The sequence below is a fragment of the Polaribacter porphyrae genome (genome assembly GCF_002954685.1).
GTDB lineage: Bacteria > Bacteroidota > Bacteroidia > Flavobacteriales > Flavobacteriaceae > Polaribacter > Polaribacter porphyrae.
The window spans coordinates 1,985,114-2,215,799 of sequence record NZ_MSCN01000001.1 but is presented as its reverse complement, the minus strand read 5'-3'; the positions used below and the strand labels follow the sequence as shown (position 1 = coordinate 2,215,799).

203 protein-coding genes, 2 tRNA genes, 2 pseudogenes and 2 riboswitches (2 of these 209 cut by a window edge) are annotated in these 230,686 nt (G+C 29.2%); of the genes and pseudogenes, 136 read left to right on the top strand and 71 right to left on the bottom strand.

What is annotated here, in order from left to right:
• The 4 genes in view from BTO18_RS09950 to BTO18_RS09935 are tightly spaced (at most 58 nt apart) and all read right to left on the bottom strand, a layout consistent with a single transcriptional unit that may run on beyond the window.
• Nucleotides 1-568, bottom strand: partial view of a carboxypeptidase-like regulatory domain-containing protein gene (locus BTO18_RS09950; RefSeq protein WP_105016073.1) — the beginning only. The gene continues 2,108 nt to the left of window position 1, outside the view; the window shows 568 of its 2,676 coding nt (coding positions 1-568); the start codon lies at nt 566-568; its stop codon lies off the left edge, out of view.
• Nucleotides 546-1,355 (bottom strand): GLPGLI family protein, encoded by an 810-nt coding sequence (locus tag BTO18_RS09945; protein WP_105016072.1) that lies wholly within the window; start codon nt 1,353-1,355, stop codon nt 546-548. The genes BTO18_RS09950 and BTO18_RS09945 overlap by 23 nt, the downstream gene beginning before the upstream one ends.
• 58 nt (nt 1,356-1,413) lie before the next feature.
• On the bottom strand, nt 1,414-1,683 hold the full coding sequence (locus tag BTO18_RS09940) for a hypothetical protein (protein ID WP_105016071.1): 270 nt from the start codon (nt 1,681-1,683) through the stop codon (nt 1,414-1,416).
• Between the two features lies 1 nt (nt 1,684).
• Nucleotides 1,685-1,996, bottom strand: coding sequence for a hypothetical protein (locus BTO18_RS09935; RefSeq protein WP_105016070.1), 312 nt, complete (start codon nt 1,994-1,996; stop codon nt 1,685-1,687).
• Between the two features lie 423 nt (nt 1,997-2,419).
• On the opposite strand from BTO18_RS09935, the gene BTO18_RS09930 reads away from it, so the two are divergent.
• From BTO18_RS09930 to BTO18_RS09920, 3 genes are all read left to right on the top strand, one after another.
• Entirely contained in the window at nt 2,420-2,677 is a 258-nt protein-coding gene (locus BTO18_RS09930; RefSeq protein ID WP_105016069.1) for a helix-turn-helix domain-containing protein, read from the top strand.
• 158 nt (nt 2,678-2,835) lie between these two features.
• Nucleotides 2,836-5,307, top strand: coding sequence for a DUF5686 and carboxypeptidase regulatory-like domain-containing protein (locus tag BTO18_RS09925; RefSeq protein WP_105016068.1), 2,472 nt, complete (start codon nt 2,836-2,838; stop codon nt 5,305-5,307).
• A 14-nt stretch (nt 5,308-5,321) separates the two neighbouring features.
• Complete coding sequence (locus BTO18_RS09920; RefSeq protein WP_105016067.1) at nt 5,322-5,564, top strand: MoaD/ThiS family protein; 243 nt, start codon at nt 5,322-5,324, stop codon at nt 5,562-5,564.
• A 70-nt stretch (nt 5,565-5,634) separates the two neighbouring features.
• On the opposite strand, the gene BTO18_RS09915 is transcribed toward BTO18_RS09920, so the two are convergent.
• Nucleotides 5,635-6,216, bottom strand: a complete 582-nt coding sequence (locus tag BTO18_RS09915) for a hypothetical protein (RefSeq protein WP_105016066.1) — start codon at nt 6,214-6,216, stop codon at nt 5,635-5,637.
• Between the two features lie 126 nt (nt 6,217-6,342).
• Between BTO18_RS09915 and BTO18_RS09910 the strand changes: the two genes are divergently transcribed.
• Nucleotides 6,343-6,687 (top strand): winged helix-turn-helix transcriptional regulator, encoded by a 345-nt coding sequence (locus tag BTO18_RS09910; RefSeq protein ID WP_105016065.1) that lies wholly within the window; start codon nt 6,343-6,345, stop codon nt 6,685-6,687.
• A 3-nt stretch (nt 6,688-6,690) separates the two neighbouring features.
• Here the strand turns inward: BTO18_RS09910 and BTO18_RS09905 are convergent, their stop codons facing one another.
• Entirely contained in the window at nt 6,691-6,963 is a 273-nt protein-coding gene (locus BTO18_RS09905; RefSeq protein ID WP_105016064.1) for a DUF3817 domain-containing protein, read from the bottom strand.
• Between the two features lie 62 nt (nt 6,964-7,025).
• On the opposite strand from BTO18_RS09905, the gene BTO18_RS09900 reads away from it, so the two are divergent.
• Nucleotides 7,026-7,448 carry a molybdenum cofactor biosynthesis protein MoaE gene (locus BTO18_RS09900; protein ID WP_105016063.1) on the top strand — a complete coding sequence of 141 codons (423 nt, stop codon included), beginning with the start codon at nt 7,026-7,028 and terminating at the stop codon, nt 7,446-7,448.
• Between the two features lie 54 nt (nt 7,449-7,502).
• On the opposite strand, the gene BTO18_RS09895 is transcribed toward BTO18_RS09900, so the two are convergent.
• Nucleotides 7,503-8,540: a COX15/CtaA family protein gene (locus tag BTO18_RS09895; RefSeq protein ID WP_105016062.1), complete on the bottom strand. Its 1,038-nt coding sequence runs from the start codon at nt 8,538-8,540 to the stop codon at nt 7,503-7,505.
• A gap of 401 nt (nt 8,541-8,941) precedes the next feature.
• Between BTO18_RS09895 and BTO18_RS09890 the strand changes: the two genes are divergently transcribed.
• The 3 genes from BTO18_RS09890 to BTO18_RS09880 all read left to right on the top strand — a co-directional run bounded on the left by BTO18_RS09890 (nt 8,942) and on the right by BTO18_RS09880 (nt 13,599).
• Nucleotides 8,942-10,216 (top strand): ribonucleotide-diphosphate reductase subunit beta, encoded by a 1,275-nt coding sequence (locus BTO18_RS09890; protein ID WP_105016061.1) that lies wholly within the window; start codon nt 8,942-8,944, stop codon nt 10,214-10,216.
• A gap of 3 nt (nt 10,217-10,219) precedes the next feature.
• Nucleotides 10,220-12,004 (top strand): ribonucleoside-diphosphate reductase subunit alpha, encoded by a 1,785-nt coding sequence (locus BTO18_RS09885; RefSeq protein WP_105016060.1) that lies wholly within the window; start codon nt 10,220-10,222, stop codon nt 12,002-12,004.
• Between the two features lie 257 nt (nt 12,005-12,261).
• Nucleotides 12,262-13,599, top strand: coding sequence for a deoxyguanosinetriphosphate triphosphohydrolase (locus BTO18_RS09880; RefSeq protein ID WP_105017546.1), 1,338 nt, complete (start codon nt 12,262-12,264; stop codon nt 13,597-13,599).
• Nucleotides 13,600-13,660: 61 nt separating this feature from the next.
• Here BTO18_RS09880 and dxs read toward each other — a convergent pair whose 3' ends face one another.
• Nucleotides 13,661-15,430, bottom strand: coding sequence for a 1-deoxy-D-xylulose-5-phosphate synthase (dxs, locus tag BTO18_RS09875; RefSeq protein ID WP_105016059.1), 1,770 nt, complete (start codon nt 15,428-15,430; stop codon nt 13,661-13,663).
• A 56-nt stretch (nt 15,431-15,486) separates the two neighbouring features.
• Between dxs and BTO18_RS09870 the strand changes: the two genes are divergently transcribed.
• From BTO18_RS09870 to BTO18_RS09860, 3 genes are all read left to right on the top strand, one after another.
• Nucleotides 15,487-15,936 (top strand): nucleoside deaminase, encoded by a 450-nt coding sequence (locus tag BTO18_RS09870; protein WP_105016058.1) that lies wholly within the window; start codon nt 15,487-15,489, stop codon nt 15,934-15,936.
• Between the two features lie 78 nt (nt 15,937-16,014).
• A complete protein-coding gene (locus BTO18_RS09865) occupies nt 16,015-18,522 on the top strand; it encodes a S9 family peptidase (RefSeq protein WP_105016057.1) in 2,508 nt (835 codons plus the stop codon).
• Between the two features lie 164 nt (nt 18,523-18,686).
• A complete protein-coding gene (locus BTO18_RS09860; protein WP_105016056.1) occupies nt 18,687-19,511 on the top strand; it encodes a thymidylate synthase in 825 nt (274 codons plus the stop codon).
• 53 nt (nt 19,512-19,564) lie between these two features.
• Here BTO18_RS09860 and BTO18_RS09855 read toward each other — a convergent pair whose 3' ends face one another.
• Nucleotides 19,565-19,861 (bottom strand): isoamylase early set domain-containing protein, encoded by a 297-nt coding sequence (locus BTO18_RS09855; RefSeq protein ID WP_105016055.1) that lies wholly within the window; start codon nt 19,859-19,861, stop codon nt 19,565-19,567.
• A 301-nt stretch (nt 19,862-20,162) separates the two neighbouring features.
• Between BTO18_RS09855 and BTO18_RS09850 the strand changes: the two genes are divergently transcribed.
• Nucleotides 20,163-20,654 (top strand): dihydrofolate reductase, encoded by a 492-nt coding sequence (locus tag BTO18_RS09850; protein ID WP_105016054.1) that lies wholly within the window; start codon nt 20,163-20,165, stop codon nt 20,652-20,654.
• On the opposite strand, the gene BTO18_RS09845 is transcribed toward BTO18_RS09850, so the two are convergent.
• Complete coding sequence (locus BTO18_RS09845; protein ID WP_105016053.1) at nt 20,647-21,081, bottom strand: DUF6146 family protein; 435 nt, start codon at nt 21,079-21,081, stop codon at nt 20,647-20,649. The genes BTO18_RS09850 and BTO18_RS09845 overlap by 8 nt on opposite strands.
• A 230-nt stretch (nt 21,082-21,311) precedes the next feature.
• On the opposite strand from BTO18_RS09845, the gene BTO18_RS09840 reads away from it, so the two are divergent.
• Genes BTO18_RS09840 through BTO18_RS09825 form a run of 4 tightly spaced genes read left to right on the top strand, consistent with a single transcriptional unit; the run spans nt 21,312 to nt 24,681 of the window.
• Complete coding sequence (locus BTO18_RS09840; protein ID WP_105016052.1) at nt 21,312-22,658, top strand: M24 family metallopeptidase; 1,347 nt, start codon at nt 21,312-21,314, stop codon at nt 22,656-22,658.
• Nucleotides 22,659-23,216, top strand: a complete 558-nt coding sequence (locus BTO18_RS09835) for a DNA-3-methyladenine glycosylase I (protein ID WP_105016051.1) — start codon at nt 22,659-22,661, stop codon at nt 23,214-23,216.
• A complete protein-coding gene (locus tag BTO18_RS09830; RefSeq protein ID WP_105016050.1) occupies nt 23,216-23,974 on the top strand; it encodes a hypothetical protein in 759 nt (252 codons plus the stop codon). The genes BTO18_RS09835 and BTO18_RS09830 overlap by 1 nt, the downstream gene beginning before the upstream one ends.
• 8 nt (nt 23,975-23,982) lie before the next feature.
• Nucleotides 23,983-24,681, top strand: a complete 699-nt coding sequence (locus tag BTO18_RS09825) for a DNA alkylation repair protein (RefSeq protein ID WP_105016049.1) — start codon at nt 23,983-23,985, stop codon at nt 24,679-24,681.
• Nucleotides 24,682-24,687: 6 nt separating this feature from the next.
• Here BTO18_RS09825 and BTO18_RS09820 read toward each other — a convergent pair whose 3' ends face one another.
• Complete coding sequence (locus tag BTO18_RS09820) at nt 24,688-24,852, bottom strand: hypothetical protein (RefSeq protein WP_226789094.1); 165 nt, start codon at nt 24,850-24,852, stop codon at nt 24,688-24,690.
• 206 nt (nt 24,853-25,058) lie between these two features.
• Between BTO18_RS09820 and BTO18_RS09815 the strand changes: the two genes are divergently transcribed.
• Together BTO18_RS09815 and BTO18_RS18030 are read left to right on the top strand one after the other, a co-directional pair.
• Nucleotides 25,059-25,445: a pyrophosphohydrolase domain-containing protein gene (locus tag BTO18_RS09815; RefSeq protein ID WP_105016047.1), complete on the top strand. Its 387-nt coding sequence runs from the start codon at nt 25,059-25,061 to the stop codon at nt 25,443-25,445.
• Between the two features lie 20 nt (nt 25,446-25,465).
• Nucleotides 25,466-25,653, top strand: a pseudogene (locus tag BTO18_RS18030) (IS110 family transposase); the annotation flags it as partial.
• A gap of 158 nt (nt 25,654-25,811) precedes the next feature.
• Here BTO18_RS18030 and BTO18_RS09805 read toward each other — a convergent pair.
• The 7 genes from BTO18_RS09805 to BTO18_RS09775 form a co-directional block, all read right to left on the bottom strand.
• Complete coding sequence (locus tag BTO18_RS09805; protein ID WP_105016046.1) at nt 25,812-26,138, bottom strand: hypothetical protein; 327 nt, start codon at nt 26,136-26,138, stop codon at nt 25,812-25,814.
• A complete protein-coding gene (locus BTO18_RS09800) occupies nt 26,135-26,425 on the bottom strand; it encodes a hypothetical protein (protein WP_105016045.1) in 291 nt (96 codons plus the stop codon). The genes BTO18_RS09805 and BTO18_RS09800 overlap by 4 nt, the downstream gene beginning before the upstream one ends.
• Nucleotides 26,426-26,528: 103 nt before the next feature.
• The gene (locus BTO18_RS09795) at nt 26,529-27,389 is read right to left on the bottom strand and encodes a bile acid:sodium symporter family protein (RefSeq protein WP_105016044.1); all 861 of its coding nucleotides are present in this window, start codon (nt 27,387-27,389) and stop codon (nt 26,529-26,531) included.
• A gap of 153 nt (nt 27,390-27,542) precedes the next feature.
• The gene (locus BTO18_RS09790) at nt 27,543-28,082 is read right to left on the bottom strand and encodes an SRPBCC family protein (RefSeq protein WP_226789095.1); all 540 of its coding nucleotides are present in this window, start codon (nt 28,080-28,082) and stop codon (nt 27,543-27,545) included.
• 16 nt (nt 28,083-28,098) lie between these two features.
• Nucleotides 28,099-28,452, bottom strand: coding sequence for a YciI family protein (locus tag BTO18_RS09785; protein WP_105016043.1), 354 nt, complete (start codon nt 28,450-28,452; stop codon nt 28,099-28,101).
• Between the two features lie 88 nt (nt 28,453-28,540).
• Nucleotides 28,541-29,164, bottom strand: a complete 624-nt coding sequence (locus BTO18_RS09780; RefSeq protein ID WP_105016042.1) for a DUF8737 domain-containing protein — start codon at nt 29,162-29,164, stop codon at nt 28,541-28,543.
• 79 nt (nt 29,165-29,243) lie between these two features.
• Nucleotides 29,244-29,819, bottom strand: a complete 576-nt coding sequence (locus BTO18_RS09775) for a Crp/Fnr family transcriptional regulator (protein ID WP_105016041.1) — start codon at nt 29,817-29,819, stop codon at nt 29,244-29,246.
• 131 nt (nt 29,820-29,950) lie between these two features.
• On the opposite strand from BTO18_RS09775, the gene BTO18_RS09770 reads away from it, so the two are divergent.
• Both BTO18_RS09770 and BTO18_RS09765 read left to right on the top strand, forming a co-directional pair.
• The gene (locus BTO18_RS09770; protein ID WP_262904424.1) at nt 29,951-30,898 is read left to right on the top strand and encodes a 1-aminocyclopropane-1-carboxylate deaminase/D-cysteine desulfhydrase; all 948 of its coding nucleotides are present in this window, start codon (nt 29,951-29,953) and stop codon (nt 30,896-30,898) included.
• Nucleotides 30,895-31,743: a glucosaminidase domain-containing protein gene (locus BTO18_RS09765; RefSeq protein ID WP_105016040.1), complete on the top strand. Its 849-nt coding sequence runs from the start codon at nt 30,895-30,897 to the stop codon at nt 31,741-31,743. The genes BTO18_RS09770 and BTO18_RS09765 overlap by 4 nt, the downstream gene beginning before the upstream one ends.
• Before the next feature lie 114 nt (nt 31,744-31,857).
• Here BTO18_RS09765 and BTO18_RS09760 read toward each other — a convergent pair whose 3' ends face one another.
• Nucleotides 31,858-32,988 (bottom strand): vWA domain-containing protein, encoded by a 1,131-nt coding sequence (locus BTO18_RS09760; RefSeq protein WP_105016039.1) that lies wholly within the window; start codon nt 32,986-32,988, stop codon nt 31,858-31,860.
• Between the two features lie 56 nt (nt 32,989-33,044).
• Nucleotides 33,045-33,740, bottom strand: coding sequence for an SIMPL domain-containing protein (locus BTO18_RS09755; protein WP_105016038.1), 696 nt, complete (start codon nt 33,738-33,740; stop codon nt 33,045-33,047).
• A 214-nt stretch (nt 33,741-33,954) separates the two neighbouring features.
• Between BTO18_RS09755 and BTO18_RS09750 the strand changes: the two genes are divergently transcribed.
• From BTO18_RS09750 to BTO18_RS09740, 3 genes are all read left to right on the top strand, one after another.
• Nucleotides 33,955-36,156: a tetratricopeptide repeat-containing sensor histidine kinase gene (locus BTO18_RS09750; protein ID WP_105017543.1), complete on the top strand. Its 2,202-nt coding sequence runs from the start codon at nt 33,955-33,957 to the stop codon at nt 36,154-36,156.
• A gap of 82 nt (nt 36,157-36,238) precedes the next feature.
• Nucleotides 36,239-36,970, top strand: a complete 732-nt coding sequence (locus BTO18_RS09745) for a LytR/AlgR family response regulator transcription factor (protein WP_105016037.1) — start codon at nt 36,239-36,241, stop codon at nt 36,968-36,970.
• Between the two features lie 6 nt (nt 36,971-36,976).
• On the top strand, nt 36,977-37,492 hold the full coding sequence (locus BTO18_RS09740) for a gamma carbonic anhydrase family protein (RefSeq protein WP_105016036.1): 516 nt from the start codon (nt 36,977-36,979) through the stop codon (nt 37,490-37,492).
• 1 nt (nt 37,493) lies between these two features.
• On the opposite strand, the gene BTO18_RS09735 is transcribed toward BTO18_RS09740, so the two are convergent.
• Complete coding sequence (locus BTO18_RS09735; protein WP_146106908.1) at nt 37,494-40,781, bottom strand: ABC transporter permease/M1 family aminopeptidase; 3,288 nt, start codon at nt 40,779-40,781, stop codon at nt 37,494-37,496.
• A gap of 3 nt (nt 40,782-40,784) precedes the next feature.
• A complete protein-coding gene (locus BTO18_RS09730; RefSeq protein ID WP_105016035.1) occupies nt 40,785-41,654 on the bottom strand; it encodes an ABC transporter ATP-binding protein in 870 nt (289 codons plus the stop codon).
• Between the two features lie 206 nt (nt 41,655-41,860).
• On the opposite strand from BTO18_RS09730, the gene BTO18_RS09725 reads away from it, so the two are divergent.
• Nucleotides 41,861-42,640, top strand: a complete 780-nt coding sequence (locus tag BTO18_RS09725; RefSeq protein ID WP_226789097.1) for a sensor histidine kinase — start codon at nt 41,861-41,863, stop codon at nt 42,638-42,640.
• Entirely contained in the window at nt 42,637-43,332 is a 696-nt protein-coding gene (locus BTO18_RS09720) for a LytR/AlgR family response regulator transcription factor (protein WP_105016033.1), read from the top strand. Before BTO18_RS09725 ends, BTO18_RS09720 begins: the two co-directional genes overlap by 4 nt.
• Before the next feature lie 56 nt (nt 43,333-43,388).
• Here BTO18_RS09720 and BTO18_RS09715 read toward each other — a convergent pair whose 3' ends face one another.
• Nucleotides 43,389-43,838 (bottom strand): Spy/CpxP family protein refolding chaperone, encoded by a 450-nt coding sequence (locus BTO18_RS09715; protein WP_105016032.1) that lies wholly within the window; start codon nt 43,836-43,838, stop codon nt 43,389-43,391.
• Nucleotides 43,839-43,942: 104 nt separating this feature from the next.
• On the opposite strand from BTO18_RS09715, the gene BTO18_RS09710 reads away from it, so the two are divergent.
• Complete coding sequence (locus BTO18_RS09710) at nt 43,943-45,577, top strand: mechanosensitive ion channel family protein (protein ID WP_105016031.1); 1,635 nt, start codon at nt 43,943-43,945, stop codon at nt 45,575-45,577.
• A complete protein-coding gene (locus BTO18_RS09705; RefSeq protein WP_105016030.1) occupies nt 45,574-46,551 on the top strand; it encodes an endonuclease/exonuclease/phosphatase family protein in 978 nt (325 codons plus the stop codon). Before BTO18_RS09710 ends, BTO18_RS09705 begins: the two co-directional genes overlap by 4 nt.
• A 71-nt stretch (nt 46,552-46,622) precedes the next feature.
• Here BTO18_RS09705 and BTO18_RS09700 read toward each other — a convergent pair whose 3' ends face one another.
• The 5 genes from BTO18_RS09700 to metK form a co-directional block, all read right to left on the bottom strand.
• Nucleotides 46,623-47,387, bottom strand: a complete 765-nt coding sequence (locus BTO18_RS09700; RefSeq protein WP_105016029.1) for a protein NO VEIN domain-containing protein — start codon at nt 47,385-47,387, stop codon at nt 46,623-46,625.
• Between the two features lie 26 nt (nt 47,388-47,413).
• Nucleotides 47,414-49,069, bottom strand: a complete 1,656-nt coding sequence (locus BTO18_RS09695) for a SulP family inorganic anion transporter (RefSeq protein ID WP_105016028.1) — start codon at nt 49,067-49,069, stop codon at nt 47,414-47,416.
• A gap of 92 nt (nt 49,070-49,161) precedes the next feature.
• A complete protein-coding gene (locus tag BTO18_RS09690; RefSeq protein WP_105016027.1) occupies nt 49,162-50,757 on the bottom strand; it encodes a carboxypeptidase-like regulatory domain-containing protein in 1,596 nt (531 codons plus the stop codon).
• Between the two features lie 75 nt (nt 50,758-50,832).
• Nucleotides 50,833-53,346 carry a zinc-dependent metalloprotease gene (locus tag BTO18_RS09685; RefSeq protein ID WP_105016026.1) on the bottom strand — a complete coding sequence of 838 codons (2,514 nt, stop codon included), beginning with the start codon at nt 53,344-53,346 and terminating at the stop codon, nt 50,833-50,835.
• 137 nt (nt 53,347-53,483) lie between these two features.
• Complete coding sequence (gene metK, locus BTO18_RS09680) at nt 53,484-54,740, bottom strand: methionine adenosyltransferase (RefSeq protein ID WP_105016025.1); 1,257 nt, start codon at nt 54,738-54,740, stop codon at nt 53,484-53,486.
• A gap of 332 nt (nt 54,741-55,072) precedes the next feature.
• Nucleotides 55,073-55,214, top strand: a riboswitch (SAM riboswitch).
• Between the two features lie 138 nt (nt 55,215-55,352).
• Between metK and BTO18_RS09675 the strand changes: the two genes are divergently transcribed.
• The 54 genes and pseudogenes from BTO18_RS09675 (at nt 55,353) to BTO18_RS09415 (ending at nt 116,148) form a co-directional block, all read left to right on the top strand.
• A complete protein-coding gene (locus tag BTO18_RS09675; protein ID WP_105017541.1) occupies nt 55,353-56,627 on the top strand; it encodes an O-acetylhomoserine aminocarboxypropyltransferase/cysteine synthase family protein in 1,275 nt (424 codons plus the stop codon).
• Between the two features lie 153 nt (nt 56,628-56,780).
• Entirely contained in the window at nt 56,781-60,182 is a 3,402-nt protein-coding gene (gene thrA, locus BTO18_RS09670; protein ID WP_105016024.1) for a bifunctional aspartate kinase/homoserine dehydrogenase I, read from the top strand.
• 97 nt (nt 60,183-60,279) lie between these two features.
• Nucleotides 60,280-61,446, top strand: a complete 1,167-nt coding sequence (locus tag BTO18_RS09665; protein WP_105016023.1) for a trans-sulfuration enzyme family protein — start codon at nt 60,280-60,282, stop codon at nt 61,444-61,446.
• A 139-nt stretch (nt 61,447-61,585) separates the two neighbouring features.
• Nucleotides 61,586-62,794 (top strand): polysaccharide lyase family 7 protein, encoded by a 1,209-nt coding sequence (locus tag BTO18_RS09660; RefSeq protein ID WP_226789098.1) that lies wholly within the window; start codon nt 61,586-61,588, stop codon nt 62,792-62,794.
• A gap of 29 nt (nt 62,795-62,823) precedes the next feature.
• Nucleotides 62,824-63,237 (top strand): RrF2 family transcriptional regulator, encoded by a 414-nt coding sequence (locus tag BTO18_RS09655; RefSeq protein ID WP_105016021.1) that lies wholly within the window; start codon nt 62,824-62,826, stop codon nt 63,235-63,237.
• 31 nt (nt 63,238-63,268) lie between these two features.
• A complete protein-coding gene (locus BTO18_RS17495) occupies nt 63,269-64,483 on the top strand; it encodes an acyloxyacyl hydrolase (RefSeq protein ID WP_146106907.1) in 1,215 nt (404 codons plus the stop codon).
• A gap of 196 nt (nt 64,484-64,679) precedes the next feature.
• A complete protein-coding gene (locus BTO18_RS09645) occupies nt 64,680-64,943 on the top strand; it encodes a DUF2061 domain-containing protein (protein WP_105016020.1) in 264 nt (87 codons plus the stop codon).
• Entirely contained in the window at nt 64,943-65,557 is a 615-nt protein-coding gene (locus tag BTO18_RS09640; RefSeq protein ID WP_105017540.1) for a phosphoadenosine phosphosulfate reductase domain-containing protein, read from the top strand. Before BTO18_RS09645 ends, BTO18_RS09640 begins: the two co-directional genes overlap by 1 nt.
• Nucleotides 65,558-65,568: 11 nt before the next feature.
• Entirely contained in the window at nt 65,569-66,474 is a 906-nt protein-coding gene (cysD, locus tag BTO18_RS09635; RefSeq protein ID WP_105017539.1) for a sulfate adenylyltransferase subunit CysD, read from the top strand.
• A gap of 109 nt (nt 66,475-66,583) precedes the next feature.
• On the top strand, nt 66,584-67,831 hold the full coding sequence (locus tag BTO18_RS09630; protein WP_105016019.1) for a sulfate adenylyltransferase subunit 1: 1,248 nt from the start codon (nt 66,584-66,586) through the stop codon (nt 67,829-67,831).
• A gap of 12 nt (nt 67,832-67,843) precedes the next feature.
• On the top strand, nt 67,844-69,949 hold the full coding sequence (locus BTO18_RS09625) for a ferredoxin-like domain-containing protein (RefSeq protein ID WP_105016018.1): 2,106 nt from the start codon (nt 67,844-67,846) through the stop codon (nt 69,947-69,949).
• Nucleotides 69,942-70,712 (top strand): uroporphyrinogen-III C-methyltransferase, encoded by a 771-nt coding sequence (cobA, locus tag BTO18_RS09620; protein ID WP_211295592.1) that lies wholly within the window; start codon nt 69,942-69,944, stop codon nt 70,710-70,712. The genes BTO18_RS09625 and cobA overlap by 8 nt, the downstream gene beginning before the upstream one ends.
• Before the next feature lie 9 nt (nt 70,713-70,721).
• Nucleotides 70,722-71,297, top strand: coding sequence for a precorrin-2 dehydrogenase/sirohydrochlorin ferrochelatase family protein (locus BTO18_RS09615; RefSeq protein WP_105016016.1), 576 nt, complete (start codon nt 70,722-70,724; stop codon nt 71,295-71,297).
• A 73-nt stretch (nt 71,298-71,370) separates the two neighbouring features.
• Complete coding sequence (locus BTO18_RS09610) at nt 71,371-72,426, top strand: NAD(P)/FAD-dependent oxidoreductase (protein WP_105016015.1); 1,056 nt, start codon at nt 71,371-71,373, stop codon at nt 72,424-72,426.
• Between the two features lie 283 nt (nt 72,427-72,709).
• Nucleotides 72,710-73,039 carry a 2Fe-2S iron-sulfur cluster-binding protein gene (locus BTO18_RS09605; RefSeq protein WP_105016014.1) on the top strand — a complete coding sequence of 110 codons (330 nt, stop codon included), beginning with the start codon at nt 72,710-72,712 and terminating at the stop codon, nt 73,037-73,039.
• An 11-nt stretch (nt 73,040-73,050) separates the two neighbouring features.
• Nucleotides 73,051-73,809, top strand: coding sequence for a serine O-acetyltransferase EpsC (epsC, locus tag BTO18_RS09600; protein WP_105016013.1), 759 nt, complete (start codon nt 73,051-73,053; stop codon nt 73,807-73,809).
• A 1-nt stretch (nt 73,810) separates the two neighbouring features.
• Nucleotides 73,811-74,698, top strand: coding sequence for a cysteine synthase CysM (gene cysM, locus BTO18_RS09595; RefSeq protein WP_105016012.1), 888 nt, complete (start codon nt 73,811-73,813; stop codon nt 74,696-74,698).
• Between the two features lie 183 nt (nt 74,699-74,881).
• Nucleotides 74,882-74,987: riboswitch (SAM riboswitch) on the top strand.
• Between the two features lie 47 nt (nt 74,988-75,034).
• On the top strand, nt 75,035-76,048 hold the full coding sequence (locus BTO18_RS09590) for a homocysteine S-methyltransferase family protein (RefSeq protein WP_105016011.1): 1,014 nt from the start codon (nt 75,035-75,037) through the stop codon (nt 76,046-76,048).
• 3 nt (nt 76,049-76,051) lie between these two features.
• Nucleotides 76,052-76,333: an antibiotic biosynthesis monooxygenase family protein gene (locus tag BTO18_RS09585; protein WP_105016010.1), complete on the top strand. Its 282-nt coding sequence runs from the start codon at nt 76,052-76,054 to the stop codon at nt 76,331-76,333.
• A 45-nt stretch (nt 76,334-76,378) separates the two neighbouring features.
• Nucleotides 76,379-79,051 carry a methionine synthase gene (gene metH, locus BTO18_RS09580; RefSeq protein WP_105016009.1) on the top strand — a complete coding sequence of 891 codons (2,673 nt, stop codon included), beginning with the start codon at nt 76,379-76,381 and terminating at the stop codon, nt 79,049-79,051.
• Nucleotides 79,052-79,276: 225 nt separating this feature from the next.
• A complete protein-coding gene (gene metF, locus BTO18_RS09575) occupies nt 79,277-80,230 on the top strand; it encodes a methylenetetrahydrofolate reductase [NAD(P)H] (RefSeq protein WP_105016008.1) in 954 nt (317 codons plus the stop codon).
• 131 nt (nt 80,231-80,361) lie between these two features.
• Nucleotides 80,362-80,679 (top strand): thioredoxin, encoded by a 318-nt coding sequence (trxA, locus tag BTO18_RS09570; protein ID WP_105016007.1) that lies wholly within the window; start codon nt 80,362-80,364, stop codon nt 80,677-80,679.
• Between the two features lie 130 nt (nt 80,680-80,809).
• Nucleotides 80,810-83,368 carry a M1 family metallopeptidase gene (locus BTO18_RS09565; RefSeq protein WP_105016006.1) on the top strand — a complete coding sequence of 853 codons (2,559 nt, stop codon included), beginning with the start codon at nt 80,810-80,812 and terminating at the stop codon, nt 83,366-83,368.
• A 1-nt stretch (nt 83,369) separates the two neighbouring features.
• Nucleotides 83,370-84,290 (top strand): DUF58 domain-containing protein, encoded by a 921-nt coding sequence (locus tag BTO18_RS09560; RefSeq protein WP_105016005.1) that lies wholly within the window; start codon nt 83,370-83,372, stop codon nt 84,288-84,290.
• Nucleotides 84,291-84,351: 61 nt separating this feature from the next.
• A tRNA-Asp gene (locus BTO18_RS09555) sits at nt 84,352-84,425 on the top strand.
• Between the two features lie 173 nt (nt 84,426-84,598).
• The gene (locus tag BTO18_RS09550) at nt 84,599-85,870 is read left to right on the top strand and encodes a tyrosine-type recombinase/integrase (protein ID WP_105016004.1); all 1,272 of its coding nucleotides are present in this window, start codon (nt 84,599-84,601) and stop codon (nt 85,868-85,870) included.
• Complete coding sequence (locus tag BTO18_RS09545) at nt 85,863-86,480, top strand: hypothetical protein (RefSeq protein ID WP_105016003.1); 618 nt, start codon at nt 85,863-85,865, stop codon at nt 86,478-86,480. The genes BTO18_RS09550 and BTO18_RS09545 overlap by 8 nt, the downstream gene beginning before the upstream one ends.
• 79 nt (nt 86,481-86,559) lie before the next feature.
• Nucleotides 86,560-86,844 carry a helix-turn-helix domain-containing protein gene (locus BTO18_RS09540; RefSeq protein ID WP_105016002.1) on the top strand — a complete coding sequence of 95 codons (285 nt, stop codon included), beginning with the start codon at nt 86,560-86,562 and terminating at the stop codon, nt 86,842-86,844.
• A complete protein-coding gene (locus BTO18_RS09535; RefSeq protein WP_146106906.1) occupies nt 86,810-87,838 on the top strand; it encodes a phage/plasmid replication protein in 1,029 nt (342 codons plus the stop codon). Before BTO18_RS09540 ends, BTO18_RS09535 begins: the two co-directional genes overlap by 35 nt.
• Before the next feature lie 6 nt (nt 87,839-87,844).
• The gene (locus BTO18_RS09530) at nt 87,845-88,168 is read left to right on the top strand and encodes a hypothetical protein (protein ID WP_146106905.1); all 324 of its coding nucleotides are present in this window, start codon (nt 87,845-87,847) and stop codon (nt 88,166-88,168) included.
• A gap of 36 nt (nt 88,169-88,204) precedes the next feature.
• On the top strand, nt 88,205-88,945 hold the full coding sequence (locus BTO18_RS09525) for a hypothetical protein (RefSeq protein WP_105015999.1): 741 nt from the start codon (nt 88,205-88,207) through the stop codon (nt 88,943-88,945).
• A 244-nt stretch (nt 88,946-89,189) separates the two neighbouring features.
• Complete coding sequence (locus tag BTO18_RS09520) at nt 89,190-89,867, top strand: recombinase family protein (RefSeq protein ID WP_105015998.1); 678 nt, start codon at nt 89,190-89,192, stop codon at nt 89,865-89,867.
• Nucleotides 89,868-90,159: 292 nt separating this feature from the next.
• Nucleotides 90,160-91,398, top strand: coding sequence for an OB-fold protein (locus tag BTO18_RS09515; protein WP_105015997.1), 1,239 nt, complete (start codon nt 90,160-90,162; stop codon nt 91,396-91,398).
• A 95-nt stretch (nt 91,399-91,493) separates the two neighbouring features.
• Nucleotides 91,494-92,495 carry an AAA family ATPase gene (locus tag BTO18_RS09510; RefSeq protein WP_105015996.1) on the top strand — a complete coding sequence of 334 codons (1,002 nt, stop codon included), beginning with the start codon at nt 91,494-91,496 and terminating at the stop codon, nt 92,493-92,495.
• A gap of 3 nt (nt 92,496-92,498) precedes the next feature.
• Nucleotides 92,499-94,961, top strand: a complete 2,463-nt coding sequence (locus BTO18_RS09505; protein ID WP_105015995.1) for a S8 family peptidase — start codon at nt 92,499-92,501, stop codon at nt 94,959-94,961.
• Between the two features lie 29 nt (nt 94,962-94,990).
• Complete coding sequence (locus tag BTO18_RS09500) at nt 94,991-95,830, top strand: hypothetical protein (RefSeq protein ID WP_105015994.1); 840 nt, start codon at nt 94,991-94,993, stop codon at nt 95,828-95,830.
• Complete coding sequence (locus BTO18_RS09495; protein WP_105015993.1) at nt 95,811-96,872, top strand: hypothetical protein; 1,062 nt, start codon at nt 95,811-95,813, stop codon at nt 96,870-96,872. Before BTO18_RS09500 ends, BTO18_RS09495 begins: the two co-directional genes overlap by 20 nt.
• Nucleotides 96,869-97,579, top strand: a complete 711-nt coding sequence (locus BTO18_RS17850; protein ID WP_211295591.1) for a hypothetical protein — start codon at nt 96,869-96,871, stop codon at nt 97,577-97,579. The genes BTO18_RS09495 and BTO18_RS17850 overlap by 4 nt, the downstream gene beginning before the upstream one ends.
• Nucleotides 97,580-97,655: 76 nt before the next feature.
• Nucleotides 97,656-98,594: a hypothetical protein gene (locus BTO18_RS17845; protein ID WP_211295590.1), complete on the top strand. Its 939-nt coding sequence runs from the start codon at nt 97,656-97,658 to the stop codon at nt 98,592-98,594.
• A gap of 15 nt (nt 98,595-98,609) precedes the next feature.
• A complete protein-coding gene (locus BTO18_RS09485) occupies nt 98,610-99,506 on the top strand; it encodes a hypothetical protein (protein WP_105015992.1) in 897 nt (298 codons plus the stop codon).
• A 237-nt stretch (nt 99,507-99,743) separates the two neighbouring features.
• The gene (locus BTO18_RS09480) at nt 99,744-101,240 is read left to right on the top strand and encodes an aminotransferase class V-fold PLP-dependent enzyme (protein WP_105015991.1); all 1,497 of its coding nucleotides are present in this window, start codon (nt 99,744-99,746) and stop codon (nt 101,238-101,240) included.
• 114 nt (nt 101,241-101,354) lie between these two features.
• Nucleotides 101,355-102,353 (top strand): GntR family transcriptional regulator, encoded by a 999-nt coding sequence (locus BTO18_RS09475; RefSeq protein ID WP_226789099.1) that lies wholly within the window; start codon nt 101,355-101,357, stop codon nt 102,351-102,353.
• Nucleotide 102,354: 1 nt separating this feature from the next.
• Nucleotides 102,355-103,251, top strand: coding sequence for an aldose 1-epimerase (locus BTO18_RS09470; RefSeq protein WP_105015990.1), 897 nt, complete (start codon nt 102,355-102,357; stop codon nt 103,249-103,251).
• A gap of 6 nt (nt 103,252-103,257) precedes the next feature.
• Nucleotides 103,258-104,406, top strand: a complete 1,149-nt coding sequence (gene galK, locus BTO18_RS09465; protein WP_105015989.1) for a galactokinase — start codon at nt 103,258-103,260, stop codon at nt 104,404-104,406.
• Between the two features lie 25 nt (nt 104,407-104,431).
• Nucleotides 104,432-105,454 carry a UDP-glucose--hexose-1-phosphate uridylyltransferase gene (locus BTO18_RS09460; RefSeq protein WP_105015988.1) on the top strand — a complete coding sequence of 341 codons (1,023 nt, stop codon included), beginning with the start codon at nt 104,432-104,434 and terminating at the stop codon, nt 105,452-105,454.
• Between the two features lie 291 nt (nt 105,455-105,745).
• Nucleotides 105,746-106,567 (top strand): prephenate dehydratase, encoded by an 822-nt coding sequence (locus BTO18_RS09455; RefSeq protein WP_105015987.1) that lies wholly within the window; start codon nt 105,746-105,748, stop codon nt 106,565-106,567.
• Nucleotides 106,568-106,569: 2 nt separating this feature from the next.
• Nucleotides 106,570-107,712, top strand: a complete 1,143-nt coding sequence (locus BTO18_RS09450; protein WP_105015986.1) for a pyridoxal phosphate-dependent aminotransferase — start codon at nt 106,570-106,572, stop codon at nt 107,710-107,712.
• A 136-nt stretch (nt 107,713-107,848) separates the two neighbouring features.
• Nucleotides 107,849-108,700 carry a prephenate dehydrogenase gene (locus BTO18_RS09445; RefSeq protein WP_105015985.1) on the top strand — a complete coding sequence of 284 codons (852 nt, stop codon included), beginning with the start codon at nt 107,849-107,851 and terminating at the stop codon, nt 108,698-108,700.
• 87 nt (nt 108,701-108,787) lie between these two features.
• Nucleotides 108,788-109,870: a bifunctional 3-deoxy-7-phosphoheptulonate synthase/chorismate mutase type II gene (locus BTO18_RS09440; RefSeq protein WP_105015984.1), complete on the top strand. Its 1,083-nt coding sequence runs from the start codon at nt 108,788-108,790 to the stop codon at nt 109,868-109,870.
• Between the two features lie 90 nt (nt 109,871-109,960).
• Nucleotides 109,961-110,927 (top strand): annotated as a pseudogene (rsgA, locus tag BTO18_RS09435) (ribosome small subunit-dependent GTPase A).
• 3 nt (nt 110,928-110,930) lie between these two features.
• Nucleotides 110,931-111,383, top strand: coding sequence for a D-aminoacyl-tRNA deacylase (gene dtd / locus BTO18_RS09430; protein WP_105015983.1), 453 nt, complete (start codon nt 110,931-110,933; stop codon nt 111,381-111,383).
• Nucleotides 111,384-111,495: 112 nt separating this feature from the next.
• On the top strand, nt 111,496-112,143 hold the full coding sequence (locus BTO18_RS09425) for a YceI family protein (RefSeq protein ID WP_105015982.1): 648 nt from the start codon (nt 111,496-111,498) through the stop codon (nt 112,141-112,143).
• Between the two features lie 133 nt (nt 112,144-112,276).
• Entirely contained in the window at nt 112,277-114,190 is a 1,914-nt protein-coding gene (locus tag BTO18_RS09420) for a DUF3857 domain-containing protein (protein WP_105015981.1), read from the top strand.
• Nucleotides 114,187-116,148 (top strand): DUF3858 domain-containing protein, encoded by a 1,962-nt coding sequence (locus BTO18_RS09415; RefSeq protein ID WP_105015980.1) that lies wholly within the window; start codon nt 114,187-114,189, stop codon nt 116,146-116,148. The genes BTO18_RS09420 and BTO18_RS09415 overlap by 4 nt, the downstream gene beginning before the upstream one ends.
• Before the next feature lie 38 nt (nt 116,149-116,186).
• Here the strand turns inward: BTO18_RS09415 and BTO18_RS09410 are convergent, their stop codons facing one another.
• Entirely contained in the window at nt 116,187-116,642 is a 456-nt protein-coding gene (locus BTO18_RS09410; protein WP_105015979.1) for an Lrp/AsnC family transcriptional regulator, read from the bottom strand.
• A 153-nt stretch (nt 116,643-116,795) separates the two neighbouring features.
• Here BTO18_RS09410 and BTO18_RS09405 point away from each other — a divergent pair, with 153 nt between their 5' ends.
• Complete coding sequence (locus BTO18_RS09405; protein ID WP_105015978.1) at nt 116,796-117,995, top strand: aminotransferase class I/II-fold pyridoxal phosphate-dependent enzyme; 1,200 nt, start codon at nt 116,796-116,798, stop codon at nt 117,993-117,995.
• Between the two features lie 81 nt (nt 117,996-118,076).
• On the opposite strand, the gene BTO18_RS09400 is transcribed toward BTO18_RS09405, so the two are convergent.
• Nucleotides 118,077-119,099, bottom strand: a complete 1,023-nt coding sequence (locus BTO18_RS09400; RefSeq protein WP_105015977.1) for a metal-dependent hydrolase — start codon at nt 119,097-119,099, stop codon at nt 118,077-118,079.
• Nucleotides 119,100-119,177: 78 nt separating this feature from the next.
• Between BTO18_RS09400 and nhaC the strand changes: the two genes are divergently transcribed.
• Together nhaC and BTO18_RS09390 are read left to right on the top strand one after the other, a co-directional pair.
• The gene (gene nhaC / locus BTO18_RS09395; protein WP_105015976.1) at nt 119,178-120,662 is read left to right on the top strand and encodes a Na+/H+ antiporter NhaC; all 1,485 of its coding nucleotides are present in this window, start codon (nt 119,178-119,180) and stop codon (nt 120,660-120,662) included.
• A 1-nt stretch (nt 120,663) separates the two neighbouring features.
• Nucleotides 120,664-121,110 (top strand): GNAT family N-acetyltransferase, encoded by a 447-nt coding sequence (locus tag BTO18_RS09390; RefSeq protein WP_105015975.1) that lies wholly within the window; start codon nt 120,664-120,666, stop codon nt 121,108-121,110.
• A 65-nt stretch (nt 121,111-121,175) separates the two neighbouring features.
• Here BTO18_RS09390 and BTO18_RS09385 read toward each other — a convergent pair whose 3' ends face one another.
• On the bottom strand, nt 121,176-123,131 hold the full coding sequence (locus tag BTO18_RS09385; protein WP_105015974.1) for a putative porin: 1,956 nt from the start codon (nt 123,129-123,131) through the stop codon (nt 121,176-121,178).
• Between the two features lie 83 nt (nt 123,132-123,214).
• Here BTO18_RS09385 and rnhB point away from each other — a divergent pair, with 83 nt between their 5' ends.
• Complete coding sequence (gene rnhB / locus BTO18_RS09380) at nt 123,215-123,814, top strand: ribonuclease HII (protein WP_105015973.1); 600 nt, start codon at nt 123,215-123,217, stop codon at nt 123,812-123,814.
• A 173-nt stretch (nt 123,815-123,987) separates the two neighbouring features.
• Entirely contained in the window at nt 123,988-125,040 is a 1,053-nt protein-coding gene (locus tag BTO18_RS09375) for a nucleoid-associated protein (protein ID WP_105015972.1), read from the top strand.
• A gap of 145 nt (nt 125,041-125,185) precedes the next feature.
• Here BTO18_RS09375 and lipB read toward each other — a convergent pair whose 3' ends face one another.
• Nucleotides 125,186-125,893, bottom strand: a complete 708-nt coding sequence (lipB, locus tag BTO18_RS09370; protein ID WP_105015971.1) for a lipoyl(octanoyl) transferase LipB — start codon at nt 125,891-125,893, stop codon at nt 125,186-125,188.
• A gap of 64 nt (nt 125,894-125,957) precedes the next feature.
• Here lipB and BTO18_RS09365 point away from each other — a divergent pair, with 64 nt between their 5' ends.
• Nucleotides 125,958-129,701, top strand: a complete 3,744-nt coding sequence (locus BTO18_RS09365) for a reprolysin-like metallopeptidase (protein WP_105015970.1) — start codon at nt 125,958-125,960, stop codon at nt 129,699-129,701.
• On the top strand, nt 129,698-130,372 hold the full coding sequence (locus BTO18_RS09360) for a glycoside hydrolase family 78 protein (RefSeq protein WP_105015969.1): 675 nt from the start codon (nt 129,698-129,700) through the stop codon (nt 130,370-130,372). The genes BTO18_RS09365 and BTO18_RS09360 overlap by 4 nt, the downstream gene beginning before the upstream one ends.
• 65 nt (nt 130,373-130,437) lie before the next feature.
• Here BTO18_RS09360 and pruA read toward each other — a convergent pair whose 3' ends face one another.
• The gene (gene pruA / locus BTO18_RS09355) at nt 130,438-132,063 is read right to left on the bottom strand and encodes an L-glutamate gamma-semialdehyde dehydrogenase (RefSeq protein WP_105015968.1); all 1,626 of its coding nucleotides are present in this window, start codon (nt 132,061-132,063) and stop codon (nt 130,438-130,440) included.
• Nucleotides 132,064-132,169: 106 nt separating this feature from the next.
• Here pruA and BTO18_RS09350 point away from each other — a divergent pair, with 106 nt between their 5' ends.
• Nucleotides 132,170-132,871, top strand: a complete 702-nt coding sequence (locus BTO18_RS09350; protein WP_105015967.1) for an NRDE family protein — start codon at nt 132,170-132,172, stop codon at nt 132,869-132,871.
• On the opposite strand, the gene BTO18_RS09345 is transcribed toward BTO18_RS09350, so the two are convergent.
• Both BTO18_RS09345 and BTO18_RS18025 read right to left on the bottom strand, forming a co-directional pair.
• Nucleotides 132,862-133,689, bottom strand: coding sequence for a VOC family protein (locus BTO18_RS09345; protein WP_146106904.1), 828 nt, complete (start codon nt 133,687-133,689; stop codon nt 132,862-132,864). The two genes, BTO18_RS09350 and BTO18_RS09345, sit on opposite strands and share 10 nt — an antisense overlap.
• A 37-nt stretch (nt 133,690-133,726) precedes the next feature.
• A complete protein-coding gene (locus BTO18_RS18025; RefSeq protein ID WP_226789100.1) occupies nt 133,727-134,239 on the bottom strand; it encodes a hypothetical protein in 513 nt (170 codons plus the stop codon).
• Nucleotides 134,240-134,285: 46 nt separating this feature from the next.
• On the opposite strand from BTO18_RS18025, the gene BTO18_RS18020 reads away from it, so the two are divergent.
• Complete coding sequence (locus BTO18_RS18020; RefSeq protein ID WP_226789101.1) at nt 134,286-134,588, top strand: hypothetical protein; 303 nt, start codon at nt 134,286-134,288, stop codon at nt 134,586-134,588.
• Between the two features lie 277 nt (nt 134,589-134,865).
• Here BTO18_RS18020 and apaG read toward each other — a convergent pair whose 3' ends face one another.
• Together apaG and BTO18_RS09330 are read right to left on the bottom strand one after the other, a co-directional pair.
• On the bottom strand, nt 134,866-135,252 hold the full coding sequence (gene apaG, locus BTO18_RS09335) for a Co2+/Mg2+ efflux facilitator ApaG/CorD (protein WP_105015965.1): 387 nt from the start codon (nt 135,250-135,252) through the stop codon (nt 134,866-134,868).
• A 51-nt stretch (nt 135,253-135,303) separates the two neighbouring features.
• Nucleotides 135,304-136,527 carry a type IX secretion system plug protein gene (locus BTO18_RS09330; RefSeq protein ID WP_105017536.1) on the bottom strand — a complete coding sequence of 408 codons (1,224 nt, stop codon included), beginning with the start codon at nt 136,525-136,527 and terminating at the stop codon, nt 135,304-135,306.
• Between the two features lie 207 nt (nt 136,528-136,734).
• On the opposite strand from BTO18_RS09330, the gene BTO18_RS09325 reads away from it, so the two are divergent.
• From BTO18_RS09325 to nqrF, 6 genes are read left to right on the top strand one after another with little or no spacing between them, the layout of a single operon-like run.
• Nucleotides 136,735-138,081 (top strand): Na(+)-translocating NADH-quinone reductase subunit A, encoded by a 1,347-nt coding sequence (locus BTO18_RS09325; RefSeq protein ID WP_105015964.1) that lies wholly within the window; start codon nt 136,735-136,737, stop codon nt 138,079-138,081.
• Between the two features lie 4 nt (nt 138,082-138,085).
• Nucleotides 138,086-139,297, top strand: a complete 1,212-nt coding sequence (locus BTO18_RS09320; RefSeq protein WP_105015963.1) for an NADH:ubiquinone reductase (Na(+)-transporting) subunit B — start codon at nt 138,086-138,088, stop codon at nt 139,295-139,297.
• 2 nt (nt 139,298-139,299) lie between these two features.
• Nucleotides 139,300-140,046, top strand: coding sequence for a Na(+)-translocating NADH-quinone reductase subunit C (locus tag BTO18_RS09315; RefSeq protein WP_105015962.1), 747 nt, complete (start codon nt 139,300-139,302; stop codon nt 140,044-140,046).
• A 2-nt stretch (nt 140,047-140,048) separates the two neighbouring features.
• Nucleotides 140,049-140,696, top strand: coding sequence for an NADH:ubiquinone reductase (Na(+)-transporting) subunit D (locus BTO18_RS09310; RefSeq protein WP_105015961.1), 648 nt, complete (start codon nt 140,049-140,051; stop codon nt 140,694-140,696).
• Nucleotides 140,697-140,701: 5 nt separating this feature from the next.
• Nucleotides 140,702-141,433, top strand: coding sequence for an NADH:ubiquinone reductase (Na(+)-transporting) subunit E (nqrE, locus tag BTO18_RS09305; protein WP_105015960.1), 732 nt, complete (start codon nt 140,702-140,704; stop codon nt 141,431-141,433).
• Between the two features lie 4 nt (nt 141,434-141,437).
• The gene (gene nqrF / locus BTO18_RS09300) at nt 141,438-142,745 is read left to right on the top strand and encodes an NADH:ubiquinone reductase (Na(+)-transporting) subunit F (RefSeq protein WP_105015959.1); all 1,308 of its coding nucleotides are present in this window, start codon (nt 141,438-141,440) and stop codon (nt 142,743-142,745) included.
• 93 nt (nt 142,746-142,838) lie between these two features.
• Here the strand turns inward: nqrF and BTO18_RS09295 are convergent, their stop codons facing one another.
• A complete protein-coding gene (locus tag BTO18_RS09295) occupies nt 142,839-143,300 on the bottom strand; it encodes a Na(+)-translocating NADH-quinone reductase subunit F (protein WP_105015958.1) in 462 nt (153 codons plus the stop codon).
• Between the two features lie 156 nt (nt 143,301-143,456).
• Between BTO18_RS09295 and BTO18_RS09290 the strand changes: the two genes are divergently transcribed.
• The 3 genes from BTO18_RS09290 (at nt 143,457) to BTO18_RS09280 (ending at nt 144,511) form a co-directional block, all read left to right on the top strand.
• On the top strand, nt 143,457-143,906 hold the full coding sequence (locus tag BTO18_RS09290) for a retropepsin-like aspartic protease (protein ID WP_105015957.1): 450 nt from the start codon (nt 143,457-143,459) through the stop codon (nt 143,904-143,906).
• A gap of 20 nt (nt 143,907-143,926) precedes the next feature.
• Nucleotides 143,927-144,376 (top strand): GatB/YqeY domain-containing protein, encoded by a 450-nt coding sequence (locus tag BTO18_RS09285; RefSeq protein WP_105015956.1) that lies wholly within the window; start codon nt 143,927-143,929, stop codon nt 144,374-144,376.
• Between the two features lie 61 nt (nt 144,377-144,437).
• Nucleotides 144,438-144,511: transfer RNA gene (locus tag BTO18_RS09280), tRNA-Arg, on the top strand.
• Nucleotides 144,512-144,517: 6 nt separating this feature from the next.
• Here the strand turns inward: BTO18_RS09280 and BTO18_RS09275 are convergent.
• From BTO18_RS09275 to rpe, 17 genes are all read right to left on the bottom strand, one after another.
• Nucleotides 144,518-145,177 (bottom strand): methyltransferase, encoded by a 660-nt coding sequence (locus BTO18_RS09275; RefSeq protein ID WP_105015955.1) that lies wholly within the window; start codon nt 145,175-145,177, stop codon nt 144,518-144,520.
• A complete protein-coding gene (locus tag BTO18_RS09270; RefSeq protein WP_105015954.1) occupies nt 145,177-146,718 on the bottom strand; it encodes a B12-binding domain-containing radical SAM protein in 1,542 nt (513 codons plus the stop codon). The genes BTO18_RS09275 and BTO18_RS09270 overlap by 1 nt, the downstream gene beginning before the upstream one ends.
• Complete coding sequence (locus BTO18_RS09265) at nt 146,718-148,130, bottom strand: B12-binding domain-containing radical SAM protein (protein WP_105015953.1); 1,413 nt, start codon at nt 148,128-148,130, stop codon at nt 146,718-146,720. The genes BTO18_RS09270 and BTO18_RS09265 overlap by 1 nt, the downstream gene beginning before the upstream one ends.
• Before the next feature lie 39 nt (nt 148,131-148,169).
• Entirely contained in the window at nt 148,170-148,733 is a 564-nt protein-coding gene (locus BTO18_RS09260) for a hypothetical protein (RefSeq protein WP_105015952.1), read from the bottom strand.
• A 12-nt stretch (nt 148,734-148,745) separates the two neighbouring features.
• Nucleotides 148,746-149,423, bottom strand: a complete 678-nt coding sequence (locus BTO18_RS09255) for an FkbM family methyltransferase (RefSeq protein ID WP_105015951.1) — start codon at nt 149,421-149,423, stop codon at nt 148,746-148,748.
• A 3-nt stretch (nt 149,424-149,426) separates the two neighbouring features.
• Nucleotides 149,427-150,257 carry a class I SAM-dependent methyltransferase gene (locus tag BTO18_RS09250; protein ID WP_105015950.1) on the bottom strand — a complete coding sequence of 277 codons (831 nt, stop codon included), beginning with the start codon at nt 150,255-150,257 and terminating at the stop codon, nt 149,427-149,429.
• A complete protein-coding gene (locus BTO18_RS09245; protein WP_105015949.1) occupies nt 150,254-151,393 on the bottom strand; it encodes a polysaccharide biosynthesis protein in 1,140 nt (379 codons plus the stop codon). The genes BTO18_RS09250 and BTO18_RS09245 overlap by 4 nt, the downstream gene beginning before the upstream one ends.
• Complete coding sequence (locus BTO18_RS09240; protein ID WP_105015948.1) at nt 151,383-152,432, bottom strand: glycosyltransferase family 4 protein; 1,050 nt, start codon at nt 152,430-152,432, stop codon at nt 151,383-151,385. Before BTO18_RS09240 ends, BTO18_RS09245 begins: the two co-directional genes overlap by 11 nt.
• A gap of 18 nt (nt 152,433-152,450) precedes the next feature.
• Entirely contained in the window at nt 152,451-153,896 is a 1,446-nt protein-coding gene (locus tag BTO18_RS09235; protein ID WP_105015947.1) for an ArnT family glycosyltransferase, read from the bottom strand.
• Nucleotides 153,897-155,018: a hypothetical protein gene (locus BTO18_RS09230; RefSeq protein ID WP_105015946.1), complete on the bottom strand. Its 1,122-nt coding sequence runs from the start codon at nt 155,016-155,018 to the stop codon at nt 153,897-153,899. It lies immediately after the preceding gene.
• Nucleotides 155,015-156,397: a B12-binding domain-containing radical SAM protein gene (locus BTO18_RS09225; RefSeq protein ID WP_105015945.1), complete on the bottom strand. Its 1,383-nt coding sequence runs from the start codon at nt 156,395-156,397 to the stop codon at nt 155,015-155,017. The genes BTO18_RS09230 and BTO18_RS09225 overlap by 4 nt, the downstream gene beginning before the upstream one ends.
• A complete protein-coding gene (locus BTO18_RS09220) occupies nt 156,394-157,182 on the bottom strand; it encodes a class I SAM-dependent DNA methyltransferase (protein ID WP_105015944.1) in 789 nt (262 codons plus the stop codon). Before BTO18_RS09220 ends, BTO18_RS09225 begins: the two co-directional genes overlap by 4 nt.
• A complete protein-coding gene (locus BTO18_RS09215) occupies nt 157,172-158,665 on the bottom strand; it encodes a B12-binding domain-containing radical SAM protein (protein ID WP_105015943.1) in 1,494 nt (497 codons plus the stop codon). The genes BTO18_RS09220 and BTO18_RS09215 overlap by 11 nt, the downstream gene beginning before the upstream one ends.
• The gene (locus BTO18_RS09210; RefSeq protein ID WP_146106903.1) at nt 158,634-159,530 is read right to left on the bottom strand and encodes a nucleotidyltransferase domain-containing protein; all 897 of its coding nucleotides are present in this window, start codon (nt 159,528-159,530) and stop codon (nt 158,634-158,636) included. Before BTO18_RS09210 ends, BTO18_RS09215 begins: the two co-directional genes overlap by 32 nt.
• Before the next feature lie 127 nt (nt 159,531-159,657).
• Nucleotides 159,658-160,938, bottom strand: a complete 1,281-nt coding sequence (locus tag BTO18_RS09205) for an FAD-dependent oxidoreductase (RefSeq protein ID WP_105015941.1) — start codon at nt 160,936-160,938, stop codon at nt 159,658-159,660.
• Nucleotides 160,925-162,304 (bottom strand): exonuclease domain-containing protein, encoded by a 1,380-nt coding sequence (locus tag BTO18_RS09200; RefSeq protein ID WP_105015940.1) that lies wholly within the window; start codon nt 162,302-162,304, stop codon nt 160,925-160,927. Before BTO18_RS09200 ends, BTO18_RS09205 begins: the two co-directional genes overlap by 14 nt.
• Nucleotides 162,305-162,961: a ribulose-phosphate 3-epimerase gene (gene rpe / locus BTO18_RS09195; RefSeq protein ID WP_105015939.1), complete on the bottom strand. Its 657-nt coding sequence runs from the start codon at nt 162,959-162,961 to the stop codon at nt 162,305-162,307.
• 107 nt (nt 162,962-163,068) lie between these two features.
• Here rpe and BTO18_RS09190 point away from each other — a divergent pair, with 107 nt between their 5' ends.
• A complete protein-coding gene (locus tag BTO18_RS09190) occupies nt 163,069-163,665 on the top strand; it encodes a PhnA domain-containing protein (protein WP_105015938.1) in 597 nt (198 codons plus the stop codon).
• A gap of 1 nt (nt 163,666) precedes the next feature.
• On the opposite strand, the gene BTO18_RS09185 is transcribed toward BTO18_RS09190, so the two are convergent.
• Nucleotides 163,667-164,167: a DUF456 domain-containing protein gene (locus BTO18_RS09185; protein ID WP_105015937.1), complete on the bottom strand. Its 501-nt coding sequence runs from the start codon at nt 164,165-164,167 to the stop codon at nt 163,667-163,669.
• A gap of 116 nt (nt 164,168-164,283) precedes the next feature.
• Between BTO18_RS09185 and BTO18_RS09180 the strand changes: the two genes are divergently transcribed.
• From BTO18_RS09180 to BTO18_RS09160, 5 genes are read left to right on the top strand one after another with little or no spacing between them, the layout of a single operon-like run.
• Nucleotides 164,284-164,652 carry a BlaI/MecI/CopY family transcriptional regulator gene (locus BTO18_RS09180; RefSeq protein WP_105015936.1) on the top strand — a complete coding sequence of 123 codons (369 nt, stop codon included), beginning with the start codon at nt 164,284-164,286 and terminating at the stop codon, nt 164,650-164,652.
• Nucleotides 164,649-166,187 carry a M56 family metallopeptidase gene (locus BTO18_RS09175; RefSeq protein ID WP_105015935.1) on the top strand — a complete coding sequence of 513 codons (1,539 nt, stop codon included), beginning with the start codon at nt 164,649-164,651 and terminating at the stop codon, nt 166,185-166,187. The genes BTO18_RS09180 and BTO18_RS09175 overlap by 4 nt, the downstream gene beginning before the upstream one ends.
• A gap of 2 nt (nt 166,188-166,189) precedes the next feature.
• Nucleotides 166,190-167,755, top strand: coding sequence for a M56 family metallopeptidase (locus BTO18_RS09170; RefSeq protein WP_105015934.1), 1,566 nt, complete (start codon nt 166,190-166,192; stop codon nt 167,753-167,755).
• An 11-nt stretch (nt 167,756-167,766) separates the two neighbouring features.
• Nucleotides 167,767-169,020 carry a tetratricopeptide repeat protein gene (locus BTO18_RS09165; protein WP_105015933.1) on the top strand — a complete coding sequence of 418 codons (1,254 nt, stop codon included), beginning with the start codon at nt 167,767-167,769 and terminating at the stop codon, nt 169,018-169,020.
• A gap of 41 nt (nt 169,021-169,061) precedes the next feature.
• The gene (locus BTO18_RS09160; protein ID WP_105015932.1) at nt 169,062-169,538 is read left to right on the top strand and encodes a hypothetical protein; all 477 of its coding nucleotides are present in this window, start codon (nt 169,062-169,064) and stop codon (nt 169,536-169,538) included.
• Between the two features lies 1 nt (nt 169,539).
• On the opposite strand, the gene obgE is transcribed toward BTO18_RS09160, so the two are convergent.
• The 4 genes from obgE to BTO18_RS09140 form a co-directional block, all read right to left on the bottom strand.
• Nucleotides 169,540-170,529 (bottom strand): GTPase ObgE, encoded by a 990-nt coding sequence (obgE, locus tag BTO18_RS09155; RefSeq protein ID WP_105015931.1) that lies wholly within the window; start codon nt 170,527-170,529, stop codon nt 169,540-169,542.
• Nucleotides 170,530-170,679: 150 nt separating this feature from the next.
• Nucleotides 170,680-171,798, bottom strand: coding sequence for an adenylate kinase (locus BTO18_RS09150; RefSeq protein WP_105015930.1), 1,119 nt, complete (start codon nt 171,796-171,798; stop codon nt 170,680-170,682).
• A gap of 94 nt (nt 171,799-171,892) precedes the next feature.
• Nucleotides 171,893-174,898 carry a protein translocase subunit SecDF gene (gene secDF / locus BTO18_RS09145; protein WP_105015929.1) on the bottom strand — a complete coding sequence of 1,002 codons (3,006 nt, stop codon included), beginning with the start codon at nt 174,896-174,898 and terminating at the stop codon, nt 171,893-171,895.
• A gap of 148 nt (nt 174,899-175,046) precedes the next feature.
• Entirely contained in the window at nt 175,047-175,637 is a 591-nt protein-coding gene (locus BTO18_RS09140; RefSeq protein WP_105015928.1) for a hypothetical protein, read from the bottom strand.
• A 184-nt stretch (nt 175,638-175,821) separates the two neighbouring features.
• Between BTO18_RS09140 and BTO18_RS09135 the strand changes: the two genes are divergently transcribed.
• Complete coding sequence (locus BTO18_RS09135) at nt 175,822-177,498, top strand: formate--tetrahydrofolate ligase (RefSeq protein WP_105015927.1); 1,677 nt, start codon at nt 175,822-175,824, stop codon at nt 177,496-177,498.
• 83 nt (nt 177,499-177,581) lie between these two features.
• On the opposite strand, the gene mdh is transcribed toward BTO18_RS09135, so the two are convergent.
• The gene (mdh, locus tag BTO18_RS09130) at nt 177,582-178,508 is read right to left on the bottom strand and encodes a malate dehydrogenase (protein WP_105015926.1); all 927 of its coding nucleotides are present in this window, start codon (nt 178,506-178,508) and stop codon (nt 177,582-177,584) included.
• Nucleotides 178,509-178,759: 251 nt separating this feature from the next.
• Here mdh and BTO18_RS09125 point away from each other — a divergent pair, with 251 nt between their 5' ends.
• Both BTO18_RS09125 and BTO18_RS09120 read left to right on the top strand, forming a co-directional pair.
• On the top strand, nt 178,760-179,263 hold the full coding sequence (locus BTO18_RS09125; RefSeq protein ID WP_105015925.1) for a hypothetical protein: 504 nt from the start codon (nt 178,760-178,762) through the stop codon (nt 179,261-179,263).
• A 48-nt stretch (nt 179,264-179,311) separates the two neighbouring features.
• Entirely contained in the window at nt 179,312-180,289 is a 978-nt protein-coding gene (locus BTO18_RS09120; protein ID WP_105015924.1) for a DUF6588 family protein, read from the top strand.
• A gap of 61 nt (nt 180,290-180,350) precedes the next feature.
• On the opposite strand, the gene gyrB is transcribed toward BTO18_RS09120, so the two are convergent.
• The 4 genes from gyrB to BTO18_RS09100 form a co-directional block, all read right to left on the bottom strand.
• A complete protein-coding gene (gene gyrB / locus BTO18_RS09115; RefSeq protein WP_105015923.1) occupies nt 180,351-182,288 on the bottom strand; it encodes a DNA topoisomerase (ATP-hydrolyzing) subunit B in 1,938 nt (645 codons plus the stop codon).
• Between the two features lie 291 nt (nt 182,289-182,579).
• Nucleotides 182,580-185,912 carry a bifunctional amidotransferase subunit GatB/aspartate--tRNA ligase AspS gene (gene gatB/aspS / locus BTO18_RS09110; RefSeq protein ID WP_105015922.1) on the bottom strand — a complete coding sequence of 1,111 codons (3,333 nt, stop codon included), beginning with the start codon at nt 185,910-185,912 and terminating at the stop codon, nt 182,580-182,582.
• Complete coding sequence (locus BTO18_RS09105) at nt 185,912-187,312, bottom strand: amidase family protein (protein WP_105015921.1); 1,401 nt, start codon at nt 187,310-187,312, stop codon at nt 185,912-185,914. The genes gatB/aspS and BTO18_RS09105 overlap by 1 nt, the downstream gene beginning before the upstream one ends.
• A 2-nt stretch (nt 187,313-187,314) precedes the next feature.
• Nucleotides 187,315-187,578: an Asp-tRNA(Asn)/Glu-tRNA(Gln) amidotransferase subunit GatC gene (locus tag BTO18_RS09100; RefSeq protein ID WP_211295589.1), complete on the bottom strand. Its 264-nt coding sequence runs from the start codon at nt 187,576-187,578 to the stop codon at nt 187,315-187,317.
• Between the two features lie 713 nt (nt 187,579-188,291).
• Here BTO18_RS09100 and BTO18_RS09095 point away from each other — a divergent pair.
• The 12 genes from BTO18_RS09095 to BTO18_RS09040 all read left to right on the top strand — a co-directional run bounded on the left by BTO18_RS09095 (nt 188,292) and on the right by BTO18_RS09040 (nt 200,479).
• Complete coding sequence (locus tag BTO18_RS09095) at nt 188,292-189,683, top strand: anthranilate synthase component I family protein (protein WP_105015919.1); 1,392 nt, start codon at nt 188,292-188,294, stop codon at nt 189,681-189,683.
• A gap of 261 nt (nt 189,684-189,944) precedes the next feature.
• A complete protein-coding gene (locus BTO18_RS09090; protein WP_105015918.1) occupies nt 189,945-190,535 on the top strand; it encodes an anthranilate synthase component II in 591 nt (196 codons plus the stop codon).
• A 73-nt stretch (nt 190,536-190,608) separates the two neighbouring features.
• Nucleotides 190,609-191,604: an anthranilate phosphoribosyltransferase gene (trpD, locus tag BTO18_RS09085; RefSeq protein ID WP_105015917.1), complete on the top strand. Its 996-nt coding sequence runs from the start codon at nt 190,609-190,611 to the stop codon at nt 191,602-191,604.
• The gene (locus BTO18_RS09080) at nt 191,598-192,287 is read left to right on the top strand and encodes a hypothetical protein (protein WP_105015916.1); all 690 of its coding nucleotides are present in this window, start codon (nt 191,598-191,600) and stop codon (nt 192,285-192,287) included. The genes trpD and BTO18_RS09080 overlap by 7 nt, the downstream gene beginning before the upstream one ends.
• Complete coding sequence (locus BTO18_RS09075; RefSeq protein ID WP_105015915.1) at nt 192,269-192,880, top strand: PM0109 family protein; 612 nt, start codon at nt 192,269-192,271, stop codon at nt 192,878-192,880. The genes BTO18_RS09080 and BTO18_RS09075 overlap by 19 nt, the downstream gene beginning before the upstream one ends.
• 4 nt (nt 192,881-192,884) lie before the next feature.
• Entirely contained in the window at nt 192,885-193,055 is a 171-nt protein-coding gene (locus BTO18_RS17650; RefSeq protein ID WP_170063255.1) for a hypothetical protein, read from the top strand.
• A 94-nt stretch (nt 193,056-193,149) separates the two neighbouring features.
• Nucleotides 193,150-193,938, top strand: coding sequence for an indole-3-glycerol phosphate synthase TrpC (gene trpC, locus BTO18_RS09065; RefSeq protein WP_105015913.1), 789 nt, complete (start codon nt 193,150-193,152; stop codon nt 193,936-193,938).
• Nucleotides 193,938-194,417, top strand: coding sequence for a DNA-deoxyinosine glycosylase (locus BTO18_RS09060; RefSeq protein WP_105015912.1), 480 nt, complete (start codon nt 193,938-193,940; stop codon nt 194,415-194,417). Before trpC ends, BTO18_RS09060 begins: the two co-directional genes overlap by 1 nt.
• Nucleotides 194,418-194,434: 17 nt before the next feature.
• A complete protein-coding gene (locus BTO18_RS09055; protein ID WP_105015911.1) occupies nt 194,435-195,112 on the top strand; it encodes a phosphoribosylanthranilate isomerase in 678 nt (225 codons plus the stop codon).
• A gap of 86 nt (nt 195,113-195,198) precedes the next feature.
• Complete coding sequence (gene trpB / locus BTO18_RS09050) at nt 195,199-196,383, top strand: tryptophan synthase subunit beta (RefSeq protein ID WP_105015910.1); 1,185 nt, start codon at nt 195,199-195,201, stop codon at nt 196,381-196,383.
• 90 nt (nt 196,384-196,473) lie between these two features.
• Nucleotides 196,474-197,241 carry a tryptophan synthase subunit alpha gene (gene trpA / locus BTO18_RS09045; protein WP_105015909.1) on the top strand — a complete coding sequence of 256 codons (768 nt, stop codon included), beginning with the start codon at nt 196,474-196,476 and terminating at the stop codon, nt 197,239-197,241.
• Nucleotides 197,242-197,320: 79 nt separating this feature from the next.
• Complete coding sequence (locus BTO18_RS09040; protein WP_105015908.1) at nt 197,321-200,479, top strand: S41 family peptidase; 3,159 nt, start codon at nt 197,321-197,323, stop codon at nt 200,477-200,479.
• A gap of 36 nt (nt 200,480-200,515) precedes the next feature.
• Here the strand turns inward: BTO18_RS09040 and BTO18_RS09035 are convergent, their stop codons facing one another.
• From BTO18_RS09035 to BTO18_RS09020, 4 genes are read right to left on the bottom strand one after another with little or no spacing between them, the layout of a single operon-like run.
• Entirely contained in the window at nt 200,516-201,331 is an 816-nt protein-coding gene (locus tag BTO18_RS09035) for a 2OG-Fe(II) oxygenase (protein ID WP_105015907.1), read from the bottom strand.
• Nucleotides 201,321-202,046 carry a glycosyltransferase gene (locus tag BTO18_RS09030; protein ID WP_105015906.1) on the bottom strand — a complete coding sequence of 242 codons (726 nt, stop codon included), beginning with the start codon at nt 202,044-202,046 and terminating at the stop codon, nt 201,321-201,323. Before BTO18_RS09030 ends, BTO18_RS09035 begins: the two co-directional genes overlap by 11 nt.
• A 35-nt stretch (nt 202,047-202,081) precedes the next feature.
• Nucleotides 202,082-203,179, bottom strand: coding sequence for a glycosyltransferase (locus BTO18_RS09025; RefSeq protein WP_105015905.1), 1,098 nt, complete (start codon nt 203,177-203,179; stop codon nt 202,082-202,084).
• 23 nt (nt 203,180-203,202) lie between these two features.
• Nucleotides 203,203-203,889: a cell division ATP-binding protein FtsE gene (locus BTO18_RS09020; RefSeq protein ID WP_105015904.1), complete on the bottom strand. Its 687-nt coding sequence runs from the start codon at nt 203,887-203,889 to the stop codon at nt 203,203-203,205.
• A 160-nt stretch (nt 203,890-204,049) separates the two neighbouring features.
• Between BTO18_RS09020 and BTO18_RS09015 the strand changes: the two genes are divergently transcribed.
• The 9 genes from BTO18_RS09015 to BTO18_RS08975 all read left to right on the top strand — a co-directional run bounded on the left by BTO18_RS09015 (nt 204,050) and on the right by BTO18_RS08975 (nt 215,207).
• Complete coding sequence (locus BTO18_RS09015) at nt 204,050-207,079, top strand: tetratricopeptide repeat protein (protein ID WP_226789102.1); 3,030 nt, start codon at nt 204,050-204,052, stop codon at nt 207,077-207,079.
• A complete protein-coding gene (locus tag BTO18_RS09010; protein ID WP_105015902.1) occupies nt 207,079-208,836 on the top strand; it encodes a TonB-dependent receptor in 1,758 nt (585 codons plus the stop codon). The genes BTO18_RS09015 and BTO18_RS09010 overlap by 1 nt, the downstream gene beginning before the upstream one ends.
• Nucleotides 208,837-208,919: 83 nt before the next feature.
• Entirely contained in the window at nt 208,920-209,636 is a 717-nt protein-coding gene (locus BTO18_RS09005; RefSeq protein ID WP_105015901.1) for a hypothetical protein, read from the top strand.
• 76 nt (nt 209,637-209,712) lie between these two features.
• Nucleotides 209,713-210,429, top strand: coding sequence for a hypothetical protein (locus BTO18_RS09000; RefSeq protein WP_105015900.1), 717 nt, complete (start codon nt 209,713-209,715; stop codon nt 210,427-210,429).
• A gap of 289 nt (nt 210,430-210,718) precedes the next feature.
• The gene (locus BTO18_RS18015) at nt 210,719-211,228 is read left to right on the top strand and encodes a penicillin-insensitive murein endopeptidase (RefSeq protein WP_226789103.1); all 510 of its coding nucleotides are present in this window, start codon (nt 210,719-210,721) and stop codon (nt 211,226-211,228) included.
• Between the two features lie 49 nt (nt 211,229-211,277).
• Complete coding sequence (locus BTO18_RS08990; protein WP_105015898.1) at nt 211,278-212,714, top strand: M20/M25/M40 family metallo-hydrolase; 1,437 nt, start codon at nt 211,278-211,280, stop codon at nt 212,712-212,714.
• Nucleotides 212,715-212,718: 4 nt separating this feature from the next.
• Entirely contained in the window at nt 212,719-213,081 is a 363-nt protein-coding gene (locus BTO18_RS08985) for a DoxX family protein (protein WP_105015897.1), read from the top strand.
• Nucleotides 213,082-213,092: 11 nt separating this feature from the next.
• Nucleotides 213,093-214,706, top strand: coding sequence for an amidohydrolase (locus BTO18_RS08980; RefSeq protein ID WP_105015896.1), 1,614 nt, complete (start codon nt 213,093-213,095; stop codon nt 214,704-214,706).
• A 30-nt stretch (nt 214,707-214,736) separates the two neighbouring features.
• Complete coding sequence (locus tag BTO18_RS08975; RefSeq protein ID WP_105015895.1) at nt 214,737-215,207, top strand: FKBP-type peptidyl-prolyl cis-trans isomerase; 471 nt, start codon at nt 214,737-214,739, stop codon at nt 215,205-215,207.
• A 141-nt stretch (nt 215,208-215,348) separates the two neighbouring features.
• Here BTO18_RS08975 and BTO18_RS08970 read toward each other — a convergent pair whose 3' ends face one another.
• Nucleotides 215,349-216,692: a sensor histidine kinase gene (locus BTO18_RS08970; RefSeq protein WP_105015894.1), complete on the bottom strand. Its 1,344-nt coding sequence runs from the start codon at nt 216,690-216,692 to the stop codon at nt 215,349-215,351.
• A complete protein-coding gene (locus tag BTO18_RS08965; RefSeq protein WP_105015893.1) occupies nt 216,682-218,028 on the bottom strand; it encodes a sigma-54-dependent transcriptional regulator in 1,347 nt (448 codons plus the stop codon). Before BTO18_RS08965 ends, BTO18_RS08970 begins: the two co-directional genes overlap by 11 nt.
• Nucleotides 218,029-218,325: 297 nt before the next feature.
• On the opposite strand from BTO18_RS08965, the gene BTO18_RS08960 reads away from it, so the two are divergent.
• The 7 genes from BTO18_RS08960 to BTO18_RS08930 all read left to right on the top strand — a co-directional run.
• Entirely contained in the window at nt 218,326-219,576 is a 1,251-nt protein-coding gene (locus BTO18_RS08960; protein WP_105017535.1) for an efflux RND transporter periplasmic adaptor subunit, read from the top strand.
• Between the two features lie 10 nt (nt 219,577-219,586).
• Nucleotides 219,587-220,264, top strand: a complete 678-nt coding sequence (locus BTO18_RS08955) for an ABC transporter ATP-binding protein (RefSeq protein ID WP_105015892.1) — start codon at nt 219,587-219,589, stop codon at nt 220,262-220,264.
• 194 nt (nt 220,265-220,458) lie between these two features.
• Nucleotides 220,459-222,855, top strand: a complete 2,397-nt coding sequence (locus BTO18_RS08950; RefSeq protein WP_105015891.1) for an ABC transporter permease — start codon at nt 220,459-220,461, stop codon at nt 222,853-222,855.
• A 14-nt stretch (nt 222,856-222,869) separates the two neighbouring features.
• The gene (locus tag BTO18_RS08945; RefSeq protein ID WP_105015890.1) at nt 222,870-225,254 is read left to right on the top strand and encodes an ABC transporter permease; all 2,385 of its coding nucleotides are present in this window, start codon (nt 222,870-222,872) and stop codon (nt 225,252-225,254) included.
• Between the two features lie 185 nt (nt 225,255-225,439).
• Nucleotides 225,440-227,884 (top strand): ABC transporter permease, encoded by a 2,445-nt coding sequence (locus BTO18_RS08940; RefSeq protein WP_105015889.1) that lies wholly within the window; start codon nt 225,440-225,442, stop codon nt 227,882-227,884.
• 27 nt (nt 227,885-227,911) lie between these two features.
• Entirely contained in the window at nt 227,912-230,323 is a 2,412-nt protein-coding gene (locus BTO18_RS08935) for an ABC transporter permease (RefSeq protein ID WP_105015888.1), read from the top strand.
• A gap of 27 nt (nt 230,324-230,350) precedes the next feature.
• Nucleotides 230,351-230,686, top strand: partial view of an ABC transporter permease gene (locus BTO18_RS08930; protein WP_105015887.1) — the beginning only. The gene runs 2,064 nt beyond the window's last position; only the first 336 of its 2,400 coding nucleotides appear in the window; the start codon lies at nt 230,351-230,353; the stop codon falls past the right edge of the window.

Below are 230,686 nucleotides of genomic sequence, written 5' to 3'. Positions count from 1 at the left end.
AAAGAATTTTATAACCTCGTTCAAAAAAATCGTCACCATCTACCATTAGTTTTTCTATTTCTTGGTTGCCAACTTTTATAGTACCTTCAATATCTACAGTAACTCCTGGTATTTTTTTTAGTAAATCTTCTACAGTAGCATCATTGGGTTTTAAAAACTTATTTACTTTGACTTCTATAGTGTCTTTTTTAATTTTTATGGTTTTTTCTGCTTCTATAATTACCTCAGTAAGTTCAAAAGTCTCTTCTTCTAAAGTTACATTTTTGGTAATTATTTTAATTTCTTTTGTTATGGTTATTGGTGTTTCTACTTTTTTGTAACCTAAAGCAGAAAAAGATAAAATAAAGTTTCCTGTTTTATTTGTTTCTAAAATGTAGTTTCCTTTATCATCTGAAAAATTGTAAGCAACAACTCTTGTTTTTGTCAAATTAGACAATAGTATATTTACATTATTTAGTTTTTGATTTTTAGTACTTTTTACAGTACCATTAATTACGCTTTGCCCTAAAATTTTTAAATTAAATAATATTAATAATAAGAAAAAGCTAATTTTCAACTGTATTTTCATACTCAAGTTCAATTGCCTTTGATTTTACAGTTGATATTTTCATATTTGATCCACGTGGAAGTTTAGCTCCAAATAATTTCATTACTTCTTCAACCTGCCCTTTTTTTAGTTTAATATATTCTTTGAGAGATATTTTCTTAAAAGTTTTATTGAACTCAAAATAATTATTTGATTTCGTATTTTTAATGTTTGGTATTTCTATTTTTGTTACATTAAATGCAACTTCATTTTTATCATCTGAAACATTTAGTATTAATCCAGGTAGACCATTCAACTTCCAAGGACCATATTTAATCGGTATTTTTTTTGTGAACCATGCAGAATAGTTTCTCCCTCTAAATAAACAAGTAGCCTTTTGTGCTTTAAAGCCGCTTATCATTTTAAATTCTTGTGTAATTTCCCATTTTATTTTTTTTGCTTTTTCACAAACAATATAAGTTGTTTGTTTTCCATTCTTAAATAAAGATACCTGACTATAAATACTATCTCTCTTAAAATCTGTTAAAACAACATATTTGCTCCCATTAAATTTCACATCAAAAGACAAATCAAATTCATCATCTGTACTTGGCTTCAATGTAGAAGATTTTTTTTGTTGAGCAGTCTTTTCTGAAAAAACAGAAAAATTAGGACTAAAAAATAAATCAAATTCTGTTGTCTCTAAATTGCCATCAAAATTGAGAACACGTTCAAAGGATATTTTACCGTAGTTTATGTTTTCACTAAATTTAGCCTTACCTGAAAAATATAGTAAGGTAAAAATCGTTGTGAATAAAATATTTTTCATATTCATTAAATTTAACTAAGTACAACAAATTTGTTGTACTTAGTATAGTTATACATATTTAAAAATTTCTTTCCCACCAAGCAGCTAACTGCATTTTTGTACATTGCCACCAAGTAACATCTAAAAAAGTTATTTCTCCCTCAATTTTAGTACCATCTTCTAATGTGAAATTGAGTCTCACAGTACAATCTTTTTTTTCATCAACCTTATTGTATTTATTAACAATGTTTATTTTCTCTATTTTTGAGTTATAATCATTAATGTGATTGGTTGAAGCAAAACCAAGTGAAAACACACTTAATATGGTTATTAAAATTATTTTTTTCATTTTATTTTTTCATCATTTTTTTTAAAAAATCAACACAAGATTGACCCACAATAGTTAGAGTGCCTTCCCAAGAAAACTTTTCTCCATCAGGAAAGGTTATCGTAAATTTACCTTTTAATGTACAGTCCTCTAAATTAATTAACTCTTCTTTGGTTAGTTTTTTTTCATTAATACTGAAAGTATAATCTTTTGAATTTTTATAACTTATTATTTCAGTTTTCATTTTAGGATTGAAAACATTTTCTTTACCATGGTTTGCAAAAGCAATTGCCCCAACCAAAACAAAAACTAAACTTAAAATATATTTCTTCATTTTTTCTAAATTTTAAAATGATTATTAAATAATTATTTGGTGTTTTTACATGAATAAACAAGTTTAAATAACACCTAAAAACTTGTAGAAAAAATGTTACTTTTGTAATACTTCCTCTGCTTGGGTTTGTGTATTTACATAAGCACTGGTTTTAAATGATACATTGTATTTCGCGATATTTTATTTTTAATTCCACAAGTGGAGGTTTTTATATTCTTATAAAGTTTAGCTACTACAATAGGTACATTCTTTTATATAGCAGCTGTTATTTACCAAAGTTGAGAAAGTTATCTTACAACACCAAAGAAACCGTATTCGATTTTCAATACCCTATTTATGGGGTATTTTTTGCCTTTTTTCACCCCATTTATGGGGTATTGAAAATCGAATATTTTAATTGACAAATATTTTTAACTTTGTCCCATGAAAAGAAAAAATATTTATCACTTTTTAGTTGAAGATGACTTAATAACTATTTTAAAAAAGATTAAAACTATTAGACTAGAACAAAACTTAACGCAAGCTGATATGTGCTATAGATTAAATATTAGCCAGTCTGTGTATTCAAAATTAGAAAAAGGGGAGTCAAAATTAGATATGGAACGTTTGCTGCTAATCTTAAAAACTCTTAATACATCTCTAGCTGATTTTTTTAAAGACTTTAACTCTAAAGTAGAATAATTCTAAACCATTTTTTTCTAAACTTTCTCGAATTTTTTATCAGTTAATTACAGAATCTTATCCTCAATTTTAAGAAACTCTTAAAGCTTGTTTAACAAAAATTAACCATTTTTGGTAACAAATAACGATATGTTTGCGTCTATCAATAAAACCAACCCATGAAAAAAATTACTTTCCTATTTTTATTTTTCTGTATATCTTATTCTTTTGCCCAAGTAAAGGGTAAAATTACAAACAGTAAAAATGCCCCACTTTCCTTTGTAAGTGTGTATTTAGACAAAACTGTAACAGGTACAACTTCTAACGATAATGGAGATTATGTTTTAGAATTAAAAAAGACAGGAAAATACACCATTATTTATCAAATTTTAGGCTATAAAACCGTAAAAAAGAGTGTTGATATTTCTTCTTTTCCTTATACTTTAGATGTGGTTCTAGAAGAAGAAAAAGTAGAGTTAGATGAAATTTCGATATCTACTAAAGATAACCCTGCAAACAGAATTATTAGAAATGTAATTGCCAATAAAGACAAGAATACAGATAAATATGCTAATTATACCGCAAAATTTTATTCAAGAGGTCTAACAAGAATTAAAGATGCGCCAGAAAAGTTTTTAGGACAAAACATGGGCGATTTTGGTGGAGGTTTAGACTCTACAAGAAGTGGAATTGTGTATCTATCAGAAACTTTTTCGAACATTTCTTTTCAAAAGAAACCTAAACGATTTAAAGAAAAAATTGTAGCATCTAAAGTATCTGGGCAAGATAATGGTGTTAGTTTTAACAGAGCAGAAGACTCTAACATCAATTTATATGAAAATAGTATTGAAATTTTTAACGATTTGGTTTCGCCAATTTCATCTAATGCATTTAGTTATTACAAGTATAAATTAGAAGGTACTTTTTATGATAAAAATGGTAAACTTATCAATAAAATAAAACTAATTCCTAAACGAAAAAATGATCGTATTTTTAATGGTTCTATTTATATTGTAGAAGATGATTGGGCTTTGTATGGAGCAGATTTATCTACAACAGGTACTCAAATTAATATTCCCTTTGTAAACTCTTTAGGGCTAAAACAAGGGTATAATTATTCAGAAAAAATAGATGCTTGGGTATTAATAAGTCAAAGTATAGAGTTTGATATCGCTTTTTTAGGTTTTAAACCTAGAGGAAAATTTTCTTATGTATATTCAGATTATGATTTTGCACCTAAATTTACTGAAAATACATTTACAAATGAGGTGTTGTCTTTTGAAGAAAATGCGACCAAAAAAGACACTGTGTATTGGAATACTTTAAGACCTGTACCTTTAACTAGAGAAGAAGTTAAAGATTATAGTATAAAAGATAGTATTAAAGTAGTACGTAAATCTAAAAAATATTTAGATTCGGTAAATAAAGTTCAGAATAAGTTTGGTTTTTTATCGCCAATAACAGGCTATACGTATAGAAATTCTTACGAAAAATGGTCACTTTCTTACAATGGGTTACTAGATGAATTGAGTTTTAATACTGTGCAGGGTTTTAATGCATCTGCAGGTTTAAGTTATTTTAAAAGATTAAATGATAAAGGAAAATGGTGGAGTGCAGGTGTAAATGTTAATTATGGTTTTTCTGATAAAAGAGCTAGACCAACTTTTTATTTTAGTAAAAAATGGAATAATTTTTCAAGACCAAGATTTTCAATATCTGGAGGGATTACAACCTTACAATTTAACCCCAGAAATCCTATTTCTAAAATGGATAACTTAATTAGATCGTTGTTAAGACGAGACAATTACATGAAAATTTATGAAAAAGAGTATGCAAGAATTAGTTATTCTGAAGAAATAAAAAATGGAGTTTATTTTTATTCTAGTTTAGAATATGCAAATAGAAAACCTTTATTTAATACAACCAACTACTCGTTTGCTAGGCAATCTAGAAATGATCCATATACATCTAATAATCCTTTAGAACCCAATAATTATAGTACTGCACCTTTTACAGCACACAAAATAGCGACGTTAAATGTAGGAGCAAGAATTGTTTTTGCTCAAAAATATCTATCTTATCCAGATAGTAAGTTTAATGCAGATAATTCTAAATACCCAACGTTAAGTCTAAATTACCGTAAAAGATTTGCGGCTTCAAATTCGAGTTTTAATTCCGATCTATTTACAGGAAATTTAAGGCAATTTATAAATACTGGAAATTATGGTGATTTAACATATAATATTAGAGGAGGTTTATTTTTAAAACAAAAGGATGTACCTATAATGGATTTATTGCAAGCGAATGGAAATCAACTGGCATTTGTAACAGATAATCAATTAAATAGCTTTGGCTTGCTAGAATACTATCGTTTTTTTACAAATGATAAATATGCAGAAGCACATATAGAACATAATTTTAGAGGTTCTATTTTAGGGAAAGTACCTTTGTTAAATAAGTTAAACTTCCATTTAGTTGGTGGTGCTAAAACTTTATTTATGGCAGATACAAAGCCATATACAGAGTACTCTGTTGGTTTAGATAATATTGGTTTTGGTAAATGGCGTTTTTTACGAATAGATTACATTCGTTCTAATTATGCAGGTATAAAAAATGATGGATTTGTATTTCGTTTAAACTTACTGAACTAGTTATCTTTGTTTTTATGAAGATAAAAACACTTTTTTTTGGAATTACAACAGATTTAATTGGCACATCAACCCTAGAAATCAATGTAGATGAAAAAACTACAGTTGCAGGTTTTAAAACTATTTTAAAGGATGAATTTCATCAACTAGAAAATATAAATTCATACGCAATAGCAGTAAATGAAGAATATGCAAATGATGATGTTATTTTGAAGTTAGGAGATATCGTGGCTGTAATTCCACCTGTTAGTGGTGGATAATCTGCTAAAATAAAAAGCAATAATATATTTTGAAGTATTATTGCTTTTTTAGGTTATAAAAATTAAGTTTTTAGTTAACTCTTTCTAAAGGTATTTGTAATTGATGAGGTCTGTTTTCTGGTTTATCAAAAGGAGTACCATCTACATGTTTTGCACCCATAAATAACAAACCATGCTTAAAATAGATTAAATCAAAATCTCCAATAATTTGCCTATCTTCTATATGAAACATAGGGAAAGCCTTGCCTAAAATATCTTTTTTAACATTGTTTTCAAAAGGTGTCATCCTTTTTGGTAGTGCACTATTTAACAGCTCTGTAGCATTAGGGTTTAGAGGGGTTACTCCAAAACCTTCATCTAGCATATAGTCAATTTTCCAAGCTCCTTTTGCTATTGGGTGTTCATCGTGCCAAGTTAAGTTTCCTTTAAACTCAAATTCCATTAAGGGGAATTCACCATAATTATCAGCAAATAATGTAATTGTACCAACAAATTTATCGTTCGTTAAATATTTAAAATTTCTTTTTAAATAAGTAGGTTCAATTTTACCACTACCAGTTCTATCTTCGGTTGGTCTTAATTCTACACTTAAACTTTGCCATTCTCCTAAAGCGTACTTTTTTATTTCTTCTAATGTATTTGGATTCTTCATTTTATTATTTTGGATTAATTTTGTTATTATTTATGCAAATATTTATAATAAGTTTTATATTTGAAAGTAGTTACATAAAAATGATTTAGTATTAAAAATCATACTTATATTGATAATCAATTTATTATGAATAAAAATATTTTAGAAAAAATTGAAAGTAACAATTCTACTTGCCCAGTATCTTACTGCTTAAGTATGATAGGAGGCAAATGGAAACCAATCATATTATATCTAATTTCGAAAGGCATTAATCGTTTTGGTGTATTAAATAGAACTATAGAAGGAATAAGTAAACAAATGCTTACAAAACAACTTCGAGAAATGGAAAATGACGGTATTTTGTCAAGAAAAATTTTTGCAGAAATTCCACCAAGAGTTGAGTATTATGTAACCAAAAAAGGAAAATCTATATATCCAATTATAGAAGCTATGCGTATTTGGGGAGAAACTAATATTATCAATAGAGATTAATCTTTAACGTAAATATTTTTTATCTACATAAAAAGTACCAAAAGGGATGACTGCACAAGCTAAAATAATTCCAAAAGTTTTGTTATCCCACTTCATCTCTTTTTTAAGAACTATGGCAAAAACAATGTATAACATAAAAAGGATTCCATGAGGCATTCCTAAAAGTTTTACATATTCAGGATTATCTTGAAGATATTTAATAGGAGTAGCTATAAAGAGTAATAATAAATAAGAAACACCTTCTAAAAAACTAACAATTCTAAAAATAGTTTTCATTACTTTATATATGTGATTAGTATTGCAAAAATACGTTTTTGTTTTACTATTTTTGAACTTCAATGCAAAGAACTTATATAAAAATTACTTCAGAAAAATTGACTCTACAAGAATGTTATTGTTTTGTAGAAGATGATGTTTGTGGAGGCATAACTACTTTTATAGGCACTGTAAGAAATGATACTCAAGGTAAGAAAGTAAAACAATTAGATTTTTCTACTTATAAACCAATGGCAATTAAAGAAATGCAGAAGATTGCAGATTTAGCTCTAGAAAAATTTGAGATACATAAAATTGCCATCCATCATGCAGAAGGTATGCTACAAATTGGTGATGTACCAGTAATTATAGCTGTATCTTCCAAACATAGAAAAGCTGCTTTTTTAGCCTGTGAATTTGCTATTGATACTCTAAAAGAAACTGTACCTATTTGGAAAAAAGAATACTTTTCTGATGGTGAGGTTTGGGTAAATGCACATCCTTAATTTAGTATTCAGTTGGCAGTAGCAGTTTTAAGCAGCTGTTTTTCTAAAGAATAACTACTGAAAACTGCTACTGTGACTGTCAACTGTCTTTCTACTCTGCATCCATAAATAAAATTGTAAGCCAAATAAGATAGCACCAGCCATTAAATGTATCGCTTGTGTGCCAAAAGGTATTTCAGCATAATACATTAAAATACCAGTTATAGTTTCTAAAAAGATTAGAAAGAGAATCCAATTAATAAGTTTGTATCCTAAATTTTTGACTTGATTTATATAAAATAAACCAGCATTTACCAAAACAATTGCAATTGTAAAAGATCTATGAAAGTAAAATTTAAAACTTGGGTTCATCAAACTATAGTTTTTATTCTCAAAGCCAAACAATTTTACTTGTTCATCAATAAATTGCCTTACTTGAGTTCCCATCGCAATTTGGATTAAAGAAAAAACTACAGAAACAATCAATAGTTTATTGAAAAGAGAATTGTAATTGTATATTTTTTGGGGCGAAACAATATATTGTAAACGCAATAAAAGGGCTATTATAATTAAACCAACAACCATGTGTATGGTAATTGTTGATGGGTTTAAATTGCTGTCAACCACCTTCATTCCTAACCAAGCTTCAAATAACATTAAAATAAAAGCTCCAAAAGCCAAGAGAGTAATTGTTTTATTTTCTTTCCAAAATTTAGTAGAAGCATAAATCAAAAACAAAAAAACAAAACCAGCTAAAACAGACACTAACCTATTGATATATTCTGTCCAAGTATGGTATTTATTGAATTTTGCATAATCGTGTTTGGTGTATTTACTCCAATTATTAGTATTAAATTCAGTTGATGTTATTACATCTTTATTTGCCACAAAAAGTATTTCATCTTTAACTATTATGTATCCTTCTTTATAATCAGTATTTGGTTTCCATGTAATTTGTTCTTCTTCAGTTGGCGGAATTAAATACCCAAAACATTTAGGCCAATCTGGGCATCCCATCCCAGAACCTGTCATTCTTACTACAGAACCTGCTAAAAAGATGAGGTAAACAGAAATAATAGTAATTTTCACAATTTTTGGAAACCTGTTTTTCATGTGTAGATAAAAATTTTTGCAAAAATACGGCAAAAAATAGCCATCATAAAATGATTTATGAATTTGTACTTATGTAAAAAAGGTCTAAATAATTCTTGTATTTTTATTTATGAATTCGACTTCACTTTCTATAAAAAAATAGAATATTTAGTATTCTGTTAATACATCAAAAAACAAATTTTAAGAATGTCAATAAAACTAGGCTGTTAGCAAATTTTAACATTTTAAAAATCTGAAAATGAAATACTTATGAAAATGAGTGAAAACTACGTTTTTTCTTAAGAAATCGATTTTGTTAAAAACTTCAAGGGATTTGTGAATAAGTATGACTTTCTTTTAAAAACAAAAATTACAATCTTTGTTAGGCTGTAAAATTAACATTAACTTAATACATCTTCATTGTGGAAATTACACACATTATAAAAAGAGATTATCAAACAACTCCTTTCGAGTTAGAAAAGATTACAAATGCCATTGAAAAAGCAATGCTTACTGTAAATAATGGTACTAGAAAAGATGCAATTGCAATTTCTAATATTGTTAACGGTGCTTTATTAGAAAGAAAGCTTAATGAACCTTTGTATATACCAACTGTAGAACAAGTACAGGATATTGTAGAGGTAAAGTTGATGGATAGTCCTTTTAGAGATGTAGCAAAAGCGTACATATTATATAGAGATGAGCAAGCTAGAAGCAGAAAAACGAACATCTTTGAAAAACGTGTGAATTTGAAGCCTTACGAATATCCTAGTTTATACGAATATGTAGATGCTATTAGACATTCATATTGGATTCATACAGAATTTAATTTTACAAGCGACATACAAGATTTTAAAACACATCTTTCAGAAACAGAAAGGCATGCCATTAAAAATACGATGTTGGCAATTTCTCAAATAGAAGTTGCTGTAAAATCTTTTTGGGGTGATATTTATAAGAAAATGCCAAAACCAGAGATAGGATCTGTGGGTTCTACCTTTGCAGAAAGTGAAGTTCGTCATCATGATGCATATTCACATTTACTAGAGATTTTAGGATTGAATAACGAGTTTAAAAATCTAAAGAAAAACCCTGTGATTATGCGTCGTGTTAACTATTTAGAGTTGGCATTACAAAATTCTAAAAGTGAAGATAATCAGCAATTTTCAGAATCTGTATTATTATTTTCTTTGTTTATAGAACATGTTTCTTTGTTCTCTCAATTTTTAATAATAATGGCTTTTAATAAGCATAAAAATGCCTTAAAAGGAATTTCTAATGTTGTTGAAGCTACCTCCAAAGAAGAGCAAATTCATGGAGATTTTGGTATTGATATTATCAAAATTATAAAAGATGAAAACCCAGAATGGTTTGATGAAGACTATACATTAATGATTCAAGAAATGTGTAATGAAGCTTTCTATGCAGAGAGTAAAATTATCGACTGGATTTTTGAAAAAGGTGAGTTAGATTTCTTACCTAAAAAAGTAATCAATGAATTCATTAAAAATAGATTCAACAAATCGTTAGAAAGTATTGGAGTACCAAAAATATTTGATATCGATGAAGAATTGCTTTCTAAAACAGAATGGTTTGATGATGAAATTATTGGAACAAAACATGGAGATTTCTTTGTAAAAAGATCTATAAACTACAGTAAAAGAACAAAAAGTATAACAAGCGACGATTTATTTTAAACTATGAACCTAAATACCACAAAAACCACATCTCAACCCAAAACAGACCACGAAAAATTAATTGAAGCAAGAAACTCTTCTCGAAAAGAGATTCTTGATAAAATGAAAACACCAGAATACAATTGGTTAACAGAAAATAGTCGTAAATTTTTAGAATCTGGATATTTAACAGAAGGTGCAACACCAGAAAGTAGAATTCGAGAAATCGCTGAAAATGCAGAAAAAATTCTAAAGAAACCTGGTTTTGCTAATAAGTTTGAAAACTATATGGCAGAAGGTTTTTATTCATTAGCGTCACCTGTTTGGTCTAATTTTGGTAAAAGAAGAGGCTTACCAATTAGTTGTTTTGGTTCTCATGTAGCAGATGATATGGGCGATATTTTATTCTCTCAATCAGAAGTAGGGATGATGTCTAAATTAGGTGGTGGTACATCTGGTTATTTTGGTAAATTGCGTCCAAGAGGTGCTGAAGTAAAAAATAATGGTTCTTCTTCTGGTTCTGTACATATTATGCAATTGTTTGAAAAAATGGTAGATGTAGTGAGTCAAGGTTCTGTAAGAAGAGGTCGGTTTTCTCCATATTTACCAATCGATCATCCAGATATTATGGAGTTTTTAGAGATTGGTACAGAAGGTAACCCAATACAAGAGTTGACACATGGTGTTACTGTTGGTAGCCAATGGATGCAAGAAATGATTGACGGTGATGTAGATAAGAGAAGTGTTTGGGCAAAAGTATTACAGTGTAGAGGTGAGATTGGTTATCCTTATATATTGTTTAGAGATAATGCAAATAATGCAACAGTAGATGTTTATAAAGATAAAAATCTTGAAATCTATGCAAGTAATTTATGTACAGAAATCATGTTACCTTCTAATGATGAGTGGTCTTTTGTTTGTTGTTTATCTTCCATAAACTTATTGCATTATGATAAATGGAAAGATACAGATGCAGTCGAAACACTAACGTATTTCTTGGATGCTGTAATGGAAGAGTTTATCACAAAGTTAGAAATATATAAAGATTCAGAAAACAGAGATGACCAGTTTACGTTCCGTTTTATGGAGAAAGCTTATAAGTTTGCAAAAGACAACAGAGCTTTAGGTTTAGGTGCTTTAGGATGGCATTCTTTATTACAATCTAAAATGTTGCCTTTTGATAGTGCTGAAGCATATTCTTTAAACAGTGAAATCTTTAAGCTGATTAAAGAGAAATCATACAAAGCATCAGAAGAAATGGCTAAAGAATATGGAGAGCCAGCTATTTTAAAAGGGTATGGAAGACGCAATACAACTTTAAATGCAATTGCACCAACTACGTCATCAGCATTTATTTTAGGACAAGTTTCTCAAGGAATTGAGCCAATTTGGTCTAACGTTTATGTAAAAGATATTGCAAAAATTAAGACTACTATTAAAAATCCAATTTTAGAAAGTGTTTTAGAAGAAAAAGGAAGAAGTACACCAGATGTTTGGAGAAGTATTCGTGATAATGATGGTTCTGTACAGCATTTAGATTTCTTATCAGAAAATGAAAAAGATGTTTTTAAGACATATTCAGAGATTGATCAGAATGTAATTGTATATCAAGCAGCTAATCGTCAAAATCATATCGATCAAGGGCAGTCTATTAATATTATGGTGCATCCAGATATGCCAATTAAAGACGTAAACAAAGTATATGTAAACGCTTGGAAATTAGGTGTAAAATCGATGTATTATCAACATAGTATGAATGCAGCACAGAAATTTAAACAAAAGAAAGAATGTGCTAGTTGCGAAGGGTAAACAGTAAGTAAATTAAAGTTTAGAAAAGAGAAGTCGAAAGATTTCTCTTTTTTTATTCGAAGCTATTTCCAGCTTTCTCTACTCGCTTTTTTCGTACCTCAAAAGAGCTCAAACATGTCGTTCAATCTGGGCTAAACTTGTTTAATAATTTTTTGCAATTCGTAAAATTATTAGAATTTTAATTCAACATCTTTTTCGTATTTTCGTGCAACTTGTCATTCCTGCGTATGCAGGAATCTCTTTTTAAAAATAAAATAATGAACTGGCAACAACTCCTTTCTTTAAAACGTTTTGGTGATACAGAAAAACGAACAAGAATAGCACAAGATGAAACACGTTTGGGTTTCGAAGTAGATTTTGATAGAATCATCTTCTCATCAGCATTTAGAAGTTTACAAGATAAAACACAGGTAATTCCATTATCTGAAACAGATTTTGTACATACTCGTTTAACGCATAGTTTAGAGGTCTCTGTGGTAGGTAGAACTTTAGGTAGAAGAGTAGGTAAGGTGTTGTTAGAGCGTCACCCAAATTTAGCAGAATTAGGATATACATTCAACGATTTTGGAGCTATTGTAGCTGCAGCAGCTGTAATGCATGATATTGGGAATCCGCCTTTTGGACATTCAGGAGAAAAAGCAATTGGCGAGTATTTTAAAACAGGAAAAGGAGTAAAATACAAAGACCATTTATCAGAAAAAGAATACCAAGACTTAATAGATTTTGAAGGCAATGCAAACGGATTCAAAATTTTAACGGAATCTAGAGAAGGTATTTCTGGGGGTTTACGGTTAAGTTATGCAACTTTAGGTGCTTTTTTAAAATATCCAAAAGAGAGCTTGCCTAAAAAACCAACGCGTCATATTGCAGATAAAAAGTATGGTTTTTTTCAATCAGAAAAAGAAGCTTTTTTAGATGTAGTAAACGAATTAGGGATGCAAGAAAAATCTACATCAGCAATTTCTTATTACAGGCATCCACTAGCTTATTTAGTAGAAGCAGCAGATGATATTTGTTATACCATTATCGATTTTGAAGATGGTATTAATTTAGGTTTAATTGATGAAGATTATTCACTAGAATTTTTAATAAATTTAGTTAGAGATAATATCAATACTAAAAAATATAACTCTTTAAAACATACAAAAGATAGAGTAAGTTATTTGAGAGCATTAGCGATAAGTACCTTAATAAATGAATCTGTGGCTATATTTTTAGATAATGAAGAAGCTATCCTTACTGGAACTTTTAACAAATCTTTATTAGACAAATGTAAGTTTGAAGCACAAATAAACGACATTATCAAGATAAGTATTGATAAAATATACATGAGTAAAGAAGTTATAGAAAAAGAAATAGCGGGTTATCGAATAATAGCTGACTTACTTGACGTTTTTATAACTGCTTTAAACAATAAAAATATAGACAATGAATCAAATTTAGACAAACTAGTGTTACACACTTTACCTAAAGAATTTCAAACTAATAACGATAAACTGTATAGCAGATTATTAAATGTTTCTAGTTTTATTGCAGGTATGTCAGATAGTTATGCTATAAGAATGCATAAAAAATTAACAGGAAATATTATTTAATAGTAAATATAATCATTTAATTTAAAACAATCAAAATGATACATCTGAAATTTAAACTTATTTAAATATATGAGTTAAACACCTTTTTTAGTTTTATTGCATTCAGCCCTGACTTTTGTTTAAGTTGTTGAATGTTACCATGCTCAATAAATTCATCAGGAACCCCTAAAATTTTTATTCTATTTTGATAATGGTGTTTTGCAGCGAATTCTAAAACTGCAGACCCAAACCCACCAGTTATAACACCCTCTTCAAGAGTAATAATAATTTTGTGTTTTTTGAATATTTTATGTAATAATTTTTCATCTAAAGGTTTAACAAAACGTAAGTCATAATGAGCTATTTCGCTACTATTTTTAGATAATTTAATTGCTTCTTTAACATTTTTTGAAATTGTGCCTAAAGATAAAACAGCAATTTTATTACCTTCTTTTAAACAAACTCCAGTGCCAATCTCTATTCTTTGGAAAGGTTTTTGCCAATCAAGATTATTTCCATAACTTCTTGGGTATCGAATTGCTATCGGATTTTTTAATCCTAATTGAGCTGTATATAAAATATTACGTAATTCAATTTCGTTTCTTGGAGCAAAAATTATGAGACTAGGAATACATCTTAAATAAGCAATATCAAAAACTCCATGATGTGTGGCACCATCTTCACCAACCAAACCAGCTCTGTCCAAACAAAAAATAACAGGTAAATTTTGTAAAGCAACATCGTGAATTACTTGATCATAAGCACGTTGTAAAAAAGTAGAGTAAATATTGCAAAAAGGGATCAAACCTTGAGTAGCTATTCCAGCTGCCAAAGTTACTGCATGTTGTTCTGCAATACCAACATCAAAAGTTCTTTTTGGAAATTTCTCTAACATTAATTTCAAAGAGCTTCCAGTTAACATAGCTGGTGTTATGGCCACAATTTTATCATTCTCTTTTGCTAGTTCAAGAATAGTTTTTCCAAAAACATCTTGATATTTAGTGTAAAGGGTTTCTTTATTTTTAGTTCTTTCACCTGAAATTTTATCAAATTTTCCTGGAGCATGATAAGTAACTTGATCTTCTTCTGCTTTTTGTAACCCTTTACCTTTTGTAGTAATAACATGCAAGAATTTTGGGCCTTCTACAGACTTTAATCGTTCTAATTCTGATAAAATTCTTGGTAAATCATGACCATCAATTGGACCTGAATATTTAAAATTCAAAGCTTTGATGATATTATTTTGAGCCGCTAATTTTTTATCAGTTTTAACTTTTGTTAAATATTCCTTTAAAGCACCAACAGCTGGATCAATTCCAATAGCATTATCATTTAAAATAATCAACAAATTTGCTTTAGAAACTCCTGAGTGATTTAAGGCTTCAAAAGCCATTCCACTAGCAATTGATGCATCTCCAATTACAGCAATATGATGTTTTTTGGTATCTCTTTTTAGGTTAGATGCAATTGCCATACCTAAAGTAGCTGAAATTGATGTTGATGAATGCCCAACTCCAAAAGCATCATAAATACTTTCTTTTCTTGATGGAAAACCAGCAATTCCTCCAAATTGCCTATTGGTATGAAAAACATCTTTTCTTCCTGTTAAAATTTTATGTCCATAAGCTTGATGTCCCACATCCCAAACCAATAAATCATTAGGAGTATCAAATAAATAGTGCAAGGCAATTGTTAATTCTACAACACCCAAGCTAGCACCTAAATGACCTTCTTTTGTAGATACGATATCAATGATAAATTCTCTTAATTCTTTAGCTAATTGTGGTAATTGTTCTGGATTTAATTTTCGTAAATCTTCTGGGTATGATATGTGATTCAACAAATTTTTCATTCACTTGCAAAAATACAATTTAACTTTTTGTAATATTGATTTTTATATTCTTAAAAATGATACAACCTTTTGACGATTTCTATTTTATGAAAAAAGCCTTACAAGAAGCCGAATTTGCTTTTGATAAAGGCGAAATTCCTGTTGGAGCTGTTATTGTTTTAAATGATAAAATTATTGCCAGAGCTCATAATTTAACTGAAACCTTAAATGATGTAACTGCACATGCAGAAATGCAAGCTTTTACTGCAGCTGCTGATTTTTTAGGAGGTAAATATTTAAAAAACTGCACACTTTATGTAACTCTAGAACCTTGCCAAATGTGTGCAGGAGCAAGTTATTGGACACAAATAGGTAGAATTGTATATGGAGCTTCAGAGCCAGAAAGAGGTTTTGTAAATTTAAAAATAACATTACACCCCAAAACTAAAGTAATTTCAGGTGTTTTGGAAAATAAATGTTCTCAAATCTTAAAACGATTTTTTATTCAAAAACGTAATTTGAATTAAGGATTTGTTAAAGTTTGTTTAAAAGTTTGATATGTCAATCCTTTTAAAGAACTTTAAACACTAATTCAAACTTTTACAATGAAAAACATACTACCTACACTTTTGTTTTTATTGTCATTTCTTTCAATAAAAGCTCAAGAAACACCTGAACCTAATTATAGACAAGCAGCACGATTTTCACCTACAAAAATGGCAAAAATGGTGCATTCTACTTCTGTAAGACCAAATTGGTTACAAAAAGGAAATCGTTTTTGGTATCAATACAAAACATCAACAGAAGGTTCTAAATACTATATTGTAGATGCTTACAAAAAAACTAAAAAACCATTATTTGATAATGTAAAAATGGCAAAATGGTTATCAGAAATAACTAAAGATCCTTATGAAGCAAAACATCTACCTCGTTTTAATTTTACGTTTACTAAAGATGAAAAAGCGATTCGTTTTTATGTAACTTCAAAAGAAGAAGTAGAAGTTAAAGAAGATAAAGAGGATGCAAAAAAGGACTCTATAAAAGCAAAAAAGAAGAAAAAGGGAAAACAAAAAATGGAGAAAAAAGTCTATCATTTAGAATATAGACTTGGAGGAAATAGATTAACCATTTTAGGAACAAAAAAGAAGAAAAAAGAGCCTTGGAAAAAGTGGGCTAATATTGCCCCTGATAGTTCAATTGTCTTGTATTCAAAGAATTACAATCTCTATTGGATGAACAAAGAAAATTTTTTAAAAGCTGTAAAAGATGAAAAAGATACAACTATAGTTGAAAATCAATGGACAAAAGATGGTGAGCTTAATTATAGTTACGGAGGAAGAACTTATGGAAAAACGGACAAGGAAAAAAAGAAACAAGAAAAAGATAAACAAGGCATTTACGGTTACTGGTCTCATGATTCTAAAAAGTTTATTTATACAAGGTCAGATGCAAGACATATTGAAGATTTATGGGTAATACATGCTACTAAAAAAGGAAGACCTCAATTGGAAACCTATAAGTACCATATGGCTGGGGAACAAGATTTTTATAAATCAGAAATGTTAGTTTTCGATATTCCATCAAAATCTAAAAAAGAAATTGTTTTAGATTCTACAGTTCAACAATCAATTAATATTTATAGTCATCCTTGGAAAAAATCTTATAGAAGAGATGAGCATAATCCTACAAAATTATTATCTAAAAAAGGAAAAATTTACTTTAGCACTACAAGTAGAGATCGTAAACATTTAGATATTCATGTTGCTGATATTTCTTCAGGAGAAGTAAAAACAATCATAAAAGAGCATTCTAATACATATATTGAACAAAGAGGAAAATCAATTAGATTGTTTAATAACGAACAAGAAATTCTATTTTGGTCAGAAAGAGATGGTTGGGGACATTACTATTTATATGATACAAATGGTAACTTAAAAAAGCAAGTTACTAATGGGCCTTTTCATATAGATCGTTTTGAAGGAATTAATGAAAAAACTCGTGAAGTATTCTTTACTGCAAACGGAATTGCAAAAAATCAAGACCCTTACTATGCTCATTTGTATAAAATTAATTTAAATGGAACAGGTTTAAAATCGTTAAATCCTGGAGATTATAATACAGGTATCAGTTTATCAGACTCTAATCAATATTTTGTAAGCAACTACTCAAGAGTTAATACCATTCCAAAATCAGAATTAAGAGATAGCAATGGAAAATTAGTGATGAAATTGGAAGAAGCAGATTTATCACAACTTTTTGCTGCTGGATACAAATTTCCAGAACCTTTTAAAGCAAAAGCAGCTGATGGTATTACAGATATTTATGGAGTAATTTACAAGCCTTACGATTTTGATTCTATTAAAAAATATCCGTTAATTGAGTATGTATATCCAGGCCCACAAACTGAAGCTGTAAATAAATCGTTCTCCCAAAGAATGGATAGAACTGATAGACTAGCTCAAGTTGGTTTTATTGTGATTACCCTAGGAAATAGAGGAGGGCATCCTGCACGTTCTAAATGGTATCATACCTATGGTTATGGAAATTTACGAGATTATGGTTTGGCTGATAAAAAATATGTTGCAGAACAATTGGCAGACAGATATGATTTTATCGATATAAGCAAAGTTGGAATTTTCGGTCATTCAGGTGGAGGGTTTATGTCTACAGCTGCAATGTTAGTCTATCCAGACTTCTTTAAAGTTGCTGTTTCTTCTGCTGGAAACCATGATAATACTGTTTACAATTCTTGGTGGAGTGAAACGCATCATGGAATTAAGGAAGAAAAAGATGCTAAAGGAAAAATCAAATACAAATATATGATTGATAAAAATCAATCTTTAGCAAAAAACCTAAAAGGTAATTTATTATTAGCTACTGGTGATGTAGATAACAATGTACACCCATCAGGAACTATAAGAATGGTAAATGCATTTATGAACGCTAATAAACGTTTTGATTTTATGTTGTTTCCGGGAAGTAGACATGGTTTTAAAAATCGTGAATATTGGTTTTGGAGAAAAGCAGATTATTTTAGCAAACACTTATTAGGTAAAGAAACTAATTTTGTGGATATTGTTGAAATGAATAGAGATAAGGCTTTAAAAAGATAATAATAAATTATCAATTTAAAAGAAATTAATTGTAAGAATCGAGTTTAAATAGCTCGGTTTTTTTATGAAAAATTAGTTAATAACTTTTCATTATTATTTAAAACTACTCGCATAATTAAACTAACCTTTTTTCTATTTTTAAAAACTAGAAATTAGAAAAGATTATGAAGCAATATCACGATTTAGTAAAACACGTTTTAGAAAACGGAAATGAGAAGGGAGATAGAACAGGAACAGGAACTAAAAGTGTTTTTGGTTATCAAATGCGGTTTGATTTGAGTGAAGGTTTTCCAATGGTAACTACAAAAAAGTTACATTTAAAATCGATAGTTTATGAGCTACTTTGGTTTATAAAAGGAGATACAAACATTAAATATTTACAGGAAAATGGTGTGCGTATTTGGAATGAATGGGCAGATGAAAATGGAGATTTAGGGCCTGTTTACGGGCATCAATGGCGTAATTGGAACAGTGATGAAGTAGATCAATTAAAAGAAGTAATTGAGACACTAAAGCAAAACCCTAACTCTAGAAGAATGTTGGTTTCTGCATGGAATCCTTCTGTTTTACCAGATACAAGTATTTCTTTTTCAGAAAATGTAGCCAATGGAAAAGCAGCATTACCTCCTTGCCATGCCTTTTTTCAGTTTTATGTTTCAGATGGAAAATTATCTTGTCAATTGTATCAAAGAAGTGCAGATATTTTTTTAGGAGTACCTTTTAATATTGCATCATATGCCTTGTTTACAATGATGATTGCACAAGTTTGTGGTTATAAAGCTGGTGAGTTTATCCATACTTTTGGAGATGCTCATATTTATAACAACCATAAAGAACAGTTAGAGTTACAGTTGTCTAGAGATATTAGACCATTACCAAAGATGAAATTGAATCCTGATATTAAAAATATAGAAGATTTCACTTTTGATGATTTTGAGTTGATAGATTACAATCCACATCCTCATATAAAAGGAGTGGTTGCTGTATAAAAAAAGAGCTTTCTATAATTTAGAAAGCTCTTTTTTCTTTTTTACAACTATTATTATAAACTTAATACGCAGTTATCAGCACTTGCAAAATCACTCCATGCAAAGCTGTCAGCTTCTTCTTCATTTACATATTCACCATCAACTAAATATCTAAACTCATAAGAATTTCCAGCATCTAAATCAACAGTACCTTTAAAAGAACCGTTTTTTAATTTCTTAAGCGGAGTTGCTTTTTCATTCCATTCATTAAAGCTTCCTACTACTGCAACACTTTTAGCCTCTTCAGCAGGTACAGTAAAAGTTACTTTACATACTGGTTTACTTTTTAAAAATTGTTTCTTGATTGCCATAATATTATATTCAAAATTTTAGGTAAAAATATATAAGAACATACTCTAAACAAACAATATTTGAGAAGAATTTTAAAGAATTATCAGTTTTACAATATGATTATATAAAATATTGATAATTCAAAATAAATAGCTAACTAAATTATAGTATTTTTAAAAAAATAGGATATTCTTTTAGCTTGATTTTCAGGTGTTTTGCGTTCGAAAACGTATTCGTTTGTGTCTAATTTTTTCTAAAATGCTCCAAAAACGTCAAATCTGAATGCAAATCCATTATTTTTGCATAAACTCTTATTAAAATATGATTACAATAATTGCTGCAATTGCAAAAAATAATGCGTTAGGAAAAAACAATGACTTAATCTGGCATTTACCTGCAGATTTAAAACGATTCAAAAAAGTAACTACAGGTCATCATATTTTAATGGGTAGAAAAACCTTTGAATCTATTGGAAAACCCTTACCTAATAGAACTACAATTATTATCACTAGAAATAAAGACTATTTTAAAGACGGTTGTTTAATTGCCTACAGTTTAGAAGAGGCTCTAGATTTTGCTAAAGAAGATGAAAAGATTTTTGTGATTGGGGGAGAGCAGATTTATAAATATGCTCTAGAAAATGATTTAGCTGATAGATTAGAGATTACCCATGTTCATCACGAATTTGAAGCTGATGCTTTCTTTCCAAATATAGATACAAACATTTGGCAAGAGGTTGCAAGAGAAGATTTTAAAGCTGATGAAAAAAATAAATTTAATTACAGTTTTGTTTCATATAAGAAAACTAATTAATTCGACCAGTTCTAAACCCACCACCTAAATTCATATTGTATTTACGTTGAGCAAATAAAAAGTAATTAAAAAGCTTATAGTTTACTTCGTAGCCATAATCAATAGTTTGTTGGTAATCTATAATATTTTCATAAATATTAGGGTTAAATTGGCTCGGGTTCTGCACTCTTTGATTCCAATTTATCACCCAAATTCGGTTTCTAGTTTCTAAATATTGTTGAGAGTAAAAACCTTCTGGTTGAGCAATTGCATTTAAATAATAATTAAAACCAGGGTCAATAATAATTATTTCGTATTCTAAACTATCATTAGCAATCACAACAGGTTCTTCTTTTTCTGTTGCTTCTTTTTTTATGGGGCTAGAACCACATGCCCAAAAAAATATCCCTAAAGTTAATATAATTAATATGTTTTTAAATAACTTCATAATATTGAGTATTGAATAGTTAATATAAGTTTTTTTAATCAATTTGAGAAAATATTAGTTTTCTATTTACGACACTCCAAAAGTACAAGGCCTATAAAGTCTAAAAAAATGAAAATGAGTTAACGTTACTTTTTAATGAGTAAACAAGTATTTTTAATCAAAAATTATTCCAAAAAGAATTGTTATTCTTACATTAAATAGTAATTTTAGGTTTCTTTAAATCAGTTTTTATGTTTAAAAAAATAATCACAATCTTTATTATAATATTTTGCTTATCATGTAAAAAAGAAGTCGTAAAAGAGCAACAATACAATATTTTAGATGAAAAAGATAGAGCAGCTTTAAAAGATGAACTTTTAGAAGATAGATTCCAAAATCTATTACCACAGCTTATGGATAAAGCAGATTTAGATATGTGGATGTTGGTTTCTAGAGAGTATAATGAAGATCCAGTTTTAAAAACGATGTTGCCAGCAACTTGGTTAAATGCCAGAAGAAGAACCATTATTGTTTTTTATAGAGATAGAGAAAAAGATACATTAGAAAGAATAGCTGTAGCAAGATATGATATTGGTAAAAGCATACAATCTACTTGGGATAAAGAGCAAGAACCCAATCAATGGAAGGCTTTAGAAAACATTATAAAAGAAAAAGATCCAAAGAAAATAGGATTGAATTACTCTAAACACTTTCCTTTAGCTGATGGTTTGGTAAAAACAGATTTTGATGAGTTAAATGCTAATTTACCAAAAGAAATCACATCGAAATTTATATCAGCAGAAAAGTTAGGCATTGCTTGGATAGAAACTAGAACAGAAAAAGAGCTAGTTTTATTCAGAAAATTAGTAAAAATAACACACCATATTATTGATGAAACTTTTTCTGAAAAAACAATTGTATCTGGTATAACCTCAACTGAAGATTTGGTCTGGTTTATGCGTCAAAAAGTAACAGAATTAGGTTTAGAAACTTGGTTTCACCCAACAATAGATGTGCAAAGAAATAAAGAGGCATTAAAATCTCATATTGAATCTTTTTCTAAAAGTAAAGATGAAAAAATTATCCAGAAAGGAGATTTATTGCATTGCGATTTTGGGATTACCTACATTGGTTTAAATACAGATTGTCAGCAACATGCTTATGTTTTAAAAGATGATGAAAACGATGTTCCAGAATTTTTAAAAGAAGCATTTAAAAAAGGAAACAGAGTACAAGATATTTTAACGATTACTATGAAAGCTGGTAAAACAGGAAACGAAATATTGTTAGCTTCTTTAGAACAAGGCAAGAAAGAAGGCTTAAAACCATCAATTTATACACATCCTTTAGGTAAATATGGGCATTCTGCAGGTACAACAATTGGTATGTGGGATTCTCAAGATGGTGTGCCTTTTAAAGGTGATTATCCTTTGCAAAAAAACACAGCTTACGCAATTGAATTAAATACCACAGTTTTTATAAAAGAATGGGACAAAAACATTAGAATTATGCTAGAAGAGGCAGGTTTTTTTGGCGATAATACTTTTGAATATGTAAATGAAAGGCAAACTGAAATTAAACCAATAAAGCTAAATTAAATGAGGCATAGATGTTTTTGGGTTACCGATAGTAAATTGTATCAAGAATATCATGATAATGAATGGGGAGAGCCTGTTTATGATGATGCAACTTTATACGAATTTCTGTTACTTGAGACTTTTCAAGCGGGTTTAAGTTGGATAACCATATTAAACAAAAGAGAAAATTTTAGGAAAGCTTTTGATAGTTTTGATTATCATAAAATAGCAAAATATCCAGAATCTAAATACCAGTCTTTATTGCAAGATGCAGGTATTATTAGAAATAAATTAAAAGTAAGAAGTGCCATTACTAATGCACAATTATTTATAGAAGTTCAGAAAGAATTTGGTTCATTTTCTAATTTTATTTGGAGTTATACAGATGGCAAACCCATCATTAATCAATTTCATAAACGAGAAGATGTGCCAGCCACAACAGCTTTATCAGATAAAATTTCTAAAGACTTAAAAAAACGAGGTTTTAAGTTTGTAGGCTCTACAGTTATATATGCATTTATGCAAGCAGTAGGTATGGTTAATGATCACACCACAGATTGTTTTAAATACCCAAGTTAATGCAGATTTTACAAGTTCCTAAAGAAGATTTAAAACAAATAATATCTATTTTTAATAGAGAAATTGGGCGTTTTGTATTTTTTGTTTTTGTGTTGTTTTTTGATAGTCTTTTTTTTGCAGAACATATTTCTAACTCTCAACTTTGGATTAACATTTTAATGTTTCTCGGTTTTTTTAAAATGTATTTTAGATCAACTCCAAGAGTTAAAGAATTAATGATTTATGCTGTTATTCTTGGTTTTGCAGGCGAGTATTTTTTCTCAAGATTATGTGGAATGTATACCTATAGATTAGAAAATGTGCCTTTTTATGTTCCAATAGGTCATGCAGCTTTATATGGTAGAATTTTTATGTTTAGCAAAGCATCAGTTGTAAGAAAACATCACAAAGCTATTGAGCAGTTATTTGCAATTGCAATCGCAGTTTTTGCAACTACTTATTTGATATTCTTTACAGATATTTTTGGTTTTGTAATGACCATCTGTGTTTTTCTATTACTTTTAAAAAGACCAAAAGATAGGTTGTTTTTTTACGCAATGTATATTTTAGTTGCCATTTTAGAAATAGGAGGTACAGCCTTTGGATGTTGGAAATGGCCAAACACAGCCTTTGGTGTTTTTGAATTTTTACCAAGTAATAATCCACCCAGTGGTATTAGTTTATTCTATTTTTTGTTAGATATAAGTTGTTTTTTCATTTACACTCAAATGAATAGAAAAGCATGGAAAAGAGTAACGTTAATTAGAAACTTAAAATAAGTATTCTTTTGAGGTTTGAAGAAATCATATCTAAACTAAAACAGCTAGAGAATTTAGAAAATGTTTTGTACAGAAAACAAAAATTCGGGATAGAAAGTACCAATGCATTAGGAATTACTCATAAAGATTTAAATGCAATTGCAAAAGAAATTGGTAAAAACAATGAGTTAGCGATTCAACTTTTTGATAGCGGAATTTACGAAGGCAGGTTGCTGTGCAGTAAGGTATTTAATCCAAAAGATGTAACAGAAGATTTGATAGAGAAATGGGTAGTTACTTTCGAGAATTGGGAAATATGTGACAGCTTTGCTATGAAATTGTTTTCTAGAAGTAAGTTTGCTTTAGCCAAAATTTTAGATTGGTGTAACAGAGAGAATGAATTTGAAAAAAGAGCCGCTTTTGCAATAATGGCATCATATTGTATGTTTGATAAAAAATCTGAAAATGAATTATTTATCCAATTTCTTCCTATAATTAAAGAAGCATCAACAGATGATAGGCTTTATGTAAAAAAAGCTGTAAACTGGGCATTAAGAAACATAGGTAAAAGAAATATAGACCTTAATAAAGAAGCGATTAAACAAGCAAACGAAATTGTAAAATTACCATCTAATTCTGCAAAATGGATTGCAAATGATGCTTTAAGAGAACTACAAAAAGATGGTGTGAGAATATCTGATTATCCTAGAAATATTTATAGGAAATAAATTATTTTAATTACCAAAAATAATTCTGATTGCTACAAAAATGGCAATAATTAAACTACCATAAATAAGTACTTTTTTGCCTGCATTTTTGTAATAACGTTCATGATTTTTAATGTCCTTTCTATAACTCCAAACGATTAAAGCCCCAAAAACAAGTACAAAAAATATCATAAAAATAATTCTACCTGTAGAAAAAAAAGCATTTAGAAACATGGTTGTAATTCTTTATAAGTTCTGTATTAAAACCATTTATAATTATTTTGAAAATCATAAAGTTTCAATATATTGCTAAAAACAAAATTACAAATAAAAGCATATTTATTTGTGATATTTAACTTAAAAATAAAAAAATAGTCAAGCAAAATCACTAAACAAAAATGAAAGATAAAATAGCTGCAGTACATGCATTTCATACCGCATTTAAATTAAATATTCAAGATGTACCAACAGTTCATATTTCTAATGACAGAAAACAATTGCGTTTTGAATTGATGAAAGAAGAAAATGAAGAATATTTAGAAGCTGCACAAAATAATGATTTAGTTGAAGTTGCTGATGCTTTAGGAGATATGCTCTACATTTTGTGTGGGACTATTATAGAGCATGGAATGCAAGATAAAATTGAGGAAGTTTTTAATGAAATTCAACGTTCTAATATGAGTAAATTAGGTGAAGATGGTAAACCTATTTATAGAGAAGATGGTAAGGTCTTAAAAGGTCCTAATTATTTTAAACCTAATATTACAGCCATTTTGGAAAGGTAGGTTGGAGTTTTTCGCTAGCGTGTTTCTTTAGCGCTTATAAACATAATAAGAGTTATACAGCTTCTTTGAATGAATAACCAATAAAGGAAAGAGTAAAAAATTAGCATTGATAGCGGTTTCCAATAAACTATTAAAACAATGTTTCGCGATTGCAAAATCAGGTATTCCTTATGATGCAGGTCACGTTTCAGTTTTAAAAGTGAAATAAAAACTAAAAAGAAATATGAATAATTATAGCTTGTTGAAGTAGAATAAATCGACCAAAGGAGATTTGTTCTACTTCAACAATGCAAGAAAAAATAGTGCCTAAATTTAAGGAAGAATTTATTTGGTTTTTAACTCAATTCTTTGTTGCCATTAGTTTTTTTATTCGGTTAATATTTCAGTTATTTCCGCTTCTCCGATTTTATTAGATCCTTCGTGAATCCACCAAATTCTTCCCTTTTCAATTAAATCAGCAATATTTTGGTGTTTTAGAAATCGGACTTTTACATTCTCTGTTTCACTTGGTAAAATCAATTCCTTTTCAAACTCAATTTGTCCAATATAAGTCGTAACAAAATCAGACGAGTTTTCTTTGTATTCAAAAACGTGATTTGGTCGGTAATCAGTTTTGATTCCAGTTTTCCGTCCACCTTTTTCAGTTGGATACAACGTTAGTTTAGCTTTTATGTCGATTGTGTCCGAAATCATTGAATTTTTTCAGCAAGTTTTAAGTTCCACCATTCGATTATTTCAGAAGCCATTTCATCAGCCCCAAACTCATTGTGGTAAAGTCCGTAGGTTACAGATAATTCACTTTCTAAAACACGAGTTATCTTTTCCAAGTTAGCACCTTTATATAAATTGCTCAAAATTTGATGATTTAATCCATCAAATTCGTCTTTTGGTGCGCCAGGAATCAATTCCCAAGAGTTAAGTTTTTTTCTTAATTCTCTGAAATTTTCTTGAAATTCTTTTTTGATTTGTTCTCTGTTCATTCAAATTAATGGCAACTAGTTATATAGTTAATTTTACTAACGTTATCTCGCTAATTTAAGTAGATATACATACTTTTTGTTCGTTTTATCTTGTAAAGATAATTTATTTCCTTCCAAAATGCCACATTAAAATGCCACCAGTAATAAACATCCAAATGGCATAAGCACCAATAGGAATCCCCATTTCTGGGTTATTTAAAACTGAAGCAGCAATTACCAAAGCTAAAGTTCCATTTTGTATTCCACTTTCAATAGTAATAGATATTGAACTTTTTAAATCTAGTTTAAAAAGTTTAGCAGTATAAAAGCCTAAAGCCATTGTAGTAATGTTTAACAATAGGGTTGCCAAACCAGCAGCTTTCATTCCAATTACTATTTTATCTGAACTAGATGCCAAAACAGCTATAAAAACTAGAATAAAAATTATTGTTGATGCAATTCGCATTGGTTTTTCCATACGTTTTGCAAAGTTTTTTTTGTAGTTGCGAATTATCATTCCTAATAAGATAGGAATTACAGTAATTACCATAATTTGCAAAATAGTATCTCTAATAGGAAGCTTTATGGTTGCTCCAGTATCAGAGCCAAAATAATTCAAAGCAAATGAAATGATAAACGGAATCAATAAAATACTAATAAAACTTGCTAAAGCTGTTAACGTAACAGAAAGTGCAATATTTCCTTTACAAACTTGTGTAATTAAATTACTTGTAGGCCCTCCAGGACAAGAAGCTAAAATCATAATTCCAACAGCTAATATAGAATCTACATTGAAAAGAATCGCTAATAAAAAACCAATAATTGGCAATAGAATTAATTGATTAGTAAGACCAATTAAAATGGCTTTGGGATATTTGAATATCCTTTTAAAATCATCAGGTACTAAAGTCATGCCCATTCCAAGCATAATAATTGCCAAAGAAAGAGGTAGAAATACTTTACTAATGATTTGGGTAAGATCCATTGTATACGTTCAATTTCACTAAAATAAAGCATCAGAATGAAATTTATTACTTTTTATTATTATTTTTTTGAGATAAATTTTTAGTTTCTTACACAAATAAAATGACTTTGGTATCAATACCAAAGTCGTTTTATTTTATTTTAAAAATACGAATTACTCTTTTTCGCAGGCAATTTTTAAAAGTTCCATCCCTCTTGCATTCATTTTACTCATGTCTTTTTTTGCACCAAAAAGCCACATAAAAAAGGAATCTACGAATCCAGATTTTAAGTTAAAATCTTGAGTCACTTTAACCGAGTTTCCATTTTTTGAAAAAGCATACTCAAAAGTTGGATTTGCTTTAAATGGCTTTTGAATATCACATTCCATTTTTATATATGCTAAATTTTTTATCTCTTTTATTTCTTGATATCCCAAATCTTTTCCATTATTTCCTTCCCAATGAAACTGTGCACCAACTTGTCCATCTTCTCCTTTAATTGATGTTTTTTGATTAGGATCTACTTCATAAAAAGGAGACCATTTTTTGAAGTTTTTAAGATAGACAACATTGTTATAAACTGTTTCTAAATCAGCTTGAATATTTACTGTTTTCTGAATATGAATGTGTTGTAATTTACTTGCGTTGTAAAATCCTAATGCTAAAAAAAGGATAACGATTACTATAATTGTTGTTAAAATCATTTTTTTCATTTTTAAAGTTTTTAAATTAGTTTTCCATAGGAATAATACTTCTTACTTCAACAGTTCCACCCATTTTTAAAATGGGGCAATCTTTTGCCATTTCAACAGCTTCTTCTATTGAATTAGAAGTCACTACCATTGTTCCTCCAATTGTCTGGTTATTTGAGATAGTTATTCCATCAGAAGTAGATAAATTTGTTGCAATTTGTTTGCCTTCGAAACCCAATTGATAGGTATTTACTAATTTTTCTTTTAGAGCTAGGTTTCCAATAAAACCTCCCCATTCTTGGTGCATTTGAGCTTGTTCTTCTGCTGTTGGTTGATATTCAAAATTTGGAGTAAATCTGAAAATCATCATAAAAATTTGTTCTTTTTTCATCTTGTATAGTTTTAAGAATTAATAACACTCCAAAACTAGAAAGAGAAAAAGACAAAAAACTTTGCCTATGACAAGAAATGAAAATAGTCTATTTTTTTATTGAAGATAGTTTTCGATATACTAATAGGTGTAAGAAAATAATAGTTGGTGGTGCAAAAGCAGGAATAAAACAAAATGGAAATTCTGTTAAAAACTCTACACCCATTACTCCATTATCTATGCTGATTTTTGTGAAAATAATTGCTAAAGCTGATGTAATTAAAATATCTACAAGCCCAAAAGTATTCCAAATGTACGTGAGTTTTCTAGCGTAACTTTTATTAGATTTAATAGCTTTTACAACAAAAATACTTGAAATAGCAGTTACTAAATCTCCAATACCAGCAAAAAGTGCAAAAGGTTTAGGCAATAAATTAAACAGTAAAAGAATAATAAATGTGCTACCAATTAAACGAAAAATGTGAATTTTTACTAAATCTACTAGCGATAATATTTCAGTTGCTTTTTTACAAATTTTGGTATTGTAAATTATAGTCACAAAAATAGCCAAAGGTAAAGTTGTGGTTACTACAATTTTTGGAGGCAACATAACAGTATCAAAAAAACCATTTAAACTTGCTATTACTACTATTGTTAAATATATAGTATAAAAACCAATGACTGACCAAAAACCATTTTTTACATTCCCTTTTTTTGCAAGATTTGCTACCATTATTATTGGAAACAGAAATGCAATTAAAAATAATATGGAGAAAATTAGTGGTACTTGATTTGAAAACATAGGTTGATTATTATAGTGTTATCTCTTTTCGAATTCTACTTAATGAAGTATCTGTAATCCCCAAATACGTGGCAATATGTTTTAAAGGAACATTCTGAATTATCGATGGCTTTTCTTTAATTAAATTCAAATACCTGTCTTTTGCTTGGTCTGCAATTACTGATATAGAATGATTTTTAAGTTCAAAATAATTATTGATGAGCCTTGTTCTACCAACTTCTCTAAAGGCTTCAATATGAAATAGTTTCATAAAATCTCCAAAACTTATTTTCCAGCATTTGCCTTTAGTTAGAGCTTGAATCGATTCTTTACAAGGTTTCTTTAAAAAATAAGAATGCCAATCAATAACAATTTCATTGGTAGAAAAGAATTTAGTAGTAATGTCATTACCTTCTGTATCAATTGTGTAAGAGCGTAAAAAACCTGATTCTAAAAAATAATAATAATTAGCTGTTTTTCCTTTTTCAATTAAATACTCGTTTTTTTGAAATTCAATTTCTTCAAATTGATTTAAGATTAATACTAATTCTTCTGAATTAAAATTTTCTAGTTTAAAAATTTGATGTAAAAAGTGTTTTTTACTCATTTAGTATCTTATTGAATAAGAAATTTGTAATCTTATAGAGATTTTAAAATTAGACTTAAATATAAACTATATTTCTAAATTTAGAAAAATGCTAAACTAGTTTCTGTATTTTTGATTCAAAATTTTATCAATTGTTATCTAATTTAGATTTTAATAAGAGTTTTATTGCTGAAAATCAGCAAATAATACTTCCAATTTTAGAAAAAAAAGAAGTACAACTTTTTATTAAAAGAGAAGATAAAATTCATCCTTATGTTTCTGGTAATAAGTTTCGAAAATTAAAATACAATCTAGCAGAGGCGAAACATCAACAAAAAAATACATTACTCACTTTTGGAGGGGCTTTTTCTAACCATATTGTAGCAACAGCTGTAGCTGGAAATTTAAATGGATTTAAAACAATCGGAATTATTAGAGGAGAAGAACTAGGTACTAATTTACAGAAGACTCTTTCTAAAAATACAACTTTACAAAAAGCCTATGAAAATGGAATGACTTTTGAATTCATTTCTAGAGTAGAATATCGTAGTAAATCCAAACTAGAGTTTATGAATCGTCTAAAAGAAAGGTTTGGTAATTTTTATCTAATTCCAGAAGGAGGAACAAATGAATTTGCTATAAGAGGTTGTGAAGAAATTTTAACAAAAGAAGACTCAAAATTCGACTATATTTGCTCTGCTATTGGTACAGGAGGAACCATTGCAGGTTTAATAAATGCATCAAAAAACAATCAAAAAGTACTGGGTTTCCCAGCTTTAAAAGGTAATTTTTTACAGAATGATATCAAACAATATGTAAAAAATAACAATTGGAGTTTACAAAGGGATTATCATTTTGGTGGATACGCAAAATATAATCAAGATTTGATTCGTTTTATCAACAGTTTTAAAACTGAAACAGGGATTTTACTAGATCCAATTTACACAGGAAAAATGATTTTTGGGATTATAGATTTGGTTGAAAAAAATCATTTTAAAAAGGGAAGTAAAATTTTGGCTATTCACACAGGAGGAATTCAAGGAATAAATGGATTTAATCAAAAGTTAAAACAAAAAAATCAAGAAATAATAATACTATGAAATTTAGGATACTCATCATTTTATGTTCGTTCTTCTTTTTAGCCAGTTGTGGTTCTAAAAAAAAAGTGGTCAACAAAAAAAATCCTGGAGTTGTTATTATTGAACCCAAACCTGTAGATTTACCCTCTGTTAATGAAAAAGAACTCACAAAAAAACTCAAAAAGAAAAACCCTAGATTAAATAAATATACATTAGCCTATATCCGAAAATATGCACCAATTGCAGTAAAAGAAATGCATGAATATAAGATACCTGCAAGTATAACTTTAGCTCAAGGTATTTTAGAATCTGGAAGAGGTAGAAGTGAGTTGGCTCTTAAATCTAATAATCATTTTGGTATAAAATGTCATACAGGTTGGAAAGGAGAACGTGTTTATCATGATGATGATGCAAAAGGAGAGTGTTTTAGAAAATACCAATATCCTGAAACTTCATACAATGACCATTCTTTGTTTTTAAGTAAAAGAAGACGTTATGCTTTTTTGTTTAATTACAGAATAACCGATTATAAAAAATGGGCTTATGGTCTACGAAAGGCGGGTTATGCTACTGATAAAAAATATCCTGCAAAATTGCTAAAACTGATTAGAGATTACAGACTCTATGAGTTTGACAAGGTAAAAAAAGGAAAATATGCTAAAGAAATAAAAAAGCTAAATAATGGGAAGTCATTTAAAAAACCTATTGTCATTAAAAAGAGTACATCTAATTATTACAAAGTAAAAAAAGGAGATACATTGTACTCTATTAGTAGAAAATATGGTATTTCTGTAAATTTATTAAAAGAATTAAATGGTTTAAAAGACAATACGATTTCTATTGGTCAGAAATTGTTAGTAAAATAAAATACTATAAGCAGAATTTTGTTTTCTTGCAAGGTCTCAATGGCCTTGTAGGTATTTATCCATTCAATTTATACCTACAAGGTTTTTTTAAAACCTTGCAGAATATATTACTAACTACCAACTATAGTTTTTCAACTTTGCTTGTCTTTTAATAGCTTTAATCATCACATTATTTAAGACATCTTTATTGGAGTCAGCTTTCTGTTTTTTAGCAATAAAACTTCTTCTTTTTACATCTAGTTCTTTTATTTTTTGCTGAATTATTTTACGTTCTTTAGCTTTTAATTTTACATAAGCTTTAATCTCTGCTTCAGATTTGTTTTGTAAATTTTTAGGTAAACTTTTCTTTTTTAGGTTCTTATAATCCATCTTGCCTTTTTTGTCAGCATCTACCAAATCCCAATTTGAGTTGCTATACAAACGTGAACTTTTACTAACAGCGCGTTTTACTTCTACTTCTTTATTCAAAGACATCGCATTTGCATCTTGTACATTTTGATTTGAGAATTTAGAATATCCATCATTACCATAATAAATATAGGTAGCATTCAATTTTTTATTTAAAATGATAATTTCGTCATCATAAGGTGTAATAATATGCACTACTTTTTTATCTTGATTAATAGTCATATAATCTCCACCACCCAAATCTGCACCATCTTTCCACATTCCAGAAATTCCATTAGAATAGTTGCCGCAAAAAATAGTATTAATTACAACCTCTTTTTCTTTTGCATCAGTAATAGCATCTTTGTAATTGATTTTACCTTGTGTAAAAGGTTCATTACCAGCAATAAAAAGTAATTTTAAATCTTCTTTATTAGTACCCCAAGATAATTCTTTTAAAGAAGTTTCAATAACCTGACCACAAAATTCATTTCCACCATTTGTAGTTAATGAAAACAGTTTTTCAGAAATTTCATCCAAGTCATTGCTAAATTGTAACACTTGTCTAATATAGCCTTCTCTTGCTGATAAATTGGAGTTTCCATATTCATACAAAGCTATCTCTAAATTTGGTTTTTGAATACCATATTTGGCATAAGAAAGCTCGTTTACAATCTCCCAAAGTTGTGCTTTAGCTTGGTTTATTAAGCCATCCATACTATTGCTAGTGTCTAACAACAATGCTACTTTTATGGTTTGTATTTTTTTAATTTCTTTTTCAGGTTGATGATTTGCAAAGCCAAAAGTGGTTGCGAATACAAATACGATTAAGGTTACTTTTAATACGATTGATTTCATAATTTATATTTTTTTAGATTTATTTTTTTGATTAAAAGTTTGGGTTTAAGTAGCTATTATTTGATTAAAAATTTCACATACATTGAAGATGTAATTTTTATTTTTTCGAATTGAACAATTTCATTTTTATAACTTTTCAGCTTATTTAATGATGAAAAACTACGTTGTTGATTTATAAAATTTGCATTTACAAAACTTGGTTGATTACCAGTACTAACTTCGTTTATAATTATAGGTTTTCCAGTTTGTTCGCCAATTGCAGACAATAAATAGTCTGCTTTTTCTTTGGCAATTTTAATCGCTTTAATTCTATTTTTCTTTCTAATTTCAATAATGTTAGAGTGTGTGGCTTTTGTAATATTTACATCAGAAATATTCATTTTCTTAAAGTGTTCAAAAAGCTTTTTTAATTTTGATGCTCCATTTACCTTTAAACTATAGTTAGCTATAGATAAAATTTCCTCCTTCCACCAACCAGTTTTTGCTAGAACCGCATTTACATCAGAAATAGAAAGATTTTTTTCTGGAATCCCAATTTTACGTAATGTAGATTTTAATTGATTTTCTAAATAATCTATGGTCAACTTTTTACCTTTTTCATTTCGTTCTTTAAGCTGAATATCTAAATAAATTTCATCAGGTACAATTTCTGTTTTAGCAGTACCAGTGACTTCTACATATGGTTTTTGAGGAGTTTGTGCTAAAATTATTGTTGTAAAAAGAAAGCAAATTAGCAATTGGATGTTTTTCATTTCCCTATTTTTTTTTGATGTTAAAAGATGTTCAATATTAAGAACAACTTAATTTTAAAAAAAACCAGAATGAGTGAACGTGCTTTTTGGATGAGTTAAATTATAAATTGGTTTAGGTAAACTTTCTATTTGACCTATTTATAAAACCATATCTAAAGTTATCCATTTTTTTGGATGCATTTTTGTATGTATGTTTACAAATCAAAACAAATTAGTGAGCAAAAAAATATACATATTTCTCTTTATTTTATTATGTAATGTAAAAGTTGCAGTTGCACAAGCAAATATTGTTTATCAAAAAGGAGTTGAGTTTTCTGTACGAATAACTGTTGTTGATAATAACCAAAGAAAAATAACCAAAAATATTGATATTTCTATAAATGGCAGAACTTATACTTTGCCAGATGCTACAGGTAGATTTATTGTAAAAGGAAAAGTAGATGACGAAATAAGTGTATCTCATCCAGATTTTGAGACCGTTTATTATAGACTAACTTCTAGTGAAGACATAAAGATTATTATTAAAGATAATGATAAAACTTCAAGCAAATTCAAAGTAAAAAGTTTTTCTAAAAGAACAGATAATTATCTACAATATTTAGATTCTGCAAATTTTTACAAGAAAAAAGATATAGAAAAGAGTTTATCTTTTATAGAAAAGGCTTTAGAAAACAAACAGAGTAAGAAAAGAAGTGCTGCTACTTATAAAACATTGGCAGATGTGTATTTTCATTGGAAACAATACGATTTAGCTTCATACAATTACAAATTATCATATCAAATTAAAGAGATAAATGCTACTAAAATAAAATTAGCAGAAGCACAGTTTTTACAAAAAAAGTATGAAGAAAGTATAAAATCATTTCAAGAAGTTTCCCAAAAAGGATTAAGAAATTATGAGAGAATTCAGGTTTTTGAAGGTTTAGGAGATGCTTTTTTTGCTATTAAAAGATTTAATGAAGCCAATAAAAACTATCAAAACGCACTGCAAATTGCTCAAAAGAATTTGGTTATACCAAAAATTACAGATTTAAATTCTAAAATAGCAGATGTTTTTGCAGCAAAAGGAAATATAAATGAAGCAGATAGTTTATTTCAAAACTCTTTAAATTTAGCTGATAAAGAAAATCTAGGAAGATCATTGTTACAACAAGAAAAAGTAGCTGATTTCTATAACTCGAACAATAGATTTGATGATGAAATTAAATTAAGAAAAAAAAGTTTAGAAAAAGCTGAAGAAGATAAAAAAGCAAATAGTAAAAGAAAAATAAATAATAAAGACATAAAAGATTCTATTACCACTCAAAAGATTAACTATAAAATTGGTAATGCTTATATTCTAAAAGAAGATTATAAAAGTGCAATCCCTTTTTTAGAAAAGAGTAAAAAAGATGCTAATAAAAATAAAGATATTGTTGTAGAAAAAGACGCAACTCGTAAGTTATCAGAAGTTTTTGCGAATATTGGTAATGAAGAAAAAGCTCTTGAAAGCTATAAAGAATATGTTGCTTTGGTTGATACATTATACATTAGAAAAGAGCAGGAAATTCAGCGAGTGAAACGATTTTCTAAAACCATTGCAGACAATCAAAACAGAATTACAAGTCTAGAAAAAGACAAAGAATTAACACAAAGTAAAATCAGTTTAGCCTATGTAGATCAGCAACTATCAGAAGAGAGCAATCGAAAACAGCGTATTTTAATTTACTCGCTTTTTGGTGGAATTATACTCTTAATTTTGCTAGCCTATTTTATGTACAGAAACAACAAACAGCAAAAATTAGCAAATAATTTATTGGCATTAAAATCGATGCGATCGCAGATGAATCCGCATTTTATTTTCAACGCTTTAAATTCTGTAAATAGTTTTATTGCTGTAAATGATGAGCGAAATGCAAACAGATATTTATCTGAATTTTCAGTATTAATGCGTTCAGTTTTAGAAAATTCTGATGAAGATTTTATTCCATTAACCAAAGAAATTGAGTTGTTAGAATTGTATGTAAAGTTAGAACATAACAGATTCAAAGATAAGTTTGATTATCAAATTAAGGTTGATGAAAGTATCCATTTAGAGCAATTTTCAATTCCGCCAATGTTGTTGCAACCTTATATCGAAAATGCAATTTGGCATGGTTTACGTTACAAAAAAGAGAAAGGAAATTTAGAAATTTCTATCAATAAAAAAGATGATGAAACAGTTGCTATTTCAATCATTGATGATGGAATTGGACGCAAAAAATCGCAAGAAATCAAAACAAAAAATCAATTGAAACAGAAATCAAAAGGAATGAGTACTATAAAAAATAGAATTGCCATTCTGAATGATATGTATAAAGAACGTGTTACTGTAAAAGTAACAGACGTAAAAGAAAATGGAGAAGGAACTAAAGTTGAGTTGCAGTTAAAGAAGTAAGCAGTATTCAGTTTCAGTTTTCAGTTACAGTTTACAGTATTTATCTGTGTAAATCCGTAAAATCCGTATCCAAATAAAAACTATGAAATTAAAAGCCATAATAGTAGAAGACGAACAAATAAGCAGAGATATTCTCCGAAATTATTTAGGGAAATACTGCCCAAATGTAAATTTATTAGGAGAAGCTAGCAATATTGACGATGCCTATAAGTTAATACAAAAACATGAATTAGATTTGGTATTTTTAGATGTAGAAATGCCTTTTGGCAATGCTTTTGATTTGTTAGAAAAAATAGAAAACAGAACTTTTGAAACCGTTTTTGTAACTGCTTACGACCATTATGCAATTGAAGCTTTAAACAATCATGCAAGTTATTATTTGCTAAAACCCATTTCTATTGATGAGTTGATAAAAGCCGTAAATATTGTTACAGAAATTAAAGAAAAAGAAAATGAATTACAGCATCAAATATTAGCTCCAAAAACCAATTCAGCAACAGGTAAAATTACTATTCCACAACAAGATGGTTTTGAAGTTTTAGATATTAATGATATTGTTTTCTGCAAGGCAGATGATAATTATACAGAAATCCATTTGGCAAACTCTAAAAAGTTAGTAAGTAAAACGTTGAAGTATTTTGAGGAAGCTTTAAAAGAACACACATTTGCAAGAATCCATAAATCGTATTTAGTAAATGTAAATGCCATTACCAAATATAAAAAAGGAAAAGGAGGAAGCGTAATTGTCTCTAGTGGAAAAGAAATCTTGGTTTCTGCTTCACAAAAGGCTAATTTATTGTCTTATTTTAAATAAAATATTATGCCCATTATAAAACCAGTAAAAGGTAAATATCCACAAATACCAGTAGATTGTTATGTTGCAGAAAACGCCACAATTGTTGGTGAGGTTTCTTTAGGAAAAGAATGTAGTATTTGGTACAATGCTGTTATAAGAGGAGATGTTCATTTTATCAAAATTGGCAATAAAGTCAACATACAAGATGGTGCTGTAATACATGCTACCTATCAAAAATCACCAACAACTATTGGCAATAATGTTTCTATTGGGCACAATGCAATTGTGCATGGTTGCACTATTCATGATAATGTTTTAGTTGGTATGGGTTCTATAATTATGGATGATTGTGTTGTAGAAAGTAACTCAATTATTGCAGCAGGTGCAGTAGTTACCAAAAATACAATTGTGGAAAGTGGAAGTATTTATGCAGGAGTCCCTGCAAAAAAAGTAAAAGATATATCACAAGAACTCATTTCTGGAGAAATTGATAGAATTGCCAATAATTATGTAGAATATTCGAGTTGGTTTAAGGAATAAACTAAAATTCTGGTAATTCTTCATTAGATTCAAAAAAAGTTTTTATAAGAGGCTGTGCTTCTTTTGGAGTTACTGCTCTAAAATATTCCAATAAATCTGAAGAAGTTGCATATCTTTTGGTTTGTTGTTTTTTAATACCATCAATAGAATTCCAATCTTTTAAAAAGTTTTGTAAAGCAAGATTTACTTTTTTTTCTCCAACTTTTTGTTGAAAAATATACATTGCTAAAACACCTTTATTGTAATATACATTATCCTGATTTTCAACCAAAGCAAGAGTTGGTTCTACAGTTTTAGATTTCTTTACATTTTTCAAGTACAACTCCTTTTGAAAATCTAAAAATTGCTTCACTTTCTTTTCAGAATACGTGTTTTTAAAAACCATTAAAGCTGCATATTGAGCTAATGTTTCCAAAATAAAATTTTTCCCTTGCACGTTTGCAGCTTCTACTTGCATACCAAACCATTGATGTGCAATTTCGTGAGCAGTAATATAAAAAACCATATCAACATCCTTTTCATCATCAATATCTAACACAAAACCCATAGATTCAGAAAATGGAATTGCATTTGGAAAAGACTGTGCAAAATCAGCATATCTTGGAAATTCCATAATTTCTAACTGCTGATATTGATATTCGCTAAAATTTTTACTGAAATAATCTAAAGAAGTTTTCATGGATTTGAGCATTCTATCTGTGTTGTAATTGTGTTTTGGATGATGATAAATTGCTAAAGAAACTGGTTTTGATAAGTCTTTTTTTGATTGCCAAATGTCTTTTTTAAATTGATATTTTCCAGACACAATAGCATAGAAATTGATAATGGGTTTCAAAGTTTTGTAATGGAAATAATTTCGATTATTTGCTGACCATTTTCGCAATAAATTTCCAGAAGTTATTGCAGTTTGGTTAGAAGAAGTACCAATTATCATTTCCAAATTTATTCCATTTGCATCACCTCCTGAACGTGCGTTTAATAACTCATTTTTGTCTGTTATATTTGCTTTATTTAATCTTGGTTGTAGATTGTATTTAATACGTTCATCTTTATCTTTCAACTCATACTTTTTGTTATAACCCAAAGTTGGAAATTCTTGATTATTAAAAAAAGTACCATTATTTACAATTACAGTGTTGAAGTTTTCATCTTCAAAACCTTTAGGAAAGTAAGATTGTATAAAACTCATTTTTATAGAATCTCCTGGTTGTAAGTTTTTATTTAGTTGATAAATTGTATAATGAAATTTCTTATAATTATCGTTTTTTATTGCCCCATTTTCAAAAGTTACCTTTTCTAGCTTTATATGGGATGCAATTTTTTGTTGCAGATGAATTTCGTTGATTATTGAATCTGATGTGTTTTTTAAAATATAAAATCCATCAACTTTATAAGCTCTTTTTGATGGAAATAAATCCAAATTCAAATTCACATCTATAATTTTTGGTTGATTGATGTATTCAAAAATTTTTAGTGTTTTTTCATAAGAAACTCTGTATGCAATTTGCTCGTTTTTTGTCCAATATTCATTAATAATATTTGTATTGTAAAAAATAAAAATCCCTAAACTCAAAAATAAAAACACCAATGAAATCAAACTAATTTTTACAGGTTTAGATATGCTTTTTTTTATCGATTTTATACGTTTTAGTAAACTGTTTTCAGTACCTCTTAAAGATAAAAGACTGCTAATAATTAAAAGAATTAACCCAAATAAAAACCAATATATTTTTATGAACAAGTAAGGTTTTAAGAAATGACCATATCCATTCATTTCTGAATAAGTATCTAAACTTTTACCACCAAAATTGTAAAAACTATGCTTAAAACCAACAACTTCTAGTCCTACATCAACAATAAAAAATAGTATAAAAAATAGCACACCAATAAATTTGTGATTTGAAATTGATTGAAAGAAAAAAGCAACAAATGTGTACAAAATTAAAAATGGAAATATCTCTAAAAAGAAGCCAGAAAAATAGACAGATATTTCAAAATGATAATAACCACAGGTAATCTGGAATAAAATACCTGATAATATCAAGCTAAATAGCAACACTATATAAATAAGGTTAAGTGCAATAAATTTACTCACAATTCTATTAAAATCAGAAATAGAAGTAGCATCGTAAATTAAATTGAACTTTAGATTTTGTTCTTTCCAAATCAATTCTCCTGAATAGAATATCAAAATAATAATGAAAAAATAAAAAGAAGTTTCTTGCAATTCGCCAACAATAAAATACGTTTCTGGGTAACTATCAACACCATAAACAGTTCCAAGATTTACGAAATTGATGATAATAATTATTATACCACAAATTACAATTCCCCAAAAAGAATTTTCTTTTAACAATTGTTTGGTGTAGAATTTAGAAAGTTCAAAAAATTGTATAATTTGAGTTTTAAAATTATAATCAATACTAAATCTTGGTATCGTAATTTTATCAACTATTGAAACTGTATTTAGATTAGAACCATCATTTTTTGTAGATTTTGACTTTTTAAAATATGTATTAAAAGAGAATTTTTTGTAGCCAATAAACAGCACTATTAAGCCTAATAAAATCCAGAACAATTTATTATAAAGCACTTCATTTGCCATTGATATTTGAAATGTGTTTTTTTCAAAAACTGACCAATTTTCAGTAAATTTTGTTAACGTAGTTAAAGAAAAAGGATCTAAAATGGCTTGAATATATTCGTTTTTAATCGCTTTTGTAGTCATAAAAACTACAAATAATACAATTCCTTGTGTATAAACAACCAGTAATTTTTTGCTTAACATACCTGTTACAAAAAATAAGCAAGCACCAAAAAATAATGAGGGTAAAACGATTATAGCAAAAGGCTTTGTATAGCTTACGATTTTAAAAACCTGCATTTCATTAGCTTTGTGCCAAGGCATTTGAGAACCTAGAATCATGCCAAATAAAACACCACTAAAAACGAATAGCAGTATCATAAAGGACCCTAAAAACCGACCAAAAATATAATCTCTTTTTGTAAGAGTAGTACTAAAAAGTAAAGGCTCTGTTTGGTGTTGAAAATCACGAAGAATAGGAACACCCATAATCATAGAAGCCATAATCATAAAAATACCAGTAATTGCACCCATTGTTTTTGCAATGACCAAAGGCGCATTTTTTTGAACCATACCAATTTCTACACCTTGAAAAACGAAATCTACACCAACAATAGAAAATAGAAATAGTACTCCAAAAAACAAATATGTTTCAGGGCGTTTTAATCTATAAAAAACCTCAAATTTGATTATCTCTAGAAGCATTTGTTAGTTTTTGATTTTTGAGAAATACACACTTTCAAGGCCACTTTTCATTGAGATAAAACCATTTTCAGGTTTTTTTTTGCTTAATATATGTATCATAGGTTTTCCTAAAAATAATTTTTGATTTATGATAGTATATTCTTTTTGATACTGCTCTAATTCTTCTTTTTGAATTGTTTTTTTGTAAATTTTTCCTTCGAGATTATTGATTAGTTCAAGAGGATTTCCTTTTAAAACAACTATGCCTTTGTCAATAATTGCCATATTTGTACACAATTCTTTTACATCATCAACAATATGAGTAGAAAGTATAACTATGGTATTTTCGCCAATTTCACTCAATAAATTGTAAAAACGATTACGTTCTTTTGGATCTAAACCAGCAGTAGGCTCATCAACAATTAATAGTTTAGGATTGTTTAATAGAGCTTGCGCAATTCCAAAACGTTGTTTCATACCTCCAGAAAAACCACCCAAATTTTGTTTACGAGCATTATATAAATTGACTTTGTGCAGTAAACTTTCGATAAGATTTTTACGTTCTTTTTTATTTACAATTCCTTTTAAAACAGCTAAATGATTCAGCAACATTTCTGCAGATATTTTTGGATACACTCCAAATTGTTGAGGCAAATAACCCAATACTTTTCTGATTTCATTTTTCTGATTAGTTACATCAACATTACCCAGTTTTATAGAACCTTCATCAGCATCTTGTAAAGTGGCAAGAGTTCTCATTAAAGTAGATTTTCCAGCACCATTTGGACCTAAAAGTCCAAACATTCCTGTAGATATTTCTAGTGATACATTTTGTAATGCTTTAATGCCATTATCGTAAGTTTTACTTAAATTGGAAATAATGAGCTTGTCCATTTGGCTGTAATATTTTGAATTTTAGCCAAACTTAACATCAGTATTTTTTTCTTTAAAGTTTATGTGACAAACACATCAATTTTAGGGATACAAAGTAAAGGATGCATTTTTCTCTAGAATTTGGTGTTCATTACGTTTTTGAAGTCGTTTGTCAACTTATTTGTCAAATGCAGTATAATTGTTTAATATTGATTATGATTTCAAAAATGAGAGGACAATTAGTGTCAATTCCAAATTGGATTTATTGGTTTTTTTTGATAGGATTTGGTCTTTGTATTGTGATTTTTAATGATCTTTTTGGAGAAAGTGAAGTGTTTGGTTTTGTTGCTTTTTTCTATTTTTTAACTGTTTTTTTTCTTTTCTTTCGATGGTTTTTTAGGCAAATAAAAATCATTATTAGTTTAAAACAGGAAAAAGCCAAAACAGAATTATTGCATTTACAGAGTCAGGTAAATCCGCATTTTTTCTTTAATATGCTCAATAATTTATATGGTTTGGTTGATAAAGATGCTGAAAAAGCGAAGAATTTGATTTTAAAACTATCAGATTTAATGCGATACAGTATTTACGAAGGAGAAAAAGAAACAGTTACATTAAAAGAAGAAATCACCTATTTAGAGAATTATATAGCATTACATAAATTAAGATATCATAAAAAAATTGATATTCATTTTCACGTGGATGTAGATGAGAAAACGTATAAAATATTACCACTTTTATTTATTATTTTATTGGAAAATGCTTTTAAACATGGAGTTGAAAATTTAACTAAAGATGCTTTTGTATCCATAAATTTAATAGCAAAAAACAATACCATTACTTTTGAGATTAAAAATAATTTTGACGTTGAAATTCAATCAGAAAAACAAGGAATTGGATTAAAGAATTTAAAAAGGCGTTTGGCTTTAAAATATCCCCAAAAGCATTCTTTTAAAACAACAATTAAAGAAAATATGTATACTTCTAAATTAGAACTAAAACTATGATTAACTACTTAATCATTGATGATGAGCATATTGCACACGATATTATTAAAGGATATTGTGATATTTTACCAAATTTAGAATTTGCTAAAAGTTGCTATGATGCTATTGAAGCACTTCAGTTTTTAAATAAAAATACTGTAGGTTTAATTTTTTTAGACATCAATATGCCTAAATTAAAGGGTTTCGATTTTTTAAAATCCTTGCAACATCCACCCAAAATCATTGTAACAACTGCTTACAAAGAACATGCTATTGAAGGGTTTGAATTAAATGTTATAGATTATTTATTAAAACCTTTTAGTTTTGAAAGGTTTGTAAAAGCAATAAACAAGGTAAAAGAAAATAGTACAGAAATTTCTACACAAAAACCAAAATCAATAAATAAGAAAGATACTGTATTTATAAAATCGGATAAGAAACAAATTCAAGCAAAGTTATCAGAAATTTTATACGTTGAAGCAAATGGAAATTATTGCAAAGTGTATATGTTTTCTGAAACTATAGTTACTAGGAGTAAAATTTCAGATTTTTTTGAAAAATTGCAAAAAAATGATTTTTTTCAAGTTCACAAATCTTTTATTGTAGCAAAAAAACATATTAATTTTATAGAAGGTAATTGCATAAAAATTGGCTTACATATTATTCCAATAGGAAAATTATACAAAAAAAGTATAGATGTATTGCTAAAATAAACTCCATATTCAATTAAGAATATGGAGTTTTAAAAAAACTAATCAACCAAATCAATTTAATTATCTTCTCTATCTCTTTTCATCTTTCTTTTTCTCTTCATCATTTTCTTTCCTTTAACCATTCTTTTTTTAGCCATTTTTTCAAACTTTTCAAACTGCTCATCATCTAAAATTTCTTTCATGCTTTTTTTAAATGCAATTTGATTATCTAAACGTTTTGATTGCATTTCATACATTTCATCTGCAGTTGGTTTTTTTTCTGCTTTTCTCATCTCCTTTCTTTTCTCCATAGCTTCTTTTTTTGCAGTAGCTTGAGCATTTAACAAAGGTTTAATTTGATTTTGTTGCTTTTCTGATAAATCTAAAGCCAGTGTCATTTTCTTAACAGCTAAATTAGTGTGTTGTTCAACAGATAATTGAGGTCTTTTATCTTTCCTCTTTTTTTGGGCTTGTGTAGTTAAAGTAAATGCGAATACTAAAACTAAAATACTTGCTAATTTTCTCATAATATATAAATTTTGTTATTTTTAAATCCACTTCTTTGACCAAAGAATTTTTAAAAGGTTTAAATTTGTTTTCTAATTAACAAGTATTTAACACTATAGAACACATGAAAAAAATACTTCTTTTTTTTGTTTTACTAGCAACAATAACCAATGCTCAACAATCTGCAAATGTAGATTTAAGCAACCCCAATGCTACTATTTATACGCATATCTATTATTTGCAAAACGATACTTATCAACCCCAAAAAGCAGCCCAAACTATCTATGGTTTAGAAGGAGATGAAGCTATCAAAAAAGCGATTAAATTAAAACGAATTTTAGATGGTAAAGGATTATATATAGATTTTAGTAAAATACCTAATAATCCTAATTTTAATGATTCTATAGGGTATTCTAAATTATTTAAATATGTTCCTTTTCCACAAAGAATGCCAAAAATTTACGTAGAAAAAATTGATAAAAATTGGTATTATTCGTCGGAAACTGTTGCTGCTATTGATATTTTATATAGCGACGTTTACCCATGGTATGTAGAAAAGCTACAAAGTGTTGTTCCAGATTATGGGCATAAAAAAATATTTGGTTGTGAAGTCTGGCAAATTACTGCATTATTACTTCTAGTTATATTAACTATTCTAGTCTATTGGTTAGTTAAAAAAATAACCTACAAAGTTTTAGAAAGAATTCAATACTATATTACCAAAACTACCATTACTAATATTGAAGTAAAAACTGTTTTAAGAAAATTGGCACACCCAATTAGTTTATTAATTAGTTTAAAATTTATTGGTGCTATTTTTCCATCATTACAATTCTCACTAGAAGTAAATAAATGGGTCTTTTTAGGGATAAATATTGCTGAAACAGTTTTTTGGATTTTTATACTGTTAAAGCTGGTTAAGGTTATTATGCAGATTTACAAAGAAGTAACTGAAAAAACAGATAATAAGCTTGATGACCAATTAGTACCAATTTTAAATAATTTACTTACAGGTATAGTGGTTATTTTTGGTTTTTTTAAAATGCTTCAATTATTTGGTGTAGATACCACAACCATTCTTGCTGGAGCCACAATTGGAGGTTTGGCTTTTGCATTGGCATCACAAGATACCGTTAAGAATTTTATTGGTACTGTAGCTATTTTTCTTGATAAACCTTTTCATATAGGTGATTGGATTAGTGCAGGTGAAGTTACAGGTACTGTTGAAGAAGTAGGCTTTAGATCAACAAGAATTAGAGCTGCAGATACTACTGTTTTTCAAATACCTAACAGTAAATTATCAGAAATGGTAATTAATAATTCTGGTGTGCGTTCTTTTAGAAGGTACAATACCACTTTAGGAATTCGTTACGATACTCCACCAGAATTGATTGAAGCTTTTGTAAAAGGCGTTCGTGAAATTATTAAGGTTCATCCAGAAATTAGAGAGGATGCTTTTGTAGTAGAATTTACAGGTTTTGGTGATTCTGCTCTGCAAATTATGATGAATGTGTTTTTTAAAAGCTTGGCTTGGAATGATGAGCAAGCTTCTAAACACAAATTGCACCTAACAATTGTTAGATTGGCAGCTGCTTTAGGGGTAGATTTTGCTTTTCCATCATCAACTGTTATGATTGAACAATTCCCAGACAAAAGTAGTTTGGCACCAAAATACAATACCAATCAAGATAATTTTGAAAAAGCCATCCAACAAATCGTTGATAATTTTTCTAAAGAAAATCCACCCAAAAACTCATGAAACGTTTTTTAAAATATTTTTCCTTCATTTTTTTACTATTGGTAATTGTTTGTATTGTCTTCTTTTTTTGGGCATCCTCTTCAACATTAGCAGAAAAAGAATATTCAAAATTAATTGAGATTGATACATTTGATGAACCTAAAAATGATTCTATTTTTAGTATTGTTACCTATAATATTGGTTATTTAAGTGGCATGACAAATAATAGAGCTGTCGAAAAACCTAAAAGTTTGTTTAATGATAATTTGCAGAAAGTACTACTAGAAACCAAAGAAGTAAACCCTGATATTATTGCATTTCAAGAGATAGATTACAATGCTTCACGTTCTTACAATGTAAATCAAGAAGAAGAAATAGCCAATTTAGGATACAATTATAGAGCAAGAGCCATAAATTGGGATGAGCGTTATTTACCTTTTCCTTATTGGCCAATAAGTATGCATTTTGGTAAAGTGGTTTCTGGGCAATCTATTATTAGTAAATATCAATTAAAAAATCATAAAAGGATAGTTTTACAAAGAGTTGCTGATGCTCCCTTCCATAGAGATGCTTTTTATTTAGAACGATTAGCACAAGTTGTAAAAGTGGTTTTGAATGATAAAGAGGTTGTAGTTATAAACATTCATTTAGAAGCTTTTGAGAAAGAAACGAGAGTAAAACAATTTGAAGAAGTTTTATCTATTTTTAATACTTACAAGAAAGAATATCCAACTATTTTATTAGGGGATTTTAATTCTAGAGCAAGAGATAAAGACGCTATTGTTCAAAAAATGTTTGTCATGTCTGATGTTGGTAATGCCGCTTTTAATCCAGAAAATCTTGCCAATACTTTTGATACCAAAAAACCTTTTGAACGAATAGATTATATTTTTTATACAAAGAATACTATTGAATATGTATCTGGAAAAGTACTAAATGCTTTTGGACTAGCTTCAGATCATTTACCTATTTTTATGAAGTTTAAGTTGAGGTAATTACTCTTCTTCTATTGGAATTGGCTCATTATTCATAAAAGCTTCAAAAGCGCAAACACTTATTTTATAATTTAAAAGATTTCTGAAGCTAAATGATATTCTTTTACTTTTTTTGACTTATAAACCTTTTTCCTAAAATTAAGATTTTGAATAGGATTATCAATAGTCAAAAAAGTTGGAGAGTCATTCAAATTTAGAACTAGAGTTATAATATAGTCTTTTTGATATTCTTTAGCCCTTTTGTATTCTTTTTCTGTAAGTCTAAATTTCCCTTTTTTTTCTCTAATTCCTTTTACCTCTGTTAAAAAAGAATGTTCATTGACATTTACTTGAAAATCATAACCATCTCCATATAATCTAGCATCTTCAATGGTGCCGTTTTTAAAAATATCGATTGTATTGTAATTATTTAAAAAATATAATTCAGCTTCTAAACCAGTTTCTTGCATTTTTTTATATCGAGTTTTTATAATTGGTTTTACTGATATAAAAAAATCATCAATATTGTACTTATCATTTAAAAAGAGTTTTACAACATTTGCGTATTCGTGAGCATTTTCACTACCAAAAAGATTATCTATAGTTTGTTTTCTATGCAAATAAGTATCTCCTTTATGCCACCAACCTTTTCTTTTATTTGGGAAAAATGGATCAAGTAAATCCATCCTATTTTTTACAACACTTCCAGTTTCTACTATATTGATATCAACAAAATATTGATAAAAAGAATTTTTAGTACTGAATCCAAATTCTTTGATAAAATCATTATCAAATTTAGAAAGTCCATATCCTAATAGGTTTAAAATTTCATAATTCTCATGTTTATTTTCTTTCATTCCAACTTATTTAATCAATTTGTATTTTAATCTTTAAGTCTTTCTTTCAAATACCCAAAACTATCTTTAACAGTTTTAAAAATATGTTCTTCAGCAACTAAATCTGGTACAATATCAATAGATTTTAGTTTGTCATAAGGTTGTTCATCAACATCTACCAAAACTACCATAATACCTTTTTGTTCTAAATCTAAAACAGCATTTTCTAGGGCATACAAACCAGATTGATCTATATATGGTACTCTATCCATTCTAATAATTAAGGCTTGTATTTCATCAGGAATATTTTTAATTTCATTCTGAAAGTGCGAAGTAAATCCAAAGAATAATGGTCCGTACAAATGTTTGATATACACTTTGTTTTTATATTTTTCGTAAAAAGGCAATTCGTCTTGCCAAGGTTTTTCACCATCAAAACCAGCTAAAGTTCCAACTTCTAAACCTTCTTCAGCAATATCACTAGCTTGTTTCATAAATAGTAGAGAAGCCAATAACAAACCAACACCAACTGCTTGAATTAAACTTCCAAAAGTAGTCATCAATAAAACTATAATTAGTACAATTGCATCTGCTCTTGGTACTGCCAATAGGTGTTTTAATCCTTTAGTATCCACAATTTTAAATGCAATAGGAATTAGTAAACCTGCTAATACTGAAAGTGGAATATATGCAGCCAGTTTACCCAAACCTAAAAGCACTGCAAGTAAAAATAATCCATGAATGGTTCCAGAAACTCTTGTTCTTCCTCCACTATTAATATTAATTACTGTTCCTTTTGTAGCACCAGCTCCAGGAATTCCTCCAAAAATGGCAGCAATAGCGTTTCCTATTCCTTGCCCAATTAATTCTCTGTTACTATTGTGTTTGGTTTTGGTCATATTATCAGCAATTACAGAGGTTAATAGTGAATCTATAGAACCTAAAACAGCTAATACAATTGCATACTCTAAAACTAGTGAATAAGCACTTGAGTCTATACTAAACAAACCTTCAATTTGTAATGATGGTAAACCAGATGGTATTTCACCAATAATTGGCACGTTCCATTGTAAAAAATAACTGGCTAATGAAGCTACCAATAATGCAGCTAAAGCACTAGGTATTTTTTTTGTGATGAAAGGAAAAGTATAGTACACAATAACAGTTAAAACACCCAATAACAATGCTTCTAGGTTAAAATCTGAAAACAATCTTGGTAAATCTTGTACCACTAACCAAGTAGATTTTGCTGACGATAAACCTGCAAAAGGGAAGAGTTGTAAGATTACGATAATGAGTCCAACACCACTCATAAACCCAGAAACAACAGGATAGGGAAAATATTTAACATAACTAGCAATATTTAAAAAACCAAATACAATTTGAAAAACACCACCCATTAAGAAGGTTAACACAATAATTGGCATAGCAGCACCTAAACTACCTGTGCTTTCAATTGCTGCAGCTACAAGTGCTGCAGAAACGACTGTCATAGGCCCTGTTGGGCCACTTGCTTGTGTGGCTGTTCCACCAAAAATGGCTGCAAAAATACCGACTGCAATAGCTCCATACAAACCTGCAATAGCACCTAAACCAGATTGTACTCCAAATGCTAACGCTAAAGGAAGTGCAACAACACCAGCAACTAAACCACCAGTAATATCTCCTTTTAAGTTTTTTAAATCGTAATATTTAGCAATCATAGTTATTATATTATCAGTTTAAATAGAAAAATTGGTATGTAAATTTAAGGAATAAACCTTAATTTATTTTAGAGAATATTATTATTAAAGATTTAATCTTTCGATTTTTTTAAAGGAGAATTAATCCAATAAGAATCTTTAAAGATTTTGTTTGTTATAATTGTTTTTGAAAGTGGTAGACTTTTATCAATAAAATTTACTTGAAGAGGTAGCTTTTTATCAGTAAATATCTCTTGTACAAATAATTCTCTGTACTGATTTAATTTTATACTAGGCCTTTTATCAATTTCAAAATCTCTTGTATCTTTTATATTTTTGATATCAAAAGTGAAGTAAGAAGGATAACTTGGATTGTCTTTTTCTTTATCAAAATTTATTTTTTTAGTCGAATTTTTATCAATGTAAGCCTTAATTGTTCTACTATCGGTATCAGAAATACTAACATTAATAATTTTTAATTTCTGTTGTTTATAGTAAATTTTAAAATTCCTCTTAAAAGGTTCTATTGTGCTAATATCAATTTCTCTATTAAAAGATATTTTAAATGCATTTTGTTTAGCACTAAAGATTGTTTTGGCAATTTTAAAATAATTACCATTTGTAGTTTCAAAATAATTGTTGAACGAAATGTAATTCAAATACATTTTATCTTGTTTAGGAGTATATTGAATGGTTACAGCATATTGTGGTTTTTTCTTTTTTCTGTAGTACAAGTTGTAATTAAATTTATGAATTGCAAAATCATTTTTAGAAATATAAATATGACCATATGCAGAATATTCATAACTAGTTTTATCTTTTAAAGAGTAAAGGTAAATTTTATACAATGCTATATCATCTAAATAGACGATTTCTTTAAGGTTGAAAAAGTGATTTTTAATAAAGTCTTTATCAAATACATTGGTAAAAGAAAAAGACATTTTATCGTGATTTCTAATAGCATTTGTAAGATCTAATATATTAAGTTCATTGCCTCCTAAAGGAGTAATATAAACATTTTCTGAATACTTTTTTTTCTTATTGTCGTAAGGTATTGTTAATGTAGAGTCTTGAATAAAGTCTTTATTTGCAGTAAATTTATAAAGCAAAGCTTGATTTTTCTTATTTTTTAATTTATCGGTTTTAAATCCATTATCAAAAGATTCTATTATAGCTTCATGTACATTTAAATACTCAATAGGTTTGTCTGATTTTATCATTTTCTGATAAGAATCATCAGTTGGTTGTTGGTAATCTCTATAGTAACCTATGTAAGAATGTGGTGTAGTAGGATAATTTTCTAGTATGTTTTCTACTGCTTTTCTAACAATTTGTCTCGCGTATAATTTCTTTTTTCTTTTTGATGATTTTATAACTATTTCATCTAGTTTGTTATTAGATTTTTTAAGGTAAATAATGTTTGTTGCCTCCTTTTTTAAATTAGATAGTTTTATTTCTTTGTTTTTATATCCAATTGAAGATATTTTTATAATTCCATTTTTATGATGTTTTAAAGGGATTTCAAAATTTCCATTAAAGTCTGCATGTGTACCTCTATTTATTTTCTTTAGCATAACTGTTGCATATACAACAGGTTTTTTTGTAGAAAAATCTAAAACTTTACAAGTTAGTTTACTGTTTTTTTCTTGGCTATAGGAAATAAAAATTTTTAAAAATATTAGAAAAGTAACTAAAAATATTTTTCTCAAAGTAGAATTATTAGGTTAAATTAAAGCAAAAACCACACCAAGATAGATGTGGTTTTAATAATATAACTGTTACATTTATTTTGGATCTAAAGCCATATCTATTCTAGCTACAGCATCCTGTAAATGATAGCGACTAACTGTATTTGGTGCTTTAGAAATATTAGCTTTTAAATCTCTCTTTAATCGATTTAATTCACCTCTTACCATTGCTTTTATATCAGATTGATTAATAACTACTGTACTTTGTTTCCAGTATCCTTCGTTTCTTCCTCTCTGATTTTTAGCTTCATTTAGTAAATAACTTAAACGATTAATATGTGCTCTTTGTAAACTTCTTCTGTAGGTATCTATACTACCACCTCTGTACAATTCTGACCAAACACCTTGGCGTAAATCATAAAATAGAGTAGTTAATTTATAGGCATTGTTTCCATTTAAAGTCTCGTTTTCAATCATTCTAGCCATTCTACCAGCATCTAAAACTCTATTTAAACCTCTAGATTGTAAACCACTTATTCTTTCAATATTTCCAGAAAAACCAGCTTTGCCAAAAACATCTTTGTTAATCATCCATTTAGGTGTAGCAAATAGTTGTTTATTTAAAAACTTAACCGCGTTTCTTTGATGATCTTTATTAACGTGTGTATAAATATCTCCTTTTTGACCAACAGCTTTGTAGTGTTCATAAACTCCACCAATGTTCGATGCTACATGACCAACATATCTGTTAAATTGACTTAATATTTGACCATACATAGTAGCCATATCTTCGTAAGTTTCACCTTCTTTTGTAGTCCATTTTTCTAGGTTATTCATAATCCTTTTAAGGTTCTTAATACCATAATCACTAGCTTTCATGGCATTGTCACCTAAATCTTCTGTTTGAGAACTAGGGTCAACAGGACCTCCAGAACCAACTTGTTGATGTCCAAATCTATACATTGGGTCTCCTGCATGTTTTAAAATCAAAGAATTTAAAATTGGTTTTTCCTCTTTAGCAGTTTTGTTTAAAATAGGTCTGTATCCCCAAGAAATAGCATATTTGTCATAAATACCAATATTTGGCATTAAAGCAACACCTTTATCTTCTGGTTGAGCTACATAATTAAAACGAGCATAATCCATAATTGATGGTGCTGTACCGTATTTTTTTGTGAATGATGCAGAACGCAAAGAATCTACAGGATAAGCTACAGAACTTCCCATATTATGAGGTAACCCTAATGTATGACCAACTTCGTGAGAAGATACAAAACGAATTAAACGACCCATAACTTCATCTTTAAATTCTGTTGTTTGTGCATCTGGATTAATAGCTGCAGTCTGAACAAAGAACCAGTTTTTTAATAGAGACATTACATTGTGATACCAATTGATATCAGATTCTAATATTTCTCCTGAACGTGGATCACTAACATGTGGTCCATTTGCATTAGGAATTGGAGAAGCTAAATAACGAACTACTGAATAGCGAACATCTTCTGGACTCCAATCTGGGTCTTCCTCTTTTGTTGGAGGGTCTTTGGCAATAATTGCTTCTTTAAATCCTGCAGCTTCAAAAGCAACTTGCCAATCTTCAATACCTTGTTTTATATACTTTCTCCAAACTTTTGGTGTTGCTCTATCTATATAGTAAACAATTTGCTTTTTTGGTACAACTAGTTCTCCTCTTTTAAATTTTTCTAAATCTTCATCTTTAACTTCTAATCGCCATCTATCTAAAAAAGTAACAGTTTTACTTTTTTGAGCATCTAAACCATAATCTGTTTGTCCTCTAGCAAACCACCCAACTCGCTCATCAAAATAACGACGTTTCATGGGTTTTTCTGGAAGTAAAATCATAGAGTTACTCATTTCTACAGAAATAGAACCCACACTTCCATTACTTGGTGGTTTTAAAGCAAAATACGTTTTTACGTGACGCATTTCAATATTTTTTGGATAGCTACTAACTCTTTCAATATAAGAACGAGCTTTATCTAAACGTGTTGCTCTGTATCTTGTTCTATAAAATTGTGGAAAACCCATAGGTTTTACATCATCAGAAAGTAGTTTTGTTGCATCTACAACAACAGCTGTAGTATCTTTGTTAAAAGCTTTAATTGGGAAGGAATACAATACTGGCTCGAAATTCGAATTTACAACAGCTTCATGAACAGGTAAAATTGTATCTGCCACTACTTGATGAGAAACAACTCTCAATAAGACTTTCTTATTCTTTCTTTCCCAACGCAAAACTTGCGTATTGGTTTTTCCACCACCAAACCCAATGCCACTAGCAGTTTTTGCAATACGTGTAACCATTAGCATTTCACGATTCATTAACTTATTAGGAATTTCAAAAAGATAATTGCCGTCTTTAGAGTGAACTTTAAAAAGACCATCATCAGTTTTCATGTCTTTAGTTACAACTTTACTGTAAGGTTTTATAGCTCCTTTTTTAGGTTTGGCTTTTGGTTTCGATTTTACAGCAGTGGCTGTCTTGTCGTCTTTTTTGTTTTTTTTCTTCTTTTTTTGAGCTTCTGCATCTAAAGAAAAAGCAAAAATAAATGCAACCAAAAGTAGTTGCGAAAGTACTTTTTTTGTCATAATGTAGTGTGATTTGAATTGTTTTCGAAATTACATAAACATTAAAACAAGGTCTCTTAAATAAATGTTAAAGACATAAAATGAAAAGCTATCAATATTCATTGATAGCTTATTAAATTCCAAAAAAATAGAATGCATTAAATGTTAAAAGCTTCCTTAACTTTATTTACATAGTCTAATTTTTCCCAAGTAAACGTTTCTACTTCTTCTGAAACAGTTTCTCCCATAGGATTTTTAAATGTTACTGTTTTAATTTCTGGAGTTCTTCCCATATGCCCATAAGCAGCAGTTTCAGAATATATTGGTGTTCTTAATTTTAGTCTTTGTTCTATAAAATATGGACGCATATCAAATATAGATTCAACGATTTTACTAATTTCCCCATCAGTTAAATTTACTTTAGAAGTTCCATAAGTTTCTACGTTGATACTTGTTGGTTTTGCAACTCCAATAGCATAAGAAACTTGAACCAAAACTTCTTTACAAAGACCTGCAGCAACTAAATTTTTTGCAATGTGTCTTGTTGCATAGGCACCAGATCTGTCTACTTTACTTGGGTCTTTTCCAGAAAAAGCTCCTCCACCATGAGCTCCTTTTCCACCATAAGTATCCACAATAATTTTACGACCTGTTAAACCAGTATCTCCATGAGGACCACCAATTACAAAAACTCCTGTTGGGTTGATGTGATACGTAATGTCGTCAGTAAATAATTTCTGAATATGAGTAGGTAATTTTGCAACAACTCTAGGTATTAAAATTTCAACAATATCTTTTTTTATTTTTGATAACATTACTTCTTCAGAAGCATCAAAATCATCATGCTGTGTAGAAATTACAATTGCATCAATTCTTTGCGGAACATTATCATCAGAATATTCAATAGTTACTTGACTTTTTGCATCAGGTCTTAAGTAAGAAATTGCTAAATTTTCTCTTCTTAATTCAGCCAACTCTTTTAATAATCTGTGCGATAATTCAAGAGCTAAAGGCATATAATTTTCAGTTTCATCTGTTGCATAACCAAACATCATTCCTTGATCTCCTGCACCTTGTTCTTCTGGACTAGATCTATCAACACCTTGATTGATATCTGGAGATTGTTCGTGAATTGCAGATAAAACTCCACAAGAATTACCATCAAACATATATTCTCCTTTGGTATAACCAATTTTATTAATTACGTCTCTTGCTATTTTTTGAACGTCTAAATAAGTTTTAGATTTTACCTCACCAGCCAAAACTACTTGACCAGTTGTTACCAAAGTTTCGCATGCAACTTTACTATTTTTATCAAAGGCTAAAAAATTATCAATTAAAGCATCGGAAATTTGATCTGCTACCTTATCTGGATGACCTTCAGAAACACTTTCGGATGTAAATAAATACGACATAATTCAATTTATTTTATAAATTTATTTTTATTAAAATTGATTGCTTTGTCGCTAAAAGAAGTAGATAATTACTGCTTTAGCATTTTTGTTACAACTGAATTTATTTCAGATGTAGAGGTTGCAATCAGTTCAAATTTTTCCTCTTATTAAATGCAAATTTACGCGAATAATCTAAAATTTTAGTAAAATTTTACTAAAAATTATTGAATGTTTAAAATAAGTTATCAATTGAGTTTAAATTTACAATTCATAAAAAATTAACAATGTTTTATTTGGATATTAAATTTTTCTGTTGCAATATTTGTATTCACAAAGTTCAATAACTTATTGAAATGTTATCAAGAAAGGTGGAGGGATTAGACCCAATGAAACCTTAGCAACCCTTTATAAATACTAAATAAAATGGTTTTTATAAAGAAGGTGCTAAATTCTACCCAAGTACTGAACTTGTTTCAGTGTCTCAAAGAATGAGATTGGATAGATAACTAAAACAGAATATCTTAAACCTAAAATATTCTTAATTTTCTTAATAACATTTTTCTAATAAATACATCTTAAAAGATGTTTTTGACTTTTGTTTTAATCAAATTATTAACTCAAAAAAATAGAAAAATGAGTACACAAAAATTAGCAACAAACGCGTTGCACGCAGGACATGATGTAAAAGCAAATGGAGGAGCAAGAGCAGTTCCTATTTATCAAACAACATCTTATGTTTTTAATGATGCTGATCATGCAGCAAATTTATTTTCGTTGGCTGAATTAGGTTTTATTTATACACGTTTAAATAATCCTACTAATCAAATTTTGCAAGAACGTTTGGCAGCAATCGAAGGCGGAATTGGAGCAGTGGTTTTTGCTTCTGGTACAGCAGCAATTTCTACAGGTTTATTAACACTTTTAAAAGCTGGAGATCATATTGTAGCCTCAAGTAGTTTGTATGGAGGAACTTACAATTTATTGAGTGTTACCTTACCAAGATTAGGTATTACTACTACATTTGTAGATGCTTCAAATCCTGATAATTTTGCAGATGCAGTTCAAGAGAATACAAGAGCGTTTTTTGTAGAATCTTTGGGAAATCCAAAATTAGACGTGTTAGATTTAGAAGCAATTGCAGTACATTCTAAAGCTGCAGAAGTTCCTTTTATTGTTGATAATACTGTTGCAACTCCAGCATTATTAAATCCTTTAAAACATGGAGCAAATATTGTAATTCATTCGTTGACAAAATATATTGGTGGTCAAGGAAACTCTTTAGGAGGTGCTATTATAGATGGTGGAACTTTCAATTGGGCAAATGGAAAATTCCCTGAATTTACAGAACCTTCTGCAGGGTATCATGGTTTAAAATATTATGAAACTTTAGGTGCTGCATCTTATACGTTTAAATTAATTTTAGAAGGATTACGTGATTTTGGTGGTGCAATTAGTCCAACAAATGCATTTAACATTATTCAAGGTTTAGAAACATTATCAGTAAGAATAAAACAACATTCAGAAAATGCATTAGAACTAGCAAAGTGGTTAGAACAACAAGAAGAAGTTGCTTGGGTAAATTATCCTGGTTTAGAGAGTAGTAAATATAATGCTTTATCTAAAAAATACTTACCAAAAGGACAAAGTGGAATCGTTACTTTTGGAGCAAAAGGTGGTTTTGAAGCGGCTAAAACCATTTCAAACGAAACACAAGTTTTTTCTTTATTAGCTAATATTGGTGATACAAAATCGTTAATTATTCATCCTTCAAGTACAACACATCAACAATTAGATGAGGCACAGCAAGAAAGTGCTGGTGTAACATCAGACTTAATAAGACTTTCTGTAGGTATTGAAGATATTGAAGATTTAAAAGCAGATTTAAAATCGGCTTTTGCAAAAATATAATAATTTAGATGATGTCTCTTCGAGTGAAATTATTTATAATGAAATGAAAAATAATTTTGTGTCGAGAAGTTATAAAAAGAAGTTCTCGATACAATTTTTATTTCTTTAGTACTACATAAAAATCACTCGAACTGATATTTCAAAAAACAACTATTGAAACATCCACTACAACATATCAAAATACAAGATTTTACTACAGAAAGTGAAATCGCAATTGCAGAACTCAATTTAAGCTATCAAGTTTTTGGTAAAAAATTAGGTACAGCTCCTGTTGTGTTAATCAACCACGCATTAACAGGAAATAGCGAAGTTGGTGGTAAAAATGGCTGGTGGCAAGATATTGTAGGCAAACAAAAAGTGATAAATACTGATATTTATACAGTATTGTCTTTCAATATTCCTGGAAATGGTTTTGATGGATTTTTGATTGATAATTACAAAGATTTTATAGCTAGAGATATTGCAAAGATTTTTTTAGAAGGATTAAGAAAATTAACTATCAATAAACTTTTTGCACTGATAGGAGGCTCTTTAGGAGGTGGAATTGCTTGGGAAATGGTGGTATTAAATAACAAAATAACCCAACATTTTATCCCTGTAGCTACAGATTGGAAATCCACAGATTGGTTAATTGCAAATTGTCAAATTCAAGAACAGTTTTTAGTCAATTCTAGTAATCCTGTGCATGATGCACGAATGCATGCAATGTTATGTTACAGAACTCCAGAATCTTTTAAAGAGCGTTTTCATCGTTCTAAAAATGATGAGCTCGCTATTTTTAATATAGAAAGCTGGTTGTTACATCATGGAAAAAAGTTGCAAGAACGTTTTCAATTGTCTTCTTATAAATTGATGAATCAATTGCTAAAAACAATAGATGTAACAAACAATGGTAATAAAAGTGATGAGATTTTAGATGGAATTGAAGCAGATATTCACATTATTGGTGTGGATTCTGATTTGTTCTTTACAGCCGAAGAAAATAGAGAAACGCATAAAAAGTTAGCATTAACAAAAGAAAATGTTACTTATAATGAAATAAACTCTGTACATGGTCATGATGCTTTTTTGATTGAGTATGAGCAACTCGAAAAAATAATTGAACCAATTTTCAATACAAATTTTCAAAAGCAAAAAATGAAAATTGTAAAGTTTGGAGGAAAATCTTTAGCTAATGGAAAAGGTTTAGAGAATGTGCTAAAAATTATTTCTGATAAATATAAAAATAATGAAAAATTTATAGTTGTAGCTTCAGCAAGAGGCAATACAACAAATGATTTAGAACTTATTTTAGACAGAGCTGTATCTAAAGAAGAGTATCAAGTTTTGTTTGATGAGTTTAAGGCATATCAACAAGCACCAAATCAAAATATCGATTTTTCAAAAGAGTTTATAACTCTAAAAACCATTTTTGAAGGAGTTTCTCTATTAGGAGATTACAGCCAAAAAATAAAAGATGAAGTTTTAGCACAAGGCGAATTACTGTCTGTAAAATTACTAGCAAGTTTATTAGAACAAGAAAATATTCCTTCAAACTACACAGACTCAAGAGACTTAATTATAACTGATGAGAATTTTGGAAATGCACAACCTATTACATCAATCTCAAAGGAAAATGTGGTTGCTTATTTTAAGAAATACAAAAATAAAATCAATATTGTAACTGGTTTTATAGCATCAAACAAAAATGGAGAAACCACAACTTTAGGGAGAAATGGGAGTAATTATACTGCCTCTTTATTAGCCAATTATTTAGATGCTGAAGAGTTACAAAATTACACACATGTTAGCGGAATTTACACAGCCAATCCAGACTTGGTAGCAGATGCAAAAAAGATAGAGCAGCTTTCGTTTTCTGAAGCGAATGAGTTAGCCAATTTTGGAGCATCAATTTTACATGCAAAATCGATAATTCCACTTTTAGAGAAAAACATCAACTTACGAATTTTAAATACATTTAATGCAACAGATAAAGGAACATTAATAACATCAGAAGTAGCAACAAAAGGCATCAAATCTATTTCTACTATTGACAATGTGGCTTTATTAAATTTTGAAGGACGAGGTTTATTAGGAAAAATAGGTGTAGATGCTAGAATTTTTAGTGCTTTAAGTGCAAAAAATATTAATGTTAGTATTATTTCTCAAGGTTCTTCAGAAAGAGGAATAGGGTTAATCATCGATAAAAATAAAGCTAAAGAAGCTGTTGAAACTTTAGAAAATGAATTTGAAAATGATGTAAATGCAAATGATGTAAATCGTATTTCTGTTGTAGATAATGTTGCTGTAATTTCGATTATAGGTCAAGATTTGAGCGAGTTTCATCATCCATATAATGCCTTAATAAAAAATCAAATTGTACCACTTTTATTCAACAATACAGTTACTGGAAAAAATGTGAGTTTGGTGGTTAAAAAAAAGGAACTATACAAAGCTGTGAATGTAATTCACGGACAAGTTTTTGGTGTGACTAAAAAAGTAAATATTGCTATTTTTGGTAAAGGTTTGGTTGGTGGTACATTAATTAATCAAATTATAGAAAATACACAATCCATATTAGAAAGACGTAAAATTCAACTAAATGTATTTGCGGTTGCAAACTCTAAAAAAGTGTTGTTAAGTAGAATTGGAGTTGACCAAAACTGGGAACAAAACTTAACAGAAAAAGGAGACAAAAATGTGTCTGTAAATAATATTATTGCTTTTGCAAAAGAACATCATTTAGAAAATTTAATTGCGGTTGATAACACAGCAAGTGTTGACTTTGTTGGGAATTATATTCCATTAATTGAAGCAGGGTTCGATTTAGTTTCTTGTAATAAAATTGCAAATACATTATCTTTCGATTTCTACGAAGAAGTAAGAGCCAAGTTAAAGAAATACAAAAAACAATATTTATACGAAACCAATGTTGGTGCTGGTTTACCTTTGATTGATACCATTCGTTTATTACACGAATCAGGAGAAAATATTACCAGAATTAGAGGTGTTTTTTCAGGAACTCTAAGCTATTTATTTAATAATTTTTCTGCTAATGATGTTTTGTTTTCTAAAGTATTGCAAGAAGCAATTGATAAAGGTTTTACAGAACCAGACCCAAGAGAAGATTTAGGTGGAAATGATGTTGCCAGAAAACTATTGATTTTAGCAAGAGAGTTAGATTTAAAAAATGAGTTGGATGAAGTAGCTATTAAAAACCTAATTCCAGAGCATTTACAAGAAAACTCTTTAGATGATTTTTTAAGCAATTTAGAATTATTAGATGAAGATTATCAAGTATTGAAAGATAGCCAAAAAGAGAATCATGTGTTACGTTATATTGGAGAATTAAGTGGTGATTTATCTAAAGAAAAAGGAAATTTAGAGGTAAAATTAGTGTCAACACCAACAAATACACCTTTAGGTTCTTTACAAGGTTCTGATGCCATTTTTGAAATTTATACAGAATCTTATGGAGAGCAACCTATTGTAATTCAAGGAGCAGGAGCAGGAGCAAAAGTAACAGCAAGAGGCGTTTTTGGAGATATTTTACGATTAGCAAAACATAATAATTAGCTTTTTCCTGCAAGGTTTCGAAAACCTTGCAGGTATTTAAGTATAAACAAAGATACCTACAAGGTTCTAAAAAAGACCTTGAAGGAAAAATAAAACAATGAGCAAACATTTCGAAACAGAAGCCATAAGAAATCAAACTGAAAGAAGTCAATTTTCAGAACATTCTTCGCCTTTATATTTAACATCAAGTTTTGTATTTGATGACGCTGAAGAGATGAGAGCCTCCTTCGCAGAAGAAAAACAACGTAATTTATATAGCCGATTTACAAACCCGAATACTTCAGAATTTGTAAATAAAATAGTAATTATGGAAGGTGCAGAAGCTGGGCATGCTTTTGCAACTGGTATGTCTGCTATTTTCTCAACATTTGCAGCTTTGTTAAATGCAGGTGACCATATAGTTTCTTGCAAATCTGTTTTTGGTTCAACTCATGGTATGTTTACCAAATATTTACCAAAATGGAATATAGAAACTTCGTATTTTAAGGTTGATGAAGTTGATTTGGTAGAAAGTTTAATCAAAGAAAATACCAAAATTCTTTATATAGAAACACCAACAAATCCAGCAGTAGATATTTTAGATTTAGAATTGATAGGCAACATTGCCAAAAGGCACAACTTAATTTTTATTGTTGATAATTGTTTTGCAACTCCATATATTCAACAACCTATTAAATTTGGTGCAGATTTGGTAATTCATTCCGCAACAAAATTAATGGATGGTCAAGGTAGAGTTTTAGGTGGAGTTACAGTAGGTTCATCAGATTTAATAAGAGAAATTTATTTGTTTGCCAGAAATACAGGGCCAGCAATGTCTCCTTTTAATGCGTGGGTTTTATCAAAAAGTTTAGAAACTTTAGCAGTTAGAGTGAATAAACATTGTAAAAATGCCAAAAAAGTAGCAAGATTTTTAGAAAAAAATGAGCAAGTTAAAATAGTAAAATATCCATTTTTAAAATCACATCCACAGTATAAAATTGCAAAAAAACAAATGAAATTAGGAGGCAATATTGTTGCTTTTGAAATAAAAGGTGGTTTAGAAGCTGGTAGAACTTTTTTAAACAATATTAAAATGTGTTCATTGTCTGCAAATTTAGGAGATACACGAACTATAGTTACACATCCATCTTCAACAACTCACGGACGTCTATCAGAACAAGATCGATTAGAAGTAGGAATTACTAATGGTTTGGTTCGAATATCAGTTGGTTTAGAGCATGTTTCTGATATTATTTCTGACATAAAGCAAGCTTTAAAAAAATAAAAACTTTATGGTGTAAGATTTTAGGTCAGAAAACTTTAATAAACTTTTTAAATAGTTTAATAATAAGTTTATATAAAATATAACTTAATTGGTTAACCAATTTTGTATTTTTACTCTCTAAATTATAAACACTTTTATTTTGTCAATAAAAAACACTTTCAAAATAGGTTTTTTTTGTTTTTTACTATTAACTTTTTTTTCTTGTAGTTCTAAAGATTCGAACGAAGAACAAATTGAGGAGCTAAACTTATCATCTATTTCGCAATTTTCCTCAAACCAAGAAACACAAACACTTACTGTAACATCAAATGTAAATTGGACAGTGAATAAAAATGTGAGTTGGTTTTCTTTTACACCATCAAGAGGCTCTAATAACAATGTTATAAATATTTCTGTAGAGGCAAATCCTAGTATTAACAATCGTTCAGGAATAATTACTGTTGAGAGTAATACTATTTCAAAATCAATTACTATTGTGCAAGCTGGAAAAGTAAATTCTGGGGATTTAGACCCAAATAAAGCACCGTCAGAAAATTTTGATCTATCAACTTGGAAATTAAATACACCAGAAAACAATGGGAATGGTTTTTCTAAAACAATTACTGTAAGCGAAATTAATAATCGTTATGAAGATAAAAACTATTTTTGTACGGCAGATGATGGAGGAATGGTCTTTAAATGTCCAATTGCAGGTTTTAAAACATCAGCCAATACAAGTTATACTAGAGTTGAGCTACGTGAAATGTTAAGAGGTACGAACACAAATATACCCACTCAAGGTGTAAATAAAAATAACTGGGTTTTTGGTTCATCTCCACAAGCAGATAAAAATGCAGCAGCTGGTTTTGATGGAGAAATGAATGCTACTTTAGCCATAAATTATGTAACAACTACAGGTAGTTCTAGCCATGTTGGCAGAGTAATTATTGGTCAAATTCATGCAAATGATGATGAGCCTATACGTCTATATTATAGAAAATTACCAAATAATAATTTAGGATCTATATATTTTGCCCATGAGCCAAGAGATGGTTTTGGGAGCGAAAAATGGTACGAAATGATTGGCTCTAGAAGTAATTCTGCCTCTAATCCTTCAGATGGAATTGCATTGAATGAAAAGTTTTCTTATCAAATTAAAACTATAAATAATACGCTTACAGTTACAATTTCTAGAGATGGTAAAGCAGATATTGTTGAAACTGTAGACATGTCTAATAGTGGCTTTGATAAAAGTGGACAGTATCAATATTTTAAAGCTGGTTTATATCAAGGAAATAACTCTGGTAATTCAGATGATTATGTACAAGCTACATTTTATAAACTAGAAAAAACCCATACAACAAACTAGGTTTACTATAATTTGTTTACTTTAGTTACATGCTATCTAAAAAAACAAAATACGGAATTAAAGCACTTACTTTTTTAGCGAGGCAAGAAGACAAAAAGCCTGTACAGATTGCAACAATATCTAAAAGTGAAAATATATCACTAAAATTTTTAGAAAGCATATTACTTACACTTCGTAAAAATGGATTATTAGGCTCTAAAAAAGGTAAAGGAGGAGGGTATTATTTGCTCAAAAATCCTGAAGAAATACCCATGACTTCTGTGATGCGAATTTTGGAAGGACCAATTTCTATGGTGCCTTGTGTGAGCTTGAATTTTTACGAAAAATGTGACGATTGCCCAGATGAAAATACATGTGCAGTTCATAACTTAATGTTACAGTTAAGAGATAGTTCTCTTCAAATTTTTAGAAATACTACTTTGGCAGATTTGAGTAAACAATAGTTTATTATATTTGATGAAAATCTTTTTTTTGATGAAAAAATCGCTAACCTTAATTGTTTTATTTTTTTGCATAACAACAAGTTTATCACAAGAAAAAGAACAGAAAACCAAGTTTACAGATTTTTTATCAAAATCATATTACAGTATCAATTTTGGTGGAATTTTCCATTCTTTTTCAAATGATAATTTAGCTTCTGGCTATGCATCTCCAACTGTAAGTAGAAATTGGTTTTCTGGTAGAATGCTTTTGGGTTATAAATTTAAAGAAGATTGGGCTTTGCAATTTGGTACAATTAGACCAGCAGCTTGGTTTAAATATGATAATGTAAATAATATTGGTTACGAGAGTAGTGTTTGGATTAATGCCTGGTTATTATCTCTAAAAAAGGATTTTAGATTGAATGATAAATTCAATTTGTACGCAGAAGCAGGAGTTGCAAACTTAACTAGAGTTGGTTTTTCTATTGGTAATGATGTTGTATATGAAGACGCACACTATGCAAGTTTATTGTATGGCTTTGGTTTGCAATATAAATTATCAGAAAAATGGCGATTATCAGCAAACGGAACTTTCATGCCAAAATCTACAAAGCATAATCAACCAGCAATATCTCAAGCATCTTTTGGTTTTGAATATCATTTACAACAAGTTGATGATAAAACTGCAGAAGAATATGCAAACAATAGCTATTTTTTTCCAAAAAATATTTTTCAGATTAGTTATGGAACTGGTGCAATAGGTTATGGAATGAATGAATTCTTTTCTATGAATGTAAATGTTGGTAATTTCCAAAGTCTTGGAATACCTGTTTTTTGGTTGGGAGATGTAAGAGCAGATCAATCTTTCTCGTTAACATACCAAAGATTAATATATAGGTCAGAAAAGATTTTTTCTTTAGATTGGGGAGTAAGCAGTACTTATTTTAAATCTAGAGGAGGTAAGGATGTTTTTGCTTTTTCAATTTTTCCTGTACTTCGTTTTTATTTATTAAGAAGAGATAGTTTTGATTTTTACACAAACTATTCAATTATTGGGCCAACTTATATAACAGAAAGTACTGTAGATGGCTTTGATATGGGAACAAATATTACATATCAAGACACAATGGGTTTTGGTGTTTTCTTTGGAAAAGAAAGAAAATATAACTTTGAACTACGAATTATGCATTACTCAAATGGTAATATTTTTACTGGCAATGCAGGAGTTGCTGTACCGATTCAATTTACTTTTGGTAAAACTTTTTAAAAATCTGTTATTAATTTCATTAGCTATCAGCTTTTAGTAGTAAATTATTCTTAAAATTAGAACTCATTTATTATTAATCTACTAAATCTATGGGGTAGAAATAATTTTACAATATTATTTCTACTTTATTAAAAATTTATGATGTATGTTTGCATACCCTACTTAATTAGTAGGAATTAAATTTTTAAGTTTTTCTATGATTCTAGATCAAGTTTTTATTGGAAAAAAAAATAAAGAAAAAAGTTTTGAAGAGGCTAAAAATTCTGAAAAACCATTAAGAAGTATTGTAAAAGCATTGAGTTGGCGAATTGTAGGTACGTTAGATACTTTAATTGTATCATACATACTAACAGGAGAAATAATATTAGCTACATCAATTGCTTCAATAGATTTTATCACAAAATTGATTTTGTACTTCTTTCATGAAAGATTATGGAATAAAATAAATTGGGGAAAATAATGAGTGTTAATATAGTGGAAATAAATAAAGAATTACGTTTTAAGAGTCCTACAGAAATTATTAGTTGGGGAATTTCTTTGGCAAAGAATCCAGTAATTACTACAAACTTTAGACCATATGAGGTAGCAATTTTAAATGCAGTTACAGAAGTAAAAAAAGATATAAAAGTAATTTGGTGCGATACAGGTTATAACACCCTTCAAACTTATAAACACGCAGAGGAAATTATAGAAAAGTTAGATTTAAATATCAAATTATATGTTCCAAAGCAAACAGTTGCGCATAGAAATGTGGTTTTGGGAGTTCCTTCAATAGAAGATAAAAAACACCAACTTTTTACAGAGCAAGTAAAATTAGAACCATTTACAAGAGCAATGCAAGAACACAAACCAGATGTTTGGTTTACAAATTTAAGAAAAGGGCAAACTGCCTTTAGAGATAGCATCGATATAGTATCAGAAAGTAAAGACGGAATCCTAAAAGTGAGTCCTTTTTATCATTGGTCAGATAAAGATTTAGACACGTATTTAAATCAATTTAATTTACCAAATGAATTTACATATTTCGATCCAACAAAAGTAGAAAGCAATAGAGAATGTGGTTTGCATATCTAAAAGAAATGATTATGAATCAAAAAACATTACAAGTAGATGCTTTAGAAAGTGAAGCGATTTATATATTTAGAGAAGTAGTGGCACAGTTCGAAAAACCTGTGTTGTTATTTTCTGGCGGAAAAGACAGCATTACGTTAGTTCGTTTAGCACAAAAAGCATTTTTTCCTGCAAAAATTCCTTTCCCTTTAATGCATATAGATACTGGACACAATTTCCCAGAAACCATCGAATTCAGAGATTGGTTAACACAAGAATTAGGTGTAGAATTAATCGTGAGAAATGTGCAAGATAATATCGATAATGGAACTGTAAAAGAAGAAACAGGAAGATATGCAAGTAGAAATATGTTGCAAACTGAAACATTGTTAGATGCTATTGAAGAATTTGGTTTTGATGCGTGTATTGGAGGTGCAAGAAGAGATGAGGAAAAAGCAAGAGCCAAAGAAAGAATCTTTTCAGTAAGAGATGATTTTGGGCAGTGGGATGAAAAAAATCAACGTCCAGAAGTGTTTGATATACTAAATGGAAAAATAGATTTAGGGCAAAATGTACGAGTTTTCCCAATTTCAAATTGGACAGAATTAGACGTTTGGTCGTATATCAAAAAAGAAAATATCGAAATTCCTTCTATTTATTTCGCTCACAAAAGAAAAACATTTTTAAGAGATGGTCTTATTTGGTCTGCAGATGACGAAGTTGTTTTTAGAGATGAAGAAGAAGAAGTTTTAGAAAGAATGGTTCGTTTTAGAACGGTTGGCGATATGAGTTGTACAGCCGCAGTTTTGTCAGATGCAGTAGATATTACAAAAGTAGTCGAAGAAATTAGAGATTCCTCCATTTCAGAAAGAGGCGCAAGAATAGACGATAAACGCTCTGAAGCTGCCATGGAAAAGAGAAAACAACAAGGATATTTCTAAAATTTGCTAAACAAATTTTATGCTATAGGCAATAAGCTTTAAGCAAGAAACAAATTAGATAACACAAGTTTGCTTAAAGCATATAGCTTGAAGCATAAAGCATTAAAAAATGAACGTATTAAAAATAGCAACAGCAGGAAGTGTAGATGATGGTAAAAGTACCTTAATAGGTCGTTTATTATACGACACAAAATCGTTAACTGACGACAAGTTAGAAGCAATTGAAGAAAAAAGCAAGCAAAGAGGTTTCGATTATTTAGATTTTTCTTTGGCAACAGATGGTTTAGTGGCAGAAAGAGAACAAGGAATTACCATTGATGTTGCGCACATTTACTTTTCAACAAGAAAAAAGAGTTTCATTATTGCAGATACTCCAGGTCATATCGAATATACAAGAAATATGGTTACTGGCGCTTCAACAGCACAAGCTTCCATCGTTTTAATTGATGCAAGAAATGGTGTTGTAGAACAAACGTATCGTCATTTTTTTATCAATAATTTATTACGAATTAAAGATGTTGTCATTGCCATTAATAAAATGGATTTGGTCAATTTTTCCGAAGAAAAATACAACATCATTAAAGGAGAAATCGAGTATTTAGCAAGTAAAAGCGAATATAAAAATCAGAATTTGACGTTTATTCCAATGTCTGCTCTAGATGGAGATAATGTGGTTATACCATCAGAAAATATGTCTTGGTATAAAGGAGAAACGTTATTACATCATTTAGAAAGATTAGACGCAGAAGATATTAGTGAAGTTTCGCAAACACGTTTTCCAGTGCAAACGGTTATCAGACCAAAAACACAAGATTATCACGATTTTAGAGGTTATGCTGGGAAAATTTACGGAGGGGATTTTGAAGTTGGAGACGAAGTTTCTGTATTACCATCGCAAACAAAATCAACCATAAAAAGTATTCATTTTTTTAATGAAGAATTCGCAAAAGCAAAAAGCGGAAGTTCTGTAACCATCACTTTAGATGATAATGTGAATGTGAGTAGAGGAGATATGTTAGTGAAAGTTGCGGAACAACCAACAATTGCAAAGCAACTAAACGCCACTATTTGTTGGATGGATTCAGCTCCTTTGCAAGCGTCTCAAAAATATTATATCAAACATGGTGTAAATGACGCTCAAGCAAAAATCACGAAATTGAATACAATTATTAAGACGGATTTCTCTGGGAAAATCGAAAATCCATCAGCATTAGAATTGAACCAAATAGGAGATATTCAATTAAAATTAAGCAAACCTTTATTGGTGGATGCTTACAATCAAAACAAATCAAATGGATCTTTTATTTTAATCAATCCAAAAACAAACAATACAGTTGGAGTCGGTTTTATCCGATAAAAAAAGAAGATTATGCAGAGTTTTAGAACCGAAATAGAAAACCCAGTTGTAGAAAAAGACATTCTGGAATTAGAGAGAAAAATTCAACTTTTTAAAGAAGGTAAAATAGACGAAGAACGTTTTAGAAGTTTACGTTTGGCAAGAGGCGTTTATGGTCAGCGTCAATTTGGCGTTCAAATGATTCGTATAAAATTACCTTACGGAAAAGTAACCAGCGAACAATTACACAGAATTTCTGATGTTTCAGACGAATATTCTCGTGGAAGATTACACATCACTACAAGACAAGATATTCAAATTCATCATGTAAGTTTAGATAGAACTCCAGAATTGTGGGCACAGTTAGAAAAAGACGATATTACATTAAGAGAAGCTTGTGGAAATGCTGTTAGAAATGTGACTGCATCAGAAACTGCAGGAATAGATATTAATGAACCTTTTGATGTTTCACCTTATGCAGATGCAACGTTTAAATTCTTTTTAAGAAACCCAATTTGCCAAGAAATGGGACGTAAATTTAAGATGTCTTTTTCAGGAACTGATGATGATACAGCTATAAGTTTTATACATGATTTAGGTTTTATTGCAAAAATTAAAACTGAAAATGGAGTTGCAAAAAAAGGATTTAAAGTATTATTAGGTGGTGGTTTAGGGTCGCAACCAAGACACGCAGATGTTATTTACGATTTTCTTGAGGAAGATGTTTTAATACCAACAATTGAAGGTGTTTTAAGAGTTTTCGACAGATTTGGTGAGCGTGCTAAAAGAGCTAAAGCAAGGTTGAAATTCTTGGTAAAAGATATTGGTGTAGATGCATTTATAAAATTAGTTGCTGATGAAGTAAATGCTTTAGAAAACAAAAGGTTTAAAATTGATACTACTGCTTTTGAACAACCTATTCCTTTTCAAAATATTGAAATTCCTTCAGTCAAAATTGAAGATGAATTTGCTTTTAATAAGTGGAAAGAAACCAATGTTATCAAACAAAAACAAGAAGGTTTATTCGCTATCGGAATAAAAGTACATTTAGGAGATTTTTATACACCAAAAGCACGTTTGTTAGCAGATTTGGTAAAGAGATATGCAGCAAATGAAATCCGTTTAACATTAAGACAAAATATTTTAATTCGTCATATAAAAGAGGAGTTATTACCTTTCTTTTATGTGGAATTACAAAAATTAGGTTTTACAAATATTGGGTATAATTCTACAGCAGATATTACAGCTTGTCCAGGAACAGATACGTGTAATTTAGGAATTTCGAGCAGTACAGGAATTGCAGTTGCCTTGGAAAAAGTATTGGAAGAAGAATATCCGAAGTATTTAAATAACAAAGAAATTGCCATTAAAATTAGTGGTTGTATGAATGCTTGTGGTCAGCATAATATGGCACATATTGGTTTTCAAGGAATGTCTATAAAAGTTGGAAACTTACAAGCGCCAGCTTTACAAATTTTAATTGGTGGTGGAATTTTAGGAGATGGAAAAGGTCGTTTTTCAGATAAATTAGTAAAAGTACCAAGTAAAAGAGGCCCAGAATCTTTACGTATTTTATTAAATGATGTTGAAGAAAATCAGCAAGAAAATGAGACTTTTTTAGAATATTACGACAGACAAGGAAAAACATATTTCTACGATTTGTTAAAGGGATTGCAAGACACCACCAATTTAGAACCCAACGATTTTATCGATTGGGGACATGATGAAAACTACGTAAAAGCAATTGGAGTAGGAGAATGTGCAGGAGTTGTCATCGATTTAATTGCGACACTTTTATTTGAAAGTGAAGAAAAAATCACCAATTCAGAAGAAGCTTTGAATGAAAATCAGTTTTCTGATAGTATTTACCATGCGTACACATCTCTGGTAAATACAGCAAAAGCATTATTGATTGCAGAAAATGTAAAAACAAATACCCAAGCAGGAATTATTAGTGATTTTCAGAAGTATTTTGTAGACACTAATAAATTCGAATTGAATGGTTCTTTTGAAGATTTAGTATATCAAATTAAAAAAGAAGCACCAACCAAAACATTTGCAGAAAGTTATTTGAATGATGCAAAATCATTTTATAAAAAAGCAGATTCGTTTAGAAAACAAGAAGTTAGTCATGTATAGTAAAATACCAAAATTAACAGTAGTTGGCGCTGGTCCTGGAGATGTAGATTTAATTACATTAAAAGCAGTAAAAGTTTTAAAAAAGGCAGATGTTGTTTTGTATGATGCTTTGGTAAATGAAGAATTATTAGACTTTATAAATCCTAATGCAGAAATCATTTTTGTAGGAAAACGAAGAGGTTGTTACAGATATCAGCAAGAACAAATTAATGATTTAATTGTTGCAAGAGCAAAAACACACGGACACGTAGTTCGTTTAAAAGGTGGAGATCCATTCATCTTTGGAAGAGGAGCAGAAGAAATGGAATTCGCAGCAAGTTTCGGAATAGAAACAGCAATGATTCCAGGAATTTCGTCTTCATTGGCAGTTCCTGCGTATCAAAATATTCCAGTTACTAAACGTGGAAGTGCAGAAAGTTTTTGGGTAATTACTGGAACTACAAAAGAACACAAATTATCGAATGATATTGCTCTGGCTGCAAAATCGAATGCAACAGTTGTGGTGTTAATGGGAATGGGAAAATTACCAGAAATCATCAAATTATTTCAGCAAGAAAATAAAAACGATTTGCCAGTTGCCATCATTCAAAATGGAACAAGAAGTAACGAAAAAGTAGGAATAGGAACTGTAGATACCATTTTAGAAGTGGTAAAAGAGCAAGAATTAAGTAACCCTGCAATTATTGTTTTGGGTGAAGTTGTGAATCATAGAGCAGTTTTAGCGAATATTCAAAATGAGTATTCAAAAGAATTAATAGCCTAATTTATTTTGATGGAAAGAAATAATCTGTATCCTATTTTCTTAAAAACTAAAAACTTAAATGTTTTAATCATTGGTGGTGGTTTTGTGGCAGAAGAAAAACTAACTTTTCTTTTAAAGTCGAGTCCAGATGCGCACGTAACAATGGTTTCACCAATGTTTAGAGAAGGTACAGTAGAGCTTTCAAAAAAAGGTTGTGTAACTTTAATAGCAGATGTTTACAGAAACAGTTATTTAGAAGGAAAACACATGGTTATTGCTACAACTGATATTCCTGAAATAAACATACAAGTTTGGAAAGATTGTAGAGCGCAAGCAAAATTGGTAAATGTTGCTGATAATCCTCCATATTGCGATTTTTATATGGGCGGAATTGTAACCAAAGGAAATGTAAAAATTGCAATTTCTACCAATGGAAAATCACCAACAACAGCCAAAAGATTACGTCAGTTTTTTGAAAATGTAATTCCAGAAAATATTGATGATTTAGTGAAGAATTTAAACGAATATAGAAAAACCATCAAAGGAAACTTTGAAGAAAAAGTAGAAAAGCTAAACGAGTTTACAAAGAGTTTGGTAGAGAAATAAAGTGGCTATTAGCTTTTTGCAATTAGCAATTAGCGAATGGCTAAAAGCAAATAGCTAAAAGCAAAATAAAATTATGATTACAACAGACATACTAATAATTGGAGCAGGACCAACAGGATTATTCACCGTTTTTGAAGCGGGTTTATTAAAATTAAAATGTCATTTAATAGATGCTTTGCCACAAGCTGGCGGACAATGTTCAGAAATTTATCCGAAGAAACCAATTTACGATATTCCTGCATATCCAGAAATTTTAGCAGGAGATTTAACCAAGAATTTATTGGAGCAAATAAAACAATTTGAGCCAGGTTTTACTTTTGGAGAACGTGCAGAAACGATCGATAAACAAGAAGATGGTACATTTATTGTTACCACGAATAAAGGGACAAAACACCATGCAAAAATTGTTGCAATTGCAGGTGGTTTAGGTTCTTTTGAGCCAAGAAAACCATTAATCCCTAATATTGCAGATTTCGAAGATAAAGGAGTAGAATATATGATTAAAGAACCAGAATTTTACAGAGATAAAAAAGTAGTGATTTCTGGTGGTGGAGATTCAGCTTTAGATTGGGCTATTTTCTTGTCTGATATAGCATCAGAAGTAACTTTAATTCACAGAAGAAATGAATTCAGAGGTGCTTTAGATTCCGTTGAAAAAGTACAAGAATTAAAGAATCTAGGAAAGATAAACTTGATAACTCCTGCAGAAGTAAAAGGAATTTTAGGAACCGATAAAGTTACAGGAGTTGCTGTTGAGAAAAAAGGAGAAGATGCTTTTATTGTTGATACAGATCATTTTATTCCACTTTTTGGATTATCTCCAAAATTAGGTCCGATAGGTAATTGGGGATTAGAAATAGAGAAAAATGCCATTAAAGTAAACAACGCTTTAGATTATCAAACAAATATTCCAGGAGTGTATGCGATTGGAGATGTAAATACCTATCCAGGAAAATTAAAATTAATTTTGTGTGGATTTCACGAAGCAACATTAATGTGTCAAAGTGCATATAAAAGAATTTTTCCAGATAAAAAATATGTAATGAAATATACAACAGTTGGTGGAGTAGATGGTTTTGATGGAACACGAAAAGAAGCGCCAAAAGCGGTAGTTAAAGCAATTCAGTAAAAAATAAATAAAGTTTATTAGAAGCTATTTCCAGCTTTCCACTATATCTTTTTTTATGCTTTTAGAAATATCATTGCGAGTTTAAGAAGCAATCTCAAAAAAGGAAAGAGATTACTTCATTCGTTCCTCATTCGTAATGACAGCTAACTAAAAAACAAAAAAAGGATGTCGTTTCAATCTGGGCTAAACTTGTTTGAAACTGATAGTTTTCTTTCAATAAATAGCTAATTTACATTGTTAGGTTTATGTAACTTTGCAGACAATATCAATAATAGAAAAGTAAATGCAAGACATCAATATTAAAATAACAGACAGAAATGGAGTAACTCACGATGTTGTTGCACCAACAGATATGGCAATGAACTTAATGGAAGTTGTACGTTCTTACGAATTGGCAGAAGAAGGTACAATAGGCATTTGTGGAGGAATGGCAATGTGTGCATCTTGCCAATGTTATGTGAATTCTGATCATAATTTACCAGAAATGACAGACGACGAAGACGCAATGTTAGCAGAAGCTTTCAATGTAGAAGATAATAGTAGATTGGGTTGTCAAATACAAATGACGCCAGAATTAGAAGGTTTAGAAGTTGAATTAGCTCCTGAAGATTAATAATTGTTTTGATGAAAGAAGTTGAGCAAATACTTGCATTTAAAAACTACAGTATGTGTTTAAGAGATGCTGTAGGTGTTTTTACCAAACAATTAATTAACAATTTGTTTGATGCTACTCATTTGTTTGAAAGTGGAGCTCAAGTAAGGTTTCAATTTTTAAAAATTTTAGAAAGATTATCCGTAGAAAATAGAGAAGATTTATGGAATAATTTTGAAAGTCATTTTGTAGAAATTAGACAAAAACTAGATTTAGATGCAAAAGCAGCTTATAAAAACGATCCTGCATCAAAGAGTTTAGAAGAGGTATACTTGGCATATCCTGGTTTTTATGCAATTGCTGTGTATAGATTAAGTCATCAATTATTAAAATTAGATATTGCTGTTTTACCAAGAATAATGAGCGAGTTTGCACACAGTATAACAGGCACAGATATTCATCCTGGAGCAGAAATAGGGGAATCATTTTTTATAGATCACGCAACAGGTATTGTTATAGGAGAAACTACTATCATAAAAGATAATGTACAGATTTTTCAAGGGGTAACTTTAGGCGGAATTCAAGTAAAAAAGAGTTTAGCATCTACAAAAAGACACCCAACTATAGAAAGCGGAGTGATTATTTATGCAAATGCAACAATTTTAGGAGGAGATGTTGTTATTGGTGCAAATTCAGTAATTGGCGCAAATGTTTGCATTACAGAACCAATTCCTGCAAATTCAGTAGTTTCTGTACAATCAGAAAACAATATTTTTCAAAAGAGAAGTTAGAATGAAAACAAAAAGTATCATAGATTTTGTAGGGAATACACCTTTGGTAGAAGCACAACAGATTTTTAAAAAAGAAGGTGTAAAATTATTACTAAAATTAGAAGGTAATAATCCTGGTGGAAGTGTAAAAGACAGAGCTGCGTATTATATGATTTCTGAAGCCATCAAAAGAAAAAATATAAAAAAAGGAGATACTTTAGTAGAAGCTACAAGCGGAAATACAGGTATAGCTTTAGCATTAATGGCTAAAGTTTTAGGTGTGAATATGGTAATTACAATGCCAGAAAATTCTACAATTGAAAGAGTAAAAACAATGCGTGCTTATGGGGCAAAAGTAATCTTAACAGATGCTGATAAAGGAATGGAAGGTGCAATTGATTACGCCTTAAAACTGAAATATAAAAAAGGATATTTTCGTTTAAATCAGTTTGATAATTTAGACAATCCAAAAGCACATTACAATACAACTGGGCCAGAAATCTGGAGAGATACAGAAGGACAAGTAACTCATTTTGTTTCTGCTATGGGAACCACAGGAACTATTACAGGAGTTTCAGATTTCCTGAAAGGGAAAAGCGAAGCAATTCAAATTATTGGAGCACAACCCAAAGATTGTGCAAGAATTCCTGGAATTAGAAAATGGAGAAAAGAATATTTACCAGCTATTTTTAAAGCAAATAAAATTGATAAAATTCTTGAAGTTGGTGAAAATGAAGCTAGAGAAATGACCATCCGTTTAGCGAAAGAAGAAGGAATATTTGCAGGAATGAGTAGTGGTGGTTCTGTGGCTACAGCAATAAAAATTGCAAATTCTATTGATAAAGGAGTTGTTGTGGCAATTATTTGTGATAGAGGAGATCGATATCTTTCATCAGATATCTTTGAATAACTATTAATTTTATAATAATTAGTTAATGATTGTCAGTTCGAGTGTTTTTTTAGAAGAATGAAGAAAAATTGCATCGAGAACTAATTTTCTAAAGGATAATTTCAAAGAAAAAGGATATTCATTATAAAAACACAAAAAAAGTTCGTTACTTTGCATCGAATTACAGTTCATAAATTTATTGATACGTTATCACGAAAGGTAGAGGGATTAGACCCAATGAAACCTTGGCAACCTCTCACTATTGAGAAAGGTGCTACATTCTACAGAATTTTATTCTGACAGATAACAGCGAAAAAGATTTCACTTTTCCTGATGACATATTAAAGAAAAATAAATATGTCAAACATTTACAAAGCTTTACAAGAAAGAATTTTAGTTTTAGATGGTGCAATGGGTACTATGCTACAAGCTTATAAATTCACAGAAGAAGATTTTAGAGGAGAACGCTTTAAAGACTATCCTACTCCTTTGCAAGGTAACAACGATTTGTTGTCTATAACTCAACCAGAAGCTATAAAAACCATTCACGGAAAGTATTTTGAAGCTGGTGCAGATATTATAGAAACTAATACGTTTTCTGGAACTACAATTGCTATGGCAGATTATCAAATGGAAGATTTGGTCTATGAATTAAACTATCAATCTGCAAAAATTGCCAAAGAAGTAGCAGATGAATTTACCGCAAAAGATCCTCATAAACCACGATTTGTTGCAGGTTCAATTGGGCCAACAAACAGAACAGCAAGTATGTCTCCAGACGTAAATGATCCTGGATACAGAGCAGTTACTTTTGATGAATTACGTATTGCCTACAAACAACAAGCAGAAGCTTTATTAGATGGTGGAGCTGATATTTTATTGGTAGAAACGGTTTTTGATACTTTAAATGCAAAAGCGGCTTTATTTGCTATTGAGCAAGTAAAAGAAGAACGTAATATTGAAGTCCCTGTGATGTTAAGTGGAACAATTACAGATGCTTCAGGCAGAACATTGTCAGGGCAAACAGCAGAAGCTTTTTTAATTTCTGTTTCTCATATTCCATTGTTGTCTGTAGGATTTAATTGTGCATTAGGGGCTAATTTATTACAACCGCATTTAGAAGCGATAGCCAGTAAAACAGATTTTGCAATTTCTGCACATCCAAATGCAGGTTTGCCAAATGCTTTTGGTGAATATGATGAAACTCCAGAAGAAATGGGAGAACAAATTGAAGAATATCTAAAGAAAAATTTGATCAATATTATTGGAGGATGTTGTGGTACAAGTCCAGAGCATATAAAAGTGATAGCAAATATCGCATCAAAATATAAACCAAGACGTCATTCTGAACTTGTTTCAGAATCACATTAAGTTATGATTTTAGAAGTAGCTATTTTACATATTAAAAAAGGTCTTTCTGAAGATTTTGAGATTGATTTTCAAAAAGCAGAGAGTATTATTTCTTCTAGAAAGGGATATATTTCTCATCAACTAAAAAAGTGTCTTGAGCAAGAAGATAAGTTTATTCTATTAGTGAACTGGGAAACTTTAGAAGATCATGAGATTGGATTCAGAAAATCTGATAAATATCAAGAATGGAAAGAATTATTACATCATTTTTATAAACCATTTCCAACTGTAGAACATTATAAATAACATTTCCTGCAAGGTTTCTAAAACCTTGTAGGTATTTTAATAAACATGAAAGCTAAACAATCACGTTATATGCGTTTATCAGGATTAGAACCACTAATCTTGAATGAAAACAGCAACTTTATCAATGTTGGAGAACGTACAAATGTTGCAGGTTCTCGAAAATTTTTGCGATTAATCAAAGATGAAAAATTTGATGAAGCATTAGATATTGCAAGACATCAAGTAGATGGAGGAGCACAAATTGTTGACATTAATATGGATGATGGGCTTCTTGATGGAAAAGAAGCAATGGTTCGTTTTCTAAATTTAATTGCTGCTGAACCTGATATTTGTAGAGTACCAATGATGATTGATAGTTCTAAATGGGAAATTATAGAAGCTGGTTTGCAAGTTGTACAAGGTAAATGTGTGGTGAATTCTATTTCATTAAAAGAAGGAGAAGAAAAATTTATTTGGGAAGCTAAACAAATAAAAAAGTATGGAGCTGCAGTAATTGTTATGGCTTTTGATGAAGTAGGTCAAGCAGATAATTACGAACGCAGAATAGAAATTGCCAAACGGTCTTATGATATTTTGGTTAATAAAGTTGGTTTTCCGAGTGAAGATATTATTTTCGATTTAAACATTTTTCCAGTTGCAACAGGAATGGATGTACACAGAAGAAATGCTATCGATTTTATTGAAGCAACCAAATGGGTTCGTGAAAATTTACCTAATGTTTCTGTTAGTGGAGGAGTGAGTAACGTGTCTTTCTCTTTCAGAGGGAATAATACAGTTCGCGAAGCAATGCACTCTGTCTTTTTATATCACGCAATTCAAGCAGGTATGAATATTGGGATTGTAAACCCTGCAATGTTAGAAGTTTATGATGATATTCCTAAAGATTTATTAGAACATGTAGAAGATGTAATTCTTGATAGAAGAGCAGATGCTACAGAACGCTTATTAGACTTTGCAGAAACTGTAAAAGGTTCTAAAAAAGAAAAAACAGTCGATTTAAGTTGGAGAGAAAATCCGCTTCAAGACAGAATTACACACGCTTTAGTAAAAGGAATTGACGCTTTTATTATAGAAGACGTAGAACAAGCAAGACAAGAAGCTGCAAAACCAATTGAAGTTATTGAAGGCAATCTAATGATTGGTATGAATGTGGTTGGCGATTTATTTGGAGCAGGAAAAATGTTCTTACCACAAGTAGTAAAATCAGCTAGGGTAATGAAAAAAGCGGTTGCTTATTTAAATCCGTTTATTGAAGCCGAAAAAGGAGAAGAACAAAGGGCTCTTGGAAAAATTCTAATGGCTACAGTTAAGGGTGATGTTCACGATATTGGTAAAAATATTGTGAGTGTTGTTTTGGGTTGTAATAACTACGAAATTGTAGATTTAGGGGTGATGGTTCCACCAGAAAAAATCATAGAAACTGCGAAAAGAGAAAATGTAGATGCGATTGGTTTAAGTGGATTGATAACGCCTTCTTTAGATGAAATGGTCTATTTGGCAAAAGAAATGGAGCGTCAAAATTTTGAGTTGCCTTTGTTAATTGGTGGTGCAACAACCTCTAAAGCCCACACAGCAGTTAAAATTGATACACAATATAAAAACGCAGTTGTTCATGTAAATGATGCAAGTAGAGCAGTAACTGTTGTTGGCGATTTATTAAACAAAAAGTCAAGCCATTTGTATACTGCCAAATTAAAAAAAGATTACGATGAGTTTAGAACCAAGTTTTTAAAACGCGGTAAAGAAAAATCATACATTTCTATTGATGAAGCTCGCAAACGCAAATACAAAATAGATTGGGAAACTTCAGAAATTGTAAAACCAAAAGAACTCGGAATTCAGACTTTAGAACAATTAAGTTTAAAAGAACTGGTTCCATTTATCGATTGGAGTCCATTTTTTAGAAGTTGGGATTTACATGGAAAATTTCCAGCCATTTTAACAGACAAAGTTGTTGGCGAGCAAGCAACAATTATGTTTGAAGAAGCACAAGCAATGATTGATGAAATTATAGCAAAACAACTTTTAAAGCCAAAAGCAATTTTTGGTTTGTTTGAAGCAAATTCAATTAATGAAGATGATATTTCTGTTCAGAAAAAAGGAAAAGAAATTGCTGTTTTTAGAACTTTACGTCAGCAATTAAAAAAGCGTGAAGGTATTGCTAATATTGCACTAGCCGATTTTATTGCACCAAAAGAAACTGAAAAAACTGATTATATTGGTGCTTTTTGTGTAGGTATTTTTGGAGCTCAAGAATTAGCAGATTCTTATAAAGCCAAAGAAGATGATTATAACGCAATTATGGCACAAGCCATTGCAGATAGGTTTGCTGAAGCTTTTGCAGAATATTTGCACAAACAAATCAGAACAAAACATTGGGGTTATTCATCAGATGAAGAATTGACAAATGATGATTTAATTAAAGAAAATTACAAAGGAATTCGTCCTGCTCCAGGTTATCCTGCTTGTCCTGATCATTTAGAAAAAGAAACGATTTGGGAGTTGTTAGATGTAGAAAATCAGATTGGAGTTAGTTTAACAGAAAGTTTGGCAATGTGGCCAGCAGCTGCAGTTTCTGGATATTATTTTGCCAATAAAGAAGCTAAATATTTTGGTTTGGGTAAAATTACAGATGACCAAGTTACAGATTTTGCAGAAAGAAAAGGAATTACAAAAGAGAAAGCTAGAAAGTGGTTGCATCCATCATTGGCGAACTAAATCCTGTAAGGTTTTAAAAACCTTGTAGGTATATGAAAAACAAAAAGTTAATAAATAAGGTTGCTTTTTTAAATTCGTAGCCACGTTGGCAAACGAGTTGCGTTAGCGATTGAAATGGCATCCCCTGAACTTGTTTCAGGGATATAATGGAAAGCGCGACCTGAAAGGTAACGCCCAAATAAATATTAATAATAATTAAAAAGTCCCCTTTGGGGATTTAGGGGAATGAAAATAACAGATCACATAAAAAATGCAAACGGAAAAACATTGTTTTCGTTTGAAATTATTCCGCCAAAAAAAGGAAATAGCATTCAGCAATTGTATGATAATATTGATCCTTTAATGGAATTTAAGCCTCCATTTATAGATGTTACAACTTCTAGAGAAGAGTACGTTTATATAGAAAAGGAAGGCTTATTAGATAAAAAGAAAACCAGAATGCGACCTGGAACTTTAGGTATTTGTGCAGCTATAAAACATAAGTATGATGTTGATACTGTGCCTCACGTATTATGTGGAGGTTTTACCAAAGAAGAGACCGAATATTTGCTGGTTGATTGCCATTATTTAGGTATAGATAATGTAATGGCTTTAAGAGGTGATGCAATGAGTCATCAAAAGTATTTTGAGGCTTCAGCTGGTGGACATCAATATGCAAAAGGTTTGGTTTCTCAAATTCAAAATCTAAATTGTGGTAAATATTTACACGATGTTGTAGAAACAAATAATTGTGCCGATTTTTGTATTGGAGTTGCTGGTTATCCAGAAAAACATTTAGAAGCTCCTTCTTTACAAACCGATTTGAAGCGTTTGAAAGAAAAAGTAGATGCTGGTGCAGATTATGTGGTTACACAAATGTTTTTTGATAATCAAAAGTATTTTGCATTTGTAGATGCTGCTAAAAAAGCGGGAATAAATGTACCAATTATTCCAGGAATTAAACCCATTGCTGTAAAACGTCATTTGCAATTATTGCCTCAAGTTTTTAGAATTGATATTCCAGAAACACTAATTTCTGAAGTAGAAAAATGTAAAACGAATAAAGCTGTTCGTCAAGTTGGTATTGAGTTTGCTATTCGACAATCTAAAGAATTATTAGCAGCAGGTGTGCCAGTTTTACACTATTATTCTATGGGGAAAAGTGATAACATTCACGCAATTGCATCAGAATTATTTTAAAGATTTTATCAAACTACATAAAGACAATTGATAGATAAATAGTAAAAAGCAATTTTTTTAAAAGGTTTTCACTTCTTAAAATATATACTTTTGTGTATTCTTTTTAAATTAATCAATAAATAATATATAAGATGGCATTAGAAATAACAGACGCAACTTTTGATGAAGTAGTATTAAAATCAGACAAACCAGTATTAGTAGATTTTTGGGCAGCTTGGTGTGGACCTTGTAGAATGGTTGGACCAATTGTTGATGAAATTCACGCTGAATATGAAGGTAAAGCTGTTGTAGGAAAAGTTGATGTTGATGCCAATCAAGAATTTGCAGCAAAATATGGAGTTAGAAATATACCAACTGTTTTAATTTTTAAAGATGGTGAAGTTATAGATAAGCAAGTGGGTGTAGCTCCAAAAAATGTGTATACAGGTAAAATTGACGCTGCTATTTAGTAGATTAACAATTTATATAATAGAAAAGGTTTGGCTAATGCTAAACCTTTTTTTATTTTAGGAGTCCTTTTAAACATCTGTTAATTTTAAATAATATTTTACAATTCCTATTTGATTAATACAAAACAATATGAAAAATTTCATCTTTACAGCCTGTTTTTTTATCATTTTTTCTTGTGATAAAAAACAAGAAATACAAAAGTTAGAAGGTGGAGTTTCTTACGAATTAGCTCAATATAGAAAAAAACAAATAACAGATGTTGTTTATAATATTCATTTTAAAATCCCCAAAGAAAAAGAAAAACCAATTAATACTAGATTAAAGATTTTTTTTACTGTAAATGATTTAAGTAAAGATGTCATTGTTGATTTTAATGAAGATAAATCAAGGTTAAATTCAATGAATGTAAATGATGTGTTGTCTAATATAAATCATGAAAATGAACATATTATTATTGATAAAAAATTATTAAGTTTAGGGAGTAATAACATTGAAATATTTTTTGATGCTGGCGAAACATCTCTCAACAGAAATGAGGAGTTTTTATACACTCTATTAGTGCCAGATAGAGCAAGTACGTTGTTTCCTTGTTTTGATCAACCAGACATGAAAGCAAAGTATAACTTAAGAATTACAGCACCAAAAGATTGGAACGTTCTAGCAAGTTCTCATAAAGAAAGTAGTTTAGAAGTTAATAATTTTATAGAGCATACTTTTGAAGAGTCTGATTTAATGAGTACCTATTTATTTTCTTTTGTAGCTGGCAAATTTACAACCAAAACTAAAAACCCAGGAGCGTTTGATATGCAGTTTCTGTATCGAGAAAACAATAAAGAAAAAATTAAAGAAAGTGTTGATAAAGTGTTTCAAATTCATCAAAATTCACTTGACTTTTTAGAAGAATATACTCAAGTAAAGTTTCCATTTCAAAAAATGGATTTTGCAGCAATCCCACCTTTTCAATATGGAGGAATGGAGCATGTAGGAGCGATTCAATACAGACAATCATCTTTGTTTTTAGATAAAAATGCGACTCAAAATCAAAAATTAAGGAGAGCTAAACTTATTGCACATGAAACATCGCATATGTGGTTTGGAGATTTGGTAACAATGAAATGGTTTAATGATGTATGGATGAAAGAAGTATTTGCTAATTTTATGGCAGATAAAATTGTAAATCCTGTATACCCAGAAGTAAATCATAATTTAAGTTTTATGATGAGTCATTACCCAAGTGCATATTCTGAAGATAGAACAAAAGGTACAAATGCAATTCGTCAAAATCTGGATAATCTAAAAAATGCAGGTTCTTTGTATGGTAGAATTATTTACAACAAAGCACCAATTATGATGCGTCAATTAGAGTACTTGTTAGGAGAAGATCTTTTTCAAGAAGGTATCAAAGAGTATATCAATACATATGAAAACTCTAATGCAGATTGGAGTGAGTTAGTATCAATTTTTGATAAAAAAACTACAGGTAATATTAAAAATTGGAGTGATGTTTGGGTAAATTCAGCAGGGAGACCTATTTTTTATGAAGAGATAGAAACGAATGAAAAAGGGAATGTAACCAAGTTCATAATTCATCAAAAAGCAGAAGATAATTCTAATAAAATTTGGACACAATCTTTTAAAATCCAGTTAAAAGATAAACGAGGTTATATAAAAAATATTAACATTAAAAATATTGGTAAATCTTTTGATATTACTTCTGCTACAAAAGATTTTAAGCCTGGTCAAGTTTTATATAATACCAATGGTTTTGGTTATGGAGTTTTTCCTATCTATAAGAACAATATTTACTCTTATAAAGATATTAAGGATGAAGTATCAAGAGGGTATCAATTTATCAATTTATATGAAAACATGTTAATTGGTAAAGTAGATGCTTTTGAAATTTACAAAGTATTTTTAGAGGCGATTTTGTATGAAAAAAATGAATTAATTTTAAATTACTTAACCTCTAGATTAAATACTATTTTTTGGACTTTTTTAAGTGAACAGCAACGCGAAAATTGGTTGCCAACTACAGAACAAACCTTAAAAGAAATTCTTGAAAAAAATAACCCTAAAAATGTAAAAAAGATAGCCTTTAAATTATTAACTCAAATTGGTTATGATACCAAGGCATTGAGAACATTATACGCTGTTTGGAAAAAGCAAAAAGTATATAAAAATCTCTTTTTAAATGAGAGTGATTATACTGATTTAGCTATGAAATTAGTTATTTTTAAACATCCATATTCATCAATAATATTAGATAAACAACAAGATAGTATTTCTAATAAAGATAGGTTAGTACGCTTTAGATGGCTTTTACCTTCTTTAAGTGAATCTTCGCCAGAAAGAGATGATTTCATGGAATCATTATTTTTGAAAGAAAATAGAGAAAAAGAATCTTGGGTACAAACCGCCTTAAATAACATTCATCATCCATTACGTCAAAAATCAGCATCTAAACACTTAAGACCAATTTTAGATAAATTGCAAGAGGTACAAGTTACAGGAGATATATTTTTTCCAAAAAGATGGTTAACTAGTTCTTTTGGTAATTATTCATCAAGAGAGGCTTATAATATTGTACAAGAATTTTTAAAAGATAATCCGAACTATAATAAGAATTTACTACAGAAATTACATCAAACAACAGATAATTTAGTAAGAGCTCAAAAGATTAAGAACTAATATGGATTTATCTGAAGTAAAATCGTCTGAAATAAAAAATCTAGATATACTAGCCAAACAAGTAGTTGAAGGTTTTATTACTGGGATGCATAAAAGTCCTTTTCATGGTTTTTCAGTTGAATTTTCAGAACACAAACTGTATAACAAAGGAGAAAGTACCAGACATATTGATTGGAAGTTATTTGCAAAAACTGAAAAATTATATACCAAAAAATATGAAGAAGAAACAAACTTAAGATGCCATATTATAATTGATAATTCAGCTTCTATGCATTATCCTACTGTGAAAAAACAAACAGTAGATTGTTTAAATAAAGTGGGTTTTGCAGCAGTAGCATCAGCTGCTTTATTAGAGATTCTAAAAAAGCAAAGAGATGCAGTTGGGTTGAGTATTTATGCTGATACATATCAATATTATGCACCCGAAAAAGGGAGTGATCGACATAGAAAAATGTTGTTGCATCAGTTAGAATTATTATTAACTTCAGACTCTAAAGCAACAACAGAAACCTATAAATATTTGCATGAAATTGCAGAGAAAATGCATAGACGTTCTTTGATTTTTTTGTTTACGGATATGTTTCAAACTTCAAAAAAAGAAGAAGAACTTTTTGAAGCTTTACGTCATTTAAAATACAATAAACATGAAGTGGTTTTATTTCATACTTATGATTTAGAAACCGAGTTTAATTTTAATTTTGATAATACACCAAAAAAGATGGTCGATGTAGAATCTGGACAGGAGGTAAATATCTATGCTGAAAATGTTCAAGAAAAGTATAAAAAACTAGTCGATAATTATTTTAAAGATCTTAAAAACAAATGTTTACAGTATCAAATAGATTATGTACCAGTTGATGTTAATGAAGGCTATAATAAAATTTTGACAGCATATTTGTTACAAAGAAAAAATTTTAAATAAAAGTAATTTTGTATTTGCTAATATAAAAATCTGTATTATATTTGCATCCGCTATTAGCAACGGTTTGGTAGTTCAGCTGGTTAGAATATCTGCCTGTCACGCAGGGGGTCGCGGGTTCGAATCCCGTCCAGACCGCAGAAAGGTTCATCGAAAGATGAGCCTTTTTTATTTTCCTTAATGTTTTCGTAGGTTTATCAAGAGCTGTAGGATTAATGTAAATTAAGCTAAATTAAACTGAATTAAAAAAATCCGTCCACTTTCCGTCCACTCTCCTTGTTTTTTCATATTTTTAAGAATATGATAAAAAAATGAATGGACTACGCTTTTTTTTAAAAGACCCTAAAGTCAAAGTAGAAACGCCAGTAATGTTTTCCTACATATATGCTGGTGAAAGGGTTAAATCTACTACTAAACAAAAGATAAAGCCTAGAGCTTGGAATCAAACTGCCCAGTGTGTAAGAAAAAATTTTACTGAATATTCTGATGTACAGAAAGAACTGACTAGAATTAAAATTGTAATTAGCGAAACGATTCAGAATTTAACAAATAAATATTCTAGTCTTCCACCTAAAGAGGAGTTAAAAAGAATACTTGTTAGGAAAATGTTTATGGAAGATGTAATACTTGATACTACATCTCTTTGGGATTACTTCGATTACTTTATAAGTAAACTTTCAAAAAGAAAAAATCCAATTACAAATCGACCGATTGCAAAATCTACAATTTCCGCTTACAATCAAACATTACAAATTATAAAGAGTTTTGAAGAAGAAACAGGAAATGTAATGTCTTTCTTAACACTATCTAATCATACATATGACAATTTGATCGAGTTCCTAGAGGAAGAAGAATATAGTGCTAATACAATAGGAAAGCATATTAAAAATTTAAAGTGCGTTCTTAACCGTGCTCAAACAGAAGATAATATACCTATTTCAGAATCTTATAATAGTAATTATTGGAAGGTATTTAATATAGACAAAAGTCCAGATGAAATAGTTTTTTTAAATGAAGTTGAACTAAAACAGTTGGAAGAAATGAATCTTCAAAAATTCTCTATTGCCGATAAAGCTAGAGACATATTTTTAATAGGAGCATGGACTGGTTTAAGGATAAGCGATATAATAGAGATAAAAAAAACAAATATTGATTTAGAGAAAGGAGTTTTGAAAATTAGGACAGCTAAATCTGACTCTTTTGTAGTAGTGCCGATGATTAAAATTATTGAAGATATTCTAATAAAACATGATTTTAAAGCACCAAAAATTTCAAGACCAGTAATCAATAAGGAAATTAAAGTTCTATGTAGTAGTATTGAATCTTTGAATGAAGAAATATTTATAGTTGAACAAAAAGGAGGAAAACTATTGAAGAATAAGTTCAAAAAGTTTGAGAGAGTTGGTACTCATACAGGTAGACGGTCATTTGCTTCTAACTTTTATAGACAAGTTTACCCAGCTCAGCAAATTATGGCAGCTACAGGGCATAAAAAAGAGAAAGATTTTTACAAGTACATAGGTGTAACGAAAGGAGAGTTGGCGATGGATTTTGCTAAAGAAATAAAGAAAATATATGGATAGCTTTAGTAAACATTTAATAGTACAATTCATTTCTGCTGCTGCTATGAATAAAGCTGAAAGAGCTGTCAAAAATATAGATATCGACAAAGTATATGGACTTTTGAAACAGCAGTTTGATAGAAAGTTGTACGGTGTGGAATTATTTAATGAAGGTAAAGAGCAACTAGAAAGAAATGCTAAATTCGAGCTAACTTTTGTTAATGGAGCTCTTGAAGGATTAAAGCCATACAAATCGGAAGAAAGAAAGCTCTTATTGGAATATAGAGATTACATAGTAGAGAAAGCAGAGTTAGATATTGTTAAGCAGGAGTTTCCTCAGATATTTAGGTCTGAAAGAGCATATAATTTTTTTATAAGAGCCCTTAAAAGTTTTAACGCCATTGACGAAAAACACACTGTTTTAAGAGGAGGTCAAAAAATAATGAATGCAATCCGTAAAAGTTCCTTGTATAAGAAGCATATACTGTTTCAGCCTCTAACCTTAAAATCTTATGTAGAAGAATTGAATAAATTATTTGGGTCAAATATGTGTGTTACGAACTTGACTGATGAAGATTATAATCAGAAGATTGAAGTCGAGGATTACTTAAAAGAGAACTATGAATTTTAGTTAAATTAACCTTCCGAGTTAATCCGAATTTTATCCGAGATTAAATTTTGAAAACCTTGCAGCCATTAAAACAAATGGTATGCAGAGGAATATTACACAATTACATGGCGTTACTCCAGAACAATTAAAAAGTGAAATTGTTTCTGAAATCAAAGAATATTTAGATAAGAAGTTCGCAAATAATGAAGACAAAGACGAGTTGCTTACTCGTAAGCAAGTTGCAAAACTTCTTTCAATTAGTCTTCCGACTTTAAGAAATTATACGAAAAGAGGTTTAATAAAAGAATACAGAATCGGTTCACGGGTTTTGTATAAATCAACAGAAGTTATTGAAGCTCTCCCAGAAGCTAATAAGAGAAATTAGAATGAAGATTGCAGCTGTAAATAAATCTTCTTTAAAAGACGTAGATATAATAACTCATACTTGTCTACCATTTTCGTCACATTTCGAAATAGATTCAATACGATTATTTATTCATTGGTCACAACTAATAAAGTACGACTATGAATTCTTAATAGCTCTAATAAAGGCAGAGGAATGTAGTATTGGATATAGAGCAAAATATAAGGGGTTTAATATTCTAATTTCAAAAAAAGGAATAACGATTACAGGGAGTATCTCAAACTACTTTGTCGGTCATACTAATACACTACCATATTCAGAATTAAGAAATGCAATAGAAAAGTTGGGAGCAGAACTGAGTATAGACTTACATGAAGCTAGACTTTTCAGATTGGATATTAATAATAATATTATCACAGACCAATATATAAATGCTTATACACATCATCTCTTTACCCATTTATCTCGTTTTAAAAGATTAGAGCAGGTAGATGGCGTAAAGTTTAAAACAAACTCAAAAGAGCTAGTTTTTTATAATAAGTCTAAAGAAATTTATGAAAAAAGAGGTGTTGTGGCAGATAATTGGTTCAGAATTGAATTTAGGATTATTAAAGATGTAAAAAAATATACGGGTCTAGAGAAAATGAAAGACTTATATAAAATTGAAAATTACCATAGACTCTTAAACCTATTCTACAGTCATTATATCAAGGTAAAAAAGCAGACGGTATCAAATACAGATTTCAAGCAGTATAAAAGTAAAAAAGAATATGCAAATCATTTAATGCTAAAAGGTGTTGAAGCTAAAGGAGGAGATAAAGATGTGCGAAGAGAAATTGAACAAATGGATAGTCAAGGGATGTTTACCAATAGAAACCATAAATATCGCTTAAACCGTATGCTAGATGATTTGCTGAATACTAATAGCTTGACGATAATACATCCTTTAGCGGTCGAGCTGAATAGAAAATTCGAAAAATTTTACACCAGTGAATTAAAGAATAATTTAAATTAAATATTTATGGAAACAAATAAGTTAATGTTAGAAAAAGAAAGATTTTTATGTCAATTAGATAAGTATTTTTATGCGAAAGGTTCTCGTCATGACTTTAATATAATATTTACTGAAAAATTTAAAGCACAAATTGCAAGTTGGTTTTTAGAAGACAATTTATTTGCTAATAATTATTTAAAAATATTCTCATTTGAAGATGAGACTATAGATTTTTTGATTGCAATTCGAGAAGATTTAGAAAACTACTCTAAAGAGCATCTTACTTATAGTTTGGACCTCGAGGATGATGTTCAAATTGTTGCTTTAAATATCATTTTTACAATAAAGTAAATTTTTGTATTACTTAAAAATTTCGTATCTTTAGTAGTGATACGACTTACAAACATCCAATTAATTACTTCCAACTTTCAAAACCTAGATGTTCTAATTTTAGATGGATATATTCCTATAAGTGTAGTAGGAAAAGTATATGGTAATTATAAGAGTAAGGACAATGTAGAAAGAATAAGAGGTTTAAATACTTTTAGAAATTACCATAATGAGAAAGCAGGAGATCTTATCTCTTGCTTTTTATTGTACCAGAATAATCTGGAGAGAATAGGGCTAGATAGAATTACATCAACTATTCTAAAGTTATCCACTTCTCACAACAAAACAAAAATTGCACTATGTGGTCATGGTATTAAGCAGGATTTCTGCTACAGGCATGTTTTACGAGAGTTTTTAATTGCTAACAACATTCCCGTAGCAGACAATGAGAAGATTGATATGCAGCTTCAAAAAAAACTCTGGCAATATGATGAGTACAAATCAAGAGGACACTTTAATCTAACAGATGAGTTTGTAGGAGAAACTCTAGAGCAATGCAAGTGGATTTTTGCTAAAACGATGCCTAATAATCCGCATACATATACTTTAAGAAAAGAGATGGAAGATGATCAGTTGTTTTTAAAATTAGTCTCCCATATTCGCTATTTTGGAGAGATTGAAATATTTGAAGGTGTAGCTTACCGAGTATTTTATTTTAACAGATTTAGGTATTGGGAACATCCATGTGATATCAAAAACGAGGATGTTGATTTAATCAATCGAGCCATTTTGGTTTAAACCAAAATTCTACACAATTCTACACTTTGGTACTAAAAAGAGGAATTTATGTTATAACCAAAATCTTACAGAATCTTACACATTATAATAAAAATGGAATGTAAATTTTCAGTCAAACCAAAATCCGACACAATACGACACTTTTTCGCAAAAAAGAGAAATCTGACATAATCTGACACTAATAAAAAAAGTAATATGATTAAACACTTACACTTTCCAAACGAACCTTTAAAAACAGTTAGTAATGAACAAATATGTAGCATATTACAGAGTTTCAACTCAAAAACAAGGAAAATCAGGTTTAGGGTTAGATAGCCAACAATCCGCAGTAATACGGTTTATTAACTCAGAAGATAGTCTTATCCAAAGCTATACAGACGTGGAAAGCGGTAAAAATAATAACCGTCCCAATCTACTTAAAGCAATTGAACATTGCAAAAATGAAAACGCAACGCTATTAATTGCTAGGTTAGATAGGCTTTCGAGAAATGCTGCCTTTATTTTTACACTTAGAGATACAGGTGTCAAGTTTACAGCAGTTGATATGCCAGAAGCTAACTCTGTTACAGTAGGAATTATGGCGGTTTTAAGTCAAGATGAACGAGAACGTATTTCGCAACGTACAAAGGCAGCTTTAAGCGAATTAAAGCTAAAGGGCGTCAAGTTGGGTTCTCCTCAAAATCTTACGTTAGAAGCTCGTAAAAAAGGTTTAGAAGCTAGAATGCGTTATGCTAATGAAAATGAAAACAATAAAAAGGCTGGAGAATTTATAATTTCCTTATGCAAAAATGGGCTGTCTTTCTATGCAATTACAAAAAAGTTAAATCAGTTAGGATTTAAAACTAGGCATGGAAAAGAGTTTCAGCAGGTGCAAGTTCATCGATTGTATGATAGATATATGGAAGAAAAACAAGAATTGTAATTTTGTTTACGAACAATATTTATATTTTTGTTGTAAACAAAAAAAATATAAGAAAAAATAAAATCTTAAAATATTATAGAATAGCGTAAGTTATTTATTCTTGTCATTGAAAACTGGTAATTTTTAAACACTACAAGATAAATGAATTTTACGTTCACGCTATGGCGTGGGCTGGATTTATTTGTAGTGTGGGTATACCAGTACCTCAATGACGGTAAACTTCAGTACCCACGCTTATTTGTTTCAATTAATTTAATCGCTTTAGGGACTGAGGCAACTAAATATCAGTTCTATGAAAACAATCAAGTATATTGTAAGTATCATCATTTTTTTAGCAGGGTTAGGTCAGTTGCTTAATAATTCCATTACAGCAGCAATACTGTTTGTATTACTAGGGTCATTAATATTTCCAAGTATAAACGAATTAGTAAAAAAGAAAGTCAAAATTTTTAATAAAAAGTCAATTAGATTTGGTGTTTATGCAATCTTGTTAATAATTGGTGCAGCTTCAATAGATATCACAGAAGCAAAAGAAAAATATCAATCAAATAAAAAAGTATTATCATCAGAATCTGAATTTGATGACTATGTTAAGTTTGCTCAAATAAGAATTAAAAACTTGTCTGAAAAGAACAAAGAATCTAGAACAAAATTACTTTCTGAATTGAGAAAAACTAAAACTTATATTGCTTTAATTGATAGTAGTGTAGTTTCTGCGAAATATCTTCCTGTACTTACGGCATTAAATGACGGAGTAAGAAATTTTAGGCAAGACAATGGAAAGGAAACTTTTGGTTTAAAGCAAAATTTGGTGGACAATATCAATAAATTAAAGGAAGGAAAAGACAAGCTCAACTTTGTAATCAAAACTGTAATGTTACTTACAGAGAGTAGAGGTAATGCTTTACCAAAGGAAATTATCTCTATTATTAAAAGATATAGGAAGAAATATAAAATATATGGAGTTCCTAGTAATTTTTATAATACAGATGGAGAAGTTGAAGGTATAGATTTACCTTATGATATGACATCATTATTAGTGATACTTGAGCCTAGCAATAAAAACTACTTAAATAAACTTTATGAAGCACATAATGAAGGTGTAAGTAAGTGGAATAAAGAAAATGAATTTGCAAAGTACAAGTATTCTTTTGTGGCAACAAAAAAAGGGTATAATTCTCACGTAAAAGAAGTCTACCCAGATAGCCCGTATGTGTTAAATGTTGACTATGAAATTTCTGCAATTAATCTTTATAGAGAGTATGAAGCGAATGAAATAGCAGCTGATAATAAGTATAAGAATAAAAAACTTGCTGTCACAGGTGTAGTAGTTGAGATAAGTGAAGTTTATGGGGAGGTTACTGTAGATTTAAGTACGGGAGATGAACTTAATTTAACCACAATAAAATGTTCAGTAAAAAACAAGAAAAAGGTTGCGGAACTAAGAAAAGGGCAAAATGTAACAATCATTGGAATTTGTGATGGCTTGACTTTAAATCTTTATGTTGGAATGGAAAAATGTGAAATTTAACACCTAATAGTGTGATTAATTCATAATATTTTCTTGTTTTTTGTACATGTTAAATTTTAAAAGTAAATTGCGATATCTAGCTATTATCCTCTTTTATGAACCAGTCTTTGTTAACACGTTTGTTTAAGTCAATTGAAGGTGATGAAAATACACCTTTGATGAGAATTGCGTATAGCATAATAAAAGCTGAAAAAGATAAAGGTCACACTAAATTAGCTGAAAAATTAAATGCTATTTTAGAAAATAATTTAGCAAAATTTAAAGAGTCTGCTAGTAACAATTTTAAGTTAATAAAGCAGGCTGATTTTAAAATCCCTGCTGATAGGAGGTATAAATTGCCTCTGGCAAACCATATTGAGCACGAATATTTAAGGCATCAAATGGTTCTCTCTACTGAGGTAGAAGATAAGATTTTGCGTATTGAAAAAGAATATTTAGCTAGAGAAAGGTTAGCACACCACGGATTAAGACCAAGAAAGAAGATATTATTGTATGGAACTTCTGGTTGTGGTAAAAGTATGACTGCTGAAAAAATTGCTTGGGATTTAGGACTACCTTTTTATAAAGTCCGTTTTGATTCTATCATTTCATCATATTTGGGTGAGTCTGCCTCAAATCTTCAAAAATTATTTGAGAGTATTAAAGATTACCCTTGCGTATTATTACTTGATGAGTTTGATATTATTGGTAAACAAAGAAGTAGTAATTCTAATGATATTGGAGAAATTCATCGAATTGTTAATATTTTATTAGGACTCCTTGAAGAGTATAATGGGGAAGGACTTTTGATAGCTACAACAAATTTAGAAGGTAGTTTAGATAATGCTTTATTTAGAAGATTTGATGATTTTATTGAATTGCCAAAACCAAATGAAAAAGAGATAGTTAGATTGTTGCAAATTACATTTTCTGCTTTGAAATTAAGTAAGGAGATTGATTTAAAAAAGTTTGCAAAAAAGATGAATGGATTGTCTTATGCTATTATAGTTAAAATAGCCAATGATGCTGCAAAAAAATCCGTTATTAATTCTAATACAGAAATCTCCATTACAGATTTGTTAAAGGCACTAGAAGAGAATATTGCTTTTAACAAATAATATATGGCTACATTTCCGCATTTAAATTTCGTACAAAAAGTTATTGGTAAACCTCGATTACATGGTGGAGGAGAAACACATCCTAGGTCAGCGTATAATAAATCGAACAGAAAAAAGCATAGTAATTTTTTATCAGAAAAGACCTCATTAATTCAACAAAGGTGGGGAGATATGCTCTCTACGAGGAAAGAGCAAAAGTTAGCACCAATTGATCATAATGTAGTGCCTGTATTTTTAAAAATAAATCCAGATATTATAACAAGTGATTTTAATTTAGAAAAATTTGGTATTGAGGTTATTTCTGAAGAAAATGATGGGTTTATTATAGGAGCATCATCTGATAGATTAAACTCATTAGAGGAAAAAATAAAAGGATTTGTTCAGTCAAACCATAATACTGCTAAAATTGCTGAGTTTTGGGAAATTATAGATGGAGATTTTAGTTCATGGAAACCTAAGCATATTCTCTCTGAAGAAATGTTTTCTTTTTGGCCAGCGATAACTGATGATGATGTTTTTCAATTGGAAGTTGGTATTGCATTTAATAAGCCTGTGCCTAAAGAGCCTGATCCAACCAAGCAAGGAGGAGAAAAACGCCTTCAAGATTATAGGAAGTATTTGGTAGAAAGAGATGAACTTTTAATGGAACGAGAAACCTCGTTTGATAATTTCATAAGTCATTATGGTTTTCGTAAAAGCACTTTTGCTCACCTAGAAGATAGTTTCAGTTGCGAGGTTGAAATAAATGGGAAAGGGTTAAAAGATTTAGTTCTTAACTATCCATTTGTTTTCGATGTGTCAGAAATAGAGGAAATAGGAAGCATTGTGGATAATTCAGAAGGAATTGGTCTTGATGATTTTATCATATTGCCTCCCGATGGGGATTCTCCAGAAATTGGACTAATAGATAGTGGTGTAATGGAGAACCACAAGTATTTAGCTTCTGCAATAAAGCCAGAAAATTCAATATCCTATCTTAAAAATAATTCATCTACTGTAGATGAAGTTAAAGGAGGAGGTCATGGTACAAAAGTAGCAGGTGCAATTTTGTATCCTTATGGGATTTCGAATATAAGTGATGAGTATCAGTTGCCTTGTTTTATAAGAAATTTAAGAGTATTAAATAAAGAGAATAAACTAGAGCATCAATTTCCTGCAGAATTGATGAATCAAATTGTTGAAGATAATTATGATTGTTCAGTCTTTAATTTGTCGATTAATTCGAAAGTTCCATTTAGAAAAAAGCATATGTCTTCTTGGGCTGCAACAATTGATTCTCTTACTCATAATCATCGTGTCTTATTTTTAATTTCAACAGGAAATATTCATCCGCATTTTATAAGACATTACATTAATGAAGGTGAAAGTTATCCTCATTATTTAAACAAAGCTCAATGCGGTATTGCTAATCCAGCACAAAGTAGTTTTGGGTTAGTTGTTGGTTCTATAAATCATTCTTCATTCGAAGATAGTAATTGGAAATCATTAGGTGAAAAAAATGAAATTTCAGCTTTTTCTAGAGTTGGAAGTGGAATTTGGGAACACATTAAACCAGATGTTGTTGAGTATGGAGGAGGTTATGTTTGCTCAAAAAATGGGATAAATTCGGTGAAAGAGAATGAAAATACATCTACTGAATTATTACGATCAACCTTAAATGGAGGTAATGCTTATAGTAAAGATAGTGTTGGGACCTCATTTGCTATACCTAGAGTTACTCATATTGTTGCAAGATTGTTGAAATTATATCCTAATGAAGATATTAATTTGATAAAGGCTTTAGTTGTTCAAGGTGCTAGATTACCTAATAACTTATTCTTTAATCCGTCAGATATTGGAATTAAACAATTAGGTTATGGTGTGCCTTCAATTGAACGTGTAACTAAAAATTCATCTCGTAGAGTGACTTACTATAATACTAGTAATATTGTGGCTGAAGAAGGAAGAATATATTCATTGAAAATACCAGAGTCTTTAAGAAATCAAGCTGATGAGTTTGAAATTTTGATTGAGGTTACATTATCGTATACAGCAGAAGTTAGACGAACTCGTCAAAAGACAAAATCTTATTTAAGCACTTGGTTGGATTGGACGAGTTCTTATTTAGACGAATCAATGAATGATTTCACAGCTAGAGTCATCAAAGAAATTGAAGAGGAAAAAATTGAAACTGTAAAAGGTTCTGGTAATATTATTCCCTGGAAGATAAGAGAAAATAAAGATTGGGGTGAAGTAAAAGGTTTAAATAGAAATAATAGTAGTACTCAAAAAGATTGGGCAATAATCCAATCTTATGACTTGCCAGAGGAACTGAATTTTTCTGTTAGAGGTCATAAAAGTTGGGATAAGAATGCTGAGCCAGTTCCTTTTGCTTTAGTCGTATCAATAGAAGCACTAAGTGAAAACATTGATGTATATGAATCAATTAGAATTGAAAATGAAATTGAGTTGCCTATCAATGTGTAACCATTTATAAATAGTAAACAATGAGATAAATGAATAACAATAAAGTTGTACTTCAAAAACTTATAAGCGTTTATCTTAATACAAGAAAAATTCAGATTGACGAGAGTTTAGTTACGAAGTCAGAACTACAACAGCTTCTAGAATTTAATGCATTAATAATTAATACTAAGGGTGATTATGAACTAAACACTAATTCCTTAGATTTTAATAAGTGTTTTTTGAAACTTTCTGAAAAAAAACTTAAAAGTGAATACCCTAAAGATATTTCAGGGTCATTTCTTTTTATAGATAATTTCGAAAAACATTTACAGAAAGAATATAATTGTGAAAGAGTAATTAACTCTTTTAGTTCCTCAATTAAAGGACTTAAAGGCTATGTCTTATATGTTCTCCATACAGAGTATAATGTGGATGTAATAAGTTTTTTATACTCAATATCTGATGAGGATGGTAGAGAAAATCATTTGTTTTTATTTGAAGATAGTTTTTTTAGATTTATACAATTAGTAAAGTTTTCTGTAGAGGTAATTTTTGAAATCTGCAATAGATTATGGGAAATGGATAGGAGCAGATATAAAGTAGTGCAATTTTTAAGGAATTTGTCAAGTAATGAACTCTATATTGTAAATGATTTTCTTGAATATGTAAAAAAAAATGATGTATCGAAAAAATTTGCCTCAGATTTATTAATAGGGATTTACAATCATGGGAATTATGATATTTTAGAGAAAATAGGAGATGTTCACAATGAAGATAGATATACTGGCTTGGCTACCTTGTCAAGATTGAATTATTATAATTTTAATGATTTAAACAATGTTTTTGGTTTTATAAAGCCTCTAGAGTTTAATGGATATAAAGATAGCTAATGAACAAGTCTACTTAATTAAAAATATTATAGAATCAGAACATTCTACTGAAGAAATAAAGAAAAAATGTTTTGATTTTTATGCTGATTTTTTTAAAAATGCTAGTGATGAAATAGTAGATAGTACTTTTAGGGAAATTAAATTTTTAAAAGGAAATGAGAGTGAAAAATATGGATTACTGTATTTGTATTTTGAAAGAGCAAAAGATTTTTCTGTAATTAAAGATTTTTTTAGATTTTTTGAAGACCCAAGTTACATATTTGATATAATGATGAGGTTATATGAAACAGCTTCGGATTATAGATTTTCTATTGACTTATTTGTAGAGGCAATATGGAAAGGTTGGCAATCAAATAAAGAAAAGACAGAAGAATTAATTTTGAATTTATTTAGAAATCATCCTGTTTTTGGCGTTTTGGGTGTTAAAATTATTTTGTCTCCGTATCGAGGAGCGCTTGAAATAGATTTATTAAACATTAAGGAGGAGAAGTATCAAATTAATGCTATAAAAAGTATATGTAAACATCCTCACTCATTTGATAAACTATTAGATTTAATACTTCCATTAAGAAACTCAAAACATGATAATGTAAGGAAAGTGTTGATTGAAGAACTAGCTTCAAAAATATTTCTTGTATATCACGATAAAATCCATGACCAAGTAAAAGACTCTCTTTCTGACAATGATAAAGATAGAGAATTTTTAAAGCCATTATCTAGAGCATTAAAGAACTATCATAAGTTAAAAAACTTGAAGGAGTCTATTAATGATTTAAATCCATTAGATAATGAAAAAGAGCTTATGGATTTATATTATAGGCTAGAAATGGAAGAAAATGCAAAAATGATGGATGAAGCTAGAGAGGGACGAGGGACTTTTTTGGAAATGACAAGTAAAGTGATAGTTGTTAGAGGAAACTCAGTTAAATATGATGATAGAGAGCCTATGCCATTAGCTCGAATTGAACATAGCACTCTAATTGATGCATCTAGTTATTTGAACCCAGAACTTTATGAAAGAAAATTAAATAATTTTGAATGAATATTAAACCTATCATAGTAAAATCTTATTTAGAATCTTTGACGGAAGAGAAAGAATTGAATCAGATATTTCCAATTCTTTTAACTTCTATGGGGTTTGAAATATTAACACAGCCAACGGAAAACAAAGGGCTTCCCGAATATGGTAAAGATATAGTTGCTGTTGGGAAAAATAATGATGGTAAAAAGGTGAAATATTTCTTTGAATTAAAAGGTGGCGGAGATAAAGATATAACCGCTAGTACACTTCATAAAAAAGATGGAATTATAGAATCTTTAAGAGAGGCGAAATTTAAGCCGTTTAGCACATCGTATAGAGGATTTAAGAAACTGCCTTTAAAGATTGTTTTAGTTCATAATGGAATATTAAAAGGAAGTGCCAGAGAAGTTTTTGAAGGTTTCATTGAGGAGAAATTTTCTAAGCAAGAAAACATTGAATTTGAGAGGTGGCATATAGAAAAACTAAGCTCTATTTTTTCAGAAAACTTATTTGGAGCTCACTTATTGATTGATAAGACTTCAACAAAATTATTTAATAAAACCTTAATAAATCTTGATGTTTCAGCCGAAGTCTCCACCAGCTTTAAAGAACTCTTAAGTTTATTATTAAATAAAAATATTTGGAAAAGTTACAAGAAGAGATTGCCAAGAAGATGGATATTGTTATTTGAGACCCTTAAATTAATATCATTTATTATTATATACTGAAGCAAAAGATTATAATAATCTTGATATAGCAAAACGCTATTTAACGCATTTAGTTTTAGATTTTTGGTATTGGATATTGGAGAACAATTTAGAAACAGATAAAAAGGTTTTAAAATATTTTGATCAAGTATTCAGGTTTTACTTGTCAGTATTAACTGAGTACTTTCAAAGAACGTTACCAATAGCTAAAATTGAAAATGGACTTTCATCTGAGAAAGGTGGGAGGTATGAACAGATTGGCTACACGAAAAGAACATTTGAGTACTTAGAGTATTTATGCTTTTTATTAGAGTTGGATTTTCATTCTGATTCTTTTGAACAAGAAGCTGGAAAAAAAGTTCTTACCTCAGTAATAAACTCCAATAGTGTATCCTGTCGTCCATTAGTGGATATAAATTCAATTCCAATAGCAGATATCCTTATTTTATACATAAAATTTGGAGATAAGTTAAGCGCAAAAAATTATTTAAAAGGAGTATTAAGTTATGTTATTGCTGGAAAACAAGAATATGGTAGAATGCCAGATGCGAATAACAGTTATAAGAGTGTTATTCGTTATACAGTCACTGGCAAAAAACCAGTTTACTACTCTGATGATACCAGCCCTTTATTAGCTATGTTATTGGAGTTTATTGTGATGCTTGATTTAAGGGAAGAATATGGTACTCTAAAGAGTTTTGTTAAAGAAAATAAAATTAATTTAGGGATTTTCACTCCTCATCATGGGATAGATTCCTCTTCAAAGCATTTGATTGAAGAAAAAAATAAAGATTTGGAAGAACAGATTTTTTCAAATCCTTGGTTCAAAGATGGTTATCAGAGAAATGTTAGTTTTGATAAGCTACTTACGAAAGAATTAAGTTTTGAAGGTTTTAAGAAGGAATACTTAACAAGAAAAAATGAGTTTAGTTATGAATATAGAACAGATAGTGCTGGATACCCTTTTCTTAAGAGTTTAGCTCATATCTATAATAGAATACCTTATTTTCCAGACAAATGGAGGAATATCATTTAATGTCAAATAGTTGTTATGGAAATAATTAAAACAATGGATAAAACATGGGATATATTTGGGGTTAATTCCGAAGAAGAATATATAAGCAAGTTTGTAATACCAAAAAACACGCATAAAGATGTTCCAGAAGAAATTAATAAGGAATTAATTTTAGCAGAACAGTTGCAGTGCTTTAGTTTTTATTCATATCCTATATATGGAGATGCGTTTGCAAGATTAACAAGAGTATTTGAAATAGCAGTTAATTATAAAGCAAAGGTCGAAGGGGTTAAGTCAAAGAATCTAAGCGGACTTATAAAAGAGATATCTAAATTCTATCCAGATGATTTTTTTAATGATTTAGATTGGGCAAGAAGAATGAGAAATACACACGCTCATCCAGATTTAAATACTATTTGGGGTTTTATTCTTAGAAAGCCAATGATTTTGATGATTAATATAATTAATGACATTTTTAGAAGTAAAGATTATCATTTGAATAATATTCTTAGGCTTAATGAAGTTAAAAATGACATAGCCTTGATTAATAATAGTTTATGGATCTTTGAGGATAAACTTATTTACTCAATTGAGCCAATTTCTAATAGAGGGGTATATACTTTATGGATGTTTAGCCCTGTTTTTAAATCGTATCCTACAGACGAAAAACTTTTTACATTAAAGAATCTGTTTTTTATATCTGAAGAATTTATAATAGAAGAGAATAAAATAGTATTTGATTTAAAAACCAATAAAAGGATAGAGCTGTTAAAAACTTCTAAAGAGAAAAACATGGAAAGTTTGGAGGTCTTTTTAGCTCAAAAAAAATTAGCTACTGAGAAAGCTAAGTTCGTTGTAGATGATAGTATTAGGCAAGATATGAGCTATGAGGTTGCAAAATTTGAGCATGCAATGAATTTAGAAGAAACATGAAAAACGTCTACATTACGTCTACTGTGAGATAGTTTTGTTTTGTAAAAAGTTGTAAATCAATTTATTAAATAATAAATATTTAGTCCCGTCCAGACCGCATAAAAAATCTTTAATTTTCATTTTAGAAAATTAAGGATTTTTTTCATTTAACTAACTATATAATAAGTATTTATTTTAGAGTTTTAAAAATTAAATAGTTATTTTTGAAGTATAAATTAATTTCAAAAAAAGCTAAAGATGATTTCAACTACAGAACAGACTAAAACATCAGATTTAGAAGAATATTTTAACCAGTTTAGGCAGAATATTGTTGGGATTAATCAAACCTTTCAATCTCCTTATGGAGAACAGCAATTAATTTACACAGATTGGACTGCAAGTGGACGTTTATATGCCCCAATTGAAGAAAAATTGCAGCATCAATTTGGTCCTTTTGTAGCTAATACACATACTGAAACTTCTACATCTGGTGCTGCAATGACATTAGCTTATCATGAAGCAAGAAAAATTATAAAAAAACACGTTAATGCAAATGATAATGACGTTTTAATTACAACTGGTTCTGGAATGACTGGAGTTGTTAATAAATTTCAACGTATTTTAGGATTAAAAGTTGCTGAAAGTTTGAAAGAGCATACAAATATTCCTGAAGATTTGAGGCCCATTGTTTTTGTATCTCATATGGAACATCATTCGAATCAAACTTCTTGGTTAGAAACTATTGCAGATGTTGAGGTTGTGGGTTGTGATGATGCTGGTTTGGTTTGTTTAAAAGAGTTTGAAAGATGTATATTAAAACATCAAGATAGAAAAATAAAAATTGCGAGTATCACATCTTGCTCAAATGTAACAGGTATTAAAACTCCTTATCATAAAGTTGCGAAACTTATTCATAAATACAATGGTTTATGTTTTGTAGATTTTGCTTGTTGTGCACCTTATGTAGATATTAATATGCATCCAAAAGATAAAGAAGAACAATTGGATGCTATTTTCTTTTCACCTCACAAATTTCTTGGAGGTCCTGGAAGTTCTGGAGTTTTAATTTTTAACAAAAGTTTGTACAGAAATACTGTGCCAGATAATCCTGGAGGAGGTACAGTAAGTTATACAAATCCTTGGGGACAACATGATTATTTTGATGATGTTGAAACCAGAGAAGATGGAGGTACACCAGGTTTTTTACAAACTATAAAAATTGCTCTTTCCATTCAATTAAAAGAAAAGATGGGGACAAATAATATTAAAAAGAGAGAAGATGAAATTAATAAAGTGCTTTTTAAAACTTTAGAAAGTTTACCAGAAGTACAGATTTTAGCACCAAATCATAAAGAAAGATTAAGTATTTTTTCCTTTTATTTTGAAAAATTTCATTTTAATTTAGTCGTAAAATTATTAAATGATCGTTTTGGTATACAAACAAGAGGAGGTTGCTCTTGTGCAGGTACTTATGGGCATTTCTTGTTAAACGTAGATGAAGAAACTTCTAACATAATTAAAGATCAAATTTTACAAGGCTGTAATACCGAAAAACCTGGTTGGATTCGTTTGTCTGTTCATCCAACAATTACTTCTCACGAATTAGATTTTATTTGTACATCATTAAAAACACTTTCTCAAAAAATTGAAGAGTGGTCTAAAGATTACAAATATGATACTATTAAAAATGATTATGTACATAAAACAGTAACACCGATTGAAAAACAATTGGTTAAAAACTGGTTTAATCTATAATTTCTTACAATTTTTATTTTACACTTTAAATATCAAAGTTTATGAGATTCTTTTTTATGTAAACATACTAGTACCTACTAGTTGTTTATTAAAAAAATAATGTACATTTGTATTGTGAAAATTACTATACATAAAAATAATACCCATATTCCAAAATATAAGCAAATCATTAATTTGATTGAAAAAGCAATTAAAAAAGGAGAATTAAAAAAAGGAGATAAGTTACCTTCTCTAAATAACATAAAAGACACAAATTCACTTTCAAGAGATACAGTTTTAACAGCATTTAATGAACTAAAAAATAGAGGAATCATTCATTCTGTTGTTGGTAAAGGGTATTTTGTAACTACAGAAGATATAAATGTAAAACAAAAAATATTTTTACTTTTTGATGAATTAAACTCATTTAAAGAGGATTTGTATAACTCTTTTTTACAAAATTTAGGAGACAATATTCAAGTAGATATTTTTTTTCATCACTTTAATAATGACATTTTTGATAAGCTGATTAATGATAATATAGGTAATTATAGTTACTATGTAATTATGCCTGCAAATTTGAATGGAACAGAAAAATCAATACAGAATTTGCCAGAAGATAAAGTTTATATTTTAGACCAAATACACAAAGGATTGTCTAAATATCCAGCCATTTACCAAAATTTTGAAAAAGATATTACAGAAGGTTTAGCATCTATTTTAATAAAAATAGTGAATTACGAAAAACTAATTCTTGTTTTTTCAGATAAAAAACAACCTCAAGGTTTTTTAAAAGGTTTTCGAGGATTTTGTAGTAAATATCATGTAAGTAGTGAAATTATTGAATCGTTAAATCATAGAATTCCTAAAAAAGGAGAGATTTATATTGTTTTAGATGATAAAAATTTAATTAGAATCATAAAAAAGATAAAAGAAGCAAATTTAATTTTAGCTAACGATATTGGCATTATATCAGTAAACGACACCATATTAAAAGAAGTTGTGGCTGATGGAATTACAACAATCTCAACTGATTTTAATTTAATGGGCAAACGTTTGGCAGAAATGATATTGAATAACGAGCAAATAAAAATAGAAAATCCAAGTCAATTAATTTTACGAAAATCGATATAAAGTGTATAAAATAGAAAGCATTACAGAAAATGGATTGAACTTCATCATTTTACAAAATGAAGCAAAAACCACGCAAGCGAAAATTTCTTTAAATCAAGGAGCAAGCTTGCAAGAATTAAGGTTTAATACTGTTGATGTTATAAAAAATCAGCCAGAATTTTCTTATAAAGATTCTTATGCATCATCAATTTTATTTCCTTTTGCAAGTAGAATTCAAAATGGTGCGTATTCATTTTTAGGAGAAGATTATCAATTAAAAAAAAATGATGATGATGTAAATGCATTGCATGGTCTGGTTTATGATAAATTTTTTGAGTTTTTTGAGCCAGAAGTGCATCAAAATAACTGTTCAGCTACCTTTAATTATTTTGAAAAAGATAAAAGTGTAGGCTTTCCTTTTAAATATTTTATCTCTCTAACTTATACTTTATATGAAGACCGATTACAGTTAAGAGCTACTGTAAAAAATATGGAAAATCTTCCTTTTCCATTCATTATTGGTTGGCACCCTTACTTTTTAAGTAGTGATATTCAGAACAGTTTTTTAGAATTTAATAGTGATAAAAAAGTTGTGTTTGATGAAAACTTAATCACTAAAGAAATCATAAATCAAGAACAAAAAGGTAAATTTAAAATAGCAGATAAGCAATTAGACGATTGTTTTTTTCTAGAGAATGATATTGTTGCTTTTTCTACTCCAGACTATAATATCAATATAAAATCGAGTGCAAAAGAAAACTTCTTGCAACTGTACACGCCAAAAAATCAGCCAATTATAGCTATTGAGCCTATGACAGGAATATCGAATAGTTTTAATAACAAAGTAGGTTTACAAGTTTTAGAACCACAAGAAACTTACGCTGTAACTTGGGATGTTACTTTTAACCAAACAAACTAAAATTATATGAGTACAACGTTAGTGAAAGAAGTAAAAAAGAAATTTATTGAAAATTTTGTAGTAGAACCTTTGTTAATTTTTTCTCCAGGAAGAATAAATATTATAGGAGAACATGTAGATTATAATGGAGGTTACGTTTTTCCTGCAGCTGTAGATAAAGGAATTGCAGCAGCAATCCAAAAAAGTGATACAGGTAATTGTACAGCAATTGCTCTAGATTTAGATAGCACAATTAAGTTTGAATTAGACCAACTAAAACCATCTAAAGAAGGTAGCTGGGAAAATTACGTTTTTGGTGTTGTTGCAGAAATTCAGAATAGAAATAAAATAGTGGGCGATTTTAATATCATTTTTAAAGGAAATATTCCTGGAGGAGCAGGTATGTCTTCGTCAGCAGCTCTAGAAAATAGTGTGGTTTTTGGTTTAAATGAATTGTTCGATTTAGGCTTAACCAAAACAGAAATGATTTTAATTTCACAAAAAGCAGAACACAATTATGTGGGTGTAAAATGTGGAATTATGGATCAGTATGCAAGTATGTTTGGCATTAAAAATAACGCACTTTTGTTAGATTGTAGAACTATAGAATCTACACCTTACGAAATTGATTTTGAAAATCATCAACTAATGTTAATCAATACAAATGTAAAACACAGTTTGTCTGATAGTGCATATAATGATAGACGTTCTGCTTGCGAAAGCATTGCAGAGCTATTAGAAGTAGAAACATTAAGAGAAGTTACAGAAGAAGATTTAGAAACAATTATCAATAAAGTTACTCCAGAAAACTATCAAAAAGCATTGTTTGTAATACAAGAAATAGATAGAACTCAAAAAGCAGCAAAAGCAATAGAAGCAAACGATTTAGAAAAATTAGGTGCTTTAATTTATGGTTCTCATAATGGTCTGCAACATCAATACAAAGTAAGTTGTGACGAGTTAGACTTTTTAGTAGACCAAGCCAAAAAGAATAAACACGTTTTAGGAGCTAGAATGATGGGTGGTGGTTTTGGTGGTTGTACAATTAATTTAATTGTAAAAACTGAAGCAGAAGCATTTGCAGAATCAGCCTCAAAAGCATATAAGAATAAATTTGATAAAGACTGTTCTGTCTATTTTATAGAACTTTCTGAAGGAACACATATCGTAAAATAAGCAATACAATTAGAAAATAATTATAATGGAAAATACAAACTTGCAAGATTATTCGCATAAAAGATTTAACATATTAACAGGAGAATGGGTTTTGGTTTCTCCTCACAGAGCAAAACGTCCTTGGCAAGGTCAAAACGAAGAAATCTCTACAGAAAAAAGACCTTCTTACGATGAAAGTTGTTACTTATGTCCAACCAATACAAGAATTAATGGCGAAGTAAACCCTGATTATAAAGACGTTTTTATTTTTACAAATGATTTTGCTGCACTGCAAAAAGACTCGCCAACATTTAGTGTAAATGACGGATTATTAAGAGCAGAAAGCGAAAGAGGAATCTGTAAAGTAATCTGTTTTAGTCCAGATCATTCTAAAAGCTTGGCAGAAATGGAAGTAGCTGATATAAAAAAAGTAGTGCATGCTTGGCAAAAAGAATATACTATTTTAGGCGAAAATGAGATGATAAATTACGTGCAAATTTTTGAAAATAAAGGTGCAGTAATGGGTTGTAGTAATCCACATCCACATGGACAAATATGGAGCCAATCAACATTGCCAAATGAAGTTGAAAAGAAAGACATACAACAACGTAACTATTTTAAAGAAAAAAATAGTAATCTTTTAGAAGACTATTTAAACCAAGAAATTGAAGCAAAAGAGCGTGTTATTTTTGAAAACGATGATTTTATTGTATTAACCCCTTTTTGGGCAGTTTGGCCTTTTGAAGTGATGATAGCTCCAAAAAAACAACAAAAAAATATTTTAGCATTAACTGATAGTGGAGCTAAAAATTACGCAGAAGCGATTTCTGTAATTACAAAAGCTTATGACAAATTATTCAATACCTCTTTTCCATATTCAAGTGGTATACATCAAGCACCAACAAATGGGAAAAACAATGACCACTGGCATTGGCATATGAGTTTTTATCCACCATTATTAAGAAGTGCAACCGTAAAGAAATTTATGGTAGGTTATGAAATGTTTGGAACACCTCAAAGAGATATTACTGCAGAAATAGCTGCAAAACGATTAAGAGACTTATTGTAGATTTTACGATTTTTTTAATGAAAAATAAAATTTATTAAATTTTAAATAAAAAAAATAATTGATTTTAGAATATTCATAAATTTTATTAAACTTTTCTAATATTATTTGTATATCTAAATTTAATCTTTAGTTTTGTTGCTCAATATTAAATAAACATGTCAAAAACAACTTGGACATTTTTCTATTTTTACTTTTATTTTAATAAAAGAAGAGACTTTGTATCCTGTTGTTAAGAAACAAATAAAAATATAAAGTCTCGAATTTACTTCGAGGCTTTTTTTTTGTATAAAAATGGATAAAATAATCGCCATACAAGGAGCTAAAGGTTCTAATCATCATAAAGTTGCTATAGACTTTTATGGAGCAAATGTCCCATTAAAAGAATGCATGTCTTTTGATGTTTTGGTAGATAGTTTGTTAGATAATTCTGCAGAGTTTGGTATTATGGCTTTAGAGAATACTATTGCAGGCTCTATCATTCCAAATTATGCTTTGATAGACAATCATAACTTACATATCATTAGAGAAGAATATTTGAATATTCACCACCATTTAATGGCTTTGAAAGGACAAAATATTAATGATATTAAAGAAGTTTGGTCTCATCCAATGGCCTTGTTACAATGTAAAACTTTTTTTAAAAAACATCCACATATTAAGTTGGTAGAAGATGTAGATACAGCAGAAGTTGCTAAAAGAATAGCCAACAAAAAATTACAAGGAATTGCAGCAATAGCCCCAAAAATTGCAGCGGAAATTTTTGATTTAGTAATTATTGAAGATGAAATTCAAACTATTAAAGACAATTCAACTCGATTTGTTTTAGTGCAAACTACAAAACCAGAAGTAAAAGCCGATGCAAATAAAGCTTCTATAAAGTTTCAGTTGAGTCATAAAAGAGGAAGTTTGGCAGCCATTTTAAATGCGATGAGTGATTGTAAAATGAATTTAACCAAAATTCAATCCTTACCAGTCATTCAAACACCATGGAAATATTCATTTTTTGTAGATGTCACTTTTGATGAATATGCAAATTATCAAAAAGCAATTTCTATTATAGAAATTATGGCAGAAGAATTCAAGATTTTAGGAACTTATAAAAATGGTAGGTAATCATGATTAAACCAGCAAAAAGATTAGAAACCGTTAAAGAATATTATTTCTCTAAAAAATTAAGAGAAGTAAGAGGTTTAGCTGCAGTAGGAAAACCCATTATAAATTTGGGAATTGGCTCTCCAGATTTAAAGCCTCCAGCAAAAGTTTTAGAAGCAATTTCTAATAGTTTGGGTGATGTTACAGCACATAAATATCAGTCCTATCAAGGTTTACCAGAATTAAGAAATGCGATTGGTACTTTTTATAAAAGTAAGTTTTCTGTAGAAACCAATCCAGAAAATGAAGTTTTACCTTTAATGGGAAGCAAAGAAGGTATTATGCATATTTCTATGGCTTTTTTAAATGAAGGAGACAAAGTTTTAATTCCAAATCCTGGATATCCAACATACACATCTGTTACTAAATTGGTAGGTGCAAAACCACTTTTTTATAATTTAAGTGATACCAATAACTGGCAACCTAATTTTGAGGATTTAGAGCATCAAGATTTAAATGATGTAAAACTCATGTGGGTTAATTATCCACATATGCCAACAGGTGCAGATGCAACTTTAGAAACGTTTCAAAAATTGGTTGCTTTTGGTAAAAAACACAATATTTTAATCATCAATGACAATCCTTATAGTTTTATTTTAAATGATAACCCAATAAGTATCTTACAAGTAGAAGGTGCAAAAGAGATTGCTTTAGAATTAAATTCTTTGAGCAAAACCTTTAATATGGCTGGTTGGAGAGTTGGTATGCTGTTAGGAAATGCAACCTATATCAACGAAGTTTTAAAAGTAAAAAGCAATATGGATTCTGGTATGTTTTACGGAATTCAAAAAGGAGCAATTGAAGCTTTACAATTATCAGATAATTGGTTTTTAGAACAAAACAAAGTGTATGAAGAACGCAGAAAATTAATATGGCAATTGGCAGATAAGCTAGAAGCGAAATATAATAAAAATTCAACAGGCTTATTTGTATGGGCAAAAATATCAGAAGGAAAAAAGTCTGAAGAAGTTACAGATAAAGTGTTGTATGAAAACGATATTTTTATAACACCAGGAACTGTTTTTGGTAGCCAAGGAGAAGGCTATATTCGTTTTTCTTTATGTGTAACATCAGAAATTATTAAACAAGCAATTAGCAGGTTTTAAGTTTCCTGCAAGGTTTCAAAAACCTTGTAGGTATTTAAAACAAATATTGAATTAGGTTTCAAACCTTGTAACTATCATTAGCTAATACAATACCTACAAGGTCAAAAAGAGACCTTGCAGGATTAAGAATAGGAAAATGAAAAATATATTTTGCATAGGAATTGGTCTTATAGGAGGTAGCTTTGCTATCGACATAAAAAACTACAATCCAGAAGCAGTTGTTTATGGAATAAGCAGAAAAGATGCTACTCTAGAAAAAGCTTTAGAGTTAGATTTAATCGATAAAAAAGCTACTTTAGACGATTTAGAAAATGCAGACTTGGTCATTGTATCAATTCCAGTAGATGCCACAGTAAAATTATTGCCTACTATTCTTGATAAAATTTCTGACAATACATTAGTAATAGACGCAGGTTCTACAAAAGGAGCAATTTGTAAAGTAGTTGAACATCATAAAAGAAGACGTAATTTTTTAGCATGTCATCCAATAGCAGGAACAGAAAATTCTGGACCAACAGCAGCTATTTCTGGTTTATACAAAGGGAAAACGAACATTATTTGTGAAGTTGAAAAGACAACTTTTAAGCTTCAAGAAAAAGCATTAGAACTTTTTAGAGCTATTGGAATGCGTATTCGTTATATGGATGCAGTTTCGCACGATAAACATATTGCGTATGTTTCGCATTTGTCTCACATTAGCTCATTTATGTTGGGTAAAACAGTGTTAGAAAAAGAAAAAAATGAACGAGATATTTTTGATATGGCAGGTTCAGGATTTGCATCTACTGTGCGTTTGGCAAAAAGTTCGCCAGCAATGTGGACTCCAATTTTTAATCAAAATAAAGAAAATGTAATCGAATCATTAGAAGAATACATTAGTAATTTGCAACAATTTAAAGAGCTGATGCAAAAAGATAATTTCTCTGAAATTTTTAACGAAATGGAGAATACAAATTATATAAAACAAATTTTAAACGGCATAAAATAAAAAGCCACAACCGTTGAGTAACAAGTTAAGAGTACGTTTGTCATTCTGAACTTGTTGAAGAATCTCAACACAAATTAATTTTCAAAAATGAAGAACACAAAAGCATTAAGAACATGGTTGGATGATATGAAGCTCAATCATCCACTAGTAATAGCAGGGCCTTGTAGTGCAGAAACTGAAGAGCAAGTTTTAAAAATTGCACACGAATTAAAAGATTCTGATGTTAATTATTATAGAGCAGGAATTTGGAAACCAAGAACTAGACCAGGAAATTTTGAAGGTGTAGGAGCTTTAGGTTTAGGCTGGTTAAAAAAGGTAAAAGAAGAAACAGGTATGAAAACCTGTACAGAAGTTGCAAATGCAGCACATTGTAAATTAGCTATTGAAAACGATGTTGATTTACTTTGGATTGGTGCACGTTCTACAGTATCGCCTTTTATTATGCAAGAAATTGCAGATGCTTTGGCAGGTACAGACAAAATTGTTTTGGTTAAAAACCCAGTAAACCCAGATTTAGCTTTGTGGTTGGGTGGTATAGAGCGTTTATACACAGCAGGAATCAAAAATTTAGGAGCAATCCACAGAGGGTTTTCTACCTACGAAAAAACAAAATATAGAAACATTCCAGAATGGCAAATTGCTATAGAGTTTCAAAATAAATTTCCAGATTTACCTTTAATAAATGATCCTTCACATATTACAGGTAATAGAGAAATGATTTTTGATGTATCTCAAACTGCTTTAGATTTAAATTTTGATGGTTTAATGATAGAAACTCATGTAGACCCAGATAATGCCTGGTCTGATGCTGCACAGCAGGTAACTCCAACAAAATTGAAGCAAATCATGGAAGATTTAAAAATTAGAAAAGAAACAGATACTGAAGCTGCTTATAAAAGTTCTTTAGATACGTTGCGTGCTCAAATTAATGTAGTTGATGGTCAATTGATTGATTTAATGGGAAAACGTATGAAGGTGGCTGATGAAATAGGTGCCTTAAAAAAGCAAAAAAATGTAGCTGTTTTACAATCTAAACGTTGGAATGAAATCCTAGGGAATATGATTCTAGAAGGTGAACAAAAAGGGTTGAGTGAAGAATTTGTTTTAAGAATGTTTAAAGCTATTCACCAAGAATCAATAAATCATCAAGAAAAGATTATTAAGGGATAATTAAAATTATACCAATACTAGCCACAAATTCATTTCTTGATTTTGTGGCTTTTCTTTTGAATAACATTTTTTATCCTCATCTTTGTGATAATGACAGGAATTGTATATAAATCTACAGGAAGTTGGTATCATGTTAAGTCTAATGATGGTGTTTTACATCAATGTAAAATAAAAGGTAAATTTAGAATTAAAGGTATTAAAAGTACTAATCCAATTGCAGTTGGTGACAAAGTAGATTTTGAACTAGAAAAGAAAGGAGACGAAGAAATAGGAGTCATCCAAAAAATACACGAAAGACACAATTATATTGTTCGTAAGTCTGTAAACCTATCTAAACAAACGCATATTATAGCAGCAAATATAGATTTGGTTTTTTTGCTCATCACTATTGATAATCCACCAACATTTACCACGTTTATCGATCGTTTTTTAGTAACCACTAGAGCTTACAGAATAGAAACTGTGTTGGTTTTTAACAAAATTGATGCTTATGAAATAGAACAAAGAGCAGAAGTATTGTATCTAAAAGATATTTATGAAGCCATAGGTTATACTTGTATTGAAGTATCAGCAACAGAAAACAAAAATGTAGTTACTGTTAAAGAATTAATGGAAGATAAAACCTGCATGTTTGTTGGTCATTCAGGTGTTGGTAAATCTACATTAGTAAATGCAATAGAACCCAATTTAAACTTAAAAACACAAGAAATTTCAGATCAACACAAACAAGGACAACATACCTACTACTTTTGCAGAAATGTTCGATTTGAGTTTTGATGCAAAAATCATAGATACTCCAGGTATTAAAGGTTTTGGTGTAGTAGATATGGATAAGTATGAATTAGGAGATTATTTTCCAGAATTTTTTAAGTTAAAACAGCATTGTAAATTCAATGATTGCCTGCATTTAAAAGAACCAAAATGTGCAGTAAAAGAAGCACTTCAAAATGAAGAAATTTCTTGGTCTAGATACAAAAGCTATTTGCAAATTTTAGAAGGAGAGGAAGAAACAGAGCATTATAGAACAGATATTTGGAACGAAGAAGATAATGAGTAAAATATGAAAATTGTTATTCAAAGAGTTTCAAAAGCAAGTGTAACTATAGATAAAGAAAAGGTTGCAAATATTAAGAATGGATTACTTATCCTTGTAGGAATTGTAAATGAAGATACTCATGAAGATATTGACTATTTAGTTCGTAAAACTGCAAATCTTCGCATTTTTAATGATGAAAATGAGGTAATGAATAAATCGCTTAAAGATGTAAATGGAGAGGTAATTGTAGTAAGTCAATTCACATTACATGCATCAACCAAAAAAGGAAATAGGCCTAGTTACATAAAAGCAGCTAAACCAGATATTGCAATTCCTCTTTACAAAGCTTTTATAACATCATTTGAAAAAGAAATTAATAAAAAAGTACAAACTGGGCGGTTTGGAGCAGATATGAATGTAGAATTAATAAATGACGGACCAGTAACTATTATTATTGACTCGAAAGAAAAATCGTAAAACGTTTACTTTTGTTAAAATTCTATTAAAATTAGAAATACTTTCCATGGAAAATAAAATTAACCTATCTTTGTATCATAATAATTTAAAAACTAAATAAATTAAAATAAAAATGAAAAAAATATTATTATCAATAGTTGTATTAGCAGTTGTTTCAATAGCTTGTAAAAGTGAAAAGAAAAAAGAAGTAACAACAGAAAAAGCAAAAGTAGTAGATGTAAATGTTGGTGAGTTAGATAATGTTGATACATCTGCATCTGTGTTAAATTGGAAAGGTACTAAACCTGGAGGAGCACATAATGGAACAGTAGCTATTAAAACTGGAGGTTTATTAATTAACAAAGGGGCTTTAGTTGGTGGTCAGTTTGTTTTTGATATGGGTTCAATAAAAGTATTAGACATACCTGCAGATAAAAAAGCTAATGGAGATTTAGTTGGGCATTTAAGTAGTCCTGATTTTTTTGCTGTTGAAAAATTCCCTACATCAAAATTTGTGATTACTAAAGTAGAAGGCAAAAACGACAAAATTAATATTACCGGTAATTTAAGGGTAAAGGATGTTACAAAAAGTATTACAATACCAGCAACAATTCTTACAACAGATGGTATAACAACAATTACTAGTGATAAATTTAACATTAATAGAACTGATTTTGGAATTAAATATAAATCTAAAAGCTTCTTTTCTCTAGAGGAATTAAAAGATAAATTTATTGATGATTTAATAGAAATGTCTTTTGTTGTAAAAACAAAATCTTAATAATTTTCGTTAGCAAATCAATAAAAAAATAGACTTGTTTTTATAATAATCAAATTTTTAAGTATAAACGATACTTTTTAACCCAAAACTTCTTGTTTTGGGTTTTCTTTTTTTAGGTTTGTAAAAAAATTGCATGATAAAAAAAACATTACTACTTACTCTATTAATTTCTGTAAAATCTTCTCTTTTTTCACAGAATTTAAACTATAGTGCTTTATTAATTCCCAAAGAATTAAAAGAAAATGCAAATGCTGTAGTTAGAAATAATTATCTCGAAGTTATCATAGATGATATGGATAAAATGATTGTGAAAAGAAGAATTGTTGTGACAGTTTTAAACAAACTAGGTCAAGCAGATGCAAGAATTTCTGAAAGCTATGATAATGATACAAAAATTACTGACCTTTCAGCTTATATTTATGATGCTTTAGGAAATCAAATAAAAAAATATAAAGAAAGAGATTTCTCTAATGTAAGTGCAGTTGATGGAGGTACATTATATTCTGATGCTAGAGTAAAATATATTGATTATAAACCCATTTCTTACCCATACACTCTAGTTTTTGAATCAGAATATAAAACCGGTACTACAGGTTTTATTCCTTGGTGGTTTCCTGTAAATGGGTATTATGTATCTGTGCAACAGAGTAGTTATAAAATTAGTAACCCTAAAGCTATCCCTTGGCGAAAAAAAGAAACAAATTTTGAAAATTTTAATATAGAAAAAACAGTTTCTGACACAGAAATTAGTTATTCTTTAAAAAATCAAAAAGCTTTTGACTATGAGAAAAGTACAGTTTCATCTAGAGAATTCTTGCCCAAAGTAAAAGTTGCTTTAGATAAATTTTACCTAAAAGGGGTTTATGGTGAATATACCAATTGGAATGAGTTTGGAAAATGGATGTATGATAAACTTTTGGTAGGTAGAGATTTGGTAGATGAAACTACAAAAAATAAAGTTTTATCTTTAGTTGAAGGTGTTGAAAATCCTATAGAAAGAGCAAAAATTGTTTATAAATTTATGCAAAACAAAACACGTTATATAAGCGTACAAGTTGGTATTGGAGGCTGGGAACCTATTGCAGCAAACCAAGTAGATAAAGTAGGTTATGGAGATTGTAAAGGGCTAACAAATTATACCAAAGCTCTTTTAGATATTGCAGGTGTTACTTCTTATTACACTGTTGTATATGCTCAAGAGAAAAGGAATATAGATAAAGATTTTTCTTCTATTCAAGGTAATCATGTTATTTTAAATTTACCTAATAGTGGTAAAGATGTATGGTTAGAATGTACTAGTCAAACCATGCCTTTTGGCTTTTTAGGGGATTTTACTGATGATAGAGATGTACTTGTGGTGACTCCTGAAGGTGGAGTTATTAAAAGAACAGCTGCTTATAAAGATGATGTAAACCTTCAAATTACAAAAGCTACGATTACTTTAACAGAAAAAGGAAATGTTAAGGCAAAACTAGATAGAATATCTAAAGGTATTCAATATGATGATAAATTTTATTTAGAAGATTTTTCTAAAGATGAATTGATAAAATACTACAAATCTGATGTTTGGAGCTATAATAATAATTTAGAAGTAGTCTCATCAGAAGTGAAAAATGATAAAGATTCTATAGTTTTTAAAGAAAATTTAGAGGTGGATATTAAAAATTATGCATCAATAAATGAAAATGAATATTTATTTAGGGTAAATATTTTTAATAGAGAAAGCTATGTGCCAAAAAGATATAGAACGCGAAATTTACCCTTAAAAATAAATAGAGGTTACAAAGATATTGACGATTATACCATAAAAATCCCAGCAGATTATAAAATAGAATATTTACCAGAAACAAGAGAAATTAAATCAAAGTTTGGGTCATATAAAATTCGATTTAAAAAAGTTGATGAATCCACATTTACTTACCACAAAGACATTTCTATTAAAGAAGGTGTTTATCCAAAAGAAGATTATAAAAGCTATAGAAGTTTTAGAAGAAAAGTAGCAAAGTCAGAAAATTTAAGAATCGCAATAATAAAGAAAAAGTCATGATTAAAAAAATAACCTTACTAACAGTATTATTATTTCAATTTGCAATTAATGCTCAAAACTATAAGTTTGGTAAAGTATCAAAAGAAGAGGTAGAAGAAAAATTCTATCCTTTAGACTCAACTGCAGATGCATCGTATTTATATAAATATAGAAAATCATATTTTTCGTTTACTCCAAATACTGGTTTTCAATTAGTAACAGAAATACATCAAAGAATTAAAATTTATACTAAAGAAGGTTTTAATTATGCAACAAAATCGATTGTATATTATAATCCAGATTCAGGAAGTTCAGAATCTGTATATGGTATTAAAGGATATACTTTTTATAGCGATAATGGTAAAGTTGTAAAAGAAAAACTATCAAAAAAAACAATTTTTAAAGAAAAGATTAATAAATACAATAGTAAATATAAAATTACTATGCCAAAAATAAAGGAAGGTTGTGTTCTAGAATTAAAGTATAAAATAACTTCGCCTTACGCAACTTCTATTCCAGACATTCAATTTCAAAAAGGGATTCCAATTAAAAAACTAGATGCTCAAGTAGAGTTTCCAGAATTCTACACGTTTAATAAAATGACCAAAGGTTTCCATAGTCTACCTATGAAAACTTCATTTAGTTCAGGGAAAGTTGGAGATACAGATTTTAGAATCAATGTTTTTACATTTGAAGATAAAAATATTCCTGCCTTAAAAAACGATGAAGCTTATGTAGCTAATATTAATAATTATAGAGGAGGTATGAAGTTTGAACTAGCACAAACTAATTTTATAGAAGTTGGTGGAGAGTTCAAAAATTATTCTACCACTTGGAAAAATGTAAGTAAGCAAATTTTTAAATCGTCTTCATTTGGGGTAGAACTTAATAAATCTAGTTACTATAAGAAAGATTTAGAAAAGATATTAGCTAACAACCAAACAGATACTGATAAAATTAATGCAATTTTTCAATTTGTAAAAGGCAAAGTAAAATGGAACGGATTTTATGGGAAATATACAGAAAATGGAGTAAGAAAGGCTTACAAAGAAAATGCTGGTAATGTTGCAGATATAAATTTAATACTTACTTCTATGCTACGTTCTGCGGGTCTAAATGCAGATCCGGTTTTAATCAGTTCCAGAGGAAATGGAGTACCACTTTACCCAACATTAAAAGGTTTTGATTATGTTATTTCTATTGTTAGATTTTCTAACAATTCTTATGTATTATTAGACGCAACTGAAGAATATAGTATGCCAAATATATTACCAGTTAGAGCTTTAAATTGGGATGGTAGAGTAGTTACTAAAGATGGGAATTCATCTTGGGTTAATCTAACTTCTTCAATACACGCACTTGAAGAAAATATGGTTATGGTTAAACTTACAGAAGATTTAATGGTAGAAGGTTTAATTAGAACTAAATATGATAATTTAAATGCTTTAAATTTTAGAAAAAGAAAAAACCACATAAAAAACGAAGAATTAATTACAAAATATGAAGAAAATAACAATGTAGAAGTTGAAGACTTTAAAATAAATAATCAACAAAAATTAAATAAACCTATTAGTAGAAGTATCAAATTTTCTAGTGAAGATTTAATAGAAGAAATTAATGGTAAATTATACATTGAACCTTTATTATTCTTAACCCAACGTAAAAACCCTTTTAAATTAGAGGAAAGAAAATTTCCTGTTGATTTTGCAACAGCTTGGAAAGATGTTAACAGAGTTTCAATTCAGATACCTGAAGGCTACAAAGTTGAAAAAATACCTGAACCACTTGCAATTGGGCTTCCAGATAACATTGGTGTTTTTAAGTTTAAAGTATCAGCTGCAGGAAAGAAGATTAATACAACGTGTATATTACAATTTAATGAGTCATTAATTAATCCTCAACATTACCCTTTCTTAAAAGATTTTTATAGTAAGTTGGTTAAAAAGGAATCTGAAAAAATTATTCTTACAAAGATTTAAATTTGCAACCCAAAACGTATAGTTTTGGGTTTTCTTTTTTACAACTTAATTGCAGTCGTATTTTTCACTTCTTCAATGGCAAAAGTACTATGAGTACTACCAATATATTTGATTGCTGTTAATTTTGTTACCATAAAATCTCGATATTCATCCATATCTTTTACATAAACTTTTAAGATATAATCATAATCTCCACTTACATGAAAACATTCAGAAACTTCTTCTAGTTTTAAAATTTCACGCTCAAAAGTAGTTACATATTCTTTAGAATGCTGAATGAGTTTTATATGGCAAAATACCAAAAAAGATTTCTCTATTTTATATTTGTTGATAATTGCTACATACTTTTCAATTACGTTATTATTTTCTAACTTTTTAATCCGTTCATAAATAGCGGTAATAGATAAATTGAGCTGTAAAGACAATTGTTTCGTAGTCTGTTTGCTATCGTTTTGTAATAAATTGATGAGTTTTTTATCAGTAGTATCTAACATTATAAAATTTTCTAAAAATTGAAATTAAAATGAGTGGTAATAGTTTTTAAAATTAATAATATATTCAAATTTAGAAAAATAATCTATATTTATATGTTTATCTTGATATATTTTCTAGTAAGGATTAGTTTTGTGCTATAAAAACAAAACATTATGAACTTCAATCCAGCCGAAAATATTCAAGATTTACAATATTTTGGAGAATTTGGAGGTGTAAATCCATCCATTTCAGATTCATCAACGTACACATTTTTATCCGCAAAAACGATGTTTGATACTTTTGAAGGTAATGCAGATGGCTGTTATTTATATTCTCGTCATTCATCACCTTCAAATTTATATTTAGGAGAAGCTTTAGCAGCAATGGAAGGAACAGAAACTGCAAATGTTGCAGCATCAGGAATGGGTGCAATTACACCTGTTTTATTACAATTGTGTAATGCAGGAGATCATATCGTTTCTAGCAGAACTATATATGGAGGAACTTATGCTTTCTTAAAATACTTCACACCAAAATTAGGCATAGAAACTAGTTTTATAGACATCACAAAATTAGCTATTGTTGAAGCTGCAATTACAAAAAATACTAAAGTTTTATATTGCGAATCTGTGAGTAATCCATTATTAGAAGTTGCAGATATTAAAGGTTTATCAGCATTAGCTAAAAAATATAATTTAAAATTAGTGGTAGATAATACGTTTTCTCCATTGTCAATTTCCCCAGCAAAACTAGGTGCAGATGTGGTTTGCCACAGTTTAACAAAATTCATAAATGGTTCTTCAGATACAGTTGGAGGTGTAGTTTGTGGATCGCAAGAATTCATCAACGATTTACGAAACGTAAATGATGGAGCAAGTATGTTGTTAGGCTCTACTATGGATAGTTTACGAGCTGCATCTGTTTTAAAAAATATGAGAACTTTGCATATTAGAATGAAGCAACACAGCTATAATGCTGCTTTTTTGGCTGATAAATTTCAAGCTGATGGATTAAAAACGGTTTATCCAGGTTTAGAAAGTCACTCTTCTCATCAATTGTTTAAAAGTATGATGAACCCAGAATATGGTTTTGGTGGAATGCTGACTATTGATGTAGGTTCTTTAGAAAAAGCCAATGAATTAATGGAACTTATGCAGCACAAAAATTTAGGTTATTTAGCAGTAAGTTTAGGTTTTTACAAAACATTATTTTCTGCTCCAGGAAGTTCTACATCATCAGAAATACCAGAGGAAGAACAAAAAGAAATGGGTTTGTCTGATGGCTTAATTCGTTTTTCTATTGGTTTAGATAACGATATTGAACGTACTTACCAAATGATGAAATCTTGTATGGTTGAAGTTGGGGTTTTGTAATTTAACATCTTTGCAAAGGAAGAATGACTGAAGCAATCTGTAAATTTAAACGAATAGATTGCTTCGTAAACTCGCAATGACTTAAATCCCCTTTAAACGTTCGATAAATTTATTAAAATCTTCTTTATTTGGAGGAGAACCTGAAAAAGGTAAAATATCCCATTCACCATTTTCATGAAAAACAGTAAAGTTAAAAACTGATGTGTTTGGGTCATCAGGATTTAACATCGGATATCGTAAATCTGTGTATTGATACGTACCCACTTTTTCTTTTTTAGACAGATTGTAATAATTATTACTAAACCAAGCTAAAGTTTGTAAGTTTTCATCAGACATATCAATTAAATCGTGGTTTTTTTTAACAGTTATTATTTTATCAGAGATTTCTTTCTCATCAAATAAGGAATAAAAAGTGAGGTAATAGTTATCATCAGTTTCAGCTACTGAATACCACAAAATATTATTCAAAATGGTAGGCTGTGCAGAAAATCGGTTATAAGAAATCCCTGCTTTTTTAAACGATTTTTCAAACACAGAATCTATATAGAATTTATTGATGATTGTAAAAATCATATATGCAGAACTTATATAAATTCCTGCTTTTAACCACCATTTTCTTCTGGATCTATTTCTGTTGAAAAACATCAAAATAATTATACACAGCAAAAAAGGAACAGTATAAAATAAATCAGCTACAGAAATATTATTAAAAGCAACTCTATAATCAGAAAATGGAGCAAATAATTGTGTTCCATAAGGCGTAAAACAATCTAAAAGCGGATGTGTAAAAATGCTCCAAAAGAAGAGCCAACTCCAATCTTTTAGAGTAGTAGTATTTTTACGTTTTCTAGTATTGTAAAGTTTATGGGTAATCCATCCAAAGAGAAAACATCCAACAATAGCAAAAAAAATAGAATGCATAAAACCTCTATGAAAAGCCATAGCTTGAATTTCGTTATCATAAATCCATCTTCCTATAAAAACATCTAAATCAGGTATTGTACCTCCAATTGCTCCAAACAATAACGCTTTGTTACCAATTTTTCTACCTAAAACAGCTTCTCCACAAGCAGCACCTAATACAATTTGAGTAATTGAATCCATTTTGCAAAAATACAGTAACTGATTTGATTTGCATAACACCTGCTAAAATCGTAACATTACAAAAGAAAATAACCAACAATGCAAGAGAATAAAAATTTATCGGAAATAGAAATTGAAGATCAAAAAATAATTGATAATAAAGAATTAAATATTTGGGAAGCGTTATTTCCAGTTATTGCTCTTGTAGGTATGTTAGCCTATAATGTTTATGTTTTTGGAGATGATGCATTAAGTGGAAGTAATCAGTTTGTATTATTGTTAGGAGCTGCTGTAGCTGCTATTGTTGGGTTTAGAAATAAAGTGTCTTATAAAACCATGATTAATGAAGTTGCTGAAAATGTAAAATCGACATCAGGTGCTATTTTGATATTATTAATGGTAGGTGCTTTAGCAGGTACTTGGTTAATAAGTGGTGTAATACCTGCAATGATTTATTATGGTTTGCAAGTATTAAATCCCACAATATTTTTAGCAGCATGTTTAATTATTTGTGCAGTAATTTCTATTGCTACTGGTAGTTCTTGGACAACAGTTGCAACAGTTGGTATAGCTCTAATAGGAATAGGTGAAGCTTTAGGAGTTTCTTTAGGTATGACTGCTGGTGCAGTATTATCTGGTGCTTATTTTGGCGATAAAATGTCACCAATGTCTGATACTACAAATCTTGCACCTGCTATGGCTGGTACAGATTTATTTACGCATATTAAATATATGGCATACACTACAGTACCAACAGTGGTTGTTACGCTTATTATTTTTATTATTTTAGGTTTTACTCAAAATACGAATGGAGTAGCAGATACAAACACACTATTAATTGATATAAAAAAATCTTTTAACATTTCCCCTTGGTTATTTTTGGTTCCAATTGCGGTTATTGCTTTAATTGTAAAGAAAACACCACCTTTAATAGCTTTGTTAGGAGGCACAATTTTAGGAGCAATATTTGCTTTAATTTTTCAACCTGAAGTTGTTGCTCAAATAGCTGGAGTTGATAAATTAGATTTTAATGCTGCTTATAAAGGCATTATGCAAGCAATAACAGTTAAAACTTCTGTTGCAACAGAAAATGTTGCTTTAGCAGATTTATTTTCTGCTGGAGGAATGGCTAAAATGTTAGGTACAATTTGGTTAATTATTTGTGCAATGGTTTTTGGTGGAATAATGGATGCTATTGGAGCTCTAGCAAGAATTAGCAGTTTTATGTTAAGTCTTTTCGATTCTGTTTTTGGGCTTTTTGCAAGCACAGTAGCAACTTGTATTGGTTTAAATATTACTGCTTCAGACCAGTATTTGGCAATAGTTGTGCCTGGAAAAATGTATGCAAAAGCCTATAAGGATAAAGGTTTAGCACCTGAAAATTTAAGTAGAACTTTAGAAGATTCTGGAACTGTTACTTCTGCATTAGTACCTTGGAATACTTGTGGTGCATATCATTCTGGAGTTTTAGGCGTTTCTGTTGCTGAATATTTTGTTTATGCGATTTTTAATTGGTTAAGTCCTTTTATGACACTAATATTCGCAGCCTTTAGAATTAAGATTAAACAATTGTCTGCTAAATAAATTGATAGTTCTTGCTACCCAAAAAGATTCAAAAAAACTTACAGAAATTGCATTAATTTCAAAAGCATTTTGGGGTTATTCTAAAGACTTGATAGAAAGTTGGCGAAAAGATTTAACGATTACTTCTAAAATGATTTCTGATTGTTCTGTCTATAAATTTGTTGTTGATGAATCTATTGCTGGTTTTTATGTTTTAAATCTACCAAAAGAAAATTCGATTGAATTGGAAATGCTATTTGTTCTACCCAATTTTATTGGAAAAGGAATTGGGAAACAATTATTATTCCACGCTTTTGAAAAAGCAAAAGAGTATAAAGCAAAATCAATGAGGTTATTAGCAGACCCAAATGCAGTTCCTTTTTATGAATCTAAAGGGTTTACAATTATTGATAAAAAAGAAAGTTCTATTGAAGATCGTTTTTTACCAGTAATGATAAAAGAAATTTGAGTAAAAGATTGTTTTCAAGCTCGCTAAAAAGTCCTTCCCTTTGGGAAGGATTTAGGATGGGCTTTTTAAATAAACCAATTCCAAACTAAACCAAAACGAACAGTAAAATCTCTGTAAGGGTAATTAGGTGCAGAAAAATAATTCTTTTTAGAAAAACCGGAAGTTACATTATCAACTTTTAAAAATAAACGCGTTCTTCTAACTCTAGCATTAATAAAAACATCAAAAGTAGGGAAGCCTATTTCTTCTGTATTTTGTAGGGTAAATTCAGATAATATGGGGTTGTATGCATTCATGTTGTATTTGGTAAAATACTTAAAGGTAACTCCAATATTTACCAACATGGGTTTTCCTTTAAACCAATCGTCTGTATAATAAAAAGTATTTCTCGTCACAAATTCTGGCACTCTAAAAACAGAACTTCCACTACTTACATTTTGATACATTATAGTGTTATCTAATGCAAATTTACCTAACTTAAATTCACGGTTAGCTTTTACTTTAAGATAAATAATTTGATCAAGAGATTGTTGTGGTGTGTTATTCTCATCAAAATACGTGTAGTTGTCAATATTGGTAAAATTAAGATTTGCATTTATCCATCTAGATTGAAAAACAAAACCTAAATCTCTGGTATTTACATTGCTAAAAGCATCATTTTGCCAGTTGTAATTATCATAACTACTTTGATGTAAAAGTGTATTAAAATTAGGTGATTTTGAACTTAATAATAAACTTCCTTTAACGCTAAAAAGACTATCCTTCTCAAAAATAGCTTCGCCTTTTAAATAATTGCCAGACAATCTTGCAGAGCCAGGAGTTAATGAAGCTGTAGCATTTAATTGAAAGTTTTTAATTTTTGCATTCCAATCACCACCAACAGAAATTGCATTCCCTTTTAATTTTAACTTATTTATACTGCTGTTACTATTTAAAATAGTATCATAACCATAAGTATAACTTGTTACATTTATTTTAGCCTTAAACTTTCCTAAAACATATTTCGAATTGAATTCCAAGTTCAATTCATTATCCGTAAGTTCGTTTAAAGTATTTCTATTGGTTGTATTTGTTGGATTTTCATTTCCAAAAATGGTAGTAGTAGCTGTACCTTGAGAAAAACTATATTCTTTATTTTCACTTGTAAAAATATGCCCAATTTTTAAGTTACTGAAATCTTTATTACTTAAGGTATCTTTATTAGCAATGAGTTTATAGCTATGCTCAAGATAAACTCTAGTTGCATCAAATTGATTTTCGGCATCAGTTAAATTTACATCAAGTCTAGAGCGTTGATCAAAGTTTTCATCTTCATTAATAAAACCTTGAAGGGCTTCTGTGGTTAAACCACCATTTTCTTCATGAAAAAAATCTTGAGTAGTAATATGTCCTCTAATTTGATATTGGTTTTCTTTGGTTCTATAATGAAAGGCTCCTCTAAAATTACCATTACTAACTAGAGATCTTCTATAAGCTCCTAAAGAACGTAAACCTTTGTAAGACATTGATACATTAAACCTTTTCGAAAAATTTAAGGTAAAAATTGCATCAACAAATTGTCCTTGTTGTAAACCAGTTCTGTAAGAAATTTCTGTGGTTGGTGTTGGTACTTCGTAATATTTTATGTCTTCAATTTCTAAATAACTAACTTGTTTTGCAGTAAAACCAATATCTGGTAATCTTTTTAAATTAGAATAGCTATATCCTAAATTGTTAAAAGTTTGTCCTTGATTATGAAAACCAAGTAACTCAAAATTATCTTTTCTTAAATAGTTAAATTTATATTCTTTTTTTAGAGTAAGTGTAGTATCTATGTAGGTTGTGTCTCTATTGTGAGAAAATATCTTATAATCTGTATATTTAGTATTACCAGATAAAATAACCTTTTTAGAACCTTTAGATAAAGAATCAGTTGTAAAACCTCTTCCATTGTTGAGAGAAATATCTTGTACTCTTTGCGAAAAGAGCTGATTCGTAAAAAAAGTACAAATTAAAAAAAAGAAGAAAAAATATTTATTCATTATCTATATCAACAAAAGCAAATGTAAAATAATAAAACGAAAATAGTAGTTAATAATTTTTACAAAATCTGTTAATTTGCACTATGCTAAAATTAAATTATAGTGGTTTTTCATTAGAAGCAGGTACAGATGAAGCGGGTAGAGGTTGTTTGTCTGGTCCAGTTGTGGCTGCAGCCGTTATTTTACCAGAAAATTTTGCACATCCTTTTTTGAATGATTCCAAACAATTATCAGAAAAGAAAAGGGCTTTATTAAGGCCAATTATAGAGCAAGAAGCCCTAGCTTTTGGAGTATCTTTTGTTTGGCAAAAAGAAGTGGATGCTATTAATGTTTTACAAGCCTCGCTAACTGGTATGCATCGTTCAATTGAGGCATTAAAAGTTCTACCAGAGTTTATCATTGTAGATGGCAATAAGTTTAAGAATTACAAAGATATTCCTCATAAAACTATTGTAAAAGGTGATAGTAAATACATGAGTATAGCAGCAGCTTCTGTGTTAGCTAAAACGTATAGAGATGAATATATGGAGAAAATTCATAATGATTTCCCTGCCTATAATTGGAAAAAAAATAAAGGCTACCCAACCAAAGAACATAGAAATGCAATTCGTGAATTTGGAGCAACCATTCATCACAGAAAATCTTTTAAATTATTACCAGAACAATTAAAATTAGAGTTGTAATTCTTTAGAAGCTATTTTCTGCTTATTGTACAGAATTTGTTTAAGTAGTAAACTTGCTTTTTTTTGCCTCAAAAGAACTCAAATAAATTGTTCAATCAGAGCTAATTTTTTTGCCGATTTTTAGAATATTCCCCATAAACTTTTTCTATTTTTACCATCCAAATTTTTAAAAGATGATTAAAAAAACTAGAGCAGAAATTACCAAATGTATTTTACACAAAGTTGCTAATAAGTTTAATAGCGGACATAATGTTTTTTCTGAAGATTTAATTCGTTTTGATCAAGAAAGCTACGATTTAATGAAGAGCTTTTTATTAAAACCTTTTGGAAATTTAACACAAAGTTACAGATTTACACATCATGCAGATGTACGCTTAAATGAATTGAATAACTATAGTTCAGAAATCTTTGCAGATGAAAGTACTTTTATAGAACACTCTAAAAATGTTGTAAATCATTTGTATGAACAATCTAATTCTGCCCAAATAAAAACTGGAGATGTAATCGTAGTTTTTATTGAAGGGTTAGAATATAAAGATGTATTAACAGAAGCAATTGGTATTTTTAAAATAGAAAATAAAGTAGATTTCTTTCAAACCTATTTAGATGATAACGAAAGTTGGGATGTTGTAGTTCAAAAAGGAATATCTACAAAAAAAATTGATAAAGGATGCTTGATTTTAAATACTTCAGATACTGAAGGAACAGTTGTATTTTCTGTTGATAATAATAATTATGATGCTCAATACTGGATTAAAAACTTCTTGTCTGTTAAATTAGCTGATGATTACAATTCGCACACTCAAAACTATTTAGAGTTGTGTAAAGAATTTTCTGAAGAAGTAATAAAACCAGAATTTGGTAAACACGAGCAAGGTAATTTTTTAGCAAATACAGTAGATTATTTTAAGGAACATGAATCTGTAGATTACCACGATTTTAAAGACGAAATTTTTAAAGAAGATAAAGACAAAGATCTATTCGAAGATTACAAAAAACATTATGAAACTTTAAATGATGTTTTAATCAGGAATAATTTTGATGTTTCTGGAGTGGTGTTAAAAAAAGAAAAAAGTAAGTTAAAAACAGAAATAAAACTCGATACTAACATCAATATTAAATTAGATGTAGATGCACCAGATGCAGCTTCAGAATATTTAGAAAGAGGTTATGATGAAGAGAAAAAAATGAAGTTCTATAAAGTTTATTTTAACGAGGAGAAGTAGTTTTGTTAGTTGTTAGTTGTTAGTTGTTAGTTGTTAGTTGTTAGTTGTTAGTTGTTAGTTGTTAGTTGTTAGTTGTTAGTTGTTAGTTATAAAATTTGAAATAATTTTCTTCAAACTTCAAACTTCAAACTTCAAACTTCAAACTTCAAACTTCAGTAATAAAATCCTCTACCTCAAAAAGTACTTTAAAATGCTTTAAAATTTTACTTTTTACTTCCTCAATATCTACTTTCTTACCTAATTCTGCTTCCATAGAAGTCACAGCTTTTCCACGAATTCCACAGGGAATAATATTATCAAAATAACCTAGATTCACATTTGCATTTAAAGCAAAACCATGCATGGTTACCCATCTAGAAGAACGAATTCCCATAGCACAAATTTTGCGAGCAAAAGGAGTACCTACATCTAGCCAAACCCCAGTTTCTCCTTCACTTCTTGTACCTTTTAAACCATATTCTGCAATGGTTAAAATAATAGTTTCTTCAAGTAAACGAAGATATTTATGAATATCAGTAAAAAAGTTTTCTAAATCTAAAATAGGATACCCTACAATTTGTCCTGGCCCATGATAAGTAATATCTCCACCTCTGTTTATTTTATAGAAAGTAGCACCTTTTTCTTCAAGTTGATTTTCATTCAATAAAAGATTACTCATATCTCCACTTTTTCCTAAAGTATAAACATGAGGATGTTCAACAAATAAAAAATGATTATCCGTAGATTTTTGGGAGTTATTTCTTCTATTTTGAATTTTTACATCAACAATCCCCTGCAATATTTCAGATTGTAAATCCCAAGTTTCTTTATAATCTTTTTTTAAAAGATCTTTGAGTAGTATAGTTCTATTCATAAATTATATTACAAAGGTAAATAAATCCTTATATTTGGGATATGTAAATTTGTTATTTAAGTATATGAAAGTTAAAAATATATCCCTTCTTATTTTTTTCATTGTTTTTTCTATTCAAATTTCTCAATCGCAAGAAATTTGGAAAAAACTAGAAAAGGATAATTATTCTACAGAAAGAGAAAATTTATATGATAATGAAGATTTGCCTTCAGATTATAAAATTCTCTCTTTAAATATAGATGCTCTCAACAGTAATTTGAAGAGTAATTCAAATCAAAATTTTATTACCATAAGTTTACCAGATTCAAATGGGAAATTATCAAAGTTTAAGTTATCAGAAACTTCAAATTTTGAAATAGGATTACAAACTAAGTTTCCATCAATAAAATCTTATACTGCACAAGGTGTAGATGATCCAACAGCTATTGCAAAGATTAGTATAGGTACAGATGGTTTTCATGGTATTGTATATTCTGCAAATCAAGAAACACTTTACATAGATCCATATTCCAAAAATAACAAGGAATATATAATTTATAAGAGAAGTGCATTGAGTAAGTCTGATGAAGATTTTAAGTGTATGGTAGAGGGTGATGCAAAAAAAGAGGAAGCTTTCACTTCTTTTACTAAAACAGCAAATGATGGAAAATTAAGAACATATAGAATGGCATTAGCTTGTAGTGGAGAATATGCTCAATTTCATTTAAATAGACAAAATGTTAGTACTAATGCTTCTGATACAGATAAAAAAGCAGCTGTTTTATCAGCTATGAACACTTCAATGACAAGAATTAATGGAGTTTTCGAAAAAGATTTATCTATAAAATTGGTTCTAGTTTCAGATAATGATAAAATAATTTTTCTTGATGCAAGTACAGATGAAATTACAGATGGTAATGCTAATACTATGATAGACCAAGTACAAACCATATGTGATACTAATATAGGAGTTGCAAATTATGATATTGGACATGTTTTTAGTGTTGGAGGTGATGGTTTAGCAGGGTTAGGAGTAGTTTGTATTGCTGGGCAAAAAGCAAGAGGAGTTACAGGTATAGCAAACCCAACAGGTGATGCATATGATATTGACTACGTTATACACGAACTTGGACATCAATTTGGAGCTACGCATACTCAAAATAATGATTGTAACAGAACAAATTCTACAGCAGTTGAGCCTGGAAGTGGTTCAACAATTATGGGTTATGCAGGTATTTGTAACCCAAATGTTCTTGGTGTAGGGAGTGCAACAGGTAATAGTGATGCTTATTTTCACGCAGTAAGTATTGAGCAGATGTGGAACATTATAACTACAACTGGCAATTGTGCTACTCAAACAGCAACAAATAATACAGCTCCAACTGCTGATGCAGGTTCAGATTACAGTATACCAAAATCTACACCATTTAAGTTAACAGGTACTGCCACAGATATAGATGGTCTTAATTCGTTAACATACAATTGGGAACAGATAGATAATGAAGTTGGTAGCATGCCACCACAAACTACAAACACTCAAGGACCTATGTTTAGATCTCTTCCTTCTAAAACAGTACCTGTAAGATATTTTCCTAGTTTAACAGCTGTGATAGCTGGTAGTAGTTCATCTACTTGGGAGGTATTGCCATCAGTAGCTAGAGATTTAAATTTCTCGTTTCTTGTGAGAGATAATCACGCAGGTGGTGGTGCATCAGCAAGAGATGACGTTAAAATTACTGTAACTAATGCAGATACATTTATTATTACACAACCAGCAACTGGGCTTACTTGGGATGTTGGATCAAATCAAACAATAACATGGAATAAAGGTACTACAGATGTGGCACCAATAAATTGTGCATTAGTTAATATTAAACTATCAGTAGATGGTGGTTTAACTTTTCCGATAATTCTTAAAGCAAATACTTCTAATGATGGTACAGAAGACATTATTATTCCTAATAATCCTACTACTGATGCAAGAATTATGGTTGAAGCTGTTGATAATGTTTTTTATAATATAAATAATACAAATTTTATTATTAATTCTACAACTCCAACTTTTATATTAAAAGATAATAGTGGCTCACAAACGACCTGTAATACAGGAAATAATTCTATCGATTATGTTTTAAACTTTGATTTTGTTAACGGGTTTTTTGAATCTGTAACATTATCATCTACAGGAGAACCTTCAGGTGCAAATGTGGTTTTTAACCCAACTACGATAAATGCTGATGGTAATGTAACTATGACAGTTTCGAATTTAGATGGTAAAACTGCACAAGATTATCAAATTAATGTTTTAGGTTCTTCAACTTCCATTAATCAAAATATTAATGTTGATTTAAAACTTACCTCTTCTAATTTTAATAACCTAACCTTAACATCGCCAGCTAATGGAGCAACTGGTACAGATTTAGTAGAAGAATTAAAATGGGATGCAGATACTAATGCAACATCTTATGATGTAGAAATTGCTACAGAATCTAATTTTGCGAATATAGTTTCTTCTGAAAATGTCACTACAAACTCATATACCTTTACAAATTTAACAGGACCTCAACAATATTTCTGGAGGGTAAAACCAAAGAATGATTGTGGAGAAGGTAGTTTTACAAGTCCTTTTAGTTTTACCACAAAAACACCTAGTTATTGTTCATCAACATTTACTGATGAAGCTGGTGGTTCAGAGCATATTCTTAATGTAACATTTGCAGGTATAAATAACAATTCAGGTAATGATACTGCTGATGGTTATCAAGATTTTACTAATATTAATACCAATGTTTTAAGAGGGCAAACAAGACAGGTAAGTGTAAGATTTGATACAGGAGGTTTTCAAGATCATTGCTATGTGTTTATAGATTGGAATCAAGACTTTGTATTTGATAATGCTACTGAAAGATATGATTTAGGGTCTAGGACAGCAGATGTTGCAACTGCAACTTTAGATATTATAATACCTAATGATGCAAAACTTGGAGCTACAAGAATGAGGGTAGTTTTAGAGTATGATGATCCTGGTGATGGTTATGGTGAAGGTGCTTGTGATGCAGATCATTTAACAGAATGGGGAGAAACTGAAGATTATTCTGTAACTATTGTAGAACCAGTAATTCAGCCTAACAATTATTCAGTATTAACAGTTTCAGAATCTTGTGTAGATGAAGATGATGGTACTATGCAAATTAGTATTAACCAGAGTGAGTTTACTTATCAAGTATCAATTACGGGGCCATCAACAAATGTAAATCAAACTCTTGGAAGTTTAAGTTACTCGCTATCTGGTTTATCTCCTGGAAATTATGAAGCATGTATTACAGCTCAAGAATTAAATGTAACTCAATGTTATGAGTTTACTATAGAAGAGTCCGGCCCAGTATCTTTAAAAGTGTCATCAACAAAACAATCTAGTAAGTATTCTTTTAATATTGATAAAGGAACCCCACCATACAAAGTTTATTTAAATGAAGAGTTAGTAGGAGTTTCTAGTAACAAGATATTTGATTTAAATATAAAAGGAAGTGGAAAACTACAGGTAAAAACAGCTAAAGATTGTGAAGGTATTTTTCAAAAAAATATAGGAAGTATTGTTTTAAGGCAAAACCCAGTAAGAGATTTTGCAGAAATTTTATTACCTATTTCTACAGTAGAAAAAAATATCAACGTTTTGGTTTTTGATATGAATGGAAAAATGATTTTAAATCAAAATATCCGAAGAGAATCTGACAACTTGTTAATTCCTTTCAAAAATATCGCCAAAGGTGTATATATCTTAAAACTATCATTAGAAAATACGAACCCTATTAAAATTATAAAACAATGAGAAAAGCACTTTTAATTTTTGCCTTTGTTTGTTTTACATATCTAAGCTGTTCAAAAAAACAAGCTGTTAATAATCCACCAAGTTCAGTAAATTTGATTTTTCCTACGGATAACTTATTGTGCATAAATAATACAATTCCTTTTAACTGGTCAAACGCAACTGATCCTGAAGATGATGATTTAGAGTACAACCTTATTATAGCTAAAGATAGGGCTTTGACTAATGTAGTTGAGAATAGAACTATTGCCACAAGTGCAGTTACTATCACTTTAGAAAAAGGTACTGCTTATTATTGGAAAGTAGATGCTGTAGATGCAAACAACAATCAAAGTACTGCTTCAAGTACTTCTGCTTTTTTTACAAAAGGTGAAGGAGTTGCAAATCATGCTCCTTTTACTTCAGAATTATTGACTCCACAAAATAATACATCAGTTGCTGCAGGTACTGTTAATTTAACATGGAATGGAGGAGATGCTGATGCTACAGATACATTAACTTACGAATTGTATTTTGGTGAGGGGTCTAATTTATCATTAATAGATGATGCTATTTCTGACAAAACGTATCTAGTTACTATTGATGCTGGAAAAACCTATTCTTGGAAAGTAAATGTAAAAGATCAAAATGGAGCAAAATCAATTGGTCAGACTTGGAGTTTTGCTGTAAATTAACACCTAATAATATTCATAAAAAAAGCCTTATCAATTATTTTGATAAGGCTTTTTTCTGATTTTTTCTATCCTAAAAATGGATATTTATAATCTTGTGGAGTTACAAATGTTTCTTTTATCAATCTTACTGATGTCCATCTTAATAGGTTTTGAGCAGAACCTGCTTTATCATTAGTTCCAGAAGCTCTAGCTCCTCCAAAAGGTTGTTGACCTACAACTGCACCTGTTGGTTTGTCATTAATATAGAAGTTACCTGCTGCATTCTCTAAAGCTTTAGAAGCTTTTTCAACAATATATCTATCAGTAGAAAAAATTGCGCCTGTTAATGCATATTCAGTAGATTCATCAACTAATTTTAATGAAGCTTCCCATGCTTCATCTTCGTAAACGTAAATTGTCATTACAGGACCAAAAAGTTCTGTAGTCATTGTAGAAAATGTTGGTGATTTTGCTAAAATTACAGTTGGTTCAATAAAGTATCCTTTAGATTTATCATAGTTTCCACCAATAATAACATCAGCATCATTATCAGCTTTAGCAGCATCAATATATTTTGCAATTTTATCAAAAGAACCTTCATGAATCACAGCATTAATAAAATTTGATGGATCTTCAGGAGAACCCATTTTTAATTCTGATGTTTGCTTTTCCAAATGAGTTCTTACATCTGCCCAAATTGAAGCAGGAATGTAAGCACGTGAAGCTGCAGAACATTTTTGACCTTGATATTCAAAAGCACCTCTAGTAATTGCTGTTGCTACTTGCAAAGGATTTGCAGAATTGTGTGCCCAGATAAAATCTTTTCCTCCTGTTTCACCAACAATTCTTGGATATGTTTTATAAGTATGAATATTAGTTCCTATTTGTTTCCAAAGTTCTTTAAATACATAAGTAGAACCTGTAAAGTGTAATCCAGAAAAATCTGGCGACGATAAACACGTGTCTGTAATCATTACTGGATCTCCATAAACCACATTAATAACACCATCTGGTAATCCAGCTTCTTTAAATAAGTCTACAATAACTTGTGCAGAATAGGCTTGATGATCAGAAGGTTTCCAAACTACTACATTGCCCATCAATGCAGCTGATGCTGGTAAATTTGCAGCAATAGAAGTAAAGTTGAAAGGAGAAATTGCATACACAAAACCTTCTAAAGGTCTGTATTCAACTCTGTTCCAAATTCCAGGAGCAGAGGCTGGCTGATCTTTAAAAATATCAGTCATATATTGTACGTTAAATCTAAAAAAATCAATCATTTCACAAGCTGCATCAATTTCTGCTTGATGTACGTTTTTAGATTGTGCAATCATTGTTGCAGCATTCATTTTGGCTCTATATGGGCCAGCTAATAATTCTGCAGCTTTTAAAAAGATTGATGCTCTTTCCATCCAAGAAACAGAAGACCAAGCTTGTCTTGCAGCCAAAGCAGTTTCTATAGCTTCATTTATGTGACTTTTATCTGCTGTATGATATTGCCCAACTACATGTTGATGATCATGAGGAGGTGTAATGTTTTTTGTGTTTCCTGTTCTAATTTCTTTGCCATTAATGTGCATTGGCACATCAATATTGCTATGGAACATTGTTTTATAAGTTGCTAATAATTCTGCTCTTTCTTTTGATCCAGGAGCATAACCCTTAACAGGTTCATTAACTGCCACAGGAACATTAAAAAATCCTCTTGCCATTTTGTATGTTTTTAAATTTGAATCGACTAACTTTTTAAAGTTGCAAAGTTACAATTTTTATCAATCGATTTCGTAGTTTTGAAATCCTAAAATTTTCGTAAAGTAAATGTGTACTGTTACCTATCTTCCTTTAAAAAATAATAATTTTATTTTAACTTCTAATCGTGATGAAACTCCTTTGCGAAAAACTATTCCACCAAAAAAATATGAAGAAAATGGAGTGAAATTAACCTATCCAAAAGATGAATTGGCAGGAGGAACTTGGATTGGTACAAGTAATAAAAACAGATTAGTATGTTTGTTGAATGGAGGTTTTGAAAATCATAAAAGAAAATTGCCTTATAAAATGAGTAGAGGAATTATTGTAAAGAATATTCTTTCTGTTGATGATGCTATCCATCATATTAATGAATTCGATTTTACCGACATTGAGCCTTTTACTTTGATTTTAGTAGATTGGAATTCTGATTTAGCAACTTACGAATTGGTTTGGGATGGAGAAACAAAACATTTTACAAAATTGGTAGAAGAGCCTAAAATATGGTCTTCATCTACACTTTACACAGAAGAAATGAAACAATTACGTAAAGAATGGTTTGCAGATTGGTTAAAAGAGAATAAGAGTTATAAGCAAGGAGATATTTTAGCATTTCATAAAAACGAGTATTTAGGAACTCCTGAAACTTCACCAAAAATGAAACGTAATTTTGTGGAAACCGTAAGTGTTACTTCTGTTTTAAAGATTGATGATAATGTTGATATTTCTTATTTTGATGTTTTAAATAGAAAATGCTCTAATTACAAATAAATTATCAAAGGAATTTCTGGTCGTAAATCGAACTTTTTTCCTTGTGCTTTATTATCAAAATACACTTCCATTAAATGCTTTTCTCCACTTTTAACAGAAATATTTTGCAAAGTATTTAAAGTTTTTATCGTTGCTGTATTATCATTTAAGCCACTGCTAGTAATAGTTATTTTAGTCACTTTTTTTGCTCCATTTGGATGCTTAAAAAACGTTCTCCAGATTTTATATTCTTCTGGAATTTTTACCAAATCATCATAAGTTTCAAATTCGTCAGTTTCTATTTCTGGATAAACCACGAATACTGAAGGTTCCTTTAAATTTAATTTTGAGTTTTTAGCAGCGTAAATACTCATATTTTCTGCCATCCATTCTTGATGATATTCAATCTTCTCAAAAGGAATTTTATCAACTTTATAATCTTTTACTTTTAAAGCAATACTAAAAGGAGAAGCACCATTATTTTCAAAATTCACTCTTTCTTTGAAATCTAATGCTGTGTTTTTTTTGTTGTTCAGGGTAAATTCTTCTTTGTCATACACATATATAAATTCCAAATAAGTATTTAAGAAGTAGAAATATCTACCAGTAGTTCCTTGCCCATGATGAATTCTTGATAACGAATCAGGAATAGCAGTAAAACCAAGTTCAATAAGTTTTTGCTTTGCTTTTTGAGGGTAATTTGTCCAAATATTAAAATGATCTAACTTTAAATCTGTGGCAATTTTTTCTTGTTTAGTTTCAATAGGTTTATGCCTTTCTTGTTTTTTACAAGAAGAAAAACTAGTCATCAAAATTATAATTATATGGTAAAATTTCATTTTATGAGATTATTAAAAATACCAACTTAATCTTGTTTTAAAAAAGAGCAAACGAAACCAAGAAAACCAAAATAACTCCTACAAAAGCAATGAAAAAATAGCTCATATTTATCAAGAGAAACTTAAAAAAAGTTTTAATATAACCTTGTTGATAAAACTTTTTCATGGCTATAATCAAGTAGAGTAAAAAGAGAACTATAAAAATCCATATTTCTGGTTTAAGTTTGCAGATTCTTAAAATAAAAAAGATTGAAAACAGCATAAAAAATACTGTTTGGACGTGAAAAACAAAGATTAAATGATCTACATAGCCAAACTTTCTTCTTATGTAAAAGAAGCGAAGAAATAACGTAAAAAAAGGTAATAATAAGAATAAAGCTACAGAGCCAGAAGATAATACTTGACTAAAAAATTGACTTCTACTGTCCTCATCTTTTGTAATAGAATTTAGGTTTTTAGCTTTAGTAAACAGGAATCGATTAGTAAAGTTTTTTTCATATCCTAGAGAATCTAATGCAGGGTCTATTTTAGAATCAGGATATTTTTTCACGTAATCTGCAAATTTTTCAAGTCTGCTATCTCCACCAAAATTAATATTGGTTCCTCCATTTCTAGATGTTTTGGTAGTGTCTTTGGCACTTTTTTCAACTTCTTCTAAAATTTTTTCTTTTGCAGATTTTGGAATAGGAATAAAAGACTTATTTAAATCTTCATTTAACTTTTTCTTAATAGAATCTATTTCTTTTTGCGTAGGTATTTCTTTTTTCTTTTTCTTTATGGAATCTTTTTTTGCAATTTCGACAATTTCAGCTTTACTTTCTTTTGCTAAAGCTTCATATTTATCAATAGATTTTGATAACCCAATAATTAAAAAGAAGATAATAGAAACTGTTAAATAAAAACGAAAAGGATTTGAATATCGTTGTCTTTTACCATCAATATAATCTCTAGAAACTTTACCTGGTTTTATTAAAAGTGGAATTATAGTATTCCAAAATTTGGCATCAAAATCAAAAAGTCCGTTAAAAACATCATATATAAAACTTTTAAAAGTAATTCTACTTCCTTTATTGGCTTGCCCACATTCAGGGCAGAATTTTTCATGCCCATAAAAAGGATGCCCACAGTTTAAACATTCTGGGTCTTTGGTTTTGGCTACTTTATTTTTGCGTTTTGTTAGTTTGATAAGGTGGTTGTTGTGAGTTGAAAAGTAGGTATAATTACTTTAAAATCTTCTAAAGTATCAATATTTGTCATTCCATAAAAACCTTTCATAGCACCAATGTTAGATTCTAAAAAACAACCAGAACTGTAAGAATAATGGTCATTTGGTTTTAAAATAGGGCATTGCCCAACTACGCCTTCCCCTTCTACAATTTCAGTTTTGTTTAGAGAATCGAATATTTTCCAGAAACGATTTGTAAGTTGAACAGTATTTGGTGAGTGATTTTCTATAGCAATAAAATAAGCAAAAACATAATACAGCCTATTATTTCTGTAGCTTGTTCCGTTAAATTTAGTTTTAACAGAAATTTTTATCCCTTTTGTTATTTGTTGTACCATTTTAGGTAAATGTAGTTTTTTTAAGTAAAACTTGCAAAGAAAAAAAAGAAACTATCTATCAGCATTAAAAGAGCCAGAACCAACAGTTACAACTCTATCATAAAAGCCACCCATAGGTCTGTAATAAACAAGAACTTTGTATTCGTTTTCAGTTTCAAAAAAAGAACCTCTAACTTCATTATTGTTCACTTCTTCGTATCTGTTAACAGTAACAAAAGTATAATTATAAAATCCTTGTTTTAGCAGAACTGTACCTTTGTAAGCGTTGCTCTTATCATCAAAATACATTTTATTTTCTTCTTGAATCTCAAAGTTATTAAAAGCTCCATAAATATAAACATCTCTATCTATAAATGGGTCTTCAACATTTAAAGTAAAATGCATCATTGCATAATCTGCTTCAGTTGCAGGGTCATTTCCTTCTAAAGTTCGTATAATAAATTGCCCATTAATATCAGGGTTATAAGTGTATTTTTCATAGGGATTATAACTGTAAGGAAAGATGTAATGATGAAAAACTTCCACACCTTTTTGTTCAATTCTAACAATATTCATACTTTGATTCCTGATAAATTTACTATCAAAATTTAAGTACTCATTACCACCCCAAAAATTGTTTTTTGGTGTGTAGGAATATTGTAATTGAGAAGGTTTAAAAAAAGTAGGTTGTAAGTCAGTTAATGTTTCATTCCAATTATCATTTTTAATTACAACCACATTTATTTCTTGTGAGGGATTATTAACACGTAAATTCGGATAGTTTACAGAAAATTCAACGCTTTGTTGTTTGTTTAGAGTTTTTGTATTTCTACTTCTAGAAACCACAACACCAGCTATAGCAGCTTTTTCATAGAGTACAAACCTTCTAGTAAATAGCACTTCATCATCGTCGTTTAAAACAGACAATAAGTAGTTTCCACTTTTCGTAATTACAGTATTTACATTTGGTATTTTAACAGAATAATGAGAGTAACTTTGAAACGTGTTAAAAGAATTCGTAACATTTAATATAGAGTTTTGATCAAAACCATCTACAAATTGGCTAGACAGTAATCTGCTCTTTTGCCAATCATGAGTCATATGTTGAATTTTGTATTGATAATCTCTTTGGTCAGCTTCTAAATCATCAAAAGACAATTCTAACACAGTACCTAAAGGCACAATTGCAGAAAAATTATTTTCTTGTAAAGGTCTTAATTGAATTGATTTTATGTTTTGACCAAAGGTTGTTAAACAAGTAAAACATAAAAAAACAGATAGAATTATTTTCTTCATAAATACAAAAATATCAATCATTTATAAGATATAGACAAAATTTAAGCCAAAATAAATATTGCTCCATAATTTTCGGTAAAAAATCTATTTAGAATTGATATAAATAATAATTTTTAACAAACATAAAACAGTTTTTATTTAAAGAATAAATGTTAAAAGCCGTAAATTTGCATGATTTTTTTAGATAACTAACAATTCCAATTTACTATGTCAAAAGACATTCGTATTACAAAAGGCTTAGATATTAAGCTTGTTGGCGAAGCAAAAAAAAGCACTACAAAAACTTCTTTAAGTAGTACTTATGCAATAAAGCCAGATGACTTTCACGGAATTACACCTAAATTATTAGTTAAGGAAGGCGCAGAAGTAAAAGCTGGTCAAGCACTTTTTTATTCGAAAAGTGATGAGCGTATTTTAGTTCCAAGCCCTGTTTCTGGTAAGGTTGTAGAGATTAAACGTGGAGCTAGAAGAAAAGTTTTAGCCGTTAAAATTGCAGCCAATGCAAAAAATGAGCATACAGATTTTGGTGTAAAAAAGCCATCAGATATGTCAGCACAAGAAATAAAAGAACATTTATTTCTTTCAGGTTGTTGGCCATTTATTAAACAGCGTCCTTTCGATGTTGTTGCTAATCCTAACCAAACACCAAAAGCTATTTTTATTTCTGGTTATGCTACAGCACCTTTAGCTGCTGATTTATCATACACATTAAATGGTAAGGAGCTAGAAATTAACACAGCTATAGAGGCAATTGCTAAATTAACAGAAGGTAAAGTTCATCTTTCGGTTGGTAAAGAAGAAGCAATTTTCAACGGAATAAAAAATGTTGAAAAACATAATGTTTCAGGACCACATCCAGCAGGTAATGTTAGCACACAAATTGCTAGAATAGATCCAATAAACAAAGGTGAAGTAGTTTGGATAGTAAAGCCAGCAGATTTAGTAGTAATGGGTGAGTTGTTTTTAACAGGTAGATTAAATTTAACAAGAACAATAGCACTTACAGGTTCTCAATTTGAAAACCCACAATATGTAACTGCTATATCTGGAGCTTCAATTGCAGATGTTGTTAAAAATAATTTAAATAACGATAATACAAGAATTATTAGCGGTGATGTTTTAACAGGAAACCAGGTAAACGAAGACGGTTTTTTAGGATATTATGACAATCAAGTTACTGCAATTCCTGAAGGTGATGACTACGAATTCTTTGGATGGAATAAACCAGTATTTGATAAAATTTCTCCATCAAGAGCATTAACGTTTTCTTGGTTAAATCCAAAGAAAAAATACGATTTAAATACTAATACGAATGGAGAACACAGAGCTTTTGTAGTAACTGGTTCTTACGAAAACGTATTTCCACTAGATATTTATCCAATGCAATTACTAAAAGCATTTATGTATAAAGATTTAGATGAAATGGAAGCTTTAGGAGGTTATGAAGTGGCTCCAGAAGATTTTGCATTAACCGAATTTATTTGTGTGTCTAAACAACCACATCAAAAAATAATTCGTGAAGGTTTAGATTTAATGAGAGAAGAATTAGGATAAGATTATGGGCTTAAAACAAAATTTACATAATTTAAAAGAAAAGTATAAAGGCACAAAGATGGCTCCTGCATTTAACGCAATCCATACTTTTTTATACTTACCAAATGAGGTTACCCATGGAGGAACCCACATTAAAGCAGCAGATGATTTAAAACGTACTATGAATACAGTAATCATGTCATTGATTCCTGTACTAATATTTGGTATGTTTAATGCTGGCTATCAACATTTTTCAGCTATTGAAAGAGCTCAAGGAATTACAACTGAATTTTCTTTATTTGGTTCTTTTTTAACTTGGGATAACCTATGGATTGGTATCATAAAAGTATTACCATTAGTAGTTGTTTCTTATGCTGTAGGACTTTTGGTAGAATTTATTTTTGCGGTTATTAAAGGTCATGAAGTAGAAGAAGGCTACCTAGTTACTGGTATGCTTGTTCCATTGATTGTACCAATCGATACTCCACTTTGGATGTTGTCTGTAGCCGTAGTTTTTGGAGTTGTAATTGGTAAAGAAGTATTTGGTGGTACAGGTATGAATATTTTAAATCCTGCATTAACTATCAGAGCATTTTTATTTTTTGCCTATCCAACTTGGATGTCTGGAGATAAAGTTTGGGTATATGATGCTGTTGAAAGAACAGGAACTGCTGATGCCATTTCTGGAGAAACAATTTTAGGGACGTACGCTCAAAATAGTGAATCTATTTATTCTACTTGGGATAAATTTATGGGTTTCATACCAGGTTCTATTGGAGAAACATCAACCTTATTAATTTTATTAGGAGCCGCATTTTTAATTTTTACAAAAATAGGAAGTTGGAGAATTATTGTATCAACATTTATTGGTGCAGCAGCAATGGGGTTAATTTTTAATGGAATCGTAAATGCAGATATTATTACAGAATCTAGTAAGTTTTATGGATTAATGAGTGCACCTTTTTGGGAACATTTAATCATTGGAGGTCTAGCTTTTGGAGCTGTTTATATGGCAACTGACCCAGTTACAGCCTCACAAACCAATAAGGGAAAATGGATTTATGGTTTTTTAATTGGTTTTATATCCATAATGATTCGTGTATTTAATCCTGCCTATCCAGAAGGCGTATTTTTAGCAATTCTGCTAATGAACGTATTTGCACCTACAATAGACCACTATGTAGTTCAAGGAAATGTAAAGAAAAGATTAAAACGTGCTAAAGTTAAAACTGCCTAATTATGAGTAAGAGAACAGATAGTAATGGTTATACAATGATTTTCGCTGTAGTTATGGTGTTAATTGTTGGTTCTTTGTTAGCGTTTTTGGCATCATCTTTAAAGCCAAGCATCAAAGAAAATGAAAGAATAGAAAAGCAACAGAATATTCTGTATGCTATGGGTGTTAATGAAAATGATGAATCTAGTGCAACTTTTGTATCTACAGACGTTGCAGGAGAAGAATTTAAGAAATATATTAAAAAGCAATTAGTTATTGAAGGAGATAAAATTTCTGAAAGCGAAGATGCATATTTAATAGATGTTAAAAAACAAAAAGCTAATGCAAAAGCAGGTAAAACTAGAAAGCTACCTTTATTTGTAGGAGAAAAAGATGGTAAAACATTTTATGTAGCACCTATTTATGGTAAAGGTTTATGGGATGCTATTTGGGGTTATGTGGCTATGGATGAAAATATGGTGGTTCAAGGAGCTTATTTTGATCATAAAGGAGAAACTCCAGGTTTAGGAGCTAACATAAAACAACGCTATTTTATGGACGATTTTTATGGAGAACATTTACTAACTGAAGCAGGTGTTTTTAGAGGAATTACTGTTGCAAAAGGTAATAATGATCCAAAAAATGAAGATAAAACAGACTATGAAGTTGATGCAATTGCTGGGTCAACAATAACAGGAGATGGAGTTACTAATATGATTAAATCAGATTTAGCTTTATATGTACCTTACTTTAAAACCTTAAAAAAATAATTATGGGAATCTTATCAAAAAAAGACGCAGGATTAATTAAAGACCCATTGTTTGATAACAATCCAATTACAATACAAGTGTTAGGTATTTGTTCTGCATTGGCAATTACAGCAGAGTTAAAGGCTTCTATTGTAATGTCGATTTCAGTAATATTTGTTTTGGGTTTAGGAAACGTAGTAATTTCTTTAATGAGAAATATTATTCCATCAAAAATTAGAATTATTGTACAGTTAATTGTAGTTGCAACATTAGTAATTATTGTTGATTTAGTACTAAAAGCATTTGCTTATGAATTAAGTAAAACTTTATCTGTTTTTGTAGGATTAATTATCACAAACTGTATTATTATGGGACGATTTGAAGCTTTTGCTTTAGGTAATGGACCATGGAAATCATTTTTAGACGGAATAGGTAATGCTCTAGGTTATGGATTAATTTTAGTTATTGTAGGTTTCTTTAGAGAATTATTAGGATCAGGTACTTTATTAGGTTTTAAAGTTTTAGGAGATCCAATAGAAAAAACAGGATTATATTCAATAGGCTATGAGAATAACGGATTCATGCTATTATCTCCAATGGCATTAATTGTTGTAGGAATCATTATTTGGGTTCAGAGATCTAAAAACAAAACATTAATCGAAGAAGCATAGAAATTATGGAACACGTTGAATTATTTTTTAAGTCGATTTTTATAGATAATATGGTATTTGCTACATTTTTAGGAATGTGTTCTTATTTAGCAATATCAAAAAAAGTATCAACTTCAGTTGGTATGGGAGCAGCTGTAATTTTTGTTTTAACAGTTACTGTTCCCTTAAACTGGTTGTTAGATCAATATATTTTACAAGAAGGGGCTTTATCTTGGTTAGGTGAAGAATATGCAACTTACGATTTAAGTTTTTTATCATTTATCATGTTTATTGCTACTATTGCAACCATGGTACAATTAGTTGAAATAATTGTAGAGAAATTTTCTCCATCATTATACAACTCTTTGGGTATTTTCTTACCATTAATTGCTGTAAACTGTGCAATTTTAGGAGGAAGTTTATTTATGCAGTCTCGTGAAATTCCAACATTTGGTTTGGCAGTTACTTATGGAGTAGGTTCAGGAATAGGTTGGTTTTTAGCAATTTTAGCAATCGCTGCAATTCGTGAAAAAATTAGATACTCTGCTGTTCCACCAGCATTGAGAGGTTTAGGAATTACATTTATTATTACAGGTTTAATGGCAATTGGTTTTATGAGTTTTGGTGGAATGCTTACAGGTGGTGATGAAAAGAAAGAAGAACCAAAAACAGAAGAAGCTAAAATCGAAATAAAAAAAGAAGAGGGTAAAGAAAAGGATGCTAAAGTTGTAGCACAAAACACAAACATAAATAAATAGGCAGATGATATTAGCAGCAGGCACAACAGGAACAGTTATTGCAACAGTAGCAGCTTTTTTATTAATTACGCTGATATTGGTAACATTATTATTGTTCGTAAAACAAAAATTATCTCCTTCTGGTCCAGTTAAGATTACCATTAACGGAGAAAAAGAAATTGAAGTAGGTTCTGGTAGTACACTACTAACTACTTTAGGAAATGAAAAAATATTTTTACCATCTGCTTGTGGTGGAGGTGGATCTTGTATTCAATGTGAATGCCACGTTTTAGAAGGTGGAGGAGAAGCTTTACCAACAGAAGTACCTCACTTTACTAGAAAAGAATTAAAAGCAGGTGCACGTTTAGCATGTCAAGTTAAAGTTAAGCAAGACATGAATATTACAATACCTGAAGAAGTTTTTGGTATTAAAAAATGGGATGCAGTTGTTGTAAGAAATTATAATGTAGCTTCATTTATTAAGGAATTTGTTGTAGAAATTCCAGAAGATATGGGGTATAAAGCTGGTGGATATATTCAAATTGAAATTCCTCCATGTACAGTAAATTATAAAGATATTGATATTACTGCGCATCCAGAAGAACACGAAACACCAGATAAGTTTCAAGCAGAATGGGATAAATTTGGTCTTTGGCCATTGGTAATGAAGAATACTGATACTGTTGAAAGAGCCTATTCTATGGCTTCTTATCCAGCAGAAGGTAGAGAAATTATGTTAAATGTACGTATTGCTACTCCACCTTGGGATCGCTCTAAAAACGGTTGGATGGATGTTAACCCAGGTGTTGCATCATCTTACATCTTTAATTTAAAGAAAGGAGATAAGTGTGTAATTTCAGGACCTTATGGAGAGTTTTTCATTAATGAATCTGAAGCAGAAATGCTATATGTTGGTGGTGGTGCAGGTATGGCTCCAATGCGTTCACATTTATATCATTTATTTAAAACATTAAAAACTGGTAGAAAAGTTACCTATTGGTATGGAGGTCGTTCTAAAAGAGAATTATTTTATTTAGATCATTTCTATAAACTGGAAAAAGATTTTCCGAATTTTAAATTTTATTTAGCATTATCTGAACCAATGGAAGAAGATAACTGGAAGGTAAAAGATGGAATAGATGGAGAAGGTGATGGATTTGTTGGATTTATTCATAACTGTGTAATAGACAATTATTTAAATCATCATGAATCACCAGAAGATATAGAATTGTATTTCTGTGGACCACCATTAATGAACAAAGCTGTTCAAAAAATGGGTGAGGATTTTGGGATTCCAGATGAACATATACGTTTTGATGACTTTGGAGGATAATATAGAATATTACTCTAAATTCATTTCAGAATTTGACTAAAATATAAATAAAAACCGAGCAAATCTGCTCGGTTTTTATTTGTGAATTTTTATTTAAGCCAAAAATGTTTTTAAATGATATACAGGTTCTCCATTTTCTTGCTCAAAAAGTTTAGAATAATCCATTACATTATCAATATGATCTAATTGGCATAGAAAATCTACAACTGCAGAAAGTCCATTAAATAACGTGTCTTTTGAGGTTGGGTTTACTGGTTTTAAATTATAATGACATAAAGGTGTTTTAAAACCGCAAGCTTCTAAGAATACTTTTTCAATTTTCAGTAATTCTTGAGGTGTATATCCGTTAAATTTCCTTCCTAAATTTTGATGCACTCTCCCAACATAATTTAATTCTAAAGAGCCATGTTCATTTGATAAATGTTTCCAACTATCATGATTATCTAAAATATTACCCACAGCACAAGCTGAACAATCTTCTGGGTTTAATCTATTATTATGATATGCATTGTATAATTTTATAAGAGCCTGTTCTAATCTTTGAGTAGTTTTCATCATATATCTTTTAATGTACCTAAAATAGTAAATAATTCTTATTGTATCAAATTGAAAATTTAAAACACAATATTTAGAATTATCTTAAATAAGATTTCCAAACGATTTTTTTTCAATTGATTAAATTGTACTTTTGATATCCTTAATTTTCTGTGTATGAAACGCATCCAAAAAATATTAAAAAAAAATAAGTATATAAAAATAAAATTAAAGAGAATTGCTACGAATCATTTAGAGTTAAAAGCAAGAATAAATGGAGTAAAAGGGAGTTTTATTTTAGATACAGGTGCTTCAAATTCTTGTGTGGGTTTAGATATGATTTCATATTTTAATTTGGATGCCCAAGAAAGTGAAACTAAAGCTGCTGGAGCTGGAGCAACAGATATGGAGACACAACAATCTGAAAACAATATGTTAAAAGTTGGAGATTGGAAAATAAAAAAATGTCATTTAGTATTGTTTGATTTATCGCATGTAAATACTGCTCTAGAACAGCATAATGCAAAAAAAGTGCATGGAATTATTGGAGCTGATATTTTACAAAAGGGGAAAGCTTTTATTGATTATGATAAGAATATTTTATATTTAAAAAAGACAAAGAAATAATTAATTAAAAATAAGAAAGAATGAGTTTGCAAAAACAAGTAATGGACAAAATGAAAGAAGCTATGAAAGCAAAAGATACAGTTGCTTTACAAGCTTTGCGTGCTGTAAAATCGGCATTTTTATTAGCAAAAACAGAAACTGGAGTTCAAGCTGAATTGACAGAAGAACAAGAATTGAAAATTATCCAAAAACAAGTAAAACAAAGAAAAGATAGTGCAGCAATATTTGTTAAACAAGGGAGACAAGATCTAGCTGATCCAGAATTGGCAGAAATTGCAGTTTTAGAACAATTCTTGCCAGAAGCATTATCAGAAGAGAAAATTGAAGAAGTGGTTACAGCTACAATCAGCAAAATAGGTGCTTCTGGAATGAAAGATATGGGTAAAGTTATGGGAATGGTTTCTAAAGAACTTTCTGGCCAAGCTGATGGAAAAACAATTTCTACTTTGGTTAAGAAGCATTTGATGTAAATTTTTTATTTTAAAGATGTTACCTTGAGCGCAGTCGAAAGGTCATTTTAATAAAACTAAAGGCTCCATAGTTCAACTGAATAGAATATCAGATTTCGGCTCTGAGGGTTGCAGGTTTGAATCCTGCTGGAGTCACAAAAACTACATTTTTAACACTTTAAAAATGTAGTTTTTTTCTTTTAAAACAGTTTTTTCTAAAACTGTTTGGAAATAAAAATTATTAAATGAAGCTATATTTTTAATTGCTTCTAAATCACAATCTTCAGAGAGTATCATAAAAATATGATTATCTTTTTTTCTTTCTGATTGTTGTTTAAATAACTGATGAAAGTATTCGAAACCTTCTCCACAAAACCAGGCTTGTTCTTTTTTGTTTTTTGGGTTTTTGGGATAATAAGGAGGATTGATAATGATAAAATCGAAATAATTATTATTTAATTCTGAAAATAAATCAGAATATAAAATAGTAAGTGGTATTTTATTTTTTTTGGATGCTTTTTTTAAGAACTCTAAAGCCTTATCATTAATATCTGTGGCAGTTACAATTGCTCCTTTTGATGCTGCAAACAAAGAAATAATTCCTGTGCCACAACCTAATTCTAAAAGTGATTTTTCTTTAAGATTTAAATCATCAATAAAATCTAATAAAATTTTTGTACTGATGGTAAAATGTGGAGGAAAAACTTCTTTGTGCACAAGAACATTTATCCCTTTGTAAGCATATTTTCTTGGTTTTAAAAGCCACATTTTATTAGCAACTCTTAAAAAAGGATGGGTTATTTTTTTGATAAATTTTCTCATTATTCTGAATAAAAACCTTCAATTTCTGGTTGACGATATTTCCAAATTTTTTGCAATACTTTTATTTCATAAGGATATTTATAAAAACCAGTTTTATAACGCCAGTTAGAAACCAAACCAAGTATTTGTTTCTTAAAGCCCTTAATTCTAAAATCTGAAACTGTTGGATATTTTCCGTTTAAAACAGTTTCAAAATTTTTAATGGTATCAATCATATAAGGCTTTAACCAAGGAGTTAATGGGTTTTTACGCAAATCGAAATTTTCCCAACTTGGTGAAATCCATTCTTCTAAAGTTTCTGGAAACGAAAACCCTGCATCTAAAATTTGTTGATATAATTTAGAGCCTTTTGTAGGTGTTGGACTGTATAAATAAATAATAATTTCTGTATCAGGATTTATTTTTTTAATCTCTTTGATAAAATTAATATCCCAAAGAATTTGTTTGTAAACCTGCTCTTCAGTATCAGCAGGCATTCCTAAAACAAACGACATTTCTGCAATAATTCCTGCTTTTTTCATTCGTGCAGCAAAATCTTTTATCATTTTTCCAGATTGTGTGCCACCTTTATTCATCTGTTTTAGTACTTCATCATTACCTGTTTCAGCACCTAAAAAAATCATTTCACATCCAGCTTTTTTCATCAAACTTAATTCTTCATCAGTATATTTATTTAGGGTATCAATTCGCCCTTCTCCCCAATATTTGATGTTATCATTTAAAATTAAATTGGAGAATTCTAATACTCGCTTTTTTGAAGTAAAGAAATTATTATCGTGAAATTCGATAGCATCAATAGCGTATTTTTCTTTAAAATATTTGACATCTTTATATATGCCTTCTGCAGATTTCCCTTTCCATCGTCCACTAAAAATAGGTACAATTCCACAGAAAGAACAGGTAAATGGGCAACCCATACTAGAATGATAAGACAACGTGGTTTTGCCCATAAATGTTTTTGCCAAGTAATTCTGAAGCGGATAAAAAAAGTCTAAATACGTATAAGGTAAGTTTGGTAATGCATCTTGGTCTAATAATTTTTCTTTTTTAGTTTTGATAATTGTTCCTTCACTATTTCTAAAAATTAAATTATCAATTTTACTTAACTTTTCTTCAAATGCTATTGTATCTAATTTTTCTCCTTCTAAAATGTCTAATAAAGATGGGAAAGTTACATCTCCAGGACCATTTACAATATAGTCTACCAAATTAGAATTCATACAAACATTTGGTTGGTTAGAGGCAAAATAGCCGCCCCAAATTATGGTAATATTAGAAAAAGTTTCTTTTACTTTTTTTGTAAATGGTATGGCTTGTCTCAATTGTGGTCCAGGCATAACAGAAGAACAAAAATACTTGAATTCGCCAGTTTTTAGATAATCAAAAATTTTTTGATACGGGTCTTTTTCCATATTTCCATCAACCAAAACATAATCATATTTATGATGTATTGAGGCTCCAACTTGCAAAATAGAATTTGGAATTCTATGTTTACCATTTGAACTTTTTGGATTGAATATAATGAGTTTGCTTTTAGACATTAGGATAATCTATCTGGTTTTAAAATTTGTTTGAGTTTCCTTTCAATTGGGAATTTATAGTAATTATTATCAATTCTCCAAGAAGCTATTTTTTGTAAAAAAAGAAATAATAATGATTTTTTTCTGTAGGCTATTTTTTGATAGAATTTAAAGTTTTCTACCAAGGTAATTAACTCATCACTTAACCATTCACTTTTTTTACTATCTACATAATCAAAAGTACTCCACTGTTCAAGAGTTGTATAAAATTGATAACCATTTTCGTTAAGTTCATCAGCAATTTTGTTACCTGGATAGGGTTTAAAATAAAATATACCCATTTGAAACTTACTGCTCATTTTTCGAAGCGTTTTTACAATATCTAATGTTTTTAAAACACTTTCTTTAGGCTCGTTTGGAAAACCAACAATAACACTAAAATTTATAGCAATATCATAATCAAAACATTTTTTAGCGACTTCAAAAATTTGTTCTACTTTAATATCTTTTTGCATCCAATCTAGCATTTCTTGAGAGCCAGCTTCAATACCAATCATTACTTTTTCTAAACCAGATTTTTTGCACAATTGCCAAACTTCTTCTGAAAGACGTACGCCTTGATCTGCTCTCATAGTGCCAAACCAAGTTATGGGTAACTTTCTTTTTATGAGTTCGTTAGCAAATTCTTTTACTCTCGATTTATTTGTGAAAAAAGTTTCATCTTGAAAATGTACGTGATTAAAGTTGTATTTTTTCCATAATTCTTCAATCTCATCTGTCATTCTTTTTGGTGAATAGCCAAACCATCCTCTTTTGTACATAAATGGGTCTGCACAAAAGGAACATCGAAATCGACACCCTTGAGAAGAAATATAATCTAATTGCTTCCTTCCACTCAATTTCATATAGGCAGGCACATCTATCAAATTATAATTAAATGCAGGAAATGAGTTAATGTCTAGCATTACTCTTTCTGGGTTTTCAACAAATAAATTATCTTGTTTATATGCAATTCCTTTTACATCTTTTAACGAAGTTTTATTATAAAGAGAGGCTACAACTTCTGCAAAGGTTATTTCTCCTTGTCCTTTTATCACAATATCAACAGATGCTTCTTTTAGCGTATCTTCTGGAAATAAAGAAGGATGCCATCCACCCCAAATAACTGGTAATTTTGGATTTATTTTTTTGACTTCTCTAGACATTTTTAGAGCATCTTTAATTGGATTGCCAGTTAAAACAGATGAAGCAAAGCAAACAGGATTTTGATGTAAAGCTTTTTTTAAAGTTTCTAAAGGATTTTTTTCTAACCGAGCATCAATAATAACAACATTATACTTTTTTGCATCTAAATTAGAACCAACTGCAATTAAAGCTAGTGGCATCGTATAAAATACAGCATAAGGGTTATATAAAATAACTGTAGGTTTCATTGTTTTATTAGTTTTTTTATATGACTAATCGTATTGATTTTATTTTTGCTCATAACGTTTTATTAAATACATATAATAATTATGTTTTACAGCTCCTTCAAATTTTTTAGTCAATGAAATTGTATGTTTTTTATTTCCGTTTTTTTGAAATTCATCTATATTTATTGGCATATTTAATATAAAATATAATGTCTTTTTAGAAGGTTTTTGTTTAAATACTTCTGTAATCAACTCCTTACTACTCATCGTAAATAAAGGTAGGCAATCTTTATTCCAAAGATAAAATCCTTGTTTTTTTAGAAAAATAAATGCAATTATACAAGTAATTGTAATATGTAAAAGTTGTATATAAAATGGATTGTAAGAAAACTTTGTAATTAGATGAATTAGATAATTCCAAAAAATAGGACGTCCATCATATCTAGTATTGTTGTATAAATCTTGGAGTGAGTTACTGTCTCTACCCAATAAAAAATGATGCGATTCATCCATCCAAATTTCGTGAAAATAAATACCTATAAAGCCAACTCCAAAAAATAATGCAGTAATTATAAATACTGTGCTTAAACTTAAATTTTTATATGTATAGATAGAATTTGTCAATTTTTATAGTACTTACAGATTTAATTTAGCGAATAAATTTCCGTGTAATTTTTCTTTTTTTAGATTGATTATTTGTTCTTTAATTTCTGAAATAGAACTCCAGTTTTTATTGATAAATTTTGGAGTTTCATTTAATATAAAATTGAACTTATAATTGCCTAATTTATCAATAGAGTCTAGAGTTAATAAGGTTTCATCTATAAAAGCCTCATTAAACTCAAACTCAATTTTAGGTATTTTGTGTGATAGATTTGATAGGATTTCAAGCTCAAAACCTTCAGTATCAATTTTACAAAAATTTGGCAAGCCAAACTCATCAATGAGTGTGTCTAATTTTTTTACAATAACCTTTTCTCCATTTTTCCATTTAAGATTTTCAGTTGTATAAAAATCAATCATTTTATGAGAAAACGTAGCAACTTCTAGATGATTTGCAAGGTGTAGTAGCTTGTTTTCATTTTTGCTTCCCACTCCAAAAGGATAATATGTAAAATTCGAATTATTGATTTTATCTAAAAATGGAAAGCATTTTGTTTGAGGTTCAAAGGCAATTACTTTGGCTTTTAAGGATAAAAATAACTCGCTTTTTTTGCCAATATTTGCGCCAACATCAAAACACAAATCATTTTTAGAAATAAGGTTTTTATAAAAAAATAAACTTTTATACCTATTTAATTTACGAAATATCATTATTTATTTTTCAACTTTGTTAGTAAATAACCCATAATATATAATTGGTTTTTTAGGAAATAGAATTTTTAAAAAATTCTTTAAAGCATTGTAAGAATAAATAGAGATGTTATTTTCTTTTAATACTTTTTTATCATTAAAATCTAAATACCCTTTAGATTTTTTGTAAAACAAAGAAATATTGTACTTTTTCTTAAATTCTTTTTTTTTGTAATTAAAATAATCTTTAATATTTGAAGTATTTCTGTAAAATGCTAAACCAGTAATTATTATTCTTCCATTTGGGTTTAATATTTTTTTTGCGATGGATAAAGTTTTTGTTTTATTTTCAAAAAAAGCCCAATTTCTATTAAAAACGATGATGTCAAATTTTTTTTCTATCCTAAATAGTTCATCAACATGCATTTGTAATAGTATGGATTTTGTGTCATAATTTTCGTAACATTTTAGACCATCAATCTCGTCTTTAAAAAAATTAATTCCAGTTAAATTATGCCCTTTTTGAGAGAGGTAATTGCACAACCACCCATTCCAACAGCCAACATCTAAAATTTCTAAATGAGTTCTATTTTCAATTAATTTAGCTATAATTTTTGCGTCCTTTTGTCTTTCTTTCCACGTAATTGTATTCATAGAAAATGGTAGATTTTTATATAAACTTTTATCATTAATAAAATCATTATTTACTTTTCTTTGATTTGCAAAAGCATTCAAAAAAATATTTAATTTTTCTTTTTCATTATCAGCAATAATAGAATAAAAACCATCAGAATAATAACTTTTCAGTTCCTCTAATGTGCTGTGCATATCATTATTTGGGTGCAAAATTTTCATCTTAAAAAATTGAATTTATAAAAGCATAAGATGCTACATTGGTTAATAAAAACACTTATAATTGCTCCTAATAATCCTAATTTTTCTATCAATAAAAAGGTTAGAATTAAATTAAAAAAAGCATTTATAAAGTTAATTTTTAAAACTGTATTTTCTTTTTTATTTCTGTAATAAACCATAATGTCAACTATAAAAAAATAGGTGGGGATGCAAGATAAACCACCTATAATATAAAAATTTAATGGTAAATTTAGTTTTGCAATTTTTTCTAAAATATACCATACAAAAAGGGTGCTAATTGTTACTAATGGTAATGACACATAAGCTACTATTTTTTTTATTTTATAAATAGTTTTTTTTGGTAATCTATAAAAGTGTTTGTTAAAAGGTAGAATAATAAAATATGATAGAGATTGAATTAATAAAAAAGCAGTTATTGCAATTTGATATTCAGAAATTTGCTCTTTATGCATTGTGAAATTCACGATATATAAATCAACTTTAGAAGCTACCCAACCACTTAATCCAAGCATAAAAAAACCAAATGTAGCTGTAAACTCATTCTTAGATATAGTAAACGTAAATGGCTTTTTCCAAATTTTTAAATTGATAATTAGCAGTATTAGCTTAACAGAAAAAGCAAAACAATAGATTTTTAGAAAGGTTTTTAAATGGAAGTTTTTTAAGAAAAAAATACTGGAAAGAATAATACCAAATGCAATTATTTCTGCAACAAACTGTACTCCAAACTTTTGATTATAAATGATTAAACTCTCAAGTGCATTGTATGTGTGTATTAATATGGTAAGTAGAATACACCAAAATGCAATTTGAAGTGGAAAAAATAAAAATAGAAATAATGATAAAGGAAGCAGCAAGCTTCTTGATAAAAAGTTTGAATAGAATGCATTGAATATTTTAGAAGGTTGTGTGCTGTATTTTCTTACTAAATATTCTTTATTGCCCCAACTCATAAAAAAAACAATTAAGAAAATTGACAAAAGTGCATTTATCATTATCCCCCAATTTTCTTTCCCAAAAAAATTAATAGCAAAAAGTGCAATTAAAAAATTGAAAATAGGACCAGAAAATCCACGAATAGCATTTATGCTTATGAGCAATAGTTTATGCATCATATAATTTTATGTAAGAAGAAATACAAAATTTTTCTTCAATTAAACTCATACGATTTTTTTCTTTTTTTGGTGCAATTAAAAACCTTTTGCAGGCTTCAATCATTTCATTTTCTGTTTTACAAACTCTCCATTTTAGAGTAGGTTTTGCAAGTCCAACATCAAAAGAAACAATTTGCATTCCAGCATATAAAGCTTCTAAAAAAACAAATCCAAAAGATTCAAAACTACTTGTGTGTAATAGAATTTTAGCTTCAGACATTTTTTCAAGAACCATTAATCTTGGTAACAATCCAATCAATTTAATATTTTTAGTCAAGTTAAATGTTATAATTTGTTTTTCTAACTTTTTTTGATTTACACCTTCTCCAATGATTTCTACTTTAAGATTAGGAAATTTTTTTACTAATTCTGAAATTATATTTACAAAAAGTGAATAATTTTTTATTTCATTCAAAGAACCTACACCTAAAATATCCAAAGTACTTTTTTGAAGTTTTGGAAATTTTTTTGTGTCTAAATCCCAAGGAATTATTTGTGATTTTAAGTTATGATTTTTTAATAATTTATTTTTTTGATTTTCAGAAAGAGTTATAATATCTGTGCATGAATTCTTTAGAGATTTTGCATATCTGTTTCCAAGATTGGCATCTTGCCCCATGACTGTATTGATATGTTTGATGTTATTCTTTTCTGAAAACCGAGAAGCGATAAAGGAACATTCTCCAATCCAAAAGCTATGAATTACAGTGATTGGTTTTTGTTGATGTAATTTTTTAAGCGTTTTTAGTGCTTTTTTCCAAGTCCAAAATTTTTTGTAACGTTTATTGTTTCCATTTAAAGGAATTACTTGGATACCATTCCAATCGTATTTTTTAGTAACAAAAGGAAATTGAAAAGTAATCAATGTCATTCTAGTGTTTGGAAGTTGCTTTTTAAGCTTTTTTAGATATACTTGAAGCGCAGGTATAGTTGTAGAATCTGAATCTGATCTAGCAAAACCTGGTGTTAAAAAAACGATATGTGATTTTTTAAAATACAATGATATCTTTTTAAATAGCTATTTAGGATTTTGAATTTCATAGAGCTTCCAACCTTCTGGCGTTTCTTCTAGTAGGTTTAGCCTATAATTACGTTCTATATTTTCCCAGTTCAACATAGGGTTTTTTCCTGTCCATTGAATATTAAATTTCTCATAATTGAATAAAACTAAATCTTCAGATTTGTAGTTTTCATATTTTTTTATCCATAAATTTTTAAAATCAAAATTTAACGCTCTTCCTTTTAATGCAATATCAATATCAAAACTATAGAGTGTTTTGTTTTGATAAGGCTTCATTAAATTCACTATTTTTTTCTCAAGTTTATTAATAGCATAAAAGTGATGAAATACGTATAATGATAAAAAAAATTGAATTAAAAACAGAAAAACTAGGCTAGTATGAATCACTTTTTTGTGAGACGAAAAATGAGTTATAAGTAACTCAAATGCAGGAAACAGTAAGACTAGAATTAAGGCAAAATTTAAAATTAAAAAACGAGAATTTTGAAAAGGAATTCCTGCTAAAAACAAACTGTATAAAAGATAAGCACTCAATATTGTTTTGTTAGGTTTAAAAAGTGATTTTTTGAAAATAGTTGTAATTATTAAAACAATCCCAATAATTAAAAACCTAGGATGAAAAGCATTAAAAAAAGCATAAATTATATTAGGAAACCTGTTGTAGCTATTACCATCAGTTGTTATAAAGTCGGTTTTAAAAAAGTTAAGTAAAGACCATTCTTTTAGCCAATTATGATTTAAAAAAGCTGAAACATCTTTATTTTTAATATAAAAATGAGGAATACAAAAAATACCTATAATAACTAGAATTGGTATTAAATGTAAAAGCATTTTTTTATTTTGAAATAATTTAAATAAAATTAAAATTGTAAATGGAAGAAGTACTACAAAACTTGCATATCTGGTCATTATTGCACAAACACCAAAAATGGCGACATAATACAAGCTATCTAGATTATTTAGTTTATCAAATTTTAAAGTGTGATATATGGAAATAATTATAAAACAAGCAGATAACATATCTGACATTAAAACCAAGCTAGTTGTAAAAATTGCTGGAGAAAAGATAAAACAGACAACAATAAAATAAATTTGAGTGTTGGTTTTTTGATAAAGTAATTTTATGATTTTATGAATGTAAATGGAACCTATTGTTAGAGCAGCAATATTAATAAGACCAAGAGTCAATATCATATCATTAAATAAGAAATTAGTTATAGCACCAATTAAGGGATAGAATAAAGGCCAAAAATAATCCTTTGCATCTAGACTTCCATTAAATGAATTGTAAAGTTCATTTGCATATCTTAAATATTCATAAGAGTCTTGCCCATAAAGACCATCAAAACCGAAAAATCTTATAAGTGCAAAAAGAAAAACAGCTATTACAGTGTATGTAATGAATGGAAAAAAAAAGATGCTATTTTTTATTTTGTTTAACATTTAATCAATATAATTAACTTCAATTTCTGATGCTTCTCTAATGCTAGAAGAAACCTCTAAACTTTTATAAGGAGCAAACTTTTCTACATCTTTTCTATCATATAAAACCCCTAAAAAAGGAAATTCGTTGTGTTGATGTGTTGGTAGCGAAGACAACATATTTTTTACTTCAGCTTCACTTATATTCCACTCATTGCTCAATCTTAAAGCAGAAGGTTCCATAAAAGTGATGTATGCCAATTCTAACATAGTGTGCTCTTGTTTATTGCTAAATTTTACACCTTTAGTCAATAAATTCTGCTGTTTTTTTAATCTATTGTTAAATTTAATTAAAGTATCATTGAGTTGTAGATGGGTTAAAAATTCAGGAAAATCTTTTTGTTGCGTAAATAATTGGTTGATATTACTTTCATGACACCACATACATTTTGCAGGTTTTCCAGCTTTTGTATGCTTATTATTGGCAGCATTAATTCTATTTTTATCAGCATCAAAGACACCAAATTTTAGCTGCCCATTTTCCATAATTTCTATAGTTTCATACTCAACAATCGTATTATTTTTAGGATCAATTTCTTCTGATAAAAAAAGTTGTTTTGTGTCTTTTTGATTGGAAAATTTTATTATTCTATGTTTAAGAGAGACAGAAGAATTATTTACATACCCTTTTGATTCATTTAAAGTATAATTAGATAAAATTTCATCTAGTTTTTTAGGTACATTAGTGATGGCATAATAATGTTCTGATGAACCAATTAATAACGAAACATACCTTCCTAAATCTATTGAGTTTTTTAGTTTGTATTCTTCTGTAGTTTTAATTTTAGTATGTAAAATCTTAATTTTTTCGAGAGCATTATCATCAAGACCAATTTCATTGATGTTTATCGTAAAAACCGAATTCTTTGAAGGTAAAACAACAGAATTTAGAACTTTAGCACCAATTATTGAATAGCACCAATGCAGGCCTATGCTGGCTTTTTCCATAGAATCACTCTCGTAAGATTTATTCCACATTAACTGTATTTTTGATGAATTATCAGGAGTTTCGTCAACCTTTTTCAGACAAGAAAAAAGTACAGAAATACATACAATCAATAAGATGTAAAATTTTATTTTCATCGTTGTTTCAAAAATTTCATTCCAGTTTGTGCCAAAATCGATTTTGTTTTCATTTTAAAAGCATTAAAGTAATTTCCTTGTTTTTTTTGTTTTGATGCATTTACATCATTAATTACATATTTTAAAGCATAGTTATAGTAACTTTTACAGTAAGTTCTTTTAAAATCGATGTCTCTATCTGTGGATAAATTCCAGTCTGGTTTTACAATTATTTTTTCTTCAATTTCATTATATAAAGAAGTCCCTTTTATAGGATAAGCCACAGTAATTGTAAAATGAGTTGGGTTGGCGTCTTTTAAATAAGTAACCGTTTTTTTGATGTCATTTTCATCTTCTCCTGGATAACCTACCATAATAAAAGTGCCAGTTTCTATGCCTAAATTATTGGTTTTTTGAATGGCAGTTTTTACTACATCGACATCAACACGTCTGTCCATTTTATCAATAATCTTTTGAGAACCACTTTCTGCACCAATCCAAATTCGATAACAACCAGCTTCTTTTAGCAGTTGTAAAATTTCATCATTTAAACGTTCTGCTCTTGTGATACATTCAAAAGGAATAATGGCTTTTTGTTTAATCACTTCTTCGTGAAAACTCTTAATCCATTTGTGACTTACTGTAAAAACATCATCTACAAACCAGATTGTATCAGGATTGTATTTTTCTTTTAATAATTTTAATTCTTGGGCTACTAAATTGGCTGGTCTTCGTCTATAACTTTGCCCATAAACAGCAGTACTGCACCATTTACACGTATATGGGCAACCTCTTTGAGTACTTACTGTCATCGAGCTTTTTCCGTGATTTTCTTTCCAAGTTTTTAGGTATTTATCAACAGGAATTGCACTTCTATTTGGTAAAGGCAATTCAGATAAATCTTTCATTTTTATTCTTGCAGTTGTTTTTACAGCTTCATCGTTTTCTAAATAAGCAATTCCTGAAATTTTATCAAAAGGAGCTTTATTTACAAGAGCATTGTACAATTCTAAAGTAGTTTCTTCTCCTTCACCAATAATTAAAAAATGTGCACCAAGATTCAAGTAATTTTTAAGATTATAAGTTACATCTGGACCACCAATAATTATTTTTGGATTTCCATAAGCAGGATTTTCTCTTAATTCTTTTACCAATTTTATCACATTTAATTTAGTCATTAAATTGGTGTAAATGGCAACAACTTTGGGTTGTTTTTGGTTGATAAAACTTAATTGTTCTTCATAAGAATAAAAAGTAGCATCAAAAACATCATTTTTTATATTATTTTTTTCTAAATATGATGAAATATAGAGTAAACCTAAAGGTGCATAAGGTTTCATTATTTTTTGCTCTTTTTTATCTTCAAACAGATAATATGCGTGCGTTAAAACAATACTCATAAACCTGTATTTTTTTGAAGTTCTATATAATAATGATCTGCATATTTTGCTAAAAAGGAAAAACCGAATATAAAATCCAATTTATTTAAAAAAGAAACAATTACTTTTTTACCAAAAAAAGAAGATTGTAAATAAGAAGGAGGCACAAAAAGACCAATTGATTTTATTTTTTTTACAGAAAAACCGTCAGCAATTGTCTTAATTTCCTTTGGATTAAAATACCAAGTTTTTACATTTATACCATCAACATTTGCTCTAATCGAATTATTTGTATTTCTTCTTTTTGCTTTTTTATAATCACCTTTTAAAGAAAAATAGATTCTTTCCCAAACTGTGTTTTTAGGCATAATTACTAAAGCAATTTTTCCTTTTTGATTCAATATTTTTTTTGCTGATGAAAAAAAACTTGCAATTTCCTCTTTTGATAAACAATTAAATCCTCCAAAATTAGAAAAGATGATATCAAACTTTTTTTTGTTTTTTAATTGATTTACTTCTTTGATGTTCAGTTGTTTAAATTCAATATCAGAATTTTTATTTTTTTGTTTAGAAACCTCAATCATTTTCTTTGAAATATCAGTAGCAGTAACAATATGACCTAAATTATTAAAATAATTAGCATCTTCTCCTGTACCACAATTTAATTCTAATATATGTTGATTTGACTTTGAGTTTAACGTGTTTTGTAAATGTTTATAAACTTGATTTCTCTGTGCTTTACCAATAGTTGAATTGGTAAAAACAGCATCATAATTTATGGCAGCTATGTCAAAATCATTTTGCATTTAACTGTTCTAATTTTTGCAAGGTTATTTTATCAATTATTGCTGTAGGTGCATAATATCCATACAATAAAATAGTTCTTAATTTATTAAAATTTAAAGATTTAGGGCTTTTAAAAAGTTGTTTCACAAATATTTTTGCTTGACTTTTTCGAAACTCTTTATGCACAAAACGTTGTAGTTTTTTGTAAAATTTAGAACTAAAAGTTCCTTGAAACATCATATCTAAATCATCAGAATCTGTCCAATTTGCTTTTAGTTTTAGATCGTCTTTTACTTTATCATAAAACTTTGTGCCTGGTAAAGGATAAGATATAGAAACACCAATATTATCAGGAACTAATTCTTGAATCATAGCAATAGTTTTGTTAATATCTTCTTTATTTTCAGTTAAATACCCAAATTGGATAAAAAATGCAATTCTAACGTTTTTCTCTTTTAATAATTTTGTTGCTGTGTAAATTTGGTCAACAGTTGTGCCTTTATCCATTGCATCTAAAATCTTTTGAGAACCACTTTCTGCACCAATCCAAACTTCTTCTAAACCACTTTCTGCAAGTGCATCAATAGTATCTTCTTTCAATAATAAATCTGCTCTACTTTGTATGTAATAAGAGATGTTAAGTTTTTCTTTTTTTAATTCTTGATTAAATTCTTGAACCCAATTTGGTTTTAAACCAAAAATATCATCACACATCCAAAAACGTTTTACATTAAAATTATCTTGTAAAAACTTTATTTGTTCTACAATATATTTTGGAGAATGAGAATTGTATCTGTTTCCATAAATTGGTTTTGCACACCAATTGCATTTGTATGGGCATCCTCTTGTTGTGGCAAGATTTAGTGTAAATTCTTGTTTTCCAGAGTTCCATATTTTTTTGTATTGATTTATATCAATTAAATCCCAAGCAGGTTGAGGTAATTCATCTAAATTTTTTAGAACAGTTCTTGCTTTATTTTTGATGATTTTATCATCATCTTTAAAAATAATACCATCAACTTCTGTTAAAGGTTTGTTATCTTGAATTGCAGTAATAGTTTCTAATAAAGTAATTTCTCCTTCGCCTTTTATAATAATATCAGCTCCTTTTTCTAAATATTTTTCTGAATGATCTGTAGCATCTGAACTAGAGCAAATTACAGGAATTTGTAGAGATTTAGCAATTTGTATCATTTCAAAAGCAGCTTCACGCATATTGGTTAAGCACATTTTTGTGAGATAATTAAAACCATCATCATAAATCACAAAATAAGAAGGTTTTTTATCCTCTAAAAAAGATTTTAAAGAAGTAATTGAATCTAAAAAATTGGTATCAAAAAGAGATACTTCAAATCCGTTTTTTCTTAAAAAAGAAGCAGCATAAATGGTACCTAAAGGAGGAAAAGGTGTTTTGTTTTTCCATTGTTTTGTGTCAAACTTATAAAAGTATGCATTAGAAAAAACAACTTTTTTATGCAATTTCTCTGGTAATGTTGATGCCATATTTTTTTTCAAAGACACTATATTGTTGATTAATCTTGGTTAAGACTTGATGCTGAAAATTATCTGGATGATGTTTAGAAATTTCTTCTTTGGCTTTATAAGGGTTGTTACTTTTCTTAATGTATCTCTTTTTCCAGTTTTTACTTATTAACCTCATAGTTACATAATTTATAGCTGTACCTAAAGGATTGTTTAATAAAAATTCTAAAGATTTTACTAGAAAAGTTTTTTCTATAAGTTTTACATTCTCTTTTCTATAGTTTAAATCTAAATTAGGAAAATACTCTTTTACCCAATAATTGGCTTTGTAAAAATTAATGAATTCTTCTTTACCATATAAAGGAATTACAGTTGAAATTTCTGTAGCTGTAAATCTGTTTTTTTCTTCAATTTCTAAAGTTGATGTGCTTACAAAATAGTTTACGCAAAATTCTTTGTAAGAATTATTCAAAAATAGACGTTTATATATTGCCAGAAACAATCTTGAAATCCAAACTCGTTTTGCTTTTGTAATAACAAAAAAGTCAAAATCACTTTTATTATCAAAATACCCTTTAGATAATGAACCAGAAATAGCTACTCCTTTTATAAATGGAAATGTTGAAATAAACTTGGCAACTTTTTTTACTTTTGGCATCACTTTTTCTGCTTCAAAATTACCAAGAATTCTTTTTTGAATGCTTTTAGGATTATCACTTATCAAAAAATAATCATCAATTTTTTTTATTATTCCTGTGTCAATTAAATTGTCTAATTTTTTTGAAACTATTTCTTTATCTGTTTCATCAGAAAACAAAAAGATTTCCTCTTTTGTTAGGGGATGATTGAAAAGGGAAAAGTAAATAATTGGTTTTAAGATTGACATAGATTATATTAAATCATAAATATTTCAACCTAAAAGTAATTAATATATCTAGAATGCAATATCTTTTTAACTTTAAGAGGAAAATTATTACTTAAAAGGGAAAAAAATAACTTAAAAATTATTGATTTTATGAATATTCAGACGTTAATTCATCAACAATTAAACCATCTTCTAAAGTTTGAATTACTCCTAAAGCTGCTCTTTCACCAGAAATCATAGCTGCATTCAAAGAACCATTCAATAATTGATCACCTGCTAAAAAGATAGTAGATTTTAACTTCGTTTCAGTACTAGAAATTTCGTATTGCAGATTAGAAAGTTTGGGTAATGCTTTTTTAATTTGATACCTTTTTAAGAAAATAGCTCCAGAAATTGCACAATAGTTATCTAAATCATCTTGTACTTTTTTAAGTAATTCTTTTTCGTTTAAAGTATGATTTTTGACTACAGTAACAGATAAAAGTTCTTTATTGCCTTTAGATGCAGTTGCCACACTTGTGTGATAAAAAATGTTATTTACAAGGGAATTTTCATCAGCAATTAAACCAATTAATGGTTTTTGTAGCACTCTTTTTTCTGTTTTAAAATAAAGCGTATCACAACTTTTCCAATCAGTTTCTTGATTTTTTAAGTTCGCTATTAAGCTACTAGCTTCAGTTGCAATAATTGTAATATGACTTTTTAGTTCAGTATTATTTTCTAGAACGATTTTATCATCTAAAACTTCTTTTACTTTTGTATTAAATAAAAATTCAGTATTTTCTAATTTATTTTTTAATTGATTAGAAATTTCTTGAATTCCATTTTTAGGGATAACTGCATTGCCTTCTCCAAACATTTTATAAACAAATTGAAACATTCTACTAGAAGTTTCTAAATTTGATTCTAGAAAAATTCCACTAAAAAAAGGTTTGAAAAAATTAGAAATTATTTTATCAGAAAAGCCATAATCTTTTAAATATTGTAGTGTGGTTTGTTCTTTTTCTTTAAAAATAGCAGCAATTTTCTTTTTCTTTAAAAGGATATTTAATTTCAAGATTTTTCTCTTATCAGAAAAAGAACCAACAGAAGCAAAAACTGTTAGAAACAAGAGAGATAAACTTCTTAATGGGTCTCCAATAGTTTGCGTCTTTCCATTATTAAATATAGTTGCACCAGGCATTAATGTTTGTAATTCTAAATCAGAAAAACTTAAATACTTTTTTGTAGCAGGATACGCACTTAATAGGACTTGAAAGCCATGATCTAAAATATAATCATCAACAATGTCAGACTTTACTCTACCACCAACAGTTGAAGTAGCTTCAATTATAACAGGTGAGTAACCATGATTTTCTAAAACTTGAGCAGCTATTAAACCACTAACTCCAGCACCAATAATGTATATCTTATATTCAGATTTTTTCATTTTTCAAATTTTCAATTTGTTCTTGTTTTCTTAAGTATGCTGTCAAAATTCTTTGCACATCTCTATTGTCTCTTTTTGGTTGTAGATAGAATTGATAATCTTCGGGGTTCGTAAAGTTATCAGCAATATTTTTTTCTATATAACCAAATCCTTGGTAGTTACCATTTAAAATCAAAGCAAAACCTATTTCAGTTGTAAAACGTCCTTTTTCTTTAATTACTCTATTTTCTGTTGATAAACTAATTGATTTTATAGCTTTATGCACCCTTTTATTGTAACTTTTAACAGATTCTTTGTCGCAACAAATACCTTTACAGTTCTTAATTTGATGATGAAAACATTGCCTAACGTTTTCTTGTAAATGACAATATTTTGGGCACAAATTATGGGCTTCACATAATTTTTCTAAAAAATTTCGACATTCTTGTATAGAATAAAAACTTGCAATCGCATTAAAAGAAGGTTTTAATTTATTAAATGCTAGGTGTAAAATTCCTTTTTGATCTGTATAAGAAAATAAACCAATAGATTCATTTCTGTTTTTTTGAGAACGATTGTATTTTGGATATTTATTTTTTATTTCTGATGACTCTAGTAAAAGTGCCAATAATTCGCTGCCAGTTTCTTCATAAGAAATGTGTGCAGTTTCCAAACATAGTTCTCTTTCTTTTTTCTTTTTATCATAAAAATGACTAATTACTCTTTGCTTAATATTTATAGCTTTGCCAACATAAATAATCTCTTTTTGACTATTTTTAAAATAATAAACACCAGATGTTGAAGGTAAATCATCTACAATTTTTTTATCTAAAAGCGGGGGTAAAGTAGCTTGCTTTGAACGTGGATTTAAAAAAGAGTTTACAATAAAATTTTGATCTCTTTCTAGTAACCTTTTAAAGAGTTCAGTTGTTGCTTCAGCATCACCTTTTGCTCTATGTCTTCCATTTATTGGAATCTTTTCTCCAGCACAAATGTTGCCTAAACTATAAGAGCGTAAACCAGGCATAATTTTTCTTGATAAACGGACAGTACATAGTTTTTTGCGTTTAAAATCGAACCCTAAATTTTTAAATTCATCTTTGATGATATTATAGTCGAAGTTTACATTGTGTGCTACAAAAATGGTGTCTTTGGTAATCTCTTCAACTTGTTTGGCAATCTCATAAAATTTAGGAGCATACCTAACCATGGCATTTGTAATCCCAGTTAAATTGGTAATAAAAGGAGGAATATTTTGTTCAGGATTAACAAGTGATGTAAATTCATTCAGTATTTTTTGACCATCAAAAATAAAAATAGAAATTTCGGTAATTTTCTGCCCTTTAAATCCATTTCCTGTGGTTTCTATGTCAATTACACTATACAATTACCCAACAATATTTTTTAAATCTGATATAGTAGCAGTTGGGTTTTCGCTCTTAAAAACAAAACTACCAGCTACCAAAACATCAGCTCCTGCTTCTATTAGAGCATTTGCATTTTTATTAGTAACTCCACCATCGATTTCTATTTTGCAATCAGAATTTACAAACTCAATTAAATGACTTAATTGACGTACTTTTTTATACGTATTTGGTATAAATGATTGCCCCCCAAAACCAGGGTTTACACTCATTAAACAAACCAAATCTAAATCTGCAATAATATCTTCTAAAACAGCAATTGGTGTATGAGGATTTAAAGCAACTCCAGCTTTCATTCCAGCAGCTTTTATAGCTTGTACAGTTCTATGTAAATGCGTACAAGCCTCATAATGCACAGTTAATACATCTGCCCCTAAATCTGCAAAAGTTTGTATGTATCTATCAGGATCTACAATCATTAAATGTACATCTACAGTTTTTTTAGCATGTTTAGTAATTGCTTTTAAAACTGGCATTCCAAAAGAAATATTAGGTACAAAAACACCATCCATAATATCTATGTGAAACCAATCTGCTTCACTAGTATTCACCATTTCTATATCTCTCTGTAAATTAGCGAAGTCTGCTGCTAAAATTGAAGGTGCAATTAAGTTGCTCATTGTAATATTTTGGTTTTAACAAAGATAATTATTTAGGTTTATCATTAGTAAAAAAGATAGTTATATTGCTAAAAGAAATCTACTTTTGTTATCATCAACTAAAAAATATGAGTTTATTACAAGATTTAGAAATTAGAAGTGCAAGTAAATGCGAATTATGTTCATCAACCTCTGGTTTAACGATTTACGAAGTAAAACCAAAATTGACTGGTGGAGGTGGAGTAGATGGAAGTGTATTAGCTTGTGAAACTTGTGTAACTCAAATTGAAACCCCTGAATTGACAGACGCAAATCATTGGCGTTGTTTAAATGATTCTATGTGGAGTGAATTTAGAGCAGTAAAAGTTGTGGCATGGAGAATGTTATCGCGTTTAAGAAGAGAAGGTTGGCCACAAGATTTGTTAGATATGATGTATTTAGAAGACGAAGAATTACGTTTTGCTAAAGAATCTGGAGATCATTTAGAAGAAAGTGAAAAGATAGTTCATAGAGATGCAAATGGTGCAGTTTTACAGGCTGGAGATTCTGTGGTTTTAATTAAAGATTTAAAAGTGAAAGGTTCTAGCTTGGTTGCCAAACAAGGTACAGCAGTTAGAAGAATTTCTTTAGACCATGAAAATGCAAAATATATTGAAGGTAAAGTTGGGGCAACCCAAATAGTAATTATTACTGATTATGTTAAGAAAATGGCAGAGAAAGAGTAAGTTAAAAAAACTCTCCTTTATATTCCCAAAACTTCATTACAAATAAAACCACATATACAGTTGCTACTGAAAACTTAATTGTTGCAGATGCTAAAAAACCAATAAATGCCCCAAAAGAAGCTTTTATTGCTCTGTTTGTATCTTTGCTATCATACACTAATTCACCTATTAAAGCACCAAAGAAAGCTCCGATTAATATACCAAAAAGTATAGGAGAAAGTAAACCAATAATTAAACCAATTGTTGTACCATACACTCCATATTTACTGCCTCCAAATCGTTTTGTACCCATAGCAGGAATAACATAATCTAACACCCAAATTACAATAGCAATTGCTAAAGTAATGCCTAGAAAAGTCCAATTCATAGGTATTATTTCAGTAAAATGCAATAATAGTAAACCAAACCAACCAGTTATTGGTCCTGGTAGAATTGGTAGAAAAGAGCCGATAATACCTAGTAAAGTTAATAGAAATCCAAGAATTAGTAAAAAAATATCCATAAATGTATTTAATAGTTTGACGATGCAAATTTGAGTTTGTTACAAATTATATAACTAAAAAATTAGTTTAAACTAATTTTTTAGTTATATTTGGTTATTAAACAAATAAAAAAATAATGAACAAACAACTAACAAAAGCAGAAGAGCAGATAATGCAGGTTTTATGGATGTTAAAAGTAGCCTCTGTAAAAGAGGTTATAGAAAAATTACCAGAACCTAAACCTGCCTATAATACTGTTTCTACAATTATTAGAATTTTAGAAACTAAAGAGTTTGTTGCCCATAAACCAGAAGGTAGAGGTTATGTATATTATCCAATTGTAGATAAAGAAACGTATAGTAACCAGAGTTTACATAAATTAATGAATGGGTATTTTAATGGTTCATTCAAAAGTTTGGTATCCTTTTTTGTAAAAGAAAACAATATGGATATCAATGAATTAGAATCAATTTTAAAAGAGATTGATAAAAACAAAAAGCTATGATAAATTATATCCTCCAAGTCATTTTATATCAAGTATTATTCTTGATGATTTATGATTTCTTTTTAAGCAAAGAAACCTTTTTTACAAAAAACAGATGGTATTTGTTATTAACTCCAATTTTATCATTTATAATTCCGTTGATAAAAATACCGACTTTTCAAAAAGCTGTTTCGCAAGATTTTATTATACAACTACCAGAAATTGTATTATCTCCTGAAAAAGTGATACAAAATAGCTTTGAACCTCAAAATATAGAAACTTCTGTTAATTATATTAATATCTTATTTTGGTTAGGTGTTGTTGTTTTCTTAATATTATTTTTAGTCAAGTTGATAAAAATTATCAACTTAATTCGCTCAAATGAAATTATTAGGAAATCAGATTTTAAATTGATTTTAATCCCAAAACAAAGAAAAGCCTTCTCATTTTTTAATTATATTTTTTTAGGAAAAGAGATTAAAGATAATCAAAAAGAAAAAGTAATTCAACATGAATTAGTTCATAGCAAACAAAAGCACACTTTAGATTTATTATTCTTTGAAATTTTAAAAATTGTGATGTGGTTTAACCCTATGCTATATTTCTATCAGAAAAGAATAACGCTTGTTCACGAATATATTTCTGATGCTGAAGTTGCAAAATTAGCATCAAAAGAACAATATATCAATAATCTATTATCTAACTTTTTTCAGGTTGAAAATATCGGTTTTGTAAATCAATTTTACAAAAGTTCATTTGTGAAAAGAAGAGTACTTATGATTACTAAAAAACAATCGAAACAAATCAATCAATTTAAATATTTGTTGTTGATTCCTGTATTGGTATTTATGTTTTTTTATAGTTCTTGTTCATCTAGTAAAAGTCAGTTTGAAAAGAGAACGATTACACATTATAGAATCGCTGATGGTAAGTTATTTAGCTATAAAGGTGATAAAGAAACTTATTTTGATTCTTATTTTGGAGTAGACCCTAAAGGTCTTTTAGAAGAAATACCTTTTGATGAATTACCAGAAGAAATCAAAGAGCAAGAGTATGCTAAATTTAGATCATTTCGAAAAAAATTTAATGGAAATCTATCATTTTCAAATATGTTAAAATTCGATAAATTTTTTAAAACACCAGATGGAAGAATAGCTAGGGGTAGTATTGGTAATAATTTTACATCTATTCATCCAGATAAGCTTGGAGATGAACTTTTATTTATCAGATTAAGTAAAAGACCAACTTTTCCTGGCTGTGAAGAAGGAGATTCTGAATGTTTTTTAGAAAAACTTGACCAACATTTCTTTAATAATTTTGATAAAACAATCTTAACAGATTTGGAATTAGATACAAAAAAAGTGAAAGTTCTTGTAGATTTTAATATTAATACAAATGGATTTGTAGAAGATATTGATGTTAAAGCTCCTAATAAAATTATTGGAGAGGAAGCTATAAAAGTTATAGCAGCTTTACCAAAAATGACAGGAGGCGAAAAATACGGAAAACCTATCAAAGCTAATTATAAACTCCCTTTTACAATATTAATAGAATAATTATGATAAACTATATTCTACAAGTCATATTTTTCCAAGTATTGTTCTTGGCGATTTATGATTTCTTTTTAAGCAAAGAAACTTTTTTTACAAAAAATAGATGGTATTTGTTATTGACTCCAATTTTATCATTTGTAATTCCGTTGATAAAAATACCGACTTTTCAAAAAGCAATTTCGCAAGATTATTTAATTGTATTTCCAGAAATTGTACTAAATCCTGATAAGGTAATTCAGCAAAGTATTGAGAAGTATAATTTTGAAACATCTCTGAATTATATAGTTGTTTTGTTTTGGGTTGGTGTAGTATTTTTTACGATGTTATTTTTTATAAGATTGATGAAAATAATCAGTTTAATCAATAAGAATACTGTTATAGAAAAGCCGGATTTTAAGTTAATTTTCTTACCCAAACAGACAAAAGCATTTTCATTTTTTAGCTACATTTTTTTAGGAAAAGATGTTCCTGATAATCAACAAGAAAAAATTATTCAACATGAGTTGGTTCATGCAAAACAAAAGCACACGCTTGATTTATTGTTTTTTGAAACTCTAAAAATTATCATGTGGTTTAACCCAATACTATATTTTTATCAAAAAAGAATAACGCTTGTACACGAATATATCTCTGACGCTAAAGTTGCAAAATTAGCATCAAAAGAACAATATATCAATAACCTATTATCTAACTTTTTTCAGGTTGAAAATATCGCTTTTGTAAATCAGTTTTTTAACAAAAGTCAAATTAAAAAAAGAATTATTATGATGACAAAAAAACAAAGTAAAAAAATGAATCAATTCAAATATTTGCTGTTAATCCCAATATTAATCAGTATGGTTTTTTATAGTGCTTGTTCTGAAGAAAATATTATAACTAAAGGGAATAAAATTTCTGTTAAAAAACAGAAAATCAGATATTCTCAATTTGGAGAGGGAGGAATTAATGGGCAAAAAACTGATAAAACTAGCTATCTTGATGTTTATTTTGGAACAAGAGCTCCTAAATGGATTGAAATATCTTATGATGATTTAACTTTTGAAGAATCAGAAGAATATGAGTACTATTTAAATAAAATCAATAATTCAAATAATTCGTTTTCTAATTTTGTTACTCTTAAAGTTTACCAAAGAAAGGATGGTAGAAGAGTAGTTGCTACAATTATTGATATGGAAAAATTTAGAAAGAGCAAAAAGCTTAAAAATGGAGCAGAAGATATATCTGAAGAAGTCTCATTTATGAAAGTAGATCAAGCACCAACTTTTCCTGGTTGTGAAGAAGGAGATAAAGCCTGTTTTTCAAAAAAAGTTCAACAACATTTTGCAAAGAATTTTAATGCAGATATGGTTAAAAATCTAGGTTTATCATCAGGTAGAAAAAGAGTTTATATTGGTTTTAAAATTGATAAAACAGGAAATATTATAGATATACAAGCAAGAGCACCACATAAAGACATTAAAGATGAAGTGATTTCTGTGATGCAGTCTCTACCAAAGGTAAAACCAGGTAAAGTAAATAATGAAGAAATCGCAGTAAAATTTTCAATTCCTTTTACGTTAAATGTAGAATAAATTTAACCTCCATGAAAAAGAATTTTGTAATAATTATATCGTTTTTAACATTTTTAAACCTAGATGCTCAAACTCCAAATTTTACTATTTCTGATAGTTTGTTTGCCATTGGTAGGTATAAAATGGCATTAAAAAGTTTAAAGAATCATAAACCTTCATTTTTATCAAACTATAAAAAAGGAGTAATTTTTGAATCTATAGACGATCATAAAAAGGCAATTCATTCTTTTGAAAAAGCACTAACTTTTAAAGATGATTATAAAACCAAACTAAAACTTGCCAAGAGTTATCGTGCTTTAAAGAAGTCAAAAAAAGCTATTAAAATCTATGAAGATATTATTGCTAAAGACTCCTTAAACCTAGTCTTAAAATACCAATTGGGTAAGTTGTATATCATCACTAAAAATCCAAAAAAAGCAGTGGCTACATTTAAAAGTTTAGTTAAAAACGATAAAGAGAATGCTAATTATTCTTATCATTTAGCTTTGTCTTATGCATTACAAGGTAAAAGAGACCCAATGATAAATTGTTTGATAGCTACTTTTGAGAAAGATACTTTACATATTAAAGCTATTACAAGGTTGGCAAAAAGTTTCAAAAAGTTAAATGATAAAGATTCTACACAACTTTTTGTTGATAAAGGTTTAGTAATTTCACCCAATCATTTAGACTTAAACAAGTTAAAAATCAATCAGTTGTATAAAGATAAGAAGTATGCTGAAACTATTCCATTATTAATAAATTTAGACACTTTATATAAGAAAGAAACTTATGGAATGTCTATGTTAGGCAGAAGTTATTATCATTTAGATAGTTTAAAAAAAGCAAAAAAATATTTCAAAAAATTATCTTTTACAGATAGAGAAAACTTTAAAGCGAACACCTATTTAGGGCATATTGCAATGTTTCAAAAAGATTACAGAGCTGCTTGGTTCAATTATATGGTGGCTACAACAAAAGGAAAAGAAAAAAGAGACGAAGAATATTATGGTTTGGCAACCATGTTTTATGAAACAAAAAAACCAAAACAAGCTATTAAAGCTTTTGAGAATGCTTATAAAGAAAATTTTGGAAATTACAGAGCATTATATCAATTGGCTAAAATGAGTGATGATTACTATAAAGAAAAGAAAATAGCATATAGGCACTATATTAATTATGTTGAAAAATTTTATGACAAAGATGAAGATATGACAGCTTTTGTAAAACGTAGAATAAAAGAAATTAAAAAAGAATATTTTTTAAGAGGAGAAAGTTTAAAATAGAATTACTTAAATTTTAGTAATTTCACGTTTTAATTAAAATAATGTTATTCCGTGTTTTTTCTTTTGTAATGCTAGTTATGATAATCACTTCTTGTGATAAATTTTCATTTTCAAAAAAGAAAGATTTACCTCAAATAGATACTATAATTGACTTTACTTCTGTTGATACATATCCATCTTTTAAAGAATGTGACTCTTTAATAGACAAAGAAAAAAAATCAATTTGCTTTAGAAATACCATACATCAAAAAATAGGAGAGGAGTTAAGTAAACACTCTTTTAAAATTAAAGATTCTATTGATGAAACTATTTTGGTTGATTTGATAATTAATTCTGATGGTAAAATTACTTTTGAAGCATTGCAGTCATCAGAAAAAATTAAAAAAGAACTTCCTGAATTAGATAGTATTATTCATCTTTCTGTAGACAATTTGCCAACTATTTTCCCTGCGATAAAAAAAAGGTATAAAGTTACAACCAAGTATCAATTACCAATAAGAATAAAACTCCAAGAATAATTTAATTCAACATTCCCCAAAGTTTATCTTTGAGTTCTTGTAAACCAATTTGAGCAACAGAAGAGATAAATAAAGCTTCAATGCCTTTTGGTATTTCCGCTTTAATTTCTGCCTTTAACTCGTCATCTAACATATCTGTTTTAGAAATGGCTAATAATCGATCTTTATCTAATAATTCTGGATTGTGCTTTTTAAGCTCATTCAACAAGATTTCATATTCTTTGTTGATATCATCAGAATCAGCAGGAACTAAAAATAATAACGCAGAATTACGCTCTATATGCCTTAAAAAACGATGTCCTAAACCTTTACCTTCTGCAGCACCTTCTATAATTCCAGGAATATCTGCCATCACAAATGTTTGATGATTTCTGTGTTCTACAATTCCTAAATTGGGTTTTAATGTGGTAAATGCATAATCTGCAATTTTGGGTTTTGCAGCTGTAATTACTGATAATAAAGTAGATTTCCCAGCATTAGGGAAACCAACTAAACCTACATCAGCTAAAAGTTTTAATTCAATACGAAACCAGCCATCTAAACCATCCATTCCTGGTTGTGCATATCTAGGAGTTTGGTTTGTAGAGGATTTAAAGTTCCAGTTTCCTAATCCGCCTTTTCCTCCAGATAATAAAATTACTTCTTTACCATCTTCTGTAATTTCATGTAAAATTTCATCTGTGTCAGCATCTCTAATAATAGTACCTAAAGGCACATCTATATAAACATCTTCACCATCAGCACCAGAACTTCTACTTTTACTTCCTGCTCCACCACCTTCTGCTCTAAAATGACGTTTAAATTTTAGATGGAAAAGTGTCCACATATTTTTATCTCCACGTAAAATAATGTGTCCTCCACGTCCACCATCACCACCATCAGAACCACCTTTTGTAATGAACTTTTCTCTGTGTAAATGTGCAGAGCCTTGCCCACCTTTTCCAGAAGAAGCATATATTTTTATGTAGTCAACGAAATTTCCTTCTGTCATAGTTTTTAAGTTTAGATTCAAAATACCTAACAGCCACTGGCTGTTCTCCTTTTAATTTCAAATCTTCTGTCATTTTCTTTTTGTTTATTTGTTAAACTGTTTAGTCGTTACAACGAATAAACTAATAAACGTATTTACGTATAAACATTTTTAAAGTTTGTCAAATACTTCAGAAATACGTTTGGTAATATCTGCTATAGAACCAACACCATTAATACCATAATATTTGTGCTGACCATCAAAGTAGTCTTTTAAAATAGCAGTTTTTGTATTGTATTCATTAAAACGATTTCTTATTTTACCTTCATCAGTATCATCTGTTCTGCCACTAGTTTTACCTCTTTCTAATAATCGAGTAACTAATGTATTTTCTGGAACTTCAAGAGCTATCATTGCATTTATCTGTTCTCCTTTTTCTGATAAAAATTCATCTAAAGCTTCAGCTTGAGATTGTGTTCTTGGAAAACCATCAAAAATAAAACCATTTGCGTCAGCATTTTTTTCTACTTCAGCTTTTAGCATATTAATAGTTACTTCATCTGGTACTAAATCACCTTTATCCATGTATTTTTTGGCAAGCAAGCCTAATTCAGTTTGATTTTTAATATTAAATCTGAAAACATCTCCTGTAGAAATATGCACTAAATTGTACATATCTTTTAAAAATGTTGCTTGTGTTCCTTTTCCTGCTCCTGGAGGTCCAAATAATACTATGTTTTTCATTCTTGGTTCTGGTGTTAGTTGGTATATTTCTGGGTAGTTTCTGCCTAAACCATCATAGTCTAAACCATACCCAACAATAAACTTATCTTCAATGTTTTTACCTATATAATCTATAGGTAGTTCTTTTCTAAATACATCTGGCTTAAAAAATAAAGTAGCTACTTTTAACTGCTTTACATTCTTGTCTCTAAATATATTATAAATTTCTTGTAATGTAGCTCCTGTATCGATAATATCTTCTAGAATAATAACAGTTCTGTTAGATAAATCTTCATTAATACCTACTAAATGCTTAATTTTTTCTGATGAAGATGTACCTTCATAAGAAGCTAATTTAACAAAAGATACTTCACAATTACCATTAAACTCTCTGATAAAATCTGCTGCAAATAAAAAACATCCATTTAAAATTCCTACAAAAATGGGTATTTCATTTTTAGGTAAATCTTCTTTTACTTTTTCAGCTAAAAATTTTACAATAATTTTTATTTCATCCTTATTAATATAAGGCTTAAAGTATAAATCGTGAAGTTTGATGATGCTCATAATAATTGCTAATTAATTAAAAAATTAAAAAAACCGTTTTGGTTACTGAAAGAAATCAGCAAAAACAAAACGGTTTTAAAAATTGAATATAAAATTAATCGTTTTTTTCTTCTTTTTTAGATGTATCAAACATAATAGGTGTAGCTACAAATAATGATGAATATGTACCAACTGCTACACCAATAATTAATGCAAACATAAAACCTTTAATAGAATCTCCTCCAAATAAGAAAATAGCTAACATTACTAGCAATGTAGTTAAAGAGGTATTAATGGTTCTACCTAAAGTAGAACTTAATGCCTTATCTACAACTTCGCTATATTTCCATTTGGTATGGATACCTGCAAACTCTCTAATTCTATCGAAAATAACCACTGTATCATTCAGAGAATAACCAACAACGGTTAATAATGCTGCAATGAAAGATTGCCCAATTTCCATATCAAAAGGCATAAAGCTGTAAGTAATTGAGAATACGCCCAATACTATTAGTACATCATGAAAAACAGCTACAACTGCACCAATTGAAAAAGATACTTTTCTAAAACGTAGTAAAATATATAAGAAAACAACTAACAAAGAGCCAAATACAGCATATAAAGCTGATGTTTTAATATCGTCTGCAATAGTAGGTTCTACTTTTATAGAACTCATAACGCCAGCACCTTCTTTTTCAAAACCAGGTTTAAAGTTTTCGTAGCTTAAATTACCTAAATACGATTTTAAGCCTGTATATAATGTATTTTGAACTTCATCATCTATTTCAGTACCTTTTTCATCAATTTTATAAACAGTTGTTATTTTTAATTGATTTGCAGTACCATATGCTTTAACCTCTGGTGCAGTACCAAAAGCATCTTTTAATTTACCTGCTACTTCTGTTGCATTCATATCTTGATCAAAACGTACTACATAAGAACGACCTCCTTTAAAGTCAACTCCTTGCTTTAATCCGATAGAGAAAATAGAAACTAAACCTCCAATTATAATTGCTCCTGAAATGATGTAAGCAATTTTACGTTTCCTTAAGAATTCTACATTAATATTTTGGAACCATCCTTTAGAAACAGAAGTGTTAAAAGTTAAATTTGTTCCTTTATTTACTGCTCTATCAATTAAAATACGAGAAATAAATACTGCTGTAAATAATGATGTAGCAATACCAATCATTAATGTTAATGCAAAACCTTTAATTGGTCCAGTACCAAAAACATATAAAATAATACCTGTTAAAAGAGTTGTAATATTTGCATCAATAATTGCTGATAATGCCCCTTTTATAGAGAATCCTTCTTCTACAGATTGTTTTAGACCTTTCTTTTTAAATAAGCCTTCTTTAATTCTTTCAAAGATGATAACATTTGCATCTACAGACATACCTATCGTTAAAATAATACCTGCTATACCTGGTAAAGTTAATACAGCACCAAATGATGCCAAAATACCAAATATGAATAAAATGTTTATCACTAAAGCAATATCTGCATATAAACCAGCTTTACCATAATATAGAATCATCCAAAGTAAAACTAAAACAATAGCTAAACCAAATGATAAGAAAGATGCATCAATTGCTTCTTGACCTAATGAGGGCCCAACTATTTCAGCTTGAATCATTCTTGCAGCTGCTGGTAGTTTACCCGCTTTTAATACAGTTGCAATATCTTCTGCTTCAGCAACTGTCATAGATCCACCAGAAATTGAAGACATACTACCTAATTTACCTTTTATAATAGGAGCAGAATAAACATTATCATCTAATATAATAGCTACATATTTACCAATATTTTCTCCTGTTAGTTTACTCCATTGTTTAGTTCCTGAACTATTCATAGTCATACTAACTTCTGGTTTATTTAATTGATCAAAGACTTGAGAAGCATCAGCAATTACATCTCCTTCAATATTAGGTTTGTTTTTTCTGTTCCCTTTTATAGCATACAAGTTGATTCTCGGATTTTCGTTAAATTCACCAACAAAATTTTCAGGTTTTTTTGGAGTAAATGGTTTATAATCCCATAAAAATTTTGTATTTCTTAATTTAGTAGATAATAAAGCCTTAACTTCTTTTGTTTTTAATAATTTATTTACAGTAGAAGTATCAGTAACTTTAGCGCTCGCAACAACAGAACTAGTATATCCTTGAGGTATTTGATATGTAGGGAAATCTAAATATGTTTGTAAAGTTTTTTGGTTTACTTTTGTAGAATCTGTTTCTTCACCTAATAAATCGTCGATATCATCTTTTTTAGTAGTGTCTTTTTCTTTTTCTAAAATAGAATCGTCTTTAAGCATTTCTGCTACTTTAGCATTGGCAGCAAAGAAAAAGTTTTGTACTTCTGCATTTGTATGTACTTCCCAAAATTGTAATTCGGCTTTACTTGTAATTAATTTAGTTACACGTTCAATATCTTTTGCACCAGGTAATTCAATTTGAATTCTACCAGAGTTTCCAATTCTCTGAATTTTTGGAGATGATACCCCAAATTTATCAATTCTACTTCTTAAAACTTCAAGAGTGGTAACAATAGAGCTGTTAATTTCTTCTTGTAGCGTTTCTCTAACAGTAATATTTGCTTCGTTAAAAGTGATTTTTTCACTTAATGCTTTAGTCCCAAAAATAGACGGGTCACTTAATTTGGTATCTCCAGCAATTTTTTCAAATTCTTCAAAAAATAAATCTAAATAGTTTAGGCTACTTTGTTTTTGCCTAACATCTGCAGCTTCTAGAGCCTTGTTAAATACTTCGTTTTTAGAGTCATTAGATAAGCTTTTTAAAACTTCTTTTACAGATACTTGTAAAATAGCATTGATACCACCTTTTAAATCAAGACCAAGATTCATTTCTTTGTCTTTTACATCATTATAAGTATATTTAGCAATACCTATGTCTATAATATCTTTATTGGCAACACTATCTAAATACTTTCTTTCAAAACTAGCTTTTTCTCTAGCTGTATTAGTTTCTGTAGCTCTGTTTTTTGAATACTCTACAGCATCATCTTCAACTTTGTTAGCTAAAAACGTAAATGATAATTGGTATAAACTAACTAATCCAAAAAGGAGTGCGAATAGTTTAATAAGTCCTTTATTTTGCATTTTTTAATATATTTTAGGTCAAATTTTTAAAACGAGCAAATATATAGCTTCTCGTTAATTTTGACAATAATTTTTATTGATTGTTTTTTGTTATTATGATTTTGATAATCAATAGTTTATTCAATTAAACTTGAATATAACTAAAGTTTTATATGAAGAGTTTATATGGCCCAGCTCTTACTTCTGGTTCTTTGTATGAAGTGTTGTTTTTTACAAAACCTGAATTACTAGTTGCTTTTAGTTTTGTTTTAAATAATGCATTTGCTTTTAGTATTTCTAAATTTTTTACAAAAGCGATGGTATAGGTTGGTGTAGTTCTATCAGAATTAAGTTTTATTTCTAATAAACAATTATCGTGAGATTTTGAGGCATCTATGATATCTTGAATTTCATAAACACCAATATTATAATAAGCTAAATCTTCTTTTTTATTTTCGTTAATAGGTAAATTACCTTCTTCAAAAAGAGCTTCTTTAATATGTTCTACGTTAATAACACTGTGGTAAGATATTCTTAAAACCCCTTTTTTGGTTTCTTTAATTTTGATGTTTTTAACGCCAACTTTTAATAATTTCTCTCTTACATTAGCAATGGTGTTTTTAATGTTTTTATTATTAACCTTACCATCTACAAATTCAACAACTATTTCTTGATTAGGTATATGAACCTGCTCTTGAAATGCTCCAAAGACAATAAATAACAATAAAAATAAAGTACTGATGTACCATTTTGCTTTCATGCACCAAATATATAAAAAAGAATACTAGTATTACAGGGGAAGTTATCCTTAAAACAATTTTAATAAAAAATGATTTTTAAGGATAATTCATTTTTATTCATTTATTCTATGTGAATATTATGAATTTTTAAATGAAATTATATTAAATTTATGCATTTACAATAAATATATAATTATAACTGATATGTCACATTTAACGGATATACAAATAGCACAAGCAAAAGAATTAAAACATATTAGAATAATTGCTCAAAAGTTAAATATTGACGAAGATGATTTGGAGATGTATGGAAAATATAAAGCAAAACTACCTTTATCTCTAATAGATAATGATAAGGTTGATGCAAATAATTTAATTTTGGTAACAGCTTTAACACCAACACCTGCTGGAGAAGGGAAAACTACTGTTTCAATTGGTTTAACAGAAGGTTTAAATAAGATAAGAAAACAAGCAACTGTAGTGTTAAGAGAACCTTCATTAGGACCAGTTTTTGGAATAAAAGGAGGTGCAGCTGGTGGAGGATATTCTCAAGTTGTGCCTATGGAAGATATCAACCTTCATTTTACTGGTGATTTTAATGCTGTTGAAAAAGCGAATAATCTGTTATCAGCTTTGATTGATAATAACTTACAGAGCAAAACGAATAACCTAAATATAGACCCAAGAACTGTACTTTGGAAACGAGTAATAGACATGAACGATCGTTCTTTGAGAGATATTACAATCGGTTTAGGAGGCACTGCAAATGGTATTCCAAGACAAGATAGTTTTGATATTACACCAGCATCAGAAGTGATGGCAATTTTGTGTATGGCATCAGATTTAGAAAATTTAAAAGAACGTTTAGGAAATATCTTTATAGGTTTTACTTTTGATAAAAAACCAATTTTTGCTCGAGATTTAAAAGCAGAAAATGCGATGGCAATTCTTTTAAAAGATGCTATAAAACCCAATTTAGTTCAGACTTTAGAAGAGAATCCTGCAATTATTCATGGAGGTCCTTTTGCAAACATTGCTCAAGGTACAAATACGATTATTGCCACTAAAATGGGTTTATCACTATCTAATTATGTGGTAACCGAAGCAGGATTTGGTGCAGATTTAGGAGCAGAAAAATTCTTAAATATTAAATCTCAATTTGCTAAACTAAATCCAAAATGTGTGGTTTTAGTGGCTACAATTAGGGCTTTAAGACATCATGGAGGAGCAAAACCAGAAGCATATAATATTGTAGATTTAGAAAAAGTTGCTAAAGGATTTGCAAACCTTGAAAAGCATATAGAAAACATTAGAAAATACAATATAGAGCCAGTAGTAGCAATCAATTCTTTTGTGTCTGATTCTAAAGAAGAAATAAATTTTGTAATCGATAAATGTGCAAGTCTTGGAGTTGAAGCAGTTTTATCTGAAGGTTGGGAAAAAGGAGGTGAAGGAACTAAAAATTTAGCAAAAGCGGTTGTGAATGTTGTAGAAAATAAAGCTACTCAATATAAACCTTTGTATGATTGGAAATCTCCAATAAAAGATAAAATTGAAACTATTGCTAAAGAGATTTATGGAGCAAAATCAGTTGAATATAGTAAACAAGCACAACTAAATTTGAGAAGAATAGATAGATTGGGCTTTAATGATTTTGCAGTTTGTATGGCAAAAACACAAAAATCTTTTTCAGATAATGCTGGTTTAATTGGTAGGCCAGAAGGATTTACTGTTACAGTAAGAGAAATAGAAATTGCAGCTGGAGCAGAGTTTGTGATTCCTATTTTGGGCAAAATGATGCGAATGCCTGGTTTACCATCAATACCAGCATCAGAGAATATGATTATTGATAATAATGGAGTTATTTCTGGATTGAGTTAGTTTTTATTTAGATGTTTAATAATTGTTTAAAACAAAAAAATCCAGCTTTTGCTGGATTTTTTAATGTCTAAAAATCTAATATTCTAAAGTTCTAACAACCCATTAGTTTTAGAAACTCCAGCTGCAGATTCTTCTAAATGAGCTTTTTCAGCATCACTTAAATTAATTTTTACAATACTTTCAATTCCGTTTTTACCTAAAACAACAGGAACTCCAATACATAAATCATTCAATCCATATTCGCCTTCTAATAAAGTAGAACAAGGATAGATTTTCTTTTGATCACAAGCAATTGCTTGTACTAATCCACTAACAGCTGCTCCAGGAGCATACCAAGCAGAAGTGCCTAACAAGCCTGTTAAAGTTGCACCACCAACTTTGGTATCTTGCATTACTTTGTCTAATCTTTCTTCAGAAATAAATTCAGAAACTGGTACTGAATTTCTTGTAGCCAAACGTGTTAAAGGAACCATTCCCTTATCAGAATGCCCACCTATAACCATTCCATCAACATCAGAAATAGGGGCTCCTAAAGCTTCAGCTAGTCTATATTTAAAACGAGCAGAATCTAAAGCACCACCCATACCAATAATTCTATTTTTTGGTAATCCAGTAGTTTTGTGTACTAAATAAGTCATGGTGTCCATAGGATTAGAAACCACAATAATAATAGTATTTGGAGAGTGTTCAATTAAACTTGAAGAAACTGATTTTACGATTCCTGCATTAATTCCTATCAATTCTTCACGAGTCATTCCTGGTTTTCTAGGAATTCCAGATGTAATTACACAAATATTGGAATTTGCAGTTTTAGAATAATCACTTGTACTACCTGTAATTTTAGTATCAAAACCATTTAAAGAAGCAGTTTGCATTAAATCCATTGCTTTACCTTCTGCATAGCCTTCTTTAATATCTAATAATACAACTTCACTTGCAAAATCTTTAATTGCAATATATTCTGCACAACTTGCTCCTACTGCTCCTGCACCAACTACTGTTACTTTCATTTTTATGAATTTTAGTTAATAATTATCTTACGCAAAAATACAATATTATAAGATTTTATTTATTAAAATTAAAAGAATTTAACAAGTACTTATGATGTAAAAGTGTATTAAAATCTCTAAAATCAAAAAGATGTTCGTGAAAATGTATAGATTGTAGCTAATAATGTATGCTTTGCATATTTAGCTATTATTAATTTTCTATATTTGTTATACAAACAAATGTATAAATACTAATCTTTTATTAAAAAATTATGAAAAAAATTAAATTTTTCCAATTTGCTACTATTCTCTTTCTAGCATTAACATTCAGTAATTGTGAAGAGGATGGAGCTATCCAGTTTATAGTTGTAGATGAATTTGAAACCAATGCTTCTGTTCAAGGATTGATGGGCTTATCTTCTATAACTGTTAACCAAAAAATGAATATTTCTGATTTACTAGATAACGCATCTACGTTTGTAGAAGCTGATGTTGAGAGTGTAGTTGTTACCTTACAAGACTACAGTGGTAATTCAATAAGCGGAACTTTTAACCTTACTGTTGGTAGTGCCAATCTATTGACAAATGAATCTTTAAGTTTAACAGTGGGTGTTCCTTCAAGCGAAATTACAATTCCTTCAACTAATTCAGATATATTATCTAGTATAAATTCTGGTGAGGTACAAGTTAATTTTACAGGAGCTACTGCAGCTGCTATTGCTGACAATGATTTTACTTTAAATATGAAGTTTAAAATTAAAGCTAAAGTAGAGTAGTAAAATAACAATCAACCAACTTATTAAATCAATTTAATCAACTAAATTATGAAAAAAATAATAGTAATAATTTGCTTGTGCTTTAGTGCAACTTTTTACGGGCAAATAGATTTTGAAGAAATAGTAAATGTTAATTCAGTAGATGCACAGCGTTTTTTATCAGGTTATCTTCAACCTATACCAAGAGGATTTGGCAATGGCTTAAGTAGTGGTTGGTATAATACAGCTAAAGCTCATAAATTATTTGGTATAGATATATCTGTAATTGCAAACATGTCTCTAATACCAGAAGAAGGAGAAACTTTTACATTTAGAAATAGTGATTATTCTTCTGCTATACAATTAGACAACTCGAATATTAGTGAAGCAAATCTACCAACCATACTTGGTTCTAAAGACTTGTCTGACAGGCCTTTAATAAGGTATACAGATAGTAATGGAAGCATATCTGTTTCTGCATTACCAGGTTTTAGAGAGGATGTTAAAAGTACAATTGGATTTAATGCAGTGCCATCAGCTATTATTCAAGTTGGTGTTGGTTTATGGAAGAATACAGATTTAAAAGTTCGTTTTATACCAGAAATTGACAGTAATGGTAATTCTGCTTCTGCATTTGGTATTGGAGTTATGCATGATATCAAACAATGGATACCTTTTGTTAAAAGATTGCCCATTGACGTATCTATTTTTGCAGGATATACAAATCTAAAGTCAACAGTTTTACTGGATGAAGATAACAACCCTGATGAATTAGTGAATTTTAATACAAATTCTATGACTTACCAATTATTACTTTCTAAAAAGTTATCTATACTTACAATATATGGTGGTCTTGGTACTACTTCTTATAATTCAGATATTGAAATTAGGGGTTATTCTTCTGATTTAGATTTTGGTTTTGATGGTAATTCATTCAGAGCAAATGCAGGCTTACGATTTAAACTTGCCTTTTTAGATATTTCAGCAGAATATGCATTACAAGAGTATGACGTTTTTTCTGCAAGGGTAGGTTTTTCTATTAGATAATCTGATTATAGTATAAAAAAAGAGTCTGATATCAGACTCTTTTTTAGTTTGTAATCTTTATTTAAGCATCAATATTTGCATATTTAGCATTTCGTTCAATAAAATCTCTACGAGGTGGAACTTCATCTCCCATTAACATTGAGAAAACTCTATCTGCTTCTGTAGGGCTATCAATAACCACTTTACGTAAAGTTCTAAATTCAGGATTCATTGTAGTGTCCCAAAGTTGTTCTGCGTTCATTTCTCCAAGACCTTTATATCTTTGAATATTTACAGAACCTCCCATTTTTTGAGCAATTAAATCACGTTGATTATCATCCCAAGCATATTCTCTTTTTTGTCCTTTTTTAACTAAATATAAAGGTGGAGTAGCAATATAAATATAACCTTGTTCTACCATTTCACGCATGTATCTAAAGAAAAATGTAAGTATTAAAGTAGCAATATGAGAACCATCAACATCGGCATCACACATAATAACTACTTTATGATAACGAACTTTAGATAAATTTAAAGCTCTTGGATCTTCTTCTGTACCAATAGAAACACCTAAAGCTGTAAACATATTTTTGATTTCTTCGTTTTCAAAAACTTTATGTTGCATCGCTTTTTCAACATTTAAGATTTTTCCACGAAGTGGAAGAATGGCTTGAAAATTTCTGTCTCTACCTTGTTTTGCTGTTCCACCAGCAGAATCTCCCTCAACTAAAAATATTTCGCATTGAGCAGGATCAGTTTCAGAACAATCAGATAGTTTACCAGGTAAACCACCAATAGACATTACAGTTTTACGCTGTACCATTTCTCTGGCTTTACGTGCTGCATGTCTTGCAGTTGCTGCTAAAATTACCTTTTGTACAATGGTTTTTGCATCATTAGGATTTTCTTCCAAATAATCAGATAACATTTCTGAAACTGCTTGAGATACTGCAGAACTTACTTCTCTGTTTCCTAATTTCGTTTTGGTTTGTCCTTCAAATTGTGGTTCTGCAACTTTTACTGAAACAATTGCAGTTAATCCTTCACGAAAATCATCACCAGCAATTTCAAATTTTACATTTTTTAATAATCCAGATTCATCTGCATATTTCTTTAAAGTGTGTGTTAAACCACGTCTAAAACCAGATAAATGTGTTCCTCCTTCATGTGTGTTGATGTTATTTACATATGAATGCAAATTCTCTGAATAAGAAGTATTATACACCATCGCAACTTCAACTGGAATGCCATTTTTTTCTCCTTCAATAGCAATTACATCAGCAGTTAATTGCTCACGAGTAGAATCTAAATATTTTACAAATTCTGATAACCCTTCTGTAGAGTGAAAAGTTTCCATGATGTCATTTCCTTCATCATCTTTTCTTCTTTTATCTGTTAAGGTAATTGTAATTCCTTTATTTAAGTATGATAATTCTCGCATACGAGTTGCAAGTGTATCATAATTATATTCGGTAGTTTGTGTAAAAATTGAAGTATCTGGTAAAAATGTTACTATAGTTCCAGTGAAATCGGTTTCTCCAATAGTTTTAACAGGATAAAGTGTTTTTCCTTTAGAATATTCTTGTTGCCAAATTTTACCTTCTTTATGAACAGTTGCTGTTAAATGTTGAGAAAGTGCATTAACACAACTTACGCCAACACCATGTAAACCACCAGAAACTTTATAAGAGTCTTTGTCAAATTTACCACCAGCTCCAATTTTTGTCATTACTACTTGTAATGCAGAAACGCCTTCTTTTTTGTGAATTCCAACAGGAATTCCACGTCCATTATCTCTTGTTGTAATTGAGTTATCTTCATTAATAGTAACTTGAATACTATCACAATGTCCTCCAAGTGCTTCATCAATAGAGTTATCTACAACTTCATACACCAAGTGATGTAAACCACGCACACCAACATCTCCAATATACATTGATGGACGCATTCTTACATGCTCCATTCCTTCTAATGCCTGAATACTGGAAGCATCATAACTATGTTTTTTTTCTTCGCTCATTTTAAAAGTGAATTGTTAAGTTTTAATTTCATAAAAAAATCGTCTATATAAGACGAAATTTATGCTTTATCAAATTTACAATTTTTAAACTTTGTTTTAAGTGTTTTTAGCTATTTTGTTTTAAAATTATCAACATTTGTTAAAAACGTAAAAATGTCTTAAATCGCTTAAAAATTGCTTTATTTTATATTTTATAAAAAATTACCATTTAAGTTTTGCTATAAAATTAAAAAACCTCGCAAAAGCAAGGTTTTTATTTTACTGGATAGTAAAATTGAGGGACTAATTTCTTTATTTTATAATTTTCACATTCATTTCCTCCACTTTTTTATCAGATAATACAGAAGGTGCATTAAATAGTAAATCTTCAGAAGAACCTGTTTTTGGGAACGCCATTACTTCTCTAATAGATGTTTTTTTCTCTAAAATCATCATTAAACGATCAACTCCCCAAGCAATTCCTCCATGAGGAGGAGCTCCATATTGAAACGCTTTGTACATTGTGCCAACACTTTTCATCATTTCTTCTTTATTATAACCCATATTTTTATAGGTTGCTTCTAAAATTTCTGCTTTGTGTGCACGAACTGAACCACCACCAATTTCGTAACCATTTAAGATTAAATCGTATTGTTGAGCGATAATAGTTCCGATTTCTTCTCCTTCACCATTCATATGCTTTTCTAAATCATAAACAGTTGGCATCGAAAACGGATTGTGTGTAAACGTCCATCTGCCTTCTTCTGTTTTTTCAAACATTGGGAAATCTACCACCCAAGCTGGTTTTAATTCTTTCGGATTTATCAACTTTAAAATGCGTCCCATTTCTTGACGAACAGCATCTAACGCTTTGTTTGCAGTTGCGTAATCAGCAGCAGAGAAGAATACAATATCTCCTATTTGAGCATCAGTAACTTTTATAATGTTTGCTGCAATTTCTTCACCTAAAAACTTAATAATTGGCGATTGTAAATCGTTTTCATTCACAATAATATACGCCAAACCACCCAAACCATTTTGTTGTGCAATCGCAGTTAAATTTTCAATCTGACCTTTAGACATTCTTTTATTGCCTTGTTCTTTTGCAGAAACTTTAATACATTTTACAATGCCACCTTCTTCAATGGGTTTGCTAAATACTTGAAAAGTAGTTTCTTTTACAATTTCTGTAATGTCTTGCATTTGCAATCCAAAACGTAAATCAGGTCTATCACAGCCATATTTATCCATGGCATCTTTGTAAGTAATGACTTCAAAAGGATGTAAAACCCATTTTTTACCGTAGATTTTTTTGACAATTTCGTTGAACATTTTTGTGTTCAAATCGATAATTTGTTGCATACTTGCGTACGCCATTTCAATATCTAGTTGTGTAAATTCTGGCTGTCTGTCTCCACGAGAATCTTCATCTCTAAAACAACGTGCAATTTGAAAATATTTCTCAAATCCACCAACCATCAACATTTGCTTGAATTGCTGTGGTGCTTGTGGAAGTGTATAAAATGCGCCAGTTTGTTTTCTAGTTGGTACAATGAATTCTCTTGCACCTTCATCTGTTCCTGCAGTTAAAATAGGTGTTTCTATTTCTAAAAATTCTTCTTCGTCTAAAAGATCACGCAGTAATTTTATCACTTTATGTCTGTTGATAATTGCCTTGCGAACATCATTATTTCTGTGGTCTAAAAACTTGTATTGAAAACGAGTAGTTTCGTTCGTTTTCATTGCTCTTTTTATTTCAAAAGGAAGCGTTTTTGATAAATTTAAAATCTCTAAAACCGAAGTTTCTAATTCAATCTTACCAGTTCGTAAACCTGCATTATAATCATCTTCTTTACGCTGAACTACAATTCCTTTTACAGAAATTACAGATTCAGGTTTTAATTTTACCAATTCATCTAAATTCGGAAACGATTCTCTACTCAAACGAACCTGAAAAATTTGATTGCTAGAATCACGTAAATCAATAAAAATCAATTCTCCATGATCACGAACACTAGAAACCCAGCCAGATAAAGTTACTTCTTCGTGAATGCTTTCTTCTGATAATTGAGAAATTTTATGCGTTCTATATTCCTCCTTTATAATAATTGGAACTGTTTGTATTTCTTCTTCGGATTTAGCTTTTTGCTGTTCACTTTTGGTTACTTTTTTTTCTTCATTCTGATGAGAACTTTGAACTTTTAATGCTGAATTTTGAACTTGAGAAATAATTTCATTTCGAATTACTTTTCCAGAAGCTCCTTTTCCAATAATCCCAATAACTTTACCAACTAAAATCCCTGCTTTTCCTTGATTTCCTGCTTTGATGTCATTTGCAATGGCTTCATTTTTGGCAATTACTTTTATAACCGCTAGTTTTATCTTTTCTTCGGATATTGTGTTTTCTTCAAAATACTTATTATAGTCAAATTTTCTATCTTTTAAGTAATTGATAATTGCATTCTGAACCAAAACAGCTGTAATTTTCTCGGCTTTAAAAAGCTGAAAAATTTCAATTAAATGATTTACCTCGTGAATATCTTTATACTCATCTGCACCAATATTATTTACCAATGTTTTTGCAACAAAAGACGGGTCTTTTAATTCATTATTAATCGCCACAAAAGTTTCTGAACGAAGAGAATCTGCAGTAAAAAATTTAGCATCTTGAGGTAAAACACCACCTTTTATCAAAATAGATTCTACTGCAAAAGGCAAAGAACTAATATCAACATCAATACTTTCAACAACATTTTTAATGTTTACAAAAGGCAAATCTGGTTCAGAAATAAAACGATAATCAGCCTCAAATTCCTTTTTACGCATGGTTTTGGTTTGCTTTAAATCTGCATCCCATAAAACCGTAGTTTGGTCAGGTCTAAACTCTTTATTTTCGATGTAATAATTTAATTGTTTTTCAATTTCTTCCTTTAAAGCTTCCACCATAAACTTGAACGAATTCAGGTTTTTAATTTCTGTTCTTGGGTTTAAATTGTAGGTGTGTTTTTTACGAAGCGACACAGAAACATCCGACTTAAATTCACCTTTTTCAAGATTTGCTTCAGAGATTTTTAAATTCTGAACAATTCTCTGAATATATTGTGCATACGTAGATGCATCCTCAATATTTCTGATACAAGGTTCAGTTACAATTTCAATTAAAGGAACACCAGCTTTGTTAAAATCTACTAAAGAATTTTTCTTTTCGTGCATCAGTTTTGCAGCATCTTCTTCAATATGAACTTGTGTTAAATTTACTGTAAATTGACTTCCATCGTTTCTAAAACAAGAAACCTGCCCATCAGGAATTACAGGATTATGAAATTGTGTAATTTGTATGTTTTTCGGATTATCAGGATATTCATAATGTTTACGATCCCAAGAAATCACCTCGTTTTTAAAGGTTGATTTTACTGCTTTCCCAAAATAAATTGCTTTGGTAATTGCTGCTGCATTTAAAGATGGCAAAACACCCATTTGCCCAGTACAAACTGAACATATGTTTGTATTTGGTTGCTCAATTTCTTGATTTGCACAAGAACAAAACAATTTCGATTTTGTGTTTAAACGAACATGCGTTTCTAAACCGATAACCAATTCTAAATCGTGCTTTTTTATCAGCTCATTTAAGTGTTCTAGCTCCATTATAATGTATCGTTTAAGAAATTAGCAAACTTTAAAACGAGTTCGTCTTGAGTTTTTGCACCTGTAATTTGCAAACCTGTTGCAGTTCCTTTTGGAATTGTAAGTGTTGGTAATTGCCCTAAACTAAAGCCAACTGTGTATGCATCAGATAAATACATTGCTAAAGGATTTTTTAAACTTTCGCCAATTTTTGGAGGGGTATTTGGAGTTACAGGAGATAAAATAATATCAACTTCTTTAAAATCCTTTTCAAAATTATTAGCAATTTGATCTCTTAAATTCAATCCTTTTAAATAAATTTCATCAGAAAAACCTTGTGATAACAATTGATTTCCACCAACAATTCTACGTTTAGATTCTTCAGAAAAATTTTCTGAACGCGTAATAGAGTAGGTGTCTTTTAAATTTTCTCCTTCAATTCGGTTTCCATAATTGGTGCCATCTAATCTTGATAAATTAGATGCTGTTTCTGCCATTGCTAAAGTGTAGTAGGTAGAAACTAGTGTGTCAGATTCAAAGAAATCTAATATTTTTACTTCAATCCCTTTGGCTTTTATTTTATCAATTGTGGCTAAAAAACTTTCTTTTATTTCTGATGATATTGCATCACTCTCTATGAAGTTTTTAAAATATCCAACTGTTTTTATTGTATCAACATTTAAAATACTTTCTTTGGATATTATTTCAGATGGATAGGTAGTTTGATCTTTTACATCTTTACCACTCATCGCATTTAAAACGATTCTAATATCTTCTGTTGATTTCGCAATTGGACCAACACAATCTGTAGAAGATGCATAAGCCATTAATCCAAAACGTGAAATTCTACCATAAGTAGGTTTAAATCCGAAGACATTATTATAACCTGCTGGTTGACGAATGGAACCTCCAGTATCTCCACCAATTGAAAAAATAGTATAATTTTTAGCAACATTTACTGCAGAACCCCCACTAGAACCACCACCAACTAAATCAGAATTTACTGCATTTTTAACAGCACCAAAAATGGTGTTTTCTGATGAAGATCCGTGACCAAAACTATCGCAATTTTCTTTTACTAAAGGAATTGCACCAGCATCTAATAATTTCTGAATTGCAGTTGCTGTATATGCAGATTTGTAATTCTTTAGTAAATCAGAACTTGCTGTTGTATACGTTTCTTGCAACATATAAACATCTTTAATTCCGAAAGGAATTCCTTCTAAAAGACCAATTTCTTGTCCTTTTTTAATTTTTTCATCAACTTTTTTTGCCAAATCTAAAGCAGTATCTTCTAAAAGTGAATTGACTGTATTGTGGGTGTTTGATTTTAATAAATCTAACTTTTCTTGCACCAATTTTGTACAAGAAATTTCTTTGTTCATCAATTGTTGATGAATTTTATGTATTAGCGACTCCATATTTATTCTTCAATCACTTTAGCAACAACTAAATAACCATTCTTTTCTTTTGGGAAATTTTCTATGATGATTTCCTTTTCCCTTTTTGAGCTATTAATTACAATATCTTCTCTCAAATCATCTATAGATACTGCATTAACAACATTATTTGCAGCATTACTATTTGTGTCAGCATTTATTATCACTTTAAACAACTGATTCACTGTTTCCGATTCTTTTGCTCCTTTTATACTCGACAAAATATCAACTGTCATCATTTTACTCATCTTTAGTTTTTTTAGATTCTGAAATAAATTCAGAACATGAAAAAGCCTTCCAAATTTGGAAGGCTTTATATATTTCTAAACAATAACCCTCCTATTCTATAAATTAGAATTATTGAAATTATTATTGTTGTTATTTTTGTTCATTTTATGACTGATTTTATTTTCAGTATTTTCTATTAAACACGAGCAAATATATATAGAATTGTTTTACTGACAAGGTTTTAAATTATTTATTTAAAGTATCTGTTTTTTTGATTTAATCAAAAAAACACACCAATAATTTCTTAAAATCATTGGTGCATTCATTAATTCAGTAAATTCAAATCAAACACGTTGTTTGTTACGTGCAAATTACAGAATTATGTTTGTTTTTTTAAATAATAAACATAAAATTAGTTTTATATTGAAATGAAAAATTAAAATATTTATAAAATTTGTAAGTACGAAATCGATTGAATCTATTTTTCTATATAAGACTTAAATTTATAGAAAAAAACAACATAAAATTTGTGAAATAACAAATCCCTTTTTACATTTGCTCTTGTAATGAAGAAAAATTTAGGCAATACTTGGTGGTGGAACTCTCTTAATAAATAAGTGAGCACTAAACCTGTATAATATAAATATTAAAATAAAAGGCTTATCTCACGATAAGCCTTTTTTTATAGCCCATCCTAATCTTCCCTTAGGGAAGTAAGAAAAACGGATAAATTATGAGTAGAATAAAATTCAAAACATTATCGAAAACTAGAATTGCAGATACGATTACACCTGTAGGTTTGTATTTGCGATTTAGAGATAAATATGCAAATACACTGTTGTTAGAAAGTTCAGACTATCATAGTAAGGAAGAAAGTTTTTCATTTATTGCGATTGAGCCTATAATTACTATTAAAGCAGAAAATCATTATTTGAGTTTTTCTCACAAAGGAATAGAATTAGAAAATGAAGAAATAGGGAGAAATTTCAATTCAATTTTTGAAGATTATACCAATAGAATTGAGTTACATTGTCCAACTGAATTGAAATCTTTTAACGGTTTGTATGGATATACAACTTACGATTCTGTTCAATATTTTGAGAATATTACTTTAAATGTTGATGAAGCTCCGTCTGCAATTCCGTTAATGGAATATAGTTTTTATAGATTTATTATTGCCATCAATCATTTTAATGATGAAATGACGTTGATAGAAAATATTGAAGAAGGAACTGAATCTAGAATCAAAGAAATTCAAACCATAATAGATGCACAAGCATTCAATACACAAAAATTTGAAATTGTTGGCGAGGAAACTTCTAATGTAAAAGGTGAAGAGTTTATTGAATATGTAAGAAAAGCAAAATCGCATTGTAAAAGAGGCGATGTTTTTCAACTTGTATTATCTCGTCAATTTCAACAAAAATTTAAAGGAGATGAATTTAATGTGTACAGAGCTTTGCGTTCTATAAATCCATCTCCGTATTTATTTTTTTTCGATTATGGTTCATTTAAATTAATGGGTTCTTCTCCAGAAGCGCAAATAAAAATTCAACAAGGAAAAGCAACTATCAATCCAATTGCTGGAACTTTCAGAAGAACGGGTGATATGGCTAAAGATATTCAGTTGGGTAAAAAATTATCCGCTGATAAAAAGGAAACAGCAGAGCATGTAATGTTAGTAGATTTAGCGCGAAACGATTTAAGTAAACACGCTAATAATGTAGAAGTTGAAGTGTTTAAAGAAGTGCAGTATTTTAGTCATGTAATTCATTTGGTATCTACAGTTTCAGGCCAGTTAAAAGGAAATCCTATTGAAATTGTGGGCGATACTTTTCCAGCAGGAACTTTAAGTGGCGCACCAAAATACAAAGCAATGCAGTTAATTAACAAATACGAAAATCAATCTCGTGGATTTTATGGAGGAGCAGTTGGTATTATTGGTTTAGATGGTTCTGTAAATTTGGCAATTGCCATTAGAAGTTTTGTAAGTAAAAACAAGACATTATATTATCAAGCAGGAGCAGGAATTGTAATTCATTCTGATGAAGAAAAAGAATTACAAGAAGTAAATAATAAGTTAGCAGCGTTAAAAAAAGCGTTGATTTTGGCAGAGAATATATAAGATATCCTGCAAGGTTTCAAAAACCTTGTAGTAATAAAATAAAAAGAGATTGATATTAATTTGGGCGTTTTAACGGGCTTTCATTACTCGCTTTTTTTGAGAAAAACAAAAAAGAGCTCAAACAGACCATTCAATCCCTAACGCGGATTGAGAGTTTTAAGTCATTACGAGGAGTTTTTCCGACGAAGTAATCTCTTAATAAATAAACAGATTGCCACAGCAAATGAAAAATTTGCTTCGCAATGACAATTAGAAAAAAAAATGAAAATATTAATTTTAGACAATTACGATTCGTTTACCTATAACCTAGTTCATATGGTAGAAAAAATTACAGGAAATTTTCCTGCGGTTTTTAGAAACGATGAAATTAGTGTTGCAGATGTTGGGAATTATGATATGATAATGTTATCTCCAGGACCAGGAATTCCTGATGAAGCAGGAATTTTAAAAGAAGTAATTAAAACGTACGCTGGCAAAAAACCAATTTTTGGAGTTTGTTTAGGTTTACAAGCAATTACAGAAGTTTTTGGAGGAACAATTATCAATTTAGATGAGGTTTTTCATGGAGTTGCCACAGAAATGAGCGTTGTAAATAATGAAGCTGAAATTTTTAAAGATGTTCCAGAAACATTTTTAGCAGCACGTTATCATTCTTGGGCAGCAACAGATATCGATTTTCCAGCAGAATTAGTAGTAACAGCAAGAGATGAAGATGGATTAATACAAGCCATTGAACATAAACGTTTTAATATTTCTGCGGTTCAATTTCATCCAGAATCTATTTTAACAGATGTAGGTGAAAAGTTAGTCACAAACTTTATTAACTCCTGCAAGGTTTCAATAACCTTGTAGGTATAATTATAAATACCTACAAGGTCAAAAAAGACCTTGCAGGAAAATAGATACTGAAATAAATTCAGCTTAAATGAAAGTAATTTTAAACAGATTATACAATCACGAAAGATTATCAAAATCTGAAGCAACACAAATCTTAAAAGATATTGCTACAGCAAAGTATAATGATGCACATTTAGCGTCATTTATGACCGTTTTTATGATGCGTCCAATCACAGCAGACGAACTTTCTGGTTTTAGAAATGCATTAAAAGAATTGGCTATAAAAGTAGATTTTTCAGATTACAATACCATAGATATTGTTGGAACTGGTGGTGATGGAAAAGACACCTTTAACATATCAACACTAACCTCATTTATTGTTGCAGGAACAGGACAAAAAGTAGCAAAACACGGTAATTATTCTGTATCTTCTCAATCAGGTTCTTCAGATATGTTAGAGAGTTTTGGTTATAATTTTACCAATGATGAAACTATTTTAAAAGAACATTTAGAAAAAGCAAATATTTGTTTTTTACACGCTCCAAAATTTCATCCAGCTATGAAAGCAGTTGGACCAACAAGAAAAGCATTAGCATTAAAAACTTTCTTTAATATGTTAGGGCCTTTGGTAAATCCGAGTTCACCTAAAAATCATATGTTAGGAACGTTCAATTTAGAAATTGCACGTTTGTATAATTATATCTTGCAGGAAGAAAAAGATATAAATTATGGAGTGATTCATGCTCTAGATGGCTATGATGAAATCTCTTTAACAAGTGGATTTAAACTCTTTACAAAACAAGGTGAACAAATTATAAATCCAGAAGATTTGGGGCAGAAAAGAATTCAACAATCAGATATCTTTGGAGGAAATAATGTTGCAGATGCTGCAAAGATTTTTAAATCTATTTTAGACGGAAAAGGGACAGAAGCTCAAAATAGTGTGGTTTTAACAAATGCCGCTTTTGCACTTACAATTGTTGATGAAAATAAAAGTTTTGAAAATGCTTTTGAAGAAGCGAAAAGTTCACTTTTTGGGATGAAAGCGAAAGAATGTTTAAGTAAATTGGTAAGTCAATGTTAAATGCTATTTTAGAGAATAAATTTAATTTAGTAAAAGGACTTAAGGAAGATTCTTTGACTTCATCTGTTTTTGACTACTTATTTATGTTACCTGATAATATAATTTGGCACATAATGAAAAATTCATGTGTAGATAATAAAAATCTTCCAGAAAATGTTGGAGAATTTATTGATTGTAGTTTTTGGCCTAAATGGGATACCAAAAGTTTGAAATTAGTAACTAATTCTAGATTTATTGAACCAGACTTATTTGTTGAATTTGAGAATTATTTTGTAATAATAGAATCAAAGAGATATGATAAAGACCAACAAGATGTAAATCAATGGAAAAATCAAATCAAAACATTTTCACACATTTACGGAGAAGAAAATAAAGAACTTATTTATTTTGCTGTAGGAGGAATATGGTCTTCAAAAACCGAAAATTCTGGAATTGAAGACAAATTAATTCATAAAATTAAATGGCAAAATTTATTAGATATAATTATTAAAACCAAAAATAGACTTACTAAAAATATTGATATTCTACCAGTAAATAGGTCTTATGTTAGAATTTTAGAAACAATTTTAAAAGGGTTAGAAATACATGGTTATAACAATTTTTTATGGTTAAATTCTCTAAAAAGAAATCAAATAGAAATGAAGGAAGGAAATAAAATAAAAGAATGGATAACAAAGATTTAGATAAAGTTTTAGGAGATGTAAGAATAGCTTATCGTTTACTATATGAATATCAAAAAAGGGTTCTTGATTTGGTTTCATATTTAGGAAATAATCTAGGATTCTCATACGAACAAGGTTGTCCAAGATTTTCATCTACTGTACCAAGAAAAGGTAAAAGAGTTTTATCTAGATGGTCTTGGGATTGGTTGAATATGTATTTTTATGAGTTTCATTTTGGAACTCAAGAAAAAAATAATGATAAAATTACAATGTCAGTCATAATTCAATCTGATACTGGTTATTATGATGGGAAAACTTCTAATTCGCAAGAAGATAGACTAAATTTAGACAACTTTAAACCTGTTGAATTAAGCAATAGTAGAATAATTTTTATTTTTGAACTTAATGGAAACTGGACTATTGATGATTCATTCCTGAAAAAAGATATTAGTAATAATGTGAGGGAATGGATATCAGAATCAAAAGAGTTTTATGGTGTAGCTTATAATTTATCTGAATTTTATAATAATGTAGCAATTGATGAAAAAGTTGAAGAATTAAATATTTTGATTAAAAAAAAATTAAATATTACCTTAATTGAAAGAGAGTTATGATAAAATGACAAAAAAGAAAAATAATTTAATCTTAATCATTCCAGCATTTCTATTAATGGGAATGGCAGTTGGTATTCAAACAAAAGACCTTTTTAAACATACAATTATTGGTTTAATAGTAGGTGTAATTGTATATTTTTTTTTGAGATATAGAAATAAAAAATTAAATAAATAATGTCATTTTGAGCGAAATGAAGTGAAGTCGAAAAATCTCACGTTAATGATTTTGAGATTTCTTCATAAAGTCGAAATAACAAATTAGAATAAAAATGACAATTTTAGATAAAATCATAGCATTTAAAAAGAAAGAAATTGCTAAAATTAAAGCAGAAGTTCCTATTAAAAAACTAGTGGAAAGCCCAAAGTTTAAAAGAACACCACTTTCTTTAAAAAAATCTTTGTTAGAAGTGGGGTCAACAGGTATTATTGCTGAATTTAAAAGACAATCGCCTTCCAAAGGAATCATCAACGATAAAGCTACAATTGCAGAAGTAACCAACGGATATTTAGATGCAAATGTAGCAGCTCAATCCATATTAACAGATACTTCTTTTTTTGGAGGAACTATGGCAGATTTGATGGAAGCAAGGGTTATCAATCAAACAAAACCAATTTTGAGAAAAGATTTTGTGGTTGATGGTTTCCAAATTGTAGAAGCAAAAGCAATTGGTGCAGATGCTATTTTATTAATTGCTTCTTGTTTAACATCAGTAGAATTAAAAAACTACGGAAATCTTGCTAAAGATTTAGGTTTAAGTGTTTTATATGAAATACATACACAAGAAGAATTAGATAAGATTAATGATTTAGATGATAAAATTATCGGTATAAATAATCGAAATTTAAAAACTTTTGAGGTTAATTTAGAGCATTCTATAAAGTTGGCAAATCAAATTCCTGATAATTCTATTAAAGTTTCAGAAAGCGGTATTTCTGATCCTAAAATCATCACTGGTTTAAAGGAATTTGGTTTTCAAGGATTTTTGATTGGCGAAAACTTTATGAAAGAAGAAAACCCAGGAGAAGCTTGTCAAGATTTCATCAATCAGATTAGGTAATGGAAAGAGTTTGTTTTGATCCTGTTTTGCCACAAAATCCTAAAGTTTTTATTTTAGGGACAATGCCTGGTAAACAATCGTTAAAGAAACAACAATATTATGCAAACAACAGAAACTCTTTTTGGAAAATAATTTACGATTTAATTGATGAAACTTTTAGTGAAAATTACAATCAAAGAATAGAAACATTAATTAATAATCATATTGCTATTTGGGATATTTGTCAATTTGGAGAACGAGTTACAAGTTTAGATTCTGATATAAAAAACGAAGTGCCAAACCCGATAAACGAGATTTTGGAGATGTTTCCATCTGTAAAACAAGTCGTTTTTAATGGCAAAAAAGCAGAGAAATTATATCACAAATATTTTACGCCTTTAGATGGAATTCTCTATAATACAGTTTTATCTACAAGCCCTGCAAATGCAAGATATTCGTACAGAGAAAAATTGAATAATTGGAAAGAAACGATAATATGAAGTTGAAAGTTTGTGGGATGAAATACGTAGAGAATATTCTGCAAGTTGCTGAATTACAACCTGATTATTTGGGTTTTATTTTCTATGATAAATCAAAAAGAAATTTTGAGGGAATTATTCCAGAATTGGCAAAAGAAATAAAAAAAGCAGGAGTTTTTGTAAATGAAATTCCAGAGATTTTAGTTTCTTATATCGAAGAATATCAGTTAGATGCTATTCAACTACATGGAGATGAATCTGTAGATTATATCAAATCGATTCGAAAATTATTATCAGAAAGTAGAGCATCTTTTATTGAACAGAATAAAGGTAGAAAAAAAGTAAAGAAACCAAAATCCTATGATAATTTAGAAATCATAAAAGTTTTTGGAATAAAAAACGAGTTTAATTTTGAGGTTTTAAAGCCTTATTTAGATATTGTAGATTATTTTTTATTCGACACCAAAGGAAAAGAAAGAGGTGGAAATGGAGTAAAATTTGACTGGTCTGTTTTAGAGAATTATCCTTTTGATAAGCCTTTCTTTTTGAGTGGAGGAATTGGTTTGGAAGATGTAGAACAAATCCAAATAATAAGAAAAACGAATTTACCAATTTATGCGTTAGATGTAAATAGTAAATTTGAAAATGAACCAGGTAAAAAGAAAATACAAGAATTAAAGAAGTTTAAAGAGATTGTCATTTCGAATAAAATGTAATGAAGTTGAGAAATCTATAGTTTTTAAACAAAGATTTCTCCTTAAAGTCGAAATGACAAACCAGTTAATTGCATATTAATAAAATTATGAAATCAAAATTTCACCCAGATAAAAACGGATATTTTGGACAATTTGGAGGAGCTTTTATTCCTGAATTATTATATCCTAATGTGAAGGAGTTAGAAGATAATTATATTCAAATTATTGAATCTAAAGAGTTTCAAATAGAATATAAATCTTTACTAAAAGATTATGTTGGTCGTCCAACACCTTTGTATCTAGCAAAAAGATTGTCAGAAAAATATGGAGCGACAATTTATTTAAAACGTGAAGATTTAAATCATACAGGAGCACACAAAGTTAACAATACAGTTGGTCAGATTTTAATTGCGAAAAAGTTAGGAAAAACGAAAATTATCGCAGAAACAGGAGCAGGACAACATGGAGTTGCAACAGCCACAGTTTGTGCTTTAATGGGTTTAGATTGTACTGTTTTTATGGGCGAGAAAGACATTGTACGTCAAGCACCAAATGTTGCTCGTATGAAAATGTTAGGTGCAAAAGTAGTTCCTGCAACTTCTGGTTCTAAAACGCTAAAAGATGCAACAAATGAAGCTATCAGATATTGGATTCAAAACCCAGAGACGTTCTATTTAATTGGTTCTGTTGTTGGTCCACATCCACATCCAGATATGGTTGCACGTTTACAAGCTATTATTTCTGAAGAAATGAAATGGCAATTGAAAGAAAAAACTGGTAAAGAAAATCCTGACACAATTATTGCTTGTGTTGGTGGAGGTAGTAATGCTGCTGGTGCTTTTTATCATTATATGGATGATGATGAAGTAGAGTTAGTTGCAGTTGAAGCTGCTGGTTTAGGAGTAAATTCTGGCGAAAGTGCAGCAACTTCTCAATTGGGTGAAGTCGGAATTATTCATGGAAGTAAAACCATTTTAATGCAAGATGAATATGGTCAAATTGTTGAACCTTATTCGATTTCTGCAGGATTAGATTATCCAGGTGTTGGTCCTTTACACGCTTATTTGTATGAAAGTAAACGAGCAACTTTTTTAAATGCAACAGATCAAGAAGCACTAAATGCTGGTTATGAATTGTCTAAATTAGAAGGAATTATTCCTGCTCTAGAAACTGCACACGCATTGGCGGTTTTACCAAAAATGGATTTGAAAAAAGACCAAGTTGTGGTAATTAATTTATCTGGAAGAGGAGATAAAGATTTAGAAACGTTTATTAAGTATTTAGAAGAGTAAATTTACAATCGTCATTACGAACGCAGTGAAGTAATCTTTCAATTCATTTAGAGATTGCTTCGTTCTTCGCAATTACAAAACCGAATAATTATGAATTCAATCAAACAATTATTTCAACAAAAAGATAAAAATTTATTATCAATATATTTTACTTGTGGTTATCCAGAATTGGACGATACAGCTCAAGTAATTTCTCAATTAGAAAAATCTGGAGTTGACTTTATAGAAGTTGGTTTGCCATATTCTGATCCTTTAGCAGATGGACCAACTATACAGGATAGTAGCCAAAAGGCTTTAGAAAACGGAATAAATCTTGATATTGTTTTTGATCAATTAATGGAAATTAAAGAAACGAATAAAAAGCCTTTGGTTTTAATGGGGTATTTAAATCAGATGTTAAAATATGGAGAAGATAAATTCTGTCAAAAAGTAGTAGATTGTGAAATAGATACTTTAATTATTCCAGATTTACCAATGGTTGAATTTGAAAATCACTATCAAGCGTTGTTCGATAAATACGGAATCACCAACGTATTTTTAATCACACCACATACTTCAGAGGATAGAATCCGAAAAATAGATTCGTACACAAAAGCATTTATTTATGTTGTTGCTTCTGCTTCTATAACTGGTGCAAAAGGAGAAATTTCTAATCAACAAATTGCTTATTTCAAAAGAATAAAAGCAATGAATTTACAAAGTAAACTCATTATTGGTTTTGGTATTTCAGATAAAGAGACTTTTAATACGGCTTGTGCTTATGCAAATGGAGCCATTATTGGTTCTGCTTTTATCAAAAATTTAGGTAAAAATGGAGTTGATAAAATCAATAAATTCATCAATCCTATTTTAAGTTAATATATTCTTAATATATTCTTAAAAAAAAAGATATTATATTGTAAACTATTAAATTGCATGTAAATCAAAAATATTTATAATGCATAAAAGTCTATTTACACTCTTTTTAATTTTTACTTTCAACTTAATTCTAGCCCAAAATTCATTAATAAGACATCCGAGTTTACATCCAAATGGTACTGAACTTGCTTTTTCTTATCAAGGTGATATTTGGATATATAACTTAAAGACCAATCAAACAAAACGATTAACGGTTCATGAAGCTTATGAAAGTAATCCTATTTGGAAATCTGATGGTTCAGAAATTGCATTTACTTCGAATAGAAAAGGGTCAAACAATATTTTTACCATTTCTAAAGATGGAGGAATGCCTAAACAACTTACCTATTACCCAACAACGGATACACCTTATGATTGGACAAGTGATAATAATATTTTATTTACGACAAATAGAATTCTGAAAGGTCCACAATGGGATGCACAAACATATCATGTAAAAGGAAATGGAGGTACACCAGAAAGAACAATAACTGCTTTAGGTTCTATGGCAACACAGTCTCCAAACGGAAAATTTATAGCTTACGCTAAAGGAGCATGTAGAATTTCAAGAGAAGATTATTCTGGTTCTGCACAAAGGGATATTTGGATATTTAATAAGAATTCAAATAAATATATTCAAATAACAAATACACTAAAAAACGATCATTCTCCTCTTTGGGATAATGATGGGAATTTATATTATATAGGTGCAGAAAGTGGACGTTATAATATTTATAAACAAGCTATTTCTGACAATGGTTCAGCAAATGGTATTTCAAAAAAGTTAACCAATCAAAAGAAAAATGGAGTAGTTTCTTTTACGGTAAGCGATAATGGGATAATAGTTTATTCAACACTTTTTAATGTATATCATTTAAAAAATGGTAAATCAAAAAAACTAAATATTAGTTTAACAACAGATTACAGATTCGAGTTAGAAAAAACAGCAACTACGTCTTCTAATATTTCGAGTTTTGATATCTCTCCAAATGGTAAGTTGGCTGCAATGGAAATTCAAAACGAGATATTTGTTAAAGAAAATAACAAAGAAAAAAGAAACACTAACAATGTTAGTAATCACCCATACAGAGATAGAAACCCTCAATGGATAAGTAATAAAGAAGTATTGTTTATTTCTGATAGAAGTGGCCAAAATGAAATTTATGTTTCTAGCTCTAAAGATACTTTAGTTGGTTTAGAGAGAAGTCTAAAAATTGAAACTAAAAAATTAACGAAAAGCAAAGAAGATGTATATAATTTGTTAGTTTCTCCAAACCATAAAAAAATAACTTATCAAGTTGGACGTGGAGATTTGATGGTAGCAGATTATGAAGATGGTAAAATTAAAAATATAAAAGCTTTTTCTGAAGGTTGGGCAGCACCATCTGGTGTTAGCTGGAGTCCTGATAGCAAATATCTAGCCTATTCTCAACAAGATTTAGACTTCGATAGTGAAATATTTATACAGTCAGTAGAGAATCCTGACGAAAAAACAAATGTTTCTATGCACCCTAGAAGTGATGTTTCTCCAACTTGGAGTCCAGATGGTAAAATGTTATCATTTGCTTCGAATAGAAGTGGAAACAGAGGAGGGATAGATTTCGATATTTGGATGGTTTGGTTAAAAAAAGAAGATTGGGAGAAAACCAGAACCGATCGACAAAATGGTGAATATTACAAACCAAAACCAGTAAAAAAGAAAAAAGGAAAAAAGACTGTAAAAGTATCAATTGATAGAGATAGAATATACGATAGACTTGTAAAAGTAACTAGATTACCAGATGATGAATTTGGAGGTATTTTTAGTCCTGATAGCAAATATATTTATTATTCGGCAACGAACCCTGCAAAAAACAGTAGAAGCTTTTATAAAGTTAAACTTGATGAAGGAAGCCCAAAAGAAATTAAAGGAACTTCTAGAATAGGAGGTTTTTCTGCTGTGAATAATAAATTTTATTTTACCTCTAGAGGTAGGTTAAATGAGTTAAACCCAAAATCAGATAGAGTAACTTCTTTACCTCATTCTGCAAAATATATGCAAGACTTTAAAGCGGTTAATGCTCAAATGTTTGATGAAGGAACAAGAGTTCTTACGATGGGCTTTTATGATCCTAATTTTCATGGTTATGATTGGAAAGGACTTGTAAAGCAGTATAGACCATTAGCTTTAATGGCTAGCACTGCTCAAGATTATGCATTTATATTCAATCAGTTATTAGGGCAATTAAATGCAAGTCATATGGGTTATGGAGCAGGAACCCCTGAAAGAAGAAATAGTGATAATATTGGTCTTTTAGGTTTAGAAGTTAAAAATACTAACAAAGGAGCAGAAATTTTATATGTGCTAAATAATTCTGTTGCAGATAAGAGTAAAGTTGATTTAAATGTAGGTGACGTAGTTACTGCAATTAATAATGAAAAAATTGATGTTAATACTAATTTTTATAGTTTACTTAAAAATACTAGAGGAGATGAAGTATTGTTGAGTTTAGCTAGTGGTAAAGAAGTTGTAGCTCGAACTACAAGAAGTTTACGAGGATTACAATACCAAGCATGGGTAGATTCTAGAAAAAAAATGGTTGATAAATTCTCAAACGGAAAATTAGGTTACATCCATATTCAAGGTATGAATGCACCAAGTTTTGAACGTTTTGAGCGTGAGTTAAAAGCTAGTGGATATGGTAAAGAGGGTATTGTAATCGATGTACGTTATAATGGTGGTGGTTGGACAACCGATCGTTTAATGGCAGTTTTAAATGTGTATCAACATGCATATACAGTTCCAAGAGGAGCAGCAAAAAACTTAAAAAAGGAAAATAAAAAGTTCACTAAAAATTATCCTTTTAATGAAAGAGCAATTTTAACTGTAAATACAAAACCAACAGTAGCTTTATGTAATGAAAATAGTTATTCTAATGCAGAGATATTCTCTCATGCATATAAAAATTTAGGGTTAGGTAAATTAGTAGGGCAACCTACATTTGGAGCAGTAATCTCAACAGGAGGTTATAGCTTAACACAAGGTTTTGTTAGGATGCCATTTAGAGCTTGGTATGTAGCAAAATCAGGAAAAAATATGGAAAATGAAGCACCAGCAGTTCCAGATTATTTAGTTAAAAATGCTCCAGGTTGGGGAGATAGAGGAGAAGATGATCAACTAAAAAAAGCGGTAGAAGTTTTGCTGCAAGATATAGAGTAATAATCAAATAAAACCTGTTTTAATTTAAAACAGGTTTTATTTTTTGTATTGGTGTGGATTTTCTCTAACTCCTTTTTTAAATAATTTTCTTAAAGATGTTCTTACTTTATTATCTACTTGAAGTATAAAATCTTTTAGTTTTTCATTAGGCTTTGCTCTGAAAGTTGTTACATGAAATGTATCTGAACTTGTTATAGGTTCATTAGAAAAATAGTAATTAGATACGCAACAACGTATATCATTTTTTTCCACTTTAGAAACGGAATGCCACGAATTATTATGAGTTGCCATAACTGCTAATCTGTTAAATTTACTTACTATTACAGTAGGTTTTTCTTCCAATCCTTTACCCCAAACTTCTAAATTACCTCCATTTTCCAATTGCCAATTAGGAGTCACATAGTAAAGTAAATTTAGTACTCTCCATCTTTTTCTATTTTTATCATGAGAGTTATCTAGATGTGGGTTTAAAAAATTATCTTTTGCCATTAAAGATAAACCACCTGCATACAAAGAATCATCAGCATAAATAGAATTTAAGTCACATATTTCTGAAATTAATTCTACCACATTTTTATCTTGAAAAGCGTAAATAACTTCTTCTAAAAGTTGATGATACTTATCCATTTGATAGGCTGTATGTTTAAACTCTCTTAAGTTTTTTTTCTTAACAGTATCTTCTAAACTTGGAAAATTAAGGTGGATTTCAGTAGCTAAATTGTTAGGTAAAAGATTATCTATAAAAAAATAACCTATACCACTTTTGGTTTTAGAAAATTGTTTTGTCAAGTCTTTTTTATTCTCATATAATTTTTTTAAAATGAGTTTGCTTATTTCTGTTCTATCTACCATTTACAATTTTACGAGTTATAAATTTTATACCAGCAACAAGATAAAAAAAAGGAGTGTAAAAACTAGAACTTAAATTGGTTTTTAATTCGATTTCTTCTTTGTATAAATCCCATTTTCCTGATTTTGACAAGCCATCAGAATTACATTTTGTGATTGTAAAATTTAATATTTTGCAATTTTTCTTTTCTTTATAAAGCCTCAAATTTAGGTGATAATCTGACAAGGTTTTGTATTTTAAACAATACTGATTTTTTAGAAATAATTCTCTTTTGTAAAAAGTACCTTGATGATGTAAACCATTCCAAAACCACATTTTATATGACCAAATTGGTTTTTTTTCTGTCTTATATTTACTATACACAAAAGGTTTAGATTCCGCTTTATAAGTAACGTTTCCAGTAATAATAGAGTTCTTTTCTAATTTGGTATTTTTAAAAATATCCTCTAATGTAGCGTCATTAAAAAACTCATCTCCAGCCCCTAAAAAGAACAACCATTCTCCTTTTGATAAGCTAATGCCTTTATTCATTGCGTCATAGACACCTTTATCCTTTTCTGATTGATAAAAAAAAGGAGCGGTTAAATTTTGTAGAAATTCTTGAGTTTTTAAATCAGAATATCCATCAATTACAAAAACTTCATAGTCTCTAAAAGTTTGATTTTTTATACTATCTATGGTTTTTTTCAATCTAGTGAGATTGTTTAAAACGGGTATTATTATGGATATTTTCGGATTGATAAAATTATTTTTTAATTAAAATAATTGTCGAGTTTTTTCTGTTCAACTTCCCAACATAATATATTTTTTGCTCTTTGTTGATTTACTTTTATATCTGATAGTAAATCTTCATTCTCTAAAGTAGCCTTAATCTCTTTTGCAATAGTTTCTGGATTATAATTATCAACTAAAACACCAACTTTATACTCATTAATAATTCTAGATATTTCAGGTAAATTGCCAGCAATTATTGGAATCTCTGCATGAATATAGTCAAATAACTTATTGGGTAATGAATATTGAAAACTTAAACCCAAAGGCTCTTCTAACACCATGCCTAAAGTGGCTTTTTTTGTATAATTAAATAGTTTTTCCCTAGCAATTCTACCTAAAAAGTGAACTCTTTCAGTCATTTTTTGATCTTTTACAAAATCTCTTAACTCACTCTCTACTTTACCATACCCAATAATTACTAAATCTAAATTATCAATAAAGTGTAAAGCTTTAATCATAGGTTTTAGTCCTCTTCCAGGGTTTAAAACTCCTTGATATAGAATCGTTCTATTTTTTGTAGGAAAGGTAACTTTCTCTATATTTAAAATATCATTTTTAAGTGGAATATTTCTAATTAGCCCCATTTTGTTTTGATATTTATTATCATAAAATTCAACTATAGATTGACTTACAGTGTATGCGTTTTTTATTTTTGGTAAAAAAAAATCTTCTAACCTTCTCCAAAAACTTTGAACAAATTTTCTTCCTTGTAATTCTGGACCTTCAGAAAAAAGCTCATGACTGTCATAAACCAATTTAGTCTTTTTTATTTTGCTTAAAAAAAAACAAGCGGGTAAAGTATCTAAATCGTTAGCTAGAATGAAATCATATTTTTTTAAAAGTACGTAAAAAAAGAGTCTAATATTGTATTCTGCATAAAACAAAAAGTTATTGTTAAAAAAATGCTTTATTCTTTTAATTTGATAACTTCTTTTTACTTTAATAGTATTTGGTAAAACTCTACCATATATAAGGATGTCATAACCTTTTGAGGTTAAGTAATCACAGATTTTATGTACTCTATAATCAGTAGAAATATCATTAGTTACAGCTACAAAAATCTTCTTTTTTTTCAAAAATAAAATGATATTAAAATGATTTAAATACTAGCTTGTTGTGCAACTTCAAACAATTCTCCACCTTCACATTTTAAGGTTTTTTGCTTGAATTTTACAATCAATTGATAATCATGAGTTGCCATTAAAATGGTTTTACCACTTTTATGGATTTCGTTTAAAAGTATCATTACTTCTAAAGAAGTTTTTGGGTCAAGATTTCCTGTAGGTTCATCTGCTAAAATTAGTTCTGGGTCATTTAATAAAGCTCTAGCTATAGCAACTCTTTGTTGTTCTCCTCCAGAAAGCTCGTAGGTTTTTTTATAGTATTTAGACTGCATACCCACTTTATCTAAAACTTCATTTATTTTAGCCTTTATATCATCCTTCTTTTTCCAACCTGTTGCCTTTAAAACAAATTCTAAATTTTCAAAGACAGTTCTATCGTTTAGTAATTTAAAATCTTGAAAGACTATACCAATTTTTCTTCTTAAAAAAGGGATTTCTTTTTCTTGTAATTTCTTTAAATCAAAATCAACAATTGTGCCTGTACCTCTTTGTAATTTTAAATCGCCATATAAGGTTTTCATTAAACTACTTTTACCACTTCCTGTTTTGCCAATTAAATAATAAAAATCACCTTTATTAACAGTTAAGTTTACTTTAGATAAAACTAAATTATCTCTTTGATAAATATCAGCGTTTTCTAAATATAAAACAGGTTTTTCCATAAATAAAATAGTTTTTACAAACTTATAAGTTTCTAGTGATTTTTTAGTAAAAATCTATAATATTTCTTAATCTTTGATGTTTTAAAATTTATTTTTTAATAATTTATCCAACAAAATAAAAAAACCTACGTTTATACAAATGATACCAAAAAACAATTCTATGAATTTTTGTTTTAAAAGAAACTACTTTTCTGTTTTTGTATTTGTTTTTATCTCTTTTACAATGATTTCTCAACAATCTATTATAGAAGCTAATGAGGTTGCAAATTTTAATAATGCAGTAAAACTGTATAACAACAAAGCATATGCAGCTGCTCAAAAACTTTTTGAAGAGGTAGAAAACTCTGCATTAAATAGTTCTAACTTAAAGTCTGATGCTTCATATTATGATGCGATGTGTGCTGTAAAATTAAACCAAACAAATGCGGATAAGAAAGTATTAGGATTTGTAGAAAAATACCCAACAAGTAATAAAAAAAACAAAGCTTTTTTTAATGTTGGTAACTACTATTTTGCCAATAGAAAAGCAGCTTATGCATTAAAATGGTATCAAAAAGTAAATACAGATTTAATATCTGAAGAAAACAGAAAAGAATTAAACTTTAAAATGGGGTATGGACTTTTGGTAACCAAAAATTTATCGCTTGCAAAAGATAAGTTTTTACCTTTGATTAATGACGCTAAATATGGTAATGATTCAAGATATTATTATGGTTTTATTGCTTATAAATTAGAAGATTATGGTGTTGCAGAATCAACTTTAAAAGAAATTGCAGATAACAAATCTTACAAAGCAGAAATATCTTATTATTTATTAGATATCAGTTTTAAGGCTGGTAAATTTGAACGTTGTGTAGAGGTTGGCAAAACACTATTAAAAACTGCAAAAAGAAAAGATATTTCTGAAATTTCAAAAATAATTGGTGAGAGTTACTTTAACCTAAAAAAGTATAATGAGGCAATTCCATATCTTAAAGCCTATAAAGGTAAAGGTAGAAAATGGAACAACACTGATTATTATCAATTAGGTTATGCATATTTTAAGCAAAATGATTTTGAAAATGCGATTAGTTATTTTAATAAAATTATAGATCAAAAAAATTCAGTTTCTCAAAATGCGTATTATCATCTTGCTGAATGTTATTTGAATATTGATAAGAAAAATGAGGCACTTAATGCTTTTAAAGCAGCTAGTGAAATGAGCTTTAATGCAGAAATTAAAGAAGACGCTGCTCTCAATTATGCAAAATTAAGTTATGAGGAAGGTAATCCTTTTGAGAATGTATCTGATGTACTTCAAAATTATTTAAAAAAGTATCCAAAATCATCAGCATATAACGAAATTAATGGGCTAGTAGTTTCTTCTTTCATTCATCAAAAAGATTATCAAGGAGCTTTAGATTATTTAAAAAAGAAAAAATCTATTGAAAACTCTAAATTTAGTTATGAAGTTTCTTTGTACAGGGGAATTCAATTATATAATGAAAACAAGTTTAAAGATGCATTACCGTATTTTACGAAAAGTATTAGTTCTGATTTGCCTGAAATAAGTAATGGAGGAAGTTATTGGGAAGCTGAAACCTACTATCAACTTAAAGAATACCAAGAATCGTTATTTAGATTTAAAAAGATTGAAGATATTTTAAACAAAGATAAGTATCCATTGGTTAGTTATAACATAGGGTATGCTTTCTTTAAACTAAAAAATTATGATGAATCATCTGGTTTTTTTAATAAGTTTTTATCTAGTAATACCACAGTTGAAGAAAATATAAAATATGATGCATATTTACGTCTAGGTGATTCTTATTTTGCAAAAAGAGAATATAAAAATGCAATTAGTGCTTACGAAAAAATAATTCAAAATAAAGCCAATGAAGAAGATTATGCTCAATATCAAATAGCCATGTCTTATGGTTTTATGAATGAAAATAATTTAAAAGTTAAAACTCTTAAAAAAGTAGTTAATGATTACAATATTTCAAATCTAAAAGACGATGCTTTATATCAATTAGCAATAACTTTTACAAAATTAAATCAGAATACAAATGCTCACAAAGCTTATGATAGATTACTTACAAAGTATACTAAAAGTCCGTTTTTAGCAAGAGCTTTAGTACGCCAAGGATTGTTGTATTACAATGATGGGCAAAATAGAAAAGCACTAGAAAAATTTAAATTTACAGCTAGTAAATACCCAAACTCTTCAGATGCAAAAGAGGCTGTAAGAAATGCTAAAAACATTTATATAGATGAAGATAATTTAGATGCTTATGTAGCTTGGACAAAGACGCTTAAATTTGTAGAGGTGTCAGATTCTGAAATAGAAAACTCATCATTTTCAATAGCAGAAAAAAAATACTTTGAAGCCAAAAATAGTGGAGCCATTTTTAGTTTGAAGAAGTATTTAAGAAACTTTCCTAATGGAGTACACTACTTAAAAGCTACGTATTATTTAGCAGATGTTTTTTTTAATCAAAAATTATACAAACAAGCAATAAAAAAATATATGGTTGTTTTAGATGCAGGTGTTAGTGAGTTTAGCGAAGATGTATTAACAAAACTTACACAAATTTATTTGCAACAAGATAACATCTATGAGGCAATACCTTTGTTAGAAAAACTAGAACAAGAAGCTTATATTACAGAGAATATTTTATATGCTCAAAGTAATTTAATGAGAGGATATTACAAAACCAAAGCCTATAACCAAGCTTTAGATTATGCAAAAAAAGTATTGAGAAATAGAAAAATAGATGACGATTTAAAGTTAGATGCAAAAATAATTATTGCTAGAACAGCTTTTAAAACTGAAGATTTAGAAACTGCAAAAACATATTTTGCTGAAGTAGAAAAAGAAGCCACTAACGAACTAAAGGCAGAAACACTATACTACAATGCATATTTTAAGAATAAAGAAAATGAATATGAAGCATCTAATAAAATAGTGCAAAAACTCATTGCAGATTATTCTGCATATAAATATTGGGGAGTAAAGAGTTATGTAATAATGGCAAAGAATTATTACAATTTAAAAGATGCTTACCAAGCCACATTTATTTTAGAAAACATAATTAAAAACTTTGAACAATTTGACGATGTTGTAAAAGAAGCTAAAGTTGAATTAGAAAAGATAAAAGAAAATGAAGCTAAAACCAATAATTCTGTAACTCCACAAAATAAAAACTAATGAAAAGAGAAATTTTAGCATATCTATTGCTGCTTGTTTTTGTTGGTGTGAGTGCTCAAAACGCACCTCAAAAAAGAAAAATTGATACAGTAAAAACAGAAATAGTAGAAGTTGTTACAAAATTTGATCCCAAAATTGCAGATGCTAATAAAATTAGAAAAAATCCAGTAATTAAATTATCGGACAGAAACAAGAAAAAAAAGCTAACTTATTCTATTTTTTCTGCTCCAGTAGCATCAACCTTTATTCCTAAAAGCGGAGTTGTAAAAGGTGTAGATGTTGGTGTTAGAGAGCGTATTTATGATAATTATATTGCTGCTGGATTTGGCAATTATACTTCGCCATATTTTGAAGCCTACCTACACAGACAAACGCGTTTTCAGAGTGAGTTTGGTTTATTAACAAAATATACAGCCTCTTTTGATGATGTAGAAAATACCTTATTAAACAGCACATTTTCAAATTTTGTAGCTAATTTATTTTATAAACAAGAAGAACGTTATTTTGATTGGAAAGTGGGTTTTGCTACAGAGATGAATCAATACAATTGGTATGGTTTACAACCTAATATATTTGCACCAAATGTAATCAATACAATTAATGAAGGGCAAAACTATAATTACTTTAAGTTTTCAGGTGAAGTAGATTTTTTAGACTCTTATATAGATGATGCCAATCTTTTTATATCTTATTTTTCTGATAATTTTGATAGTAAAGAAGTATTAGCTAGTTTACATACAAATTTTGATATTCCTCTAAATGTTTTGAGTAGTAGCTTAAATAATTTAGCAGTAAAAACTAGTTTTGAATTATTAAATGGAAGCTTTAAAAGCGATTATACTACTTTAAATGAGTTAGCATATTCTATTTTTACAATCCGCGTAAACCCAGAATATACTAATGATTTTAATAGTTTTTCTTTGAAATTAGGTGCGAAAATTGCAGCTTCTTTTGACGGAGAAAATAGTGTAAATCACTTTTTAATGTACCCAGATATTAAAATTACAAAACCAATTATTAAAGAGAATTTAAACATTTATGTAGGAGTTACAGGTGGTTTGCAAACCAACACCTATAAGGACTTTACAGAAGATAACCCTTTTGTTTCTCCTACTTTATTTATCACTCAAACATCAGAAACCTATAATGCTTTTCTAGGTTTAAATGGAAAAATAAATAATGACATTAGTTTTAATCTTTCTGGTAGTATAAAAGAACAAGAAGATAAACCTTTGTTTATCAGAAATAATTCAAAATCAAATGGTACAAACAATACAGTTTTTAAAGGTTATGAATATGGTAATTCTTTCACAGTAGTTTATGATGATGTAAAGTCAGTATCCATTTTAGGTGAATTAGAATACGATTTCAATAAAAACCTCACATTAGGAACCAATATTCAATTTGATAATTATACTACCAATTTACAAAGTGAAGCTTGGAATTTACCTAATGTTCAAGCATCAATTTTTGGAAAATACAAAACTAATGAATGGTATGCTACAACAAATATTTTTTTTATAGGTGATAGAAAAGATGTTTTCTATAATGCTGTGTTTCCTTCCAATAATAATACTGTTAATAATTTATCTTCTTTTATTGATATCAACATAAATGGAGGCTATCATTTAAATGATAAATTCTCTGTTTTTCTAAAACTAAACAACGTTTTAAATAATCAATACGAGAGATTTGCAAATTTTAATGTTCAAGGTTTTCAGGTTTTAGGAGGGCTAACTTACAAGTTTGATTTTTAAATTTAAGTCATTTAACGACTTTTAAGTTCAAATAATCTAAAAAAATTATAGAGTAATAGCCGTTTTTTTTATATTTACGGCCTATGATTTATTACGTTATAATAGCTTTTCAAGCATATTGTATATTTCATGTCTACAGAAATAGAAATGAACATTACTGGTATGTGTTGATTTTTTTTATACCTGTTGTAGGAGCAGTAATGTATTTTTTACGTCATATACTAAATAGACGAAAAATAAGAAGTTTTGTAGATAGTATCACTGCATTAATAAATCCAAGAAAAAAAATAAAAGATTCTCAAAAGAGGTTAAAAGCTTCCAATACATTTCAAAATAAAGTAAATTTAGCAGATGCATTTAAAGAAAAGAAAGATTTTGAAAATGCCATTTACTATTATGAGCAAGCATTAAATAATAAATCTGACAATAATGAATCTACAATAAATAAAGTTCTTGAGTGTAGTTTTGAGATTAGAGATTACAAAAAAGTAGTAGAATATGGGGCAAGAATTGATCTAGAAAATAACTTTAAAGATTCTCTTTGTATCTATGCAATATCACTAGAAAAATGCGACGATTTAGATACTGCAGAAACCTATTTTAGAAAAACCAATAAGCGATATACTAACTATGCTGAAAGACTTGAGTTTATCAAATTTTTAATTAGAGTTGATAAAAAAACTGAAGCAAAAACAGTTTTAGAAGAATATATTTTTGAGATTGACAATATGATAGAAGCTAATAAAAAGAATTATAAATTTTTATATTTAGAAGCCAAAAAGATACTTACTACTATCTAAATAGAATTTCCTTTTCTTATCAATATTTACGTACATTAACTAGACAAAATATAAATCACTTTTTTATATTTACTACATGTATTATTACCTTATTATTGCTTTTCAGTTTTACTGCATTTATCACGCCTACAAAAATGGTAAAAACTACTTTTGGTACTTTATTATTTTTTTTATTCCACTTTTAGGATGTTTAGTTTACTTATTTACCCAAGTTGTAAACAAAAGAGATGTTGAATCTATTTCTGATGAAATTACTACCATAATTAATCCTACAAAAAAGATTAAAGATTTAGAGCGAGTTTTAGAGTTTTCAAATACGTTTCAGAATACAATAAATTTAGCTGATGCTTACAAAGAGATTAACAATTTTAATACAGCAATTCAGTATTATGAAAAAGCATTACTCTCTAAAAATTTTAAAGATGACCCTCATACAATCAATAAATTAATCTTTTGCTATTACCAACAAAAAAACTACAAGAAGGTAATAGAATATGCTTCTAAAATAGATTTAGATAAAGAGTTTAATACGACTAACTTTTATTATGGATTGGCATTAGAACAAGAAAATAATAATAAAGAAGCAGAATTTTATCTACGAAAAATAGACAAACGTTTTTCTAATTATGAAGAAAGAATTGAATTGGCAGATTTTTTGGTAAGACAAGATAAGAAGGAAGAAGCAAAAGAAATTTTGCAAGAGATAATTGATGAAATCAATTCACTTACCAATAAAACCAGAACTCATAAATCTATTTTTAACATAGCAAAGACAAAATTGAATGAGGTTTAAAATTATAGGTAAAATAATTTTCCACATTGTGTTTTTTGTCTTCCTTACAATCGTTACACAAATTGGAGGAATACTTTATATAGCCAGTTTTTTAATAATTTCGAATAAAATAAAGAACCATAAACTTAAGAGAATAATAACTTTTGTTGGGTCATATCTCTTTTTTACTTTTATTCTGATACCAAAAATTACACCATTTTTTGGAAGAATAAAAATTAGTGACAACAATAAAATTGAAGCCCATAACTTTATCACAAAACTTTGTAACAGAAATTATGTAACTCTAGAAATGTATGACGTATTAACAGATATTTCAGTACAATTAGGTAAAGAATCTTCAAGTATAAAACTCATTTATCTGGATGCAAATTTTCCTTTTTTTGATGGTTTTCCTTTGCTACCTCATTTAAGTCATAATGATGGTAAGAAGATAGATGTTTCTTTTATTTATAAAAAAGATAATAAACCCACCAATTTAAAACCATCTAGAAGTGGTTATGGAGTTTTTGTTAAGCCAAAAGAGAATGAAGTAAATCAAACAGAAAATTGTAAAGAAAAAAAATACTGGCAATATGATTTTACAAAGTATGTAACATTTGGTGCTATAAATAATGAGATCGAATTCTCAAAACAAGCAACAAAAAAGTTAATTAAGCTTATTGCATCAAATAAAAAAGTGAGTAAAATTTTTATTGAACCTCATATAAAAGCTAGGTTAAATCTTAATTCTAGCAAAATAAGATTTCATGGTTGCCAAGCTGTAAGGCACGATGATCATATTCATTTTCAAATTAAATAAATTCTCATTTCATTTTTGTAGTTTTATATTTTTAAAAATATACTACCAAATGAAAAATCTACCATTAATAGCTTTTGTATTATTTGTATTTTTTTCTTGTCAGCAAAAACAAGAAAAAGTAATAAATTCAAATCAATTATCGCCTGAAGAAAAAATTGATTCTACAAAAATTAAAACACTTTTTAATTCAGTATTAACAGAGGGGAAATCGTATGAATGGTTAAAAGGTTTAACTCAAAATATTGGTGGGAGATTATCTGGTTCTCCAGAAGCACAATTAGCTGTTGAATGGGGAGAAAAATTAATGAAAGAAGTAGGTTTAGATTCTGTTTGGTTACAACCTGTTATGGTTCCACATTGGGTTAGAGGAGAGAAAGAAATCGCTACCTATACAACAAATGGAGTTCAAAAAAATGTTCCTATCTGTGCTTTAGGATTTTCTATAGCTACTCCAAAAACCGGAGTTTTAGCTGAAGTAATTGAAGTAAAAAGTCTTGACGAAGCCAAAGCATTAGGAGATAAAATGAAAGGTAAGATTGTATTTTTTAATCGCCCTTTTGATGATACTTTAATCAATACTTTTAGTGCTTATGGAGGCTGTGTAGATCAGCGTGTAAGAGGTGCAGCAGTTTGTAGTGAATTTGGAGCAAAAGGTGTTATTGTACGTTCTATGACCAACTCTATTGATGATTATCCACATACTGGCACTATGATTTATGGAGAAGATTTGCCAAAAGAAAAATACATTCCTGGTGCTGCAATAAGCAGTAAAGCAGCTAATATTTTAAGTGATGATTTAAAGAAAAATCCAAACTTGAAGTTTTATTTTAAACAAAGTTGCAAAACCTTACCTGATGCTCCATCTTTTAATGTTGTTGGAGAAATAAAAGGAAGTGAAACTCCTGAAAATATTTTTGTTGTTGGTGGTCATTTAGATTCTTGGGATTTAGGAGAAGGTGCACATGATGATGGAACAGGTGTTGTACAATCTTTAGAAGTAGCATATTTGTTTAAAAAGAATAACATCAAACCAAAAAACACCATAAGAGTTGTATTTTTTATGAATGAAGAAAATGGAACAAGAGGCGCAAAAAAATATGCAGAACTAGCCAAATTGAACAAAGAAAATCATATTGGAGGGTTAGAATCTGATGCAGGAGGACATACTCCAAGAGGTTTTTCTATTGATGCAAATGATATGAATACAGCACTTTTACAGAGCTGGAAAAAACTACTTGCTCCTTATGGCTTACATGATTTAGATAAAGGTGGATCTGGTGCAGACATTAACCCTTTAAAAGGAGAAAATGTAACTTTAGTAGGTTATAGACCAGATTCTCAACGTTATTTTGATTATCATCATACAAGTAGAGATACGTTTGATAAAGTTAACAAACGTGAACTAGAATTAGGTTCTGCATCTATGGCCAGTATTGTATATTTAATGGATAAGTATTTATATCAAAATGAAACTGTAAAGCCATAATTTTATGGAGGTTATAGTTTTTATTCTTAAAGTAATTTTTGGAGGTTTTTTTTGCTTTGCAGGAATTATGCATTTTATAAAACCAAAATTCTTTAATAATTTTATCCCAAAAGCTTTTCCAAAGTTAACTGTCAATTATATAATTGGTGTCATTGAATTTGCTTTAGGATTTGGTCTTTTTATTGATACAATTTGTAAAGAAGCTTCAGCAGGTATTATACTATTATTGTCAGGCTTACTTTTTATTCACATATGGGATGCCACTAAAGAAAAACCAGCTATTGGTTCAAAAAAGCTAGCATACATTCGCATACCTTTTCAATTTATATTGATGTATGGTGCATATTTAATTTACATCAATTCTTAAAATTTAGTTTCATGAAATACTTATTTTCACTATTTATTTTCACTTTTCTTACCATTTCTTGTCAGAAAGAAAATGTAGATTTAATCGTTATAAATTCAAATACTTACACTGTAAATAATTCTTTTGATAAAGCTGAAGCTTTTGCTATAAAAGACGGAAAGTTTGTTGCTATTGGTTCATCAAAAGAAATTGAAAAAAAGTATCAATCAGAAAATACAGTTGATGCAAACAAACAAACAATTGTTCCAGGGTTAATAGATGCACATTGTCATTTTTATAGAATGGGTTTACAGCAACAAAAAGTAGATGTTTCTGGTACAAAAAGTTATGAAGAAGTATTGCAAAAACTAGTAGCTTTTCAGAAAGAAAAAAATGTAGCTTTTATTACAGGAAGAGGTTGGGATCAAAATGATTGGGATATAAAAGAATTCCCAACCAAAGAAAAGTTAGATGCTCTTTTTCCAAATATACCAGTTGCTATTACTAGGGTAGATGGGCATGCACTTTTGGTAAATCAAGCAGCTTTAGATTATTCAGAAATTACAAAACCAATTAAAGTTGAAGGGGGAGAGTTTATCACAAAAAAAGGAAAGCTTACTGGAGTTTTAATTGATAATGCTATGGATTTTATCAAATTTCCATCAACTTCTAAACAAGAGGCAATTCAAGGCTTATTAGACGCTCAAAAAATTAGTTTTTCTTATGGATTAACAACTGTTGATGATGCTGGTTTAAATCAAAAAACAATCGAATTAATAGATAGTTTACACCAAACAAACGATTTAAAAATGAGAGTTTATGCAATGGTTTCTGGAGATAAACAAGCGCAAATAGATTATTATATTAACAAAGGAATTATAAAAACAGAAAGGTTAAATGTACGCTCTTTTAAAGTTTATGGGGATGGAGCTCTAGGCTCTAGAGGTGCTGCAATGCGTAAGCCATATTCAGATAGAGATAATCATTTTGGAGCATTGATTTATAGTCCAAAAAGATACCAAGAGATTGCAAAACAAATAGCTGCATCAGAATATCAAATGAATACACACGCTATTGGAGATTCTGCAAACACTTGGCTCACAAAAACTTACAAAGAAGTTTTGAAAAACAAAACGAATAGAAGATGGAGAATTGAGCATGCTCAAATTATATCATCAGAAGATTTTAAAAATTTCGACAATATTTTGCCTTCTGTACAACCCACACATGCTACTTCAGATATGTATTGGGCAGAAGATAGAGTTGGTGCAGAAAGAATTAAAGGTGCTTATGCATTTAAAGATTTATTAAAACAATATGGAAAAATTGCATTAGGAACTGATTTCCCTGTAGAAAAAGTAAATCCTTTTCTCACCTTTTATGCTGCAGTTGTTAGAAAAGATTTGGATAACTATCCAAAAAATGGTTTTCAAATGGAGAACTCACTTACAAGAGAAGAAACTCTAAAGGGAATGACAATTTGGGCAGCCTATTCTAATTTTGAAGAACATGAAAAAGGTTCTATTGAAGTTGGTAAATTTGCTGATTTTGTAATTCTAAATCAAGATATTATGAAAGTTGAAGGAAGTAAAATACCAAAAACAGAAGCAGTTGCCACTTATTTGAATGGTGAAAAAGTATTTTAAATAAAAAAATATATTTACAAAAAATAAAACATGAAGAAATATTTATACACAATTATTACTATACTTTGTTTTTCTTCTTGTTCTCAAGAAAATAGTATTCCAGAAGATCCTATTAATTATGATGCTTTAAATGAAATAGAGATACAAGATTATATTAAAAAGAATAATTTAGATCCAACCAAAAGTGATTCAGGTTTATATTATATTATTAAAAATGAAGGAACTGGAGATTTTCCTCAAGCAACCTCAAATGTTAAAACGTATTATAAAGGGTATTTAACTAATGGAAGTGTTTTTGATGAGAGTCCAACTGAAGGTATAGATTTTGATTTAAATATTTTAATTAAAGGTTTTTCTGAAGGTGTTACTTATTTAAAAGAGGGAGGAGAAATCACTATGATAATACCATCCAAACTTGCTTATCCAATTGAGCTATTCCCTCACAACTCTTTTGCAGGTAAAGTTTTAATTTTTGATGTAAAATTAATAAGTATCAATTAAAATAAAAACCCACTCCTCAATGAGAAGTGGGAAAATTGCTATGAAAAAGAAAGATAAGATTTCTCTTATCTATAAGTTAAGACGTATATAATTTAGATTTATTACATAATTATAAAACTTTAACTTTTTTTAAGAAATAAATTAAAACACCAAACTAAAAACTGTCCCTTCACCTTCTTTACTGTTTACAAGTATTCTACCTTTATGTAGTAACATTATTTGTTTACAAAGGCTTAAACCAATTCCACTTCCTGTAGATTTACTCGTGAAGAATGGTACAAAAATGTTTTCCATAATTTCTTTCGGAATTCCAGCACCATTATCAAAAACTTTAATTACAGTATTTCTATTTTGATTTTGAGATGCCTGAACTATAATTTTAGGGTTTTCAACATTTATACAAGCATCTTTCGCATTTAAAATCAAATTGATGAGTACTTGCTCAATCAAATGCACATCAATATCTAGAGATAATCTTTTGGAAACTACAGAAAATTCAATCTCAATATTTTTAGATTTTATTGAAGGAGACATTAGCAATTCTATGTTTTTGAAAAGATCTTCAATATTTACTTTTTTTAGATTTAGATGTGTTACTTTACTTAAACTTCTATAGGTTTTTGCAAATTTCAATAAACCTTGACTTCTATTTTTTATAGTTTTTAAACCATCGTTTAAATCTTCAGGTTCTATTTTATAAGTTTCAGGTTCAGATAAATTGAGTGCAATAGTTCTTTGTAAAGTGTCGGCTAAAGAAGATATTGGTGCAATAGAATTCATAATTTCGTGTGTCATTACACTTAATAATTTTTTCCAAGCTTCAGATTCGTTTTTGTTTAAAGTATTGTCAATATTTTGAAGCACAATGAGTTTGAAGGAATCATCATCAATACTAAAAATAGTATCAGAAATTAAAATTTTAATACGTTCGTTTTGTAAGGCAATAGAAATAGAATTGGGTTCTCTATTAAAGGTTTCAAAAATGGTATTGTACAATTCTTGTTTTCGCTTTTCTACAAATCTGATATTTTTAAAAGAAGGAAAATCAATAATTTCTTTAAAAGAATTGTTCATCCAAAGTACGTCTCCAGATTCTAAATTATAGGCGATAATTCCTATATCTACCATTTCTAAAATCTTCTGTAAGTAAATATATTGCGCTTCATTTTTCTTGTTGATTTCTTGTATGGTTCTATTCACTTCATTAAAACCAGTGTATAAAAAACGAATGTCTTTTGGACCTCTATCTTCTGGAAACCAACGCGAAAAATCACGATATTTTACAGCCTCAAAAAAGTCTTCCATTACTGCAAAACGCCTTTTTATGAATGTGTACATGTTTATTAAACTAAATAAAATAGCGGTACTACATAAAACAATATAAGTGGTTTTTTCTTCAATAATTGTGTAAACCAATCCTAAAGTAAGTACAACAAAAATGAAAAATCTGAAGAAAAGTTTAAATATGTATCCTTTATAGTTCATATTTCTCTAATCTTCTGTACAATGCTGCTCTTGTAATCCCTAATTCTTTTGCAGATTTTGATATGTTGCCTTTGTGTTTTTCTAAAACAGTTAAAATGGCATTTTTCTCTAAATCATCTAAATTTAGAGTTTGTGGTGTGGTTTTTTGAGTGGATCTTTCTATAGATGAAAACACCAAATCTTCAGAATTTAATTGGTTGCCATCAGCCATAATAATTGCTCTTTCTAAAACATATTGTAATTCCCTAACATTCCCAGGGAAATCGTGTTTTTTTAGTTTTTTCAAGAAGTCAGCACCCATTTCAAAAGGACCTTTATTGTATTTGTCCTCATAAACTTGTATGAAATGTTTGGTCAATAAAGTGATGTCAGTATTTCTATCTCTTAAAGGTGGCACAGTTATATCAACAGTATTTATTCTGTAAATTAAGTCTTTTCTAAACTTTTTTTCATCAGCTAAAACACTTGGATTTTCATTCGTGGCACAAATCAAACGAATATCAACATCAATGGGTTTGTTTGATCCCAAAGGTGTTACTTGTCTGTTTTGTAAAACCGTTAATAAGCGAACTTGCTGCCCTAAAGAAATATTGCCAATTTCATCTAAAAAAAGTGTTCCGCCATTTGCGGTTTCAAAACGTCCTTTTCTGTCTTCATTTGCACCAGTAAAAGCTCCTTTTTTGTAGCCAAATAATTCACTTTCAAATAGTGTGGAGGTTAAAGAACCCACATCAACTTTTACAAATGGTTTGTGTTTTCTGTTAGAATTTTCGTGTAAAGCTCTTGCAATTAAATCTTTTCCTGTTCCATTTTCACCTAAAATTAAAACATTTGCGTCAGTTGGTGCAACTTTATTAAGTTTTAAAAACACATCTTGCATTGCATCACTTTCACCAATAATTGAAAACTGTTTTGGTGAGAAAGTACTTTTTACACTTTCTTTGGATTTTTCTGATTTTAAAATGGAAGTTAAAGTATTGATGATTTTTTCATTTTTCCAAGGTTTAATTAAAAAGTCTGATGCACCTTCTTTTAAACCTCTAACAGCCAGATCAATATCTGCGTAAGCTGTCATTAAAACTACTGCAATATTTGGGTTGAATTGTTTTATTTTATTCAGCCAGAAAATACCTTCATTTCCAGTATTGACTAATCCATTAAAGTTCATATCTAAAATAATCAAATCGAACTTTTTACTCTCAATTTGAAAATTGATGTTATTCGGATTTTTCTCAACAACAATCTCATTCACAAGCGGTTTTAGCAACAAACGAATTGCTGTTAAAACATCAACATCGTCATCAATTACCAGAATTTTTGCTTTTTTCAAAACCATAATTACAATATTACGATAATATCTTTCAAATATAAAAGACAAGAAAAAAAAAGACACGAATTTAACTGATTACACTGATTTTGAAAAATCCAGAGATTTTTGTTTTTTTATCCGTGAAAATCTGTGAAATCCGTTTCAAATAAAAGTGCTTGTTTAATTCTGTGCTAAAAACGAACAGAAAGTGTATCAAAACCGAACACTTTTAATTTCTAAAAAAATAGTTAAAAATCTGTTAATCAGTATTTAATGGTTTTGGCATCATCTTTACTAAATATAAAGAGAATTAAAACCATAACAATGGATATACAGATTGAAAAAAAGAAGTTTTCGAAATCAAAAATTATCACTTTTGCAGGAATTGCTCTCCTTTTATTCTTAATTATATATGTGATTTACGCTACTTCTGGAGGTGCAAAATTAGCCGTAAGTAAAGAACGAATTTCTATAAGTACAATTACCAATGGTGTTTTTCAAGAAAATATTCCTGTAAGTGGAATTGTTTTACCCATAACAACTATTTATTTGGATGCCATTGAAGGTGGAAGAGTAGAAGAAAAATTTGTAGAAGATGGAGCCATTATGAAAAAAGGTGAACCTATTTTACGATTATCAAATACAGATTTGGAGTTGAGTTTAATCAACCAAGAAACTTCTGTATATAATTTATTAACGCAAATGCAGATTTCTCAAAACGCTGCAAGACAGAATACTATCAATAGATTGAATCAATTTACAGATGTTGAAAATAATTTAATAGAAGCAAAACGCTTGTATGATTTGAATACCAAATTATATGAAAAAGGTGCAATTGGAAGACAAGAATATGAATCTTCTGTAAACAACTACAACTATCAAAAACAACGAATGAAGTTGACCAAAGAAGTTTTGCAACAAGACTCAATTTCTAACAAGCAGGAAATTCAACAAGCCAAAAACTCATACATTAGAACACAAAGTGCGTTAAAGTTGATGCGTAAAAAAGTTGAAGATTTAGTGGTAAGAGCACCTATTGATGGACAATTGACCTCTTTAGATGCCGAAATTGGCCAGTCAAAAAATAAAGGAGAACGTTTAGGGCAGATTGATGTAATTACTGGTTTTAAGGTAAGAGTTGATATAGATGAACATTATATTTCAAGAATTTATACGGGTCAAAAAGGAACTTTTTCTTTAAATGGGAAACAATACACGTTAGTGATTAAAAAAATATTTACGCAAGTTACCAATGGACGTTTTCAGGTGGATATGGTTTTTGAAAATGAAGTTCCAAAAGGAATTAGAAGAGGTCAAAATTTACAAATTCAAGTGGCTTTGAGTGCAGAGAAGCAAGCACTATTAGTTCCAAAAGGAGGTTTTTTCTTAAAAACTGGAGGTAATTGGATTTTTAAATTAAGTGAAGATGGACAATCTGCTTTCAAAGTAGATATACAATTGGGTAGTCAGAATACAAAATATTACGAAGTAATTAGTGGTTTAAAAGTGGGTGATAAAGTCATCACATCAAGCTACGATTCCTTCAACGAAATAGAACAATTAATCATAGAATAAATAGAATAGAATGATACAGATTAAAGAATTAGAGAAGTATTATAAAACTGAAGAAGTACAAACGATTGCTTTAAATAAGTTGTCTTTTGAAGTAAAAGAAGGAGAGTTTGTTGCAATTATGGGACCTTCTGGATGTGGAAAATCAACCTTGTTAAACATTTTGGGACTTTTGGATGATCCTGATGGAGGGAGCTTCAAATTCAATGGAGAAGAAGTAGCAGGTTACAATGAAAGAAAACGTGCACAATTAAGAAAACACAATGTAGGTTTTGTTTTTCAAAGTTTTAATTTAATTGATGAATTAACGGTTTTTGAAAATGTAGAATTACCATTAATTTATACAGGTGTAAAACCAGCAGAACGTAAAAAACGTGTAGAAGAAGTGTTAGAAAAAATGCAAATTATGCATAGAAGAAACCACTTTCCACAACAATTATCTGGTGGTCAGCAACAAAGAGTTGCAGTGGCAAGAGCAGTTGTGAATAATCCAAAATTAATTTTAGCAGATGAGCCAACAGGAAACCTTGATAGTGTTAACGGTAATGAAGTAATGGATTTATTAATCGATTTAAATGAAGCTGGGACCACTATTATAATGGTTACACACAGTGAACATGATGCAAAATACAGCCATAGAATTATACGAATGTTAGATGGCCAAAAAGTGACTGAAAATATTTTGGTGTAGTTTATAAAGTAGGTGATTATTTATAATAAGTGAGAACTTTTGTCATTTCGAACGAAACGAAGTGAAGTTGAGAAATCTCTTATTAAGATTTCTCCATTTCAGTCGAAATGATATTCTGATTAACCTTTTAAGTAGCAAGAAACTAAAAACACAAAACCAACCGTTGTTAAAAACTAACTTAAAAACAATTAAAAATGATAAACAGACATTTTAAAATAGGTTTACGAAATATCACAAAAAATAAAGGTTTTTTTGCGTTAAATGCGGGTGGTTTAGTTATTGGATTAACAGCAGTTTTATTAATAACATTATGGGTACAAAGTGAATTAAATTTCAATAAATCATTAACAAATTATAACAAAATTGCTTCTGTAATGCAAACTCAATACAGAGCAAATGATGATATAAGAACTTACACAGGCCAACCAATGCAATTGGCACCAGTCTTGAGAAAAAATTTTGGTAATCATCTCAAATATATAGCTACTAGTACTAGAAGTCAAAATTTTACTATAAGTTATAATGGTGATATGCAAAAGGTAAAAGGAAGATTTTCAGAACCAGATTTAGCACATTTATTAGACTTAAAAATGGTTGCTGGTAATCGTAAATCTTTAGAAGATATTTCATCAATTTTAATTTCTGAAAGTGCTGCAAAAGATATTTTTGGTATTGAAGATGCCATAGGTAAAAGCCTTAAAATTAATAGCGGTTTAGATGTTAAAGTTACAGGCGTTTATAAAGATTTGCCTAATAATTCATCTTTTGAAGGATTAAATTTTATTGCACCTTGGGAACTCCTTAAAAAGAACGCAGGTTATGATAAAAGATTAGGTTGGGGTAATTATTGGTTTCAAGTTTTTACACAGTTAAGTGATGAAAGTAATTTGGCATCAACATCCAATCTGATTAAAAATGTATTTAATGAAAATTATATTAATAAAAATCCAAATAGAGATTATCAACTTTTTTTGCAACCCATCTCAAAATGGCATTTATATTCAGAATTTGAAAATGGTGTAAATGTTGGTGGTAGAATTTCTTATGTTAAAATTTTTGGCGTAATAGGAATTTTTATTTTGCTATTAGCTTGTATCAACTTTATGAATTTAAGCACAGCTTATGCACTAAAAAGAGGAAAAGAAGTTGGTGTTAGAAAAACATTAGGTTCTTCTAGATTGCAATTAATTTATCAATTTTTTTCTGAATCATTTATCATTATCATTTTCTCTTTTGCTTTAGCTCTTTTATTGACTTATTTATTGTTGCCAAAATTTAATTTATTAACCTTAAAAGAAATGGAGATGCCTTTTTCATCTTCTTCTTTTTGGATGATTTGTGGTGTCTTAATTTTAATTACTGCAGTTTTAAGTAGTTTTTATCCATCTATATATTTATCAGCTTTTAAGCCTGTAAAAGTTTTGAAAGGTTTGGTAAGCGGTTCTAAAAATGAAGTTAGAATCAGAAAAAGTTTAATTGTAGTACAGTTTGCTATTTCAAGTATTTTAATCATTGGAACGTTAACTGTTATCACGCAAATAAATCACGCAAAAGATAGACCATTAGGTTTTGATAAAGAACTATTAGTAAGTGTGCCTATTAATACCAGTAAAGTTCGCAACAGTTTTGATGTGATTAAAAACGAATTATTAGCCTCAAATAATATAAGCGAAGTAACTGCCTCTGATGTTAAAATTACAGCAGCATATACCACAAATGGAGGTAGTTTTGAATGGAAAGGAAAAGATCCAAAATTGAATGCAGAATTTTGGACAATTAGAGCCACTGAAGGATTTGGAAAAATGATTAATTGGAAAGTTTTACAGGGAAGAGATTTTTCTAAAAAATTTCCAAGTGATACGTTGGCTTTTTTAATGAATGAAACTGCTGTAAAATATACAGGTTTAGAAAATCCTGTAGGAGAATATATTAGATGGGGAAACAATGGAAACTACAAAGTAATTGGTGTTGTAAAAGATATGGTTACTCGCTCTCCTTTTGATGAAATTACACCATCATTATTTATTTTACACAAGGGTGATTTTTTAAGTTATGTAAATGTCAAAATTGCTGCTGATAATCCAAATGCAATAGAAGGTGCTATTGATGATTTAAAAGCAACTTTTCAAAAATATGATCCAAAAAATATATTCACCTATAGTTTTATGGATGATGAATTCGAACGCAAATTTAATTCTACAAGTAGAGTAGCATCTTTAGTTAGTTGGTTTTCTTTAGTAGCCATATTTATAAGTTGTTTAGGTATTTTAGGTTTATCAACTTATACTGCTCTACAACGCAAAAAAGAAATCGGTATTCGTAAAGTTTTAGGAGCTACTATTTATACGATTTGGGAATTATTATCCAAACAGTTTATCATTTTAGTTGTAATTTCTTTACTGATAGCATTGCCAATTGGTTATTATTTTTCTTCTAAGTGGTTGTTAGATTATAGTTATCGAATAGAAATCAATTTCTGGATGTTTGCTTTAGTAACATTCATCATTTTAGGAATTACATTGTTAACGGTTAGTTATCAAGCTATAAAATCTGCCATTTCAAATCCTGTTGATGCTTTAAGAACCGAATAAAAAAAATCAAAACTATGTTTAAGAATTATTTAAAAATAGCGTGGAGAAGTTTAAAAACCAATCGTTTATTCTCAATAATAAACATTTTGGGTTTATCAGTTGGGTTGACTACTGCTTTAGTTTTATTTCTATTTATTATGCAAGAGCATAGTTATGATAAAATGTATGCCAATAAAAATAAAATATACAGAGTTTTACTAAATACTACTGATGAAGACAAAGAAACTTGGGCAAATTCACCTTCGATTATTGCACCTGAATTAAAATCTAAAATTCCTGAAATATCAAAAGCGGGTAGAATTCTAAAAAACAATTTTGGTGAAACCGCTTTTGTAAGAGTTAAAAAAGGTGTTTTTGCGGAAGAAAAATTATTTTGGTGTGATGCTTCAATTTTTGAAATGTTCGATATAGAAATTGTCAAAGGAACAGGAGGAGAAAACCTAAACAATCCCAACACAGTTTTACTTTCTGAAAGCGCAGCTTCATTATATTTTGGTAATGAAAACCCAATAGGACAAACATTAATTGTTGACAATAGAAACCGATTTGAAGTAAAAGGTGTTTTTAAAGATTTTCCAGAGAATAGTTCTTTAGATTTTAATGTGGTTACACCATTTATGATGCAGAATGCAGCTAAAAATCCTACTTGGGATAATGCCAGTTTTGAAACTTTTGTACTTTTTAATTCTAATACTCCTAATGTTGCTAACGTAGAATCTTTAATTCAAAATATTGTAGATGCCAATGTAAAAAAAGAAGACCAATGGTATAACTTTTCATTGCAAGCATTAGAAGATATTCATTTGTATTCAGCTTCAATTTCAGATAGTTATTTGACTGATATTGGTGATGTAAAACAAATCCAAAATTTATCAGCTTTAGCAATACTAATTTTAATTATAGCTTGTATCAATTATACAAATTTAATTACTGCTCGTTCTCAAAAAAGAGCAATGGATGTTGGTGTGAATAAAACTTTGGGAGCTTCAAAAGGTAACTTAATTAAAAGGTTTTATATAGAAACTGGCTTAATTACGGCAATTGCAATGCTTTTAGGAGTGGTTTTAGTTACAGTTGTACTCCCAATATTTAACAATATTGCTCAAAAAAATATTAATATCAGCGCTCTTTTTACTTTTGAAATTCTAGGTTTTTTAATGTTGATATGGTTTGTTACAACTTTAATTTCTGGTTCATACCCAGCATTGTATTTATCTAAATTTTCTCCAAAAGAAGTGCTGAAACCAACTAGAGGTAAAGCAGGAGTTACCAGCTATATTAGAAAAGGTTTGGTGGTTGTTCAGTTTTCTGCTTCGATCGTTTTAATTATTAGTGTGATGATTATTCATCAACAATTAAAATTTATAAAGAACAAAGATCTAGGTTATAATCCTGAAAATATTATTGCTATTTCTATTTCTGGAATTCGTGATGGAGAAGCTAACAAAGCATTGGTTAATGCCTTTGAAAGATTAACAAATGTTAGTGCAGTTACAAGGTCACAAGGTTATCCAGGAATAGGTGTTAGTGGAAGAACAATTGGTAAACCTAATTCTAATGAAAGTTTAAATATACAAACTAATAGAGCTGAATATAATATTGGTAATGTTTTGCAATTTAATCTTTTAGCAGGAAAATTACTACCGAAGATTAAACATCCAAAAGACACTTTGGTAGAAGTAGTGGTTAACAAAAAAGTGGTAGATTTTTTAGAATTAACTCCAGAAGAGGCGATTGGTAAAAGAGTAGATATGAGTTTGGGTAATAACGCTTTTATAACTGGTGTTGTAGATAATTTCAATTTTGAATCGCTTCATTCTCCAATTGGTGCGTATGCTTTTCATAATCGACGTTCAGAAGCAAAATCCTTTTTATTGGTGCGTTTTCAAAATGAAATTTTATCAGAAACAATATCAAATTTTGAAGCTGCTTTTAAATCAGTAGCTACAAACTCTGCTTTTGAATATACTTTTTTAGATAAAAATATAGAAAGATTGTACAAAAAAGAACAGCTTACCGCAAATGTTGGTTTGTTGTTTTCCATTATTGCCATTTTTGTTGCTTGTTTAGGTTTATTTGCTTTGGCAGCATTTATGGCAGAACAACGTAACAAAGAAATAGGAATTCGAAAAGTATTTGGTGCAAGTGTAATGCGAATTATTAGCTTATTATCTGTTGATTTTATAAAGTTAATTTTAATGTCATTAGTCATTAGTTTTCCTTTGGCATTGTATTTTATGAACAATTGGTTACAAGATTTTGCTTACAGAATTAGTATTAGTTGGTCTGTGTTTTTAATAGCTGGAGTTTTAGCAATATGCATCACTTTTTTAACGGTGGCTTATCAAGCTATAAAAGCAGCAATTTCTAACCCTATTAAAAGTTTACGAACTGAATAAAGTTAATTATTTGAGTAAAAAAAGTGTTCGTATGCGAACAAAATCTGTATTAAAATCGGACACTTTTTATTTTTGAAGTAGATTAAAATATTGAAAATCATTTAGTTAATTCTTTGGCATTATCTTCTCTATAAAAGAAGTAATTAAAAATTACAAAGAAGATTATCAAATAAAATAGAAGTATTATGATCAAAAATTATTTAAAAATAGCTTGGCGAAATATTATGAAGCACAAAGTGTTTTCATTTATCAATGTTATTGGCTTAACTATTGGTTTAAGTGCTTCATTCATAATTGGTTTAATGGTATATTATGATTATACATTTGATAATTTTCATAAAGATGGAGATCGAATTTATAGAGTAGTTACCGATTTTAAATATCCTAAAGGAGAGTTCTACAACTCTGGAGTAACTTTAGCCTTAAAGGGAGCTATTGAAGAAGATGATAATTTTGATGTAATAAGCGAGTTTTATGTTGAAAGACCTTTGAAAGTTGAAAATAGAGCTGCTAATCTTAACTTTAAATTACCAAAGTTTGTGATGTATGCAGATAAAGACTTCTTTAAAATTTTTGATTATAAATTTATTGCTGGTGATAGCAAGAGTACTTTAGAAAATCCTAATGAAGTTATTCTAACAGAAGAACGCGCAGCCAAATATTTTCCAAATACTGCAACATCAGAAATTTTAGGAAAGACGCTTATTTACAATGACTCTATTAATGCAAAGGTTACAGGTATTGTCCAAAACTTTAACGGAAGAACAGATATAGTTTTTCAAGAATTTATTTCTCATCCAACTCTGTTACAAACAAGATTACGTGGAAATATCATCGGGAAAAATTGGAACAATACCAATTCTAATTCACAATTATTTGTCAAATTAAATGAAAACGCAGACAAGTCAGTAATAAATAGTAACCTAAAACAAATTGCTGATGAACACAAAACCAAAGAAGATATAAAATATGGAGAAGAGAGAGTCTTTAAATTGCAACCTTTAAATGATATTCATTTTAATGATAATTATGGTTTGTACAATTGGTCTGGAGGAAGAGCAAGTAAATCTTTATTGAATAATTTAATTTTAGTTGCCATCTTTTTATTGGTATTAGGTTGTATCAATTTTATCAATTTAAACACAGCTCAAGCAGCACAAAGAGCAAAAGAAATTGGTATTCGTAAAACATTAGGTAGCTCAAGAAAGCAATTAATTGGTCAGTTTTTGGGTGAAACTTTTATATTGGTTTTAATATCAGCAACATTGTCATTACTGCTTTCAAAATGGTTAATTAACGTTTTTTCAGATTTTGTGCCAGCAGGTTTAAGTTTTGAGTTATTCAAAATACCAACAATTGTAGGAGGAGTTGTTTTATTATTGGTTATAGTTACTTTTTTATCAGGATTTTATCCAGCTATGGTTTTATCTAAATTCAATACTATTTCTGTATTAAAAAATCATTTAGCTGTAGGAGATAAAAAAGTACGTTTAAGAAAATTTTTAACTGTATTTCAATTTACAATAGCCCAAGTTTTTATTATAGCTACACTTTTAGTGGGTAAGCAAATTAATTTTTTATTAAACAAAGATATGGGCTTTAAAAAAGACGCAATTGTATCAGTTTACAAGCCTCTTGAAGAAAGAAGTTTAGAAAAAATTGAATTATACGCACAAAAGTTATTATCAATTCCAGATATAAAAGAGGTTAGTTTGGGTGGTCCACCACCAGCTTCTCAAAGTAGTAATACTACAGATATGAGAAGAATGGTAGATAAACAAGAAGTTTATGGAGAAATTCAATTATTAGCAGGAGACACCAAATTTTTAAATCTATTTGAAATTGAATTACTGGCTGGACGTGTACAAAGAAATGATACTGTTAGAGAGTTGGTAATTAATGAAGCAGCAAGAAAATATTTTAAGTTTACCTCTCCAGAAGATGCTATTGGTAAAACGTTACTGTATGAAAAAGAAAATCTCCAAATTGTTGGTGTTATGAACGATTTTCATCAACGTTCTTTAAGATCAAAAATTAAACCTATGACTTTACGTGGAGATTGGTACAGACCAAGGTGGTCTTACTTTCAAGCTGCACATATTTCTTTAAAAAGTGATTCATCAGAAAATCTAAAAAGCAGTCTTGCAAAAATAGATGTAGTTTATAAAGAAGTATATCCAGGAACAGATATGAGGCTAGAATTTTTAGATGAAACTATTGCTAAATTTTACAAAAGAGAGCAAAAAGTTTCCAAATTATTGAATTGGGCAACAGGATTATCAATTTTAATAAGCTTTTTAGGATTATTTGGTTTGGTAATTTATACCACAAATAGACGTGTAAAAGAAATCGGAGTGCGTAAAGTTTTAGGAGCCTCAATACTACAAATCAATACAATTTTATGTAAAGAATTTGTAATTTTAGTTGGGATAGCATTTGTAATAGCTGCGCCAATTGCTTGGTATGGAATTCACGATTGGTTGCAAAATTTTGCATTTAAAACCAATATTAGTTTCTGGACGTTTTTGGTCAGTGGCTTTGCAATGATAATTTTCGCTCTCATTGTCATCAGTATAAAAACTATACAAGCAGCAAGTGTAAATCCTATAAATTCTTTACGATCAGAATAAATCATCAATCAACCAAAAAAATATAAAATGTTTAAAAATTATATAAAAATAGCGTTTCGAAATCTTCTTAAAAATAAGGTTTTTACGTTGCTTAATATTTTCGGTTTAACGATTGCTTTTTGTGTCGCTATCCTTTTAGCTATTGGTGCTTATGATACTTTAGGTAAAGATCAATTTCATAAACAAAAAGAAAATCTTTATCAAGTGTATACAACAGTACAATCATTAAAAGGTCCTCAAGTAGGGCAATCTATGCCTGCACCTTTTGCACCAACTTTAAAAAAAGAAGTACAAAGTGTTTCAAAAATTACAAGACATTATGAGGATAATTTATTAGCTACTTATAATGAAAAAACACTTCAAATGGACGTATCTTATGTAGATGCTCCTTTTTTAGAGATGTTTACTTTTCCTGTTTTTAAAGGAGAAAAAAATCCACTTCATAAAATAAAAACTGTAGCTATAACAAAAAAGGCTGCAAAATTACTTTTAGATACTGAAGATGTAATTGGAAAAACGATAGTTTTAGATATTGCAGGAACTGCAAAACCATTCGTGATTGCTTCTGTTTTAGAAGATTCAGTTAGTGCAAATTCACTAAACTTTCAACTTTTAGTAAATTTTGAAAATAGCCCTAATTATAAAAGAAATATAGATAGATGGAATGCAAGTTATCATTCTGTATTTTTACAATTGGTTAATAATACTTCTCTTTCACAGTTTGAAGAATCAACAAGAGCATTTACTAAAAAAAATTATAGTGGAGATGATGAAAGGCTAGAAAGAGATGGTGTAGCTAAAGATGCAAATGGTCAATACAGGCAATTGAGATTAACTCCTTTTGTAGATCGAACATTTACAACTTACAAAAATGGAATTATAGAAGCAGATCGAACAATGCCTTACCTAGTATTAGCAATTGCCTTGTTAATTCTATTTATTGCTAGTGTCAATTTTATAAATATGACTGTTGCAAAAAGTGCTAAACGTCTTCAAGAAATTGGGATGCGCAAAACACTAGGAGCGTCAAGAAAACAAATTTTTATACAACTCTGGTTAGAGAGTGTATTTATATTTTCTATCTCTATACTATTAGGTACACTTTTAGGAAACGCATTACTTAATGATTTTCAAACGTTATTTAGAACAGCAGGTACTTTTGCAACTTTAGTAAAACCAAATATTATTTTAGGAGTTCTATTAGTGTTAGTATCAATTACTTTAATTGCTGGTGGTTATCCTTCTTATTTATTAAGCAAATTAGGAACGTTAACTGCTTTAAAAGGAAAAATGGATGTAAGTTCTGGAACTCGTTTAAGAAATTCGCTTATTGTAATTCAATTCGGAATCGCTATTTTATTAATTAGTGGTACAATTGTCTTAAATAATCAAATTGATTTTTTAAGACAAAAAGATTTAGGTTTTAATAAGGACAATGTGGTTTCTATACCTTTTAACGGAAAATTAGATAGTAAAACTGTGTTACGTAGATTAAGAAGTCAATTGCAAAATCAACCAGAAATTATAAGTATAACAGCAGCTGATAACAATTTAGGTAGAGGAAAAGATGGAAGTGGTTATACAAGTGTATCTGGTTTTGATTATGAAGGGAGAAGCATTAGTACACATAGTTTAACAGTAGGTTATGACTATGTTGAAACATTGGGTATGGAAATGGTTGCAGGTAGGAATTTTAGTAGAGATCGTGCATCAGACAGTCTTTCTATGGTTATTAATGAAACTTTAGCTAAAGAATATGGAAAAGAAAATCCACTTGAAATAAGTATTTCTTTTGATAATGGTGTTCGTTACAATGTTATTGGAGTTGTTAAAGATTACAATTTTAGAAATCTTAAAGAAAATGTAGAACCTTTAACAATGTATTTAAATAATAATTCAGATTATTTATACGCATTTGTTAAAGTTGATGCTAAAAATGCCATTGCTGCTTTTGATAAAATTGAAGCTGCTTGGAAGTCTATAAACCCAGATGCTACTTTTCTGGGAACTTTTTTAGATGAAAATATAGACAGAACGTTAAGACGTGAAAAAATAATGACTACCATTATAACAAGTGGTTCTATAGTGGCTATAATATTAAGTTGTATTGGCTTGTTTGCTATTTCATTGCTGATGGTAAATCAGAGAACTAAAGAAATAGGAGTTCGTAAAATTGTTGGAGCGAGTGTATTTGGGCTCGCAAGCTTATTGGTAAAAGATTTTCTAAAATTAGTAGCCTTAGCTTTTTTAATTGCAACTCCAATAGCTTGGTATATGAGTTTTCAGTGGCTTCAAGACTATCCTTACAGAATCAGTTTGAATTTAGGTCTGTTTTTCTTGGCAGGTTGCATAGCTGTGTGCATAGCTATGGTAACCATAAGTTTTAAAACGTTACAAGCAGCACTGCAAAATCCAGTAGATTCTTTACGATCAGAATAAAAAATCATCAATCAAAAAAATATAAAAATGTTTAAAAATTATTTAAAAATAGCTTGGAGAAATCTTTTAAAGAATAAAGTGTATTCTCTTATAAATATAGCTGGTTTAGCTATAGGAATGACTGCCACTATTTTAATTGCCCTTTGGATATTCGATGAGTTAGATAGAGATAATAATTTTGATAATAAGGCCACAATTGCACAAGTGTATCAACATCAAACTATAAATGGAAGAACAGGCACAGGACCTGCAATTCCTAGACCTTTAGAGTTTGCGCTACGTAAAGATTATGGAGACAACTTTAAGCATTTAATAATGTCTTCTTGGAATCAGTCCAGATATTTACAATTTGGAGATATTAAC

Coding starts and splice junctions, on each gene's coding strand:
- BTO18_RS09945 (WP_105016072.1), bottom strand. CDS start 1,355: ATGAAAAATATTTTATTCACAACGATTTTTACCTTACTATATTTTTCA.
- BTO18_RS09940 (WP_105016071.1), bottom strand. CDS start 1,683: ATGAAAAAAATAATTTTAATAACCATATTAAGTGTGTTTTCACTTGGT.
- BTO18_RS09935 (WP_105016070.1), bottom strand. CDS start 1,996: ATGAAGAAATATATTTTAAGTTTAGTTTTTGTTTTGGTTGGGGCAATT.
- BTO18_RS09930 (WP_105016069.1), top strand. CDS start 2,420: ATGAAAAGAAAAAATATTTATCACTTTTTAGTTGAAGATGACTTAATA.
- BTO18_RS09925 (WP_105016068.1), top strand. CDS start 2,836: ATGAAAAAAATTACTTTCCTATTTTTATTTTTCTGTATATCTTATTCT.
- BTO18_RS09920 (WP_105016067.1), top strand. CDS start 5,322: ATGAAGATAAAAACACTTTTTTTTGGAATTACAACAGATTTAATTGGC.
- BTO18_RS09915 (WP_105016066.1), bottom strand. CDS start 6,216: ATGAAGAATCCAAATACATTAGAAGAAATAAAAAAGTACGCTTTAGGA.
- BTO18_RS09910 (WP_105016065.1), top strand. CDS start 6,343: ATGAATAAAAATATTTTAGAAAAAATTGAAAGTAACAATTCTACTTGC.
- BTO18_RS09905 (WP_105016064.1), bottom strand. CDS start 6,963: ATGAAAACTATTTTTAGAATTGTTAGTTTTTTAGAAGGTGTTTCTTAT.
- BTO18_RS09900 (WP_105016063.1), top strand. CDS start 7,026: ATGCAAAGAACTTATATAAAAATTACTTCAGAAAAATTGACTCTACAA.
- BTO18_RS09895 (WP_105016062.1), bottom strand. CDS start 8,540: ATGAAAAACAGGTTTCCAAAAATTGTGAAAATTACTATTATTTCTGTT.
- BTO18_RS09885 (WP_105016060.1), top strand. CDS start 10,220: ATGAACCTAAATACCACAAAAACCACATCTCAACCCAAAACAGACCAC.
- BTO18_RS09880 (WP_105017546.1), top strand. CDS start 12,262: ATGAACTGGCAACAACTCCTTTCTTTAAAACGTTTTGGTGATACAGAA.
- dxs (WP_105016059.1), bottom strand. CDS start 15,430: ATGAAAAATTTGTTGAATCACATATCATACCCAGAAGATTTACGAAAA.
- BTO18_RS09870 (WP_105016058.1), top strand. CDS start 15,487: ATGATACAACCTTTTGACGATTTCTATTTTATGAAAAAAGCCTTACAA.
- BTO18_RS09865 (WP_105016057.1), top strand. CDS start 16,015: ATGAAAAACATACTACCTACACTTTTGTTTTTATTGTCATTTCTTTCA.
- BTO18_RS09860 (WP_105016056.1), top strand. CDS start 18,687: ATGAAGCAATATCACGATTTAGTAAAACACGTTTTAGAAAACGGAAAT.
- BTO18_RS09855 (WP_105016055.1), bottom strand. CDS start 19,861: ATGGCAATCAAGAAACAATTTTTAAAAAGTAAACCAGTATGTAAAGTA.
- BTO18_RS09850 (WP_105016054.1), top strand. CDS start 20,163: ATGATTACAATAATTGCTGCAATTGCAAAAAATAATGCGTTAGGAAAA.
- BTO18_RS09845 (WP_105016053.1), bottom strand. CDS start 21,081: ATGAAGTTATTTAAAAACATATTAATTATATTAACTTTAGGGATATTT.
- BTO18_RS09840 (WP_105016052.1), top strand. CDS start 21,312: ATGTTTAAAAAAATAATCACAATCTTTATTATAATATTTTGCTTATCA.
- BTO18_RS09835 (WP_105016051.1), top strand. CDS start 22,659: ATGAGGCATAGATGTTTTTGGGTTACCGATAGTAAATTGTATCAAGAA.
- BTO18_RS09830 (WP_105016050.1), top strand. CDS start 23,216: ATGCAGATTTTACAAGTTCCTAAAGAAGATTTAAAACAAATAATATCT.
- BTO18_RS09820 (WP_226789094.1), bottom strand. CDS start 24,852: ATGATATTTTTTGTACTTGTTTTTGGGGCTTTAATCGTTTGGAGTTAT.
- BTO18_RS09815 (WP_105016047.1), top strand. CDS start 25,059: ATGAAAGATAAAATAGCTGCAGTACATGCATTTCATACCGCATTTAAA.
- BTO18_RS09805 (WP_105016046.1), bottom strand. CDS start 26,138: ATGATTTCGGACACAATCGACATAAAAGCTAAACTAACGTTGTATCCA.
- BTO18_RS09800 (WP_105016045.1), bottom strand. CDS start 26,425: ATGAACAGAGAACAAATCAAAAAAGAATTTCAAGAAAATTTCAGAGAA.
- BTO18_RS09795 (WP_105016044.1), bottom strand. CDS start 27,389: ATGGATCTTACCCAAATCATTAGTAAAGTATTTCTACCTCTTTCTTTG.
- BTO18_RS09790 (WP_226789095.1), bottom strand. CDS start 28,082: ATGAAAAAAATGATTTTAACAACAATTATAGTAATCGTTATCCTTTTT.
- BTO18_RS09785 (WP_105016043.1), bottom strand. CDS start 28,452: ATGAAAAAAGAACAAATTTTTATGATGATTTTCAGATTTACTCCAAAT.
- BTO18_RS09780 (WP_105016042.1), bottom strand. CDS start 29,164: ATGGTAGCAAATCTTGCAAAAAAAGGGAATGTAAAAAATGGTTTTTGG.
- BTO18_RS09775 (WP_105016041.1), bottom strand. CDS start 29,819: ATGAGTAAAAAACACTTTTTACATCAAATTTTTAAACTAGAAAATTTT.
- BTO18_RS09765 (WP_105016040.1), top strand. CDS start 30,895: ATGAAATTTAGGATACTCATCATTTTATGTTCGTTCTTCTTTTTAGCC.
- BTO18_RS09760 (WP_105016039.1), bottom strand. CDS start 32,988: ATGAAATCAATCGTATTAAAAGTAACCTTAATCGTATTTGTATTCGCA.
- BTO18_RS09755 (WP_105016038.1), bottom strand. CDS start 33,740: ATGAAAAACATCCAATTGCTAATTTGCTTTCTTTTTACAACAATAATT.
- BTO18_RS09745 (WP_105016037.1), top strand. CDS start 36,239: ATGAAATTAAAAGCCATAATAGTAGAAGACGAACAAATAAGCAGAGAT.
- BTO18_RS09740 (WP_105016036.1), top strand. CDS start 36,977: ATGCCCATTATAAAACCAGTAAAAGGTAAATATCCACAAATACCAGTA.
- BTO18_RS09735 (WP_146106908.1), bottom strand. CDS start 40,781: ATGCTTCTAGAGATAATCAAATTTGAGGTTTTTTATAGATTAAAACGC.
- BTO18_RS09730 (WP_105016035.1), bottom strand. CDS start 41,654: ATGGACAAGCTCATTATTTCCAATTTAAGTAAAACTTACGATAATGGC.
- BTO18_RS09725 (WP_226789097.1), top strand. CDS start 41,861: ATGAGAGGACAATTAGTGTCAATTCCAAATTGGATTTATTGGTTTTTT.
- BTO18_RS09720 (WP_105016033.1), top strand. CDS start 42,637: ATGATTAACTACTTAATCATTGATGATGAGCATATTGCACACGATATT.
- BTO18_RS09715 (WP_105016032.1), bottom strand. CDS start 43,838: ATGAGAAAATTAGCAAGTATTTTAGTTTTAGTATTCGCATTTACTTTA.
- BTO18_RS09710 (WP_105016031.1), top strand. CDS start 43,943: ATGAAAAAAATACTTCTTTTTTTTGTTTTACTAGCAACAATAACCAAT.
- BTO18_RS09705 (WP_105016030.1), top strand. CDS start 45,574: ATGAAACGTTTTTTAAAATATTTTTCCTTCATTTTTTTACTATTGGTA.
- BTO18_RS09700 (WP_105016029.1), bottom strand. CDS start 47,387: ATGAAAGAAAATAAACATGAGAATTATGAAATTTTAAACCTATTAGGA.
- BTO18_RS09695 (WP_105016028.1), bottom strand. CDS start 49,069: ATGATTGCTAAATATTACGATTTAAAAAACTTAAAAGGAGATATTACT.
- BTO18_RS09685 (WP_105016026.1), bottom strand. CDS start 53,346: ATGACAAAAAAAGTACTTTCGCAACTACTTTTGGTTGCATTTATTTTT.
- metK (WP_105016025.1), bottom strand. CDS start 54,740: ATGTCGTATTTATTTACATCCGAAAGTGTTTCTGAAGGTCATCCAGAT.
- BTO18_RS09675 (WP_105017541.1), top strand. CDS start 55,353: ATGAGTACACAAAAATTAGCAACAAACGCGTTGCACGCAGGACATGAT.
- BTO18_RS09665 (WP_105016023.1), top strand. CDS start 60,280: ATGAGCAAACATTTCGAAACAGAAGCCATAAGAAATCAAACTGAAAGA.
- BTO18_RS09655 (WP_105016021.1), top strand. CDS start 62,824: ATGCTATCTAAAAAAACAAAATACGGAATTAAAGCACTTACTTTTTTA.
- BTO18_RS17495 (WP_146106907.1), top strand. CDS start 63,269: ATGAAAAAATCGCTAACCTTAATTGTTTTATTTTTTTGCATAACAACA.
- BTO18_RS09645 (WP_105016020.1), top strand. CDS start 64,680: ATGATTCTAGATCAAGTTTTTATTGGAAAAAAAAATAAAGAAAAAAGT.
- BTO18_RS09640 (WP_105017540.1), top strand. CDS start 64,943: ATGAGTGTTAATATAGTGGAAATAAATAAAGAATTACGTTTTAAGAGT.
- cysD (WP_105017539.1), top strand. CDS start 65,569: ATGAATCAAAAAACATTACAAGTAGATGCTTTAGAAAGTGAAGCGATT.
- BTO18_RS09630 (WP_105016019.1), top strand. CDS start 66,584: ATGAACGTATTAAAAATAGCAACAGCAGGAAGTGTAGATGATGGTAAA.
- BTO18_RS09625 (WP_105016018.1), top strand. CDS start 67,844: ATGCAGAGTTTTAGAACCGAAATAGAAAACCCAGTTGTAGAAAAAGAC.
- cobA (WP_211295592.1), top strand. CDS start 69,942: ATGTATAGTAAAATACCAAAATTAACAGTAGTTGGCGCTGGTCCTGGA.
- BTO18_RS09615 (WP_105016016.1), top strand. CDS start 70,722: ATGGAAAGAAATAATCTGTATCCTATTTTCTTAAAAACTAAAAACTTA.
- BTO18_RS09610 (WP_105016015.1), top strand. CDS start 71,371: ATGATTACAACAGACATACTAATAATTGGAGCAGGACCAACAGGATTA.
- BTO18_RS09605 (WP_105016014.1), top strand. CDS start 72,710: ATGCAAGACATCAATATTAAAATAACAGACAGAAATGGAGTAACTCAC.
- epsC (WP_105016013.1), top strand. CDS start 73,051: ATGAAAGAAGTTGAGCAAATACTTGCATTTAAAAACTACAGTATGTGT.
- cysM (WP_105016012.1), top strand. CDS start 73,811: ATGAAAACAAAAAGTATCATAGATTTTGTAGGGAATACACCTTTGGTA.
- BTO18_RS09590 (WP_105016011.1), top strand. CDS start 75,035: ATGTCAAACATTTACAAAGCTTTACAAGAAAGAATTTTAGTTTTAGAT.
- BTO18_RS09585 (WP_105016010.1), top strand. CDS start 76,052: ATGATTTTAGAAGTAGCTATTTTACATATTAAAAAAGGTCTTTCTGAA.
- metH (WP_105016009.1), top strand. CDS start 76,379: ATGAAAGCTAAACAATCACGTTATATGCGTTTATCAGGATTAGAACCA.
- metF (WP_105016008.1), top strand. CDS start 79,277: ATGAAAATAACAGATCACATAAAAAATGCAAACGGAAAAACATTGTTT.
- trxA (WP_105016007.1), top strand. CDS start 80,362: ATGGCATTAGAAATAACAGACGCAACTTTTGATGAAGTAGTATTAAAA.
- BTO18_RS09565 (WP_105016006.1), top strand. CDS start 80,810: ATGAAAAATTTCATCTTTACAGCCTGTTTTTTTATCATTTTTTCTTGT.
- BTO18_RS09560 (WP_105016005.1), top strand. CDS start 83,370: ATGGATTTATCTGAAGTAAAATCGTCTGAAATAAAAAATCTAGATATA.
- BTO18_RS09550 (WP_105016004.1), top strand. CDS start 84,599: ATGAATGGACTACGCTTTTTTTTAAAAGACCCTAAAGTCAAAGTAGAA.
- BTO18_RS09545 (WP_105016003.1), top strand. CDS start 85,863: ATGGATAGCTTTAGTAAACATTTAATAGTACAATTCATTTCTGCTGCT.
- BTO18_RS09540 (WP_105016002.1), top strand. CDS start 86,560: ATGCAGAGGAATATTACACAATTACATGGCGTTACTCCAGAACAATTA.
- BTO18_RS09530 (WP_146106905.1), top strand. CDS start 87,845: ATGGAAACAAATAAGTTAATGTTAGAAAAAGAAAGATTTTTATGTCAA.
- BTO18_RS09520 (WP_105015998.1), top strand. CDS start 89,190: ATGAACAAATATGTAGCATATTACAGAGTTTCAACTCAAAAACAAGGA.
- BTO18_RS09515 (WP_105015997.1), top strand. CDS start 90,160: ATGAAAACAATCAAGTATATTGTAAGTATCATCATTTTTTTAGCAGGG.
- BTO18_RS09510 (WP_105015996.1), top strand. CDS start 91,494: ATGAACCAGTCTTTGTTAACACGTTTGTTTAAGTCAATTGAAGGTGAT.
- BTO18_RS09505 (WP_105015995.1), top strand. CDS start 92,499: ATGGCTACATTTCCGCATTTAAATTTCGTACAAAAAGTTATTGGTAAA.
- BTO18_RS09500 (WP_105015994.1), top strand. CDS start 94,991: ATGAATAACAATAAAGTTGTACTTCAAAAACTTATAAGCGTTTATCTT.
- BTO18_RS09495 (WP_105015993.1), top strand. CDS start 95,811: ATGGATATAAAGATAGCTAATGAACAAGTCTACTTAATTAAAAATATT.
- BTO18_RS17850 (WP_211295591.1), top strand. CDS start 96,869: ATGAATATTAAACCTATCATAGTAAAATCTTATTTAGAATCTTTGACG.
- BTO18_RS09485 (WP_105015992.1), top strand. CDS start 98,610: ATGGAAATAATTAAAACAATGGATAAAACATGGGATATATTTGGGGTT.
- BTO18_RS09480 (WP_105015991.1), top strand. CDS start 99,744: ATGATTTCAACTACAGAACAGACTAAAACATCAGATTTAGAAGAATAT.
- galK (WP_105015989.1), top strand. CDS start 103,258: ATGAGTACAACGTTAGTGAAAGAAGTAAAAAAGAAATTTATTGAAAAT.
- BTO18_RS09460 (WP_105015988.1), top strand. CDS start 104,432: ATGGAAAATACAAACTTGCAAGATTATTCGCATAAAAGATTTAACATA.
- BTO18_RS09455 (WP_105015987.1), top strand. CDS start 105,746: ATGGATAAAATAATCGCCATACAAGGAGCTAAAGGTTCTAATCATCAT.
- BTO18_RS09450 (WP_105015986.1), top strand. CDS start 106,570: ATGATTAAACCAGCAAAAAGATTAGAAACCGTTAAAGAATATTATTTC.
- BTO18_RS09445 (WP_105015985.1), top strand. CDS start 107,849: ATGAAAAATATATTTTGCATAGGAATTGGTCTTATAGGAGGTAGCTTT.
- BTO18_RS09440 (WP_105015984.1), top strand. CDS start 108,788: ATGAAGAACACAAAAGCATTAAGAACATGGTTGGATGATATGAAGCTC.
- dtd (WP_105015983.1), top strand. CDS start 110,931: ATGAAAATTGTTATTCAAAGAGTTTCAAAAGCAAGTGTAACTATAGAT.
- BTO18_RS09425 (WP_105015982.1), top strand. CDS start 111,496: ATGAAAAAAATATTATTATCAATAGTTGTATTAGCAGTTGTTTCAATA.
- BTO18_RS09420 (WP_105015981.1), top strand. CDS start 112,277: ATGATAAAAAAAACATTACTACTTACTCTATTAATTTCTGTAAAATCT.
- BTO18_RS09415 (WP_105015980.1), top strand. CDS start 114,187: ATGATTAAAAAAATAACCTTACTAACAGTATTATTATTTCAATTTGCA.
- BTO18_RS09410 (WP_105015979.1), bottom strand. CDS start 116,642: ATGTTAGATACTACTGATAAAAAACTCATCAATTTATTACAAAACGAT.
- BTO18_RS09405 (WP_105015978.1), top strand. CDS start 116,796: ATGAACTTCAATCCAGCCGAAAATATTCAAGATTTACAATATTTTGGA.
- BTO18_RS09400 (WP_105015977.1), bottom strand. CDS start 119,099: ATGGATTCAATTACTCAAATTGTATTAGGTGCTGCTTGTGGAGAAGCT.
- nhaC (WP_105015976.1), top strand. CDS start 119,178: ATGCAAGAGAATAAAAATTTATCGGAAATAGAAATTGAAGATCAAAAA.
- BTO18_RS09385 (WP_105015974.1), bottom strand. CDS start 123,131: ATGAATAAATATTTTTTCTTCTTTTTTTTAATTTGTACTTTTTTTACG.
- rnhB (WP_105015973.1), top strand. CDS start 123,215: ATGCTAAAATTAAATTATAGTGGTTTTTCATTAGAAGCAGGTACAGAT.
- BTO18_RS09375 (WP_105015972.1), top strand. CDS start 123,988: ATGATTAAAAAAACTAGAGCAGAAATTACCAAATGTATTTTACACAAA.
- lipB (WP_105015971.1), bottom strand. CDS start 125,893: ATGAATAGAACTATACTACTCAAAGATCTTTTAAAAAAAGATTATAAA.
- BTO18_RS09365 (WP_105015970.1), top strand. CDS start 125,958: ATGAAAGTTAAAAATATATCCCTTCTTATTTTTTTCATTGTTTTTTCT.
- BTO18_RS09360 (WP_105015969.1), top strand. CDS start 129,698: ATGAGAAAAGCACTTTTAATTTTTGCCTTTGTTTGTTTTACATATCTA.
- pruA (WP_105015968.1), bottom strand. CDS start 132,063: ATGGCAAGAGGATTTTTTAATGTTCCTGTGGCAGTTAATGAACCTGTT.
- BTO18_RS09350 (WP_105015967.1), top strand. CDS start 132,170: ATGTGTACTGTTACCTATCTTCCTTTAAAAAATAATAATTTTATTTTA.
- BTO18_RS09345 (WP_146106904.1), bottom strand. CDS start 133,689: ATGAAATTTTACCATATAATTATAATTTTGATGACTAGTTTTTCTTCT.
- apaG (WP_105015965.1), bottom strand. CDS start 135,252: ATGGTACAACAAATAACAAAAGGGATAAAAATTTCTGTTAAAACTAAA.
- BTO18_RS09330 (WP_105017536.1), bottom strand. CDS start 136,527: ATGAAGAAAATAATTCTATCTGTTTTTTTATGTTTTACTTGTTTAACA.
- BTO18_RS09325 (WP_105015964.1), top strand. CDS start 136,735: ATGTCAAAAGACATTCGTATTACAAAAGGCTTAGATATTAAGCTTGTT.
- BTO18_RS09320 (WP_105015963.1), top strand. CDS start 138,086: ATGGGCTTAAAACAAAATTTACATAATTTAAAAGAAAAGTATAAAGGC.
- BTO18_RS09315 (WP_105015962.1), top strand. CDS start 139,300: ATGAGTAAGAGAACAGATAGTAATGGTTATACAATGATTTTCGCTGTA.
- BTO18_RS09310 (WP_105015961.1), top strand. CDS start 140,049: ATGGGAATCTTATCAAAAAAAGACGCAGGATTAATTAAAGACCCATTG.
- nqrE (WP_105015960.1), top strand. CDS start 140,702: ATGGAACACGTTGAATTATTTTTTAAGTCGATTTTTATAGATAATATG.
- nqrF (WP_105015959.1), top strand. CDS start 141,438: ATGATATTAGCAGCAGGCACAACAGGAACAGTTATTGCAACAGTAGCA.
- BTO18_RS09295 (WP_105015958.1), bottom strand. CDS start 143,300: ATGAAAACTACTCAAAGATTAGAACAGGCTCTTATAAAATTATACAAT.
- BTO18_RS09290 (WP_105015957.1), top strand. CDS start 143,457: ATGAAACGCATCCAAAAAATATTAAAAAAAAATAAGTATATAAAAATA.
- BTO18_RS09285 (WP_105015956.1), top strand. CDS start 143,927: ATGAGTTTGCAAAAACAAGTAATGGACAAAATGAAAGAAGCTATGAAA.
- BTO18_RS09275 (WP_105015955.1), bottom strand. CDS start 145,177: ATGAGAAAATTTATCAAAAAAATAACCCATCCTTTTTTAAGAGTTGCT.
- BTO18_RS09270 (WP_105015954.1), bottom strand. CDS start 146,718: ATGTCTAAAAGCAAACTCATTATATTCAATCCAAAAAGTTCAAATGGT.
- BTO18_RS09265 (WP_105015953.1), bottom strand. CDS start 148,130: ATGAAACCTACAGTTATTTTATATAACCCTTATGCTGTATTTTATACG.
- BTO18_RS09255 (WP_105015951.1), bottom strand. CDS start 149,423: ATGATATTTCGTAAATTAAATAGGTATAAAAGTTTATTTTTTTATAAA.
- BTO18_RS09250 (WP_105015950.1), bottom strand. CDS start 150,257: ATGAAAATTTTGCACCCAAATAATGATATGCACAGCACATTAGAGGAA.
- BTO18_RS09245 (WP_105015949.1), bottom strand. CDS start 151,393: ATGATGCATAAACTATTGCTCATAAGCATAAATGCTATTCGTGGATTT.
- BTO18_RS09235 (WP_105015947.1), bottom strand. CDS start 153,896: ATGTTAAACAAAATAAAAAATAGCATCTTTTTTTTTCCATTCATTACA.
- BTO18_RS09230 (WP_105015946.1), bottom strand. CDS start 155,018: ATGAAAATAAAATTTTACATCTTATTGATTGTATGTATTTCTGTACTT.
- BTO18_RS09225 (WP_105015945.1), bottom strand. CDS start 156,397: ATGAGTATTGTTTTAACGCACGCATATTATCTGTTTGAAGATAAAAAA.
- BTO18_RS09220 (WP_105015944.1), bottom strand. CDS start 157,182: ATGCAAAATGATTTTGACATAGCTGCCATAAATTATGATGCTGTTTTT.
- BTO18_RS09215 (WP_105015943.1), bottom strand. CDS start 158,665: ATGGCATCAACATTACCAGAGAAATTGCATAAAAAAGTTGTTTTTTCT.
- BTO18_RS09210 (WP_146106903.1), bottom strand. CDS start 159,530: ATGTCAATCTTAAAACCAATTATTTACTTTTCCCTTTTCAATCATCCC.
- BTO18_RS09205 (WP_105015941.1), bottom strand. CDS start 160,938: ATGAAAAAATCTGAATATAAGATATACATTATTGGTGCTGGAGTTAGT.
- rpe (WP_105015939.1), bottom strand. CDS start 162,961: ATGAGCAACTTAATTGCACCTTCAATTTTAGCAGCAGACTTCGCTAAT.
- BTO18_RS09190 (WP_105015938.1), top strand. CDS start 163,069: ATGAGTTTATTACAAGATTTAGAAATTAGAAGTGCAAGTAAATGCGAA.
- BTO18_RS09185 (WP_105015937.1), bottom strand. CDS start 164,167: ATGGATATTTTTTTACTAATTCTTGGATTTCTATTAACTTTACTAGGT.
- BTO18_RS09180 (WP_105015936.1), top strand. CDS start 164,284: ATGAACAAACAACTAACAAAAGCAGAAGAGCAGATAATGCAGGTTTTA.
- BTO18_RS09175 (WP_105015935.1), top strand. CDS start 164,649: ATGATAAATTATATCCTCCAAGTCATTTTATATCAAGTATTATTCTTG.
- BTO18_RS09170 (WP_105015934.1), top strand. CDS start 166,190: ATGATAAACTATATTCTACAAGTCATATTTTTCCAAGTATTGTTCTTG.
- BTO18_RS09165 (WP_105015933.1), top strand. CDS start 167,767: ATGAAAAAGAATTTTGTAATAATTATATCGTTTTTAACATTTTTAAAC.
- BTO18_RS09160 (WP_105015932.1), top strand. CDS start 169,062: ATGTTATTCCGTGTTTTTTCTTTTGTAATGCTAGTTATGATAATCACT.
- obgE (WP_105015931.1), bottom strand. CDS start 170,529: ATGACAGAAGGAAATTTCGTTGACTACATAAAAATATATGCTTCTTCT.
- BTO18_RS09150 (WP_105015930.1), bottom strand. CDS start 171,798: ATGAGCATCATCAAACTTCACGATTTATACTTTAAGCCTTATATTAAT.
- secDF (WP_105015929.1), bottom strand. CDS start 174,898: ATGCAAAATAAAGGACTTATTAAACTATTCGCACTCCTTTTTGGATTA.
- BTO18_RS09140 (WP_105015928.1), bottom strand. CDS start 175,637: ATGAAAGCAAAATGGTACATCAGTACTTTATTTTTATTGTTATTTATT.
- BTO18_RS09135 (WP_105015927.1), top strand. CDS start 175,822: ATGTCACATTTAACGGATATACAAATAGCACAAGCAAAAGAATTAAAA.
- mdh (WP_105015926.1), bottom strand. CDS start 178,508: ATGAAAGTAACAGTAGTTGGTGCAGGAGCAGTAGGAGCAAGTTGTGCA.
- BTO18_RS09125 (WP_105015925.1), top strand. CDS start 178,760: ATGAAAAAAATTAAATTTTTCCAATTTGCTACTATTCTCTTTCTAGCA.
- BTO18_RS09120 (WP_105015924.1), top strand. CDS start 179,312: ATGAAAAAAATAATAGTAATAATTTGCTTGTGCTTTAGTGCAACTTTT.
- gyrB (WP_105015923.1), bottom strand. CDS start 182,288: ATGAGCGAAGAAAAAAAACATAGTTATGATGCTTCCAGTATTCAGGCA.
- gatB/aspS (WP_105015922.1), bottom strand. CDS start 185,912: ATGGAGCTAGAACACTTAAATGAGCTGATAAAAAAGCACGATTTAGAA.
- BTO18_RS09105 (WP_105015921.1), bottom strand. CDS start 187,312: ATGGAGTCGCTAATACATAAAATTCATCAACAATTGATGAACAAAGAA.
- BTO18_RS09100 (WP_211295589.1), bottom strand. CDS start 187,578: ATGAGTAAAATGATGACAGTTGATATTTTGTCGAGTATAAAAGGAGCA.
- BTO18_RS09095 (WP_105015919.1), top strand. CDS start 188,292: ATGAGTAGAATAAAATTCAAAACATTATCGAAAACTAGAATTGCAGAT.
- BTO18_RS09090 (WP_105015918.1), top strand. CDS start 189,945: ATGAAAATATTAATTTTAGACAATTACGATTCGTTTACCTATAACCTA.
- trpD (WP_105015917.1), top strand. CDS start 190,609: ATGAAAGTAATTTTAAACAGATTATACAATCACGAAAGATTATCAAAA.
- BTO18_RS09080 (WP_105015916.1), top strand. CDS start 191,598: ATGTTAAATGCTATTTTAGAGAATAAATTTAATTTAGTAAAAGGACTT.
- BTO18_RS09075 (WP_105015915.1), top strand. CDS start 192,269: ATGGATAACAAAGATTTAGATAAAGTTTTAGGAGATGTAAGAATAGCT.
- BTO18_RS17650 (WP_170063255.1), top strand. CDS start 192,885: ATGACAAAAAAGAAAAATAATTTAATCTTAATCATTCCAGCATTTCTA.
- trpC (WP_105015913.1), top strand. CDS start 193,150: ATGACAATTTTAGATAAAATCATAGCATTTAAAAAGAAAGAAATTGCT.
- BTO18_RS09060 (WP_105015912.1), top strand. CDS start 193,938: ATGGAAAGAGTTTGTTTTGATCCTGTTTTGCCACAAAATCCTAAAGTT.
- BTO18_RS09055 (WP_105015911.1), top strand. CDS start 194,435: ATGAAATACGTAGAGAATATTCTGCAAGTTGCTGAATTACAACCTGAT.
- trpB (WP_105015910.1), top strand. CDS start 195,199: ATGAAATCAAAATTTCACCCAGATAAAAACGGATATTTTGGACAATTT.
- trpA (WP_105015909.1), top strand. CDS start 196,474: ATGAATTCAATCAAACAATTATTTCAACAAAAAGATAAAAATTTATTA.
- BTO18_RS09040 (WP_105015908.1), top strand. CDS start 197,321: ATGCATAAAAGTCTATTTACACTCTTTTTAATTTTTACTTTCAACTTA.
- BTO18_RS09035 (WP_105015907.1), bottom strand. CDS start 201,331: ATGGTAGATAGAACAGAAATAAGCAAACTCATTTTAAAAAAATTATAT.
- BTO18_RS09020 (WP_105015904.1), bottom strand. CDS start 203,889: ATGGAAAAACCTGTTTTATATTTAGAAAACGCTGATATTTATCAAAGA.
- BTO18_RS09015 (WP_226789102.1), top strand. CDS start 204,050: ATGAATTTTTGTTTTAAAAGAAACTACTTTTCTGTTTTTGTATTTGTT.
- BTO18_RS09010 (WP_105015902.1), top strand. CDS start 207,079: ATGAAAAGAGAAATTTTAGCATATCTATTGCTGCTTGTTTTTGTTGGT.
- BTO18_RS09005 (WP_105015901.1), top strand. CDS start 208,920: ATGATTTATTACGTTATAATAGCTTTTCAAGCATATTGTATATTTCAT.
- BTO18_RS09000 (WP_105015900.1), top strand. CDS start 209,713: ATGTATTATTACCTTATTATTGCTTTTCAGTTTTACTGCATTTATCAC.
- BTO18_RS18015 (WP_226789103.1), top strand. CDS start 210,719: ATGTATGACGTATTAACAGATATTTCAGTACAATTAGGTAAAGAATCT.
- BTO18_RS08990 (WP_105015898.1), top strand. CDS start 211,278: ATGAAAAATCTACCATTAATAGCTTTTGTATTATTTGTATTTTTTTCT.
- BTO18_RS08985 (WP_105015897.1), top strand. CDS start 212,719: ATGGAGGTTATAGTTTTTATTCTTAAAGTAATTTTTGGAGGTTTTTTT.
- BTO18_RS08980 (WP_105015896.1), top strand. CDS start 213,093: ATGAAATACTTATTTTCACTATTTATTTTCACTTTTCTTACCATTTCT.
- BTO18_RS08975 (WP_105015895.1), top strand. CDS start 214,737: ATGAAGAAATATTTATACACAATTATTACTATACTTTGTTTTTCTTCT.
- BTO18_RS08970 (WP_105015894.1), bottom strand. CDS start 216,692: ATGAACTATAAAGGATACATATTTAAACTTTTCTTCAGATTTTTCATT.
- BTO18_RS08965 (WP_105015893.1), bottom strand. CDS start 218,028: ATGGTTTTGAAAAAAGCAAAAATTCTGGTAATTGATGACGATGTTGAT.
- BTO18_RS08960 (WP_105017535.1), top strand. CDS start 218,326: ATGGATATACAGATTGAAAAAAAGAAGTTTTCGAAATCAAAAATTATC.
- BTO18_RS08955 (WP_105015892.1), top strand. CDS start 219,587: ATGATACAGATTAAAGAATTAGAGAAGTATTATAAAACTGAAGAAGTA.
- BTO18_RS08950 (WP_105015891.1), top strand. CDS start 220,459: ATGATAAACAGACATTTTAAAATAGGTTTACGAAATATCACAAAAAAT.
- BTO18_RS08945 (WP_105015890.1), top strand. CDS start 222,870: ATGTTTAAGAATTATTTAAAAATAGCGTGGAGAAGTTTAAAAACCAAT.
- BTO18_RS08940 (WP_105015889.1), top strand. CDS start 225,440: ATGATCAAAAATTATTTAAAAATAGCTTGGCGAAATATTATGAAGCAC.
- BTO18_RS08935 (WP_105015888.1), top strand. CDS start 227,912: ATGTTTAAAAATTATATAAAAATAGCGTTTCGAAATCTTCTTAAAAAT.